Consider the following 204,488-nt stretch of genomic DNA (forward strand, 5'->3'; position numbering starts at 1 on the left):
GGCTGTGGTCGGCTTCATCTGGGTCGGCATCTACCGCCCCGACTACGGTCTTCTGAACAGCATCCTTGGCGCGGTCGGGCTGGAAAACTTGCAGGAGGCCTGGCTCGGCAATCCTTCGACGGCGTTGGGCGCCCTGATCGTGGCCTATGTCTGGACCCAGGTCGGGCTGCCGCTGATGACCTGTTTCGCCTCGATCCAGTCGATTCCGCGCAACCTTTTCGAAGCGGCCTATATCGATGGCGCTAAGCCGATGTCGACGATGCGCCACATCGTGATGCCGCTGTCGCTGCCCGGCGTGCGCGTGGCGATCTTCATCAACCTGCTGCAGAGCCTCAAGGCGTTCGACCTGATCTACATGCTGACCGGCGGTGGCCCTGTCCGGCAGACCGAGACCGTGGGCTTCTTCATGTTCCGCGAGTCGATGCTGAACTTCAAGATGGGCTATGGTGCGGCCAGCACGGTGATCCTGCTGCTGGCGGTGCTGGTGGTCTCGACCCCGCTCATCGCGCAGCGCACGAGGGCGAGCAGATGATCGGCAAGACCCCCCGCTGGATCCTTCCCGTCGTCGCGCTGGTCGCGCTGATCTGGATCGTGCCGCTGATCGGCCTTGTCACCATGTCGATCCGCCCGCTGTCCGAGACGACGCTCGGCTGGTGGTCGACCGAGAAGATCACCTTCACGCTCGACGCCTGGAAGCACGTGTGGGAGCGGTTTCCGCTGGCCTATGCGACCTGGGTGTCGGCGAAGATCGCGGTGATCTCGACCTTGATCCCGATGATCATGGCCCCGGCTGCGGCCTATGCGTTCCAGTATCTCAGCTTCCCGCTGCGCCGGGTGCTGCTGCTGATCATCGTCAACGCGTTCGTGCTGCCGAACCAGGTGGTGGTGATCCCGCTGTTCATGCTGTGGCGCGACCTGGGCATGATCGACAACATCTGGTCGGTCATCATCCCCTTCGCCGGGCTCAGCTTCGCCTGGGCGGTGTTCCTGGTGAAGAACTACCTCGAGGATTTCCCGAAGGACCTGATCGAGGCGGCGCAGATCGACGCCTGCGGCCCGGTCGCGCGGTTCTTCCACATCGTGCTGCCGAACATGCTGACCCCGATCGCTGCCGTCGCGATCCTGCAGTTCATGTGGACGTGGAACGGCCTGCTGCTGCCGGTCGTGTTCCTGCGCGAGGAGCTGCCGCTGACCGCCCTGCTCGCCCGCGTGCAGGGTGTCTACGACGGCAATCTCGACCAGGTCGCCGTGGCGGCGATCATCACGACGATCGTGCCGCTCGTCATATTCGTGGTGTTCCAGCGCTATTTCACCGCCGGAGCGGCCACCAAGACCGGAAGCAAGGAATGACCAAGGCCTTTCCCCCGCTGCGCTATCGCCAGATCCACCTGGACTTTCACACCTCCGAAGCAATCGGCGGTGTGGGCGCGGATTTCGACCCCGACCGTTTCGCCGACACGCTGGCGAAGGCGAACGTGGACAGTGTGACGCTGTTCGCCCGATGTCACCACGGCTGGGCCTACTATCCCAGCGAGGTGGGCCCGGCGCATCCGGGCCTCGCGCGGCCCGACCTTCTGGGCGAGATGATCGAAGCGTGCCGGGCGCGCGATATAGAAACGCCGGTCTACATCACCGTGCAATGGGACGAGCACATCGCCCGCACCCGGCCCGAATGGCGTTTGATGAGTGCGACCAACCGCTCGCAGCATCCAAGCGCGGACACCTCGGCCTCGCGCCAGCTGACGCCGACATGGCATACGCTGTGCCTGTCGAACGAGGGCCTGCGCGACTACGTGCTGGCGACCGGGCAGGAGGTGGCGCGGAAGTATAGCCCGCCGGGCCTGTTCTTCGATATCGTCAACGCCTTCGACTGCGTCTGCCCGACCTGCACGGCCAATATGCTCGAGGCCGGGCTGGACCCCGAGAAGCCCGAGGACCGGGCGGAGAATGATCAGCGCACGGTCGATGCGTTCCGCGCGCAGGTCTCCGAGGCGCTCTGGGCGGAGTTCCCCGAGCTGCGGATCTTCTACAATGCCGGGCATATCAACAAGCGCGACCGGGACCAGTACCGGACGTATTCGCACCTCGAGATCGAGAGCCTGCCGACCGGCGGCTGGGGCTGGGACCATTTCCCGTCGAGTGCCCGCTACGCTGTGCCCGCCGGGTTCGACACGCTGGGCCAGACGGGCAAATTCCATACGCTCTGGGGCGAGTTCGGAGGCTTCAAGTCAGCGGAGTCGCTGGACTACGAATGCGCGCAGATGGCGGCGCTGGGCACGAAATGCCTTGTCGGGGACCAGTTGCACCCCTCGGGCGCGGTGAACCCGGATACCTACGCCCGGATCGCCCCCGCTTATGCCCGCGTGAAGGCGCTGGAGCCTTGGCTGAAGGGCGCGCGGCAGTTGTCGGATGTGGGCATCCTCGCGGTCGAGCACTTCGCCCCGCCGGGCGGTCGGCGCAACGCCCAATCCGATGACGGCGCGGCGCAGATGCTGCTCGAGATGCAGATCCCGTTCGACATACTCGACCGCGGCAGCGATTTCGACGCCTATCCGCTGCTGATCCTGCCCGACGATATCCCCGTCGACGACATGCTGGCGGCGCGGCTGAAATCCTACCTGGACAACGGCGGCCGCCTGATCGCCTCGGGGCGGTCGGGACTGGGTCCGGCGGGGGAGTTCTCTCTGCCGCTTGGGATCGAGGACCGGGGCGGCGAGACCGTTTTCGATCCGACCTACCTGCGTGCCGAGGGGCTGGACCCGCGCCTGCCCGAGACTGCGCTTGTCGTCTATGCTCCCGCACGGCAGGTCGCGCTGAAGGGCGGGCAGGCGCTGGGGCAGGTCATGCGTCCCTATGCCAACCGCAGCTGGCGGGCGTTCTGCTCGCACCAGCATTTCCCCGACGATCCCGCCGCCGAGCCGCTCGGGCCGGGGATCGTCGTGACCGGGAACACCGGCTATATCGCCTGGCCGATCTTCTCGACCTACAAGCGCATCGGCCAGCCGCTTTACAAATACGCGGTCGCGGGGCTGATCGACCGGCTGCTGCCGCGCCGCCGGCTGGTGACGGACCTGCCCTCGGGCGGGCGGGCGACCGTGACCCGGCAGGAGGGGCGGACCATCCTGCACATGCTCTACGGCGGGCCGCAGGTGCGCGGCGTCGCGGTAGACGACCTGCAGCACGGGCAGCGCCATATCGAGATGATCGAGGACATCCCGCGCCTCGGTCCGCTGACCGCTTCGGTGGCGCTGGAGTCGAAACCGGCACGCGTGGTCTCGGTGCCGGACGGCGCCCCGCTGGATTGGGATTGGGCGGACGGGCGCGCTACGGTGCGGCTGGACGGCCTTCACATCCATCGCGCCGTCGCTTTCGAGGACGCCACATGAGCACCACCCGCCAGCGTACCGTGACGATCACCGAAGTGGCCGAGGCCGCCGGGGTCTCGATCGGCACGGTCTCGCGCTTCCTGAACGACCTGCCGGTGAAGGAGGACAACCGCGAGCGGATCGCGGCGGCCATCGACAAGCTCGACTACCGGCGCAATGCGCTGGCCTCGGCGATGAAGGCGGCGCGGACCGGGGTGATCGGGATACTTGTCCCGAACCTCGACGGTTTTCATAGCGCGTTGGTCGAGCGGCTGGTCGCGGACCTGCGCGCAAAGGGGCTGATGAGCCTGACGCACTGCCACGACAACTCGCCCGAGTCCGTCTCGGCCGCGCTGGATTTTTTTCGCAACTACCGGGTGGATGCGCTGGTCATGGGCGGCTCGCCGGATCATGTGCAGGCGATCCGCGACCTTGTCGGGCTGGGCACGCCGGTCATCACCTATGACAACCCGCAGCCGCGTGTGGCGCTGGACGGGGTCGAGGTCGACAATGCCGGCGCCGCCGAGGCCGCGACGCGTCATCTGATCGAGGCCGGGCATCGCCGGATCGGCATCATCACTGGCCCTTTGCTGAACCAGACTGCGATCTCGCGACTCGAAGGCTGGCGCCGCGCGATGGAAGCGGCAGGTCTGCCGATCGCCGAGCACCTGATGCAGGACGGCGGATGGAAACGCGTCACCGGGGCTGAGGCGATGAAGCGGATGCTGGATGAAGGCCCGCCGCCGACGGCGGTCTTCGGGTCGAGCTACCGGATGAGCATCGGCGCGATGAACGTGCTGCGCGAGCGGGGGCTTTCGATCCCGCAGGATGTCTCGCTGGTCAGTTTCGACGATGTCGAACTGTTCCGCCTGATGACCCCGGCGATCACCGTCGTCGCGCAGCCGGTCGAGGCCATCGCCGATGCGCTGACTGCGCGTGTCGCGGAACGCACCGGGCGCAAACGCCCGAGCGAGGAGGACGCCCACCGTGACGTGCTGCCTTGCAAGCTGATCGTGCGCGACTCGGTCGTCGCACCAAGAGAACAGAGGGAAGGAGGACCCGCCGATGCCGGTGCTTGAACTGGACGCCATCAACAAGTGCTACGGCCCGGTGGAGGTCGTGCCTTCGCTGGATCTGGAGGTCGAGGAGGGTTCGTTCACCGTCTTCGTCGGACCCTCGGGTTGCGGCAAGTCCACGCTTCTGCGGATGATCGCGGGTCTGGAGGAGATCACCGACGGCGAGTTGCGCATCGACGGCAAGCGGATGAACGACGCCACCCCGGTCGAACGCGGCGTGACGATGGTGTTCCAGAACTATGCGCTCTACCCGCACATGACGGTCGAGAAGAACATCGGCTTCGGCTTGCGGATGTTGGGCGTGCCGCGCGCCCAGATCGCCCAGCAGGTGCAGAAGGCCGCGCAGACGCTGCAAATCGAGCCGTTGCTCAAGCGCAAGCCCGCGCAGCTTTCGGGCGGACAGCGCCAGCGCGTCGCCATCGGCCGGGCCATCGTGCGTGAGCCAAAGCTGTTCCTGTTCGACGAGCCGCTGTCGAACCTCGATGCCGAGCTGCGCGTCGCGATGCGGGTCGAACTGGCGAAGCTGCATCAGGAAATCGGCGCGACGATGATCTACGTGACCCACGACCAGACCGAGGCGCTGACGCTGGCCGACAAGATCGTCGTGCTGCGGGCAGGCAAGATTGAGCAGCAGGGCAGCCCGATGGAGCTTTACGAGGATCCGGCGAACGAATTCGTCGCCGGGTTCATCGGCAGCCCGCGGATGAACTTCCTCGAAGGACAGTTGGCCGGGCAGGGCGCCTCGCTGAAGGTCGGGGCGGAGTTGGGACTGCGCCCCGAGGGGCACGACTGGCAGGGTCCGCTCAAGGTCGGCGTCCGGCCCGAGCATCTGCAGCCCGGCTCCGGCGGCGCGCTCGACGTCACCGCCCGCGTTGACGTCGTCGAGAACCTTGGCGGCACGCGCTACATTTACGGCACGCTTCCCAGCGGCGAGAGCGTCATTGCCGAGACGCGCGATCCGCGTCCGCCGCATCCCGGCGAGCATGTGCCCCTGACCGCCGCCGCCCAGCACCTTCTGGCGTTCGAGCCGGATGGCGCCCGCCTGCGTGGCAGCTTCTCGGATGCGGTCCCGGCATGAGCCACCGCATCGCCGAAGTGCGCCCGATCCATACGCGGATCGGGCAGCGCAACCAGCTTCTGCTGAAGATCACTCTGGAAGACGGCACCTATGGTTGGGGCGAAAGCGGCTTCACAGGCCGCGAACGTGCGGTGCTGGGGATGTTGGAGCATTTCACGCCGATCCTGTTGGGCCAGGACCCGTTCCGCATCGCCCGGATCTGGCAACAGCTCTACCGCAGCCAGTACATGGAGGGCGGGACGGTCATCGGTGCGGCGCTCTCGGCTATCGACATCGCGCTGCACGACATCAAGGGCAAGTGCCTCGGCGTGCCGGTCTGCGATCTTCTGGGCGGACGCCAGCGCGACCGGGTGCCCTGCTTCGCCTCCACCGCGCGCGAGCCGGACGAGGCGATGATCGACGAGGCGAAGAAGCTGGTCTCGCTGGGCTGGAACTGCTTCCGCCTGTCGCCTGCGCAGCACTACACCAAGGACATCTACGACGCCCGCGCGTCGATAGCCGAGACGGCGAAGTGGATGACCCGTGCCCGCGAGGAACTGGGGCCGGGGCCGATGATCGGGCTGGACTATCACCACCGCCTGTCGGTGGCCGAGGCGGCGATGTTCTGCCAGATGATGCCGCCCGCGACGCTGGACTTCCTGGAAGAGCCGATCCGCGACCAGACCGCGGACGCCTACCGCGCCCTGCGCCGCATGACCCCCATGCCCTTCGCGATCGGCGAGGAGTTCAGCTCCAAGTGGCAGGCGTTGCCCTACGTCGAGGGTGATCTGGCGCAGTTCATGCGGATCGACCTGTGCATCGTCGGCGGGCTGACTGAGGCTATGAAGATCGCGGGTTGGTGCGAGGCGCATTACGTCGACATGATGCCGCACAACCCGCTGGGGCCGATCTGCACGGCGGCGTCCGTCCACATGGGCGCGGCGATTGCCAATTTCGCCTATCTCGAATGCCGGGACACGCCGGTCGAAGCCTGCGGCTTCGATGCCCCCGAGGTCTTCCCGGTGCAATGCCGGCTGGACGGTGCGGCCTACCCGGTGCCCGACCTGCCGGGGCTTGGCGTCGAGGTGGATGAGAGCAAGCTGGCCGAGCCGCTGCCGGTCGAGCGCGTCGGCGCGCCCCGGCTGCGCCGCCCGGACGGGGCGGTAGCCAATTGGTAGAGGCTTCTTGCGGGTGTATGCAGAAAATACCGTTGACGTCGCGTGGATTGGTACAATAAGCATAATAATCTAGATCGCGGGAGAACGCGCGCTCGCACGAACCGCCCCGCAAGAGGGCGCAAGGGGGGAAGTCGACACGCATGGCGGAAGCTCAGGGCCGAAGGCCGATCATGGAGGCGCGCGGCGTCTCGAAGCACTACGGCGGCATCGTCGCGCTGGATGACGTGGACCTGACGCTCTACGAGGGCGAGGTTCTGGCCATCGTCGGCGACAACGGCGCGGGCAAATCGACGCTGATCAAGGCGCTGACCGGTGCGATCCCCAAGACATCGGGCGATATCCGCATCGACGGACAGGAAGCTCATATCGACAGCCCCAGCGCCGCCAAGGGGGCGGGGATCGAAACGGTCTACCAGGACCTGGCGCTGGTGAACGAGATATCCATCACGAAGAACGTGTTTCTGGGGCGCGAGATCCTGCGCGACGACTGGCTGGGCCGGTTCTTCGGCGTCTTGGACTTCCGCAAGATGGATGCCGAGATCCGCGCGTTGTTCGGCAAGCTCGATATCCGTATCGCCGACATCTACCGCGACGCACAGGCGTTCTCGGGCGGGCAGCGGCAGGCGGTGGCGCTATCCAAGACGGTGATGTTCGGCAAGCGCATCGCGATCCTAGACGAGCCGACCGCAGCGCTGGGCGTGCGTGAAAGCAAGATGGCGATGGACCTGGTCCGCTCGCTGAAGGACCACGGGCTGTCGGTCATCATGATTACCCACAACATGCAGCACGTCCTGAACTACTGCGACCGCGTGATGGTGCTGCGGCTCGGCCGTCTGGCTGCCGTCCGCGACGTGGCCGATGTCGACGGTGACACACTGGTCGGGCTGATCACCGGTGCGACCGAGGCGGACGCCAGGGGAGCGCAGGCATGAGCGCGCAGGACAGCAGCAGCGCGGTGTCGACACCGGGCGGCAGCACCGGCAACTGGGCGGTGCTCAAGCACGAGCTGATGCAGATCTGGCAGGTCATCGCCGCGCTGGTGGTGATCTACCTCGTGTTCTTCATCCTCTCGCCGCCGTTCCGCAGCTTCGATACGGTGCTGTCGATCTTCGGTCAGGCCTCAATCCTGGCGATTCTGGCCTGCGGAACGACGATCGTCCTGATCTCGGGCGGGCTGGATCTGTCGGTCGGTTCGATCTTCGCGGTGGTCGGTGTGGCGGTCGGGATCTTCCTGGCCGAGTACGAGCTGCCGGTCTGGCTTTGCGTGATCCTCGGCCTCGGCATCGGGGCGGGCTTGGGCGCGCTCAACGGCACGATACAGGTGCTGACCGGGGTGCCGGCCTTCATCGTGACGCTTGGCGGGCTCACCGCCTACAAGGGTGTGGCCGAGATCCTGGCCAGCGGACGTGACCTGTCGCGCTTTCCCGACGCGTTCCAGTTCCTCGGCTCTGGCTACCTGGTGCCGATGCTGATCATGTTCGGCGTCGCGCTGCTGACCGGCCTGTTCCTGACCAAGACCCGCCTCGGCAGCCGCGCCTTCGCCATCGGCGGCAATGAAGAGGTCGCGCGCCTCTCGGGGGTGCCGGTCGCGAAGAGCCGGATCTACTACTACATGCTCGGCGGCCTGCTGGCCGGGCTCGCGGCGATGGTCGAGGTCGCCAAGCTGAACTTCGCCATGCCCTCGCGTGGGCAGAGCTACGAGCTTTTCGCCATCGCGGCGGTGGTCATCGGCGGGACCAGCCTGTTCGGCGGCCGCGGCGGCGTCGGCAAGACGCTGATCGGCATGATGATCATGCAGACCATTACCGTGGGCCTGTCCTACATGGGCGTCGGCACCTCGTACCAGCGCATCGCCATCGGGATCATCATCATCGCCGCCGTCTACTGGGACGTCTGGCGGCGGCGAACGCGCTGAGAAACGGAATTCACAACCCCGCCGGGTAAAGGGCGGATCATCTAGGGAGGACTGCAACAATGGCATTCAAGGGGATCAAGCTGACGCTTGCCGCCGCGGGCATGGCAACGGCGATGGGCGGACTGGCGCAGGCGCAGGACATGCGTATCGCGTACACCGGCTTCTCGACCGACAACACGTTCTGGATCGGTGTGGCCGAGGCCGCCGCCGCCAAGGCGGGCGAGCTGGGTGTCGAGTTCATCGACATGACCGCCTCGTCGCCCGACAGCGCGGCGCAGAAGGATGCCGTGGACCGCGCCATCGACATGGGCGTGGACGGGATCATCATCGGCTCGGTCGACAACCGCGCCTTCGACGCCTCGCTCGACCAGGCGGCCGAGAAGGGTATCCCCGTGGTCGCCGTCGACACCGGCATCGACCACTCGCATATCTCCAGCCTCGTGCAGACCGACAACCTTGCCGCTGCGGGGATCGCGGGCGAGTACATCGTCGGCCAGATCGACGGCGGCTCGGTACTGATCCTGGGCGGCTCGGCGGGGCACCAGACCGGCAACGCGCGGCGGGATGGCGTGAAGACCGCCGCCGAGGCCGCGGGCCACGAGGTCATCTTCCAGATCTGCGACTGGCAGGATGCCTGCGCCTTCGAGACAACGACCAACTTCCTGCAGTCGAACCCGGACATCACGGCGATCTTCTCGGCTTGGGATCCGGGCGCGCTGGCCGCCGTGTCCGCCGCCAAGGCACTCGGCAAGCTGGACGAGCTGGTGATCGTCGGCTTCGACGGCAACCCGGCGAACCTCGTCGCGATCGAAGAGGGCGAGCAGGACGCGACCATCAAGCAGGACAACACCCGCATGGGTGCCGAGGCCGTGCAGAACCTGGTCAACATCATCAACGGCGAGGACGCGCCGGAGGTGGTGCCGATCGACGGCATCCTGATCACCGCCGACAACGTCGCCGAGTTCAAGTAAACCGAAACGGCCGGGCGACAGGTTCGCCCGGCCACCTAAATAGAAAGCCAGCACCATGAAAACGCTCGTGATAGACCGGGTCGGCCACGCCGAGTTCCGCCAGATCGAGGAGCAATCTCCCGGGCCGGGCGAGGTGCTGGTCGACGTCCACCATGTAGGGCTCTGCGGAACGGACCTGAACACGTTCTCCGGCCTTAACCCGCTGGTCGAGCTGCCCCGGATCCCGGGCCACGAGATTGGTGGCGTGATCGCCGCGACAGGCGAAGGCGTAGCGCCTTCGCTGACGGTCGGCAAACCGGTGATCGTCATTCCCTACACGACCTGCGGCACCTGCACGTCTTGCCGGGCGGGCCGGGTCAATGCCTGCCGGTACAATCGTACGCTGGGCGTCCAGCAGGACGGCGGCCTGCGCGACCAAATCGTGCTACCCGCCGACCGGCTGATCGTGAACGAGGCGCTGCCCGCAGCGCAGCTGGCGCTGGTCGAGCCGCTCTCGGTCGGCTTCCACGCAGTGGCGCGCGGCAGCGTCGCTGCCAAGGAACGGGTGCTGGTCCTGGGCGGAGGCATGATCGGCGTCGGCGCGATCCTCGGTGCCCTGGCGCGCGGCGCGACGGTTATCGTCAGCGAGGTCTCGGAAACCAAGCGCGAGCTGCTGCTGGCGCTCGGCGTCTCGGAGGTCATCAACCCGATGAGTGAAGACCTGCCCGCCGCCATCGAACGCCTGACGGACAGCGATGGCGCGGACGTGGTGATCGAGGCCGTGGGCCGCCCCGAGACCTTCCGCCAGTCCATCGACCTCGCCGCCTTCTCGGGGCGGGTGGTCTATATCGGATACGCCAAGGCCGAGGTCAGCTATGACACCTCGAAGTTCAACCTGAAGGAGCTGGACATCTTCGGCTCGCGTAATGCGACGCGCACCGATTTCGAAGCGGTGATCGCCTATCTGACCGCGCATCCGGATGTGGCTGAAAGACTGATCTCGAAGACCTTCGCCTGGGGCGAGGCCGAGGGTGCCTTCGACTACTGGACCGCAAACCGCGACGCGACCTTCAAGGTCATGATCGAATTCGACGAGGCAGGGGCATGAGCAAGCTGGACGACATCTACGGCCTGAACGGCCGCACGGCGCTGGTAACGGGCGGCGGCTCGGGGATCGGCAAGGCGATCGCGACCTGCCTTGCCCAAAGCGGGGCCAACGTCGTCATCGCTGGCCGTCGCAAGGACGTGCTGGACGAGGCCTCGGCCGAGATCGGCAAAGGCTGCAAGACCGCCGAGCTGGACATTACCGACCTCTCGTCGATCCCTCGCTTCGAAGAAGCGCTGGCCGAGCGTGTCGGCCCCATCGACCTGCTGGTGAACAATGCGGGCAACACGCTGAAGAAGCCGTTCGAGGACCAGTCCATCGGCGAGTTCGACCAGGTCTTCGACGTCCACGTGCGCGGCGCTCTGGAACTCAGCCGCCAGGTCATCCGCCGCCTGCTGGCCGAAGAGCGTGAGGGCTCGGTACAGTTCATCTCGTCAATGACGGCCTATATCGGCCAGCCGATGGTCTCGGGCTACACGATCTCGAAGACCGCCATCAATGGTGTGATCCGCGGGCTCGCGGCCGAGTTCGCCGCGCGCGGCATCCGCATCAATGGCGTGGCCCCCGGCTGGATCGACACCGACCTCTACCGCAAGGCCACCAAGGGCGACATTCCGCGCCAGCAGAAGATCCTTGGGCGGATCCCGATGAACCGCCTTGGCCAGCCCGAGGACATCGGCTGGGCCTGCGCCTTCCTGGCTTCACCGGCGGCGAACTATGTCAACGGCCAGGTGCTGCTGGTCGACGGTGGCGGCGCGACGGGCTTCTGAGATGGAGACCAGACCCGTTGGCCGGACCGATCTGCGCGTGACGGAATTGTCTTTTGGCTGCGCGAGCCTCGGAAACCTCTACACCCGTGTTGAAGACACTGACGCCCAGGCTGTGCTGGAGCGCGCCTGGCAACACGGCATCCGATATTTCGACACCGCCCCGCATTATGGTCGCGGCTTGTCCGAAGCGCGGTTGGGAGCCTTTCTCAAGGGGCGAAACCGCAGCGACTTCGTGGTCTCGACCAAGGTCGGGCGGCTGCTGTCACCGGGCGCGCAACTGGCCGAGGCTGACGGGTTCGTCGACCCGCTGCCCAACGACGTGCGCTACGACTACTCCGGCGACGGGATCGAAGCCGCATTCGAGCAGAGTTGCGAGCGGCTGGGCATCTCGACGGTTGATATCGTCTACGTCCACGACATCGGTGAGTACACGCATGGGCCCGAGGGAAACGCTCCGCACATGGAAGCGCTTCTGGGCAGTGGGCTGGAGCGTCTGCAAAAGCTGAAGCAGCAGGGCCGCATCCGCGCCTTCGGGCTGGGCATCAACGAAACCGCCGTCTGCGTCGAGGTGATGAAACATGCCTCTCTCGATGTGATCCTGCTGGCCGGGCGGCTCTCGCTTCTGGACCGCGCGTCTGAAACCGAATTCCTGCCGCTCTGCGCCGAAGCGGGCACCAGCCTAGTCCTGGGCGGTGTGTTCAACTCGGGGATTCTCGCGACGGGCGCGGTCGACGGGGCGACCTACGATTACGCGCCCGCCTCGGACGAGATACTCGACCGGGTGCGCCGGATGCAGGCGCAGGCCGAAGCCGAGGGGATCCCGCTCGCCACCGCCGCGCTGCAGTTCGGCAAGGGGTTCGCGCAGGTCGCCTCGATCCTGATCGGCACCGGCAAATCGCGCTCGCTTGACCGCAACGCGGCGGCGTTCGCGGCACCGGTGGACCGAGGCGCGATCGAACGCATCGCCGCGGCGGGCTGAGGTCAGAGACCCGCCAGTTCCTCGATCACGCCGACGACGGCCGTGACCTTGGCCGGGTTCAGCGCGTCGGGGTGCGGGTCGGCGAAGCGCTGCGCGTCATTGTCGAAATAGCAGCCCGAGGCCTTGGCGAAGGCCTCGGAGGTTGCCGCGCGGACCACCACGTCCGCGCCGATCCCGATATCCGAGCCCGCGACGCCGAAGCCTTACTTCACCATCTTGGTCGCCAGCAAAGAGCCGGGATTGACCGCGATCATGACCGGCCCCTTGCCGGCGCCCATCTGCTGCGACCACATGGTCAGCGCCAGCTTGCTCTGGGCATAGGCTTCCATGTCCGAGACGCGCCTGCGCCCGGCCAGCGCCGCGAGATCCACGGTGCCCTGCGCCGCAGAGGACAGGTTCACCACCCGGCTTCCGTCGCCCAGCAGCGGCAGCAGCAGGTGCGTCAGAAGGTAAGGGGCGACCGTGTTGACCACAAAGCGCAGGTCCTGGCCGTTCTCGGCAATGGGCTGGGGGATGCGATAGACGCCTGCATTGTTGATCAGGACATCCAAGTTCGCGTGATTCGCCCGAACGGCTTTCGCCAGGGCGCGGACGTCCTCCAGTCGGGACAGATCGGCGGCAAAGGTCTCGACCGCTGCCGCACTGCGCGCGGCTACCGCCCGTTCAGCGCTCGCCAGCTTGTCCGGGTTGCGCCCGTGCAACAACAGGTGGTGGCTGTCCGCGGCCAGCAGCTTGGCGGGTTCCAGACCGATGCCGTCCGTCGCGCCTGTGATGAGGATGGTCTTCGCCATCATGGTTCATTTCAATTTTCGTCCGCGCGTTCGCCCTCAGCTGCGTCAGGCGAGGTCGTCCTTCCCCTCGATCAGGAAATGGAAGCTCTCGGACCCGGCAGCGTGGGCCTTCAGGTGAGGAACGTAGTCAGGATCGTTCATGAACGCGACAGCGGCATCGCGCGAGGGCCACTCGATCACGATGCGCAACGCGGCATTGGTCTCCACGCGCTCCAGTTGTTCGTGCGTGGCCGTCCGCGCCAGGTATTTGCCGCCATGCTGTCCTTCCCCCCTTAAAACTGGGCCGTTACATTGGCAGCGAGAGGGGGATTGGGCATGGCCAGGAAGCGTCACTCAGACGAAGACGTACGGAAACTACTGCGTGAGATCGAATTGAAGCTGTCTGCTGGGGGCGATGTGGCCTCGGCCTGCTGCAGTTACGGGATCAGCGATGCGACGTACCACAGTTCGCGGAAACGTTTCGGCGGGATGGGACGCGCGCAGTTGTCAGAGCTGACGAGCCTGGAGAAGGAGAACGCCCGGCTGAAGAAGATCGTGGCGGACCTCGAACTCGGCAAGCTCACTCTTAAGGACAGCCTCAACCACCTAAAGCCCCGGGCCTGACCACAGAGGAGCTTCGTCAGGCCGTCATTCACACACGCCAGTAGCTCGCGACGTCCGAGCGACGGACATGCCGGGTGATCGGCCTGGCGCGGAGATCCCTGCGATACCGCCCGGCGGAGAGAGACGACGATGCGCTAGCGCAAGCGACTCTATCACAAGGACAGCTCGATCGTCCGCCTTAGGCCCACACATCCGAACCATGTCTGGGCCATCGACGTCATGCACGACAAGCTCAGCAATGGCCGTCGCAACAAGATGCTCACGGTGCTGGACGAGTTCACGCGACAGGCACTGGCGGTGACAGCACGCACCATGATAGGAGCCGAGGACGTTCTCGAAGCGCTCTTTCCACTCATCCTGAGGCGCGGCACCCCAGAGTGCATCCGGTCAGATAACGGACCTGAATTCGCCGCCGAAGCAATGGAGGACTGGCCTCGACGCGTTGGCATCTTGCCGATACCCATCTACCCGGGGTCGCCCTGGGAGAACGGATACAACGAGCGGTTCAATGGCACACTGCGCCGGGAAGTTCTCAATGCGGAGCGGTTCACGACAACGAAGCAGGCACAGATCGCCATCGATCACTGGCTCAGGCAGTATAACCAAACCCGACCCCATCAAGCGCTCGATATGCGTCCGCCGGTCTCGGATACCTTATTGGAGAAACCCCTGATCAGTGGCCCGGAGACAGGGGCTAGACACAGACTGGCTGACTTTTGCTCCGCCCCGTGGCCGGATTTTGCTCCGCCGTTGACACCCATTCCGCGCTCGGGAACTTGACGCCGAGCGCCTTTGCGGCCCAACTAAAACCAGCCCGAAAGGTCGCATGAGGCCCGGACCAGAGACGGGGTGAAGTCCAGCCCACGATGCACTAACAATCAAACCGGACCACCCGATGGGGGCAGCGCACTGGCACTTGGTGGCTGCTGCAGAAGAAGCGGGCGCGGCAGATGTTGGATGGGACTGCAAATGACAAAGAGACTAGCCCTTGATTTCGGTGTGTAGTCCGAGAAGGATTTGACCACGATGGCCGAGCAGTTTGAAAATGGTGCCAACGACACAAGCCACCCTCTGGAAGAGGATGGGTTGCCCCTGCGGTGTGTCTGGCCCGAGTTGCCGGGCCACGAGGAATGGACACCGTTTCTAGATGCCCACAAAGATGGAAACTGGCATTCGAATTTCGGGCCGATTTGCCGCGAGTTCGAAACGACGCTCTTTCAGGAATATGGCCAGCCCGGAGAAGTCGTCGTGTCCGCCTCAAGCGCGACCGCTGGTCTCACCGCTTGCCTCGTTGCGAGACGCCTTCGCGGAAAGGTCCTCTGTCCAGCCTTCACGTTTCAGGCCAGTGCCTGTGCGATCCTCGCGGCTGGTTGCGAACCCGTTATTGTCGACGTCGAGGCGGATACCGGGCTCGTATCGCCGGAAAGACTGGCGGATGCGCTTCGTGTGACGCAAGCCCGCGCCGCCTTGCTGGTGGCGCCCTACGGCATTAGGTGCAACTTCTCGGAACACGCCGAAGTCTGCGCAGCGGCTGGTGCCTATCTGATCATAGACAACGCCGCAGGCCTTGGAATTGACCGAGCGTCCGCAAAAACTCCGGTCGTCGCCGAGCATGTCGCCGAGGTGTTTTCGCTTCACGCCACGAAACCGTTTGGTATTGGCGAGGGCGGCGCGGTATTCGCCGCTGCTCGGATGGAAACTGCGCTGCGTTCGGCGATGAACTTTGGTCTGGCGTCACACACGGCCGATGGCACGTCCGCGAAACCGTTCTGGGGCATCAACGGAAAATTGTCCGAGGTCGGTGCGGCCATCGGGCTTGCCGTGGCACGGACGATGCCGCAGCGGGTTCGGGCACGACAAACGATGGCGCGCGAATGGATCGACACGTTCGCGGAATTGCCGGACATCGTTTTCTGCCGCGATCCGTCTCTGTCCCCCTGGCAGGTATTTCCCATCATCCTGTCGTCCGAACGCATGGTCACCGAATTCCAGTCGCAGATGCTCGCCCGTGGGGTGGACCTGCGGCGCTACTACTTTCCCAGCCTTGGCGCGTGCCGCGGTATGGAATCCGTATCAGATTGCCCGAACGCTCAGGCTTTGTCGCAACGTGCCATCGTGCTGCCGGTCCGATCTTTCATGACGCAAGAGCGACGGCATGATCTGTATTCTGCGACCCTGACGAGTCTGAAGGCAACACACGCAACAGGGTCGAAGCGATGTCATGTGGTTTGAACGCTGATTTCCTTTCCGGTCAGGAACTTGCGGATTTCGGCGTAGAAGACGCCGAGATCCGGAACATCCTGATCCACCGGACCGCCGTGATCGTCGATTTCGCGCGGATCGAGATGGGGCGGAATGTGCGCATCGATCCCTTTGCAGTGATCACCTGCGCCGGGCTAAAGATCGGCAGTCATGTCCACATCGGTTCGGGATGTGCGCTTTCCGGTTCAGGGTGTGTCTCGATCGGCGACTTCAGCGGGCTGTCGCCTCGCTGCCTCGTATTCTCGTCTACCGATGACTACTCGGGCGAAAGCCTGACCAATCCGACCGTTCCGGCGCATCTTAAGGATGTGACAACGGCGGACGTGACACTGGGACGGCATGTCATCGTCGGAGCAGGCACGATCATCCTGCCCGGTGTGACCATCGGCGACGGCGCCTGCATCGGAGCCGCATCGCTGGTCAAAGGAGATCTGGACGAATGGTCGATCTATGCGGGTACGCCGGTTCGGCGCTTCGCTGACCGCTCCAGAAAATGCGCCACTATGGAAAATTTACTTTGACCGAGCAATGATACCTTTCGAACCGCAGCCTCACGAATTCCAAAATGCAAACTGAAAATAACAAGGAGTACGTCGTCTATGCGCCCAGGTACGATCCTGAGAGTGGCGGAAGCATCGTTCTGCATCTTCTTGTGCATACGTTGAACCAATTGGGTTACAGGGCCTATTTGTGGCATTGGGATCGTCTCTCTAGAAAGCCGCTACTTCAGAAAGTTCGAGATGCAGCGATAGCACCTGGATTATGGTTGCGCGGCAGGGACAAGACAAATCACACTTGGAACACTCCGATTGCAGCCCCACGAATATTTGATTTTGATCCAATCGTGATATATCCGGAATCTATAGAGGGGAATCCGCTAAGATCTAGAAATGTCGTGAGGTGGCTTCTTTTTCAGCCTACTGCAAGAGCCGCTGAGACCTTTGCAAAAGACGAGATGTTCTTTTGCGCTAATCCGATGTTCGACCGCTTGGAACTGACTGGTGGCGCGCAGCCGTTGTTTGTCTGGACCCGAGACCCGGTCTATAGGAACGAAAATGCACCGACGCGCTCCGGCGCCTGCTACATCGTCCGAAAAGGTGGGGACAAACCAAGGCTTCCGGAGACGTCGGGAGGGAAGAAGATCGACGGCCTGAACCACCGAGAAGTCGCTCGCATCTTCAACGAGTCCGAGGTTTTCTACTCGTATGACGAGGCAACATTCTATTCGGTTTATGCGGCCCTGTGCGGCTGCGTGAGCGTCGTGGTTCCCGGTCAATATTCATCACGTGAGGAATGGATTAAAGCATTACCCCTCGCGAAATTCGGTGTCGCCTACGGGATTGACGACATCGCGCACGCCAAATCGACGATGCACCTAGTCGAAGGCCTTCTGAGAGAAGAGGAAGAAAAAGGTGTCGAAAGCGTTCGCCAGTTTGCCGAGATGACCCAGCGGGTCTTTGGGGCAGAAGGCTGAACTTCTTATTCCGCAAGAAATGGTCGCGTGCTCTAGGGGGATTTGAGAGCTTTTGAAAAGTGTTCTGATCTGGGGCCACGCGGATTTCGGAAAACCGAGGGTCCGGATTGCCGAAGCGGGGTTGCGCGCCGCGGGTGTGTCGGTCGAGCGCATAGTTGCTTCCGTCTGGGAGGGCATCGAGGACAAAACCGCGCTCTCCGGGCCGGGGGCCAGGCTGCGTCTGGTCGGTCGGATACTGCTGTCCTATCCGCGCCTCGTGTGGCGTTTTCTGAGAAGCGAAAGGCCCGACGCCGTTCTGGTCTGCTACCCGGGGCATCTCGACGTGATGGTTCTCTGGCCCTTTGCGCGGCTGCGGCGCGTTCCGGTTGTCTGGGACGTGTTCATTTCGGCCTACGACACGATTGTCGAGGATCGCGAGCTGGTGTCCCGCGAAAGCCTGGCTGCCCGCGTCATCCGGTGGGGTGAGCGCCGCGCCATGAAGTGCGCCACTCGCGTGCTGATGGATACGCCAAGCCACGCGCGCTATCTGGTTGACGAATTCGATCTCGCCCCGGAGCGGGTGGGGTGGTTCCCTGTTGGGGTAGAAACCGACAGGTTTCCGCCCGTGGCGCCCCGTGTTTACACGCCGCACGACCCGGTCCGGGTCCTGTTTTATGGCCAGTTCATTCCCCTGCACGGCATCGAGACGATCATCCGGGCCGCGGCCCTGCCCTCGGCCGCCGGGATGCATTTCACCCTGATCGGACGCGGCCAGACCGAGGCGCGTGTCCGGGCGCTGATTGACCACTTGTCCCTGACCAACGTAACCTGGTTGCCTTGGGTCGACTATTCCGAGCTGGTCGGGCACATCCACGACGCGGACGTCTGCCTGGGCATTTTCGGCGACACGGCGAAGGCGGGCCGGGTCATACCTAACAAGGTCTACCAGATCCTTTCATCCGGCATGCCTCTGGTGACGCGCGACTCAACGGATCTCGAAACGCTTCTGGGCGCGCAGCCGGAAGCGGTGCGGACCGTCACGCCCGCGTCGCCCGAAGCATTGGTGGCCGCCATTAGCGGTCTGGTGTCCGATGTTGCCGGGAAGCCATTGCCGTTTCATGCCGAGGCGGCCGAACCGCTGTCGGTCATGTCCGTGGGCCGAAGTTTGGCGGCTGAAATTTTTTAGTGCCGTGATTTGGAGGCGGCACAGAATGATGACGGTGCCTAGATACGACGGGCAATCGCGTTGATTGCAAAACACGGCGTTCCCCAGCCTTTTCCAATGCAAGGGGCATGCCTGTCACTTATCGAGTTTCGAGAAATCGAAGTAGCCCTGCGTCAATTCGGTGACTTTTTGCAACCCCGAGAACCTGACTGTATCTTTGCCCCATAGTAATGATGCTTTCAGATACGGCATTCCCATTTCAATCAGCCGTTCGTAATCATGCACAGAACGGTTGAAATAGTTGATGCTGAACGGCACTCGGCGGTCCCCTAAGGCACGCAGGCGTAAAATCCGAATTGAGCTGGGAAATCTCGCAAAGGGGATGTACGTCTCGAAGGCGAAGTGTTGTTTCGAAAAATGCCGCGTCAGGTGCGTTTCATACCTGCGAATGACTTCGTCTTTGTCGGAAATATCTTCGACGCTCGCCCAGAAATCGTCCCAGGCGCTGGATCTGATCACGCGGGACTTGAACGCGATGAAATAGCTCTGAATATGCGTGGCGTGCCGCCGCGAGGCCACCATTCCCCAGAAATCGCAGGGGCGGCCGCCCATCTCGTCGAAAATCGGTTCCAGCGGATAGAGCGGCCCCACAACGCTGGAATTGGTCAGGAGAACCTCGTCCCAGTCGTTCATGTTGTAGTGCGATAACGCATCGCGCCAGCCGGCAAAGTCCCAGCCGATGTTGTCGCGCAGGAGAACCCGGTCGCAAAGGGTTTCGGCCTGCTCGAGCGCCGCGGCATTCATCGGCGAGTTGGAGATCAGAACCAGTTTCCTCGACAGGGGTCTGAGCGCTTCGAGATGGAGCCTGACATGCGGCGGAAACCCGCCGTCCGGATCGAACTGCACCAGCAGTGTGAGCCGCGCGTCGTTCGAACGTTGAGGATGGCTTTCAGACATTGCCTACGGCCTTTCCGTTGTCACCAAGAAGGAACGCGATCAGGAATATAACTGCAGCACGTGCGGTCCAGGCGAGCCCCGCTATCAATAGCGCGGCCGTGGCCGGTACGCCGGACCCCAAGAGGGCGAAGCCCAGGATCATGGTGATGCATCCGACCGCGTTTGCGAGGACGCAGCTCCAGTATTGGCCCCGGACAACAAGCAACTGCAGATAACCCATGGGAAGTATGGCGAGGCCAGCGACAAACACTGCAGCTCCGAGAAGATGGCCGGCGGCCGAGAAACTGGGACCGAAAACGAACTGAATAAGCGTCGGGCCGGCATACGCCAACACGCCGGCCAGCGTCGTGAACAATCCCAGGGATAAAAGCGCAACGAAAGGTCCGTAAATTGCCACGCGACTGTCGCCTTGCGCGTCCGACTTAATCAGTGTCGGTACGGCTGCTGCTAGGAATGCCTCGACGCTCATTGAGACGAGAGTGGCCATCTGTATTGCCAAGCCGAGTTGCCCGAGTTGGGAGAAGTCTTCTGATTGCGCCTTGAAGTGAAGAATGGGTCCGCTGACTATATAGATGTTACTGGCCACCAGACCGGCCATGGGCAGGCTCCGTCTGAAAACCTCCAGGGCAATCGCGCGGTCGGGAATGTACGGGGCTAGCCCGTAGTGCTTGGCCAGCCGCCTGAGCGCGACGAATGCCTCAGCGCACCAAGTTGCGGTGTAGAGCAGCAAGAGCGTAATCACGTCGAAGCCGAGCAGGACCAGCACGGTTCCGGATGCGAGTTCGAATACGCGGAACGCCATCACGTACGGCATGTTGCGCCTGACATCTTCCCGCGCCAGGTAGACACTCCTAACAAGCTGAGCGAGCCCCCTGCCCAGGATTGCCGGTGTGATAAACAACAAAGCGACGCGGGACTCTTGATCCGCGACGGTCAGGAGACTCCAAACGATCACCGCCGGAACGCCGACGAGCAAAGTAGCAATTCGAAATGCAAGTGCTCCGCGGGTGAGCTTGTCGCCAGCGGCTTGGCCAGATCCGTATGCGTAGTGCACCACGCTTTCCAGACCGAAGGAGAAAACGCTAAGGGCAAATACCGACACGGTCGTTGCGTATGTCCAGATGCCGTATCCATCGGGCCCCAAAAACCGCGTAATGACAAAGACATAGGCAAATCTGCACAGCATTTCGACCCAATTGGAACTGGCAAGCAGTGTTCCGTTTACAAGTATGGATCTTATGCCGTTGCCCAGACGCATTCGTTCATACGAAATGGATTGGGGAGCAGTGAGAGGGACCTATCGGGACACAAGGCACCCAAGAGCGGGATGATTGTCGTTGCATGTCATCTGCCTAGCGTAGTCGCGATCGGATGTCTCATGCCTTTTGATGGCGTGTATGGCGAACGAAGATCAATGTCGCGAATGGGCCGCAATAATAACGGCCGCTGCAATATCATACCAGATTGGCAAAGCACCGAATCCAGTTCGTGTAGCCGACAGCCACTGGTCTATGATATCGGTGAATCCATCCAACTTCGGAGGCTGGATCGGTGACGACTGCCGATACCCGGGTGGGATCGAAAACGCCAAGATCTTGCGAACGCTGTCACGAGATATCCCGAAATGCCGGGCCGCTTCTCGCTGGCTCATGGCTTCGGCACAGGCCAGACGAACCTTGCGATACAAATCCACGGTGAAGATCCTCCCGCCCTCCCTCCGTCAAAAAACGAAGGGCAAGGGTGGACAACTTTTCGCCGCCCGCAGCAGGCTCATCCCGCCGCCACCGTGGCCGACTTTCTCACCGCCGTTCTCAGCCCCAGTGGACATTCCGGAAGAAGACCGTTTTCGCGTCTTCCCAGAAGGCGGGCCATACCTCGGTAAACAACACGTTTAGGTGATCACGTCCCTGACCCTAGAACCGCAGTATTGCCTAGACGTGGCCGGGTCTTGGTATTCGCTCCGCGAAGTCAAAGGTGGCGACGTTCTACAGGCGGTTTCCAAAGTTCTGGCTGAACCGATGGACGCCCAGACAATCTGCGGAGGCTGACTTAATCACGCTGCAAGAGCCAGAGACTGAAACCGAATGCCGGGAAGTCGTGGCCGAGTTGCTGAAATGGTGCCTGTCCAATCAATTGCATACCCAGAGGTCGCGGGGCGTGATGGAACGTGAACTCTTCCTGATCCGCCAAGCGGCGGGCGAATATCGACGCGGTGAGTGGAGCGAAACTTCATGGCAGATGGTGCAACTGGTATCGGAGGAAATCAGCAACGTCCCATCGCGGTAAATGACGACGAACTAGAGGCGATGAGCGATAGGGCGGACGCCCTGTTATCGCAGAAGTGCAAGCTAGTGGCCGCAGGTGTAGAAGTCGGCATCCTCTTAGACTTGCAAGCCATGACCGCAGCCGTAGGGCGGGACCATCCCTTCACGGACTTTGCGAAGGACCATTTCCGCTTCTGTCTGCTGGTCTGTGACATGCGTATGCTGATTGCCAACGCCAGTTGCGATCGTACATATGGGTATATTCGGCGACGTGCCCCCAAGTTGATGTGGCTTACCTGAGAATACAGTGGCAGGCCGATACTTATTGGGGTTTAGTGTCGGCTGTGGGACTCCGTGTCCACATATGAGGCTCCAGCATTCGAAAGAGCTTTTTTATTCCGTAAGGCAATCTCCGAAATCGGAAGCCTATGTTCGACCTGCTTAAGCTGGTCGTGGGCGCGTACTTTGGGAAGGCCTTCGTGGATTGCCTGACCCAATGGCTTGGCCTTGATCCTCTTCAAGCGTTCCTGCTCGGGTGCGTTGTAAGCAAATTCGTTTAACTTGTGCTCGGCCATCTGGTTCCCAGCGATCGCGACTGAGACCTTCTAAATACGGCTAAGCCCTAGACCTTAATATATACGCGATTCAGAAGGTAGGGGAGGTGACTCGTGCGGTACGCGCTTACCAATAGCTTGCACAGCAAAAAGAAGGAGGCCAATTTGGCCCCATCTTCGTCCTAAGTCTTTGATTTCTATGGTGCCGGTCGAGGGACTCGAACCCCCGACCCCCTGATTACAAATCAGACGCTCTACCAGCTGAGCTAGACCGGCACGGTCCCGCGCTGAATAACGAGAAGGGGGCCGATGGGCAAGGGGCACGGGGGGCTCCTACAAAAACCTTCGGATTTGGTCGGGATTTAATCTTGACGAATTTAGTCAGATCACGCATCCCTGCGCCAACGGAAACGCAAACCAAGGGAGTCACTCGTGACCCGTACCGGTATTGCCGCCCTGCTGGCGGCTTCGACGATCCTGACCGCGACGCAAGCTGCCGCCGAGGGTGAGCTGAACATCTATTCGTCGCGCCACTACGACGCCGACGACCAGCTCTACGCGTCCTTCGAAGAGCAGACCGGGATCACGGTCAACCGGATCGAGGCTGACGCGGACGAACTGATCGCCCGCCTTCAGGCCGAGGGGAAGAACTCGCCGGCCGATGTGTTCCTGACCGTGGACGCGGGGCGGATCTGGCGCGCCGACGAGGCTGGGCTGTTGCAGCCGGTCGAGTCGGAATACCTGGAGAACCGCATCCCGGCCTATCTCCAGCACCCCGAGAACCACTGGTTCGGCTTCTCGCAGCGCGCGCGAATCATCTTCTATGACCGCGAAGACGTGGCGAACCCGCCGCAGACCTATGCCGACCTGGCGGATGACCAGTACGAAGGCCAGGTCTGCATCCGGTCCTCGTCGAACATCTACAACCAGTCGCTCTTGGGCGCGATCATAGAGCACGAGGGCGAGGAGGTCGCGAAAACCTGGGCTGCCGGCGTGGTCGAGAACTTCGCTCGCGATCCGCAGGGCGGCGATACCGACCAGCTGCGGGGCATCGTCTCCGGCGAGTGCGACATCGTTGTTGCCAACACCTACTACTTCCTGCGCGCTCTGGCGGGCGGTGTGGATGGCGTTTCGGACGATATTGAGCGCATTGGTTGGGTATTCCCGAACCAGTCGACCACCGGCGCGCACGTGAACGTCGCTGCCGCAGGCGTGACCGCCCATGCCCCGAACAAAGACAACGCAGTGAAGTTCCTGGAGTACCTGGCGACCGACGAGGCGCAGGCGTTCTTCGCGAACCAGAACAACGAATACGCGGCCGTTCCGGGTATCGCGCTGGCCGAAGTCCCGGCACGGCTGGGCCTGTTCCGGCAGGACGATCTGAACCTCTCGGCGCTGGGCGAGAACCAGCCCAAAGCGCAGCAGATCTTCAACGAGATCGGCTGGCCGTAAGGCAGGGTAGAAGTTTCGGCCGGGGTTGAGGGACCTCCCCGGTCGACGTTTGCGGGCGCGCCTTCGGGGGCGCCCGCATGCGTTCAAGGCGACGTGCTCAGGTATCCAGCCGGTACTTCATGAAGCGCGCGCCGGCGTGATCGACCTCGCCCACGATGCGGGCGCCCATCCGTGCAAATGCGCCCAAGCGGCTGCGCGAGGGTGGCAGCAGGAAGGTGACGAACGGGATCCGGGGATCCTGACGTGCAAACTCAAGCGCCTGCGCCGTGATCCTCAGACCCAGCCCAAAGCGGTCCGGGCGCAGGACCAGACCGAAGTCCCATTCGTCGCCCTCTTTCTGGAAGCCGCCCCAGCCGGCGTAGTCGCCTGCGGCAAGAATGGCCCAGTGGCCCAGACCGTCGCGGCTCCAGCAGGCCTCTTTCGCGGCGACGAACTGTACTACGGTGTCGAGATCCCACGTGCCCGTCAGCAGAGGCATGTGCTCAGCGACGCGCGGATCGGTCATGTGCGCGAGGATTCTCTCGGGCGCGATCTCGGGCAGGCGGGCAAAGGTGATCTGCGGTGCGGGCATCACGGGTTCCGTTGACGGTCGAGACCGCGCCGGGGTCAAAGCCCGTGGCTGCGGTCGTAGGCGTTGGGTGCGGGGAAAGGGTAGCCCTCCAGCCGTTCGGCGGGCGGAGTGAACACCTCGATCTGCAGGGGATGGCACGCGGCCGTGTCCGAGGAGTGCTCGGCCCCGCAGTCGCCGCCGGGGCAGGCGGAGAGGCCCACCAGCAAGTCGATCTCGGCGAAGAACTCCAGGTAATCGCCTGGACGCACCGGGCTCGCCTTCATGAAATACTGGTGCGTGTCGGCGGTGAAGCCGGTGCACATGAAGACGTTGAGAACGTCATGTACCAGCGGCTCGACCTCGGCCGTGGGCCGCCTGGTGTACTGCGCCAGCGCGCGGGTCAGGTTCGAGTGGCAGCAATGGTGGTAGTCGCCGCCCTTCAGCAGCCGATTGGTGTAGGGATCGCAGCGCGTGCCGATAACGTCATGGACCGAGCCGCCGAACGCGTCGAACCCGTACCAATCGAGCGTGTCCCCGGTGATCGTCGCCATCGGCCGCATCGCGGGGAAGCTCGACCACATCCGGTCGCCTGTCGAGAGGTGTGTCCCGTGCAGCGCCCGCGTCTTGCCCGAATAGAACCGTTCGGTCAGATCGTGCGCGTTCCACAGGTTCAGATCGCCCACCTGCGGCCCCTCGATCGAGACGATTCGGAAGAAGCTGCCCTTCGGCACCGGAACGCAGGCGGCGGCGCGCGGCGGGATGACGTGAACATCGGCAGGCATCGCCTCGGCCCGGAGCGCGTTCATCGCACCCAGGTCCGGCGCGGGCAGCGTGTCCACCGGGTAGCAGATCACAGGCTGCACGGCGCGGCGCGCCTCCGCATCCTCGGGGGCGGGGTGCTGGGGGTGGGTCGGTTTCACCAGGTGATCCTTCCGGCGTCAGAGTTGCAGGTGGATATGGTCGTCATGCCGCGCCGCCCGGCAACCCTGAAAGCGAAGTTTATCCCCGTCCACCCCAAGCGAGGTTTTCAGGTGAGGTTCGACAAAGACCTTGTCGACGCGCGGGTCCTGCGTCAGCCATCGCAGGGCAAACGCTGTGCGCTCAGGCTCAAGATCCAGGTCACGCCAGAGCGGCTGCGCTGGTTCCAGGTCCCAGCGCATCGTCGGCCACGCGTCGGGGCAGTCGGTCGGGCCGTCCTCGAAGGCGAAATAGCCGATGGGCGAGGGCGTTGCCCCGGCGACATAGCCCTTGTCATCGCGGTAGTAGAACGCGATGTCCGCCTTGCGCCCGTCGTCATGCGACAGATGCGGCAGTAACGGGAAGCCGTTGCCGAAGGGGAAGCCGCCGTCCAGCATCAACGTCTCTGTGCCCGGAAAGGTCGCTTCGGTGTCTTCGGCCAGATCAAGCAGAACCACGTGCAACTCAGGCGTTACGTAGGTTCGGTTCAGCGCGCAGTAGAACCAGGATTGTACCTGTAGCGGCCCACTGGCCCAGCAGGTTATAGCGACCCGGCCCAGCATCGGTGCAACGAACAGTGCGGCAACCGACAGTCCGGCATAAAGCGCAATGAATGCGAGAAGGGGACGCGGGAACAGTCTCGCAGCCAGCCAGGCGACCCCTCCCAACTGGGTCAGCACGGTCAGGAAGACGGCGACGGCCAGGTTTACCCCGATCCGCGCCGCCCTCATGCTCATACCGAGGTGCTTGCCGCCATCGCGGCGGAGCTGCGGCCGACAGCGTGTCGGGCCAGCGTGCGGCAGAGGATCACAACCGGCACCAGGCCAAAGGCGACGATGACTAGCGAGGGCAGGGCGGCTTCCTGCAGGCGCTCGTCGGCGGCGAGACGGTAAGCCTGCACCGCCAGCGTGTCGAAGTTGAAGGGCCGCAGGATCAGCGTCGCGGGCAGTTCCTTCATCACGTCGACGAAGACGATCAGCAGGCCGGTGACGAGCGAGGTTTTCATCAGCGGCAGGTGGACGCGGCGCACCAGCCCGCCGGGGGTCAGACCCAGCGTGCGGGCGACCGCATCGATATTCGGATTGACGGTTGTGATCCCGGTGTCGAAGGCCGACAGCGCGGCGGCCATGAACCGCACCATGAAGGCCAGAACCATGACCCAGATCGAGCCGGTCAGCAGAAGGCCGGTCGAGACATTGAAAGTCTCGCGCATCCATGCGTCCAGCGTGTTGTCGAACGCGGCAAAAGGCACCATCAGGCCGACCGCGATCACGCCGCCGGGTACCGCGTAGCCGAGCCCCGCAATCAGCGTCATCGCCCGGTTCAGCCTTGTGCGCCGCAGCCGTGCGCGGGTGCCGATCAGCACTGCGGCCCCCATCGTCACCACGGCCGCGACCGAGGCGACCAGCAGCGAGTTGCGGATGAAGCCCATGTAGCGCTCGGAGAACAGGGACTGGTTCGCGCCGATCGCCATCTCGGCCAGGATCACCAGCGGCAGGACGAAGCCGAAGATCACGGGCAGCGCGCAGGCCAACGTCGCGCCCCATGCTGCGGCGCCGCGGAGGTCCTGCGGGGTCATCAGCGCGCCCGCGCGCGGCGGGTAACGCTTGGCCGCACCGCGCTGGACCCGCTCCAGCGTCGCCAGGAACAGCGCAGCGCCCAGCAGGCAAAGCGCGAGTTGAGCGGCGGCTGTGCGATCCCCGAAGGCGAACCAGGCCTGGTAGATGCCGGTCGCGAAGGTCTGCACGCTGAAATAGGCCACGGTGCCGAAATCGGCGATTGTCTCCATCACCGTCAGCAACACGCCGCCCGCAATGGCGGGGCGTGCCATCGGAAGGCTGACGCGGAAGAACGCACTCCAAGGACCGTGGCCCAGTACGCGCGCGGCCAGGTAGCCGCCGAAGCTTTGTTGCAGGAAGGCGGCGCGGGCCAGCAGGTAGACGTAAGGATAAAGCACCAGCGTAAGCATCAGCGCGGCCCCGCCCAGCGAGCGGATCTCGGGGAACCAGTAGTCGCGCGGACCCCAGCCGGTCACCGCGCGCAGCCAGGTCTGCACCGCGCCGGGATGGTCCAGCAGGTTGGTGTAGGCATAGGCCAGCACGTAGGCCGGGAAGGCCAGCGGCAGGGCCAGCAGCACCTCGAGCACACGCGCGCCGGGGAAGCGGCAGGTCGTGACCAGCCAGGCGGTGCCGGTGCCGATCACGCAGGTGCCCGCGCTGACCATCGCGACCAGCGCCAATGTCGTCAGCGTGAAGCGCGGCAGCACCGTGTCCGCCAGCGACCGCCAGGCGTCCAGGGTGCCCGTCGCCGCGGCGATCGCCACCGCCACCACGGGCAGCAGGCAGAGACCGGCGGCAAGCCAGGCTAGAAAGGTCAGCAGGCGGTCGTTCATTGCTCCTCCACGGCCACCCCGGCCCTATAGCGGAACCGGGGGGCGGTGGGAAACCCGGGCTGACTGCCGCAGGCCGATCAGAGCGGCCACCACTCCACGCCGGCCGGGGCGATCTCGCGTCCCTGCCATGTCACCGGGTTTGCGGCATAGTTGAAAGCGAAGCGGTGCGTGGTGGTGTCGCGCAGTCGCAGGCCCTCGGGGACGTCCTCGGTGGGTACGCCAATCTGCTCGCAGAGCGCACGGACCATCTGCCCCAGAGCAGCCTCGTCCGGCCAGCCGGCGAGGTAGCGTAGTTTGCCTGCCGCGACCATCGCCGGACGTCCGTCGGCTGTGGCCTGCACCACCGAGGCGGGCCCGTCGAGATGTTCGAACCAGTGGGCGAACGCGCCGCCGCCCGCTAGCGGGACCTGCGAGCCCGGAGGCAGGCTCTCGACCCGGTCCACGACCACGTCCAGCCCCGGCAGGGCAGGCGGAAGCGGAACGGGAATCGAGAACTCCCGGGTCTTGGAGTTCGTGCGCGGCCCGGCGACGACGGTCGTCTGCGCTGCGGCTATGGCGTCGCGCAGAGCCTCGGACAGGGTCATCAGCCCCGGCACAAATACCAGCTTCCAGCGCGAGAGGTCGGCGGTATCCGGCGGAATGATGTCCACCGACAGCCCTGCCTTGCGCAGCCCGCGGTAGAAGGCAAGCGCCAGTCGGAAGTAGTCGAAATCCGCACCTTGGGGCTGGGTGTCCCATGCCCAGGCCGACTGGTAGTCAAAGACCAGTGCCACCGGCGCGCGCCCGGGATCGACCTCGGGCATGGCGGCGAGTTCCTCGGCCACCTGCGCTGCCTCGGCCAGTGCGGGGGCAGGGGCGCTGTCGGGGCGGAGAAGCCCTGCGTGCATCTGCTCCTGCGCCATCGGCGCCTGCCGCCAGCGAAAATAGCTGACCGCCTCGGCGCCGTGAGCAAACCCTTCCCACGCCCACAGCCGCGCCATGCCCGGCAACGGGGCGGGGTTCCAAGGCGCCCAGTTCACCGGGCCGGGCTGCTGTTCCATGATCCACCAGCGGCCACGGCCCACCCCGCGATAGAGGTCGTGGTGGAAGGCCTGCATGTCCGGATCGCCCTGCCGCAGATAGGCGGCCTTGTGCTCGGGCGTCGCCTCGAGCCGGTCCGACAGAAAGCCGATCGGGTAGCTGTCCCAACTGGCGATATCCAGGTCCGAACCCACGTCCCAATGGTCGAACTCGGTGATCCGGCCCATGTAGTTGTGCACCAGCGGCGCGTCCGAGTGCTGTCTGAGCACGTCAGCCTGCACCTTGTTGTAGCGCACCACCATGTCGGACGAGAACCGGCGGAAGGCCATGACATGCGCTGGGTTCGGCTCGGTCACGGTGAGGTTGGGCAAGTCGATCTGGTCGAAGCTGGAATACTCCATCGACCAGAAGATGTTGCCCCAGTCGCGGTTCAGCCTGTCCACCGACTGGTAGCGCTGCGCCAGCCAGTCGCGGAAGGCGCGCCGTGCTGCATCCGAATAGCTGAGGATCGTGTCATGGCAGCCGTATTCGTTGTCCGTCTGCCAGGCGACCAGCCCCGGGTGCCGGCCGTAGCGCTCGGCCATCAGCGTGACGATGCGGCGGCTTTCCTCCAGGTAGCCTTGGTGGCTGAAGCAGTAGTGCCGGCGCGAGCCAAAGCCGCGCGGGCGTCCCTCGGCGTCGACGGCCAGCATGTCCGGGTGCTTGTCCAGCATCCAGCGCGGCGGCGTGGCGGTCGGGGTGCCGAGCACGATCCCGAGGCCCGCGCCTTGTAGGGTGTCTATCGCGCGGTCCAGCCAGTCCCAGTCGAGCCGCCCCGGCTCCGGCTCCATCCGGGACCAGGCGAACTCGCCGATGCGGACCCAGGCGATGCCGGTCTCGACCATGCGGCGGGCGTCCTCGGCCCAGATATCCTCGGGCCAGTGTTCAGGGTAGTAGCAGACGCCGAGGTGACGTTTCATGTAGGTCCCTCAGAGCGCGGCATCGTAGGCGGCGACCATCTCGCGGGCAGTCGCGCCGACCTCGTCGGCGGTCTTGCCGGGTTTGTAGAGCGCGCTGCCCAGTCCGAAGCCGTCGGCGCTGGCAGCCATCCAGTCGGCAAAGCTGTCCGGGCCGACGCCGCCGACCATGTAGATCGGCGTGCCCACGGGCATCACGGCGCGGATCGCCTTCAGCCCCTCGATACCCAGCAGCGTGGCGGGAAAGATCTTCAGCCCATGCGCGCCCGCGTGCAGCGCGGCGAAGCATTCGGTCGGGGTCAGCACGCCGGGAAAGCTCTGCATGCCCTGCGCGCGGGTAGCGGCGATCACCTCGGCGTCCGCATTGGGCGAGACGATCAGCTTGCCGCCTGCCAGCGCCACCTTTGCGACATCCTCGGGCGACAGGACGGTGCCTGCGCCGATCAGCGCGCGGTCGCCGAACTTCTCGGCCATGATGCGGATGCTGTCGAACGGTTGCGGAGAATTCAGCGGCACCTCGATCCGGTCGATGCCAGCGTCTATCAGCGCGGCGGCGACAGGTTCGGCCTCGGCCGGGGTGATGCCGCGGAGGATGGCGATCAGGGGACGGCTCATGGAAATTCTCCTTCAGATCAGGGCGCGGGCGGCGGTCAGGCCGGCCAGCGTGATATCGTCGGTGTCGGGCATGGCGGCCTCGATACCTTGCGGGCGCAGGGCGTCGGCATAGGCCTTGGAAAAACCGGGCGCGCCGATCAGTGCGACCTGCTGGCCCAGCCAGTAGGGCCGTGTCGCAGCAAGTTCCGCGCCGATCAGCAGCCCGGACAGGCGCGCGCGGGTGCGCTCGGGCGTCAGGTCGTGCAACAGCGCTTCGGCGCGAAGGCCGAACAGACGCCCGGCGATCATCTCGGGCTTGGCGATAGCCTCATCCACCGCCTCGGCGAAAGTCTCGTCATCCCAGCCGTCGGCGGCGGTCGTATGACGCAGAACCGACTGCTTGGCCATCAGCGAGAACATCTCGCCGGTCATGAAGGTGCGGAAGCTGACGACCTCTCCGGCGCTGATCTGCACCCACTTGGTATGCGTGCCGGGCAAGCAGAGCACGCCGTCGAAATCCGGGGTCCGGTGCAGGAACCCGGCGATCTGTGTCTCCTCGCCGCGCATCACGTCGGCGGGGCGGTCCTGGCACAGGCCCGCGATGATGCGGACGTCAAGGCGCGGATCGGTGGCTGGGGCCTTGACCATGGCGCCATCGACCGGCGTGCAAGGGACCTGGCGATAGGGTGCCTCGATCCAGCCCTGCCGGGCGCCGACCATGCCGCAGGCAATTACCGGGGTGGGGCCGTCCAGCCAGTCCGACACCACGTCCAGCAGGGCGCCTTCGAATTGCTCGGGCGCCAGTGCGCCCATGCCCTTGTCCGAGCCGCCAGTCTTCACGGGCCGGTCGCCCATCATCGCCCAGGCACGCAGGTTCGAGGTGCCCCAATCGACGGCGATCCAGTCGGCGGTCATATGAAATTCCTTTTTGTTCGTAAGGTTGTAAGGCGGCGTGACGCTAGAGCCTGACCCCGTTGACGGTCCACATCGTGTTCGGAAAGGCGTTCGGCAACTGCAGTCCGGCGTGCATCAAAGCAGTGCCCGACAGTTCCACCGGCTCGCCCTTTGCGAGCGGCGAGAGGTTCAGCCGGTTCAGCGTGGGGGTGACCTCGGAGGGGTTCTCCAGCTGCACCCGATAACGCGCCGCAGGATCCAGCCCCGACAGCCGCAGCGGACGGGCAAAGATCTGGCGGCTGGCGTCCATCTGCGCGGCGAACAGGGCGAACTCGCTGCCGTCCTTCGCGAGATGCATCTCGGCCACGACATCCGGGTCCGCGCTCTCCAGCCGGTGCAGTCGGCCCGAGTGCAGCAGCCCGCGCCGTGCCTTGAAGCGGGCGATGGCGGCGGTCAGCACCTCGGTTTCCTCGGCGGACAGTTCGGCCAGGTCCATCTCGACGCCCATCGCGCGGGTTCCCGCAACGGCGGCGCGGAACTCCATCGGCAGGACGCGGCCCGAGGTGTGGCAGACGCGCGGCCCGACATGGGAACCTGTGATCTCGGGCGGGAAGAAGCAGGACGCGCCGCGCTGGATCTTGACCCGCTCCAGCGCGTCATTGCTGTCCGACGCCCAGAAGCGATGCGTCAGGCTCAGGATCTCGAAATCCACACGCCCGCCGCCCGAGGAGCAGCTTTCGATCTCGACGTTCGGGTGGTCGGCGCGGATGTCCGCGAACAGTTGCGCCACCGCTGCCGCCTGCGCCGGGTCCGAGACCGGAAGCTGCCGGTTGTGGTCCCATTTCAGGTAGCCGATGTCGTACTCGGACAGGATCTTGCCGATCGCGTCGCGGATGTATTCCGCCGGGCCGGGCTTGCGGAAATCCAGCACAAGCTGGTTGCGGCCGCGGACCTGTTCCGCCGGACCAAGCACCCAGTGCGGGTGGGCGCGGTAGAGGTCGCTGTCCTCGTTGATCATCTCGGGCTCGACCCACAGGCCGAACTCCATGCCCTCGGCCTTCACATGGTCGATCAACGGTGTCAGACCGTCGGGCCATTTGCGCCGGTCGATGGTCCAGTCGCCCAAGCCGGAGGTATCGTCGTCGCGCACACCGAACCAGCCGTCGTCCAGCACGAAGCGCTCGACACCCAGACTGGCGGCCTTGGTCGCCAGCGCCTTCAGCTGTTCGAGCTTGTGGTCGAAATAGACCGCTTCCCAGCAGTTGTAATGCACCGGGCGCGCCTTGGCCGGGTCCGGGAAGCGGACGACATGCTGGCGGATATGCTCGTGAAAGCCCTGCGAGACGCCGTTCATGCCCGCGCCCGAGCGGGCGGCGATCAACGTCAGTTCCGGGAATTCGTCCCCGTCCGCATCGCTAAGATCGACACCGAAGCGGATCTGGCGGCGACCATCGGGCAGTTCCTCGGCCGCAAGCGTGTGGCCGCCGGAATGGGCCAGGGTCAGGCCCCACGCCTCGCCGCCGGTCTCGGTCGCGCCGCGTGCGGGGATCAGGATGCCGGGGAACCGCTCGTGGCTGGTGCGCCCGCCGGGTGCGGTGGCGCTGTGTGCGCCCTGTGCCCAAGGCACGCGGTTCATCTGGAACTCGCCGGTCCAGCGGCCGGTGAAGGTGACGATCTCGTCCGAGGCCTGCGGGCCGGGCAGCACCGGGGCCGCTAGCGAGACCGGGCGCAGGTCCGCGCCGGAGACCTTCAGCGACAGGGCGATGACGCCGCTGTCAGCGTAGGGCGTCGCCACCAGTTGCCAGTCGAGACCGTTGCCCTCGTCCCGGAAAACCAGCACCAGCGCGTGGCCATCCTGCTCGGAGGCAAAGCGGAACGCGGTGCGGACAGGTGTGCCTGAGGCGTCGAACGCTACCAGCCCCGGCTGCCCCTGGAACAGGCGGCTGCGCTCAGGTGTCAGCGAGACCTCTGCGACCTCGTCCAGCATCCCGCCCGCCGGTGCGATGCGGCTTGCGGCAGCAAGACCTTGCAGGTTCTCGTCGCCGGGCAGCGGCGCGGACCAGTAGACGACCTCTGGCAGGCGGTCGTCGAAACTGGCCAGCACCATGGTTTGAGCGGGCGTATCAAGGCGCCAGCATCGGATCATTTGACGGCTCCAAGGGTCAGGCCGGCAATGAAGTGCTTCTGCATCAGGAAGAACATCGCCACAGGCGGCAGGGCCGCCACGACAGAGCCGGCGCTCATCAGGTGATAGGCCGCGCGGTATTGCGCGTTGAAGCTGGTGATGCCCGCCGTGACCGGCTGGCTGTCGGGACCCTGTGTCAGCACGATCGCCCAGAAATAGTCGTTCCAGATGAACGTGAAGATCAGCACCGCCAGCGCCGCCAGCGCCGGTTTCATCAGCGGCAGGACGACATACCAGAAGATGCGGAACTCGCTGACGCCCTCGACGCGGGCGGCCTCGATCAGCTCCTTCGGCAGCTGCCGGATGAAATTCCGCATGAACAGGGTGCAGAACCCGGTCTGGAAGGCGATGTGGAACAGTACCAGGCCGGTTTTCGTGTCATAGAGCCCCATGTCCAGCGTCAGGTCGCGCACCGGCACCATCAGGATCTGAAAGGGCACGAAGTTGCCCGCCACGAACATGAAGAAGATCCAGAGGTTGCCCTTGAACCCGTAGACCCCCAGCGCGAAACCGGTCATCGAGCTGAGCGCGACCGCGCCGATAACCGTCGGAACCGTGATCAGCACCGAGTTCCACAAGTAGCGCGGCATGTCCGAACTGCCGAAGACCAGCCCGTAGTTCTCGACAAGGTTGAAGGACGAGGGCCAGCCCCAGTAATTCGCGTTCACGAAATCCGCGTCTGGGCGGATCGAGAACACCATCACCGCGATCAGCGGCAGCAGCCACAGGATCAGCGCGAAGGGCAGCAGCGTCTGGTAGGTCAGCTGCCAGCTGCGCGAGGTCTTTTCGATAGGTGTCGGGAACATCAGTTGTCCTCCCGCTGGGGCAGGGTGGCCTGCACCTTCTTGGGCAGCGATGCCCGGATCATGTCATAGGAAACCGTCAGCCGGTGACGAAGCTCGTCCTCGGGCGTCTCGAAGCCCAGAAGAACCCAGCTGCGGTGAAAGTAGGGCGCCTTCCTCGCGGCGCCCGCCTCGATCAACATCTCGGCGGTCTCGACGTCGGGGCACTTGACCGAGACGCCGGGCGTGACCGCGCCAATGCACGCGAACATCTTGTCGCCGACCTTCCAGGCATCGTGGCCGCCGCCCCATGGGTCGGAGACCTCGGCGCCCGGGAAGCCGCCGCAGATCGCGTTGATGGTTGCGCGTTCGGGGTGCTCGGTCATCACCGGCCCTTCTCGTCGCGGTACATCTTGGTCAGGAAGAACGTGATGTAGACCATCATGATCAGGAACAGCACCACGGCGATGGCCGCGCCATATCCCATGCGGAACCCGTATTCCGATAGCGCCACCTCGAACATGTAGAAAGCCAGCACGCGGCTTTCTCCGAACGGGCCGCCGTTGGTCATGATCGAGATCAGGTCGAACGAACGCAGCGCGCCGATGATCGTGACGACGAAGGCGATGAACGTCGCCGGTTTCAATTGCGGCAGCACGACATACCACAGCATCTTGCCGCCTTTGGCGCCGTCCAGCCGCCCGGCCTCGATCTGTTCGGGGTCCACGGCATTGAGGCCGGTCAGGTACAGGATCATGCAATAGGCGGTCTGCGGCCACAGCCCGGCGGCGATGATGCCGTAGGTCACGTAGCGTTCGTCGCCCAGCACGTTGACCGGTCCGCTACCGAACCAGCCGAGGATCGTGTTCATCAGCCCGAAGGTCGGATCGTAGAACCAGCTGAAGACCAGGCCTACGACGACCTGAGAAATCACGAATGGAAAGAAGAACAGGGACTTGTAGAGCCGGATGCCCGTCACAGTCTGGTTCAGGAACAGCGCGATGAACAGGCCGGCCGGGATCGCCAGCATATAGAGGACCAGCCAGATCACGTTGTTCTTCAGCGAGGTGTAGAACGCGTCGTCGTAATAGAGCTCTTCGTAGTTGTAGAGCCCGACGAACTCTTTCTCGCCCAGACCGTCCCATTCGTAGAACGAGATCTGGAAGGACTGGAAGATCGGGAGGATCACGTAGAACAGGAAGAATATCATCCCCGGCGCCAGGAAGATCCACGGCGCAAGCTTTATCTGGTTGCGGCGCCACCAGCTGCGCCCGCCCGGAGGGGGCGCGGCGTGGGTGGTCGGAAGTACGGCCTGGGTCATGGGCTGTCGGCTCCGTCTTGGACGGCGGCAGGGCGCCGGGCCGATAAGCCGGGCGCCGCCTGCGTCGAGAAAGCGCCGGGGACGGTCTCGCCGCCCCCGGTCTGAGGTTCAGATCACTTGTAGATGCGGGCGCGGGTCCGCTCGAGCCGGTCGAGGATCCGGTCCAGGTTGTCCGGTTTGACCATGAACTCCTGGAAGCCTTCCATCGCCACCTTGGCCATCTCTGCCGGGTAGTCGCGATCGAAGAATTGCGCCACGCCGCCCGGGCTGTTCGAGGACAGCATCTCGAAGCCCTGGTTCAGGAACTCGTCGTCATCCACCGAGGACTGCGCGTTGACCGGCAGCTGGCCCAGGTTCTCGCCGTTGTTGATCAGCGTCTGGTTATCGGCCGAGACCACGAAGCGCAGGAACTCGCGCGCGGCCTCCTTGTTCGACGCGTTCGCCGGGATGTGGAACGTGTCGGTCGGCGCATCCTCGGCCAGCGCGACATCCGGGTTGATCGCCGGGAACTGGTAGAAGTCGATCTGGTCGTCGGTAAGGCCAGCTTCGCGCAGCGGCGCGACGGCGAAGTTGCCCATCAGGTAGCCAGCGGCCTCGCCGTTGACCATGAAGGGCAGGGCCTCCTGCCAGGAGTAGGCGGTGTGATTGTCGATGAACGCGCCCATGTCGATCAGCTCGCGCCAGTTCGCGAAGGTTTCCTTCACGCGCTCGTCGGTCCACTCGACCTCGCCATTGGCCAGCGCCATGTGGAAATCATACCCGTGGGTGCGCAGGTTCAGGTAGTCGAACCAGCCGCCGGCGGTCCACAGGAACTTGGTGCCGATGGTGAAGCACTTCTTGCCCGAGTCGATGATCGCCTGGCAGTTCGCTTTGAACTCTTCCCAGTTCGCCGGTTCTTCCAGACCCAGGTCGTTGTAGATGTCCTCGCGGTAGTAGACGCCCCACTGATAGTAGGTATAGGGCACGCCCCACTGCTTGCCATCGATCGTCATCGCGCCTTTGGTCGAGGCCAGGTTTTCGGCGATCTCGGGCTCGGCCCACAGGTCCGAGACGTCCTCGAACAGGCCCGCCTCGACATAGGGCTTCATGCGGTTCGCCGCGTACCAGGTTGCGACATCCGGCGCGTTCGCGGTCAGGAAGTTGCGAATCTGGGTCTTGTAGGCCTCGCGATCGATGATCGTGGTCTCGATGTTCAGATCGGGGTGCTGTTCCTGGAAGCGCGAGATCATGTCTTCCATGGTGGCGCGCGGTGCCGGGTTCGACGTGTCGAGGAAGATCTTCAGATCCCCGCTCAACCCTTGGGACAGCGCGGTGGTGGCGCTCAGCGCAAAGGCGGCCCCGGCAAGGGCCATGGTCAGTTGATGTCGCATCTTGGTTCTCTCTCCCTTTCAAGTTCCATTATTCGGAACTCGGTTTTAGATATTGAAATCATAACCGCGACTCGCCTATGTTTGTCAACAGCGCGCCGATCACATCAAACCACTGGCGCGGGCAAGAAGGGCGGATATGGCGACGGGCGACGGCACGGTCGGAAAGGCATTGGAGGTACTGGACAGGGTGGCCGCCTACGGTCGTCCCGTGCGGTTTTCCGAACTGCTCGAGGACAGCCCGTTCCCCAAGGCGACGCTCTACCGGCTGCTTCAGACATTGGTGCATCAGCGGATGCTGTCCTTCGACGCGGAGCGCGGCACCTATGCGCCGGGGATCCGGCTGGTGCGCCTGGCGCACAATGCCTGGACCCACTCGACGCTCGCCCCCATCGCTCGCCCCCATGTCGACGCGCTAGCCGCCGAGATCGGCGAGACGGTGCATGTCGCGCAGCTCGATCACGCGCAGGTTCTCTACGTCGACAAGAGAAGCTCGGCCGTCCCGGTCGAGATGATCAGCCAGACGGGCAAGGTCGGCCCGGCCTATTGTACCGGGATCGGCAAGGCGATGCTGGCCTTCCTGCCGCTGGACCTGCTGGACTGGGTGCTCTCGCAGCAGTCCTTCCACCGGTTCACCCCCACGACGCTGACCTCCGAGCGGGCGCTGCGCCACGACCTCGAAGAAATTCGCAAGACCGGTCATGCCTTTGATCGCGAGGAGCACGAGCCGGGGATCATCTGCATTGCCGTGCCCGTGCTGACCCCCGAGGGGCGACTGCTGGGCGGTCTGTCAGTGACGTCGACCACCCGACGGCGCGGTCTCGAGGATCTCGAGCCTCTTGCGCCCCGCCTGAAGACCACCGCGGCCCGGATCGCCGCCGATGCCGAAAGCTGGCACTTTCCGGACCAGACCCCGAAACCCACTCCCGGCCGTGTCCGGGACCTGACGGAGACGACGCAATGACCGGAGTGACCCTGGACAAGGTCATCAAGAAATACGGCGACACCCAGGTAATCCATGGGGTGGACCTGGACATCAAGGATGGCGAGTTCTGCGTCTTCGTTGGTCCCTCGGGCTGCGGCAAGTCCACCCTGCTGCGCATGGTGGCAGGGCTCGAGGAAACCACCGACGGTCGCATCAGCATCGGCGCACGCGATGTGACCCATGCCGACCCGGCCGAGCGGGGAGTCGCGATGGTGTTCCAGACCTACGCGCTCTATCCGCACATGACCGTCGAAGAAAACATGGGGTTCGGCCTGAAGATGAACGGCCACCCGAAGGCCGAGATCAAGCGGAAGGTCGGCGAGGCCAGCAAGATCCTCAAGCTGGACGAGTACCTCAAGCGGAAGCCCAAGGCTCTCTCCGGCGGTCAGCGCCAGCGCGTCGCCATCGGTCGCGCCATCGTCCGCGGCCCCGAGGTGTTCCTCTTTGACGAGCCGCTGTCGAACCTCGATGCCGAGTTGCGGGTCGAGATGCGGGTCGAGATCGCGCGCCTGCACAAGGAAATCGGCGCGACGATGATCTACGTCACCCACGACCAGGTCGAGGCGATGACCCTGGCCGATAAGATCGTCGTGCTGCGCGCCGGCCGGATCGAGCAGGTGGGCGCGCCGCTCGATCTCTACAAGGATCCGGACAACCGGTTCGTTGCGGGCTTCATCGGCTCGCCGTCGATGAACTTCCTGAACGCCACCGTCGAGGGTGGTCAGCTTCGCGTGCCCGGCCTTGGTGACGCGCTGCTGCCCAGCGCCGCCCAGCTTCCGGGCGACGGCACCAAGGTCATCGTCGGCGTGCGCCCGCAGCACCTGATCGTCGATCCCTCGGGCGACAGCCACGGCGTCGACATCACCGAGGCGCTGGGCGGCGTGTCCTACGTCTACATCGACGCGCCCACCGGCGAGCGTCTGATCGTCGAAGCGCAGGAGGATCAGCCGACCGCCACCGGCGGCCGGGTCGGTCTCAATCTAGACCCCTCGCGCGTCATGGTCTTCGACGCCGAGACCGAGGCCCGCATTCGCTGACCCGAGCACTGATCGTCCTGGCCCATCCCGAACCGCGGTCCTTCACCGCAGACTGGGGCAAGGCGAGCGCGCGGGCCTGCCGCGCGCTGGGGCAGGGGGTTGAGGTATCGGACCTCTATGCCGCGGGCTTCGATCCCCGGGAACGGGCCGCGCACTATCCGGGCCTCTCGGGCGTCTTCGACGTGATGGCCGAACAGGATCGCGCCGCCTCGGAGGGCCGCCTGCCCGCCGAGGTCGAGGCCGAACTTGCCCGCATCGAGGCTGCTGACCGCATTATCTTCCACTTTCCACTCTGGTGGTTCGCGCCGCCCGCGATGCTCAAGGGCTGGACCGAACGGGTGCTGGTCCATGGCCGCGCGCACACCAGCCGACGCCGCTTTGACAAAGGGCCTTACCGGGACAAGGTGGCGCTGTTCTGCGTGACCACGGGCGCGAGCGCGGTTGAATCTGGCCCCGACGGGCGCGAAGGCGATACCCGCCTGCTGCTCTGGCCGCTGGCGCAGACGCTGCGTTACTGCGGCTTCCGGGTGAAGCAGCCGGTGCTGGTTCATGGGGTCCACGGTTTCCATAAAGGAGACGCGAAGCGGGCGCTGGAAGAGCGGTTGACGCAGGTGCTGAGGGACCAGAGGCCGCTGCTCGAAGGGTTCGACGCGCTGCCCGAGATGCGCTTCAACGCAGATACGGATTTCGACGCCGAGGGGCGGCTGCGCCCCGGCGCCGAAAGCGTCTCGCCCTTCATCGCGAAGGACTGACCACGCGCCCGAGGGCGCGCGGCCGGATCGTCAGGCGATCTCGGTCATCTCGGCAAAGCCGGTGACGCCGCGCAGGGTGACGGTGCCCGCATCCAGCGTCAGCAGCGTATCGAGCATGCCGTCGCCGTTCAGGTCGTCCTCTTTGTGGGCCAGGATGGCGGCGCCGTCCTCCAGCACCAGCATGTCTACGCCCAGCTTGAAGTCGACGATCAGATCGTCGCCTTCCTCGCCGCCGCGCAGAACGAACATGTCCGCGCCGTTGCCGCCGTTCATCTGGTCGTCGCCCGCGCCGCCGACCAGCACGTCGTCGCCGTTGCCGCCTTTCAACCAGTCGTTGCCGACGCCGCCGTCGAGATGGTCGTCGCCGTTGTCGCCGAACAGGTCGTCATCGCCAGAGTCGCCGAACATCCGGTCGTCGCCCTTTCGGCCCGCCAGCCGGTCGTTGCCCGCGCCGCCGTCCAGCAGGTCATCGCCGTTCTCGCCGATCAGGAAGTCGTCGCCATCGTCGCCGACGACCCGGTCATCGCCGTTGCCGCCGTTGAGCGTGTCATCGCCCGCCCGGCCGCGCAGAAGTTGGTCGCCGTTGCCGCCGAAGCGTTCGTCGTCCCCGAGCGTGCCGTCGAGGACCATATCGTAGTCGGCGAAGTCGATACGCGCCACCAGCGGGTCGTGGTCGCTGGCCTGGTCGGCGAACTCGGCGTTGACGTGGACCGCGTCGAACTCGGTCCGCGCGTCCAGCCCGTCGGCGACCAGGATGTGGTCCAGCGCCTGCGTGTTGCCCTGGAAGAGGTAGCTGTACCGCTCTTCCTCGTCGAGGCCGTCCCAGGTGCTGGTCAGCCCGGCGTCCTTCAGGTTCTCGACAGCCTGGAAGAACTGGAACTCGTTCAGATCGCCCACCACGGCGACGTTTGCGTCCGGCTCGGCGGCCAGCAGTGCGGCGACGTAGTCGCGGACCGCTTCGGACTGGCGCGCCCGCTCGTCCCAGCTGCCATTGAGTGGAGGCTGGTTCTCGCCGAACAGCGGTTCGCTGCCGCCCTTGGACGAGAAGTGGTTGTTGACCACCGTCACCACTTCGTCGCCGAAGGTGAAATCGGCCACGATCGGCAGGCGCGAGCCGTAGAACGGGTTCGCAGGATCGTCATGCGAGATTTCTGCGGCGACCGTCGTCACCGAGCCCTCGACCAGCGAGACCCGCTCGGGGTTGTAGAGGAACCCGGTGCGGATGTTGCCGCCCGGCGCGCCGCCGCTGGTGTTGTCACCTATGAACGTGTTGTCGATGTACTCGTAGACCGGCCCGCCCGCCGCGGCGATGGCGTCGACCAGCATCTGCAACGTCTCGTCGGCCGACACGGTTCCGTCGTCCGAGGCGCCCGAGTTATCCTGGATCTCCTGCAGGCCGATCACGTCGGGCCCGTGCATGTTGTTCGCGATCAGTGTGGCCAGCTCGTCGAACTGGCTACCGTCTGACGGGTCCAGGTTCAGCACGTTGAAACTGGAGATCGTCAGCTGCTCCTCGCGGCCTTCCAGTTCGCCTGTCTCACGCGAAAGCTGGGTCTCGGTGACGGCGAAGGCCTTGGTCGGGACCAGCTCGTAGAAGCCTTCGTTGTCGTAGCGCAGCACACCGGTCACGTTGCCCAGCAGGTCGCCCGGACCCACTAGCGGCGTGCCGAAACCGGGCAGCACGTTGCCGTCGACATCGATCTTGATCCGTTCAGGGTTGAAGTCGCCTTGCGTGAACTGGCCCGGCGTCGGTAGCGAGGGATCCTCGGAGATGGTCAGCGTGTTGCGCGACGACAGGCCCGTCGCATTCGCGCCCTGATCGGCCACCACGTAGATGTCGCCGTCGTCCGTCGGCGCGATCGCCATCGCATCGCTGATCGTGACCAGCATGCCCTCAAACTGCTCGTAGAAGGCGATGCCCTCCTCGATGCTCTCGGTCGGCGGAGTGAAACCGCCTTGGCCTATCACCACGGGGGCGGGCAGGCCGTTGCCGGTCGACAGCTCCTCGATGGCGAAGATGTCGGTCAGTTCGGTCAGGGTCAGCGTACCGAAGCCCGGGCGGAACTCGGTCACGGTGCCTTCGACCTTGACCTCGTCGCCCAGTTCCAGCGCCTCGCCGTCTGTGTTGAGCGGTGCCGAGCCGGTAAAGACGAACAGCCCGTCCGAGGTGGCCGCGTCGCCGTCCCCCGACAGGTCCTGGATGAAGAAGCCGTTGCTCTCGAGCGCGGTGACGATACCGGTGGTCAATACCGGGCTGCCCTCCAGCGCCGAGCGCTGGCCGCCGCCCTGGATCGCCGGGATCGCGGTCAGGATGAAGTCGTTCTCGGCGATCTCGACCGAGACATCCTGGATCGGGGTGTCGGTGTCGTTGAAGGCTGGATCGCCGCTCTCGGCGATGCTGTGCGTGATCGTGCCCTGGTGCAGCGAACCTTCGAACACGGCGTCATCCATCGCGCGGACGAAGACTTCCAACGGTGCAGTGTCGCCGAGGTCCACGTTCAGCGTGTCCGAGAAACTGACTCCGTCTGTGGAGAACTCCAGCTGCCCGTCTGAGCTCGTCACTTGGACGGTCACCGCACCGCTTTCCGGCGCCTGGTTCAGCGCCAGCGTGTAGCTGTCGGTCGCGCCGTCCTCGGAAACCTCGGTGCTGCCGCCGGATTGGCCGACCAGCACGGCGGGGCCGACGGGCGCGTCGGTGATGCCGGTGATGTTCAGGTTCTGGAAGGCGACCGCCTCACTGCCGTCGGTGTCGGCGGTAAGCCGTAGGGTCAGCTGATTACCCGATCCGGCGAGAGCTGTCGTAACCGTCTGCATTTCGTTGGTCAGCACGATCCCGGCCACGGTCAGCGGATCATCCAGTGTCACCAGCGTCCCACTGTCGAGCGTGTAGGTCAGGCTGCTGTCTTCGTCCGCGACCAGATCGAACGCGGTCTGGAACGGCCCGCCGTCGATCGCGTATTCCCAGAGGTACTGGTCGGCGCTTTCGAAATCGCCCATTGCCCCCATGTCGATCGACAGTTCGAGCGCGTCCACACCCATCACGTCGAACACCCAGGTCGCCGTAACCGGGCCGGCGGTGTCGCCATTGACCGTGTCGGTGACGCCGAAGAATGGATCGAGGTTGTCCTCGCCGATGATGCCCAGCGTGTCCGGCGGGAATACCGAAACCGTATCGTCCAGCAGCGCGAACGGGATCGAGGGCGAGACGGCGCGTTGGAAGACACCGAAACCGTCGCCTGCGCTCGAGAATGCCGGGGCATCGTTCACGAAGCTGACACGGTTCAACGGCGCTGCTGCACTTAGGTCGCTCGCGACGGTGACGCGGGGCGCGGAGCCGGTGATCTCGATATTCTGGAAGGCCATCGCCTCCGAGCTGCCGTCGGTCTGCGCGGTCAGGCGTACATCCAGTTGCGTCCCGGTGCCGGTCAGCGCGGCAGTAAAGGTCTGGAGGTCGTCGGTCAGCACCGTGCCATTCACGGTGATCGGATCGTCGAGCGTGAAGCTCGCGCCGCCTTCCAGCGTGTAGGTCTGGCTGCCGGTCTCGTCCACAGCCGAGGCGAAGGCCGACTGCCAGCCACCGCCGTCCAGCCGGTATTCCCAAGTGAACCAGTCGTCGGCCTCGAAATCACCCATGGCACCCATGTCGATGGACAGTTCCAGGTTGGTCGCGCTGTTCACGGCAAAGGACCACTCGGCGCTGACCGGACCGGCGTTGTCGGCATTTTCGGTGTCGGTGACGCCGAAGAACGGGTCGGTGTTGCCGTCCTTGATCACCCCAAGGCTGTCGGGCGTGAAGATCGCCAGCGAGTCATCCAGAACCGCGAACGGGATCGAGGGCGATACGCCGCGCTGAAAGATCGCGAACCCGTCGCCGGCCGAACCGAACTCCGGCGCGTCTGTGGAGAACGCCGCCAGGTTCAGATCCTCGGCCCCCAGAGCGGCGGCAATGACGCTACGCGACAGTCCGCCCTCCACGGCGATATTACGAAAGGCCATACCCTCGCTGCCGCCGTCGGTTTGCGCCGTCAGGCGCACGCGCAGCTCCGAGCCTGTGCCCGAAAGCGCTGCGCTCACTGTCTGGAAGTCGTTGGTGAGCGGTGTGCCGTTGACGCTCATCGGATCGTTCAGCGAGACGATGGCGCCGCCGTCCATCGTGTAATCGCGGGCGCCATCCTCGTCGACGGATGAGGTGAAGACCGTCACCCAGTCTCCGCCGTCGATGCTGACTTCCCAGATGAAATGGTCCGAGGTCTCGAAATCGCCCATCGCGGCCATGTCGATCGACAGGCTCAAGTCATTCTGACTGCCGATGCCGAAGGTCCAGGTCGCCGAGACTGGACCGCTGTTGTCGCCATTCTCGGTATCGGTGACGCCGAAGAACGGATCGGTGTCGTCCTCGCCCACAATACCGAGGGTGTCGCTGGCAAAGATGCTCAGGCTGTCATCCGCCAGCGAGAACGGAATGCTGTCGCCGCGCTGGAAGACGCCGAACCCGTCGCCGGGGCTGGTGAACGCCGGGGCGTCGGTCTCGAGGCTTGTCAGGTTCAGGTCGGACGAAGACGACAGGCTCGATGTCAGCAGGCTACCGGCGATGGGCATGCGATACTCCATGAAGGGAAGTCGGGCGGAATCGCCCGTTGATTGGATTCGTTAACGTTCGGGTAAGTATCCGCTCGGAGCAACAGATACGTGACACTTCGCAGGAGCTGGTGCGCCTCGAGGGTGAGGCGCACCTCCATTTCGGAAGGTGACCTATCCGAGCAGTGGTGCCGTGCGCAAAAAAAGGAAAGGGGCCCGAAACCGGACCCCTTCGCAACGAGAGAGCAGTGTATGGGTGCCGCCTCCCCGGGCGGCGCAGCGTCAGCGGCCGGAGGCCACTACGTCCGTGTGGTCGCGCAGGTAGTCCTGCCGAGCCTCGACAGAGGCGACAACGGTCGGGTCGACACAGTTTTCCTGGAGAAACGCGAATTCGTGCCGCGCGCGTTCCGGCGTGGCCGGACCGATCGGGCGGGTGTCGCCGCTGCCCGAAACGGTCACGCCTGCCGCCGACCCCAGGGTCGGAGCCACGCCGCCGCCGGTCCCCGCGACACCGGCGCCGCTGCCGCCACGGCCCACGCCGCCAGCATTGGCATAGAAGCGCGGCAACCCTGCCTGATTTCCAGTTTGACCCGCGACCAGCAGTTCCTCGGCTTCTTCCGAGGAGCCTTCTTCGCCCGCCAGCGGAAAGCCCACGCCCATGTTGGCGCCGGGCACGTAGTTCTCTGCATCCGCGGACACGGTCGCGCTGCGGCTGCCTTCTGCCCCGTCGTAGCCACCGCCGCCGAAGCTATCGGTGTCCTCGATCTGGACTACAATATCATTGCTGGCCCTTTCAGAGCTTCCGCTGACAATCATCATGACCGGAATGGCCATCATGACAACGACGCCGACCGAAATCATCCATTCGATCGTGCTTGCCCCGTTTTCATCATCGCGAAAGGCACCCAGCGATTCGCGAGAGATATTTGCTAACCCACCACCGAACATTACGCTTACCTTTTATTCACGCGGACCAACTTGGTCCGAACACTGCACTCGCCTCTAATATTACAGCAACCTTACTCAGAAGTTAACGTCGTCGTCCGAATTTGATTGCTACCTGTTGTATCGAAAATTCTGCAATAACAATGCGTTGGGAATGTGGTCAGAATAAGGCACCTTTACATTCACGTGTTCCTAACTGACGACGTAATGAATGACGCGATAAACAGAATCGTGAGTACCATCACTATGGTCGGGGCCGGAGCACTGTCGAAGACGAGGCTCAGGAATACGCCAAGCCACCCTGAAACAACGGAAATCACGGCCGACAACAACATGACAACCCCGAAGCGACGAGACCACAGAAGTGCTATCGCAGCGGGTGAAATCAGCAAGGCGATCGCCAGGATCAGGCCGACCGCGCTCAGCGCGCCGACCACCGCCAGCGAGATCATCGCAAGCATCAGATAGTGCAGAAGCCCCATTCTCAGGCCCAACGCGCGGCCGTGGGCGGGGTCGAAGACATGCAGCACCAGATCGCGGCGCAGCGCCAGGATCGTACCGCAGATCGCCAGTCCGATCCCGCCAGACACAAAGATGTCGCCACGGGTCACGCCCAGCATGTTGCCGAAGAGGATGTGGTCGAGGTGCACGTCGGTCTCGATCGCGGCGTAAAGCACCACGCCCAGTGCGAACATGGCCGAGAAGACCACGCCCATCACCGTGTCCTCCTTCACGCGGCTGTTGTCGCTCACGTAGCCGGTGGTAAGGGCACAGGCCATACCGGCAAAGAAGGCGCCGATCAGCAGCGGGATACCCGCGACATAGGCCAGCACCACGCCAGGCAGCACTGCATGGGACACCGCATCGCCCATCAGTGACCAGCCCCGCAGCACCAGGAAGGGCGAGAGCAGCGCCATCGGCAGGCAGACCAGCGTGGTGATCACGAAGGCCCGCTGCATGAAGGGCAGGGACAGGGCCAGGTTCAGCGTCTCGATCATGGCAGAGCCTCGCGCATCTTGCGCCGCGCCGCCAGGCGCCCGTGCTTGGGCGCGAAGACGAAGGCCATGCCAAAGGCCGCCGCCTGCATCAACACGATCAGCCCGCCGGAGTTAACATCGAGAAAATAGCTGAGATACGCCCCCAGTGCCCCGGTGACGGTCCCGATCAGCACCGCGATCTGGATCAGGCGCGGAAAGCGGTCGGTCAGCAGGTAGGCCGTCGCTCCCGGCGTCACCACCATCGAGATCACCAGGAACGCGCCGACCGTCTGAAGCGCCGCCACCGTCGAGGCGCTTAGCAACGTGAAGAACAGCAGCCGCAGCCGTACCGGGCTGAGTCCGACCGTGCGGGCGTGGTTCTCGTCGAAAAACACCACCATCAGGTCGCGCCACTTGAACGCCAGCACGGTCAGGCTGATGCCTCCGATCAGCGCCAGCTGCACGATGTCGCCCTGCGTGATCGCCAGCACGTTGCCGAGGATGATCCGCTGCACGTCCACCGCCGCGGGGTTGAGCGAGACCATGAACAGGCCCAGCCCGAAGAAGCTGGTGAAGATCAGGCCGATGATCGCGTCCTCTTTCAGGCGTGTGCGGTTGTTCAGGAACAGCATCGCCCCCGCCGCCATGCCGCCCGAGAGGAATGCGCCAAACGCGAAGGGCAGACCCAGCATGTAGGCCCCGGCGACGCCCGGCACGATGGCATGGCTCAGCGCGTCGCCGATCAGCGACCAGCCCTTGAGCATCAGGTAGGCGGACAGGAACGCGCAGAGCGCGCCGACCATGGCGCTCACCCAGACCGCGTTCGCCATGTACGCGTAGGAAAACGGCTCCAGCAGGGTGTTCATTCCTCGGTCTCGCCGTAAATCACGAAGGGTCGTTCGTCGTCCGAGATCACCGTGACCTGCCGCCGGTCCTGTCGGTCCTTGTGCAGGTCGCCGCCGCCGAGAATGAAGTGGCGCAACACGCCGCCGAAAGCGCGCTCCAGGTTCTCGGGGGTGAAGACCTCTTCAGTTTCGCCCTCGCATAGCACCGTGCGGTTGATCAGAACGGCGCGGTCGCAGAACTCGGGGACCGAGCCGAGGTTGTGCGTCGAGACCAGCATCACGCAGCCCTCTTCCCGCAGCGACCTGAGAAGCGCGATGATCTCGGTTTCGGTTTTCACGTCGACGCCGGTGAAGGGCTCGTCCAGCAGGATCACCCGGCCTTCCTGTGCCAGTGCGCGCGCAAGGAAGACGCGCTTCTTCTGCCCGCCCGACAACTCGCCAATCTGGCGGTGGCGGAAAGCGGTCATGCCGACGCGCTCCAGCGCCTCGTCGACTTTGGCGCGGTCGGCTGGCCTGGCGCGGCGCAGCCAGCCCATGCGGCCGTAGCGGCCCATCATCACCACGTCCTCGACCAGGATCGGGAAATCCCAGTCTACCTCCTCGGCCTGCGGAACATAGGCGACTTCGCTGGATCGCAGCGCCTGCGCCGCCGGTTCGCCCATGATCGTCACGCTGCCCGAGGCCAGAGGCACGAAGCCCATGATCGCCTTGAACAGTGTCGACTTGCCTGCCCCGTTCACCCCTACCAGCGCGGTGATCGATCCACGCGGAATGTGCAGGCTGGCATCCTCCAGCGCGGTCATCCCGTTGCGATAGGTGACAGACGCGTTTTCCACCACCAGCCCGTCGGCTGGCGCGTCGGGGATGGGGGCGGGGCGGTTCATTCGGTCAGACCCTCGGCAATTGTGGTCGTGGTCACGCGCAGCAGGTCCAGGTAGGTCGGCACCGCCCCATCCGCTTCGGAAAGGCTGTCGACATAGAGTACACCGCCGTATTCGGCGTCGGTCTCGCGGGCGATCTGCTGCGCCGCGTCGGGGCTGATCGTACTTTCCGAGAACACCACCGGGATGCCTTCCTGCCGGACCGTGTCGATCACCTTGCGCACCTGTTGCGGCGTGCCCTGCTGATCGGCGTTGATGGGCCAGATGTAGAGTTCCTTAAGCCCGAAGTCCCGTGCGAGATAGCTGAACGCGCCCTCCGAGGACACCAGCCAGCGCTTCTCCTCGGGGATCGCGGCCAGGCTTTCGCGGATCGGCTCGGCCACGGCGTCGATCTCGGCCTTGTAGGCCTCGGCGTTCGCCAGATAGGTCTCGGCGTTCCCGGGGTCGTGCTCGGCGAAGGCGGCGGCGATGTTGTCGACATAGATCTTCGCGTCGCTGGGCGACATCCAGGCATGTGGGTTGGGCTTGCCCGAATACGGGCCGTCGGCAATCGACATCGGCTCTACCCCGTCCGAGACGGTCACCTCTGGCACGTCCTTCAGGTTTGCGAGGAACTTCTCGAACCATAACTCCAGGTTCATGCCGTTCCAGAGGATCAGGTCGGCGTCCATCGCGCCGATTATGTCGCGCGGCGTGGGCTCGTAGTTGTGGATCTCGGCACCCGGCTTGGTGATCGACACAACCTCGGCCGCGTCGCCCGCGACGTTGCGGGCCATGTCGGCAATGACTGTGAACGTGGTGGCAACCTTGAAGTCCTGTGCCTGCGCGGGCAGGGCGGCCAGCAAGGCCATCAGGGTGGCGGTGGTGCGGTTCAGCATCGTCGGATTCCCTGTCGTTGTTTGAAAGGGATGTAGCAGCAATTTCTGCAAATGCAAACCGTTCGCAATAACTGGGGTTTCTTATTGCAACTGAAACGCAAGAAGGTAGATTTCGCAGCATGACGACACAGGATCGTAACCAGGCCCTCGAGGCCACGCTGCGCGCCGCAGGGCTGCGGATCACGCGCCCGCGCCGCATCATTCTGCAGATCCTGGCCGAGACCGACGATCACCCGGACGCGACGCAGATCTTCCAGCGGGCGGTGAAACAGGACGCGCAGATCTCGCTGGCGACGGTCTATCGCACCATGAAGGCGCTGGAAGAGACGGGGGCGATCCAGCGTCACGCCTTCGGCGACGGTCCCGCGCGTTTCGAGCAGGCCGCCGAGGAGCACCACGACCACCTGATCGACGTCGAGACCGGCGATGTGATCGAGTTCACCTCGGCGCGGATCGAGGCGCTGCAGGACGAGATCGCCGAGCGCCTCGGTTACGAGATCGTGCATCACAAGCTGGAACTCTACGGCCGCAAGATCCGCTAGGAGGCAGCGCGGGCGATGCAAGGCCCGGCAAGGCTCCGCCGGCCTGTCGGCGGGCTGTTGCCGGATGGTTGAAGGGGCCGTCGCAGGCTCACAGGTACAGGGGGCCGACGGGTGGTGCGCCGCCCGAAATTCACCCTCAGGACAAAGGATTGTCCATGAAACTTGCCACCAAGATGACACGCGCTGCGGCCGTTTCGACGACCGCACTGACCGTCGCCCTTGCCGCGCCGCTTTCGGCCCAGACCACCGGCGAAGCGCCGGTGCAGCCCGCCGCTCCGGCCGCTCCCGTTGAGGCGCCGCAGGCCGTCGAGACTGCCGCTAACTACACTGACGAGAAGCTCGAGGCTTTCGTCTCGGCGATCTCTGACGTTCAGGATGTCAGCGCGAGCTATGCCGAGAAGCTGAACGGCGTCAGCGATCAGACCGAGCAGCAGGCGCTGGTGAAAGAGGCGCAGGATGCGATGGTGAAGGCGGTCGAGGAGACCCCGAACATCACCGTCCAGGAATATCAGGAGATCGGCGCCGCGGCGCAGCAGGACGAGGCGCTCGGCCAGCGTATCGCCGCGATCGTCTCCCAGACGCCGGCGGAGTGATCCGCCGGCGGTTCCGGGCCGCGTTTTCGAGTCGCGCGCCCCGGGGCGGTGCGGAAGGGGCGTCACGATCGTGGCGCCCCTTCTTTCTTGCCTGCCTCTCTGGCCTTGGCGGCGGCGCAGAGCTATCCAAGAGGTGACCCTGACCAAAAGGCCGAAATTCGTGACCGACGCCGCGACCACGCCCCAGTACCTGACCACCCGCGAGGTGGCGGACCTGCTGCGCGTCAAGGAACGCAAGGTCTACGACCTCGCCGCGGCGGGCGAGATCCCGCATGTGCGCGTCACCGGCAAGCTGCTGTTTCCTGCCGACGAGATTCGCGGCTGGATCGGCGGCGTGCCCGCCGAGCGCCCGGCCGTGGTCGCGGGCTCGCATGATCCGCTGCTCGACTGGGCGGTGCGGGAATCGGGCTGCGGCCTCGCGACGCTTTTCGAGGGCAGCGGCGGCGGGCTTGACCGCTTTGAGGCGGGCGATGCCGCCCTGACCGGCCTGCACATTCCCGAGGACGACGGCTGGAACACCGCCACCATCGCTGCGCGCGGCCTTTCGGGTTGCGTGCTGCTGGGCTTCGCCCGCCGCAGCCAGGGCCTGATCCTGGCGCCGGGGCTTGAGGGGCAGGTGAAGACCCTTGCGGATCTCACGGGGCGGCGGGTGATCCTGCGCCAGCCGGGGGCGGGCGCACGGGCGCTCTTTGACCGCTTGGCCGCTGGGGCGGGACTGGACGGGGTGGATTTCCTGGACAGCCCGGCCCGGACCGAAACCGACGCCGCGCAGGCTGTCGCCTCTGGCGAGGCCGATGCCGCGCTGGGTCTGTCGGCAGCGGCGCAGCCCTACCGGCTGGGCTTCGTGCCGCTGGCCGAAGAGCAGTTCGACCTGCTGATCGACCGTCGCGCCTATTTCACGCCGCCGGTGCAGGCCCTGCTGTCCTTCGCGCGCTCCGAGGTTTTCGCCGCCAAGGCTCGTGCTATGGGCGGCTACGACCTGGCCCCGATGGGCCAGGTCCGGTGGCTGTCGCCCTAGGCTCAGCCGGTGGTCGCGTCACTCTGCTTCGCAGCGTTGGGGAAGAACAGCTGCTGCCCGTCGATCTTGTAACCGGCGATGGCGGCCTGTCCCTCGGGCGAGATCACCCAGTCGACAAAGGCCTGCCCAGCCTCGGCCTTCACGTTGTCGTGCTTCTCGGGGTTCACGAGGATGATGCCGTACTGGTTGAACATCTTCGGATCGCCCTCGACGACGACCTCGTAGTCGCCCTTGTTGCCGAAGCTGATCCATGTCGCCCGGTCGGTCATCACGTAAGCGCCCATGCCGGTGCCGGTGTTCAACGTCGCGCCCATACCCGAGCCGGTTTCGCGATACCAGCCACCCGAAACCCCCGAGACGTCGATTCCGGCCTGGTCCCACAGCCGCAGTTCGGCCTTGTTGGTGCCGCTGTCATCCCCGCGCGAGGCGAACGGGGCCTCGGCCTCGGCGACCTTGGTCAATGCGGCGACCACGTCCGACATTCCCGCGACACCCGCCGGATCTGCGGGCGGACCGACGATGACGAAGTCGTTGTACATGACATCGAAACGCTCGACCCCATGACCTGCCTCGACGAAGGCCTCCTCGGAGGGCTTGGCATGCACGAACAGCACGTCGCCGTCGCCGTTCTCGGCGTTCTTGATCGCCTGCCCGGTTCCGACCGCGACCACGCGCACCTCGATTCCGGTCTTCTCGGTGAACATCGGCAGGATGTGGTCGAACAGCCCCGAGTTCTGGGTCGAGGTCGTGGACTGCACCACGATGAACTCGTCTGCCGCTGCGACCGGCCCGGCGAGTGCCAGCGCGGTCAAGGCCGAGGCAAGAAAAGTGCGTCTGAACATGGAAAGATCTCCCTAATGAATGGATGGGGCCTCTCAGGGCCCGAGGTGCAGCCGCCCCTCGAGCCAGGCCGTCGCGGCCTCGGATCGGGGGTGGTTTAGGACCAGCGCCGCCGGACCGCTTTCAGCAACCCGTCCGGCGTGCAGGAATACGATGTCGTCTGCCAGGCGGCGCGCCTGTCCGGCATCATGGGTGACCATCACCACCGTGACGCCAGAGGCGTGGGCAGCATTCACAGCCTCTTCGATTAGTGCGGTCGAGGCCGGATCGAGGCTCGCCGTCGGCTCGTCCAGCATCAGCAGCCTCGGACGGCAGGCCAGCGCGCGGGCGATGGCCAGCCGCTGCTGCTCTCCGCCCGAGAGCACGCGGGCCGGGCGATGCGCCAGTTTCGACAGCCGCGCCTGCTCCAGTGCCGCTTCGGCGCGGGCGCGCCGTTCGCGCCGGGGCACGCCCTGCACAGCCAAGGCGAAACGCAGGTTCGCCAGCACCGAACGGCGCAGCATCACCGGCGACTGGAACACCAGCGCCTGTTGCGCCCGCGCGGCGCGGTCCAGCGCGGCACCGTTCCAAAGCACCTGCCCGGCGCTGGGCCGGATCAACCCGTGCAGTACCCGCAAAAGCAGGCTCTTGCCGCTGCCGTTCGCGCCCATGATGACGGTGCGCCGCCCCCCGGCGATCTCGCAGTCGATCCCGTTCAGCAGGACCTGCCCGCCGATGCGCAGGCGAATGTCGCAGGCTTCGGCCAGCGGGGCAGGGGGCCGGGGCTCGGCCGCGAAGGGCGTGCCGCAGATCGGCTCGTTCGCAAGCATCCGGATCTCACGCATAGGCCGCCCTCACCGCCGAGGCGCGCAGGGCCATGACCAGCGCGTTCACCGCGACCGCCAGCACCAGCAGCACGGTCCCCAATGCGAGCGCAAGTTCCAGATTGCCCTTCGACGTTTCCAGCGCGATCGTCGTCGTCATCACCCGTGTGACGTGATTGATGTTGCCGCCCACGATGATCACCGCGCCGACCTCGGCCACCGCACGGCCGAAACCGGCCAGCACCACCGTGAGCAGCGAATAGCGGGCATCCCACAGCAGGGCGCCGACCCGGTCTACCGCTCCGACGCCGAGCGAGGCGAACTGTTCCGCATATTCGCCGTGCAGATCCTCGACCACCTGCCGGGTCAGGGCCGCGATGATCGGCGTGACCAGGACCGTCTGTGCGATGATCATCGCGGTCGGGGTGTAGAGCAGCCCAAGAACGCCAAGCGGACCCGCGGCCGAGAGCGAAAGGTAGACCAGCAAGCCAACGACAACCGGCGGCAGGCCCATCAGCGCGTTCATCAGGACAATGAGTATGGCGCGGCCGGGGAACCGGAATGCTCCCGCGACCGCGCCGAGCGGCAGGCCGATGGCGCCCCCAAGCGCCACCGCCGTCAAGGTCACGCGCAAGGACAGGCCGATGATCTCCATCAGATCCGGGTCACCCGACAGGATCAGACCTATCGCTTGAGCCAGGACCTCCCCAAACCCGTCCATGCTTGCGTTCCTTTCGCCGTCCGGGAGAGAATGCACAATAATGCAGGAAAATCCAAGAGCGCACGTGGCGGCAGGAATGCTATGCCTGCAGAAAGACATTCTGATTGAAAGGATTGCCTCATGCCCCGTTTCGGAGCCGGTTCCAGGGATTCACTCCGCGAGGGCGAGTTGACCGCGGTGGGGCCGCCGCCGGACGATGCGCAACTTCTGTTCATCGGCCGGATTCGCACACCGTGGACGGCGCGGGAGTTCTGCCCCCGGCAAGGTTCGGACGACGGGCCCGAGTGCCGGATCGAGTTGTTCTCGCCCTGGGACAGGGCGGTTTCGGGCCTCGGAGAGCACAACCGGATCGAGGTGCTCTACTGGCTGGACCGGGCGCGGCGCGACCTGGTCGTGCAGAATCCGTGCGGCGACGGGCGGCTTTACGGTACGTTCGCGCTGCGCTCGCCGGTCCGGCCCAATCCGATCGGCACCGCCGAGCCGCTTCTGCTGGGGATCGAAGGGCCGATCCTGAGGGTGCGCGGGCTCGATTGCCTAGACGGTACTCCACTGCTGGACCTCAAGCCTGCCCGGGCAAGCTTCTCGCCCAAGGCGTGTCCAAAGCCGGGCGTGAGTGTCTGAACACTGGGCATGATGTGGGCAGGGGGCTGAAAAAAGCGACGCACCAGGGCCTCCGGCGGCTAGGCCTCGGTTGACCTTCCGGGGGTGTGGGGCTAGGCAATTCCGGGAATGCACCGCGGGCGTGGCCCGCCCGCGCATGGGAGTGTCCGTTTTGGAAGAACTGCTCAGAGAATACCTGCCGATTCTGGTATTCCTCGGCCTGGCCATCGCCCTGGGCCTGATCCTGATGCTGGCGGCGGTCATCGTCGCTGTCCGCAATCCCGACGCCGAGAAGGTCAGCGCCTACGAATGCGGCTTCAACGCATTCGACGATGCGCGCATGAAATTTGACGTCCGGTTCTACCTGGTGTCGATTCTGTTCATCATCTTCGACCTCGAGGTTGCGTTCCTGTTCCCCTGGGCCGCCAGCTTCCAGTACCAGGGCCTGTTCGGCTTCTGGTCGATGGTGGTGTTCCTCGGCGTTCTGACCGTCGGCTTCGCCTACGAATGGAAGAAGGGAGCTCTCGAATGGGAGTGAGCACCAACGTCGCGTCCGCAGGCCCCGACAAGGAGGCCGCGACCACCGCGCTGTCGACCGAGCTTCAGGACAAGGGTTTCTTGCTGACCTCGACCGAGGCGGCGATCAACTGGGCGCGCACCGGAAGCTTGCACTGGATGACCTTCGGTCTGGCCTGCTGCGCCGTCGAGATGATGCACACCTCGATGCCACGCTACGACCTCGAGCGTTTCGGCACCGCGCCGCGCGCGTCTCCGCGCCAGTCCGACCTGATGATCGTCGCTGGTACGCTTACCAACAAGATGGCCCCGGCGCTGCGCAAGGTCTACGATCAGATGCCCGAGCCGCGTTACGTCATCTCGATGGGTTCCTGCGCCAACGGCGGCGGCTACTATCACTACAGCTACTCGGTGGTGCGCGGCTGCGACCGTATCGTGCCGGTGGACGTCTACGTGCCCGGCTGCCCGCCGACGGCCGAAGCACTGCTCTACGGCATCCTGCAACTGCAGCGGAAAATCCGCCGCACCGGCACCATCACCCGCTAAGGAAGGGGCACCATATGGCAGAGGCGCTTGCAGAGCTGGGCGGATTGATCTCGCAGCGGCAGGAAGACGCGATCATCGACGCCCGTGTGGAGCGGGGCGAGCTTGTCGTCACCGTCGGCGCGGCCGCCGTCGCGGCCTTCGTGAAGTTCCTCAAGACCGACACCTCGTGCCAGTTCACCTCTCTGGTGGACATCACGGCGGTGGACTACCCGGCGCGGGAAAAGCGGTTCGATGTGGTCTATCACTTCCTGTCGATGACCCAGAACCAGCGGATCCGCGTCAAGGTTGCCGTCCGCGAGGACGAGATCGTGCCCTCGATCACCGAAATTCACCCCTCGGCCAACTGGTTCGAGCGGGAAGTGTTCGACATGTACGGCATCATGTTCTCGGGCCACCCGGACTTGCGCCGGATCCTGACCGACTACGGCTTCCGCGGCCATCCGCTGCGCAAGGACTTCCCGACGACCGGCTATGTCGAGGTCCGCTACGACGAGGTCGAGAAGCGGGTGATCTACGAGCCGGTGCAACTGGTGCAGGACTACCGCCAGTTCGACTTCATGAGCCCCTGGGAGGGTGCCGATTACATCCTGCCCGGTGACGAGAAGTCGGAGGAAAAGGCAGGCTGATGGCCGAGCCCACGATCCTCATCTGCGTCGGTGCCCAGAAAGCGGGGACAAGCTGGCTCTACAGCTATCTCCGCGGGCATCCTGATGTGCATCTCCGCGGCGTGAAGGAGATGCACTACTTCGACGCGATGATGGATCCTGAGCATACCTACTACTGGCAACTCCACCAAAGGCGTGCGTCGAGCCTTCGTTGCCGCCTGCGCGGTACGGCGCCGTGGAGGCACAGGGATCTGCGCGCCAAGCTGCGGGACAATGAGGACTGGCTGAAGATCCGGCCCGGAGAACCGGGCGATCACCGCAGCTACCTCGACTACCTTTCGAAGGGGCGCCGGAACCGCCGCCTGATCGGTGACGTGACGCCTTGCTACGCGACGCTCAAGCGAGACGATTTCCGCCAGATGGCCGAACTGGGTGACGATGTCCGAATGGTCTACATTCTCCGCGACCCCGTCGACCGGGTTTGGTCGCAGGCCCGTATGATGGGCAAGCGGCGGGCCGAGGCGGATCGCCGTCAGCAATCGGTGGCAGAACGCAATATCGATCGCTTCCTTCGCGGCGAGGCTGAGGGCTTCCTGTCCCGCTCGGATTACGAACGATCCTTGACCGAGTTGACCGCTGTCGTGCCGCGCGACCGGCTGCATTTCACCTTTTACGAAGAACTGTTCTCGGAGCCCGCACTCGAGCGCCTACGGGGCTTTCTGGGCCTGGCGCCGCACGCGGCGGATACCGGCCGCGTTCAGAACCAGGGCGTTCCGATGACCCTTGATGCCGACCGCAAGGCGCAGGCGCTGGCCCTGTTGCGTCGGCAATACGACTTCTGCAACGAGTTCTTCGACGGCCGTCTGCCCGAGCGTTGGCAGTCCCGCATGGCGGAGGCGTGAGATGCATGACCGTAGTACCATTGCCCGCATAGTGAGGCCGCTGAACAAGAAGGAGGCAATGACATGGCTCTGATGTCCTGGCTGATAGGCGCCATCCTTCTCGGCGTCCCGCTCTACAAGCTTCTGCCGCGCGCGGGGATGAACCCGCTGCTCGCGCTCTCGGCCGTCATCCCGTTGGCCGGCATCATCGTGCTGTGGATCGTGGCCTTCCGCGCCTGGCCCGGCGACAACCCATCCGAAAGGTTCTGAGCATGGACGGCTCTCGCGACGACACGCTGACCACCGAGCAGCAGATCCGCAACTTCAACATCAACTTCGGCCCGCAGCACCCGGCGGCGCACGGCGTGCTGCGCCTTGTGCTGGAGCTCGACGGCGAGATCGTGGAACGCTGCGATCCTCACATCGGCCTGCTGCACCGCGGCACCGAGAAGCTGATGGAAAGCCGGACCTACTTGCAGAACCTGCCGTATTTCGACCGGCTGGACTACGTCGCCCCGATGAACCAGGAACACGCTTGGTGCCTGGCGATCGAGCGGCTGACCGAGACGCCGGTACCGCGCCGCGGCAGCCTGATCCGCGTGCTGTTCTGCGAGATCGGCCGTGTGCTGAACCACCTGCTGAACGTGACCACGCAGGCCATGGACGTCGGCGCGCTGACGCCGCCGCTCTGGGGCTTCGAGGAACGCGAGAAGCTGATGATCTTCTACGAGCGGGCCTGTGGCGCGCGGCTTCACGCCGCCTATTTCCGCCCCGGCGGCGTCCATCAGGACCTGACCCCGGACCTGCTGGCCGACATCCGCACCTGGGCAGAGGAGTTCCCGGCCAAGCTCGACGACATCGACGGCCTGCTGACCGAGAACCGGATCTTCAAACAGCGCAACGTCGATATCGGCGTCGTGTCGCGGCAGGAGATCATGGATTGGGGCATGTCGGGCGTCATGGTGCGCGGCTCGGGCCTCGCCTGGGACCTGCGCCGCTCGCAGCCTTACGAGCTATATGACGAGTTCGACTTCAAGATCCCGGTCGGCAAGAACGGCGACTGCTACGACCGTTATCTCTGCCGCATGGAAGAGATGCGCGAGTCGACCAAGATCATCCTGCAGGCGCTCGACAAGCTGGCCGAGACCGAGGGCCAGCCGGTCATGACCCGCGGCAAGATCAGCCCGCCGACCCGAGGCGACATGAAGACCTCGATGGAAGCGCTGATCCATCACTTCAAGCTTTATACCGAGGGCTTCCACGTCCCTGCGGGCGAGGTCTATGCCGCGGTCGAGGCCCCCAAGGGCGAGTTCGGCGTCTACCTGGTCGCCGACGGCACCAACAAGCCCTACAAGGCCAAGCTGCGCGCGCCGGGCTTCCTGCACCTGGCCGCCATGGACCACATGCTGCGCGGTCACCAGCTGGCCGACGTTTCGGCCGTGCTGGGCTCGCTCGACATCGTGTTCGGCGAGGTCGACAGGTGAGATTGGGCTTGATGGCAAATATCGTTGTGACTTGTGCCATCTCTTCGGTTGGGATCGCCTCCGAACCGGCGAGAGATACTGGCCGTAATTGCCTTTCTTTTGAGGAAGCCGACCTCAAGAGATACTTCTCGGATCCCGGCGTCATGGTAATGCTCTCCGACGGCTGCACCCGCATTCGTGCGAAAGACAACGAGCTTGACGCCGGTGAACCTGCCGAATGCGTGGTCATTGAAAGGATCGGCATTCCCGAGAGTGAAATCAAACGCGATGCAGATGGAAGCTCTTCCTTTGAATTGGGAAGCGCCATTGGTCCCCAGATCAATCGGTCCAACACCTGCGTCGTAAGGATCATGCGCCGGCCTAATCAGGCAGGCGGCAAATTTCGGAAAGTGGAATAATGCTCCGCCGTCTTCATCCCGAACAGCCCGACAGCTTCGCCTTCACCCCGGCGAACCTGGAGTGGGCCCAGAAACAGATCTCCAAGTACCCCGAGGGTCGTCAGGCCAGCGCGATCATCCCGCTGCTGTGGCGCGCGCAGGAGCAGGAGGGCTGGCTGACCCGCCCGGCGATCGAAGCCGTCGCCGAGATGCTAGACATGGCCTATATCCGGGCCCTCGAGGTCGCCAGCTTCTACTTCATGTTCCAGCTGCAACCCGTTGGGTCCGTTGCGCATATCCAGGTCTGCGGCACCACCTCGTGCATGATCTGCGGCGCCGAGGACCTGATGGAAGTCTGCAAGCAGAAGATCGCCGCCAAGCCGCACGAGCTGTCCGCCGACGGCAAGTTCAGCTGGGAAGAGGTCGAGTGCCTGGGGGCCTGCGCGAATGCGCCGATGGCCCAGATCGGCAAGGATTACTACGAAGACCTGACGACCGAGAGCTTCGGCAAGATCCTCGACGATCTCGCCGACGGCAAAGTGCCGACGCCCGGTCCGCAGAACGGCCGATTCACCTCGGAGCCGCTGGGCGAGCTGACTTCGCTGACCGAGCTCACCGGCGACCATGACGCCAACGCTTCCGTCGCTCGCGCGATCGAGTGGGGGGACACGATCAAGCGGATCACCGGCGACGAGCAGCCGACCGGCCACGTGCCGCCCGCCCGCACCAACCCGGACAACAAGCCGACCGACGATGCAGGCGACAGCGCGCCCGATGCGCAGCCTGCCTCGGATGCGCAGAACATCGGCCGCCCCGAGGTGGACAAGACCGAGGAAGGCCGCCCCGTGGGGATCGAGGCCGCCCGCGACGGCCAGCCGGATGATCTGAAGAAGATCAGCGGCGTCGGTCCGAAACTGGAAAAGCTGCTGCACAGTCTGGGCTTCTTCCATTTCGACCAGATCGCCGCATGGACCGAAGCGGAGATCGAGTGGGTCGACCAGAACCTCGAAGGCTTCAAGGGCCGGGTCACTCGTGATAACTGGGTTGAACAAGCGCGGGACCTGGCCAAAGGCGACGACGGCTGACGCCCGACGCCGGGTCTGCGCCATCTGGGCGCGCCAATGGGGAGACGTCCAGCATGAACGAAGGTAAGAACAAACCCGACCTCGTCGACAACGACGAGACGCTTTGGATCGGCGCGGCAGTAGCTGCGGTGATCTTTGCGCTCGCTCTCGTTATCGAGGTGAACCCGGGCGTGGCGATCCTTCTGGGTCTGATCCTGTTCGGCGTGCTGGCCTTCATCCTTCACATCAAGCTGGGCTTCGGGTTGCCGAACCTCGGCACGCGCTACACGCCTTCCGGCAGTCCAGAGACCGAAGTGCCCCGTCCGCCCGTGCCGCGTCCGCCGCATGGAACCGAGCCGGAGCCGACCGTACCGGAACCGTCGCTGCCCAAGGCAGAGCCGCCCGTCGCACAACCGCCCGCTGCGGAAACGCCGAAGCCCGTTCCTGCTGCGGCCGCGCCCGCGGCGGCAGCCGCTCCGATCCCGGCGGCCGAGAACCGGCCGCTGGTTCAACCCAGCACGCCTCTGCCAGGCGAAGCCGATCTGGCCGGGCGCAAGGGCCAATGGCGCTATGAGCCGGATGCTGCCCCCGCCGCTGGCGCGTCGGAAGCGGACCGGCCGCAGGGCCTGATGGCGCCTCGGGGCGACGCCCCCGACGATCTCAAGCGCATCAAGGGCATCGGTCCGGCGCTGGAGGAGATGCTCCACGGGCTGGGCTACTACCACTTCGACCAGATCGCGGCCTGGACCTTGGCCGAGGTTGCCTGGGTCGACGACAACCTCGAGGGCTTCAAGGGCCGTGTCAGCCGCGACGAATGGGTTGCGCAGGCGCGGGAACTCGCCTCGGGAGACTGACGCGCCGCGGGGACCGCCCCGCGGAGGACCGAAAAGACGACGAACGAGACCACACCGAAACGAAGAGCCAGCATCGACATGCCAGCCCCCTCCGAGAAACCCGACGCCGCGCAGGTCCGGCTCGCCACGATCGTGATCGTGGCGGCTTTCCTGCTGTGGATGGCCGGGTCCGCACTCGGCGGGGCACTGGGGCTGCCGGTCAGGTTCGCGTTTCTTCTGGATCTGATGTGCATCGCGGCTCTGGTCTGGGCGCTCGCGGTGCTCTACAGGGTCTGGCGGCGGCGCCAGGACAACGGAGTTTGAGGCATGCTCGAAGACAAGGATCGCATCTTCACCAATATCTACGGGATGCATGACCGGTCGCTGAAAGGCGCGCGCGCGCGCGGCCACTGGGACGGCACCGACAAGATCATCCAGGAAGGGCGCGACACCATCATCGAGAAGATGAAGGCCAGCGGCCTGCGCGGCCGCGGCGGTGCGGGTTTCCCGACGGGTCTCAAGTGGTCCTTCATGCCCAAGGAAAGCGACGGCCGCCCCGCCTACCTGGTGGTGAACGCCGACGAATCGGAGCCCGGCACCTGCAAGGACCGGGAGATCATGCGCCACGATCCGCACACGCTGATCGAAGGCTGCCTGATCGCCAGCTTCGCCATGGGCGCGCATGCCTGCTACATCTACATCCGCGGCGAGTATATCCGCGAGCGCGAGGCCCTGCAGGCCGCCATCGACGAATGCTATGACGCGGGTCTTTTGGGCGCGAACGCCGCTGGCTCGGGCTGGGACTTCGACCTCTACCTGCACCACGGGGCAGGGGCCTACATCTGCGGCGAGGAAACCGCGCTGCTCGAAAGCCTCGAGGGCCGCAAGGGTATGCCGCGCCTGAAGCCGCCGTTCCCGGCGGGCGTCGGCCTCTACGGCTGTCCGACAACGGTGAACAACGTTGAATCGATCGCCGTCGTGCCTACCATCCTGCGCCGCGGCGCCGACTGGTTCTCGAGCTTCGGCCGTCCGAACAACGCCGGCACCAAGCTCTTCGCGATCTCGGGCCACGTGAACCGCCCCTGCGTCGTCGAAGAGGTGATGTCGATCACCTTCGAGGAACTGATCGACCGGCACTGTGGCGGCATCCGGGGCGGCTGGGACAATCTCAAGGCGGTTATCCCCGGTGGTTCTTCGGTGCCCTGCCTGCCCGCCGAGACGATGAAAGAGGCGATCATGGACTTCGACTGGCTGCGTGAGCAGCGCTCGGGTCTGGGCACCGCGGCCGTCATCGTGATGGATCAGTCCACCGACATCATCAAGGCGATCTGGCGTCTGTCGAAGTTCTACAAGCACGAGAGCTGCGGCCAGTGCACGCCGTGCCGTGAAGGCACCGGCTGGATGATGCGCGTCATGGAGCGCCTGGTGAAGGGCGAGGCCGAGGTCGAAGAGATCGAGATGCTGCTCGACGTCACCAAACAGGTCGAGGGCCACACGATCTGTGCGCTCGGCGACGCCGCCGCTTGGCCGATCCAGGGCCTGATCCGTCATTTCCGGGGCGAGATCGAGGACCGGATCAAGGCGCAGAAAACCGGCCGCCTCAGCGCGGTCGCGGCAGAGTAAGGCGAAGCAGGCAGAGGTCAGGGGGCAGAGGTGAGCGCAGGGAACGGACATCTGGCACAGCTGAACGTCGGCCGCCTGTTGGCGCCCACCGACGATCCGCGCGTCGCCGAGTTCATGGGCGCGCTCGACCGGATCAACGGTCTGGGCAAGCGCATGCCCGGCTTCGTCTGGATGATGGAAGGCTCGGGCGAGCCCGGCACCGGCAACACCGAGAACAGCATCGGTGACGATCCGCAGTTCGTCGCCAACCTGACCGTCTGGGAGACCCCCGAGGCGCTGGGAAACTTCGTCTGGAACACTGTGCACCGCCAGTTCTACGAGCGCCGCGCCGAATGGTTCGAGATGCTGAGCGACATGCACTTCGTGATGTGGTGGATCCACCCCGGTCACCGTCCGACGCTGGACGAGGCAATGGCGCGGCTCGACTACCTGCGGGCCAACGGCGACAGCGATCACGCCTTTGGCTGGAACCACCTCGAGGAGACCGCCCGATGGCAGCAGAACCGTTGCGCACAGGTGGCCGCAGAATGACCCGCGCACCACGAATCATCCTCGCCGCCGGGCTTGCCGCGCTCACTGCGGCCGCAACGGTGTCGGCGCAGGCTGCATCGGGATTGCCTTCGGGCTACCCGCGCCAGGTGTTCGACTGGGCGGTTCAGGCCGACCTGGCCTCGCGCGTCTCCCGCAACTGCCGGGGCATCACCATGCACTCGGAACTGGCGGACGCCCGGCTCGGCGTCGCCTTGTCCGAGGCGTTCCCGAACGGTACCGACCTGCTGCGCTGGTCGAAGCGCCCCAACCGCGCCGCCGAGGAGGCCCGCGTCCGCGCGCTGGTCTCGGAGCAGGTCGTGGCTCTTGGCGCCGCCGCCGGCTATGACGTGAACGACCGCGACCAGCTTTGTGCGCTGGGCCGCGCCCAGATGGCCGCCGGCACTCCGGCGGGCGAACTGCTTTTCACGGGAGGCCGTCGATGACGTCGCCTTCCTACGCCGCAGCGAATAAGCACCTTCCGGGCCTTGCGGTTCGGGCGCTCTTTCGCGATGTTGCGGCGCAAGACGCGCCGGCGGATTCCGCCCCCGCAGGCCGCGCACACGATCCGAGGACCACATGAGCGATACGCGCACCATCATCATCGACGGCAAGGAAGTCGAGGTCGATCCGCGGTTGACCCTGCTGCAGGCATGCGAGCAGGCGGGGGTCGAGGTTCCGCGCTTCTGCTACCACGAGCGCCTGTCGATCGCGGGCAACTGCCGCATGTGCCTGGTCGAGGTCGTGGGCGGCCCGCCCAAGCCTGCCGCCAGCTGCGCCATGCAGGTCAAGGATCTGCGCCCCGGACCCGAGGGTGCGCCCCCCGAGGTCCGCACCACCTCGCCCATGGTCAAGAAGGCCCGCGAGGGGGTGATGGAGTTCCTGCTCATTAACCACCCGCTCGACTGCCCGATCTGCGACCAGGGCGGCGAGTGCGATCTGCAAGACCAGGCAATGGCTTACGGCGTGGATTTCTCCCGCTACCGCGAGCCCAAGCGCTCGGCCGTGGACATGGATCTGGGCCCGCTGGTCGCGACAAAGATGACCCGCTGCATCAGCTGCACCCGCTGCGTGCGCTTCATCACCGAGGTCGCCGGCATCCCCGAACTGGGCCAGACCGGCCGCGGCGAGGACAGCGAGATCACCTCGTACCTGGGCGCGATGCTGACCTCCGAGATGCAGGGCAACGTCATCGATCTCTGCCCGGTCGGCGCGCTGACCTCGAAACCCTACGCCTTCACCGCCCGCCCGTGGGAGCTGAAGAAGACCGAAAGCGTCGACGTCATGGATGCACTGGGCAGCGCGATCCGGGTCGACGTAAAGGGCCGTGAGGTCATGCGGATCGTGCCGCGCAACCACGACGGCACCAACGAGGAATGGCTCGCCGACCGCTCGCGCTTCATCTGGGACGGCCTGCGCCGCCAGCGCCTGGACCGGCCCTATGTCCGCAAGGACGGCAAGCTGGTGCAGGCCAGCTGGGGCGAGGCCTTTGCCGCGATCAGCGATGCGGTCGACGGCAAGACGGTCGCCGCCGTGGCCGGTGACCTGGTTCCGGTCGAGGCGATGTACGCGCTCAAGGCCCTGATCGGCGGCGCCGGTGGCAAGGTCGAATGCCGCACCGACGGCGCGAAGCTGCCCGAGGGCAACCGGGCCGCCTATGCCGGCACCGCCCGGATCGAAGATATCGACGACGCGCAACGCATCCTGCTGATCGGCGCGAACCCCCGCAACGAGGCTCCGGTGCTGAATGCACGCATCCGGAAGGCCTGGCTGAAGGGCGCCGAGGTCGGCATGGTCGGCGAGGCCGTGGACCTGACCTACGACTACGACCACATCGGCACCGACCGCGCGGCGCTGCAAAAGGTCATCGACATGGGCGGCAACGACGAGATCCGGGAAACCCCCAGCATCGTCATCGTGGGGCAGGGCGCGCTTAGCGGCGAGGACGGCGCCGCCGTTCTGGCCGCCGCGCAAAAGATCTGCGCCGACACCGACAGCGGGTTGCTGATCCTGCACACCGCCGCCAGCCGCGTTGGCGGCATGGACATCGGCTTCACCACCGAGGGCGGCATGGACGCCGCGCTGGACGGCGCCGACGTGATCTACAACATGGGCGTCGACGAGGTCGACATGCCCGCCGGTGCCTTCGTCATCTACCAGGGCAGCCATGGTGATCGCGGCGCGCACCGCGCCGACGTGATCCTGCCGGGCGCCGCCTGGACCGAAGAGCCGGGCATCTTCGTCAACACCGAAGGCCGCCCGCAGATGGCCTTCCGCGCAGGCTTCCCGCCGGGCGCGGCCAAGGAAAACTGGGCGATCCTCCGGGCACTGTCGGCCGAACTGGGCGCTACGTTGCCGTTCAACTCGCTCGACGAGCTGCGCGCGCAGATGTTCGAGGCACACCCGGTGCTGGCGGACATCGACGAGGTGGCCGAGAAGACCGGCGACCAGCTGGCGCTAGGCGATCTGGGGCAGGGCGACTTCCCCGCCGCCCTAGGCGAGCACTACCAGACCAACCCGATCGCCCGCGCCTCGACGGTGATGGCGGAGCTTTCTCGACTGGCTGCCGAACGCTCGCAGCCGCTGGCGGCGGAGTAAGACATGGCGGAATTCCTCGCGACCCCCTTCGGCACCTTCGTCCTGATCCTGGCGCAGTGTCTTCTGGTCACGGTCAGCATCCTCGTGGCGCTCGCCTTCCTGATGTATGCCGACCGCAAGGTCTGGGCGGCGGTGCAGATGCGCAAGGGCCCGAACGTGGTCGGCCCCTGGGGCCTGCTGCAGAGCTTTGCGGATTTCCTGAAGTACATCGTCAAGGAAGTCGTCGTGCCCGCGGGCGCCGACAAACCGGTGTTCTTCCTGGCCCCGATGATCGCCTTCGTCCTTGCGGTTATCTCGTGGGCGGTGATCCCGTTCAACGACGGCTGGGTCGTCGCGAACCTCAATATCGGCATCCTCTACATCTTCGCCGTATCCTCGCTCGAGGTCTACGGCGTGATCATGGGCGGTTGGGCGTCGAACTCGAAATACCCGTTCCTGGGTTCGCTCCGCTCCGCCGCGCAGATGATCTCGTATGAGGTGTCGATCGGCTTCATCATCGTGGGCGTTCTGATCTCGACCGCCTCGCTGAACCTGACCGACATCGTGACCGCGCAGTCCGGCGACTGGGGATTCCTGTCCTGGTACTGGCTGCCGCATCTGCCGATGGTGGCGCTGTTCTTCGTCTCGGCGCTGGCCGAAACCAACCGTCCGCCCTTCGACCTGCCCGAGGCCGAGGCCGAGTTGGTCGCCGGCTATCAGGTGGAATACTCCTCGACGCCGTTCCTGCTGTTCATGATCGGCGAACTGATGGCTGTCGTGCTGATGTGTGCGCTCATCACCATCCTGTTCTTCGGGGGCTGGCTGTCGCCGATCCCGGGTGTCTCGGAATGGTGGATCCTGGGCGACGGGCTGCACTGGATGGTCATCAAGATGGGGTTCTTCTTCTTCCTGTTTGCCATGGTGAAGGCCATCGTGCCGCGCTACCGCTACGACCAGCTGATGCGCCTGGGCTGGAAAGTGTTCCTCCCGATGTCGCTCGGCTGGGTGGTAATCGTCGCCGGCCTCGCCATGATCGACGGCGAAGAGGGCAACCTCGGCGGCCTCTGGGCCCGCTGGACCCCGATCGAGGCGGTGGCCGAGTGATCCACCGGGGCGCGGCATATCTTCTGGCCATGCTGGCGGCGACACCTGTCGCGGCCCCAGCCGTGGCGGCTCAGGACTTCGGCGTGATCGAAGCCTGCGCCACCGCGCCGCTCGGGTCGGAGGACTGCAATGCCGACGCCCTGGCCGGCGAGCTGGGCCTGCTTGGCGCTGGCGACGTCCGGATGTTCCGCCCCCACGGGATGGAGAGCTTCGCGATCCTGACCGCACTGCGCTACGGCGCTTCGGCGCTCTACTTCGCCTCGGAGGGCGAGGGTTGCACCGCCGAGGAAGAGCGCGCCGCCGCGGTCGAGATTTGGTCACTCTGGGTCGATCTTCCCGCGAACGTGCCGCAGGCCGTCGCGGACCGTTTCGCCGTCTACGACGGCGTGATGAACAATATCATTCAAATGGAGGTCGGGTGCTGAGATGACCGCGATCGACTGGACACGCGCCACGCGCTACTTCCTGCTGGCCGACTTCTTCGGTGGCTTCAAGCTGGGTCTGAAGTACTTCTTCGCGCCAAAGGCCACGCTGAACTACCCGCACGAAAAGGGCCCGCTGAGCCCCCGCTTCCGGGGCGAGCACGCGCTGCGCCGCTACCCGAACGGCGAAGAGCGCTGTATCGCCTGCAAACTCTGCGAGGCGATCTGCCCGGCGCAGGCCATCACGATCGATGCCGAACCGCGCGAAGACGGCAGCCGTCGCACGACGCGCTACGACATCGACATGACGAAGTGCATCTACTGCGGTTTCTGCCAGGAAGCCTGCCCGGTCGATGCCATCGTCGAAGGGCCGAACTTCGAATTCTCGACCGAGACCCGCGAGGAATTGTTCTACGACAAGGAGAAACTGCTGGCCAACGGCGAGCGGTGGGAGGCGGAGATCGCCCGGAACCTTGAGATGGACGCGCCTTACCGGTAACGAGCGGGCCAGAAGACCAGCGCCGGACGAACACCCGGCGCCAACAGAACGAGGGACAGATCCATGGGCTTTGCCGCCTTCGCCTTCTATCTATTCGCGATCACCGCCGTCGTCTCCGGCGGGCTCGTGGTGCTGTCGCGCAACCCGGTACACTCGGTGCTGTGGCTGATCCTGGCCTTCATCTCGTCGGCGGGGCTGTTCATCCTTCTGGGGGCCGAGTTCGTCGCGCTGCTTCTGGTCATCGTCTACGTGGGCGCTGTCGCGGTGCTGTTCCTGTTCGTGGTGATGATGCTCGACGTGGACTTCGCGGAACTTCGCGGGGAACTGTCGCGCTACGCGCCGATCGGCTTCCTGTTGGGGCTTGTGATCCTGCTGCAGCTGGGCTTTGCATTCGGCGCCTGGGAAGTGACCGAGCAGGCGACCGCGCAGCGCGCCGCCGTCACTCCGGCCCCCGAGCAGATCCAGAACACCGTCGCGTTGGGTCAGTTGATCTACACCAAGTACGTCTTCCTGTTTCAGGCTGCGGGACTGGTCCTGTTTGTCGCCATGGTCGGCGCGATCGTCCTGACCCTGCGCCACCGCGAGAACGTCAAGCGGCAGGACATCCTGGCGCAGATCTACCGCGATCCGGCGGCTTCGGTCGAACTGAAAGACGTCAAACCGGGGCAGGGCATCTGATGAAGCGCGGCGTCCTCATCGCAGTTGCTGCCGCCATCGCGACGGGCGTACTCGTGGCCGACCCGGCCGCGAGCCAGGCGCCCGCGCAGGCGACGGCGCAACTGCCGGTGAAGACCTACAAGAAGATCACGACCTTCCGCGGCTCGAACCAGGTCGTCGCCAGCGGCGGCGGCGCGGTCTACACGCTCTATTCCGCCCAGAAGGAAGGCGGCCGGCCCTGGGCCGGCGCGGTCTTCGTCAAGCGGCAGGGCGGCAAGGCGACCTATCTCAGCCGCGCCTATGACTGCGCCACGGCCACCTACCGCTGGCTGGGCGAGTATTCCCGCCCCGACCAGATCAGCCTGTCGGTGACGTCCCTGAACCAGACCCGGCGCCGCGCGCTCCAGCCCGGCACCATCGAATACCAGCTTGCCTATTACGCCTGCGCGCTCTGAGGAGAGAAGATGACACACACCACCAGAGCCATTCCCCAGTTGACGGAGACCCGAGCATGATCGGCCTGTCCCACTACCTGACCGTCGCCGCGATCCTGTTCGTCACCGGCATCTTCGGGATCTTCCTGAACCGGAAGAACGTGATCGTCATCCTGATGTCGCTGGAACTGATGCTGCTGGCGGTGAACATCAACTTCGTGGCGTTCTCCTCGTTCCTGGGCGACCTGGGCGGGCAGGTGTTCGCCCTGTTCGTGCTGACCGTCGCCGCCGCCGAGGCCGCGATCGGCCTGGCGATCCTGGTCTGCTTCTTCCGCAACCGCGGCACCATCGCGGTCGAAGACGTCAACGTGATGAAGGGCTAAGCATATGCTGCGACGGCTCCTCTTTCTGGCAACAGTCGCCCCCGCTTCTGCGCTGGCACTGACGCCGCAGCCGGATTGCCTCTGGGATTCCACCAGCCAGCAGTTCACTGAAGATGTCGATGCGCTCCCGGCGTGGGTGAACCTGCGTCAGAGTTCTTTTGCGGAGACCACGGTATACGACGACGCGCAGCATACTTGGACGCTGCTGCATCATTGTTCGACCGGACATTACCTGCTGTTTGGTGTGGGTCCGCAAGATGAACGCCGGGTACACGATCGATATGCCGCCCTGCTCGACATGTCCGCAAAGGTCACGCTGCGCGAGATTGGTCAGGATCTCGCCGATCTCGGGGCGGGTGTCCGGATCGGCAAGGGCGATGTTGGACGGTGCGATTGCAACCACCTTGAAGCCACCGGCGCGCTGAACTGAAAGGTAGACGATGTCCACTATCATCCTCTTCGCACCGCTGATCGGCGCTCTTGTTTGCGGCTTCGGCCACAAGTTCATCGGCGAGAAGGCGGCGACCATGACCGCCACCGGCCTGCTGTTTCTGTCCGCGCTGCTGTCCTGGATCACGTTCCTCGGCTTCAGCGCCGAGGACGGGAACACGGTCGATCTGTTCCGCTGGGTCGAAAGCGGTACGCTCTCGGCCTACTGGTCGATCCGCCTCGACACGCTGACCGCGATCATGCTGGTCGTGATCACCACGGTCTCGGCGCTCGTGCACCTCTACTCGATGGGCTACATGGCCCATGACGAGAACTGGAAAGAGGGCGAAAGCTACAAGCCGCGCTTCTTCGCCTACCTCTCGTTCTTCACCTTCACCATGCTGATGCTGGTGACAGCCGACAACCTGCTGCAAATGTTCTTCGGCTGGGAAGGCGTCGGCGTCGCCTCCTACCTGCTGATCGGCTTCTATTACCGCAAGCCCTCGGCCAACAATGCGGCGATGAAGGCGTTCATCGTCAACCGGGTCGGCGATTTCGGCTTCCTGCTGGGGATCTTCACGCTCTACTACCTGGTCGACTCGATCCAGTTCGACACGATCTTCGACGCCGCGCCTGATCTGGCCGCGACCTCGATCCACTTCCTGTGGATGGACGTGAACGCGGCCGAGCTTGCCGCGATCCTGCTGTTCATCGGCGCGATGGGCAAATCGGCGCAGCTGTTCCTGCACACCTGGCTGCCGGACGCGATGGAAGGCCCGACCCCGGTGTCGGCCCTGATCCACGCCGCGACCATGGTGACGGCGGGCGTGTTCCTGGTCTGCCGCATGTCGCCGCTGTTCGAATATGCGCCGACCGCGCTGACCGTCGTGACGGTCGTGGGTGCGACCACCGCCTTCTTCGCGGCGACCGTGGGCCTGGTGCAGAACGACATCAAGCGCGTGATCGCCTATTCGACCTGTTCGCAGCTCGGCTACATGTTCGCCGCCGCCGGCGTCGGCTTCTACCAGGCGGCCATGTTCCACCTGTTCACGCACGCCGCCTTCAAGGCGCTGCTGTTCCTCGGCGCCGGCTCGGTCATCACCGCGATGCACCACGAGCAGGACATGCGGAACTACGGCGGGCTGAAGGACAAGGTGCCGCTGACCTTCTGGACCATGATGATCGGCACGCTGGCGATCACCGGCGTCGGCATCCCGTTCAGCTACGACATGTTCGGCGTGCCCATCGGCCTTGCAGGTTTCGTGTCGAAGGACGCGATCATCGAGGGCGTCTATGCCGGCCACTCCAGCTATGCTTTCGGGATGCTGGTCATCGCCGCGCTGTTCACCAGCTTCTATTCCTGGCGCCTGGTGTTCATGACCTTCTACGGCAAGCCGCGCGGCGACATGCACGCCCACGACCATGCGCACGAAAGCCCGCGGGTCATGACCGTTCCGCTGGTCGTGCTGGCCACCGGTGCGGTGCTGCTTGGGATGGTCTACTACAAGCCCTTCGTCGGCGGCGGATCCGAGAAGTACTTCGGCGACGCGGTCTACAACTACGCGGCCCACGGTGAAGGCCATGGCGAGGCGCACGGCGAAGAGCATGCCGAGGCCGCCGACCACGGCGCAACCGACGAGGCGCACGCCGAGGACGCCGCTGCCGAGGACAGCCACGGCGAGGAAACCGCCGTCGCTCAGGCCGAGGCGGAAGGCGAAGCGCATGGCGACGACAGCCATGGCGAAGCTACAGAAGCAGCCGCTGACCTGTCGCATCTCGAAGGACGGGAGTGGATCCTCCACGCCTATCACGACGTGCCGTCCTGGGTGAAACTCTCGCCCTTCATCGCCATGCTTCTGGGCCTCGGCACCGCGTACCTGTTCTATATCGCGCGCCCCGAGCTTCCGGGCCGGCTGGCGGCATCGAACCCGGGCCTCTACCAGTTCCTTCTGAACAAGTGGTACTTCGACGAGGTCTACGACTTCCTGTTCGTCCGTCCCGCGCGCGGCCTCGGCCGCCTGCTGTGGAAGAAGGGCGACGGGGCCACGATCGACGGCAGCATCAACGGGCTGGCCATGGGCATCATCCCCTTCTTCACGCGCCTCGCGGGGCGGGTGCAGTCGGGCTACGTGTTCCACTACGCCTTCGCGATGTTCATAGGGCTTGCGGCCCTGCTGACCTGGATCCTGCTGAGGGCGTTTAGCTGATGGACAACCTGCTTTCCCTGGTCACCTTCCTGCCGCTGATCGGTGCGGTGGTGCTGATGCTGTTCCTGCGCGGCGAGGATGCCGCCGCGCAACTGAACGCGAAGCGGCTGGCGCTGTTCACCACGCTCGCGACCTTCCTGCTGTCGCTGGCGATCATCACCGGCTTTGACCCGCAAGATCCCGGCTTCCAGTTCGTGGAAGAATCGAAATGGATCGCCGGCCTCACCTACAAGATGGGCGTCGACGGGATCTCGGTCCTGTTCGTCATGCTGACGACCTTCCTGATGCCGATCGTGATCGGCTCGTGCTGGTCGGTCGAGCATCGGGTCAAGGAATACATGATCGCATTCCTGGCGCTCGAGACGCTGATGATCGGCGTGTTCTGCGCGCTGGACCTGATCCTGTTCTACTTCTTCTTCGAGGCCGGTCTGATCCCGATGTTCCTGATCATCGGCATCTGGGGCGGCAAGGAGCGGATCTACGCTGCGTTCAAGTTCTTCCTCTACACGCTGCTCGGCTCGCTGCTGATGCTGGTCGCGATGCTGGCCATGTACGTGGACGCGGGCACGACCGACATCGTCAAGCTGCTGAACCACGAATTCAGCTCGGACGTGCTGGACATCTGGGGCTTCCACATCGTCGGCGGGCTGCAGACGCTGCTCTGGATCGCCTTCTTCGCCAGTTTCGCGGTGAAGATGCCGATGTGGCCGGTGCACACCTGGCTGCCGGATGCGCACGTGCAGGCGCCGACCGCCGGGTCGGTGGTGCTGGCGGCGATCCTGCTGAAGATGGGCGGCTACGGCTTCCTGCGCTTCAGCCTGCCGATGTTCCCGGTCGCCTCGGATCTGATGGCCGATTTCGTCTTCACCCTTTCTGTGATCGCGATCGTCTACACCTCGCTGGTCGCCATGATGCAGGAGGACATGAAGAAGCTGATCGCCTATTCCTCGGTCGCCCACATGGGCTTCGTGACCATGGGGATCTTCGCAGCGAACCAGCAGGGCATCGACGGCGCGATCTTCCAGATGATCAGCCACGGCTTCATCTCGGGCGCGCTGTTCCTCGTGGTCGGCGTGATCTACGACCGGATGCACACCCGCGAGATCGACGCCTACGGTGGCCTCGTGATCCGAATGCCGGCCTTCGCGCTGATCTTCATGCTGTTCACCATGGGCAATGTCGGCCTGCCGGGGACCTCGGGCTTCGTCGGGGAATTCCTGACCATGGCCGGCGTCTACCAGGCCAACACCTGGGTCGCCTTCATCGCCGCCACCGGCGTGATCCTGTCGGCGGCCTACGCGCTGTGGCTCTACCGCCGCGTGGTGTTCGGCGATCTGATCAAGGAGAGCCTGCGCTCGATCCAGGACATGACCGGGCGCGAGAAACTGCTCTTCGCTCCGCTGGTCGCCATGACCCTGCTGCTGGGTGTGTACCCGGCGCTGGCGCTCGACATCATCGGGCCGACGGTCGGCGCGCTCCTGGACCAGTACGATATGGCGCTGAACGCCGCTGAAACCCAGCTGGCCGAGAACTGAGGGAACACGGATGTTTGCCCAAGACCTGAACACTGTCCTGCCCGAGGTCGCGCTGGCGGTCTACGCGATGGCCGCGCTGATGGCGGGCGTCTTCGGCCTCGTCAATTCGCGCGTCGTGCTTTGGACCACGGCTGCGGTGCTGGCGACCTTCGGCGCATGGATCGGCGTCGCACCGGGCGTCGAGTCGGCGGCCTTCGGCGACAGCTTCGTCAACGACGGCTTCGCCCGCTTCGCCAAGGTCGTGCTGCTCTGGGGCGCGGCCGCGCTGCTGCTGATCAGCGACGACTACCTCGAGCGGACGGGCCTGCTGAACTACGAATACCCGGTGCTGGTGGCGCTCTCGGTCGTCGGCATGATGGTCATGGTATCGGCCCATGACCTGATGGTGCTCTACCTCGGCCTCGAGCTTCAGTCGCTGGCGCTCTACGTGATCGCCTCCTACCGGCGCGATTCCGTGCGCTCGACCGAGGCGGGGCTGAAGTACTTCGTCCTCGGCGCGCTCTCCTCCGGGATGCTGCTTTATGGCTGCTCGCTGACCTACGGCACCGCAGGCACCACGAACCTCGCCGGTATCTCGGCCATCGTCAGCGCCGGCGAGATCTCGGTCGGTCTGCTCTTCGGCCTCGTGTTCCTCTGCGCCGGTATCGCCTTCAAGATCTCGGCGGCGCCGTTCCACATGTGGACCCCGGACGTCTACGAGGGTGCGCCGACCCCGGTCACCGGCTTCTTCGCCACCGCGCCGAAAATGGCCGCGGCAGCGATGTTCGCCCGCGTACTCTTCGACGGGTTCGCCGGCGCTGTCGCCGACTGGCAGCAGATCCTGGCCTTCCTGTCGCTGGCCTCCATGCTGCTGGGCTCGGTCGCTGCGATCGGCCAGACCAACATCAAGCGTCTGATGGCCTATTCCTCGATTGGCCACATGGGCTACGCGCTGATGGGCCTCGCCGCCGGGACCGAGGCGGGCGTCAGCGGCATGCTGCTTTACATGGCGATCTACGTCACCATGAACGTCGGTGTCTTCGCCTTCATCCTGAACATGACCCGCGACGGCACCGGCGTGCTGGAGATCTCGGCCCTCGGCCTTTACAGCCGCGTCGAGCCTGCCCGCGCCCTGTGCCTTGCGATCCTGATGTTCTCGCTGGCCGGCCTGCCGCCGCTGGTGGGCTTCTGGGGCAAATTCGTGGTGTTCCAGGCTGCGGTCGACGCGGGCCTCGCTTGGCTTGCGGTGATTGGCGTGATCGCCTCGGTAATCGGTGCGTTCTACTACCTGCGCATCGTCTACCTGATGTACTTCGGCGAGGCCGCCGACCAGCTTGACGGCACCATGCCGCCGCTGCACTGGGCCGCGCTGGGCATCAGCGCCGGCGCGATGGTCCTGGGCGTCGTGAACCTCTTCGGTGTCGACGCCATGGCCGCCGCTGCAGCCGCGACGCTGGTGAATTGAGCGGGAGCGCAGGCGGGGCCGCGCCCCGCTTCGTCCTGGCTCAGACCGACAGCACAAATGCCGAGGCGCTTCGGCGCCTCGACTCAGGTCAGGCGGCCCCGTTCTGGGTGCTCGCCGACCGCCAGACCGCAGGGCGGGGCCGCCGTGGTCGGCCCTGGGTCTCGGACCCCGGCAACTTCTACGGCAGCGTCGCGCTGCGCCTCGGTCCCGACGCGGGGCAGGCGGCATTGCGCAGCTTTACCGCCGCGCTGGCGCTGGCCGAGACGCTGGACAGCCTTGGCATCGACCCGGCGCGTCTCAGCCTGAAATGGCCCAACGACGTGCTGCTGGACGGACAGAAGCTGGCGGGCATCCTGCTGGAAAGCACCAACCAGGACGGGCAATTGGCGATGGTCATCGGCATCGGCGTGAACCTGGCCTCCGCCCCGCCCGTGACGGCAGTCGAGGAAACCGCCCTCCGCCCGATCGCCCTGGCGGAGACCGGGCTGCGTATTACCCCCGATGCCTTCCTCGACGCGCTGGCGTCTCGGTTCGCCGCGCTCGAGTCCGAGTTCCAGGCTAACGGCTTCGCCCCGATCCGCGCCGCCTGGCTGGCTCGCGCCGCGCGTTTGGGCCAGCAAATCACCGCCCGAATGCCAGGCCGCGAGGTCTCGGGCCGGTTCGAGACGGTGGACGAAACCGGCGCAGTCGTTCTAGATACCCCGACGGGTCGCCTGCACCTGCCTGCGGCCGACATACACTTCTGACGGAAGGGCGGGTCTGCCCATGCTTCTTGCCATCGACGTCGGCAACACCAACTGCGTCTTCGCGCTCCACGACGGAGACCGGGAACTCGCGGCCTTCCGCTGCCGCACCGAGCACGCCCGCACCGCGGATGAGTACTATGTCTGGCTTCAGCAGTTGATGACGCTGAACGGCATCGTCGGGCGGATCACCGACGTGATCGTGTCCTCGGTCGTGCCGCAGGTGGTTTTCAACCTGCGCGTCCTTTCCGACAAGTACTTCCGCACCCGCCCGCTGGTCGTCGGCAAGCCCGAGGTCGAGCTGGGCGTCCCGGTTCGCGTCGATGCCGACACCACCGTAGGGGCCGACCGGCTGGTGAACACCGTCGGCGCGTTTGACCGCTACGGCGGCGATCTGGTGGTGGTGGACTTCGGCACCGCGACGACCTTCGACGTGGTCGGCCACGACGGCGCCTACGAGGGCGGCGTGATCGCACCGGGCGTGAACCTCTCGCTCAAGGCACTCAGCGAAGCTGCGGCCGCGCTGCCTTATATCGACGTCACCCACCCCGAGCGGGTCGTCGGCACCAACACCCGCGCCTGCATGCAGTCCGGCATCTACTGGGGCTACATCGGCCTGGTCGAGGGCGTGTGCCGACGCATCGCCGCCGAGCGTGGCCGCCAGATGAAGGTGGTCGGCACCGGCGGGCTTTCCACGCTCTTCAACCAGGGCACCGACATCTTCGACCACATCGATACAGATCTGACCATTCACGGGCTCGTGCTGATCCACGCCCGAAACAGCCCGAAAGCGAAAATAACCGTATGACGAAAGAAACCAAGTTTACCTACCTGCCGCTCGGCGGCGCGGGCGAGATCGGCATGAACATGTACCTCTACGGCTACGGGCCGGTAGGGGATCAACGCTTCATCCTCGTCGATACCGGCGTGACCTTCCCGGACATGGACGGCTCGCCCGGCGTCGACCTCATCATGGCCGATCCCAGCTTCATCGCCGAGCGCGCCGACCGGCTGGAAGCCATTATCATCACCCACGCGCACGAGGATCACGTCGGCGCGCTCGGCCACCTCTGGCCGCGCCTGCAGGCCCCGGTCTACGCCCGCCGCTTCACCGCGCTGATCGCGCAGCAGAAGCTGGAGAAGGCGGGGCTGGACCCCAAGATCGTCCGCGTCGCACCGGCCTGGCCGGAAACCGTCCAGCTTGGCCCCTTCACTGTCGGCTTCGTGCCGGTCTCGCACTCGATCCCCGAAGCCTCGGCGCTGGTAATCGACACGCCCGCGGGCCGCGTCGTGCACACCGGGGACCTGAAACTGGACCAGACCCCGCTTGTCGGCGAGCCTTGGGACCCGGCGCTGTTCCGCGCCATCGGCGATGACGGCGTCAAGGCGCTCGTCTGCGATTCCACCAACGTCTTCTCGCCCATGCACGGCCGGTCCGAGGCTGATATTGTCGGTCCGGTCGAAGCCCTGATGGCCGAGGCCAAGGGCCTCGTCGTCGCCACCACCTTCGCCTCCAACATTGCACGCCTGCGCACGCTGGCGCAGGCCGCGCATGACCAGGGCCGCTCGGTCGTGGTGCTGGGCCGGGCGATGAACACGATGATCCAGAACGGGTTCGCCACCGAGGTGCTGCCGGACTTCCCGCCCGTGGTCGACCTTGACGAGGCCGAGAGCATCCCGCGCGAGAACCTGTTCATGCTCGCCACCGGCAGCCAGGGCGAACGCCGCGCCGCCAGTGCTCAGCTCGCCAGCCACGGCTACCGCGGTTTCAAGCTGAAGGAAGGCGACACCTTTCTGTTCTCGTCCAAGACGATCCCGGGCAACGAGGTCTCGGTCGGACGCATCCTCAACCAGCTCTCCGAGCAGGGCGTTCGCGTGATCGACGACAGCGATGGCCGCTATCACGTCTCTGGCCACGCCAACCGTCCGGATCTCGAGCAGGTGCACACGCTGGTACGCCCAGCCAACGTCATCCCGATGCACGGCGAGCACCGGCACCTGAGCAGCCATGCCGAACTGGCCCGCAGTCACGGCCGCCCCGGCATCGTCGCGCCCAATGGCGCCGTGGTCGACCTGACCGGTCCCGAGGCCGAGGTCATCGACCATGTCGAGACCGGGCGGCTCTATCTCGACGGCAAGGTTCTGATCGGCGCGCTCGACGGCGTGGTGCGCGAGCGGGTGCGCATGGCGATCCGTGGGCATGTCATCGTTTCGGTCCTGCTGGAAAGCGACGGCAGCATGGCCGACGCCCCCTGGGCCGAGATCGTCGGTCTGCCCGAGACTGTCTCGGGCCGCAAACCGGTCGCCGAGGCGATCGAGGATGCGGTGGACAAGGCGCTGTCCAACGCCAAGCGCAACGCCCTGCGCGACGACGAAGAGGTCGAGAAACTGGTCGAGCGTGCCGTGCGCGGCACCACTGACGACCTTTTGGGAAAGAAGCCCGTCACGACGGTGCTCATCAACCGCTTCGAAGGCTAGGCCCTCTCATGTGTAGGGTGGGCTTCCAGCCCACCCTGCTGAACGCCGGGTCGGATTAAGCCGGGATTGAAACGAAAAACGCCGCCCCTTGGGGCGGCGTATTCATTTCAGCCGGCCTGTTCGGTTCAGCTGGCCTTCTGCTCAAGCTCGGCTTCGGCCTTTCACCGTGTTGATCACTGATGAGGCAGATGCCCGGGCGCGCGGCTTGCGCTGCCGCGTAGGTTGCTTGGCCGGTTCCTCGGCCTGTGCCTCGGAAGCAGGCTCAGCTTGCGTCTCGGGTGCCAGCTCGGCCTGAGCCTCTGCCTTGGGGTCTTCGCTCGCCGGTTCCGGCTGGACGCCCTCGGGCTTGGCTTCCTCGGCCTGAGGTTCGGTTGTTTGCGGAGCGGGTGCGGACGCGGCCTCTGCAGGCATTTCTGTCGTCGTCTCAGCCGGAGCCTCTTCCGCAGCCTTCTTGCTCGTTCGCCGTTTGCGCGGTTTCTTCGGCTTCTCCTCGGCCACGGGCTCGAAATCCGGTTCCGGAGCAGTCACCTCAGTCGACTCAGCTTCAGCCGCAGGTGCGTCGGCAGGCGCGGCCTCGGCCTCGACCGCAGGTGCTTCAGCCGGTGCTTCCACGGCTTCCGAAACCGCCTCGCCCTCGGCGTCGGCCGCCTCGGCTTTCGGCTCGACGTCCTTCTTCTTCGACGTCCGCTTGCGCTTGGCCTTTTTCGGCTTCTCTTCGACCGCCTCGACCGGAGTTTCAGTCTCAGCCTCGACCACTGGCTCCTCGGCTGTCTCTTCCGGCTCGTCCTTCTCGAGGTCGGCGAGCGCGGCGCGCAGATCGCGGGTCATGAAGGCGGGGACGTGATCGCCCATGCCGACAACCCGGTTGTCATCGCGACCGCGGCTACGCGAGCGGCCACCGCGCGCGCGGCTGTCATTGGAACCCGAACGTGTGTCGGCCGGACGCGCATCGCGCGAGCGGCTCTCGCGCGGCTCCGGCGCGGCCTGCGCTTGCGAATCGGCCTCGGCAGCGGGCGCGTCGTCCCGCTTGCGGCTGCGACTGCGGCTCCGGCTGCGCGAGCTGCGGCGTTCCTCGTCCTGACCCTCATCCGAGGTGGCGGGGGCGGCGTCGCCCAGCGGGTTCTCGACCACCGGGATCTTCTTGCCCAGCAGTTCCTCGACCTTGTCGAGATGCTTCTCGTCCGCCGGCACATAAAGCGACAGCGCCTTGCCCGAGCGCCCGGCACGGCCGGTGCGGCCGATGCGGTGGACGTAATCCTCGGAATGGATCGGAATGTCGAAGTTGAAGACGTGGCTGACCGACGGAATGTCGAGCCCGCGCGCGGCCACGTCCGAGGCGACCAGCAAGCGCAGACCGCCGTCGCGGAAGCTCTCCAGCGTGCGGGTCCGGATCGACTGGTCCAGATCGCCGTGGATCGGCGCGGCGTCATAGCCGTGCTTGGCCAGCGATTTGGCGACGATGTCGACGTCCCGCTTACGGTTGCAGAAGATGATACCGTTGGTCAGCTTCTCGCCTTCGGCGTCGATCAGGGCGCGCAGCGCGTCGCGCTTCTCCTTGTCGGCGCGGTCGCGGCGCGACGGGGTGATCTTGCACACCGCCTGCTCGATGGTCTCGGCGGCGGTGGCCTGTCGGGCAACCTCCACCCGGACCGGATTCGACAGGAATTCCTGGGTGATACGCGTGATCTCGGGCGCCATGGTGGCCGAGAAGAAGAGCGTCTGGCGAGTGAACGGGGTCAGCTTGAAGATCCGCTCGATGTCGGGAATGAACCCCATGTCGAGCATCCGGTCGGCCTCGTCCACGACCATGATCTCGATGCCGGTCAGCATCAGCTTGCCGCGCTCGAAATGGTCGAGCAGGCGGCCAGGCGTCGCGATCAGGACGTCCACGCCCCGATCGATTAGCCGGTCCTGGTCCTTGAAGCTGGTGCCGCCGATCAGCAGCGCCATGGTCAGCTTCATGTGCTTGGAATAGGTTTCGAAGTTCTCGGCGACCTGGGCGGCCAGCTCGCGCGTCGGCGCCAGCACAAGGCTGCGCGGCATCCGCGCGCGGGCGCGACCCTTTGCCAGCAGGCTCAGCATCGGCAGCGTGAAGCTGGCGGTCTTGCCGGTGCCGGTCTGGGCAATGCCCAGCACGTCGCGTCCGGTGAGCGCTTCGGGGATGGCCTGGGCCTGGATCGGCGTCGGCGTTTCGTAACCGGCTTCGGTCACGGCTTTCAGGACCCGCGGGTCCAGTTCAAGATCAGTAAAGGCTGTCATTGCTCGCTGTATTTGAGTGCGGCTACATTAACGGCCGCAGTTTCCAGCGCGGCCAACATCCCCGTATTGGGATCGTTCGTGGCCGATCACATAGGTCATTGTTGCGCTGCGGTCAATCTTTGTAGCGTTTTGACCGGCAGAACCGCGCCGCATTGCCACAGGCGGGCAGGGGCTTTGATCTTGCCCGCAGGGCGGGCTAATAGGACGCGAACCATTGAAAGGGATGCCGGATGGACGTCGCCCCACCCAAGGCCCTGCGCGGCATGGCGCTGCTGCGCGTCGGCGGGATCCGTCACTGGACGGACCGCACCTTCAGCTTCACCTGCGAGCGGCCCGATAGCTTCCGCTTCCGCTCGGGCGAGTTCGTGATGATCGGCCTGATGGTCGACGAAAAGCCGCTGCTGCGCGCCTATTCCATCGCCTCGCCCTCCTGGGACGAGGAACTGGAGTTCTACTCGATCAAGGTGCAGGACGGCCCGCTGACCTCGCGGCTCCAGCATCTCGAGGACGGCGACGAGATCGTCATGCGCCCCAAACCTGTCGGAACGCTGGTCCACGACGCGCTGCTGCCCGGCAAGCGGCTGTTCCTGTTCTCGACCGGCACTGGCATCGCGCCCTTCGCCAGTGTGATCCGCGACCCCGAGACCTATGAAAAATTCGACCAGGTCATCCTGACCCACACCTGCCGCGAGGTGGGGGAACTGGCCTATGGCCATGATCTGATCGAGCGGATTCGCACCCACGAATTCCTGCCCGAGATCGTCGGGGACAAGCTGACCCACATCGCCACCACGACCCGCGAGGACAGCCCGCAAATGGGCCGCATGACCGACTGGATCCGTGACGGCCGCCTGGCCGAGGCGACCGGCGGGCCGCTCTCGCCCGAGACCGACCGAGTGATGATCTGTGGCTCGATGGACATGCTCAAGGAGCACAAGGCCCTCTGCGAAGAGGCCGGCATGACCGAGGGCGCGAACTCCGAGCCGGGCCATTTCGTGATCGAGAAGGCCTTCGTGGACTGATCCTTGGGGATCGAGTTCTACGTTCAGGGCTACCGCGACGGCCAGCCGGACGGGCTCGATGCAGAGCGGGTGCGTGCGATCTTCGGCGTCTCCGGGCCGGGTCCGATCTACCCGCTGGTCTATAACGAGACGCACCGCTGCGATCTGTCGCTAGGCTCGCGGAACGGTCCCGCAGCCTCGTTCGCAATCCTGAGACCTTGCGATCACCCGGCACTATGGCAGGCCCTGTTCGGGGTCCTGTCCGAAGGCCCCTACGTGCTCTTCGCCCCCGACGGCAACGCGCCGGTTGCCGCGGGGCAAGCGCCCGATCTGCCACAAGGCATGGCCGCCGCGCTTGGCGCCCCGGTGCTGGTCACGCGCCCCGAGGCGATTCGTCCCGCGCTCGTCGGCTGCAGCTCAGAAGAACTCGTAGGTTTCGGCGTTGTAGTCCTGCAGGACCACGTCGGCGCGGTCGATCTCGGCCAGGGTGAGGCCCTTCACGATGACCTTCTCGTCATAGCTGCGCCCCTCGCCGTCGGTACCGAACCGCCGGAACACGGCGTTGCCCCAGGCATTGTCCCAGAACCGGTGCGTCAGCCCGTCGTCGACGAAATCCGCCAGCGTTTCCATATCGCCCGCGCCGAACCGGTCCGCGAGGCTCTCGCGCTGCGGGGCGTCGCCCGTGGAAAGAGCGCCGTCGACGGTGGCGAAGATGAACTCATCGCCCTCGACCACGTCGAAATCGGTGATCCTGCCGCGGGCGTTGGCCGCACCCTGTGTCGCAGTGCCGGTCACATCCCAGAACCCGTTGTCGACGATGAAATCATCGGCATGATTGCCGCCGACAAGCGTGGATTTCCCGAACTCCAGTACCAGCGTGTCCTGCCCGTTGCCGCCCTTCAGCGTCGACAGTTGCACCGCCGCTTTCAGGATGTCCCAACCGCCGCCGCCGATCGCGAAGCTGCGGCCCGCGTCGCCCAGACCGTCGCCGCCCGAGATGTCCTCCAGTTCGATCTTGTCCCGGCCGCCGCGCCCCAGGAACCGGCCTTCGCCGATCATTTCGTCGCGGGTGCCGAAAGCGTCGATTACCGCGCCGGGGGCGCTGCTGATGTAGTCAGGTTCTGTCCCCGTGATCGCGGCGATGCCGGCCTCGAGTTCGTATCCGCCCGCAATGTCGAACTCTCCGACCATCGAGAACTGGTATTCGGAGCCGCCGAAGACGGTGAAGCTCGTGGTATCGGTGAGGTAATTGTAGACAACCTGCAACTCGGTGCCGGGGCTGCCAAAGTCCTCGAATATCTCGGTCCGCGAAATAGACGTACCGAACAGATCGTCCTCGATCGTCTGATCGACGTCTGCGACGGTGAGCGCGTCGATCGCGGCAAGCTCGACGCGGAAGTTCACCGCGCTCGCAAAGGTGAAAAGCGACATTCCCGGTCTCCCGTCCCCTGGTCCACGGGATGATCATACGTCAAATGTGAGGGAAAATCTCGGGTCCGGGCGTAAACTCGGGTTCAGAGAAAATCGCTGTCCACCCAGACTGTTGCCAGATCGACCTCGTTCAGGCCGAGGCCGTGCAGCGTCACCTTCTCGTCGTAGACCTTGGTGTTGACCGGGTGGTCCCAGATGCCCTCGCGGCGGATCACGGCGTTGCCGGTGGCGTCCTCGCCAACCGCGTAGTCGAAGCTCAGCCCGTCGTCGCGGGTCAGCGTGAACGTGTCGAGGTCCGCCAGCGTGCCCGGCCCGAAGGCCTCGGCTAGCGTGCCCAGATCGCCGGGGAAGGGGGCGACGTTGTAGACGTTGACCGAGAACACCAGCATGTCCTCGGCGCCATCGAAATCGCGGATGCCGGCGCGCACCGGAGTGTCGTCCTCGGGGCCTTCGGTGAAGTCCGAATTGCCGTTGTTGAAGGCAAACAGGTCTGCACCCTCGCCGCCAACGACCCGTGCCTTGCCTGCGCTGACGGTGATCAGGTCGTCGCCCTTGCCGCCTTTCAGAACCGAACGCGCCAGTTCCGTCAGCAGCACGTCGTTGCCCGCGCCGCCGATGCCGACCGACTTGCCGCCGTCGCCGCGTTCGGTGGTGAAATTGTCCTCGAGCGTGATGTAGTCGTCGCCGGCCCCGCCGTGCATCCAGCCCTCGCCATCCATCCGGTCGTCGGTGCCGTAGGCGCGGATCCGGGCACCGCTGGAAAAGCTGGTGTAGCCGGTGTCGGGAAAGGCGGCGGCCTCGAACAGAGGCGTCAGGCCCAGCCCGCCCGCGAAATCCAGCAACTCGTCGGTTTGAAGGATCCAGGCATTGGTCGTGCCGCCCAGGTTGGCAAAGAAGAAATCGGTCGAGCCGCCAGACTCCCGGTCCCAGATATCCACCGTCAGCGTGCCCGTCGGCGTGTCGAATATCGACCGCTCCAGAACGCCGGTGACGGTGTAGAACACCTCGAACCCGTCGCGCTCGGCTGCGGCCAGCCCGTCGATGAACTCAAGCGCCGCGCGGAAGTCATGCGGCCCGTAGACTTCGAAATCTGCTGTCGTGACCATGAGTTTACCTGTCCACAATCCGTTCCGCGATCCTATGGCGCGCGGGGCGCAGGCTCCAGCCCCGCGTCAGAGGATCGGGCCGAACATCGCCACGGTGTTGTTCAGCAGCCGCCGTGGCGCGGACCAGGCGCGCACATCCTCCAGCGTCACCCGCTCCGAGGCGTCGATGTAGCTTTGCTGCCGGGCCCGCACGGCAAGGGTCGTGTGCGGGTCAGCCAGCAGGATGTTGTTCTCATAGTTCAGGTCCAGGCTCCGCTGGTCCAGGTTCGCCGAGCCGACAAGCGAAACCTTGCCGTCCAGCGTCATCGACTTGGTGTGCAGCAGCCCCAGCGGATACTCGTAGAGCCGCACGCCCGCGGCCAGCAACTCCTCGTAGTAGGAGCGGCTGGCGGCAGCCACGATCCAGCTGTCGTTGCGCTTTGGCAGCACCATCGCTGTATCCACCCCGCGCCGGGCACTGGCGCAGATCGCGGCCTGCATGGCGGCGTCGGGCACGTAGTAGGGCGTGGTGATCACCAGTTCCTCGCGCGCGCCGTAGATCGTCGCGACGAATGTCTCGGACATGGCCGAGGGCCGGTGCGTCGGCCCGGTCCCGACGACCTGCGCGGCAAACCCCGGGTCGGCGGGCGGGGCAGGGCGGGTCAGCAGCGGCACAAGGTCCTCGCCGGTCGCGCCCATCCAGTCCTCGCAGAACAGCCGCTGGTTCTGCCGCGCGACGGGGCCTTCGAAACGCAGCATGATGTCCACCCACGGCGCGAAACGCGGCTTTACCCGGAAGGCGGCATCGGCGCAGTTCTGGCTGCCGCAATAGGTAACGGCCTCGTCGATCACCACGATCTTTCGGTGATTGCGCAGGTCGATCCGACCCCGCATCATCCGCAGCAGCGGATTGCCGATCGGCAGCGCGCGGGCCAGCCGGACGCCCGCCTCGCGCATCTCGCGCCAGTGCGCCGAGCGGATCAGCTGCCGCGAGCCCAGGTCGTCCGCCATCGCCCGGCAGGTCACACCCCGCGCGGCAGCACGTTTCAGCGCCTCGACCACCTTGAGGCCGTTGGTGTCGTCCAGCCAGATGTAGAACAGCAGATGCACATGGTCGGTCGCAGCGTCGATGTCCTCGACCATCCGTGCGATGGCGGCGTCGCTGTCCGCCATCAGCTCGGCCCGGTTGCCGCCGCTTGCCGGAAATCCGTTGATGCTGCGCCCGACGCGGAACAGGCGCTCGGCCTCGGGGATCATCGGGCGGATATCGGCGTCCGGATCCTCGGGGATCGGCAGCACCTTGGCGGCGTCTCGGATCCGCTGCGCCCGGCGGCGGCCGATATCGACCTCGCCGAACAGAATGTAGGCCAGGATGCCGACCAGCGGCGCGACCAGGATCACCACCGCCCAGGCCAGCCGCGACGAGGGCGACCGATACGGCCGCAGCAAGGCGCGCGCGACGAAGACCGTCTGCAGCAGGATATCCGAGACGAGGAAGAACCAGGTGAAGTCTCCGGTCGTCATCGCCGCGCCTCCTGCGTGCCTGGCCTCAGATCAGCGTTTCCTTGACCGCCGTCAGCTTGAGGTCGGGATAGTCCCGCTCCACCCTGTCGATATCCCATTGCAGGCGGGTCATGTAGACCGGATCGCCGTCATGGTCCGCTGCGATGTGGCCCTTGTTCGCCTTCACGAACGCGTCGACCTTGGCCTGCGGCCCCGAGACCCAGCGGGCCGAGGTGAACTGCGTCGGCTCGAACCGCACCGGGATTCCGTATTCCAGCTCGATCCGGCTGGCGAGCACCTCGAACTGCAACTGCCCGACCACGCCCACGATCCACCCCGAGCCGATGGTCGGCTTGAAGAGCTTGCTGGCGCCTTCCTCGGCGAACTGGGTCAGCGCCTTTTCCAGGTGCTTGGCCTTCATCGGGTCGGTCGCGCGCACCGACTGCAGAAGTTCGGGTGCGAAGCTCGGTATGCCGGTAAAGCGCAGGCTCTCGCCCTCGGTCAGGGCGTCGCCGATGCGCAGCTGGCCGTGGTTCGGAATGCCGATGATATCGCCGGCCCACGCGTCTTCGGCCAGTTCGCGCTCGTTCGCCAGGAACAGGACGGGGTTCGAGATCGCCATGGGCTTGCCGGCCCGCACATGGGTCAGCTTCATGCCGCGCTTGAAATGCCCCGAGCAGAGCCGCACGAAGGCAACCCGGTCCCGGTGCTTGGGATCCATGTTGGCTTGCACCTTGAAGACAAAGCCAGAAACCTTTGACTCATCTGGGGAAACCTGACGCTCGGCCGCCGGGCGCACCTGCGGCTGAGGCCCGAATTCCCCGATCCCCGACATCAACTCCTGCACGCCGAACGAGTTGATTGCACTGCCGAACCAGATCGGCGTCAGCGTGCCGTCCAGGAACGCTTGCCGGTCGAACGGCGGCAGCAGCTCGCGCGCCATCTCGACCTCCTCGCGCAGCTTTTCCAGCAGGTGCGCGGGGACATGTTCTTCGATCTTCGGATCGTCCAGCCCGTCGATCTTGACGCTCTCGGCCTTCACGTTGCGGTCGGCGCGGTCCATCAGTTCCAGCCGGTCGTTCAGCATGTCGTAACAGCCGACGAATTCGCGGCCCATGCCGATCGGCCAGCTGGCCGGGGTCACGTCGATCGCCAGGTTCTCCTGGATCTCGTCGATGATCTCGAAGGTCTCGCGGCTTTCGCGGTCCATCTTGTTGCAGAAGGTCAGGATCGGCAGGTCGCGCAGGCGGCAGACCTCGAACAGCTTCTGCGTCTGGCTCTCGACGCCCTTGGCGCCGTCGATCACCATGATCGCGGCATCCACGGCAGTCAGCGTCCGGTAGGTGTCTTCCGAGAAATCCGAGTGACCCGGCGTGTCGACAAGGTTGAACCAGAAGTCCCTGAACTCGAACGACATTGCCGAGGCGCTGACCGAGATGCCCCGGTCCTTCTCCATCTGCATGAAGTCACTGCGCGACCGCCGCGCCTCGCCCTTGGCGCGGACCTGTCCGGCCATCTGGATCGCGCCGCCGTAAAGCAGGAACTTCTCGGTCAGCGTGGTCTTGCCCGCATCGGGGTGCGAGATGATGGCAAAGGTCCTCCGACGCCCGATCTCGGGCGGCAGGTCGGGTGCATTGTGCGAACGGTCCAGCATGCGCGCGATATAACGTCGGCAACACCGAAGGAAAAGCCGGGAAACGCCGGCCGCCCGAATGTACACTGGCGCGAATGTACCGGGAGCCGAATGTGCTGGGGAATGATGGCCCGGACGGCTATCGTCTTGCACATGTGTCGCCACACCTGCGGCGACACGGCAGCCGAGGAGGGCCCCATGTCCGAAGCCGGAGACCGCGCCATCGCCGAGATCGTTCGCCTGCACGAGGCCATCGTCTCATGGATCACCGGGCGGATGCCCGAGGACCGGTTCGCCGCCGAAATCGCCGGGCCCCTCGCTCCGGCCTTCACCATCGTCGAGCCGGACGGCCAGATCCAGACCCGCGACGAGGTTTTGAAGGGCCTCTTCGACTTCCACAGCGGCAACCCGGACTTCCACATTGCCATTGAGGCCCCCCGGGTCGTGGCGGAACGCGACGGCCTCGTTGTCGTGACCTATATCGAGCGGCAGAGCGGCGCGAAGCGCTCGGCAGCGTCGAACGCCCGGCAATCCACTGGCATCTACGAGGTCGGCGAGACCGTCTCCCACTTGTTCCTCCAGGAAACCCGGCTGCCCGCCTAGGCCTTCTGCGCGCCCGGTTCAGGCGCCGGCATCAGCCGCCCTGCGACGTGGTCTAGTGCCAGGACCGGCACTGGCCCGCCGGCAATGCGGATCTATCGCGAAACGCCCCATCGGAAGTTCCTTTTCCCGCCGCTTCGCGTCCGCGCATGCTATGCCAGAGGACGCCACAGAGAGGGGAAATCGACATGCGCCTTCACTTTGCCACCGCCGTACTGCTGTCCGCCGCGATGCCCGCCGCCGCCGATCCGGCCATGGAATGCGACGGGTCCAGTCAGGTCGAGATCGGCGCCTGCGTCTCCGAGATGCGCGCGGGCGTCGACCGTGCGCTGGAAGCGGTGCTGTCGATTGCCCGAACCTCGGCGGCGGAACTCGACGAGGTGACGGGCCGCGAAGTCGCGCTTCCGGCACTTGAACAGAGCCAGCAGGCCTGGGAGGCCTGGCGCGACGCCGAATGCGCCTATCGCGGCGCGCTTTTCGGCGGCGGCTCGGGCACCGGGATCGGCATCGAGAGCTGCCGGATCGATCTGGGGCGGGATCGGGTCGACAGCCTGCTGGCCGGGCTGAACTGACCGCCAGTCACCCGTATTTCCCGGACAGGTACTTACGCGCCCTAGGGTCCTGCGCATTCCCGAACACCTCGCCAGCCGGGCCGAATTCGCGCAACTCGCCCAGATGGAAGAAGGCCACCCGATCCGCGATCCGCGGCGCTTCCATGAGCGAGTGCGTCACGATCACGATGGCATGTTCCTTCGCCAGCCTGAGCACCAGCTCCTCGACATGAGCCGTCGCGATCGGGTCTATCGAGCCAGTCGGTTCATCCATAAGGAACACTTCCGGATCGGTCGAAAGTGCCCGCGCGATGCACAACCGCTGTTGCTGGCCTCCGGAGAGGTCGATGCCCTGAAGATCGTGCATCTGGTCTTTCACCTCGTCAAATAGGTCGGCGCGGCGCAGGCAACCCTCGACGATCTCGGCCACCTGCCGCTCGTTGCGCGCGCGGCCATGCAGGCGGACGCCATAGGCCACGTTGTCAAAGACTGACATCACGAACGGATTCGGCTTCTGCGCCACCCAGCCAAAGCGGCGGCGATGCATTGGTGGATCGATGCGCGGATCGTAAATGTCCTCGCCGTCCATCAGGATCCGGCCCTCGATGCGCACGCCCCGGGTACCGTCATGTGCTCTGTTGAGACACTTGAGAACCGTCGTCTTGCCGCACCCGGAGGGGCCGATGAAGGCGGTGACGCCTCTTGCGGGCAGGGTGAAACTCACGTCCTTGACCGCGTGGGTATCGCCGTACCAGAGGTTCAGATCGCGAACGTCGAGCTTGGGCGCATTCAGCGCGGGCATCTCCGGTAGAGTGTCCATCCGGGACGGGAAGACATTCCGGGCCTGCATAAGGAAACTCCGTTGATTGCTGTTCGGGCGCAGAATGGCCGGGCAGGCGGGCGGGACGTTTGATCCATGTCATTCGCCGGAAAACTTCATAAAAGGTTCATCGTACCGGGCCACCCGTGAGGGGGTTCCCAGACCGCCCCACGGACGCTATCAGCGGCCCCCCGCAACCCGAGACCGAGTCGCTCATGACCGACCGATCGCCCATCGTCCTGCGCCTGGCCCTCTGGTCGATCCCCGTTGCTTTCGGCGTCATGGGGTTGAAGTTCCTTGCCTGGCGGCTGACGGGCTCGGTCGCGCTGCTGTCGGACGCGCTGGAAAGCATCGTCAACGTGGTCTCGGCGGTGCTGGCGCTGTCCGCGATCCGTTATGCGAACCGGCCAGCGGACAAGGGGCATCCCTACGGCCACCACAAGGCCGAGTATTTCTCGGCGGTGGCCGAAGGCGTGCTAATCGTCCTGGCCGCGCTGCTGATCCTCGAGGAATCCATCCCCGCGTTGATGAACCCCAGGCCGCTCGACGCTCCCGTCGCGGGCCTTGCCTTGAACGGGGTGGCCGGCGCGGTCAACGCCGCCTGGGCGCTGCTCCTGATCCGGACCGGACGGGCGCACCGCTCGCCCGCGCTGACCGCCGACGGGCGGCACCTGATGACGGACGTGGTGACTTCGGCCGGGGTGATCGTCGGGCTGGTGCTGGCGCAGCTCACCGGCTGGGCGATCCTCGACCCGCTGCTGGCGATCATCGTCGCCGCCAACATCCTGCGCGAGGGCTGGCGAGTCATCGCGGGCTCGCTCGGCGGGCTGATGGACAGCGCGGTCGAACCCGATGGCCGCAAGCGGATCGAGGCGACCATTCTCGGCAATGCTGACGGCGCCATCGAGGTCCACGACATCCGCACCCGGAACGCCGGCCCCGCGACCTTCATCGAGTTCCATCTCGTCGTCGACGGCGACATGACGGTTTCCGACTCGCACACGATCTGCGACCGGATCGAGCATGCGCTCGAGGATGCCGTTCCCGGCGCGCAGGTCATCATCCATGTCGAGCCCGGCCACAAGGTGAAGCCCGGGGCACTGCCGGTGAAATGATCAGCGGGTGATACTGTCGCTGCCCAGAAGCTCGGGGAACAGGCACTGGGCATAGATCCACTCGGTGTCCCGCACCGCCAAGCGATTGCACAGCCGCTGCGACGACGGATTGTCCAGCGCCACTCCGGTCATGAACCCCCGGGCACCTTCCTCGCGCCACATGTGCAGGATCGCCATCGCGCCGAGGATCAGCGCCAGCCTGCCGCCACGCCGGTCCGGCCGCGTCGCGAGCGCCCCCCAGAACACGTCTCTGGCGCGCGGGCTGTCGTCGTGGTGCAGCGCGTAGGAGGCCGCCGTCGCCACCGGCGCGCCCGATCCGTCCAGCGCCGCAAGCGTGATCCCGCGCCGCGCGACGCCGCGCATCACCGCTCCGGGCACCGGCATCACGCCGCACTCGGTGCAGAGCGCGGCAACCTCCGCGACCAGTCCCTCCGGGCTCGACGAGTCCAGCCGCACGAGGGTCAGATCGCCGGGCAGGGGATGCGCCTCGACCACGGCGCGTGCCGCGGCATGGGCCTCTTCGCCGCCTCGGAAATGCTCGTGCCGCGCGGTGCCGAAGCCCGCGGCTGCAATCTGGTCGAACAGCGCCTCGGCCTCATCCTTGGGAAAGTAATAGCAGACCCCAGCCCCCTGAAGCCGGGCCAGCGCGCCCAGCACACGGGCGGTGTCCGTCACCGGCCCGCCCAGCGCGACCGCCCGACCATACCAGGAATAGCGCGGATCATCGCCCAGCAGGCGCCACAGATCGCCCGAGCGCCGCATCAGCGCCACCTTGTCCGGGCTGCCGAAATACTCGTCCTCGAGCGCCATCCTGTCCCTCTCTTCCGCCAATCCTGCCGCAAACCCGGGGCCTGCGCCACTTGCAGTTCCCCTGAAACCGGCTCAAGACGGGCGAAAAACTGGGGGGACCGGGCATGACACCACAGGACATCGCGCTGCTGGCCGGAGCCGGCTGCCTTGCCGGGGCGCTGAACGCGTTGGCCGGGGGCGGGACGATCTTCACCTTCTCGGCGCTGATGGCCGTGGGCCTTCCGGCGGTTACCGCCAATGCCACCAGCGCGGTCGCCGTGCTGGTCGGCCAGGTCGCCATCGTCTTCGGCTACCGGCGCGAGATCCTCGCGCTGATCCGCCGCCTGCTGCCCTTCACCGTAGTTTCCGCCATCGGCGGCACGGCGGGCGGCCTGCTCCTGCTCTCGACCGGCGAGAGCGCCTTCCGCGCGCTCGTCCCCTTCCTGATCCTCGCCGCGACCCTGCTGTTCATCGCGGCTCCCCGCATCGCCGCCTTCGGCGCGCGGCTCGGACAGGCCAAGGGCCATGACCGGCCGGGGCCGGGAGCGACGACGCTTCAGGGCCTCGTCGCCGTCTACGGCGGCTATTTCGGTGCGGGTATGGGGATCATGATGCTTGCCACGCTCTCGCTGACCGAGGGCCGGGACTTTCACCGGATCAACGCCGCGAAGAACTGGCTGGCCTTCGTCATGCAGGGCCTGGCGGTCGTGGTCTTCATCCTCTCGGGTGTCGTCGAATGGCCCGCATTCGCGGTTGTCGCCGTCTCCAGCATGGTTGGCGGCTGGCTGAGCGTGGTGGTCGGCAAGTTGCTGCCGCAGGCGCTGATCCGGGGCTTCGTGATCGTGACGGGCCTCCTGCTGTCGGCCTGGTATTTCATCGCCTAGGCCAGAGGATACTCGGCCAGTTCGGCATAGACCGGCCCGTCCGGCATCAGAACCGAGCTGTAGAGCGCGAAACGATCCGCCTCGAATCTGGCATCGATCCGCTGCACCGACAGGAACCGCGCCAGCGAGAGCTGCTCGCCGGGCCCGAGCCTTCGCAGCCGAAGCAAGGTGACATGCGGGCGGAACCTCCGGCGCGGCAGGTCCAGCCCCGCACGGCGCAGCGCGCGCCGGACCTGGTCGTGCAGAATGGTCAGCGCCGCGCTCTCGGCCACCTGCGCGAAGACCAGCCGCGGGTTCTTGCCGCCGAAACAGTCCAGTCCCGAGACCCGCACCTCGAAGGGCCCGGCGTGCACCTCCTCGGAAAGCGTCCGCGAAACCTCGGCCAGCAACGGCCCCGCGACTTCGTCCAGGAAAGCAAGCGTCAGGTGGAGGTTCTCTTCGTCCACGGGCCGACCCAGCGGAGCCTCGGCCTGTACGCCCGCAAGCTGCGCGCGCAGGTCCTCGGGTAGCGGAATGGCGACGAAGCAGCGCAAATGCGGGCGGTCAGCCCTCGGCGCGGGCGATCAGCGCCTGCCATTCGGCCTCGAAACTGGCGGCGGGGGCGCTGCCGGCGCGGCGGTACCAGTAGCCGGCGTTGAATTCGTCGCCCTCGATCCGGTGCGCCAGCGCGTGGATGGCGTCGAACAGCGCCTCGCCCTCGTGCTCCTGCGCGATCCCGTGGGCGTGGTCCCAGGCCGCGCCCATCTCGAATTCGCCCTTGCGCAGCCACCACAGGGCGGCAAGCGCCGGGGGCAGATCCTCGGGCGGGGCGGGGCGGTCGAGCGTCTGGGTCAGGTCGATCATGCGGCGCAGGCTAGGCCCGCTCCGCGCGCCGGTCAACGCATGGCTCAGATCCAGCGCCGGGTGCGCGCCAGGAAGTCGATGTAGGGCTGGCCGAAGCGCCGGGTCAGATAGGCTTCCTCCCGCAACACCACGCCCCAGTGCAGCAGCGCCCAGATCACGGGCGTCAGCATCACCAGCCAGTCGAGCGACAACGCCAGCGCAAGACCAAGCTCGGCTACGACGATGCCAAGGTACATCGGGTTTCGGGTGAAGCGGTACGGCCCGCCCTCGACCAGCCGCAGGGCCGGGCGATGCGGGTTCACGTTCGTTGCCGCCTTCTCGAAGGTCTGCTTGCCCCAGAACGCCAGCGCGCCGCCCGTGAGCACCAGCACGACGCCCAACAGTGCCACCCCGTTCAGGCCCAGAGGCGGCAGCAGGCGCAGCGGCAGCAACCAGCCGAGCAACGCTGCGACGAACGGGGTGGCCGCCGCCAGAAGCGGCGGGAACACCAGGATGTCGGGGGTCTCGTTGGTGGCGGGTGCGGTCTCCGTCCGGGCAGTATGAGGACGCCGGGCCGGGCGCTCAAGACCCGCGATTTTTGGCGTTTACGAAGTTTTCACGAACATTTCACCAGCAAAATCATTTGCTTAAGGGGGTTTTCACGATGAAAACCCCGCGTTTTCACCTTGACAGCACCCCCCGTGACGCATGAACTCCGCGCGAATTTCAAGCGAAGGGAGAACGCGATGGATCTGGGCATCAAGGGCCGCAAGGCGATCGTCTGCGCCGCGTCCAAGGGTCTGGGCCGGGGCTGCGCCGAGGCGCTGGCCGAGGCCGAGGTGGAACTGGTCATCAACGCCCGCACCGCCGAAACGCTGGAGCAGGTCGCGGCCGAGATCCGCGAGAAATACGGCGTGCAAGTCACCGCCGTCGCAGGCGACATCACCGACGAGACGGTGCGCGCGCAGGTGCTGAAGGCAGGCGAGGGTGCGGACATCCTGGTCAACAACGCCGGCGGTCCGCCTCCGGGCATGTGGTCGGACTGGGACCGCGAGGACTTCATCAAGGCGCTCGACGCCAACATGCTGACCGCGATCGCCATGATCCAGGGCACCGTCCCGCAGATGATGGAGCGCGGCTGGGGCCGCGTCGTCAACATCACCAGCCAGTCGGTCAAGGCGCCGATCCCGGTGCTGGGCCTGTCGAATGCCGCCCGCGCGGGCCTGACCGGTTTCGTCGCCGGCACCTCGCGGCAGGTCGCCTCTAAGGGCGTGACGATCAACAACATGCTGCCGGGCATCCACGCCACCGACCGCGCGGAGTCGCTCGACGGAAAGGTCGCACAGGACGAGGGCATCTCGATCGACGAGGCCCGCGCCCGCCGCGAAAAGACCATCCCCGCGCACCGCTACGGCACCGCCGAGGAATTCGGCGCGATGTGCGCCTTCCTCTGCTCGGTGCACGCCGGTTTCATCGTGGGCCAGAACATCCTTCTGGACGGCGGCGCGACCAACGCCACCATCTGACGCGCGTTCAACTTCTCGCGGGCCGGGCCTTCGGGCTCTGGCCCGCGAGAGGGCTCGGGTGCTACCGGATCGGGGTTCCGCCGACATCCGAGGTGCCCCATGCCCGATCTCTCCGGCCCCTGGCCGCTGATCCTTTTCACCGCCGCCATCGCCGCGCTTGGCATCGCGCAATCCGCCCGCCGTGGCAGCGTCGAGGGCTTCTTCGCAGGCACCGACGATCTTGGCCGCGCCCCGGGTCTCTGGACCCTGGTGCTGAGCCAGGTCACGACGTGGATCTTCGCCCGCTCGCTGATGAACGCGGCGGTGCTGGGCTTCTACTACGGCATCGCGGGCACGCTTGCCTACACGGCCTACTATGCCAGTTTCCTGACGGGCGGTTTCATCGTGAACCGGCTTCGCGCGGGCGGCGCCGGATCGGTGCAGGACTGGCTGCGGGGGCGCTTCGGTGCGGGCGGCACGCTGGCCTACAACCTGGTTGTCGGCCTGCGCCTGATGTCCGAGGTCTTCGCCAACCTGCTGGTCGTCGGCGCCATCTTCGCCGCCACGACCTCGGCGCCCTATGCCCGCGAGACCGCCATCGTCGTGCTCGCCGTTCTGGGCCTCGGCTATTCGCTGATCGGCGGGCTGCGCTCCAGCCTGAAGACCGACGTGGGGCAAATGCTGATCTTCCTCGCAGTGCTCACCGTTGCCTTTGCCGTGCTGGTCACCGCGCCCGACTTCTCGTGGAGCGCCGCTTTCACAGCGCAAGGCACCGCCGGACCGGGGCCGGGGCTGGCGCTGCTGGCGGTCGCGGCACTGCAGGTCTTCTCGTACCCGGCGCATGACCCGGTGATGATGGACCGGGGCTTCCTGGCGGACCGGCGCACCACGAACCTCAGCTTCCTCCACGCGTTCTGGATCTCGGCGCTCTGCATCCTCGGCTTCGGCCTGTTCGGCGTGCAGGCCGGGCTGCTCGCCGCCGAGGGCGAGGGTATGCAGGAGGTCTGGTCCCGCATGTTCGGCCCGGCGATCCTGTTCTGCATCAACGCGAGCCTTCTGGTCTCGGCGCTTTCGACGCTCGACAGCGCGCTGGCTTCCTCGGCCCGGTTGGCGGTGGTCGAGATGAAACTGGGCGCGCGGACCCTCGCCAACGGTCGCATCGCGATGGCGGTCTTCATGCTGGGGGGCGTCCTGTTCCTGCTTGCCGGAACCGAGGACCTTTTCGCCGCGGTCGCCGTTTCGGGCACCGCCTCTATGTTCCTGGCCCCGGTGCTGTTCTTCGGGCTGGTCCTGAACCGACCGCTGCCGCTCTGGTCCTTCGGCGTGGCCTTTGCCGCCGCCATCGCCGGGGCCACGGGCTATTTCTTCGAGGACTCGACCCCGGTCATGACACTCTTCGGCGATGGCCATAAATACGAGCGGCTGCTCGGCATCTGCCTCGCGGTGCTGGTCGTCGGCAGCCTTGCCTGCGGTCTCGGCGCTGCGACACGCGGCAGGGTTGCGGGCGCGAGGGGGCGTTGATACATCCGCCAAAGCCTGATCGAAACAATCGGATTGGCCGTGGAGAGCATACCGCCGCGTCTCGAGCTTAGGGATATCAGTTGCCGTTTCGACGGCAGCGCCGTCGTGGACGGCCTGTCGCTGACCCTGCTGCCGGGGCAGGTGACCTGCCTTCTGGGCCCCTCGGGCTGCGGCAAGTCCACCACGCTGCGCATGGCCGCCGGTGTCGAGCGGGCCAGCGGCGGCGAGATTCGCATCGACGGCAAGCTGGTCGAAGGCAACGGCACTCATCTGCCGCCCGAGGCGCGCGGCATCGGCATGATGTTCCAGGACTTCGCTCTGTTCCCGCACCTGACCGTGCGCGGCAACGTCGGTTTCGGCGCGAAGGGCGCTGTTAAGGGCAGGGTGGACGAGCTGATCGCCCGCGTGGGCCTCTCGGACAAGGCCGACAAGTACCCGCACCAGCTCTCGGGCGGCGAGCAGCAGCGCGTCGCGCTGGCCCGCGCGCTGGCCCCGGCACCGCGGGTGATGCTGATGGACGAGCCGTTCTCGGGCCTCGACAACCGGCTGCGCGACGGCATCCGCGACGATACGCTCGAGATACTCAAAGAGGAGGGCGCCGCCGTTCTGCTGGTCACGCACGAACCGGACGAGGCAATGCGCATGGCCGACCAGATCGCGCTGATGCGGCGCGGCAAGATCGTCCAGCAGGGGGCTCCCTACAACATCTACAACAACCCCGTGGATGCCGAGGCGGCGGCTTTCTTCAGCGATATCAACGTGATCCACGGCGTTGTGAAGGACTTTCAGTGCGAGACGCCCTTCGGTCAGTTCTTCTGTCCGAACCTGCGCGACGAGGCGGATGTCGAGATCATCATCCGCCCTCAGCACCTGAAGATCGACTTCGACCGCCAGGGCTCGGGGCCGTTGCCGACCACTTCTGACGGTGTACCGGCGCGTGGCGCAGTGGCGCGGGCGCGGTTCATGGGGCACGAAAGCCTCGTCGATCTGAGGATGGAGCATGACGGCTCGATCCTCAAGGCGACGATTCCGGGCGTGTTCCTGCCAAAGACGGGCACACCGCTTTGGCTGTCGATGCGCCGCGACCGCTGTTTCGTCTTTCCCTGCAAGGCGCAGAGCAAGCTGGCCGATCCCTGGCTGCACGCCAAGGTCGACGCGTGAGGCGCATCGTCGTCCTGACCGGCGCGGGGATCTCGGCCGAGTCGGGGCTGGCGACCTTTCGCGGGAGCGACGGCACCTGGAACAGCGTCCGGATCGAGGATGTCGCCACTCCCGAGGCGTTCGCGCGCGATCCATCGAAGGTCCACGCGTTCTATAACGCCAGACGCGTTCAGGCCGCCGGGGCCGAGCCCAATGCGGCCCACAAGGCGCTGGGCCGCTTGCAGGCCCAGTTCCCGGGCGAGGTGCTGCTGGTCACCCAGAACGTCGACGATCTGCACGAGCGGGGCGGGGCGACCGAGGTGGTGCACATGCACGGTCAGTTGAATCGGGCGTTTTGCGCCGGTTGTGGCGCCGTGACCGGCTGGACCGGCGATCTTTCGACCGGCGAGAGCTGCGCGGCCTGCGGCCAGCCGGGGTTCATGCGCCCCGATATCGTCTGGTTCGGCGAGATGCCCTATCACATGGCCCGGATCGAGGCGGCGCTGGAACGGGCCGACCTGTTCCTGTCTATCGGCACCAGCGGCATGGTCTACCCGGCCGCCGGTTTCGTCGAAATCGCAGGGGCTTCGGGCGCCCATACGGTCGAGCTGAATCTCGAGGCCACCGGCAATCCCTTGTTCGACCTGGTGCGGACCGGCCCTGCCGGCGAACTGGTTCCGGCCTTTGTCTCGGAACTGCTGTCGGGCGAAATGCCGCGCAATTAATGCCTCCGTGAGGCGCTTTGCCCTTTATCCCGGCGGCTCCAATCAATAAGTAGAGGGTTCAGGGAGAGAGGGCGCCCCTGGTGCGAGAAAGCCATGCGCCCCGGAAGATTCGGAGACATCCCATGCTGAACAATATCGGTCTGCCCGGCATCCTGCTGATCGCAATCGTCGTGCTGGTCCTGTTCGGGCGCGGCAAGATCTCGTCGCTGATGGGCGAGGTGGGCAAGGGCATCACCAGCTTCAAGCGCGGCCTGAACGAAGGCAAGCAGGAGCTCGAGGACGCCAGCGCCGAGGGCGAAAACGCCCGCGACGTCACCCCGGAGAAGGACAAGGCCTGAGCCGGGACCGGGTAGCGCACCATGTTCGAGCTAGGCTGGCTGGAGCTGATCGTCATCGGCATCACCGCGCTGATCGTGGTGGGGCCGAAGGATCTGCCCGGCCTGTTCCGCAACGTCGGCCGCTTCATGGGCCGGATGCGGGCGATGGCACGCGAGTTCCAGCGATCGATGGAACAGGCCGCTGACGAAAGCGGGCTGAAAGAGGCCACGAGCGGCCTCAGGGACCTGCATGACCTGAAGCGCAGCCCGACGCAGTCGGCGCGCAACTATGCACGCGACTTCATGAAGGACAAGGACGCGGACGACGCCAAGGCGAAGGACGCCGAGGCGATGGCCGACGAGGTCGCCTATGCGGCCGAGCGCGATCCGGTGCCGGCGCGCGAACCGGCAACAGCCGCCCCGGAGCCGGTTTCGACCGACGATCCGATGCCGGCCGCCGACCCCGCACCTGCGGCCGACCCGCGCCAGAACCGCGAGAGCTGAATGTCTCACGAAGACGAGATCGACGATAGCTCGGCCCCGCTGATCGAGCACCTGGCCGAACTCAGGACGCGGCTGATCCGGGCGATCATCGCCTTCGTGATCGCCATGCTGGCCTGTTTCACCGTCTGGAACCCGATCTACAATTGGCTGGCCGCACCGATCTGCAGCCAGTTGGCCGAGCGTGGCCAGGACTGTTCGCTTGTCATTATCAAGCTGCAGGAAGGCTTCATGACGGCGATCCAGATCTCGCTGTTCGGCGGCTTCGTGCTGGCCTTCCCGATCATCGCGCACCAACTCTGGCGTTTCGTGGCGCCGGGGCTCTACCGGTCGGAAAAGAACGCCTTCCTGCCGTTCATCATCGCCTCGCCGGTCCTGTTCCTGATCGGTGCGAGCTTCGCCTACTATGTCGTGCTGCCGCTAGCCTTCGACTTCTTCCTTGGTTTCCAGCAGGGCGCGGGCGCCGGTGTTGCACCGAGCGACGTAGCCCCGACCGACGTGGTTCCCCCGGACGTAGCCGGGGCCGAGCTCGTGGGCGAAACCGCGCCCGTCGCGGCCGAAGGAGCCAGCATCGCCTTCATGGGCTCGATGCAGGAATACCTCGGGCTGACGATCAAGTTCCTTCTGGCCTTTGGTCTCTGCTTCCAGTTGCCGGTGCTGTTGACACTGATGGGCAAGGCCGGGCTGGTCTCGTCGGACGGCCTGCGCACCACGCGGAAGTACGCCGTCGTCGGTATCCTGGTGCTGGCAGCCGTCGTCACCCCGCCGGACGTCATCACCCAGATCATCCTCTTCACGGTGGTCTACGCCCTCTACGAGATTTCGATCCAGCTGGTCGCCCTGGTCGAGCGCAAGCGCGAGGCCGAGCTGCGCGCCGAGGGCTATTACGACGACGAGGACGAGGAAAAGGCGGACGCCGAACCGCGGCCCGGAGAATGACCGAAGACGTACTGACCCGCATTGCCGAGGCGTTGGAGCGCATGAGCCCGCCGCCCTTGGCCAAGCCCGATTTCAACCTCGCCAGCGCCTTCGTATGGCACACCGGCCCCGACAGGCTGGTGCCGGTGCCCAAGGTCAACCGGGTGCCGATCGAGATGCTGGTGGGGATCGACCGCTCGCGCGACACGCTGCTCGAGAACACGCGCCAGTTCGCCAAGGGCTACCCAGCCAACAACGTGCTGCTTTGGGGAGCGCGGGGGATGGGCAAGTCGAGCCTGGTCAAGGCCGCCCACGCCGCCGTGCTGCGCGACGTCCGGGGCCTGAAACTGATCGAGATCCAGCGCGAGGACCTGCCGTCCATCGCCCGCCTGCTGGGCATCCTGCGCGGCGCGCCGGGACGGTTCATCCTTTTCTGCGACGACCTCAGCTTCGACCACGACGATCATCACTACAAGTCGCTCAAAGCGATCCTCGACGGTGGCGTAGAGGGACGGCCTGACAACGTGATTTTCTATGCCACATCAAACCGGCGGCACCTGATGCCCCGCGACATGATCGAGAACGAGCGGACGACCGGCATCAACCCCTCCGAGGCGACCGAGGAGAAGGTCTCGCTGTCGGACCGGTTCGGCCTGTGGCTGGGCTTCCACCCGTGCGATCAGGACAAATACCTGTCGATGATCCGCGGCTATGTGGACGCGCTGGGTATCGTGATCGACGACAATACGCTGCGCGCCGAGGCGGTTGAATGGCAGCAGACCCGTGGCGGCCGTTCGGGCCGCGTGGCCTGGCAATATGTCACAGACCTCGCCGGACGGCGGGGCGTGCCGCTGGCCCTGGAATAGGGTTTAGCCCGGTTTCACCGCGATGAAGCGCAACCGCACGTAGTCGGCGATCCAGCCCTCGCGCGGGTCCTGCATGTGCGACAGCAGTCGAACCGCGCGAGTCAGCACGCGGGCGCGGGTGCGGTCGTCGAGCCCGTGCACGAACGGCCCCGAGAAGGTCCGCAGCCAGCCGGGCATGCCCGTGGGCAGCGGGGTGGGCCGCGGGAACAGGCGGATCTCCTGCACTTCAAGCCCGACGGCTTCCAGTCGGTCGCGCTGCAGCGTAGGCGAGGGGAAATCCCAAGGGTTCACGGCGCGGTCGTTCAGACCTTCGGCCTCCAGCCCCGCCCGCAGCGCCGCGACGATGGCTGCGACGTTGCCAAAGCCGCCCTGTTCCGCAACCAGCCGCCCACCCGGGCGCAAGGCGCGAGAAATGTTCTCCAGCACGCGCTCGGGCTGGCGCATCCAGTGCAGCGCGGCGTTCGAGAAGATCGCGTCGTAGGCGGCCTCGCCAAACGGGTCGTGCGCGTCCTGTGCGATGATCGAAATGCCCTTGTCGCGGGACGCCTGCGCCAGGTCGGGGTCGGGCTCCAGCCCGGTGACGTGCGCGTCGGATTGGGCGATGCGCGCCGTCAGGACACCGTCGCCGCAACCGATGTCGAGGATTTCCTCTCCGGCCTGCGGCTTGAGCGTAGCGATCAGGTCGGCGGCGAGCAGCGGCACGAAGCCGGCATCGCGGACATAATCCTTCGCATTCCAGACTTGTCCGGCGGCGGGTTTGGCGTCGGTCATAGGTGGTCTCCCTGAGGTAGGCACAGGGAACCAGCAATCCGGCGATGCGACAAGCCGGGACGCAACCCGGAGGCCGTGAGTGCGGCATCCGGGTCACGGATGTGGCGTCAGAGCCCCAGGAATGGCCCGGGGTCGACGCTGTCGGTTCCGCGCCGCACCTCGAAGTGCAGGTTTGCAGGGTCGCCGTCGGCGACCACGCCGATCTGCTGGCCACGGCTGACCTTGTCGCCCTTGCTGAGGCCGACATTGGTGACGCGGCCGTAGACCGTCATCATGTTGCCCGGGTGGCGGATCAGCACGATCGTGCCCAGCCCGCCGAGGGATTCCGAGATCAGTGCGACCTCGCCCTCGCCGGCGGCCTTGACCGGGGACCCTGCCGCTGCCGCGAAGTCGATACCCTCGTTCCGCTTCGCCCCACCGTCCGGGTCGTAGCCGCGCAGCACCGAGCCGCCTGCGACAGGCATAGCCAGCATCGCATCGGCCGAGCGCTGGGTGCTCAGGTTCGGCGAGGGCGGGCGCTGCGCGTCCGCGATGTTCTGGTTCTCGGGCAGCGGCTTGGAGGCGCTTGGTGGGGCCGCCATTGGCGTCGAGGTGCCCGGCGGGTTTGCTGCAGCGACCTGGGCGGGCGCCGGCTGCGGGGCAGGTGTCGCGGCGGGCGCGGCGGCGGCAGGTGCGGCGCTGGCCACGCGCTGCGGCTGCGCAGGCTGCGCGCGGGTGTCCGCGACCGGGATCAGCAGTTCCTGGTTCGCGCGCACCGTCATGTTGCTGTCGAGCCCGTTCCAGGCCGCAAGTGCCGACACCGAGACGCCATAGGTCCGGGCGATGGAATAGGCGGTCTCGCCGGGCTGGACGCGGTGCCGCTCGGGGTCGATGACGGGCGAAGGCTGGCCATTGTTGAACGGATTGGCCTGCGAGGCTGTCTGCGTCGAGGCCGCCGGGGCGCTGCTGATCGGCGCGCTGTCGATGGCCGAGGAGGCGATGTTGCTGCTCCAGATCCCGTCGCTGGTCGCCGGCGCGACGCTGGCGACGGTCGCCGGAGTGCCGCCGACATTGCGGGGCAGGGCGATGACCTCGCCCTGGCGGGGACGGTAGGTCTCGGGCAGGCCGTTATGGCGGGCCAGCTCCTGTGGGGTCAGGCCCACGCGCTGCGCCATCGTCGCGACGCTGTCGCCCTGGGTTGCCACCATGACCTGATAGTTGGCGTAGGTGATGACACCGCGGTTGTCCGGGCTGGGCCGGGGCAGGGTGGGTATCACGTCGTCGGCGGGTTTCGAGCCGCCGAACATGTTGCCGATGCTGGCGGTGGTATCGCCACAGGCACTGAGGGAAAGGCCGAGCGCCAGGGCCAGGGCCGCCCGCGCACCGCCGCTTGCTAGAACCGTTTTCATCTGAACCGCCTGTACCATGCGCTGTTCGCGCCTTGTCTGGGGCGCGCCTGGCGCGCCGGTTACCGCTCGTCCGGTTGATCCTCGTTGCTCGGGATCTTGCCGGTGGGCCGTCAGTCCTTGGCCATTCCTTCGATCAGCGGCACGAAGCGCACGTCGAGGAGGCTGTGGTATTCAGGCCCTTGCTCGGTTTTTACCACTTTGAGCAGCGTTTGCACAGTATCGGATTGACCAACAGGCAGCACCATGATCCCGCCGACACGCAACTGGTTGAGCAGCGGGCCGGGGACGTCCTCGGCCGCGGCGGTGACGAGGATCCGGTCGAAGGGCGCCTGGTCTGGCAGGCCGTGGGCGCCGTCGGTGGCGATCACCGTGACGTTGGTGATGTCAAGCCGGCGCAGCAGCGCTTCGGCGTTCCGCGCCAGCGTCTTGTGCCGCTCGGTCGTATAGACCCGGCGCGCTAAGTGCGAGAGAACCGCTGCCTGGTAGCCCGAGCCGGTGCCGACCTCGAGAACCTTGCAGCGCTTGGTGACCTGCAGCGCCTGCGTCATCAGCCCGACAATCGAAGGCTGCGAGATGGTCTGCCCGCTGCCGATGGGCAGGGGCACGTCCTCGTAGGCGCGGGGTTTGAAGATCCCGTCGACGAATTCCTCGCGCGGTGTCTTCTCGATCGCGGCCAGAACGGCGGTATCGGTCACACCCCGCGCGCGCAACTGCAGGATGAACTGCATCCGGGTTTCGTCAGAGACCATGCAGCGCCTCGGCCAGCGGCTCGATCATCGAGCGGGCGGTCAGGTCGGCGCGCAGTGGCGTCACCGTCGCGTAGTCCTGCACGGTGAGCTTCGAATCCGATCCGTCCTCGGTCATCTCGTTTGCGCGCAGACCGTGCTTGAGCCAGAAATACTGCCGCCGGTTCGGGGCGACATGTGGATCGACGGTGAAACTCGGCAGAGGCCGGTGGCCCTGGAAGGTGGCGCGCACCCCCTTCACCTTGTCGGCAGGGCAGGCGGGGAAGTTGACGTTGTAGAACACCTCGTAGCGCTCGTCGTGCCAGGTGGCCTTCTCCAGCAGCCTGCGGCAGATCCGCGATGCGTGCGCGATGGCGGCGTCGAACGGCACGTCCAGGTCCTTGTTGCCGGGCCCGTAGTACTGCGACAGCGCGATTGAGCGGATCTGGTGCAGCGCGCCCTCCATCGCGCCGGCGACGGTGCCGGAATAGACCACATCCTCGGCCACGTTGTGCCCGCGGTTCACGCCCGAGAGTACCAGGTCCGGCGGGTTGTCCTTCATCACGTCGCCGACGGCGACCAGCACGCAGTCGGCGGGCGAGCCCTCGACGGCATAGCGGCGCGTTCCGAGCTTCTCCAGCCGCATCGGCCGGACGTAGGAGACGGCGTGGCTGACGGCGGACTGCTCGAAGGCGGGGGCGATCACCCAGACCTCGCCGTGTGGGCCGGCCAGATCCTCGGCGATGATCTCGGCCGCCGCGAGACCGGGCGCGGTGATGCCGTCGTCGTTGGTGATGAGAATGCGCATGGGGGCCTCGGGAATTGGGAAGTCCCCGCCGTTCTAGGGTGCCCGGGCCCTACGGTCCATAGCCCCGCCGGGCGTTTTCGACGGGCCGGGCGGGGGTGTTGCGGATCGGTCGACGTGCCGGCGGCTCAGTCGCCGATGTCCGGGCTGTCCATCCGGCGTTTCGAGACCGGCCGCCAGGCATAGCCGGTCAGCTTCCGCTTTGCCGCCCAGTCCCGGGCCTTGTCCAGCAGGGCAGCGGGGTGGTTCTTGAGCCCCGGCAGAAGCAGCGGATCGAGCCCGGTCCAGGGCGCGAAGGGCGCGCGGCGCAGCGTGGCGTAGATCTCGACGCGCACGGTCGCCTTGGGGCTGGGCGTGCGGCCGTGGAACGCGTGGGTATCGGCCACGATCAACGTGTTGCCCGGCACCGCCATTTTCACCGGGTCGGGCAGGTCCATCTGGCGCAGGTCCTCGGGCCCGACGCGGAACGAGCCGCGGGCGGTGTACTTATTCGAGGCGTCGCTTGCCTCGATGGACTGCTGACGCTCCCATTCCAGCCGCTTGGGCGTCGCTTTGTGAGAGCCCGGAACGAACTGGAACGGCCCTTCGTCCTCGGCGATGTCGTGCAGGAAGAGCCACGCCTTGGCGATCGGGTGGAACGTGTCCATGTGCAGGCTGGTCTGCGGGTCCGCGTCGCCCCGTTCGGGATTCGCGATGATGATCTGCAGGTAGCAGAACGGCTGCGCGAAATGCGCGGCGACATAGCGGACGATGTCCTTCAGCCGGGTCTTCTGCGCCGCCTCGACGCAATTCGGAACCTGCGCCGCATCGTCCGGGTCCAGGGTGATCCGGCGGGTGACGGCCAGGCCCTGACGCATCTCGCGCGGCTCGGCCTCATGGGCGAAGGCCTCGGCGCGGACCTTCTCGAACAGCTCCGGCGGAAGGAAATCCTTCACCACGACGAACCCGTCCCGGGCGAACTGCGCACGCTCTTCGGCACTCACGTCGACGAAGGGGCGGATCAGGTGGCGGCGGAAGCCCGCCATCCGGTCCGACCATTTCACCCGCGCCACATGCAGTCCGTGCCGATTGGCCCATTCCGAGCCGATCACCGGGTTCTTCACGAAGGACTTCGCCCCGGTGAACACCTGCGCCAGGTGAACCGGGAAAAGCGCGACCCGGCGCAGAGCGATCATTTCAGTTCCCCTTCGGCCGTGATGACCGTGGCGCCACGCATATACGGGTGCAGCACCTCGGGGATCTCGATCGAGCCATCTTCCCGCTGGTAGTTCTCGATCACCGCGATCAGACAGCGGCCCACGGCAAGGCCCGAACCGTTCAGCGTGTGCACGAACTCGGGCTTCGCCTCGCGGTCGGGGCGGAAGCGGGCGTTCATGCGGCGTGCCTGGAACTCGCCGGTCGTCGAGCAGGAGCTGATTTCGCGATAGGTGTCCTGACCCGGCAGCCAGACCTCGATGTCATGGGTGCGCTGCGCGCCAAAGCCCATGTCGCCGGTGCACAGGACCACCGTACGATAGGGCAGGTTCAGCGCCTCGAGGATCGCCTCGGCGCAGCCGGTCATGCGGTCCAGTTCCGCCCGGCTGTCCTGCGGTTTGACGATCGAGACCATCTCGACCTTTTCGAACTGGTGCTGGCGCAGCATCCCGGTCGTGTCCTTGCCCGCGCTACCCGCTTCCGAGCGGAAGCACTGCGTGTGGGCGGTCAGGCGGATCGGCAACTGGTCGGCGCTCAGGATCTCGCCCGAGACCGAATAGGTCAGTGTCACCTCGGAGGTGGGGATCAGCCACCAGCCGTTGGTCGTCTGGTAGCTGTCGTCACCGAACTTCGGCAGTTTGTCCGTGCCCAGCATCGCCTCGTCGCGGACGAGCACCGGGGTCCAGGTCTCCTCCAGTCCGTGTTTGGTCACGTGGGTGTCGACCATGAACTGCGCCAGCGCCCGGTGCAGTGTGACCATCGCGCCGCGCATGACCACGAAGCGGCTGCCCGACAGCTTGGCGGCGGTGGCGAAGTCCAGCCCCCCGGCGGCGCCGGCGACCTCAAAATGCTCTTTCGGCGCGAAATCGAAGCTGCGCGGGCTGCCCCAGCGCTTGATCTCGACATTGTCGTCCTCGCTGGCGCCGTCCGGCACCTCGTCGAGGGGCAGGTTCGGCAGACGCAGCAGCATGTCGTCGAGTTCGGCCTGCGCGGTGCGGGCGTCCTCTTCCAGCCGGGCCTGCTCGTCCTTCTTGTCGGCGACCATCTGGCGCAGGCGCTGGAACTCGTCTTCGTCGCCGCGCGCCTTGGCGGCGCCGATCTCCTTGCTGGCGCGGTTGCGCTCGGCCTGGGCCTCCTCGGCGGCGCGGATCGCGGCGCGGCGGCGGGCGTCGATGTCCAGAACCTGCTGCGAGACCGGCGCGTCCCCGCGGCGCGAGAGGCGGGCGTCGAAGCCCTGGGGATCGTCGCGGATCAGGCGAATGTCGTGCATCGGTCTTGCCCTGGCTATGAATCGTCGGCGCGATCTATGGCACAAAGCCTTCCCGCGCAAAAGCCACCGCCCCAAAGGTGCCGGCCCTTTCATTGCGGCAAGGGCGCGCTTACGTCCCGGTTGCCTTGCCAAGGCAGGGGCGGGCCAGTAGGGTCCGCGCGATTTGCGATGCCGGGACAGCCCCGGCGCGTGTGCACGAAGGAACGATAGATGTTTGCAACACCTGCCTACGCCCAGGCTGCGGGCGGCGGGGCCGCTGGCGGCCTTGCCGGGTTCATCCCGATCATCCTGATCTTCGGGATCATGTACTTCCTGATGATCCGCCCCCAGCAGAAGAAGATGAAGCAGCACCAGCAGATGGTCGCGGCGCTGCGCCGGGGCGACCAGGTGGTGACCCAGGGCGGGCTGATCGGCAAGGTGACCAAGGTCAAGGACGACAACGAGATCGAGGTCGAACTGGCCGCCGATGTCCGCGTCCGCGTGGTCAAGAACACCGTAGCCCAGGTGATCAGCAAGACCGAGCCCGCGGAAGCGGCGAACAGCTGAGGCTCTTGCGTCAATGCTCCAGTACCCGACGTGGAAGAAGGTTCTCGTCCTTCTGATCTGTCTCGCCGGCATCGTGTTCACGTTGCCGAATGGTTTCTACGGGCGGGTGGAGCAGGCCAATGACGCCCGCATCGCGCTGGAGGAAGGCGCCGCGCCGACCTCGGACCTGACCGAGGCCGTCGAGGGCTGGCCGGGCTTCCTGCCGTCCTCGCTGGTGAACCTCGGGCTGGACCTGCGCGGCGGCGCGCATGTGCTGGTCGAGGTCCAGGTCGCGGACGTCTATGCCGAACGGCTCGAGGGGCTCTGGCCTGAGGTCCGGGATACGCTGCGCGACCTGCGCGACCAGGTCGGCACGATCCGCCGGGTCGAGACCGATCCGGGCGAGCTGCGGGTGCGCATCGGCGAGCCGTCGGGCATGAACGCCGCGATCGAGGCCGTGTTCGCGCTGACCCAGCCGGTCGCCACGCTGACCGGCGCGGGTGCCCGCGACTACGAGGTTGGCTCGGACGGCGATCAACTGGTCATCACCCTGTCGGAGGCCGAGAAGACCGCCACCGACAACCGCACCATGGAGCAGAGCCTCGAGATCATCCGTCGCCGCGTCGACGAGACCGGCACGCGCGAGCCGACGATCCAGCGCCAGGGCGAGGATCGCATCCTCGTGCAGGTGCCGGGCCTCGGCTCGGCCGAGGAACTGCTGGCCATCATCGGCCAGACCGCCAAGTTGACCTTCAACGAGGTCGAGCAGGTCACCAACGACGCTGACGCGCCGACCACCGGCAGCAATGTCGTCTACCCCGACATGGAACAGGAAGGCGTCTATTACATCCTTAACCGCCGCCCCGTCGTCTCGGGCGAGCAACTGGTGGACGCGCAGCCCGGTTTCGACCAGAACGGCCAGCCGGCGGTTACCTTCCGCTTCAACCCGGCGGGCGGGCGTGCCTTCGGCAACTTCACCGCCGAGAACATCGGCCAGCCCTTCGCCATCGTCCTGGACGAGCAGGTGATCTCGGCCCCCCGCATCCAGAGCCACATCCCCGGCGGCAATGGCATCATTACCGGGAACTTCACGCTCGAGGAATCCACGCGGCTTGCGATACTGCTGCGCGCCGGCGCGCTGCCTGCCGAGATCCAGGTTCTGGAACAGCGCACCATCGGGCCGGAGTTGGGTCAGGACAGCATCGATGCGGGCCGCATCGCCTGTATCGTCGCCTTCATTGCGGTCATGGTCTACATGGCGCTCAGCTACGGGCTGTTCGGCATCTTCGCAAATATCGCCTTGATCCTGAACGTCGCGCTGATCTTCGCGCTGCTGTCGCTGATCGGCGCCACGCTGACGCTGCCCGGCATCGCCGGCATCGTGCTGACGATCGGTATGGCGGTCGACGCCAACGTCCTGATCTTCGAGCGTATCCGCGAGGAGTTGCGCAGGAATGCGAAGGGCCCAGCGCGGGCGATCCAACAGGGCTACGAGAAGGCGTTTTCGGCCATCGTCGATGCCAACATCACCACCTTCATCGCGGCGGTCATCCTGTTCGCCATCGGCTCGGGTCCGGTGCGCGGCTTCGCGATCACCTTGGGCCTGGGGATCATGACCAGCCTGTTCACCGCGCTGCTGGTCACCCGCCTGTTCGTGTCGATGTGGTTCGACGCGCGCCGTCCCAAGACGATCGAGGTCTGAACCATGCGTCTGAAACTCGTCCCCGAGACGACAAACTTCGATTTCTTCAAGTTCCAGAAGCTGACCCTCGGCCTCTCTGTGCTGCTGATTCTGGTCTCGGTCGTCGCTTTTGCGGTGCAGGGGCTGAACTTCGGCATCGACTTCCGGGGCGGCACGATGCTGACCGCCGCCACGGAAAAGGAACCCGACGTCGGCCTGATCCGCGACGCGCTGACCGAGCTTGACGTCGGCGATACTTCGGTGACGCGGATCTACGACCCGGCGGCCGAGCTGACAGGCGCCGTCCCGAACCAGGTCGCGATCCGTATCGAGGCCAAGACCGACGACGCCGAGGTGCAGCGCGATATCGTCTCGACGATCGAGGCGGCGCTGATCGAGGATTTCCCGGGCATCCGGTTCCTGCAGGTTGACAGCGTCGGCGCCAAGGTCTCGGGCGAGCTTGTCGAGAAGGGCATTCTGGCCATCGTGCTCGCGATCGCGGCGGTGCTGTTCTACATCTGGCTGCGCTTCGAATGGCAGTTCTCGGTCGGGGCGGTCGCCGCGCTGGTGCACGACATCATCCTGACCATCGGCGTCTTCAGCATCGTCCAGCTACAGTTCAACCTGTCGATCATCGCGGCAATCCTGACCATCGTCGGCTACTCGCTGAACGATACCGTGGTCGTCTTCGACCGGGTGCGCGAGAACCTGCGCCGCTACAAGCAGACGCCGCTGCAAGAGGTACTGAACCTTTCGATCAACGAGACCCTCTCGCGTACGGTGATGACCTCGCTGACCACGCTGCTGGCGCTGATCGCGCTTTACGTGCTCGGCGGGGACGTCATTCGCGGCTTCACCTTCGCGATGATCTGGGGCGTGATCGTAGGGACCTACTCGTCGGTCTTCGTGGCCTCGCCGATCCTGAACATCCTGGGCGTCGAGCGCGACCCGGACAAGAAGGAGCCCAAGGCGGGCACCAATTTCGCCGACGTCGATGCCTGAGGCGCTGGCCTCGGATCTGTTGCACGCATTGGGCCAGCCGGGATTTCCCTGGCTGGCCCTTACCGTTGCGGTCGCCGGTGTCGTGCGCGGCTTCACCGGCTTCGGTACGGCGCTGATCTACATGCCGGTCGCCGCGATCTTCATCCCGCCCGCCCATGCGATCCTGTCCCTGGTGGTACTTGGCCTTGGTAGTCTTGCGGTGCTGGTACCGCGCGCCTGGCCCAAAGCCGAGCGGACCGACGTCGGCATCCTGTCGCTTGGCGCGATGGTCCTCATGCCGCTGGGCGTCGCGCTGCTGGCCTGGCTCGACGAGGGCACGGTGCGATGGGCCGTGGCGGGCGTCGCCTCGGTGACGCTGGCGCTGCTGCTTTCGGGCTGGCGCTATCGAGGACAGGTCGGTCGCAAGGGGCTTCTGGGCGTCGGCGGCCTCTCGGGGTTGGTGGGCGGCGCGACCGGCTTGACCGGGCCGGTGACGATCCTGTTCTACCTCGGCGCAGCCAACAAGCGAGCAGAGACGGTTCGGGCGAACACGATCCTGTTCCTTGCGCTGATGGACATGGCGCTGATCGCCAACTTCCTGCTGGCGGGACTTGGCGGGACGCAGCCCATCCTGCTGGGATTCGTGCTGATGCCGTTTTACATCCTCGGCGCCCGTGTCGGAGAGCTGTTGTTCAAGCCGGGGCAGGAGACTACCTATCGCGCAGCCGCCAGCGTCGTGATCGGCCTGGCGATTCTGACCGGGCTTCCGGTCTTCGACTGAGAAGGGGACAGCCGCATGGAGATGAACCCCGCCGGTTTGGGTGGCCAGACACCGGTCGACGGCTACGGCCCGAACGTGTTTCGCGTGAAAGGTGAACTGCGCGAGGGACCGCTGGCGCTGCTGCCGACCGGACCCGTCGCCTGGCCGGGCCTGCCCGAGGTGAAGGCGTTTCTCGACAATGCCGAGGCGATCGACATCCTGCTGATCGGCATGGGCGACGAGATCGCGCCGCTCGAGCGGGTCACCCGCACTGCGCTCGAAGAGGCCGGTATCGGCGTCGAGCTGATGGCCACGGGCCCCGCCTGCCGTACTTACAACGTGCTGCTCTCCGAGGGTCGCCGGGTCGCCTTGGCGGCGATGCCGGTCACCGCGGCCAGGGGCTGAGTACCCGCCGGGGGAATCCTGCACTTTTCTGGTCTCGCAGGAACTTGGCGTGGGTGCGGTCGTTGGCTATATGAACCGCAGGGCCCGACCGGAGCCGCCGGCCGTCCGGCCCCTTGAAAGACAGAGAGGAACCATCATGGCTTTCGAACTTCCCGACCTTCCCTATGCCCACGACGCCCTGGCCGATGCGGGCATGTCGAAGGAGACGCTGGAGTATCACCACGACATTCACCACAAGGCCTATGTCGACAACGGCAACAAGCTGATCGCCGGCACCGAGTGGGAAGGCAAGTCGGTCGAAGAGATCGTGAAGGGCACCTACCAGGCCGGCGCGGTGGCCCAGTCGGGCATCTTCAACAACGCCTCGCAGCACTGGAACCACACCCAGTTCTGGGAAATGATGGCCCCCGGCAAGAAGGCCATGCCGTCCGAACTGGAAAGCCGCATCGCTGACGCCTTCGGCTCGGTCGACAAGTTCAAGGAAGAGTTCGGCGCGGCCGGTGCCGGTCAGTTCGGCTCGGGCTGGGCCTGGCTGGTGGTCGACACCGACGGCTCGCTGAAGGTCACCAAGACCGAGAACGGCGTGAACCCGCTTTGCTTCGGCCAGACCGCGCTGCTGGGCTGCGACGTGTGGGAGCATTCCTACTACATCGATTTCCGCAACAAGCGCCCGGCCTACCTGACCAACTTCCTGGACAACCTGGTGAACTGGGAAAACGTCGCCGCGCGCCTTGCCGCCGCCTGACGACGCCAGACCCGTTGCGACGGCCCCCGAGGCACCGGCCTCGGGGGCCGTTTCCGTGCGGGGCGAGGGGTTGCGCGGCATCGCCGCGATTGTCTCGGCCTGCACGATCTGGGGCCTTTCAGGCCTCTACTTCGGCCGCATCGACAACGTCCCCGCGCTCGAGATCCTCGCGCACCGCGTGGTCTGGAGCGTCGTCTTCTTCCTGATCCTCTTCGCCGTGCAGGGTCGCCTTGGCGAGTTGGCGCGCCTGCTGGGACCCACCGGGCCGCGCGGGCGCATCGCGTTGGCGACGCTGATGATCTCGGTCAACTGGTTCGGCTATGTCTGGGCGGTCAAGAACGGGCACGCGACGGAGGCGAGCCTTGGCTACTACATCTTCCCGCTGATCGCCGTAGCGCTGGGCTACCTGGCATTCGGCGAGCGCTTCTCGCGCCTGCAGATGGTGGCGATCGCGCTGGCCGTCAGCGCGGTGACGGTCCTGACCGTCTGGCTGGGCCAGCCGCCCTGGATCTCGCTGCTGCTGGCCGGGACTTTCGGGCTTTACGGCATGATCAAGAAGGGGATGTCGGCAGGCCCGGTGATCTCGGTCGGGGCCGAGACGATCCTGCTGGCGCCGCTGGCGGTGGGATTCCTCGCGTGGCTGCACCTCGCTGGCATCGGCGCGATCCGTCAGGGCGCGGCAGAGGTTGGCTACCTGGCGCTGTCGGCCATCTTTACCGGCATGCCCCTGGTGCTGTTCTCCTACGCCTCGCGGCGGCTGCGCTATGCCACGCTGGGGCTGGTTCAGTACATGAACCCGACGCTGCAATTCACGGTGGCCATGCTCTATTTCGCCGAGCCCTTCGGTCCGGCGCACGCCGTGGCGTTTCCGCTGATCTGGGCCGGGGTCGCGCTCTACTGCTACGACCTCTGGCGACAGGACCGCGCGCTCAGGGCAGAGCGCGCAGCGCCGCGCGCAGCTGATCCGGCCCGTTGATCACCTGCATGTAGTCGAGGAACGAGGCCGCCGCGAAGCCTTGGTCGACGAGATGCGCGACCATCGCGATCAGCGGTCCCCAGTAATCGTTCGTGTTCAGCAGGTAGACCGGCTTCTCGTGCAGGCCGAGCTGGCGCCAGGTCAGCACCTCGAACAGCTCGTCCAGTGTACCCGCGCCCCCCGGAAGCGCGACCACGGCCTCGGCGTTCATGAACATGACCTTCTTCCGCTCGTGCATGGTCTCGGTCACGATCAACGTGGTCAGATCGGTCTTGCCGACCTCCATCTGCATCAGGTGCGTGGGGATGACACCCAGCGTCTCGGCGCCGCCGTTCTGGGCGCTGCGTGCGACCCGGCCCATCAGGCCGACATCGCCTGCGCCATAGACCAGCCGGTGGCCTTCCTCGGCCAGCAGGGAGCCCACGGCTTCGGCGGCTTCGGCATAGGCGGGATCCGCCCCGTCCCGCGATCCGCAATAGACGCAGACGGACAGGCGCTTGTGCTGTGACATGCGGGGGATGGCTCCTGACTTGTATAATTGAGATCTTTGGCGCATTTTGACGTCTAACCGGGTGAATTGCGACCATTTTCGCCAAGACAGGTACAATCGGTCGCGGCCCCCGGGCGGATCGCGAGGATCGCATGGCGGAAAAGCTTGAAGGCACGGGTGAGACCGGGGCGGATCGCAAGAGCCGCTGGAGGTTCCTTCCGGCCGTCCTGATGCTGCTCGGCCTGCTGGCGATGCTGTTCTACATGCGCGGCGAACTGGAGCCGCAGGACGACGCAGCGGAGGAAGCCGAGGAGGCGCAGTCCTCCCTCGCGGTACAGGACCCGCTGACGCCCCCGGCCGAAACGACCGTGACCGCCGAGGCAGTCGATGCGGACAGCGAAGCTGCTGCGCCGCTCGCGGCCTCGCCTGAAGCTCTTACCGAGGGGCCGGGTGCGGCATCGACAGAAGCACCGCTAGAGGCGCTCAGTGCCGTTGTCCCCGCAGGCACCGCCGCACCGCAGGCCGCCACGACGCCCGAACGACCTGAGCGCGACGCCCGCGACGGCACCAGCACGCCGCCCGTCGCCGATACGCCTGCAACGCCTTCGTCCTCGGCGGCCGAGGAAGAGACCGCCAAAGAAGCCGCGCCAGCCGAGGCCGAGCAGCCGGTGGAACTTGCCGCAGCTGTACCTCCCGCCGGGTCGGACGTGTCGTCGCAGGAAACGCCATCTTCCGAGTCAGAGGCCGCTGCCGAGAGCGTGCCGCCTGCCGCCCCGGACTCGCTCGCAACAGATTCGGCTGCCGCGGAGCCTGAAGCCGCAGCGACCGGCCCGGCGCCCGCACCGCAGGCCGAGGTTGCCGCTCAGCCCGGCGCCGAGGTTCCAGACGCTGGCGAGCTGGCGATCGGCACCACAAGCGACAGCCGTCCCGAAGTGGCCACCGCTGATCCGACCCGCCCGCCCGAGACCCTCGGCAGCTCTCCGGTCGCACCCACTTTCGACCTGATCCGCATTGACGCCGGTGGCAGCGGGTTGGTGGCGGGCCGCGCTGCGCCGGGTTCGGTCGTGCAGGTGATGTCGGGCGATCTGACCCTCGCCACGGTCGAGGCCTCGTCGACCGGCGAGTTCGTCGCCTTCGTGCAGACCCCCGACAGCGACGAAGGGCAGGTCCTGTCGCTGATCGCCCTGACCGGCCAGCAGGCGGCGCAGGGCACCGAGGACGTGCTGGTGCTGCCTTCGGTCCAGGACGAGGCCGAGGCGCCGACCGTCGTGCGCGCCGACGAAGAGGCGGTGCGCATCGTGCAGCCCTCGGCCCTTGGGAAGGTGGACGGGGTGACGCTGGATGCGATCAGCTACGACCAGGCGGGCGAGGTACGGCTCTCGGGGCGGGCGCCGGGGCCGCAGGCGATCCGCATTTACCTGGACGGCGCTTCGGTAGGCGCCGTGCGCGCCAGCGAAGCGGGAACCTGGGACGCCACCGTGGAGGGAATCGACGCCGGGCGCTACGTGCTGCGGGTGGATGCGCTCAAGGACGACGGCAGCGTTGCCAGCCGCGCCGAAAGCCCGTTCCAGCGGGTCTATCCGACCGCCGAGCAGCGCGAGAACCCGGGGCAGGTGACGGTCCAGCCGGGCAACAATCTTTGGCTCATTGCGCGCGACCGCTATGGCGACGGCATCCTTTACACCCAGATCTACGCCGCCAACCGCGAGGCGATCCGCGACCCGGATCTGATCTACCCCGGACAGATCTTCGCGCTGCCCGACGAAACCGAGTTCACCCGCTGAGCTTGGCGCGGCCCGCCTCAGCCCCTATTTGCAGCCAATGCGCCGAAGAAACCGCCTGAGCGACACAGCACCCGACCCAAACGCCGAGCGGCGCAGCGGGCTCAACATCATCCGCAAGGTCATCCCCTATCTCTGGCCCGAGGGTCAGACATGGGTGAAGGTCCGCGTCGTGCTGGCCATGCTGGCGCTGGTGCTTGCCAAGGTGCTGACCGTCGCGATCCCCGCCTTCTTCGGCTGGACCGTCGACGCGCTCGCCCCCGAGGAGGGTGCGGAAAGTACCGCCTACCTTCTGATCGGCTCGGCCGTCGGTCTGGTCATCGCCTACGGCGCGGTGCGCGTGGCAAGCGTCGGCTTCAACCAGTTACGCGATGCGATCTTCGCCCGCGTTGGCCAACGCGCCCTGCGCCGTCTCGCGCTCGAGACCTTCACCCACATTCACGCGCTCAGCCTGCGTTATCACCTGACCCGCAAGACCGGAGGGCTCAGCCGCATCATCGAGCGCGGCGTGAAGGGCGTCGAGTTCCTGCTGCGGTTCTTGTTGTTCTCGATCGGCCCGCTGGCGCTGGAACTGGCAATGGTCTGCGTGATCTTCGCGGTGGCCTTCGGTGCGGGCTATCTCGGGATCGTCGCCGCGACGATCACGGCCTATGTCATCTTCACCTTCCGCGTCACCGAATGGCGCGTGAAGATCCGCCGCAAGATGAACGAGGAGGACACGACCGCCAACCAGCGCGCCATCGACAGCTTGCTGAACTTCGAAACGGTCAAATATTTCGGTGCCGAGCGGCGCGAGGCGGACCGCTACGATGCCGCGATGAAAGGCTACGAGCAGGCGGCGGTAACGACCTCGCTCTCGCTGGCTGGGCTCAACTTCGGCCAGTCCTTCATCATCACCGCGGGGCTGGTGGGCGTGATGGTCATGGGCGCGCTCGGGGTTCAGAATGGCACCTTCACCGTGGGCGAGTTCACGATGGTCAACGCCTACATGGTACAGATCACCATGCCGCTCAACTTCCTCGGCACCGTCTACCGCGAGATCCGGCAGGCGCTGGTCGACATGGGCGAAATGTTCGACCTGCTCGAGGTCCCGCCCGAGGTCGCCGACAAGCCTGGCGCACCGGCGCTGAAGGTGGACGGCGGCCGCATCGCCTTCGACGAGGTGCGCTTCGCCTACGACCCTGACCGGCCGATCCTCAAGGGCCTCAGCCTGACCGTCGAGCCCGGCCAGACCGTCGCCGTCGTCGGCCCCTCTGGCTCGGGCAAGTCGACCATCGGGCGGCTCTTGTTCCGCTTCTACGACGTGGCCTCGGGCAGCCTGAAGATCGACGGCCAGGACGTGCGTGACGTGACGCAGGAGAGCCTGCGCGCACAGATCGGCGTGGTCCCGCAGGACACGGTGCTTTTCAATGACACCATCGGCTACAACATCGCCTATGGTCGCCCCGACGCGACGCAGGACGAGGTCGAGGCCGCGGCCCGCGCCGCCCAGATCCACGACTTCATCTTGTCGCTGCCGCAAGGCTACGAGACCCAGGTCGGCGAGCGCGGCTTGAAGCTGTCCGGTGGAGAGAAGCAGCGCGTCGGCATCGCTCGGACTCTGCTGAAGAACCCGCCGATCCTGCTTCTGGACGAGGCCACCTCGGCGCTCGACAGCGAGACCGAGCAGGGGATCCTGGATGCCCTGAGAGCTGCGGGGCAGGGCCGCAGTGTAATCACCATCGCGCACCGCCTGTCGACGGTGGTCCACGCCGATCAGATCATCGTGCTCGAAAAGGGCGAAGTCGCCGAACGCGGCACCCACGACGCCCTGCTGGCCGCCGGAGGCCGCTACGCCGGCATGTGGGCCCGTCAACAGAGCGAGCAAGCCGAGGACGACCCTGAGACCCGGATCGCGTGAGCGTCAGAAGGCGATGGCGGTGATCTTCAGGGTCACACGGGTGCTCTCTGGAATAGGAAGCGTAACGACGTATTCGGTATTCGGGGCCGCCATTCGAAAGCGGACTTCCGGCTGATAGTCGTGCCGCTTCGCGCTGAAAAGCGGTATTGGCCGACGTTCTTTCCCTACCAGAAGCGTAGGGACCGCTTGGCCGTTTATCGAGACGGGTTCCAGAAGCAACTGGACCTCCGAGGGGGAGATCGAACAGTTCTCGGCTATGGCGCTTCCGTGCAGCGCAAGCACGCTCTCACTCGGACCGTGCAGCGTCAGCAGTTGCGTGTCGGTAGGATCGTGGTGTGGAACGCTTCCTTCTATCGTCCATTCGGAAACGGGGACTTCACAGGTTTCCGCATTAGGATCGACGAACCGGCGGTACGAGAAGCGACGCTTGAGCGGTTTCAGGGACTCAGCCTCGAGCATCATTTCGTAGCGTCCAGGCAGAGAGGCGATATCCCCGCGCGTGATCGCCTCTGCTCGATCGTGCAACGTCCGTGTCTGATCTTCCCACCAAGGAAAGCTGTAGGGAACGGTCCGCACAGCATCAAACAGGCCGGCAATGCGCGACCGCGTTTCCGGAAGACCCTGATACCTGTGCCAGAGAAACAGCAACGTTTCGGTATCGACTTGGTCAGCATCAATGATCTCGCCGACTCGTCGCTCGACAAGGTTCGCCGTTTCCGCTGGCAGCAAACCTGCGCTGACGTAGCGTGGGATCTGTTCAAGCGATCCAAGGGTTGCGCTTATATTCTGGTAGTTGAAAGTAAGAAGATCGTTCAACTCGCTATCCGGCAGTGGAAATAGCGAAACGCGCGGATTGCGGTAGACAAAGTGGCGCGGTAGTCCCGCCATATGCCCGGGCCGATCCGGTCGGCCGCTGATGTCAAGCAGGGTTCCCGTTACCTGCGCCAAAGAGAGCGAGTCGTAAATATAAACGGGCTCGCCAGCGGAAAAATACCGGCGGTGGCCGATGGCCTCGACGAAGATCCCGACTTCACTTCCGGTGGTTTCGGCGAGCGCAGCGAGGAGCCGGGCCTCCTCGGCCCATGGGCTCAAGTTCTCTTCGCCCCAGCGTCCTTGGTTCTCGTTATAGGAGCCGTACACGGTCCGCTCTTCGCTGATGTACCGAAACGGGTGAGGCTCGTCGATATGCCGCAACGCATAGCTCATCCCCATAGTTCCGGTAAGCGGCCACAAAATCAGCAGCGATGTGAGCAGGTTACGCTGTGACACAGACGCGGCTTGCAGTGCGAAGCGCGCCCATTCGGAAGTTGCCAGCGCGAGCAGAACGAAAGCTGGCACGAAGAACCGGCCATGCATGAAGCCGCCACCGGCCTTGATCACCATCGCGATCAGCAAGATCGATGCAAGAAGCGGGGCACACAAGCGAAGGAAGCCCCGTTCCGTCAGCACAGACGGATCTCGAACCGCGAACTTGATCGACCAGGCCAGCAGAAGCAGTTGTACGCCCAGCATCTCGGGATAGGACAGCACGAACTCGCCTGCGAAAGCCCGGCCTGACCCGAAGTGCTCCATGCCGAGTTTCGCGAAAGATGTGTTCGGCAGCACGTCGCCGAAGATGGCGTATCTTGTCGCCGCAAGCCCGAGGGCCACGGCGAGGCATGTGGCAAGCGGTGAGAGCCGCAGCCGCACTACCGCCGGCGCCATGTAAATGCTGCTCACCAGAAACAGCTCTGGCCGGACGAAGGGCAGCGCGCCGCAGATGATGGCGCGGGTCAACGGCTTCTCGGTGATGTGCAGGGCGACGAGCACTAGCAGGATCAGCGGTGTCTCGAGACCGGAAGTGGCGAAGCTGCGCATGAAATCAGGTGCGAAGAGCGCGGCCGCCGTCACGATCGACACCAGGCCAAGGCGATCCAGCATCACCGACGCGCAAGCCGTGATCGCGAGTGCAAGAGACAAGGCAAGGCATGCCTGCTCGGTGTTCCAGAACGGCGTCAGGATATCGGCGGCGGTCAACAGCAGAAGCCAGAGGAAGCCGGTCGCGGCATCCACCCGTTCGCCGGTATTGAACACGAACTCGCCATGGATTTCGAACATCCGAACGTAGCCGAGATAGATGTATCCGTCGTCCGAGATCCATTTTCCTGACCACAGGACAGCACCGATTGTCAGGAGCAGGATCACAGCGAAACCCCGCGTCCTCCACTCCGAGCGATCACCGAAAGTCACGACTGCTGCGGCGCTTTCCATCAAGAAACCTCGCATTCACGAACATGCATCCGAGGCTATACGCCCTAATGTGGCGGTTTTCCGACAATCGCAACCTTGGGCTTCACTCCGCCGCGCGTGCGACCGGAGTGGTCAGGCGCATCGGGGCGGGGCGGTCGTCCCAGGTGATGCTCTCGGCCGGGGCCTTGCGGGCGCGGCGTTTCAGGGCCAGATCGCGGCGCAGGCGGCTGTCGCGGCTGCGGAGTAGCGCCAGCGCCCGGAGCCAGGCCCCGTAGGCGCCTTTGCCGGCCCAGATGCGGACCGCCAGCAGGGCCGGGGTCACCACCAGCGTCAGCACCGTTGCCACGCCCAGGCCGAAGACCACCGCGGTCGCCAGTTGCTGCCACCAGAGCGAGGTCGGCGAGCCGAGGTTGTACCCGCCGGCGACGAAGTCCACCGACAGCCCGATCACCATCGGCGTCAGGCCCGCGATCGTGGTGATCGTGGTCAGCAGCACCGGGCGAATCCGGGCCTCGGCGGTGCGCACGATGGCCTCGATCCGGGGCATGTAGCGGCTGAACTCCTGGTAGGTGTCGATCAGCACGATGTTGTTGTTCACCACGATCCCCGCCAGCGCGACGATCCCGGTCCCGGTCATGATGATCGAGAACGGCTGGCCCATCACAAGCATCCCGATCAGCGAGCCCGTCACCGACAGAACCACGGCCAGCAGCACCAGCACCGAGTTGTAGATCGAGTTGAACTGCGCCAGCAGGATCACGAACATCAGCCCCAGCGCGCCCATGAAGGCCTGGGACAGGAACGCCTGGCTCTCGGCCTGGTCTTCCTGGTCGCCAGTCCATTCGAAGGTGATGCCGGTAGGCAGTGGATCCTCGGCGTCGAGCCATTCCGTCAGCGCGGCGATCTCGGCGTTTGGATTGGCGCCAGGCACGACGTCGGCCTTCACGTCGAAATAGCGCTGCCCGTCGACGCGGTCGATCTGGCCGAGCTTGGCGACAGGCTCGCGGGTGACGAAGTTCGCCAGCGGCACCAGACCCTGGTTGGTACGCACGCGCAGTGTGTCAAGCGTGGTCAGCACCCGGTCCTCTTCAGGCAGGCGCACGCGGATGTCGATTTCCTCGTCCGAACTGTCGACCCGCATCGTGTCCAGCGTCAGCCCGCGGGTCACCAGCTGCACCATCGCGCCAACGGCGGCGACATCGGCGCCGAACCGGCCGGCCTTCTCGACATCCACGTCGATCTGCCAGTCGATCCCGGGCAGGGGACGCGTGTCCTCGACGTCGACAAGCGTGTCCGTGTTGTCGTAGCGCTTGCGGACGATCGCGGTCGCGTCCAGCAGGTCCTCCCAGTTGTCGCCCTTCAGCCGCAGATGCACCGGCTTGCCCTGCGAGGGGCCCTGCGCGGCCTCGGTGATCTCGGCCTCGATGCCCGGGACTTCGGCGAGGCGCTCGTTGATCTGCGCCAGGATCGCCTTGCCCTTGAACTCGGGCCCCTGCGCGAACCGCACCTGCCAGTCGTCGAGCTCGATCTGTACCTGTCCGACCGCGTCGAGCGGGGTCGAGCTTCCCGGCGCCGAGGCCAGGCCGCCCTCGCCCGCAAAGGCGAAGATCGATTTCACGCCGGGGGTCTCGGCGATGATCTCCTCGACCTCGGCGACCAGCGCGTCCTTCTCGGCGAGGCTCAGGTTGCCGCGGGCGCGCACATAGGCGATGGCGCGCTCGGGCTCGGTCTCGACGAAGAACTCGACGCCGTTGTTGTTCTCGCCGAAATAGCTGAACACGCTGATAACGAAGAAGACCACGGCACCGACCGCAACGAAGGGCATGATCGGGTTGCCCGCGATGAACTTGATGACATGCCCGAACGGGGTCCGGCGATAGGCGCCCTCGGGCACCGGTTCCTTCGCCGGGCGCAGCAGCGAGCCGCCGAAGAGCGACAGCATCACCCAGCTGATGAGGAACAGCACCGCGCCCGGCAGCACCTTGTCGCCGGAGAACAGGAACAGAAAGCCGAACCACAGGCCAGCCACGAAGGGCAGGGCGATCAGCAGCCGCGCCATCCAGGGCAGGCGGGTGCGCAAGCCGGCCGAGCCGTGGTTGATCGAGCGCGAGATCCGCCCCGCGACGCCGCCGACCACCGGCAGGTAGATCAGCGCCACGATCAGCGAGGCCGACAGGACGAAGATCAGCGTCACCGGAAGGTTGCCCATGAACTCGCCGGCCACGCCCGGCCAGAACAGCATCGGCAGGAATGCGCAGAGCGTTGTCGCGGTGGACGAGATGATCGGCCAGAACATCCGCTTGGCCGCGTCGCGATAGGCGGTCATCGGGCCGGTGCCCTGCTGGATCTCCTTGTCGGCGTATTCGACGACCACGATGGCGCCGTCGACCAGCATCCCCACGGCGAGGATCAGGCCGAACATGACGATGTTCGAGATCGAGATGCCGAACACAGCCAGCAGCGCGAAGCACAGCATGAACGAGGTAGGAATCGCAAAGCCGACCAGCAGCGCCGAGCGGATCCCGAGCGAACTGAGCACCACGATCATCACCAGCGCGATCGCCGTCAGCACCGAGGCCTCGAGCTGGCTGACCATCGAAGCGACTTCCTTCGACGTGTCCATCGAGAAGTCGACGCGCAGCGCGTCCTGCAACTCGTCCGGCCAGTCCGCGACCTGCTCGGCCACGGTCTCGCGCACCAGCTTGGCGGTGTCGATGACATTGAAGCCCTTCCGCTTCACCACCTGCAGGGCGACGGTGTTGTCGCCGTTGTAGCGTGCGGTTCCGGCGCGGTCCTCGAAGGTGAGGCGAATTTCCGTCAGGTCTGCCAGCGTCACCGTGCGGTCGCCGTCGGTCTTGACCGGCAGACGCATCAGGTCCTGCGGGCTGTCGAAGGCCGCCGGGATCTTGACCGAGAACGCCCCGCTGGCCCCCTCGATCTCGCCCGCCGCGATCAGTTGGTTGTTGTTGCGGACGACATTGATCAGCTCGCTCGCGGTGACGTTGTAGGCTTCCAGCTTCAGCGGATCGATCAGCACCTCGAGCATCTCGTCCCGCTCGCCCGCGATGCCGGCTTCCAGCACCGGGCTCAGCGCCTCAATGCGGTCCTGCAGGTTCTTGGCCACGCGCAGCAGCGTTCGGTCGGGCAGGTCGCCCGACAGCGAGATCACCAGGATCGGGAATTCCGAGAAGTTGATCTCGTTGATCGTGTACTGCTCGGCGCCCGTGGGAAAGTCCGCCTCGGCCTGGTTCGCCTTGTCGCGCACGTCGGCCAGCGTCTCGGTCTTGTTCCAGCCGAACTCGAATTCCAGCGCCACGCCTGCATAGCCCTCGGACGCGGTCGAGGTCATGGTCTTCAGCCCGTCGAGGTCCTGGAACTTTGTCTCCAGCGGCTTGACCAGCAGCTTTTCGCTGTCCTCGGCCGAGATGCCGGGGAAGGGGACCGAGATAAAGAGCGCGGGTACCTCGATGTCCGGCTCGCCCTCTTTCGGAAGGCCGATATACGCGGTGACGCCCGCGGTGATCGAGAGCAGCACGAAGGCCAGGATCATCCTGGCCCGCGAGGCTGCCCAGTCGACGATGCCGGTCATTGCATATCCTCGCGGTAGGTCACCCGGATCGGGCTGCCGTCCTGGATGAAGTCCTGCCCGGTAACGACCACCTCGGCGGTTTCGGGAAGGCCGTCGACCCAGACGCCGTCTGGCTCGTCCTTGATCGGGGTCACGGGCACGAAACGGGCGACGCCGTGCGCGTTGGTCCGCACGCCCAACTGGCCGTCGTCGTTCAGGGTCAGCGCCGACTGTGGTAGTAGGTGGCCGGTCTCGCCCTCCAGCGCGATGAACAACTCGGCGGTGACGCCGTCGCGCAGCGAGCCGTCGGGATTGGCGACCTCGACCTCGACCCGGAAGGTACGGGTCAGCGGATCGGACGAGCGCGAGATGAAGCTGACCTCGCCCTGCAACTCTTGTCCGGTGATCAGCCGCGCGCCGGCGAGGCTGCCCAGCGAGAGCCGCTCGATGTCCAGTTCGGGGACGAAGCCCACCAGCCGGATCGGATCCAGCGACAGTAGCGTCGCACAGGCGCTGCCGGGCTGCAGCAGGCTGCCAAGCTCGGCGGTGTCGGTTTCGAGGATGCCGTCGAAGGGCGCTGTGATGGTCAGCCGCTCGATCTCCTTCTCGGCCTGGTTCACCAGGGCCTGCGCGCTTTCCAGTCCGGCCTGCTTCGAGATCGCGTCGGTCTCGGACGAGAATCCGCGCTCGGCCAGCCGTGTCGCGGTGGTGAAGTTCACCTCGGCTTCGCGCAGCCGCGCCTTGGCCTCGGCCAGCGACGCCTCGCGGGTGCCGGGATCGAGCTGGCACAGGACCTCGCCCTCGGGGATCTGCTGGCCCTTGCGGATCGGCTCGGAGACGACCAGCCCGGTGGTCTCGGACCGGACCTCGACTTTGCGGGCGGCCTCAGTCACGCCGCTGAGGCGCAGCCCGCGCTGCACCGTCTGCGCTTCGGAGCGCAGCACGACCACGGCGACCGGCGCCTCGTCGCGCACGGCCGGGGCGTCCTCGGACGTCGCGGCAGGCTCGGCGCCGTTCGCCATCGCGCGTAGGGTATCGCGCTCCATGATCACGAAATAGAGCGCGACCGCCACCAGCAGGGAAGTCAGGATCGAAGACAGGCGCATGCAGAAATCCGTTCTCTCGACCCCTTCCGAAACGGGGCCTCGTCCATATAACGCAGCAGGTCGTTCATTGCCGACAGCGCGCCGTCTATGTAAGTCCTATTTACTTTTCTTTCAATCAGCCAGTATGCCACATCCCGCCCGGGGTTTCGCCTTGGCATTGTTCGCGCGCCCTGTTTAATGTCGCGGCCCAGCCTAACGGAGGTTTTTTCGTGTCGGATTCTGATTCCTTTCTCGACGAGGTGACCGAAGAGGTACGCCGCGACAAGATGATCGGATTTCTGCGCCGCAACGCGATCTGGATCGCGGCGGGGCTGGTGGTCATCGTCGGGGGCGCGTCGGTATGGGAATGGCAGCGCGCCAGCGCCCGGGCCGAGGCCGAGGCGCGGGGTGCCGCGCTCTGGGCCGCGCTCGAGGCCGAAGGGTCCGAGGCGCAAATGGCTGCTCTGGACGGGGTTTCGCTGCCCGGTGACGACGGGGCCGCGCTTCTGGCGCTGCACAAGGCTGCCTCGGCGACCGGGGCGGGCGACCGCGAGGCCGCCGTGGCTTCGCTGCGCGAGATTGCTGGCAGTGCATCGGTTTCCCAGGCGCTGCGCGATGTCGCGCGGCTGAAGCTGGTGGCCGTCGGCCAGGGGCTCGTCGACGCCGAAGAGCGCCTCGACATCCTTCAGCAGCTCACCGCCGAAGGTCACACGCTGCGCGGCCTGGCGCTGGAACAGCGGGCCTTGATTCGGCTGGAACAGGGCGATACGCCGGGGGCAATCGAGGATTTCCGCCTTGTGGGCGAGGATCCGCGCGCCGGTGCCTCGGTGCGCGACCGCGCCCAGCGGCTGGTGACCGTGCTCGGCGGCACTGATGCCCCTGGCGGCGAAGAGGTGAGCGAAGATGGCTGACGTCCTGACCCGGGGCCCACGTGGCCTGCGGCGCACGGTGACGCTCGCGGCGCTTGCGGCCGTGACGCTGCTGGCCGCCTGTTCGCAGGAGGAATACGTCCTTCCCGGCGAACGCGAGTCGATCCGCCCGCCCGAGAACACCGTCGATATCGAAGGCACGCCCCCGGCGATCAGCCTGCCGGCCAGCCGCGCGAACGCCAACTGGACGCACCTGAACGGCGCGGCGGACCACCAGGCGCCCGCCGCGGCGCTGGCGGCGAACCCGCAGCTGCGCTGGGCGGTGAACATTGGCGAAGGGTCGGCCAAACGCGTCCGGATTTCGGCCGCGCCGGTTGTCGCAAACGGCGTCATCTACGCGATGGACGCGGCGTCGGTGGTCTCGGCGGTCTCGACCTCGGGCCAGCTACTCTGGCAGAGCCCTGTCGCAGCCCCAGGTGAACGTGCGACCGAAGGTTTCGGCGGTGGTCTTGCGGTTGGAAACGGCGCCGTGCTGGTGACCACCGGCTACGGCGAAGTCCTGCGCCTCGACCCCGCGTCGGGCGGCATCGTCTGGCGCACCCGCCTCGCGGGACCGGTGGCTGCCGCGCCGACTCTGGCGGACGGTAAAGTCATGGTCGTCGCTCGCGGCGACCTGGCCTACGGGATCAATCTCGGAACCGGCGCGATCGACTGGGAACTGCGGGGTCTGGGCGAGGGTGCCGGCCTCTTCGGCGGGGGAAGTCCTGCCGTGCGCGGCCCGGTCGTGGTTATCCCCTTCGTGACCGGCGAGGTGCGCGCCGCGCTGGTGCGCAACGGCCTGACCGTCTGGTCGGCGGCGATCACCGGCGGCCGCCGGGGCGAATCCCGCTCGCTGATCCGCGACATCTCGGGCGATCCGGTCATAGATTTCGACGTGGTCTACGTCGCCAACCAGGCGGGCCGCCTGGTCGCGCTCGACCGCCGCAACGGCGAGCGGATCTGGACCCAGCAGGACGGCTCCTACGGGCCGGCGCTGCCGGTCGGCGGCTCGGTCTTCCTGGTCTGCGACAAGGCCGAGGTGATGCGCGTCGCGGCCTCGGACGGCCGGGTGCTGTGGCGCCAGCCGATGCCGGAATGGTACGACCCGTCGAAGCGTCGACAGGCAGTGACCTATTACGGGCCGCTGCTGGCGGGCGGGCGGCTGATCGTCGTATCGGGCGACGGACAGCTGCGCAGCTTCGATCCGCGGACCGGACGGCCGCTTGGCGCGATCCCGCTGCCGGGCGGCGCTGCAGCGCAACCGGCCATCGCGGGCGGCGTGCTCTATGTGGTGACCTCGGACGGGCAGCTGGTCGCGCTCGGCTGAGGCTTCCCCTCGGGGCCGAACGAGTGTAAGGCCCTGCGTCTGCTATCGAGGGAGTCCCGCCAATGGGTCTGAAAGTCGCGATCGTCGGTCGGCCCAACGTGGGCAAGTCGACGCTGTTCAACCGGCTGGTCGGCAAGCGCTTGGCGCTGGTTGATGACCAGCCGGGTGTGACGCGCGACCTGCGCGAGGGTGCGGCGCGTCTGGCCGACCTGCGCTTCACCGTGATCGACACCGCCGGGCTCGAGGACGCTACGGACGACAGCCTCCAGGGCCGTATGCGCAAGCTGACCGAGCGGGCGATGGGCATGGCCGACGTGTGCCTGTTCCTCGTCGATGCCCGCGCCGGTGTCACCGCGCTCGACGAAGTACTGGCCGACATGCTGCGCCGCGAGGGGGCCGAGGTGATCCTGGTCGCCAACAAGGCCGAGGGGCAGGCGGGTTCGGGCGGAACCTGGGATGCGTTCGGCCTGGGCCTGGGCGAGCCGGTGGCACTGTCCGCCGAGCATGGCGAGGGGATGCAGGACCTCTACAACCGCCTGCGCCCGATGGCCGATGCCGCCGACGAGGCCGCACAAGCGCCGCAGGCCGAGGCTGAGACGGATATCGACCTCGACGAGGATGACGAGGGCGAGGAAGTGCGCCGGCCCGGACCGCGTCCCGGCAAGCCGATCCAGATCGCCGTGGTGGGCCGCCCGAACGCGGGCAAGTCCACGCTGATCAACCGGATTCTGGGCGAAGACCGTCTGCTGACCGGCCCCGAGGCCGGGATCACCCGCGACTCGATCTCGGTCGACATCGACTGGAACGGCCAGCCGATGCGGGTGTTCGACACCGCCGGTATGCGCAAGAAGGCCCGGGTTCAGGAGAAGCTCGAGAAGCTCTCGGTCGCCGACGGTCTGCGCGCGGTCAAGTTCGCCGAGGTCGTGGTGCTGGTCGTGGACGTGACCTCGCCCTTCGACCAGCAGGACCTGCGCATCGCGGATCTTGCCGAGCGGGAGGGCCGCGCGGTCGTGGTCGCGGTCAACAAATGGGACCTGGAGACGGACAAGTCGAACAAGGCGCGGGAATTGCGTGAGGCCTTCGGGCGGCTGCTGCCGCAGCTGTCAGGCGCGCCGCTGGTGCTGGTCTCGGGGCTGACCGGGCAGGGCATGGACAAGCTGCAGGATGCGATCCTGTCGGCCTACAAGGTCTGGAACGTGCGGATCCCGACAGCGAAGCTAAACACATGGCTGGCCGGTGAGGTCTCGGCGCATCCACCTCCGGCGCCGGGCGGGCGGCGGATCAAGCTGCGCTACATGACCCAGGCCAAGACCCGGCCGCCGGGGTTCGTGGTCTTTGCCTCGATCCCCGAGGCGGTGCCCGCGGCCTACAAGCGCTTTCTGGTCAACGGCTTGCGGCGGGACTTCGACCTGCCGGGCACGCCGATTCGGCTGCACCTGCGCGGCGGTGAGAACCCCTATGAGGGGAAGAAACCGCGCAAGAAGACCAAGCTCGACAAGCACAAGAAGAAATGAGCCAGCGGAGGCGCTGACGCGCCATCGCTTCTCTCCCCACCGCCGGCTTGCGCCGTCGGCGGGGCCCGTTTGGCGTGCGTGTCCGGTGTCAAATCAGTGCGAGCAGGCGTTCGGCCTGGTCGGCGGGCGCGGACAGGGCCTCGCGGTTCTCGCCGGGGAAGAAGCGGGCGCGCAGGCCGGTCGGCATCGGCTCGGGCTGGAAGAGTGTGACCTTCGGCCCGATCTTTTCGCATTCCTTTTGCCAGCTTTGCGCCAGCGCGTTCGCCGCCGCCTTGCTGGCGCCATAGGCGCCGAAATAGGGCTGCCCGGCGCGCTCGTCGGTGATGAAGATCGCATGGCCATCAGGCGACGCACGCAGCAGCGGCGCGGTCATCACGATCAGCTTGTGGGTCGCGCGGGCGTTCACCGCCATGCAGCGGTCGAAGTCCTTTTCCGAGGCATGATCGACGGCGCTGAGCGGGGCCGCGTGTGCCGCGCAGTGCACCAGCAGGTCCAGCCGGCCCCAGCGGTCGTGGATCGCGCGGCACATGCGCGCCAGCCCGCCGTCATCCGTCACGTCGAGCGGCACAAGCGTGCTGCTGCCGTCGGTCTTGTCGATGGCGTCCGCCAGTTCCTCGAGCGCGCCGGTGGTCCGGGCGAGCGCGATGACATGTGCGCCGCGGCGGGCGAGGCCGAGCGCGGTGGCGTGGCCGAGGCCGCGCGTCGCGCCGGTGACGAGGGCGATGGTCTGGTCTGTCATGGGCGTTTCAGTGGGGATCCGTCAGGTGAGGTCTGAGGTCGTGTCCGGCGGCGGCGTAGATGTCCAGCAGCCGGTCGAAGGTGATGCCGTCCCGTTGCGCCTCGGCCAGCGGATGGTCCGAGGAGGCGTGGACCTGGAGATGTGGGCGTTCGCCGGGTGTGCCCGGCAGGAGATTGCAAGGCAGGGGCGTGTCCGTGTCCCAGCCGGGCAGGCGGTTGGCGAGCCAGGCGAAGCAGCCCTCGAAACCATTGCCGGTCAAAGCGGGCGCGAAACTGTCGGGGTGCACGCTGGCCCAGGGGCCGTAGGCGAAGGTCTCGCCCGCGCCGACGATCGGCAGGATCAGGACGGCGCGGACGAAGCGGCTGTCGCCCAACTCGCAGCCGTCGGCGGTCAGGCGATCCCCGCCCACGGCAAGCACCTCGCGCTCGCCGCGCAGGCCGTGGGGCCAGGCGGCCGGGTTGCCGAAACCGATGTCCATCGGGCCGCCGAAGCCCTGGCCACAGCAGGCGCAGGTATAGCTGGCGTCGGTGAACCGTCGCCAGCGTGGATCCTGCGCGAGGTCGGTCATGCGCTGCGTTTCAGCTGGAAGCCCCGGTCGATCATGTCTGCCGGGCTGACCGGATAGTCGCCCGAGAAGCAGGCGTCGCAATACTGCGGCTTGGCGTTATCGCGCCCGTCCTTCTCGCCGGCGGCACGGTAGAGCCCATCGAGCGAGACGAAGCGCAGACTGTCGACGCCCAAGTGGCGGCGCATCTGCTCTTCGGTCATGGTGGAGGCGAGTAGCTTTTCCTTCTCGGGTGTGTCGACACCGTAGAAGCAGGGCCACTGGGTCGGCGGGCTGGCGATGCGGAAGTGTACTTCCTTGGCACCGGCATCGAGGATCATTTCCTTGATCTTGCGGCTGGTGGTGCCGCGCACGACCGAATCGTCGACCAGCACGATGCGCTTGCCCTTGATGAGCGCGCGGTTGACGTTCAGCTTCAGCCGGACGCCCATGTTGCGGATATGCTCGGCCGGTTCGATGAAGGTGCGCCCGACATACTGGTTGCGAATGATCCCCATCGCGTAGGGGATGCCCGATTCCTGGCTGTAGCCGATCGCGGCGGGCGTGCCGCTGTCGGGAACCGGGCAGACGAGGTCGGCCTCGACCGGGGCCTCGCGCGCCAGTTCGACGCCGATGCGGCGGCGGGTTTCATAGACCGACTTGCCGCCGATCACGCTGTCCGGACGCGAGAAATAGACGTGCTCGAAGACGCAGAACCGGGGGCGCTGGCGCTCGAACGGGAAAAAGCTCTCGACGCCGTCGGCAGTGATCAGGACCATCTCGCCCGGCTCGACCTCGCGGAGGAACTCGGCGCCGATGATGTCGAAGGCGCAGGTCTCTGAAGCCAACACATAGCCCTCGCCCACACGGCCCAGCATCAGCGGGCGCACGCCCAGCGGGTCACGGACGCCGATCAGCTTTGAGCGGGTCATTGCGACGATCGAAAATGCGCCCTCGACCCGGCGCAGCGCGTCCTTGATCCGCTCGGGAATGTTGCGCTGGATCGAGCGCGCCATCAGGTGGATGATGCATTCTGTGTCGCTGGAGGACTGGAAGATCGAGCCGCGCTCGATCAGTTCGCGCTTGAGCGCCTCGGCATTTGTAATGTTGCCGTTGTGCGCGATGGCGCAGCCGCCCATGGCGAACTCGGCGAACAGGGGCTGCACGTCGCGGATCTGCGTCTGGCCCTTGGAGCCGGAGGTCGAATAGCGCACATGGCCTATGCCGAGGGTGCCCGGAAGCGACTCCATCAGCGAGGCGTTGGTGAAGTTGTCGCGCACGTAGCCGAATCGCCGGGCCGAGGCGAAACCGACCTCGGGGGCGTAGGTGACGATGCCGCCTGCCTCCTGCCCGCGATGCTGGAGGGCGTGTAGCCCCAGCGCCACGAACTGGGCGGCGTCGGCGACGCCGAGCACACCGAAGATGCCGCATTCCTCATGCAGCTTGTCGTCGTCGAAAGGATGACCGGGGAACCGGGCGTTATCGGGCATGTCCACTCCGCAAAACGCTGTCGGGCGCCCGTATAGGCGCCCGACACGGAATTGTCACGGGGTCTCGGGGAATTATTGCCCGGCCGCGTCGCTTTCGGTCGCTTCACCCTCGGCAGGTGCCGCTTCGGCAGGCGTTTCTGCCTCTTCGATGGGCTCGCCGCCGCAGGGACGGGTCAGTTCGGCGTAGCGGCCTGCGATCCAGGCGGGGGCGTCCTCGGGCAGCTGCTCGGCCAGGTCGGCCTGGGCCTGGCCCAGGATTTCCACGGTGCGGCTGTCCTCGACCATCGGAATGCCTTCGCCCTCGGCCACCAGCTGGTCGTAGACGATGAGGGCCACGATCACGAGCAGGGCACCGCGCGCGATCCCGAAGAGAAAGCCGAGCCCCTGGTCCAGCGGGCCGAGCGCGGAATTCTGCACGGCACCCGAGATCAGCGGGGTAAAGATCGAGACGATGATGAGCGCGCCGACGAAGACGATGCCGAAGGCGGCGATCATCCCGAGTTCGCAGTTCGCGCCGATCACGTCGCTGACGACGGGGATCTCGGCCATCAACGGCTCGACATCCGGAGCGAAGACGAACGCGGCGACTGCGGCCACGACCCATCCGACGATCGACAGCACTTCGCGTATGAAACCGCGCGAATAGGCGAGCAGGGCCGAGACGGCCAGCACAAACAGCACGCCGCCGTCTACGAGCGTAAATCCTTCCATCCGACGTCCTCTCAGCGGGTGTTTTCAGGCCTCTATGGCACCAAAGACGCTTTCGATAAAGCCCCTAAGGCTTTCCGATTGCTGTATCTTCAACGGTGTGGCTTCCAGGAACTTCAGCCCCGAGGGGGTGAAGGCCTGGGCGAATCCCAGCTTGTGCGCCTCGCGCAGGCGTGCATCGGCCTGCGAAACCGGGCGCAGGCCGCCGGAGAGGCTGATCTCTCCGAAGACCGCCGCATCGGACGGCAGGGCCTTGTCCTCGCGGGCCGAGACAAGGGCTGCCGCGACGGCAAGGTCGGCCGCGGGCTCGCTGATGCGCAGGCCGCCGGCAACGTTCAGGTAGACGTCGTAGCCGCCGAAGCTGAGCCCGCAGCGGGCTTCGAGTACGGCGAGGATCATCGACAGGCGTGCGCCGTCCCAGCCCACGACCGACCGGCGCGGGGTGGCTAGCGGCGAGGCCGCCACAAGGGCCTGGATCTCGACCAGGACAGGGCGGGTGCCCTCTATCCCTGCGAAGACCACTGCGCCGGGGGTCCGGGTCTCGCGGTCCGAGAGGAACAGCTCGGACGGGTTGGCGACTTCCGAGAGGCCGCGGCCGGTCATCTCGAAGACGCCGATCTCGTCCGCCGGGCCGAAGCGGTTCTTCACCGCGCGCAGGATGCGGAACTGGTGGCCGCGCTCGCCCTCGAAATAGAGCACGGTGTCGACCATGTGCTCGACCACGCGGGGGCCGGCGATCTGGCCGTCCTTGGTGACATGGCCGACGAGTACCACGCTGACATCCCGGCGCTTGGCGAAACTGGTCAGGTCATGTGCAGCCGCCCGCACCTGTGAAACCGAGCCGGGGGCCGAGCCGATCTGGTCGGACCACATGGTCTGGATCGAATCGATGATCGCAAGCGTGGGCCGGGTCTTGTCGAGGGTCGCGATGATGTCGCGCAGATTGGTCTCGGAGGCCAGTTGCAGAGGCGCGTCCGACAGGCCGAGGCGGCTGGCGCGCATCCGGACCTGTGCGGCGGCCTCTTCGCCGGTGATGTAGACGACCTGCGCGCCGCGCTGCGCGAAATCCGCCGCCGCCTGCAACAACAGGGTCGACTTGCCGATCCCGGGGTCGCCACCGACAAGGATTGCGGAGGCCGGGACGAGGCCGCCGCCAAGCACGCGGTTCAGTTCTCCGATCCCCGAGGGCAGGCGCTCGAGCGGTTTGTCCTCGGCGCTGAGCGGGCCGAGTGCGACCGCGCGGCCGCCGGCGGTGGCGCGGGGGCCGGTCTCCAGCGGCTCGTCCTCGGAGATCGTGTTCCACTCGCCGCAATTGTCGCAGCGTCCGGCCCATTTCTGGTGCCGCGCTCCGCAGTTCGAACAGACGAAACGGGGGGTCTTTGCCATTGCGCCGGTCTAGCCGCCGAAGGGGATGCGGGCAAGCAGAGCCGCGCCGAAGAGGATGTGGAAGACCGGCAGCAGCCGGTTCCAGCCGCGCTCGAAGACCAGCGCGGCGAGGGCGGCGAGGATCAGTGCGGCGCCGGTGACCTGCGCCAGCGTCCAGAGCGAGGCCGACAGGCACGCCATAGCCAGCACGGTCAGCAGCCCGGCAGCGACATGCGCCTTGCGCAGCCGGCCGGGCTGCCGGTAGGCCTGAACCGCCGAGAACAGGGTCGCGGCGAAGATGCCGGCGCCGCCGAGAATGCCGATCAGGAGTTCGACGATCTGGTCCATGAGCCCCTCTTGGTCAGGTAGGTGACGGCCATCGAGGCCAGCACGCAGGCGGTGAAGAGCCAGAGGCCCCAGGCGGTCTCGACCCGGCCCACGCCGACGCCCTTGGCGATGACGATGTAGACCGCGATCAGGAAGACATCCGCCATGGCGAGTTTCGAGAGGATCTCGAGCAGCCAGTAGGCACGGGGCTTAAGCGCATTGAAGTGGATCAGCGCAAGCCAGATCGTCTTGAGGATCGGCGCGAGCATGGCGAAAAGGGCGACGAGCATGGCGAGCGCCCGGTCCTTGCCCCAAAGCGCCTGCACGCCTGTCAGTACCGAGATTTCGTCGAGATTGAAGAAGGGCAGCAGCCCCGCGCGGGCGAGGGGCGCGATCCAGGCGACGGGGAAAAGGACCAGCAGTGCTAGGTTGATCCACGGCAACACGCCGGGGCCGCGTCCGCCGGGGGCATCGAGCCCCCGCCGCCCGCCGGGCGCTGAGGCGCCCGGTGCGGCGGTTTGCGCGTCCCGGGCCGGCATCTTCCTAGCGCACCGCCTCGATCGGGCCTTCGGCGCTGCCGGTGATGAACTGCGTCAGGTAGGGATCGCCCGAGCTTTCCATCTGCCCGACCGGGCCGGTCCAGCGCACCTTGCCGGCGTGGAGCATCGCGACCTTGTCGGCGATCGCGCGAACGGAGGTCATGTCGTGGGTGATGGTGACGGCGGTCGCGCCCATCTCGACCACGATCTCGCGGATCAGCTCGTTGATGACGCCGGACATGATCGGATCGAGGCCCGTCGTCGGCTCGTCGAAAAAGATGATCTCGGGCTCGGCGGCGATCGCGCGGGCGAGGCCGACGCGTTTCTGCATGCCGCCGGACAGCTCTGCCGGGTAGAGGTCCGCCACGTCCGGGTTCAGCCCGACGCGGCGCAGTTTCTCGATCGCGACCTCGCGGGCCTCGGCGCGCTTCATCTTGTGTTTGCCGCGGATCAGGCGGAAGGCGACGTTCTGCCAGACCGTAAGACTATCGAAGAGGGCGCCGCCCTGGAACAGCATCCCGAAGCGCGCCAGGAACGCGTCACGGTCCCGCCCCGCTGGCGTGCCGTCGATCAGGATTTCGCCCCTGTCGGGCTGCACCAGTCCCAGCACGCACTTGATCGTCACCGACTTGCCCGTGCCAGAGCCGCCGATGATCACCATGCTCTCGCCCGGCGCGACGTCCAGCGTCACCCCGCGCAGCACTTCCTTGGAACCGAACGCCTTGTGGACGTCCTGGAGCGAGATCTTGGGAGTCGTCATGCGGAGAAGAACACCTCGGTCAGGACGTAATTGGCGGCGAGGATCAGGATCGAGGCGGTGACCACGGCGTTGGTCGTCGCCTGGCCCACGCCCTGCGCGCCGCGCCCGGAATTGTAGCCGTGATAGCAGCCCATCAGCGCCACGATGAAGCCGAAGGCGGCGGCCTTCACCAGGCCCGAGAGCACGTCCCAGGTCTCGAGGAAGTCCATCGTCACCTTGATGTAGTTCGCCCCCGAGAAGTCGAGCCGTGTCACGCCGACCGCGTAGCCGCCTAGGATGCCGATGATGTCGCCGACCAGCACAAGCATCGGCACGGTCAGCGTCGCGGCGACCACGCGCGGCACCACCAGGTACTTGATCGGGTTGGTGGAGAGCGTCGTCAGCGCGTCGATCTGCTCGGTCACGCGCATGGTGCCGAGCTCTGCCGCGATCGAGGCCGAAACCCGGCCCGCGACCATCAAACCGCCCAGCACCGGGCCGAGTTCGCGCACGATGCCGATGGCGACGATCGAGGGCACCACCGACTCGGCGCTGAACCGCGCGCCGCCGGCGTAGATCTGTAGCGCCAGCGCGCCGCCGGTGAAGAGAGTCGTCAGGCCGACCACGGGCAGCGAGAAATACCCGATGCGCAGCATCTGGATGCCCAGCTCGCGCAGGTAGATCGGCGGACGCACCACATGGCTCAGCACCAGCGCCAGGAAGATCACGATCCGGCCCATGGACCGGCAAAGCTCGATGACCGAGCGGCCGATCGAGGCCAGGAAATCGTCGATGATGCCGATCACGGCCATGTATTTGCCTTCCGCCTGTTCACGCCGCGCCCTTGTAGACGCGATCGAAGCGGGGGCCAAGGCTGGTAAGCACCTCGTAACCGATGGTTCCCGCGACCTCGGCCACGGCGTCGATGCCCTGGTGCCGACCCAGCAGTTGCAAGCTCTCCGGCACTTTGTCGAGATGCGTCACGTCCACTGTCACCAGGTCCATCGAGATCCGGCCCAGACCGGGGCAGGGCACGTCGTCCGCCCAGTAGTTCACCCCGCGCCCAAGCGCTCGGTGCAGCCCGTCGGCATAGCCCGCGGCCAGCGTCGCCACCCGGGTTTCGGCATCGGCGACATGGGCCGCGCCGTAGCCGACGCTCTCTCCCGCTTTGACGGTGCGGACCTGGATCACCGGCAGATCCAGCGTCACGACTGGGCGCGCGCCCGCGAAGGGCAGCCCGCCATAAAGCCCGACGCCGGGCCGGGTCAGGTCGAAGTGATAGGCCGCGCCCATCACCGTCCCGCCCGTCGCTGCCAGCGAGCGCGGGACGGCGCCGAGCCCCTCGGTCATGCGCCGGAATGTCTCGAGCTGCGCCGTGTTCTGCGGATGCTCGGGCGTGTCGGCACAGGCCAGGTGGCTGGTCACCAGCCGCAGGTCCAGCCCGGAAAGGTCAAGCGCCGCCAGATCCTCGGGCTCCAGCCCCAGCCGGTTCATGCCGCTGTCGAGCTGCAGCCCGCACGGCGTGCCCGCCAGCAGTTCGCGGAAGGCGGCGGCCTGTTCCAAAGAGTTCAGCAGCGGCCAGGCATCGGCTCCGCGCAGCACCTCGGCCTGACCGGGCATCAGCCCGCCGAAGACCCAGATCTCGGGGCCGGGACCCAGCGCACGGCGCAGCGCGGCGGCCTCCTGCGGGAGGGCGACGAAGAAGTTGCGCGCGCCCGCCTCGGCCAGCGCCGGGGCGACGCGGGCGACACCCAGCCCGTAGGCATCGGCCTTGACCACGGCGCCGGTCCGTCCCGAGGACAGCGCGTCCAGCGCCCGCCAGTTGGCCACAATGGCGGAAAGGTCGATGGTGAGTGTTCCTGCGGGCACCGGCGGCTCCGTCTCGTCTTTTCGGTCTTGCTGCTCGCGGGCAGTGTGCGAGTTTGCGCCCGGGGCGCAAGGCGCGATTTCCGCGCAGCCCTTGTGACAAAGCCGAAAGGATCGCCATGCCTGCCGACCCGCGCCTCGCCGCCCTGCAAACGCCCTGCCTGCTGCTGGACGAGGCAAAGATGCAGGCCAACATCGACCGGCTGGCGGAACGGGCAAAGGCGCTGGGCGTGGTGCTGCGCCCGCATCTGAAGACCGCGAAATCGGTAGACGTCGCCCGCCGCCTGCTGGGCGCGGACGGCCCCGCCACGGTCTCGACCCTGCGGGAGGCCGAGGTCTTCTTCGAGGCCGGAGTGCGCGACATTCTCTATGCGGTCGGGGTTTCACCGGACAAGCTGCCGCGCGTGCAGGCGCTGCGCGAAGCGGGCTGCGATCTGACGGTGATCCTTGATAGCGTGGAGCAGGCGCACGCGGTGGCGGAAGCGGACGTGCCCGCGTTGATCGAGATCGATAGCGACGGCCATCGCGGTGGACTGCGTGCCGACGATCCCGCGCTGCCGGAGGTGGGGAGGATCCTGCACATGTCTGGCTGTCTGCGCGGTGTCGTGACCCATGCGGGCGAAAGCTACAACGTGACGGGCGAGGCGGCGCACGCAGACTTCGCCGAGACCGAGCGCGCAGCGGCCGTGGGCGCCGCCGAAACGCTGCGCGGGGCCGGCCTGCCGTGCCCGGTGGTGAGCGTCGGTTCGACCCCGACGGCCCATGCGGCGTGCGACCTGACTGGCGTGACCGAACTGCGCGCAGGCGTCTATGTGTTCCAGGATCTGGTCATGGCGGGCATCGGCGTCTGCACGCCCGAGCAACTGGCGCTCTCGGTGCTGACCACGGTGATAGGCCACCAGAAGGCGCGGGGCTGGGTGCTGATCGATGCCGGGTGGATGGCGATGTCGCGCGACCGGGGCACAGCAGCGCAAGCGGTCGATCAGGGCTACGGCATGGTCTGCGACGAGCATGGGCGGCTCCTGCCTGACATGATCGTAGCGCAGGCGAACCAGGAGCACGGGATTGTCGCCTTGCGCGCGGGCTCAGCGGAGGCGCTGCCGGACCTGCCGCTGGGCACGAAGCTGCGGATCCTGCCGAGCCATGCCTGCGCCACCGCCGCGCAGCATGACTGCTATCACGTGATACCGGCCGCGGGTCCGGACGCGGCGTTGAAGCACTGGCCCCGGTTCGGCGGCTGGTAGAGGTTGATCCGCCCGGTCCTTGCGCCACACTCACCTACAGCAGAGGCAAAAGGGGGGTGGCCATGCAGAGCAACAGCGAGATTGCCATGCGGGTTCGCGTGATCGGCAGGGTTCAGGGCGTCGGGTTTCGGGCGTGGACGCAGGATCGGGCGCAGGCGCTATCGGTGCGCGGCTGGGTGCGCAACAATGACGACGGCACCGTCGCGGCGCTTCTGATCGGGGCGGAGGATGCGGTGAAGGCGCTTCTGGCCGAGATGGAACACGGTCCGCGCGGCGCCTCGGTGCGCGAGGTCGCGGCCCAACCCGAGGCGATTTTCGAGCCCCAGGCGGGCTTTCAGATCGCCCGGTAGAGAGGGCATTCGCAGGCGTTTACGAAGCTTTTACAAACAAACTGTCTGCGATATCATGAGGTTAAGGGGGTTTTCACGATGAAACCCCCGATTTTCATGCTCGATTTCAAGCTGCGGAAAGGGTTCAGCCGAAGTCGCCGCCGCCTCCGGTTTGGTACTCGCGGGCGAGGTTGCCGAAGCGGGTGAACTTGCCTTCAAAGGACAGCTCAACCGTGCCGATCGGGCCGTGACGCTGCTTACCGATGATGACCTCGGCCTTGCCGTGCAGGCGGCTCATTTCCTCCTGCCACTTCATCATCGACTCGACGTCGTGTTCGCCCGGCTTCTCGCGCTCCTTGTAGTATTCCTCGCGGAACACGAACATCACCACGTCGGCATCCTGCTCGATCGAGCCTGACTCGCGCAGGTCGGACAGCTGCGGACGCTTGTCCTCGCGGCTCTCGACCTGGCGGGAGAGCTGCGAAAGCGCGATGACCGGGATGTTGAGTTCCTTCGCGATAGCCTTCAGGCCCTGCGTGATCTCGGAGACCTCGTTCACGCGGCCCTCGGATTTGGACGAGGCCGGGCGCACCAGCTGAAGATAGTCCACGATCAGCACGTCGAGCCCATGCTGCCGCTTCAGCCGCCTTGCGCGGGCGGCCAGCTGGCTGATCGGCAGGGCAGGCGTGTCGTCGATATAGAGCGGGCAGGTCTCGAGAGACTTTGCGGCCTCGACGAAGCGGCGGAACTCGTCCTCGGTCAGCATGCCCTTGCGGATCGCGTCCGAGGGCACTTCGGCAGCTTCCGAAAGGATACGCGCGGCCAGCTGTTCGGCCGACATCTCGAGCGAGTAGAACCCGACGATGCCGCCGTTCACCGTGCCTTCCGACCCGTCCGCCTTGCGGCCCTTCTTCCAGACCTTGGCGATGTTGAAGGCGATGTTCGTCGCCAGCGAGGTTTTCCCCATCGACGGACGCCCGGCGAGAATCAGAAGATCCGACGGGTGCAGACCGCCGAGTTTCTTGTCGAGATCGACCAGCCCGGTCGAAACCCCCGCAAGCCCGCCGTCGCGCTGATAAGCGGCGTTCGCCACGTTGACCGCATCGGTCACGGCGCGCAGGAAGCTCTGGAACCCGGACTCGACATTGCCCTGCTCGCCCAGCTTGTAGAGCCGCTGCTCGGCCTCGACGATCTGTTCGCGCGGCTCGCTGTCGGCGGTGACGGTCGCGGCTTTCAGAGTGATCTCGTCTCCCAGCTCCATCAGCGCGCGGCGGATCGCCAGATCGTAGATCAACTGGGCATAGTCGCGGGCGGCGAAGACCGAGATCGCGGCGCCGGCAAGACGGACGAGATACGCGGGTCCGCCAAGCTCGGCCAGGCCCGGGTCGTCCTCCATGAAGGCTTTCAGCGTGACGGGCGAGGCGAGGGCGTTCTTCTGGATCCGTGCGGCCGCGATCTCGAAGATGCGGGCGTGGACCGGATCGTAGAAATGCGATTCGTTTATGATGGAGGCGATGCGGTCATAAACTTCGTTATTGACCAGCAACGCCCCCAGAAGTGCCTGCTCTGCTTCGATATTGTGCGGATGCGTCCGTTCTTCGGTTTCAATTCCGCCCGTACCGTCTGCCATCACTGCTCTCGTTTTCTTGGCTGCTTAGCGAAGTCATTAACACAGGTTCAGGTTATCCCCGGCATGTGAATATCGGGGATAACCTGCCGCTGAACGCAGGACGGCCCGCGCTGGAGCGCGGGCCGTCCTGGTGTTCGATTGGCGCGGGTCAGTCGCGCTCGTCGTCCTCGCGGGCACGATCTTCCGGCGTCTCGACGATGCCGGTGTCCTCGTCGTCCAGCGCAGCCGCACCGACTTCGTCGAACAGCTCGGCGATGTCGAATTCGGCGGCGGCGTCTTCCTCGGCCTGCAGATCCTGGATCGACTTGCCCGACGCCTGCAACTCGGCTTCCTCTAGCGAGCGGGCGACGTTGACGGTGATCTCGATCTCGACCTCGGGGTGCAGGATGACCTGGGTCTTATGCAGACCAAGTTCCTTCACCGGACGGTCCTGGTGGACCTGGCGGCGATCCAGCGAGAAGCCGGCTTCGGTGGCGGCGTCGGCGATGTCACGGGTGGTGACCGAGCCGTATAGCGCGCCCGAATCCGATGCCGAGCGAATCACGATGAAGGTCTGGCCGTCCAGGCGCTGGGCCAGGGCTTCGGCTTCGGTCTTCGTTTCGAGATTGCGGGCTTCTAGCTGGGCACGCTCGGCCTCGAAGCGCTTCATGTTCGCTTCGGTGGCGCGGAGCGCCTTGCCCTGCGGCAGCAGGAAGTTGCGCGCATAGCCCTGCTTGACGGAGACGACATCTCCCATCTGGCCGAGCTTGGCAACGCGTTCGAGAAGTACGACGTCCATGTCAGCTCCTCCTTATTTCACGGCGTAGGGCAGAAGCGCCAGGAAGCGGGCGCGCTTGATCGCACGGGCCAGCTCACGCTGCTTCTTGGCCGAGACGGCGGTGATCCGCGACGGAACGATCTTGCCCCGCTCGGAGATGTAGCGCTGCAGCAGCTTGACGTCCTTGTAGTCGATCTTCGGCGCGTTGGCACCGGAGAAGGGGCAGGACTTGCGGCGGCGGAAAAACGGTTTGGCAGCCATTGTTTAGCTCTCCTTCCTTCAGTCGCGACGCGGACGGTCGCCACGGTCGCGGCCGCGGCCACGCTCGTCCTTGGCGGCTTTCGCCTGCAGGACCACCGACGGCCCTTCCTCGTGCTCGTCGACCTTGATGGTCATGACGCGCATCACGTCGTCGTGCAGACGCATCAGGCGTTCCATTTCCTGCACGGCCTCGGAGGGCGAGTCCGAACGCACGAAGGCATAGTGGCCCTTGCGGTTCTTGTTGATCTTGTAGGCCATGGTCTTCAGGCCCCAGTATTCGGTGCCGACGACCTTGCCACCCTGGTCGGAGAGGACCTGGCCGAAGTGCTCGATGAGGCCTTCGGCCTGCGCGTTGGACAGGTCCTGACGCGCGATAAAGACGTGCTCGTAGAGAGCCATTCTTTTCACCATTTCCAGGCGCGCTTCAAAATGCCGGGGTCAAGCCTCCGCCCGGCATACGAGGGGCAACGCGGTTCGTAAATGCGGAGGTCTGCGCGTTCTACGCAAAACCCGGAGAAATGCAAGCGTAAAGGGCGTGTGGATTGCTGGACGCGGGGGGATGGTCGGGTTAGACGGGCAGTCAACGAAAAGACAACCTTATACGGAGCGGGGAATGACGCGCGCGTTTGTGTTTCCGGGCCAGGGTGCCCAGACCATCGGCATGGGCAAGGACCTGGCCGACGCCTATCCGGCTGCGAAAGCGGTATTCGACGAGGTCGACGAGGCGCTGGGCGAGAAGCTGTCGGCCCTGATCTGGGACGGCGACATCGAGACGCTGACCCTGACCGCCAATGCGCAGCCGGCGCTGATGGCGACCTCGATCGCAGCGATGCGGGCGCTTGAGGCCGAGGGCATCGGCATCGAAAGCGCGGCCTATGTCGCCGGGCATTCGCTGGGCGAATACTCGGCGCTATGCGCGGCCGGAGCGCTGAGCGTGACGGATACCGCTAAACTCCTGCGCACGCGCGGGCGCGCGATGCAGGAGGCGGTGCCGGTGGGCGAGGGCGCGATGGCCGCCGTCCTGGGGCTGGATCTTGCGGGCGTTCAGGCGCTGGCCGCCGAGGCCGCCGAGGGGCAGGTGCTGAGCGCTGCGAACGACAACGATCCGTCGCAGGTCGTGATCTCGGGTAACCGCGAGGCGGTCGAACGTGCCGTCGGCATGGCCAAGGACAAGGGCGCCAAGCGGGCACTGCTGCTGCCCGTGAGCGCGCCGTTCCACTGTGCGCTGATGCAGCCCGCCGCCGATGTCATGGCCGCCGCTCTGGCCGAGGCCGATATCCGCGACCCGAAAGTGCCGCTTGTTGCGAATGTCGAGGCGCAGGCGGTCACGGATGCTGCGCGGATCCGCGAGTTGCTGGTGCAGCAGGTCACGGGCTCGGTGCGTTGGCGTGAGAGCGTGGAATGGATGGCCGCGAACGGCGTCGACGAGTTCGTCGAGATCGGGGCCGGCAAGGCGCTGAGCGGAATGATCCGCCGGATCGCCAAGGAGGCCAACCTGCGTGCGGTCAACACCGCCGCGGATGCGAAGAACCTGGCAGGAGAGAATTGATGTTTGATCTGACCGGCAAGACCGCGCTGGTGACCGGCGCTTCGGGCGGCATCGGCGGCGCCATCGCCCGCGCGCTGCACGTGCAGGGTGCGACCGTCGGCCTGTCCGGCACCCGGACCGAGCCGCTGGAGGCGCTGGCCGCCGAACTGGGCGAGCGGGTACACGTGCTGCCCTGCAACCTGTCCGACGCCGAAGCCGTCGAGGCGCTGCCCAAGCAGGCTGTCGAGGCGATGGGCGGGCTGGATATCCTGGTGAACAACGCCGGGATCACCAGGGACAACCTCTTCATGCGCATGTCCGACGAAGAGTGGGCGCAAGTGATCGAGGTGAACCTGACCTCGACCATGCGGCTGTGTCGGGGCGTCCTGCGCGGCATGATGAAGGCGCGCTCGGGGCGGATCATCAACATCAGCTCGATCGTCGGTACCACTGGCAACCCGGGGCAGGGCAACTACGCCGCCTCGAAGGCGGGGATGGTCGGCATGTCGAAGTCGCTGGCCGCTGAAGTGGCGAGCCGCGGCGTCACCGTGAACTGCATCGCGCCGGGCTTCATCACCACCGCGATGACCGACAAGCTGGGCGACGCGCAGAAGGAAAAACTGCTGGGCGCGATCCCCGCCGGGCGCATGGGCGAAAGCAGCGATATAGCTGCCGCGACCGTCTATCTTGCGTCGGACGAGGCAGGTTACGTTACTGGTCAGACGCTGCATGTGAACGGCGGCATGGCCATGATTTGACGGCACTTTATTGCCGTTGAGGAAGTAAAACGGGACGCGGATTCAACCTTTGCATTTGCATTTGCCATCCCGGAAGAGTGTGGTATAGCGCCCCGGTAATTGGCGGAGCGGTCGCGAGCGGCTCTGCCCATTGGGGCATGGTTCCGCCCCGCGGCCCGAAAGGCCGATAGGGACAACAGACTAAGTGCCCGTATCTAGGGGCCGGATACATGAGGAAGAACCAATGAGCGACGTCGCAGAGCGCGTGAAGAAAATCGTGGTCGAGCACCTGAGCGTTGACGAGGACAAGGTGACCGAGAACGCCTCGTTCATCGACGACCTGGGCGCCGACAGCCTCGACACCGTCGAGCTGGTCATGGCCTTCGAGGAAGAGTTCGGGATCGAGATCCCCGACGATGCCGCCGAAACCATCCAGACCTTCGGCGACGCGGTGAAGTTCATCGAGAGCGCGAACTGATCGACGCCTTCACAGGCAGTTTCTTGCGGAAGGCGCCCCCAGCGGGTGCCTTCTTGCTTTTCCGCCCCTATATGAGCGGCGAAGCCGGGTCGCTTGCCGCAATTGGCGCGCTCGGGTAAGCAGAGCAAACATTCAAAAGAACGAACAGGAGCAGTCATGCGTCGTGTCGTGGTAACGGGCCTTGGGATGGTGTCTCCGCTGGCGTGCGGGGTTGAGGAGACCTGGTCGCGGCTGCTGAAAGGGCAGAGCGCCGCTGGCACCATCAAGCAGTTCGACGCCGAGCATCTGGCCACGAACTATGCCTGTGAAGTACCGGTGGGCGACGGCTCGGACGGCACATTCAACGCGGACGACTGGCTGTCGCCCAAGGACCAGCGCAAGGTCGATCCGTTCATCCTGTTCGGCATAGCTGCCGCCGAGATGGCGGTGAAGGACGCCGGTTGGACGCCCGAGGACGAGCGCGCGCAGGAGCGGACCGGCGTGCTGGTCGGTTCGGGTATCGGCGGGCTGGGTACGATCCACGAGAACTCCAAGACGCTGGTCGAGAAGGGGCCGCGCCGCGTGTCGCCGTTCTTCGTGCCAGCGGCGCTGATCAACCTGGTCTCGGGGCAGATCTCGATCAAATACGGTTTCCGCGGGCCGAACCACTCGGTCGTGACCGCCTGTGCCACCGGCGCGCACGCCATTGGGGATGCGGCCCGGTTGATCATGCTGGACGATGCCGACGTGATGATCGCGGGCGGTGCGGAAAGCGCCATCAACGAGCTGGGTATCGCCGGGTTCAACGCCTGCAAGGCGCTGTCCACGAAGCGGCGCGACGATCCTGCCAATGCCTCGCGGCCCTGGGACAAGGATCGCGACGGGTTCGTGATGGGCGAGGGCGCGGGCATCGTAGTCCTCGAGGAATACGAACACGCCAAGGCGCGCGGCGCGAAGATCTACGCCGAAGTGACCGGCTATGGCCTGTCGGGCGACGCTTACCACGTGACCGCGCCCGCCTCGGACGGCGATGGTGCCAAGCGGGCGATGCGCGCCGCAATGGCGCGCGCCGGGCTGAACCCGGGCGATATTGATTACGTGAACGCGCATGGCACCTCGACCATGGCCGACGTGATCGAACTGGCCGGTGTGACCGAGGTGATGGGCAATCATGCGGCAGAGCTGACCATGTCCTCGACCAAGTCGTCCATCGGCCACCTGCTCGGCGCTGCCGGTGCGGTCGAGGCGATCTTCTGCGTGCTGGCGCTGCGTGACCAGGTTGCCCCGCCGACGATCAACCTGGATGAGCCCGCCGAGGAGACTGTAGTCGACCTGGCGCCGAACGCCGCGCGCGAGCGGAAGATCGACAACGTGATGTCGAACTCGTTCGGCTTCGGAGGCACGAACGCCTCGCTGATCCTGTCCCGCGTCTGAGGAGGCCTTCATGGCGCGCCATCTGGCCGCGAACGGTATCACCCTGCTGATCGTCGCCTTGGTGATGGCGATCGGCCTGTTGGAATGGGGGCGGGGCCAGTTCGCAGGCCCCGGCCCGCTGACCGAAGACACGGTGATCGAGGTTCCGCCCGGTGCGAACCTGCGCCGTGTCTCGGCGGAACTGGAGGAAACGGGGGCAATCTCGAACCCGCTGATCTTCCGCATCGCTGCGCGGATGCAGGGCGCGGACGATTCGCTGAAACTGGGCTGCTATGCGCTGCCCGCCGGCGCCACGATGGAAGAGATCCTGGAGCGGGTGACGACTGCACGTGGCTCACAGGCCTGTTTTCAGGCCACTTTTGTCGTCAACAACCGCGGAACGCGGCTGCGGGTGCGCGATGCCTCGGGCGAAAATTCCAACGAGACGCTGGAACTGGCCGAGGGGCTGGAACTGGTCGATGCTCAGATCGAGCAGGGCGAGGCTGTGCAGATGCGCGTCTCGGTCGCCGAGGGGCTGACCGTGCGCGATGTTCTGGTGGGCCTGGGCGAAGTGCCCTATCTGACCGGAGAGATCGCCGAAGCCCCGGCCGAGGGGATGCTGGCCCCGGACACCTACGAGATCACCCGCGATGCCAGCCGCGAGGAACTGGTTGGGCGTATGCGCGCTGCGCAGGAGGCCCGGCTGGCCGAGGCCTGGGAGGCGCGCGACGCCGACCTGCCGATCGAAAGTCCGGAAGAGCTGCTGATCCTCGCCTCGATCATCGAGAAAGAGACCGGTGTTCCGGACGAGCGGGGCCGCGTCTCGGCCGTCTTCGTGAACCGCTTGAACCAGGGCATGCGGCTACAGACCGACCCGACGATCATCTACGGGATCACCCGGGGCGGAGAGCCGATGGAGCGGCCGATCTCGCGGGCGGACATCAATGGACAGACAGAGGCGCGGCTGCACGGGTCGGTGGTATACAATACTTACCAGGTGGACGGGTTGCCGCCGGGACCGATTGCGAATCCTGGTCGCGCGGCGCTGATGGCCGCGGCCTCGCCGGATGAGACGGACTTCCTGTTCTTCGTTGCGGACGGTACCGGCGGGCATGCGTTTGCCCGGACGCTGGACGAGCACAATCGCAACGTGGCCAACTACCGCGCGCTGGAGGCGAGCCAGTAGGCAGAATTTTCGATGCAACCTGAAATTGCATCTTGACGAACCGCACGCTCTCGGGTATACCTCTAGGCATACTGGATGAATTGCGAACGCGGCGCCCGAAACGGCGGCCGCGTTTTCTTTTGGTCCGGTCCCACACCTCAACGAATGGATGTCGCATGACCGAAGGGACGCTTTCCGGCGAGATGCCGGACGGCGGGCGGCTTGCTGCCGCGCGCACCGTCTATGGCCGGATCTTCCGGGCGTTGCAGGACTCTCTGAGCCGTCTGGAATCGGGTGAGGAAACTGCCGCCGAGGCACGGCACCGCCAGGATCTGTTCCGCGCGCATATCAAGCAGTTGCAGTCCGTTTTCGAGATCGAGGGTTCAATTGACACGATCGGAAATTCCATCGCTGCGGGCCGGATCGATCTTGAGGCGGCTCGAAATGAAATCCGTGACCGACTTGCTCGGCTCCGCGAGCGCTTCGGAGGTCGAGGACTTTCTGGACAGCCTGAGTGACAACGCTGTCGCCGCGCTGCCGTACCTGTTCGAGCACTGGGCGCACGTGAACCACCAGCTGCCGCCCGAAGGCGACTGGACGACCTGGGTGGTTCTGGGTGGGCGCGGTGCGGGCAAGACCCGGACCGGGGCCGAGTGGGTCCGCGCTCAGGTCGAGGGCCCCACGCCGGATGCGCCGGGCAAGGCGCGCCGGGTGGCGCTGGTGGGCCAGACCTATGACCAGGTGCGCGACGTGATGATCCAGGGCGACAGCGGGATCCTGGCCTGTTCGCCCCCCGATCGGAGGCCCGAGTGGCTGGCCAGCAAACGCAAGCTGGTCTGGCCGAACGGGGCCGAGGCGCAAGGCTTCTCGGCGGCCGATCCCGAGGCTTTGAGGGGCCCGCAGTTCGACGCCGCCTGGTGCGACGAGCTGGCAAAATGGAAGAAGGCCGAAGAGACCTGGGACATGCTGCAGTTCTGCCTGCGGCTGGGCGACGATCCGAGGCAGGTGGTCACCACCACGCCACGCAACACGCAAATCCTGAGGGACCTGCTCGAAGAGCCGACCACGGTTCGGACGGCCGCTCCCACGGATGCGAACCGCGCGTGGCTGGCCGCAAGTTTCCTCGAGAAGATCACCGCCAAGTATCGCGGCAGCCGGCTAGGCCGGCAGGAGCTGGACGGCGAGTTGCTCAAGGATACCGAAGGCGCATTCTGGACGCTGGACATGCTGGACGATGGCCGGGTGCGTGAGGTGCCTCCGCTGGACCGGATCGTGCTGGCGATCGACCCGAACGTAACCAAGGGCAAGAACTCTGACGCCTGCGGAATCGTCGTCGCGGGTGCGGTTACGCAGGACGAGCCGGGCGACTGGAAGGTCTATGTTCTGGACGATGCCTCGATCCGGGGCGCGGGGCCGAGCGAATGGGCCAAGTGCGCGCTGTCCGTGGCAGAGAACTGGAACGTGGACCGGGTCGTGGCCGAGGTGAACCAGGGCGGTGACCTGGTCGAGACCGTGCTGCGAGGGATCGACCCGAACGTATCCTACAGCAAGCTGCGCGCAAAGAACGGGAAATCGGTGCGCGCCGAGCCGGTGGCGGCCCTTTACGAGCAGGGTCGCGTGCATCACGTGGGCGGGTTCCCCGAGCTCGAGGATCAGATGACCCAGATGACACGTACCGGCTACAAAGGGCAGGGCAGTCCCGACCGGCTGGATGCGCTGGTCTGGGCGGTCTGGGAACTGGTGATCAACCAGATGGCAGACAACGGCGGTCGGGCGCGGATCCGCGCACTCTAGACCTTTAGCGGCGCCTTGCGGGCGGCGTCCTTTCCCCTTGGGGCATTCACGAACAATTCGGAGGCGGGAACGCATGGTATTCAAGCTGTTACGTACGGCCCGGCCGGCTGTGGCCGAAACCAAGGCCTCGGCCGCGGCGGCCGTCGTCGCGGTCCACGGGACGGGCCGGGCGGCCTGGTCGCCAAGGGACACAGGCTCGCTGACGCGGACCGGGTTTGTCGGCAACCCGGTCGGATTTCGCTGCGTCAAGATGATCGCCGAGGCTGCGGCAGCGGTTCCGGTCACGGTGCAGGATGCCGCGCGGCGCTACGAGGTGCATCCGCTGGCCGGGTTGCTGGAACGGCCCAATCCGGGACAGGGCCGCGCCGCGCTGTTCGAGGCGCTGTTCGGGCAGTTGCTGCTGACCGGCGACGGCTACCTGGAAGCGGCGGGCGAGACGGTCGAGGGGTTGCCGGCGGAACTGCACGTGCTGCGATCCGACCGGATGAGCGTGGTGCCGGGAGCCGACGGGTGGCCGGTGGCCTACGAGTACAAGGTCGGGGCGCGGAAACACCGGTTTGATATGACCGCCGGAACGCCAGTGCTGCATATCAGGAACTTCCATCCGCAGGACGATCACTATGGCATGAGCCCGATGCAGGCCGCCGCCGTGGCTGTTGATGTGCACAATGCCGCCGCGACGTGGACCAAGGCGCTGCTGGACAATGCCGCGCGGCCCTCGGGGGCGATCGTCTACAAGGGCGCGGACGGCGCGGGGCAACTGGGCGCGGACCAGTACGGGCGGCTGCGGGACGAGCTGGAGTCGAACTATGTCGGCGCGCGCAATGCCGGCCGGCCGATGTTGCTGGAGGGTGGGCTGGACTGGAAGCCGATGGGCTTTTCCCCGTCCGACATGGAGTTCCACAAGACCAAGGAGGCCGCCGCGCGCGAGATCGCGCTGGCATTCGGCGTGCCGCCGATGCTGATGGGGTTCCCCGGTGACAACACCTATTCCAATTATCAGGAGGCCAACCGGGCGTTCTATCGCCTGACGGTGCTGCCGCTGGTCTCGAAGACGCTGGCGGCGATCAACGGCTGGCTGCCCGAGCGGTTCGGGCCGGACCTGAAGCTGCAGATGGACCTGGACAATATCCCGGCGCTGGCCGCCGAGCGTGAGGCGCTTTGGCGGCGGGTGTCCGAGGCGGACTTCCTGAGCCAGGCCGAAAAACGCGTGCTGCTGGGGCTGCCGCCCGTCGCCGGGGACGGATGAGCGCGCGCGGTCCGCGCACCACGGGATCACGTTTTCTGTACGAGCCGTTCGACGCCACGACGGCGCGGATCGACGCGCACGAACGGATCACCGAGGAGCGCTGGATGAACCTGGAACGCCGCCTGCTGGTGATCGAGGGACTGCTGGACCGGATGGAGCGGCGCCTATGGCTGGTGGTCTTCGGCGTCGCTGCGTTTCTGGCGGGCGAGGTCGCGGTCTCTCTTCTTTCAACGACGCAATGACGGGAATTGTCATGGGTGGACAGAGGCAGGCCTTTGGCCTGGAGACGAAGTATTGCGCTTTCGGGGACGAGTTGGCGCTGAGCGACTGCGTGATCGAGGGCTATGCCAGCCTGTTCGGCGCGGTGGACCAGGGCGGGGACGTGGTGCAGCGCGGCGCCTATGCGGGCAGCCTGCGCCGCATCGCGCGCGGCGGGCGCCGGGTGAAGATGCTGTGGCAGCATGACCCGACCCGGCCCATCGGCGTCTGGGACGAGGTGCGCGAGGACGAGAAGGGCCTTTATGTGCGCGGCCGCGTCCTTTCGGAGGTGCAGAACGGGCGCGAGGCGCTGGCCCTGCTGGAGGCGGGCGCGATCGACGGGCTGTCGATCGGCTATCGCACCCTGCGCTCGGAAAAGGCGGCCGGGGGGCGGTCGCTGCTGGAAATCGACCTTTGGGAAGTCTCGGTGGTCACGTTCCCGATGCTTCCCGAGGCGCGTGTGCAGACCGGCGAGGATGCCGTGTCCGACATCGCGCGAGACCTGGCGGAGGCGTTCGCGGCCGCCCGGGAGCAACTGGTGTGAGCGATCGCGCCGAACCCAACCGACATCATCGAGGACGGATGTGATGCCCGAGACCGAAACCAAGAACCGTGCCGCGACGCCGGGCGTAGCACAGGGTGGCGCCCATGAAGTGAAGGCCGCAATGGCCGAATTCGTGAACGATATCATCACGATGCAGAACGAACTGAAATCCCGGATCAAAGAACAGGAACACCGTTTGACCATGCTTGACCGCAAGACCATGACTGCCGCTCGCCCCGCCCTTGCCGCGCAGGCCGAGGCCAATGTGCCCCACAAGAAGGCCTTTGCCGCCTACCTGCGCTCGGGCGATGACGACGGCCTGCGCCACGTCGAGATAGAGGGCAAGGGGCTGACCAGCTCGGGCGAGGGCGGGTTCCTTGTCGATCCGCAGACCGCCGAGACCGTGACCGGTGTGCTGCGCGATGCCAGCTCGATCCGGGCCATCGCCAATGTCGTGACCGTCGAGGCGACCGCCTATGACGTTTTGGTTGATCACACCGACATCGGCTCGGGCTGGGCGACCGAGACCGGCGGCGTCAGCGAGACCGCGACGCCGCAGATCGAGCGCATTTCGATCCCGCTGCACGAGCTGTCGGCGCTGCCGAAGGCGAGCCAGCGCCTGCTGGACGATGCAGCCTTCGACGTCGAGGGCTGGCTGGCCGCGCGTATCGGCGACAAGTTCGCCCGCGCCGAGGGTGCCTCGTTCATCAACGGGGATGGCGTCGACAAGCCCAAGGGCTTCCTTTCCTATGATGCAGTCGAAGACGAGCTGGCCGCGTGGGGCGAACTGGGCTATGTCGCGACCGGTGCGGACGGCGATTTCTCGGCCACCGAACCGGCGGACGCGATTGTCGACCTGGTCTATGCGCTGGGGGCCCGCTATCGCGCCAACGCGACCTTCGTGATGAACTCCAAGACCGCTGGTGCGGTGCGCAAGATGAAGGACGCCGACGGGCGTTTCCTGTGGTCCGATAGTCTGGCCGCCGGCGAGCCTGCGCGCCTGATGGGTTATCCGGTGCTGATCGCCGAGGACATGCCCGACATCGCCAGTGGCACAACCGCAATCGCGTTCGGTGACTTCGGCGCGGGTTACACCGTCGCCGAGCGCCCGGACCTGCGTATCCTGCGCGATCCGTTCAGCGCCAAGCCGCACGTGCTGTTCTATGCCACCAAGCGCATCGGCGGCGATGTCAGCGACTTCTCGGCGATCAAGCTGCTGAAGTTCTCGGTCGCCTGAGCACCGTCACGCGAAACCAGGGGGGCGTCCATCGGGGCGCCCCTTTTCTTTTCAGCCCAAGGGAGGCGCGCATGAGCGGCTATCTGATGAAACCGGCCTCGGAAGAGGCGCTGGCCCGGATCGACTGGACGCAAGGCTACCTGGAGCCGGGCGAGGAAGTGTCCGCCGACCTGGGGTGGGCGGTCAGCCCGGGCGGCGAGATCGGCGTGCAGGAGCAGCGGGTGGACGGCACTGCGTCCTACGCGAAGCTGGCCGACGGCGTGCCGGGCCGGGTCTACATGGTCAGCGCGCGGGCGCAGACCAACCGGGGCCGCGCGCTGGAGCGGGCCATCGTCGTGCGCATCTCGGCCTGAGGGGGACATCATGAACCTTGTGGAACTGAACACGCCAGACGCGGCGTCCATTCCCGTGCGCGCCTTTGCCGAACACCTGCGGCTGGGAACCGGCTTTGCCGATGACGGCGCACAGGACGGTGTGCTGGAGCGGTACTTGCGGGCGGCGATATCCGGGATCGAGGCGCGCACCGGCAAGGTGGTGCTGTCACGCCGGTTCTCGTGGGACGTCACGCGCTGGTATCGCGACGACCGGCAGGGCCTGCCGGTGGGACCGGTGACTGAGATCAACTCGGTCACGCTGATCGACGGTAAGGGGGCCGAGACGGTTGTGGATCCGGCGCACTATCGGCTGCGGCAGGACCTGTACCGCCCCGAGATCGTCGCGCCACGGCTGCCGGTGATCCCGAGCCTCGGGCTGGCACGGATCGACTTCACCGCCGGGTTCGGCCCGGCCTGGAGCGATGTGCCCGCCGACCTGGCACAGGCGGTCTTTCTGCTGGCGGCGACGAATTACGAGGCGAGAGCGGATCATGCCAGGCTGGGGTCGACCATGCCCTTTGCCGTGCTGTCGCTGATCGAGCGGTTCAAGACCGTCCGCCTGCTGGGAGACGTTCTGTGAAGTTGCCGAAGCTGACACGACGGCTGGTGCTGGAGGAGCGTGTTCGCACGTCTGACGGCATGGGCGGGCACGAGGGGAACTGGGTGCCGCTGGGCGAGCTATTTGCCGAATTGGTGGCGCGGACGGGACGCGAGGGCGATGTCGGGGGGCGAGGGGTGTCCCGGCAGGCTTGGCGCATAACGGTCAGGGGGGCGCCGGACGGCGCCCCCTCCCGTCCGCGCCCGGAGCAGCGGTTCCGGGAAGGAACTCGCGTCTTCAATATCGAAAGCGTCGCCGAGGCCGATCCCGAGGGGCGGTTTCTGGTGATCCGCGCGGAAGAGGGGCTGGCGGTATGAGCTATGCACTGTCATCGGCCTTGCAAATGGCCGTTTACCAGCGGCTGAGCGGCGATCCGGCACTAATCGATCTGGTCGGGCAGGAGATCCACGATGCGCCGCCGCAACTGGCTCCTTCGGAGACGCCGGACCTCCATGTCTCGCTGGGTGAGGAGCGGGTGAAGGATGGCTCGACCAAGACCAGCAGCGGCTCGGTCCATGATTTCACGGTGACGGTGCATGCGCGGACCGAAGGGTTCTCGCGCCCCAAGGCGGCGGCGGCTGCCGTCTGCGAGGCGTTGCTCGGCGCGGACCTGGTGCTGGAGCGCGGTCACCTGGTGGATCTGCGCTTCGTGTCGGCGCGGGCCGACCGGGGGCGGGCGACCGAGACGAGACGTGTCGAGCTGCGCTTTCGCGCGGTTCTGGAAGACATTTGAACACGAAGGGGACAGCCATGGTGGCGCAAAGAGGCAAGGATCTGCTGATCAAGATCGACATGAACGGGTCCGGCAGTTTCGAAACCGTCGCGGGGCTGAGGGCCACGCGCATCACCTTCAACGCAGAGGCGGTGGACGTGACCAACCTGCAAAGCTCGGGCGGATGGCGCGAGCTGCTGGGCGGGACCGGCGTGCGTTCGGCCTCGATCTCGGGGTCGGGGGTGTTCCGGGACCAGAACACCGACGAGCGGGCGCGGCAGATCTTCTTCGATGGGGATATTCCGAAGTTCCAGGTCATCATCCCCGACTTCGGCATCGTCGAGGGGCCGTTCCAGATCACTTCGATCGAGTACTCGGGCAGCCATGACGGCGAGGCGGTCTATGAAATGTCCATGGCCTCGGCCGGGGCACTGAACTTCGCGGCGGTGTGATGGTGAACCCCTATCGCGGAGAAGTGGCGCTGACCGTGGACGGGCAGGCGCGCGTGCTGCGCCTGAGCCTGGGCCGGCTGGTCGAGCTGGAAGAGGCGCTGGAGGCGGACAGCCTGGTGGCGATGGTCGAGCGGTTCGAGGGCGGGCGCTATTCGGCGCGGGACCTGGTGACGCTGCTGGCCGCGGGCCTTGGCGTGCCGCGCGAGGCATTGGCTGCAGCGGACATCGAGGGCGGCGCGGTTGCCGCGGCAAAGGCCGCCGCCGAGCTGCTGCGGGTCACCTTTCAGGTGCCGGAGCCGACGTGAGCCGCATCGCCTGGGCCCCGCTGATGCGCGCGGGGATGGTCGAGTTGGGGCTACGCCCGGACGAGTTCTGGGCGCTGACCCCAGCCGAGCTGATGTTCCTTGCTGGCGCCGGGCAGACGCCCAGCGGTGCGCTGTCGCGCGACGGGCTTGAAGCGCTGCTTGCGCGGTTCCCCGACAGACTTGATGGAGGGTCCGATGGCGGATCTTGAGGACGACCTGGCGTTGCTGGAAGGCACAATCCAGGGGCTGGAGAGCTCGATCTCGGGCGCCGAGAACATGACGACCGCGTTCCGCAGCGAGATGGAAGATGTCACCTCGTCGATGCGGACGGCGAGCCGGGACGCCTCGACGCTGTCGCGCTCGCTGGGCACCAGCCTGAAGCGGGCGATGGACGATCTGATCCTGGACGGGGCGAAGCTGTCCTCGGTGCTGGGCAGCGTGGGTCGGTCCATGGCCAGTTCGGTGCTGAGCACGGCGGTCAAGCCGGTGCAGGACGCGCTGGGCGGGGCGGTGGTCAACGGGCTGAACGGGTTGATCGGGGGCGTCTTCGCCAACGGCGGTGCGTTTTCCTCGGGGCGGGTCCGGGCCTTTGCGAAGGGCGGAGTCGTGAACGGTCCGACGACCTTTCCGATGCGCGGCGGCACCGGGCTTATGGGCGAGGCCGGGCCCGAAGCGATCATGCCGCTGACGCGCGGTGCGGACGGGTCTCTGGGCGTGCGGGCGCAGGGGGGCGGCAGGCCGGTGCAGGTCACAATGAATATCACGACACCTGACGCCGAGGGCTTCCGCCGGTCGCGCACGCAGATCGCGGCGCAGCTGGGCCGGGCCCTGGGGCAGGGGCGGCGCAACAACTGACGAGGGCGGGACATGGATTTTCACGAGGTGCGGTTTCCCGAGTCGCTGTCTTTCGGCTCGGTCGGCGGGCCGGAGCGACGGACGGAGATCGTGACGCTGTCGAACGGGGCCGAGGAACGCTCGACCCCCTGGGCGCATTCGCGCAGGCGGTATGACGCGGGGCTGGGTATGCGCTCGCTTGACGATCTGGGCGCGCTCATAGCGTTCTTCGAAGCGCGGCACGGGCAGTTGTTCGGGTTTCGCTGGAAGGATTGGACGGACTTCAAGTCCTGCAAGCCGTCGGGAGTCGTTGCGGCCATTGACCAGCGGTTCGGGGTCGGTGACGGAGCGACGACAGAGTTCCAACTGGCGAAGACGTATCGCTCGGGGGCGGCGCGCTATGTGCGGCCCATCGCGAAACCGGTGGAGGGCACCGTTCGGATCGCCATCGGTGGGGACGAGAAGGCGGAAGGCCAGGACTACGTGCTGGATTACGCCACGGGCCTTGTGACCTTCGCCAGCGCGCCGCAAGTCGATGCACCGCTGACCGCCGGGTACGAGTACGATGTACCGGTCCGGTTCGACACCGACCGGATCGAGGCGAGCGTCGCCAGTTTCTCGGCCGGGGAGATCCCCTCGGTACCTGTGATCGAGGTGCGAGTCTGATGACCGGTGCCGAGAAGCTGAGGGCGCGACTGACCGACGGGGCTCCCCGGTTGGCGCGCTGCTGGGAGATTACACGCAAGGACGGCGTGCGCCTGGGGTTCACCGATCATGACTGTCCACTGAGCTTCGACGGTCTGGTGTTCGAGGCGAACGCGGGTCTGGACGCAGGGGCGCTGGAGCGTTCGACGGGGCTGAGCGTGGACAATGCTCAGGCGGTGGGCGCGCTGCGCTCCGACCGCGTGTCCGAGGCGGACATCCTGGCCGGGCGATTTGACGGTGCCGAGGTCCGGCAATGGCTGGTGGATTGGTCCGAGCCGGAGGCAAGGATCGAGCAGTTCCGCGGCTCGCTGGGCGAGATCCGGACAGGCGCGGGTCAATTCGAGGCGGAACTGCGCGGGCTTGGCGAGGCGCTGAACCAGCCCGTGGGGCGGTCCTACCTCAAGACCTGCGACCGTGACCTCGGTGATGCCAAGTGCGGCGTCGATCTGTCCGACCCGCGTTTTCGCGCGAGCGGCGTTGTTACCGAGGTGGATGGGCGGCTGGCGATCACCTTCCATCCCGGCGGCGCGTTCGAGGCCGGGTGGTTCAAGGGTGGCGCGTTGACCTGGACGAGCGGTGCGAACGCCGGGCTGCGCGCGTTGGTTCGGGCAGATCAGCCCGCCGATGGTCTGCGCAAGCTGACGCTTTGGGCCGAGGCGCGGATGCAGGTGCGGCCGGGTGATGGCTTCACCGTGGTTGCAGGGTGCGACAAGCATATCGGAACCTGTCGAAAGAAGTTCGGCAACGTGCTGAATTTCCGCGGCTTTCCCTACATGCCGGGCGATGATTGGGTGACTGCCTATCCGCGCGATGGTGCGAATGGCGCGGGGTCCCGCTATTGGGCGGAGCTTCGCGATGAATAGGATCGTCGGCGTTGCGCGTGACTGGATCGGGACGCCCTATGTACACCAGGCGAGCGTGCGGCAGGTCGGGTGCGACTGCCTTGGCCTGTTGCGGGGGGTGTGGCGCGAGCTTAACGGCGCCGAGCCTGAGACCACGCCTGACTATACCCCGGACTGGGGCGAGCCGGACGGGGCCGAGCGTCTTTTGGAGGCAGCGGCGCGGAACCTGGTCGAGGTTCGCCTGAAAGAGGCGTGCCCGGGCGATGTCCTGGTGTTCCGGATGCGGCGGACTGCGGTCGCGAAACACATCGGGATTCTGTCGGCGACGGCGCCTGGCGCCTTCATTCACGCCTACAGCGGCAAGGGCGTCGTGGAATCACCGCTAAGCGCGGCCTGGGCGTCGCGCATTGCGGCGGCTTTCAGACTGCCCGTGAAAGGATAAAGCATGGCTACTCTGGTGTTGGCCGCGGCGGGCGGGGCGATCGGATCCTCGATCGGGGGTGCGGTGCTTGGCGTCTCGTCGGCGATCATCGGCAAGGCCGTCGGAGCGACTGTCGGCGCCTGGCTGGATCAGCGGCTGTTCGGGCAAGGGTCTGCCCCTGTCGAGGTCGGGCGTCGGGACCAGTTGCGGCTGACCGGCTCTCATGAGGGGGCGGCGATCCCGCGCGTATGGGGGCGAATGCGGGTCGGCGGGCAGCTGATCTGGTCCACCGGTTTCGTGGAGGATTCGCGGACCCGTGGCGGTGGCAAGGGGACTGGCGGAGCGCCTTCCGTGACGGAGTACTCGTACTCGATCAGCCTGGCGATTGCGCTTTGCGAGGGCGAAATTGCCCGCATTGCGCGGGTCTGGGCGGACGGACAGGTGATCGACAGTTCGACGCTCGATATGCGGGTCTATCGCGGCGACGAGGCGCAGCTTCCCGATCCGCTGATCGCTGCGAGCCTGCCGGACGGCGAGGCTCCGGCCTTTCGCGGCACTGCCTATGTCGTCATCGAGAACCTGGACGTGGGACCGTATGGCAACCGTATTCCGCAGTTCTCGTTTGAGGTGGTGCGTCGCGCAGAGGCGGGGTCCGACGACGTGGTGGACCAGATCCGCGCGGTAGCCCTGGTGCCGGGGACCGGCGAGTACGCGCTGGCGACCGAGCAGGTGAGCTTCTACCTGGGCAAAGGCGAGACCAAGGTTTCCAACGTCAACAACGAGGAGGGCCGTCCCGACGCGCTGGTCGCGATCGACAATCTGGTGGCCGAGGTGCCGGCCTGCGGAGCGGCCTCGCTGGTGGTCAGCTGGTTCGGCACGGACTTGCGGTGCGGCAGTTGCGAGGTGCTGCCGAAGGTCGAGCAAACTGAGAAGGACGGGCGCGAGATGCCGTGGCAGGTCTCGGGACTCGCACGCGAGGCGGCGGTCCCGGTGAGCCAGGTCGAGGGACGCCCCGGTTTCGGTGGTACGCCTGCTGACGAGTCTGTCATCCAGTCGATCAGGGCCCTGCAAGACGCCGGGCAGGCGGTGATGTTCTATCCGTTCATCCTGATGGACATACGTGCGGGCAACGCCCTGCCGGACCCCTGGAACGGCGCCGCTAGCCAGCCGTCCGTGCCCTGGCGGGGGCGCATCACCTGCTCGATCGCGCCGGGACATGCGGGGTCGCCGGATCAGTCGCAGGCCGCAGCCGACGAGGTGACAGCGTTCTTCGGGTCAGCTCAGCCGGGGGACTTCCGTTTTGACGGGCAGACCGTCGCCTATTCCGGGCCGCAAGAGTGGTCTTATCGGCGTTTCATCCTGCACTACGCGCACCTTTGCGCGGCGGCGGGTGGCGTTGACTCCTTTTGCATCGGCTCGGAGTTGAGGAGCCTGACCCAGATCCGTGGTGCAGCGGATGCCTTTCCGGCTGTCGAAGCGCTACGCCAGTTGGCGGCGGATGTGCGGGGCATCCTGGGGCCGGAGGTGAAGATCGGCTATGCCGCCGATTGGTCGGAATATTTCGGCTACCGGCCGGGTGATGGTTCTGGCGACGTCTGGTATCACCTCGATCCTCTGTGGGCCGACGAGAACATCGATTTCATCGGGATCGACAATTACATGCCACTGTCGGACTGGCGCGACGAGGCCGGGCATGCGGATGCTGGTGCGGGGTCGATCTATGACCTCGATTACCTGAAGGGCAATGTCGCCGGCGGGGAGGGTTACGACTGGTACTATGCCTCGGAAGAGGGGCGGGAGGCGCAGGTTCGCTCGCCCATCGAGGATGGGGCATATGACGAGCCCTGGACCTATCGGTACAAGGATATCCGCAACTGGTGGTCGAGATACCATTGGAACCGGGTCGGCGGTGTCAAACAGGTCGAGCCGACGGACTGGCGGCCCGAGACGAAACCGATCTGGTTCACGGAACTGGGGTGCCCGGCGGTCGACAAAGGGACCAACCAGCCCAACGTTTTCGTGGATCCGCAGTCTTCGGAGAATGCTCTGCCCTACTATTCCAACGGCGGGCAGGACAGGTTCATCCAGCATCGTTATCTGGAGGCGATGCACGGCTATTGGGGTGAGGTCGGGAACAACCCGGTCAGCAGGGTCTATGAAGCGCCAATGGTGGACATGAGCCGTGCTTTCGTCTGGGCCTGGGATACTCGGCCGTGGCCAGCGTTTCCGCAGCGGATGGACGTCTGGTCGGATGGCCGCAACCACGCGTTAGGGCACTGGATTTCGGGTCGGACCCATATGGTGCCTTTGGCTGAGGCCGTGCGTGAGATCTGTGCGCGGGCCGGGCTGACCGCCCTCGATGTCTCCGGGCTGAGTGGCATGTTGGCGGGGTTTACCGTCGAAGCGACCGAGACCGCGCGGGAGAGCCTGCAACCGCTGATGCTGGCATATGGGTTCGACGTGTTCGAGCGCGAGGGCCGGCTGATATTCCGGAACCGCTCGGCGCTGGAAGTGGTACCGGTCGATTTGGATTTGTTGGCGGTATCCGACGGGGAACCACGTTTGGAACTGACCCGCGGCCCCGAGGCGGAGATGCCGGCGCGGGTGCGTGTGAGCTTTACCCATCCTGAAAAGGACTATCAAACGGTGACCGCGGAGGCGCAGGTGTCCGGGGCCGAAGCAATCCATTCCGCCGGGTCCGATCTTCCTGTCGCGATGAGCCATGCCGAGGCCGATGCAGTCGCCGCGCGATGGCTATCCGAGACGCAGGTGGCGCGGGACCAGGCGATCTTTTCAGTGCCTCGCTCGGCATCGGACCTGGGGCCCGGTGACGTTGTGCGTCTGCCGCTTGCTAATGGTGACGGGCTGTTCCGAGTCGACCGGGTCGACGATACTTTGGCGCGCAAGGTTCAGGCAGTGCGGATTGAGGAGGGGATTTATCGCCCCGTTCCGGTGATCCCGGAACTGATCGTAGGCGAAGGTGAGAACGATCAGGGAGCGCCTCATGTCGAGGTTCTGGATCTTCCCCTTCTCACAGGCTCGGAAGTGCCACACGCGCCTTGGGTGGCGGCGGCGCAGGTTCCCTGGAGCGGGCCTCTGTCCGTGGCTACCGCCGCGCAGGACTACGATTACCGGGCGCAGCCGACGATCCGGCGGGCAAGTGTGATGGGCACGACCCTTACTGCGCTGGCCCAGGCCGAGCCGGGACGCTGGTCGGGCCAAGCACTCGATCTTTCCCTGACCGAGGGGCCGCTGCTGAGTCGCTCGGACGTGGATGTGCTGAATGGCGCAAATGTCGCCGCGATCCGGGCCCCGGGCGCGGTGGATTGGGAGGTCTTCCAGTTCCGGGCGGCGGAGTTGATCGGCGAGCGAGCCTATCGTCTTTCGGGCCTGCTGCGCGGCCAGGCGGGGACCGAGGCACTCATGGCGGAGACACTTGAGGCGGGCGCGGATTTCGTTCTGCTGGACGGGAGTGCTGTGCAACTGGACCTGGCTGTGGATGTGCTGGGGCTTGAACGGCATCTGCGGGTTGGTCCGGTGGGCAAGCCGTATGATGATCCGCGCTACCAGCATCAGTTGTACACCGCACAGGGGATCGGGCTGAAGCCCTACGCTCCGGCGCATCTCAAGGCTCGGCGCTCGGTGGACGGCTCTATCGCGCTTACGTGGATCAGGCGGACGCGGTCGGGCGGCGATGGATGGGACCGACGTGAGGTGCCTCTTGCGGAGGCCAGTGAAGCCTATCTCGTGCAAGTGAAAGCGGGGGGTGCGGTGTTGCGCGAGGTGGAAACCGGCTGGCCACAGTGGAGCTATTCGGCGGCCATGCAGGCGGTCGATGGGACGGTAGGCCCAATGGAATTCGTGGTGGCGCAAATCTCGGACCAGGTCGGGCCGGGGCATCAGGCAAGGATTGAATTCGATGAGTGAGACCTATCAGTTTGGACTTCCTTTGCTGGCTGGCGGTCAGGCACAGAAGCATGTCACGGTGAACGAGGCGCTTGCGCGATTGGACGCGCTGGCGCAGTTGCGCGTGGTGAGCGTTGCGCTGACGATACCGCCCAGTGTCGCGGTGGATGGCCAGGCGTTTGTCGTTGCCTCTATGGCCGATGGAGAGTGGTCGGGCCACGACGGCCAGATCGCCCTCTGGGCCAATGGCGGTTGGGTGTTTCTTTTGCCGCGCATCGGCTGGACAGCGTGGTGCGAGGCTAGTGGCGACACGATCACTTTTGACGGTGCGGATTGGCAATCCGGCTCTGTGTCCGTCGCTGCGACCGGAGCTGCGACTCAGTTTCTGATCAAGGAATTGGAACACGTCGTTTCGCCTGGTCCGGTCTCGACGATTGCAGGCGCCCTCCCGGGCGGCGCGAGTGTGCTCGGCGTGACCGGGCGTGTGGTCTCGGCGATTGGGGGGGCGTTGAGTTGGAGCTTGGGAACCGCGGATTCCGCCAATCGATACGGCGGCGGGTTGGGCGTTGCGCTGAACTCCTGGGCGTCGGGTCTGACGGCGCAGCCGATGACCTACTACTCGGACACCGACCTGATCCTGACCTCGGCGGGTGGCGATTTCAGCGCGGGTACCGTCAGGCTGGCGATCCACTATGCGCGGTTGCAGATCCCGCGGAGCGTCTGAATGATCGGGTGGCTGCTGGCGCGCTGGATCCGGACCCGGAAGCAAAGGGTTACCCAGCGGATATACCGCTTTGTGCCTCGCTAGCGGTGGGGCCGCGGGTTGGTCAAATCCTGTTCATCACGGTCTTGAGGCTTGATTTCGAGCGCGCATGGTATGATGTCTTTCCCAAGCCGAAAGGGAGGCCGGGATGCCGAAGCACGCAACGCTTCTTGCGGAAGTCGATCCGATATGGTCGAGGATCCGCCTGGAAGCGGAAGAAATCGTCCGTGACGAGCCACTTATGGCGGCGCTCGTCCATTCGGGGATCCTGTATCACAAGACCCTTGAAAATGTATTGAGCTTCCGCCTGGCACAGAAGCTATCTTCCGAGGAGATGCCGGAGCTGATCCTGCGGGAGATCCTGGATCACGCCTATGCCGAGGACACGTCGTTGATCGAGGCGGCCCGGGCCGACATAACAGCCGTCTTTGAGCGGGATCCAGCGTGCCATCGACTGATCCAGCCGTTGTTGTTCTTCAAGGGCTACCAAGCGCTGCAGGCCTACCGGATCGCGCACTACCTCTGGACGCACGAGCGCCGGGACCTGGCCTATTTCGTGCAGATGCGGACCTCGGAGATCTTCGGGGTCGACATCCACCCTGCGGCACGGGTGGGCAAGGGGATCATGATCGACCACGCGCACTCGATTGTCATCGGCGAGACGGCGGTGGTCGGGGACAACGTCTCCATGCTGCATTCGGTGACGCTGGGCGGGACCGGCAAGGAAGATCACGACCGGCACCCGAAGATCGGGGACAACGTACTGATCGGTGCCGGCGCCGCGGTTCTAGGCAATATCAGCGTGGGCAATTGCTCGCGCGTGGCGGCCGGGTCGGTGGTGCTGGAAGAGGTACCGCCGTTCAAGACCGTGGCGGGGGTCCCTGCACGGATCGTTGGCGAGGCTGGTTGCTCGGAGCCGGCGAAGTCCATGGACCAGTTGCTGCGCGGCGAGTTCAAGGGCTGAACAGACCAACCTGAATCGAAAAGGCCGGGGGCGTGCCCCGGCCTTTTGCGTTTTAAAAGAGCCCGCGGATCAGGCCAGCATATTCATCGGCGCTTCGAGGTAGCCCTTCACAGCGGCCAGGAACTCGGCGCCAAGCGCGCCGTCTATGACCCGGTGATCAACGGAGAGGGTGACCGACATCACGGTCGCGACCTGCACCGCGCCTTCTGCATCGACGACCGGCTTCTTGACGCCCGCGCCAACGGCCAGGATCGAAGCGTGTGGCGGGTTGATGACCGCGTCGAAGTTCTCGACCCCCATCATGCCGAGGTTCGAGATCGCGAAGGAGCCGCCCTGGTATTCATGCGGTGCCAGCTTGCGCTCGCGGGCACGGGCGGCGAGGTCTTTCATCTCGCTCGACAGTTTCGACAGGGTCTTGCTGTCGGCGTCTTTCAGCACCGGAGTAAATAGCCCGCCTTCGATCGCTACGGCAACTGCGACGTCCGAAGGTTTCAGCTTCAGCACGCGGTCACCGGCCCAGACCGCGTTGCAGTCTGGCACGTCCTGCAGGGCCAGCGCGCAAGCCTTGATGATGAAATCGTTCACCGAGAGCTTGATGCCACGGCTTTCGAGCGACTTGTTCAGCTGGGCGCGGAACCTCATCAGGTTGTCGAGCTGAATGTCCCGACGCAGGTAGAAGTGCGGGATGGTCTGCTTGGCCTCGACCAGACGGGTCGCGATGGTCTTGCGCATCCCGTCGAGTTTGACTTCTTCGTATTCCCGGTCCGCGTACATTTTGGCGACCGTTTCGGCGGACATGCCCTGGGGCGCAGCTGCAGCCGCCTGCGGCTTTGCCTCGGGCGCAGCGGCCGGAGCGGCGGCGGGCTGGGCTTTCGCGCCTTCGACGTCCGCCTTGACGATGCGGCCGCGGGGGCCGGAGCCCTTGATCTGGCTCAGGTCCAGCCCCTTGCCGGCCGCAATCCGACGGGCGAGCGGGCTCGCGAAGATCCTGCCGCCATCCTTCGCGGCGGGCGCAGCCGGAGCCGGGGTCGCCGCGGCGGCTGCAGCTTCTGGCTTGGCCGGCGCATCGGCAGGAGCGGCTTCGGATTTCGCCGGTTTGCTGGTGGGCGCATCGCCGATGTCGTCGGCGCTTTCACCGTCTTCAAGAAGCACCGCGATCAGGTCGTTGACCTTCACGCCCTCGGTCCCTTCGGAGACAAGTATCTTGCCGATGGTGCCTTCGTCGACGGCCTCGAACTCCATCGTCGCCTTGTCGGTCTCGATCTCGGCTATCACGTCGCCCGAGCTGACAGTGTCACCCTCTTTGACCAGCCATTTGGCCAATGTGCCTTCCTCCATCGTAGGGGAGAGCGCGGGCATCAGAATGTTGATGGGCATCTGTTCTTCCCCTTACCGGTAGGTGACGGCCTTGACGGCGTCGATGACTTCCTTGGTCGTCACGAGCGCCAGCTTTTCAAGGTTGGCTGCGTAGGGCATCGGCACGTCTTTGCCGGTCAGATTGATGACCGGCGCGTCGAGATAATCGAATGCCTCCTGCATCAGCACGGCGGAGATGTGGTTGCCGATCGAGGCCACCGGCCAGCCTTCCTCGACGGTGACGCAGCGGTTGGTCTTCTTGACCGACTCGACCACAGTGGGCGTGTCCATCGGGCGCAGGCTGCGCAGGTCGATGACCTCGGCAGAGATGCCCTGCTCGGCCAACTCGTCCGCTGCCTGAAGCGCGTAAGTCATGCCGATGCCGAAGCTGACGATGGTCACGTCCGTACCCTGGCGCCAGACCTTCGCTTTGCCGATCGGGACGGTGAAATCGTCCATGTCGGGCACATCGAAGCTGCGGCCGTAGAGTATCTCGTTCTCGAGGAACACGACCGGGTTCGGATCACGAATTGCGGATTTCAGCAGGCCCTTGGCGTCCGCTGCCGAGTAGGGTTGGCAGACTTTCAGGCCGGGGATTTGCGCGTACCATGCGGCGTAGTCCTGGCTGTGCTGCGCGCCGACGCGGGCCGCGGCGCCGTTCGGACCACGGAATACGATCGGTGAGCCCATCTGGCCGCCCGACATGTAAAGCGTCTTGGCTGCCGAGTTGATGATCTGGTCGATTGCCTGCATGGCGAAGTTGAAGGTCATGAACTCGACGATCGGTTTGAGGCCAGCGAAGGCCGCGCCAACGCCGACGCCCGCGAACCCGTGCTCGGTGATCGGAGTGTCGATCACGCGCTTGGCGCCGAACTCGTCCAGCAGGCCTTGGCTGATCTTGTAGGCACCCTGGTACTCAGCCACTTCCTCGCCCATCAGGAACACGTCCTCGTCGCGGCGCATTTCCTCGGCCATGGCGTCGCGGAGCGCTTCGCGTACGGTCTGCGTCTTGAAGCTTGTGCCCTCAGGGACTTCGGGCTCGGCCGGTATCGCGACAGCGGCGGCAGGCGCGCTTCCCGGCGATTTCATCGCAGGCTGATCCATCGGGGGTTCATCCCCGCTCTCGGCAACCGCGCCGCCTTCGGCGGGTTTGGCTTCACCGCCAGTCGACGGCGCCTCGACACTGTCGGCGGCCGAGGCATCCTCGCCCTCGGCGAGCAGGACGGCGATCGGGTCGTTGACCTTCACGTTCTCGGTGCCTTCGGCGATCAGGATCTTGCCGATCACACCTTCATCGACGGCCTCGAACTCCATCGTCGCCTTGTCGGTCTCGATTTCGGCCAGGATGTCGCCGGAAGAGACGGTATCCCCTTCCTTCACCAGCCATTTGGCGAGCGTGCCTTCCTCCATGGTCGGCGACAGCGCCGGCATCAGAATGTTGGTAGCCATTTTAGCGAACCTCTCGGTCGGCCTGCATCGGCGCAGGCCCGGTCATCTTGGAAAAAGCTGAAGCAGGGTGGAACCGCATCGTCAGCCGGCGTCGGCGTAGATGTCGGTCCATAGCTCCTCGACGGCGGGTTCAGGGCTGTCCTGGGCGAACTGGGCCGCCTCGTTCACGATGCCCTTGATCTCCTTGTCGATGTCCTTCAGCTCGTCCTCGGTGGCGTGCTTGCCCGAGATCAGCAGATCGCGCACCTGATTGATCGGGTCGCGTTCGTCGCGCATCTTCTGCACTTCCTCGCGGGTCCGGTACTTGGCCGGGTCCGACATCGAGTGTCCGCGATAGCGATAGGTCATGACTTCGAGGATGTACGGGCCATTGCCTTCGCGGCAGTGCTTCACGGCCTTCTCGCCGGCAGCCTTGACCGCCAGAACGTCCATGCCGTCAACCTGCTCGCCCTCAATGCCGTAGGCGACGCCGCGCTCATAGAGCGTCTGCGACTTGGTCGAACGCTTCACGCTGGTGCCCATGGCATACTGGTTGTTTTCGATAACGAAGATCACCGGCAGGTCCCAAAGCTCGGCCATGTTGTAGGTCTCGTAGACCTGGCCCTGGTTTGCGGCGCCGTCACCGAAGTAGGTGAAGCAGACGTTGTCATTGCCACGGTACTTGTTCGCAAAGGCGATGCCTGCGCCCAGAGGCACGTTTGCGCCGACAATTCCGTGGCCGCCGTAGAAATGCTTCTCTTTCGAGAACATGTGCATCGAGCCGCCCTTGCCCTTCGAGTAGCCGCCCTCGCGGCCCGTGAGCTCGGCCATCACGCCCTTGGGATCCATTCCGCAGGCCAACATGTGACCGTGGTCGCGGTAGGTGGTGATCCGCTGGTCGCCGTCCTTGGCGGTCGCCTCGAGCCCCACCACAACAGCTTCCTGGCCGATGTAGAGGTGGCAGAAGCCACCGATCAGGCCCATGCCGTAGAGCTGGCCGGCCTTCTCCTCGAAGCGGCGGATGAGCAGCATGTCCCGGTAGTACTGGAGCAGCTCTTCTTTCGTTGCAGACGGTTTTTTCGCGCGGCTCGAGCTGCGGCTCGAAGTGCGTCTGGTGGTAGTCGCCATTCCATCCCCCCGGGATAGTTTAACATTAAACTATTTTATTATAGAGTGGATGTTAGCAGATTTCCACCTGCGGCAGTGAAAAAGATGACGCAGGGTCGCCGGGCGCGATCTGGGCGTCAGCGGATGATGATTTCGTCGCCGCGGGCAAGGCCCAGGACCTTGCGCGAACGCTCGTCCAGAAGGTCGAGGTCGAGGTATTCTGTCGACATGCGGCGGGTCTTGTTTTCCATCACCGCGCGCTCCTGGCGCAGCAGCGCAAGTTCGGCATCCAGTTTCTGAGCCTGGGCTTCGACCTGGATCCGGCGGAACGTACCGAAATCCCCCTGCACGGCTGCATAGGTGAAATAGCCGATGGCGGCGATCACGAGGATCGAGAACGCCATTCCGAACAATGTCCGACTGCCTGTTGCCTGCTCGGTCACTCTACTGCCTCTGCACACTCTGACGGGTGCCGTGACGCACTATGGCACAGCCGATTCGCTTTGTGAATCGATGATTCGCGTCTGCCGAAAACCGGCGCATGCGGGCCACGCGTCGGCGTGGCCCGCGAGGCTGGCCTCAGGCCTTGCCCTTGTAGATGTCGATCAGCTTGCCCAGCATCTCGAGCGCCTCTCCGCGCTCGCGCTGGAAGGTGTTGCGGCCGATGATCGAACCGTTGCCGCCACCGTCGCGGATCGCGCGGGCATCGTCATAGACGCTGTCGGCGCCCTTCTTCGATCCCCCCGAGAACACCACGATGCGCCGACCGTTGAAGGCCGAGCGCATGACATCGGCGACGCGTGCCGCCTGGGTCGAGATGTCGATCTTCTCTGCCTCGTAGACCTTCTTGGCTTCGGGCAGCGACAGGTGATCGGTTCCAAGCTTCACCTTGATGACATGCGCGCCCAGCAGGGCGGCGATCTGCGCGGCATAGGCGCCGATATCGGCCGCGGTCTCGCCGTCCTTGTCCAGCGCCTCTCCGCGCGGGTAGGACCAGATCACGGTTGCGATGCCCTTGGCCTCGGCCTCTTCCCGCATCGCCGCGATGTCCGAGAACATGTCGAGTGCCGCCGACGACCCCGGGTAGATCGTGAAGCCGATAGCCGAGCAGCCCAGCCGCAGAGCGTCGTCGACGCTGGCGGTGATCGCCTGGGTCTTGGGCGCTTCCTTCGGGATCAGCGAGTTGGCCGAGTTCACCTTCAGGATCGTCGGGATCTGCCCCGCGAACGTGTCGCCGCCTGCCTCCAGCATGCCCAGCGGCGCGGCATAGGCGTTCAGCCCGGCATCGATCGCCAGCTGATAGTGGTAGTGCGGATCGTAGGCGGGCGGGTTCGGCGCGAAGCTCCGCGCGGGACCATGCTCGAACCCCTGGTCGACGGGAAGGATGATCACCTTGCCGGTGCCGCCCAGTTTCCCGGTCATCAGGATGCGGTTCAGGTTGGCTTTCACGCCGGGCGTTGTGCCCTCGTAGTTCGCCAGGATCTTCTGAACGGTTCTCGTTGATTTCATGTTGATTTCCCCAGGGCCAAAGAAAGTGAAATCTGCGTAGCCGGTCCCGAGGGACCGGTCAACTTGACGCCTCAGCGCAGCGCGGCGACGCCCGGCAGCGTTTTGCCTTCGAGCCATTCGAGGAACGCGCCGCCGGCTGTCGAGACATAGGTGAACTTGTCCGCCGCACCCGAACCGTTCAGCGCCGCGACGGTGTCGCCGCCGCCCGCGACGGACAGAAGGCTGCCAGCCTCGGTCAGCCGCGCGGCTTCGGCCGCGGCGGCGTCGGTCGCCGCGTTGAAGGGCGGGATCTCGAACGCGCCGAGCGGGCCGTTCCAGACTAGCGTCTTGGCAGCCTCGAAGGCGGCGACCGCTGCGCCAATGCTGTCGGGCCCGGCGTCGAGGATCATTGCATCGGCCGGGCAGGCGTCGGCGGGTACGGTTTCCGAAGGGGCGCCGGCCTTGAACTCGCGCGCCACGACGACGTCGGTCGGCAGCAGCAGCGTGCAGCCCCGTGCCTCGGCCTTCGCCATGATCTCGCGCGCGGTGTCGGCCAGGTCATGCTCGCAAAGCGACTTGCCCACGTCGATGCCCTTGGCGGCGAGGAACGTGTTCGCCATGCCCCCGCCGATCACGATGCTGTCGACCTTCTCGAGCAGGTTGCCTAGCAGATCGAGCTTGGTTGAGACCTTGGCGCCGCCCACGACAGCGACCACGGGCCGTTCGGGCTTGGCCAGCGCGGCCTCCAACGCTTTCAGTTCCGCCTCCATCAGTCGTCCCGCGCAGGAGGGCAGGCGGTGCGCCAGCCCTTCTGTCGAGGCGTGCGCCCGGTGCGCGGCCGAGAAGGCGTCGTTGCAATAGACGTCGCCCAGCTTGGCCAGTTCGTCCGCGAACTCGGCGTCGTTGGCCTCTTCGCCCGGATGGAAGCGGGTGTTCTCCAGCAGCAGCACGTCGCCGGCCTCGAGGTCCGAGACAGCGGCCTCGGCCACGTCGCCGATGCAGTCGTCGGCGAAGCGGACCTCGCGGCCCAGCACGTCCGACAGCGCCTGGCGGGTGATTTCGAGGCTCATCTCGGGGACGACCTGCCCTTTGGGGCGGCCGAAATGGGCCAGCAGTACGGGCTTGCCGCCGGCCTTCAGGATCGCGTCGATGGTCGGCTTGATCCGCTCCATCCGCGTGGTGTCGGTGACGTGGCCGTCTTCGACCGGTACGTTGATGTCCACGCGGGTCAGCACGGTCTTGCCGGCCAGGTCCATGTCATCGAGGGTCTTCCAGGTCACGGCGTCATCCTTTCGGTTGGTCAGCGCCAGAACGCGATCCAGTTGGTCCAGTCGAACAGCTTGTGGCCGAGCCACACCAGCACGGCGCCGTCCAGCAATACCCGGTCGGCCCAGGCAAGGCCCAGGACGACCAGGATCACCAGCAGCGCCTGCCAGATGTTCATCTTCGCCGGCGGCGGCTTACAGCAGCTCTTCCGCCTTGCTCACCACGGCATCGGCGGTGATGCTGAAGTGCTTGTAAAGCTCGCCCGCCGGGGCCGAAGCGCCGAAGCCTTCCATGCCGATAAAGCCCGCCTTCGCGGCCGAGCCGCGTTCGCCGGTCAGCCAGCGGTCCCAGCCAAAGCGCAGAGCGGCCTCGATGCCGATCCGGACAGGGCCGCGCGGCAGAACGCGGGCGCGGTATTTCTCGTCCTGCTGCGCGAACAACTCCTCGCAGGGCATCGAGACGACGCGGGTGCCGATACCCTTCTCCTCGAGCATGCGCTGCGCCTCGATGGCGAGGCTGACCTCCGAGCCGGTGGCGATCAGGATCACCTTCCGTTTCGCGGTGCTCTCGGACAGGATGTAGGCGCCCTGTGCGGTCAGGTTCTTCGGGCTGTGCTTGGTGCGGACCGTGGGCAGACCCTGACGGGTCAGTGCGATAACGCTGGGGGTGTCGGCGGCTTCTAGCGCACATTGCCAGGCCTCGGCAGTCTCGATCGCGTCGGCAGGGCGGAACACGTTCAGGTTGGGCATCGCCCGCAGCGCGGCCATATGCTCGACCGGCTGGTGGGTCGGGCCGTCCTCGCCCAGACCGATGCTGTCATGGGTCAGGACGTAGATCACCCGCTTGCCGATCAGCGACGAGATCCGCATGGCGCCGCGTGCGTAGTCCGAGAACACCAGGAAGGTGCCGCCGTAGGGGATCATGCCGCCGTGCAGCGCCATGCCATTCATCGCGGCGGCCATGCCATGCTCGCGGATACCGTAATAGACATAGCGGCCGGTGCGGTTACCGGGCTCGAACGTGCCAAGATCCTTGGTCAGCGTGTTGTTCGAGCCGGTCAGGTCGGCCGAGCCGCCCATGGTCTCGGGCAGGGCCTTGTTGACCACCTCCAGTACCATTTCCGAAGCCTTGCGGGTCGCGACCTTGGGCGCCGCCTCGGACTGTTCCTTCTTGAACGCGCGAATCCGGTTGTTCAGGATCTTGGGCAGTTCGCCCGAGATGATGCGCTCGAACTGCTCGCGGCGGCGACCGCCCAAGCCGGCCAGACGCTCTTCCCAGGCGGCGCGGGCCTCGGCACCGCGCGCGCCGATGGCGGTCCAGCCGTCGCGGACGCCCTGCGGGATCACGAAGGGCTCGTGGCTCCACCCGTAGGCCTCGCGCACGGCGGCGATTTCCTCTGCGCCTAGCGGCGAGCCATGCGCCCCCGCGGTGTCCTGTTTGTTCGGCGCGCCATATCCGATATGCGTGCGGCAGGCGATCAGCGAGGGCTTCGCGCTGGCCTTGGCCGACAGGATCGCGGCGTCGATGGCGGCCGGGTCATGCCCGTCACATTCGAACACGTCCCAGCCGCTGGCGCGGAAGCGCGCCTGCTGGTCGGTGATGTCCGACTTCTCCACCGCGCCGTCGATCGAGATCTTGTTGTCGTCCCACAACACGATCAGCTTCGAAAGCTGGTGCTTGCCCGCAAGACCGATCGCCTCGTGGCTGATGCCCTCCATCAGGCAGCCGTCGCCGGCGAAGACATAGGTGTGGTGATCCACCACGCGCGCCGAGAACCGGGCCGCCAGCGACGCTTCGGCCATCGCCATGCCGACCGCGGTGGCCAGGCCCTGGCCCAGTGGGCCGGTGGTGGTCTCGATACCCTTGGCGTGGCCGTATTCCGGGTGCCCGGCGGTTTTCGAGCCCAGCTGGCGGAAGTTCTTCAATTCCTCCAGCGTCATGTCCTCGTAGCCGGTGAGGTGCAGCAGGGCGTACAGCAGCATCGAGCCGTGGCCGTTCGACAGTACGAACCGGTCGCGATCCGCCCAGTCCGGGACCTTCGGGTCGAACTTCAGGTGTTTCTCGAACAGCACCGTGGCGATGTCGGCCATGCCCATCGGCATGCCGGGGTGCCCGGAATTCGCCGCCTGAACGGCGTCCATGGCCAGAACGCGCAGCGCGGCGGCCTTGGCGAAATGTTCGGGGTGGCGGGTGCGAAGTTCCTGTGGGGTCACTGACGGGCCTCTGTGCTTGGGAAGGCAAGGGCGGCGGGCCTGCCGCCGGTTCGCCCCGCACTGATACGCATTGGCCCGTGCGGGTCAAGCGGAACGGCCTCAAACCGCCTGCCATCTAAGGTAATAACGGCTGGAAATTCGGGGATGCAGACCGGCGCCGGATTGTCATAGACTGGTGGAAGAACGCGGTGCAACTTCCGCAGAAACAAGGAGAGGTTTCCGATGGAGGAGCTCAGAGCCCTCGAGGCGCGGCTGGAGCAGGCGCTCAGTGTGCTCGAACAGTCCGAAGGTGCTGGCGCGGGCGGCGACAATGCGAGTGCGGGCCGGATCGCGGAACTCGAGGCCGAGAACCGCGCGCTGGGCGAACGGCTCGACAAGATGAGCGCCGAGCGTGAGAAGGACCTCAAGCAGCTCGATACGCTGATCGCGCAGTTGCGCCCCTTGATCGAGGAGTCCGTCTGATGCCCGAGGTGACCCTCAAGATTGGTGGCCGCGAGTACCGCGTCGCCTGCGAGCCTGGCGAGGAAGAGCAGCTTCAGCAGGCCAGCGCGCTTCTCGACACCGAGGCGCAGACCCTGGTCAAGGCGCTGGGCCGCGTGCCCGAGGTTCGGATGCTGCTGATGTCGGGGCTGATGCTGGCCGACCGCACGACCGAGATCGCCTTCCAGGCGCAAGCCGCGCAGAAAGAGATCGCGCAGATGAAGGCGCGCCTCAACGAGGCCGAGGAACGTGCCGCGACGCTCAGCTCTCAGGCGAACGGCAGCAGCGCGGATGATGCGGACGTTCAGGAAGCGCGGGAGGCGGCGAAAGCCGCGATCGCGACGCTCGAGGCGGCGACCCGCCGGGTGGAGCGTCTGGCAGAAGCGCGGCGGGCCTGAGGGGCCCGGCCGCTACCGTGTCGAAAGCGGTTCAGGCCGGCTGATTCGCTTCGCGGATCTTCTCGGCCGCCGCCTTGTCGAAGGCCACGCCGTTCTTTTCCAGCATCTCGTCCAGTTCGCCCGACAGGGTCATCTCGACGATGATGTCGCAGCCACCGACGAATTCGCCCTTCACGTAGAGCTGGGGGATCGTCGGCCAGTCCGAGAAGCTCTTGATGCCTTCGCGCACGGCATCATCCGCCAGCACGTTCACGTCCTTGTACTGGACGCCCATGTAGTTCAGCACGCCCGCCACCTTGGACGAGAACCCGCACTGCGGCATCTGGGCGGTGCCCTTCATGTAGAGAACCACGTCGTTCGCGGTGACCTCGTTGCGGATCTGGTCGTGTACGGCTTCGCTCATGTTCACATCCTTTGCCTCGGGCGCGGATCGCGCGCCGGTTCAGTCCTCAGCTTTGTCCGATTTGTCCTGCGTGCCCGGACGATTGTCCAGATCCTCGCTCCGGATCGTGATCGGAGGAACCTTCGGGCGATGGCGTCTGCGGATGCGTTTCAGCAGCACCAGGTAGACGATCATCGCCACAGCCGCGGTGAGAAAGGCCTCGGCCCACCAGGCCATGGGGTCAGGCGTCCCTCGGCCGCGTGGTCAGCGCCAGTGCGTGCAGCTCGCCCGCCGGGCCGTCCATCTTACCTTTCAGTGCCGCATAGACCAACTGGTGCTGCTTGACCCGTGTCAGGCCGCGGAACTCGTCCGCGACCACGGTTGCGGCATAGTGGTTGCCGTCCCCCGCCAGGTCCTTGATCTCGACATCGGCCGTCGGAAAGGCCTCGCGGATCAAGTTTTCGATTTCGCGGGCTTCCATCGCCATGAAAGGCTGCCTCCTACGATCTGCAATTACAGGTGAATCTAGGCGTGGGCCGCGGCGCTTGCAAGCTCGGGACCGCCGGTGATCGCGCCAAGCCCGCCACGATGCGCCCGCCGCAGCTCGGCCAGCGGAATCGCTTTCTCGCCAAGCGTCACCGTCGTGCCGCCGAAGCGCCCGACGACTGACGCGGGTACGCCGCGCTTCTCCGCCAGCGCCAGCAACGCGTCGGCATCCCCGGTCGCTAGCAGGTAGCGCCCCTGATCCTCGCCGAAAAGCGCACCAAGGCCGGAAACTTCGACCGAAACGCCCAGTTCACCCGCCAGCGCCATCTCCGCCGCCGCGACGGCGAGGCCGCCGTCGGCCACGTCATGCGCCGCGCGCACAAGGCCCGCATCACGCGCCGCCAGCACCAATTCGCCCGCGGCCCGCTCGGCCTGCAAGTCCACCGCAGGGGCATCGCCGCCCCGGTCGCCGAGCACTTCCAGTGCGAAGGCCGAAGCGCCCAGATGGCCGCCCTCGGAGCCGATCAGAACCAGTGCGTCGCCGTCGTCGGCTTCAGTGCCGATCGCGTCGGACAGTTGCGCCAGGAGGCCCACCGCGCCGATCGTCGGCGTGGGCAGGATCGCGCTGCCGTCGGTCTCGTTGTAAAGGCTGACGTTGCCCGAGACGACGGGCATGTCCAGCGCCTCGCAAGCCGCGCCGATGCCTTTGATGCAGCCAACGAACTGGCCCATGATCTCGGGCTTCTCGGGGTTGCCGAAGTTCAGGTTGTCGGTGACCGCCAGCGGCTTCGCCCCGGTCGCGACCAGGTTGCGATAGGCTTCGGCCACCGCCTGCGCGCCGCCGCGCTCGGGGTTGGCCTTGCAGTAGCGAGGGGTCACGTCGGCGGTGAACGCCAGCGCCTTGTCGGTGCCGTGCACCCGCACGATCCCCGCGTCCGAGCCCGGACGCCGCACCGTGTCCGCGCCGACGCTGGTGTCGTATTGCTCATAGACCCAGTGCCGCGAACAATGGTTCGGGCTGCCCATCAGCTTCAACAGCGCTTCGGCCGCATCGACCTCCGGCACGTTCCCCAGCGGGGCAGGGGCCGGGGATGCGACCCAAGGACGGTCATATTCCGGGGCCTCGCCCGACAGCGCCTTCAGCGGCAGGTCGGCTTCGATCTCTCCGTTCATGCAGATCAGGAAGCGATCCTCGGGGATTGTCTCGCCCACGATGGCGAAATCCAGGTCCCATTTGTCGAAGACGGCCTTGGCCTCGGCCTCCTTCTCGGGGCGCAGGACCATGAGCATCCGCTCCTGGCTTTCCGACAGCATCATCTCGTAGGCGGTCATGTTGGCCTCTCGCACCGGCACCTTCTCGAGGTCCAGCCGGATTCCCAGATCGCCCTTGTCGCCCATCTCCACCGCCGAGCATGTCAATCCCGCCGCGCCCATGTCCTGGATCGAGATCACCGCGCCGGTCTGCATCAGCTCCATGCAGGCTTCCATCAGGCGCTTTTCGGTGAACGGATCGCCCACCTGCACCGTGGGCCGCTTTTCCTCGATCGTGTCGTCGAACTCGGCCGAGGCCATCGTCGCGCCGCCGACGCCATCACGCCCGGTCTTGGCGCCGAGATAGACGACAGGCATGCCGACACCGCTGGCCGCCGAATAGAAAATGCCGTCCGCCCGCGCGATCCCGGCGGCGAAGGCGTTCACGAGGCAGTTGCCGTTGTAGGCCGGGTCGAACCGCAACTCGCCACCCACGGTCGGCACGCCGAAGCAGTTGCCATAGCCGCCGACGCCCGCGACCACGCCCGCCAGCAGGCTGGGGGTCTTGGGGTGGTCCGGCTCGCCGAAGCTGAGCGCGTTCATCGCCGCCACTGGCCGCGCGCCCATGGTGAACACGTCGCGCAGGATGCCGCCGACGCCGGTTGCCGCGCCCTGATAGGGCTCGATGTACGAGGGGTGGTTGTGGCTCTCCATCTTGAAGACCACGGCCTGACCGTCTCCGATATCCACGACGCCCGCGTTCTCGCCTGGGCCGCAAATCACCTGCGGCCCCTTGGTCGGTAGGGTGCGCAGCCATTTCTTCGAGGACTTGTACGAGCAGTGCTCGTTCCACATGGCCGAGAAGATGCCCAACTCGGTCAGGTTCGGGTCGCGGCTCAGCAGCCGGCGGATCTGCTCCAGCTCTTCGGCCGACAGGCCATGCGCTGCGGCAAGCTCTTCCATGGATTGTTGGTCGCTCACGGGCCCGGTCCTCTCCACTTGCGGGAACGGGCGTGTTCTTAGGGCAGTGCGCGAGAAAGGGAAAGAGGCGCGCGATGCGACAGGCGGTGCAAGCCGCCTGGGGCCATGCGGATAGCGTCGGCGCAAAAAAAAAAGGCCGAGCATAAGCTCGGCCCAAGTCCAACAGGGAGGTGAGAACGCTGCCGCGTCCTCGACCTTCGATATAGCGCTGGGGGGCTCTCAGTACAACCTTAGGAGTGTCCCGGAGAGGGCATACCCGCCATATTGCTCGCGCATAGCTGCAAACAGGTCACATGAACTCGGCTGTGCTGTCCGACCGTATCTCCAGAATATCCGAATGGCGTTTCTTGAACGCGTTGATCTCCTCGATCATGAAATCCCGGAATGCGGCAACCCGTTTCGACTGTCGCAATTCCTCGGGATAGGCGAGGTAGACCGGGATCGACTTGCTCATTTCGGTGGGCAGCACGTTCACCAGCTGCGGAAAGTCAGCCGCCACATAATGCGGCAGCGATCCGATCCCCAGCCCGTTGAGCACGGTCTGCAGGATGCCGAAATAGTTGTTCACCGTCAGGCGGCTTTCATGCTCGGCCATTAGATAGGGTTGCAGCCAGGTCAGACCGGCGCTCACCTGCCGGCTTGTCGGGCTCTGGGTGATGATCCGGTGCTGGGCAAGGTCCTCTTTCTTCTCGGGCTGGCCGTGGAACTTGATGTAGTCGGTCGACGCGTAGAACTTCATAACCACGTCCATCAGCCGCCGCCGGATCAGGTCCGCCTGGCTCGGCTCCTTCATCCGGATCGCGACATCCGCCTCGCGCATCGGCAGGTCCAGCACCCGCTCTTCCAGGATCAGGTCGATCTTCAGGTTGGGATAGCGCTCGTAGAGCCGCCCCAGTCGCGGGGCCAGCCACATAGTCCCGAAGCCTGTGGTAGTGGTCACGCGCAACTCGCCATAGATCGCGTCCGAGCTGTCCCGGATCCGCGCCGTCGCCGTGTCCAGCCGCTTGCGCATCGACTTGGTGGCGTCGAACAGAAGCTCTCCCTGTTCGGTCAGAATCAAGCCGCGCGCATGGCGGTGGAACAGCGTGACGTTCAGCGATTCCTCGAGCGCCCGGATCTGGCGCGAAACCGCAGACTGGCTCAGGTGCAGCGCCTCGCCCGCGTGGGTCAGCGACCCCGCGTCGGCGACGGCGTGAAAGATCCTGAGCTTGTCCCAGTCCATCGGTCCCTCCCTGTCGTTTCTCGTCTTCGTTTTTCGTTCAGGGCGCCTTCAGGAAGATGCGTCACGCGGCCCGTGGAAGTGCGCATATTGCCAGAAGGTGGGCATATTGAAAGGTTTCTTTCTTTTCGCGTCCCGCGCCCGGCCGATCACGTGAATTCGCTTTCCGCGCGTGCCAACCCGCCCCTATGATCGAGATAAATAAGGGAGGGTGCGCATGAGTTTGCAGTCGGTTTCCCTGAAGGACCGCTACGACCTGACGAAGAAGCAGGTGCTGTTGAGCGGTATCCAGGCCCTTGCCAGATTGCCCCTGATGCAGGCGGCGCGCGACAGCGCCGCCGGGTTCAATACGGCCGGATACGTTACCGGCTATCGCGGCTCGCCGCTGGGCGGGGTCGATCTGACGATGATGCAGGCCCGCAAGCAGCTCGATGCCGCGGGCGTCGTGTTCAATCCCGGACTGAACGAGGATCTGGCCGCCACTGCGCTTTGGGGCACGCAGCAAGCCGAGCTTCGGGGCGAGGGCGCGCACGAAGGCGTCTTTGGCATGTGGTACGGCAAGGGGCCGGGCGTCGACCGCTGCGGCGATGTCTTCCGGCACGCCAACATGGCCGGAACCTCGCCCAAGGGCGGGGTGCTGGTTTGCATGGGCGACGATCACACCGGCGAAAGCTCCACCGTCCTGCACCATTCCGAGTTTGCGCTGGTGGACGCGCTCATGCCGATCCTCAGCCCCGCCGGCGTGCAGGAGGTTCTGGACTACGGCCTGATCGGTTGGGAACTGTCGCGCTATTCCGGCTGTTGGGTCGGGCTCAAGTGCATCAAGGACACGATCGAGGTCAGCCAGGTCGTCAACGGTGACCCGCACCGGCTGAACATCGTCACCCCGACCGATTTCGAGATGCCCGAGGGCGGGCTCAACATCCGCCTTGGCGATACGCCGCCCGCGCAGGAGGCGCGGCTTCACGATCACAAGCGCTTCGCCGCCGAAGCCTTTGGCCGCGCGAACAAACTTGACAAGCGGGTGCACGGGCAGGCCGGGGCGCGTATTGGCATCGTCTCCTCCGGCAAGGCTTGGCTCGACACCGTTCACGCCCTGGACCTGCTCGGCATCGACGAAGACCGCGCCCGCGCGCTTGGTGTCACGACTTACAAGGTCGGCATGGTCTGGCCGCTCGACGAGCGCAGCTTCAAGGAATGGGCTGAAGGGCTCGACCTGATCATCGTCGTAGAGGAAAAGCGCAAGCTGATCGAGGTCCAGATCAAGGAGGCGATCTTCAACGACCGGCGCGGTCGTCGCGTGATCGGCTGGAAGACCGAAACGGGCGAGGTCGTCTTCACCGTCAAGGGCGCGCTCGATCCGGTGATGGTGGGCCGCAAGCTTGGCGGCCTGCTGGCTGCCGAGGGCATCGCCGATGCGGACATCACCGCCCGCAAGGCCCTGCTGGACGAGGCCGCCGCCGCCGACAACGCCCCCGACATCGCCGCGCGTCTGCCCTGGTATTGCGCCGGCTGCCCGCACAACACCTCGACCACGCTGCCCGAGGGCTCCCGCGCCTATGCCGGGATCGGCTGCCACTACATGGTGCAGTGGATGGACCGCGAGACGACCGGCTTCACCCACATGGGCGGCGAGGGCGTGAACTGGGTCGGCGAGGCGCCGTTCTCGAAGCGCAAGCATGTGTTCCAGAACCTCGGCGACGGAACCTACAATCACTCGGGAGTGCAGGCGATCCGCGCGGCGCTGGCCGCGAAGACCAACATCACGTTCAAGATCCTCTACAACGACGCCGTCGCGATGACCGGCGGTCAGCCCAACGAGGGCGCGCTCTCACCCCAGCAGATCGCCCGTGAGTTGCTGGCGATGGGCGTGAAGAAGGTCGTGGGAGTCTATGATCCGAAAGAGGAAATCGACCTGCGAAGTTTTCCTTCGGAAGTCCCGATGCGCCCGCGCGAGGAGTTCATGCAGGTCCAGCGCGAGATGCCCGAGGTCGAGGGCGTCTCGGCCATCATCTACATCCAGACCTGCGCCGCCGAGAAGCGCCGCCGCCGCAAGCGCGGGGCGTTCCCCGACCCGGATACCCGCGTCTTCATCAACACCGATGTCTGCGAGGGTTGCGGTGATTGCGGCGTGCAGTCGAACTGCGTCGCCATCCTGCCCGAGGAAACCCCGTTCGGGCGCAAGCGGCGTATTGACCAGTCCGCCTGTAACAAGGACTACAGCTGCCTGCGCGGATTCTGCCCCAGCTTCGTGACGCTCGAAGGCGCCGAGGTCCGCAAGGCCGAACCCAAGGCGCTGTCGATGCCCGATCTGCCCGCGCCGCAGGTGCCGGTCATCGACGGCACATACAACATCGTCATCACCGGCGTCGGCGGCACCGGTGTCGTCACCGTCGGCGCGCTGCTCGGCATGGCCGCCCATCTCGAGGGCAAGGGCTCCGGCGTTATGGAGATGGCCGGCCTCGCCCAGAAGGGCGGCGCGGTGCACATCCACTGCCGCATCGCCAAGCAACCGGACGACATCAACGCGATCCGCGTGGCGACCGGCGAGGCCGATGCGCTGATCGGCTGCGATCTTGTCGTGGCGGCGGGCTCCAAGACGCTTGGCCTATTGGCACGAGGCCGCAGCCGAGCCGTGCTGAACTCGCACGAAACCATGACCGGCGCCTTCACCCGCGATCCGGGTTTCCGCCTGCCCACCGACCAGCTCGGTGTCAGCCTGCGGGCGCGGCTGGGGGACGAGGCAATCACCGCGCTGGAAGCGACGGAACTCGCCTCCGAGGTACTGGGCGATGCGATCTTCGCCAACGTGCTGATGCTGGGCGCCGCCTGGCAGGCGGGCATGGTACCGCTTTCCGAAGAGGCGCTGCTCAAAGCCATCGAGATCAACGGCGCTGCGGTCGAGGGCAACAAGACCGCCTTCGCGCTTGGCCGCTGGGCGGTGGTCGAACCCGATGCCGTCCGCAAGCTGCAGCGCCACGCCGCGCAGGCCGAACCGGAGACCACCGAGCAAATCGTCAACCGCCGGGCCGAGCATCTGGCGAAATACCAGAACGCCCCCCTTGCTCAGAAATATCGCGCGCTTGTGGATCGTGCCTCCAAGGTCGATGCCGAGTTCGCCGAAGCCGTGGCAAAAGGTTATCACAAGCTCCTGAGCTACAAGGACGAATACGAAGTTGCGCGCCTCCACCGCGAGACGCTGCAGCAGGCCATCGACGCGGAGTTCACCGGCGTTCGTAAGATGCATTTCCACCTCGCTCCGCCGATCCTGGGCGGTACCGACGCGCATGGCCGACCGAAGAAACGCCGTTTCGGTCCGTGGGTGATGCGGCTTTTCGGGGTGCTCGAAAGCATGAAAGGACTTCGGGGCACGCCGTTCGACCCGTTTGGCTACACTTCCGAACGGCGCATGGAGCGGGCTCTGATCCGCGATTACGAGGCCGAGATCGACGGGCTGCTGGCGAACTGGCCCGAAGGGCATGCCGACATCGCCCGCGCGCTTGCCGAGTTGCCGCTCCAGATCCGGGGGTTCGGCCCGGTGAAGGCGCGGGCCGCCAAGGCTGCCGAAACGCGCCGCGAGGAGCTCCGCGCCGCGCTGCGCCGGCCGCCCGAAGCGCCGCGTGCGGCGGCGGAATAGCGGGCATGGTCGCCGGAAACCCGCTTTCGGAGTGCGCTTGTTAACGAAAGTTACACCACCGTTACGAGCATTTAGCCGATTTTGTGCTATCATAACCTCGGGGTAATAGGTGGGGGTGTGTGATGAAGACCTTGTTCGAGGAAAGGCAGGTCGTGTTCCGGGACTATTCCCGGGCCGAGCGCCTTTCTGATGCAGCAATTCACATAGTCGGTGTGGTCTCGGCGATCGCCGCGGCCGCGGTGCTTGTCACACTGGCTTTTCTCTGGCGGGCCGAGCCCGAGGTGCGGATCGGCGCCATCGTGTACGGCCTGTGCCTGCTGCTGATGCTGGCGGCCTCGGCCGCGTATCATATGACGCCGTGGCAGGAGTGGAAGGACACGCTGCGCCGGCTCGATCAATCGGCGATATACGTCAAGATTGCAGGCACTTACACGCCGTTCGCGATTCTCGCCGGAGCGGTGCCGTTGCTGATCGCGATCTGGGGTGCGGCCTTTGCTGGCCTGTCGCTGAAAGTGCTGGCGCCCAACCGGGCGATCCCGTTGGCGCTGGCGCTCTACCTGCTGATGGGCTGGTCCGGGGTTTTCGCTGGGGACGCGCTGCTCTCCAGCCTGACGCCGGCGGGCCTTGCGCTGATGCTGACCGCCGGGCTGATCTACACGGTTGGCGTGGTCTTCTACCTGTGGGAGGCTCTGCCATTCCACAACACGATCTGGCACGCTTTCGTGTTGGTGGCGACCGGAGTGATGTACGCAGCCCTGCTGGTCGAGATCGCGGACGTGCCGACTGTCTTGCCCGCAACGGCGACGGTCATGCCTTCCTGATCAGCCACAGCTGGCGCGGAAACCCGTCCTCGCGGCTGTCGAGCAACTCGTGCCCCTGCTCGGTACAGAAATGCGGCACATCGACCAGCGCGGCCGGATCGTCCGTGATAACCCGCAAGACCTGTCCCTGCGCCAACGGCATCAGCCGCTTGCGGATCTTCAGCACAGGCAGGGGGCACAGCAGCCCGGCGGCATCGAGTTCGGCATCCCAATCCATGGAATCCGCCTAAAGCGACGTGTAACGCTTGTCCACGGGATTGTGACGTTTCGCCGGATGACGCGCCTGCCCATGCCGCGTAACAGTGGCGCGACCCGGAACCGGAAAGGCCCAAATGTTCGGAATCGACGTCATCGACGGCTCGCTCGCCCCGGCGCTCTTCATCGCGCTGCTCGCCGGCGTGTTCAGCTTCCTCTCGCCCTGCGTGCTGCCAATCGTGCCGCCGTATCTCGCGTACATGGCTGGCACGACCCTCGGCACCGAGCAAGAGGAACGGCGCGGTGTCGATCCGCGCGTCGTCACGGCTGCGATCTTCTTCGTGCTGGGTCTCTCAACGGTATTCATCCTGCTGGGCCTCGCCGCCTCGGCGCTCGGCAGCGCGTTGCTTTCATGGCAACGCGAACTGTCCATCGCTGCGGGCCTCGTGATCACCGTCTTCGGCCTTCACTTTCTGGGCGTCTTCCGCATCCCGATCCTGACCCGAGACGCAAGGTTCGACGCCGGCGACCGGGGCGGCAGCGCGATGGGGGCCTATGTCATGGGCCTTGCCTTCGCCTTCGGCTGGACGCCCTGCATCGGCCCGATCCTGGGCTCGATCCTGTCGCTGGTGATCCAGGACGCGACGCTGGGCCGGGGCGTGGCGATGATGGGCGTCTACGCGTTGGGCCTCGGAGTGCCCTTCCTGCTGGCGGCGATCTTCCTCAACCGGTTCATGGGCGCGATGACCCGCCTGCGCCGCCACATGGGCACGATCGAGAAGGTCACTGGCGGCCTGCTGGTCGTCGTCGGCGTGATGCTCGTGACCGGGCTCTTCAGCAAGTTCTCGTTCTGGCTGCTGGAAACCTTCCCGGCGCTCGGCCTGATCGGCTGATCCGCCCTTTCCCTTCCGGACCCGCCCGCCTAATCTGCGCGCCAACGAAGAGGCAGGCGAATGGCGGCAGATCCGGCGCGCACCGTGCGCAAGCGGCATGTATTCTACATCCCCGGCCATGATCCGGCCGGTGGCCGCCGCTATCGCGAGATCTACCGCGCCGAATCCGCCAAGCAGGCCGCGATCTCGGGCTACGGGATCGAGATGCAGTCCCTCGCATCCGAGCAGGGCACCTACCGCTGGGGCGCCCGCGCCACCATCGACGGGGTCGAGACCGAGGCGACCATCGACTATCTCAAGTGGAACGACCTGGTCCGCGACAGCCTGACCAAGTCGGTGCTGTCCTCCTACTGGCTGATGCTGCGGACGCTCTGGATCTATCTCTCCGCCGGGGCCTTCGGTGCCATCGCGCGCACCCGCCCGGTGATGCTGTTCACAACGCTCTATCCGTTCGCGCTTTACATTCTCGCTCCGCTGGCCGGTCTTGCGGTCGGGCTGATCCTATCGGCACTGCTGGGCCTTGCGGTGCCCGTCCCGTGGTGGGCAACGGTCGCACTTGCCCTCGCGGGCGTCTGGGTCGGCATGTGGTTGTTCCGGCGCTACGACCAGAAGTTCTTCATCACCTATCTCGTGCTCGCCTACGCGTTCATCGGCTACAACCGGGGCGGCTATCCGCCGGGGCTGGACCAGCGCGCCCGCGACTTTGCCGAGAAGGTCGCCGCCGCGCTGGAAAGCGACGTGGACGAGGTGCTGATCGTCGGCCACTCCGCCGGGGCGGGGATCGGCGTCGAGGTCTGCGCCCAGCTGCTGCGCGCGGGCAGGGTGCCCGAGGGCAAGCTGGCGCTGATGGGCATCGGCCCGGTCACCCAGATGATCAGCTTCCTGCCGCGCGCACAGTGGATGCGGTCCAGCCTCAACCTGCTGGCGCAGACCGATCACCTGGCCTGGGTCGAGGTCTCCGCCCCCTCGGACGGTATGTGTTTTGCGCTGTCCGACCCCGTCGCCACCACCGGCGTCGATCCTGCGCCCGAAAAGAAGCGTTGGCCGGTCGTGTTCTCGGCCGCCTACAAGCTGGCGCTCTCCGAGGAACTCCGGGCCTCGCCCGAGTTCACCATCTTCCGGATGCACTTCCAGTATCTCTACGCCTTCGACCGGCCGCGGGATTACGACTATTTTCAGATCACCGCTGGGCCGCAGACGCTGATGGCGCGCTATGGGGCGCGCAAGTCCAGCAAGGGGCTTATCACGCGGCCCGCAAGCCGGTATCGGGACTTCTGATGAGCGACGACTTCACCCCTCCGATGCCGCGCACGCGGCCCGAGAACGCTTCGATCCTGACCCGGCTGCGGCTGGCGCGCCGCGACATGTTCTCCTCGCAGCCGCGCAGACTTTACAGCGCGTGGATGGCGCAGCAGCGGGCGGTGTTCTTCGACAGTTTCACCATCAACCAGCCGGATATCGTGAAGCTAATTCTGGAAGGTCGCCCCGACGATTTCCCGAAATCCCCGATCATCGGCGACACGCTCAAACTGCTGCTGGGCGAGTCGGTCTTCGTGACCAACGGTGAGCAGTGGAAGCGCCAGCGCCGGATCATCGACCCCGCATTCGAGGGCGGCCGTCTGCGCGAGATCTTCCCGGCGATGGTCGAGGCCGGACAGGCCTGTGTCGCGCGCCTTGGCGAGCATGACACTGCGAAACCGGTCGAGATCGAGTTCGAGACCGCCCACGCCGCCGCCGACGTCATCTTCCGCACGCTGTTCTCGATCCCGATCACCGACGACAAGGCGCGGCAGGTGTTCTACGGCTTCCGCGACTACCAGCGCGCGCAGCCGCTGATGACCTTCCCGGCGCTGCTCAAGATGCCGAACTGGGTGCCGCGCTTCCGCTCGTCGAAATCGGCGCAGGCGGCGGGGAAGATCCGGGGCGTGCTGACCGACATCATCGAGGTCCGGCAGAAGGAGATTGCCGCCGGGACCGCGCCGAACGACCTTGCGACGAAGATCATGACCACCGCCGATCCGCAGACCGGCGAGATCTTCGACGCGCAGGAGATGACTGACCAGGTCGCGATCTTCTTCCTTGCAGGGCACGAGACCTCGGCCAGCGCGCTCGCCTGGACGCTCTACCTGTTGGCCTGCCAGCCCGAGGTGCAGGAGCGCGCCGCGACCGAGGCCGCCAAGGCATGGGAGGGGACGCCCGAGTTCAGCGACATGCGCAGGCTCGGCTTCATCCGCGACGTCTTCCGCGAGGCGCTGCGGCTCTACCCGCCGGTGCCGATGATGGTCCGCGAGGCGCGCCGGGAAGAGACATTCCGCAAGCGCAAGGTGCGGCCCGGCTCGATGTGCATCCTCTCGCCCTGGCATATCCAGCGGCACGAACGGATCTGGGACCGGCCGCATGTGTTCGATCCCGACCGCTGGCAGACGCCCGAGACGCGGGCCACAGCGCGCGAGGCCTACATGCCGTTCTCGACCGGCCCCCGGGTCTGCACCGGCGCGGGCTTTGCCATGATCGAGGGCGTGATCCTGCTGGCGCTGCTGCTGCGCGCGTACCGGTTCGAGCCGGTCGAGGGGAAAGTCCCGGTCCCGGTGCAGCACCTCACGGTGCGCTCGGAATCCGGTATCTGGCTTGAACTGACCCCGCGCTGACCGCTAAAGGCGGTTGGTGCCGAACGTGTCGCACTGCTGCGGATCGCCGGTCTCGTAGCCGGTGTAGAACCAGCGCTGTCGCTGCTCGCTGCTGCCGTGGGTGAAACTGTCCGGCACCACGTAGCCCTGCGAGGCCTTCTGCAATGTATCGTCGCCGATCTGGGCGGCGGCGTTCAGTGCCTCGTCGATATCGCCGCGTTCGAGGCTGCCGAAGCGCTCCTGCGCCTCGCGGGCCCAGATGCCGGAATAGCAGTCGGCCTGCAATTCTATCCGCACCGACAACTCGTTGGCTTGCGCCTGCGGCAGGCGCGCGCGCTGCTGGTTCACCTGGCCGAGGATGCCGAGTTGGTTTTGCACGTGATGCGCGACCTCGTGCGCGATGACATAGGCATAGGCGAAATCGCCGCTCGCGCCGAGGCGCTGCTCCATAACCCGGAAGAAGTCGGTGTCGAGGAAGATCCGCTGGTCGTTGGGGCAGTAGAACGGCCCGACGGCGGCGTTCGCGGTGCCGCAGGCGGAGCTGGTCACGCCGGAATAGAGCACCAGCGTCGGTTCGGCATAGCTGAGGCCGGAGTTCTGGAACACGTCGCCCCAGACTTCCTCGGTGTCGGCAAGAACGACGCTGACGAATTCCTCGGTGCGGTCGTCGATGCTGTTGGGGCCGGTCGGCTCGGGGGCGGTGCCGACACCGCCGCCCTGCATCAGCGGGGTCAGGTCCAGGCCGAGAAAGGCGCCGATCACGATCACCAGGATCAGGCCCAGCCCTCCGACGCCGGCGCGTCCACCGGGCATCCCGCGTCGGTCCTGGATGTTTCGGCTGCCGCGCCGTCCCTGCCATTTCATCGTGAAACCTCCCCCTCGGTCTCCTTGGTTCTAGCACGCTCCTGCAACCGGGCCAGAACGAACAGACGGATCGCGCCGGCAAGACCGCTGTCCACGCCGCGTGCGGCGTCGATCTCGGCGGCGAGCACGTTCAGCGGTTTGCCCTCGTCGCGGGCGATCTGCCGGAAGGCGCGCCAGAACGGATCCTCGAGCGAGACCGAGGTCCGGTGCCCACGCAGCGTCAGCGAGCGCTTGCGGGGCGGGGCATAGTCGATCCGGGGCGCCTCGCTCACGTCTCCTCGTCCCGGCGGTGGGCCTCGAGTCGGCGCACGTTCAGCTTGTTCTCGGCCTTGGCCTGCCGGCCCTCGGTCCCGGAGGACAGGGCCGACGCGCGGGTCTCGGCCTCGGTCCGGGCGCGTTTCTCGGCGCGGGCGCGGGCCTTGCGGGCACGGCGGAGGTTGATGGTCTGTCCGGTCATCTGCGGGCGATCCTGCGATACGGGGTCTACCCGAGTATAGGTCGCCATAGCGGGCCGGTCGAGCGTAGGGTGGGGCGTGAAAATTGGGGATTTCATCGTGAAAACCCCCTTAAGCCAATGAAATTTATGATGAAAAGAGTGTAAATGCTTCCCTAATGACTTGAAGGTGTGCAGCTACAGGCAAATTCGTCAGCCATGAACTATTCCGGAAAGGCACTTCGGGTTACCCTGCGCGGGCAGCGGAAGCGCGAGCGCTGTGCGCCGACAACCAAATCGGCGAGGGAGAAAAAAGGGGAGAAGAACATGGCCGGAAAATCTGGAAACGCGAGGCACGCCACTCTCGCGGCGCTGGTAATGTCGACAGCTTTGCTGCCGATCGGCGCCTCGGCGCAGGAATATTCCACGACACAGGAAGACACCGAAACCGTCCTCGCTCCGGACGAGTTCTCGCCCTACGCCGGACGGGACTTCCCGCAGCGGCCGCTCTGGGGCGACTCGCACCTGCATACCGCTGTCTCGGTCGATGCGGGGACGATGACCCGGCTCACACAGGAGCAGGCCTTCAGGTTTGCCCGGGGCGAGGAGGTGACCACCACCCACGGGTTGCGGGCCAAACTGTCCCGACCGCTCGACTGGCTTGTCGTTTCGGACCATGCCGAGATGTACGGGCTGATGCCGCAGCTTCTGGCGGGCGATGCGCAGGTGCTTTCCACCGAGCAGGGGCGCGCATGGTACGAGGCGCTGACTTCCGGCGATCCGCAGCTTGCGTTCGACACGGCGATGGAGATCGTCGCCTCGCTCTCGGACGAGGAACCTCCGATCGACAATCCGAAGGCGATCAAGCACGCGTGGGAGAGCTATGCCGCCCTCGCGGAGCGCTACAACGAGCCCGGCGTCTTCTCGGCCATCATCGGCTACGAGTACACGACCGAGGGGGCGAACAACCTGCACCGGAACGTCCTCTTTCGCGACGGCATGTTCCGGGCGAGCCAGACCCGGCCGTTCTCGCAGTACGACAGCAAGAATCCCGAGGACCTCTGGGACTTCCTTGCGGAATACGAAGCGCGGACCGGGGGCGAGGTTCTTGCGATTGCCCACAACGGCAACCTGTCGAACGGGCGCATGTTCTCGATGAACGCCTATGACGGCTCGCCGCTCACCGCCGAGATCGCCGAAGCCCGTGCACGGTTCGAGCCGCTCTACGAGGCCACCCAGATCAAGGGCGACGGCGAGGCGCACCCGTTCCTCAGCCCCGATGACGAGTTCGCCGATTACGATACCTGGGACGCGGCCAACCTGAACGGCACCGAGGTCAAGGAGCCCGACATGCTCGCCGGGGAGTACGCCCGCGAGGCGCTGAAGCGTGGCATGAAGATCGAGCAGGACCTGGGCATCAACCCGTTCAAGTTCGGCATGGTCGGCGCGACCGATTCCCATACCGGCATGGCGACCGCGCAGGAGGACAACTTCTTCGGCAAGCACTCCGGCGTAGAGCCCGAGCCGGGCCGCTGGGAGCATGTCGTGATCGAGGCCCCGGATCCGGACCTGACGATCTATGGCTGGAAGCAGGCGGCCGGCGGCCTTGGCGCGGTCTGGGCCAAGGAGAATACCCGCGCGGCGATCTTCGACGCGATGATGCGCAAGGAGACATATGCCACGACCGGCTCGCGCATGATGGTGCGCTTCTTCGGCGGGTACGACTTCACCCAGGAGGATGCCCTGAGCCGCCTGCCGGCGGATGCGGGTTACCGGAAGGGCGTTCCGATGGGCGGGAACCTTGGTGCAGCGCCCGAGGGGCAGGCGCCTTCGTTCCTCGTTCTTGCGCTCAAGGACGCGATTTCAGGCAATCTCGATCGCATCCAGATCGTGAAGGGCTGGGTCGATGCCGAGGGCGAGACGCACGAGAAGATCCACAATGTCGTATGGAGCGGCGACCGCGAACTCGACGCCGACGGCAAGCTGCCGGAGGTGGGCAACACGGTCGACGTCGCCAACGCGACCTGGACAAACACCATCGGGGCAGGAGAGTTGATCGGCGTCTGGGAGGATCCCGAATTCGATCCGAGCCTGTCCGCGTTCTACTATGCCCGCGTGATCGAGATCCCCACACCGCGCTGGACTGCTTACGAGGCCAAGCGTTTCGGGATCGAGATGTCGGAAGATGTACCGATGATCACCACCGAGCGGGCCTACACCTCGCCGATCTGGTACACGCCCTAAGGCTAGGGGACTGCGCCCGCCGCTTCACGCGGCGGGCGGTTTTCGTCAGGGCAGGGTGATCTCGCCGCTGACCTTGTTGGTTTCGGTCTTGGCTTCCATGTCGTTGGTGACCTCGAACTCGCCGCCGCCGCTGGAGCCTTCGAACCGCCCGCTGCCGCCCATCAGGGTCCAGGTGCCGGTGCTGCCGCCGCTTTCAGTCATGCCGGTCACCTGCCAGCCGATCGAGATCATGTCGCCGTCGGCGCTGGTGTAGACGCAGCGGCCGTCACCGGCGATCTCGGGGGGCTTGATCTCCATCGCCCCGAAGCACGGGCCGGTTGCGCCGTGCAGCGGGTTCGATGGGTCGGCATCGACCATCGCGGTGTAGACGCTGTGGGTCTGCATGATCATGTGGCCCTCTGCCACCTGGTGCATCGTGGACATGTCGTCCGCCTGACCGACCGCGTTCACGGTCCAGCTTTCGGCAAAGGCCGGGGCCGCGACAAGGCATCCGATCGCGCAGAGTGCTGCCGGTTTCATGTAGTCCTCCCATACTCGTGACGCACGCGCCGTGGGGCGCGCGCGGCAAGTATAGCAGAAAACCTATGTTTTTGGGCTCAGACGCTCCAGGCGGTCTGAACGTCCGCGTCCCAGCCGATCGTCATGCGCCCGTCGCCGACGATCACGGGACGCTTCATCACCGTCGGTTGCGCCTCGAGCAGCGCGTCGGCCTCGGCCACCTTCAGGAAGTCCGACAGGTTGCGCCAGGTCTGCGATTTCCTGTTGATCAGCTGGTCGCCGAACTCGGCCAGCAGCGGCGCCCATTCGTCCTGGGAAAGCGGGTCCGCGCGCACGTCGCGAAAGACCACGCCGTAGCCGGCGGCTTCCAGCGCCTTGCGGGCCTTGCGGCAGCTGTCGCAGGTGGGCAGGCCGTAAAGGGTGAGGGTCATGGCAGGGGCTCCTCTGTGTCGCCCGGTGTATGGCACGGGCCGGGCGTTCGCGCCAGATCATGCGCCTTCGCTAGACGAAGGGATAGGGGGTGATCCATGTGCGCCACGCCGCCCGCCGGATGCGCGCTGTCGGCGGAACCTGCGCCATGGCATCAGCGTTGCGCAAGTCCTGACCTGACCGAGCGGAGCCGCCATGACCCAGCCAACGCAACGCGTTCTCGATCTCGCCGTGATCCTGGCCGCCGTCCTGTTGCTTGGCGCGGGCCTGTGGAGCGGCTCGCGGGCCGGGGAGCTTGCGCCGATCGGTCACGTCGCTTCGGCGCGCTGAGGGCGGTCCGGGAAAGTCCTGCCTGCCCGGTTGAAACCCGGGCGCGACTCAGGCAGGCGTGGGGCCGCCGAGCGCCGGCCGGCCGAACCCAGACCAATCCGGCGCACGACCCTTTCGCAACGCCGCCTTCGGGCGGCGTTCCTGTTTTTCAGGATCTGGCCCGAGCGCGGCCGGAGGATCGCCCCCAGACCCGAGAAGCCCGGAGACGACCCATGGAACAGATCACCCTGCGCCGAAACACGCCTTTCGACCTGACCCCACTTGGACGGATGCTGACCGACCCCGAGGACCTGGCGCTGGTCAATCCCAACGCCAAGCACCCGTTCGACGCGCTCGAATGGCAGGAGAAATGGCTGCATGAGATGGACGACGCCTCATTCTACCTGCTGGACGGCGCGGGCAATGAGGTCGGCTTCTTCGCGCTCCGCGTCGGTGTCGGGCCGGAGGTGCGGCATCTGACCTATGTCTACGTCGACGAGGCGGCACGCGGCGGTGCGGGTGCGCAGATGACCGCACTGGTCGAGCAGGCGGCGCGGGAACTCGGGGCGCTGTCGATCACGCTGAAGGTGGAACTCGACAACGCCCCGGCGCTGAACGCCTACCACTCCGCCGGCTACGAGGAACTGGCCCGGCGGAACGGCATGGCGACGATGCGGCGCGACCTCGCGGCCTGAACCTCAGCCTCAGCGGTGGCCCTGGACGTGCTCGTAGGCGTGGGAGTGGATCTCCAACACGTTGCCGAACGGGTCAGCGCAGTAGCACATCAGGAAGCTGGCGTCGGGCGGGCGGTCCGGCCAGACCTGGCTGAGTTGCTGGCCGCCGGTCTCGGCGATGCGCGCGGCAAGACCGGCGACGTCCGGGTCGGTCACGCAGATATGGAAGAAGCCGCCGCGCCAGAACTCGACCATGTGCTCCCTCGGCTGGAAGGGTGGGTCGATGGGCTGGAACAGCTCGAAGCCGACGCCGTTGCCGGTCGCCATGTGGGCGATGCGCAGGTGCTTCAACTTCGGCCCCAGCACGTCGCTGGCCTGATCGCCGCCCTTCGGGTCCGGCTTCAGGTCGAAGGGCCCCGAGATCAGGCGGAAGCCCATGATCCGAGTGTACCAGTCGATGGCGGCGTCGATGTCGGGCACGGTCGCGCCGACATGGTGGATCGGGACGGGGCGGGTCATTCCGGGGCTCCTCCTGTTTTCGGGCAGGGTGGACCGGACGCGCGCCTCATGCCAGAAGCTTCTTGGCAAACTTGCCCAGTTTGCCCCCAGCGGTGACTGCCGACAGGCAGCCCCGCGCGCGGCCGTCGGTTAGCTCTGCGCCCGCTTGCGTCTGAAGCTCGAAGAGCAGTTCCACCATCCCGCCGATGTCGCGCGGAGGCTCGGCCGCATCGAAGCGCATCAGCCCGGTCAGCACCTGCCGGGCGAAGTCCGCATGCTGCGCGGTAACCTGAGCGATCGCCCCGAACGCCTTGGTCCAGCGCGGTGCGGGCAAGGCGCCCGCCAGCAGGAAGGGCGCGATGCCGTCGGCCAGATCCCCGGCCGCGAGCGTGCCGCGCGCGGCCAATTCGATCACCGTCTCGACGGCGAGGTCCGTCACCGAGCGGTCCGCGCCGGCCATGTAATAGCCCAGCAACATCCGCCCTATCTCTCCGGGCCGCGCACCCGGGCGCAGCAGCGGCTCCAGGTAGGCGCGGCAAGGGTGGTCGGTCAGCTTCTGGTCCGGCTCCAGAGCCATGATGCCGTGCGCTAGGAATGGCTCGGGATTCGCAGGCCATGCCAGCCCGCCCCATGCGATGGTCGCGGGCGAGTGGCCGAACGGGTTGTTGCCGTCGGGCATCCGGCTGAGCGGCTGGTGGAAGACTGCTGGAAGCCAGTTTTCGGGCGTGCCCCCCTGCGGCTCTGGCGAGACATGGACCCGAGGCTGAAACCAGTACCACGGCGCTTCGCCCTGCCGCAGAACCTCGAGCCTGTAGGCGGCGGGCTGGCCAGCATCCGGCAGATCGCGCCTTGCAAGCCTCACGATCGCTGCATCGGTTGTGCCGGGCGCGCGCGCCGCCCAGGCGGCGATCCAATCGGCGGGATCGCCCTTGGGTGTGGCGTCGGCGCCCAGCGCCCAGGCTACCGGGCCCGACCTGTCCGGCAGGGCCGCCAACGCCTCGGCGCGTCCGTTTTCGCCCAGTCGCAGCAGCGCCAGGTGCAGATCGTCCGGGTCCGGTGCTTCTGAATAAGCTGCTAGCCGCTCCACCAGTGCCGACGGTGCGACCCGTCCGGTGTCGTCGGTCGGCATCGAGAGCATGGGCCGTGCGTGCCCGCCCTGCACCCGCTCCAGGATCGCCCCGGCCCGGCGTCGGAAAAGGGCCTGCAACTTGGTCACGTAGTGCTGCCGCTCGCCCTCGAAACGCAGCGGGACGCCCTTGCACCACGCCTCCGCGATCACCGCGAGCCCGATCTTCAGCGTGCACTCTGTATTGCCCTTGAGGATCTGCCCGGCGCGCTTGGCCAGAGGGCCAAGCCGCTCGGCCTCCGGCGCGACGCCAAATCGCGAGAGGCCGTCCATCACTGCCTCGACGGCGAAGGGATCGCGCGGGTCCTCGATCACGCTCAGGAACGCCGCCAGCAGCGCGTCGAAGTCGGCGAGTGGGGCGACGGGCGCCGGCGCAATCTCGGTCGGCGCGGCCGGCTCGGAAGCCTCCGTCACCGGAGCGTCGGTGCCGGCCATCTGTGCCACGCGCGCCTGAACCGACGGCGCCACGGTCGCGACGTGATCCCCCAGTGCGCCGCGAACCTCCGGATCTTCGGGCGCGAGCTTGTCGATCAGGTCCAGCGCCGCCTTCTGAACATCCGCCTGTTCCGAGATCAGCGCCGCGACGGCCGCCCGGGCAGCGCGGGGCGCCTGCGTCTTGTCCCGCTTTGCCGCCGAGCCGAGCAGCTTGAGCGCCGCGGTAGCTGTGAATTTCTGCTGCGCGGTCAGCGCCGGTTCCAGCGCGTCGATCAGTGCGGCCGGGTCCAGCGCCTTGCGCTTCTCGAGCCCCGCCAGCGCCTTCAGCGCGAACGAGACGGTCGGTGGGATCGCACTGCCCAGCAGCGCCATGTAGCGCGCTTTCCGCGCCTCCTGCTCCTCCGGGGTCGGTTCCAGCGCCATGTGAAAGCGCGAGTACCAGCCCGCACGGAACTGCGCGAAGTCCCGCTCCAGCGCGTCAAGCGAGGCATCGAGAAGGCGGGCCCGGTCCAAATCGCCGCGTTCGACCATCTTCAGAAGGGTGTTCGACCAGGTGTTCTGGCCGGCGTACTTGTCGTGCGCGGCAAGGCTGAACTCGCCCGCCCCCTCGACCTCGAAGAACCGCCAGACGTCGGTCCTGGCGAAATCCCCGCCCGCGCGGCGGGTGAAGGCGTGGCTGTTCCGGGCGTATAGCCCCATGATGTATTCGTCGCTCTGCGGCTTCGGGCAAAGGCCCTCGATCCACAGGGCCTCCAGCCGCTGGACCATCCATGGCGTCTCGGCGATCAGCGTCTCGACCCACGAGCCGATCCAGTCCGGGCGCAGCGCGGCGATCACCGTGTCGATGCCGATCCGCTGCGGCAGAAGGTGAAAACTGAAGCGCTTCGCCTCGGACATCGTGGCTGTGGTAATAACCCCGATCCGCAGGCTGTCGTCGTCCTGGACTGCTACCGGCGCGTCTTTCGACATCGAAAGGTAGGCGTCGTACCACTCTTTGAAGAGCTTCAGCGCGGTTGGCGCGAGCCCGCGCCGCTGTTCCGGAGGGATCGCGGCGAGCGTCTCCAGCACCTCCGGCGCGGGGCGGGTGGTGACGAGCGTGGTGAAATCCTCGGGTGTCATGGGCTGTCCTGAAGGATGATCTCGACGGCGAGCATGTGCTTGCAGGGGCCGCGTGCCGAGCCGTTGGCGGCGTACCAGGGGCAGGTACAGGACATCGGCTCGGTCAGGGTGACGCGGTGGGTGACGTCCGCGCTGCGCACGCTGGCGGCGGCGCCGCCCGGGTCCAGCAGGACCGCGCCCGCCTCGACCAGCGCTCGGGCCGACTTCAGGCGCGGGTTCAATGCCTGTACCCGGTCCATGTCGAAGGGCAGGGCGCGGTGGAACCAGGCGCCCGTGTGCAGGTCGAAACCGACCAACCCCAGCGCCGCGAGCCTGGCGAGCGCCGCGCTTGCGCGCTCGGGCGTGAGCCGGGCGGCATCGGCCAGCTCGTTCTGCTCCAGCGCGGTCTGCCAGTGGAGCTGCGCTTTCAGCGCGGCGACGCCGGCCTCGTCGGGCTCGGCCAGGTCCGACAGCAGCCGTCCGTCGCCCGAGAAGCCGCGCCATGGTTCGGCGTTCAGCACCAGCAGCAGCCGCTGGTCGCCGAAGTCCAGGGTCCAGGCGGAACTGCCGAGCGCGGCGTTTGCGTGTACGTGCAGCGCCTGCGCCTGGGCGGCCAGACCATCCAGCGCGCGCAGCCGGTGGGCGCCGCGCAGCTGGACCGCGCCCTTTTCGGGGCGGGCCGAAAGGCGGGGAGCGCTGCCGGAGGTCACCAGCCATTGCGGGTGCGGCGCGTCGCCCTTTGGCAGGGCGCGCAGGAAGCGCTGAGCGGCGATGCGGGGCAGGGTGGCGGCGTGTTCCATCCCGGCCAGATGCGCTTGCACCTCGGCGAAGCCGCGCACCCAGCGCAGGGGCAGGGGCACCTTGCGTTCGATCACCTCGGCGCGGTCGTGGCTGATGCCGACGGCGTCCGCGCCGACGCTCAGGCCCAGCCGGCTGTCCTTTCGGACCTGCGCCAGCGCGGCGCGCAGCTCGGGCCCGAAGTCGACGTTGGTGGTGCCGGGCGAGAGCGCCTCGATCTCGAGCGCGTTCGGGTCGATGTCGTGGCGGGCGTAGACACTGCAACAGGCCGAAAAGCCCTCGAACCGGACGGCGCCGGGGCTGACGGTGGCGACCGGGTCGGCCTCGCGCAGGATGCGGGCGAGCATGGCGGGGGGCGTGTAGAACCGGCTGCCGACGACCTGGCTGACGGCGCGCAGGCCGCGGGCGGTGACCTCGGGGCTGCGGGCGAAGGCGGTCAGGAAATGGCCCTGCGCCGCGCCGCTGTCGGTGACCAGACCAAGCCGGTAGCCGCCCGGAGCGGGCTCGAGCCGCGATCCGGCGGCGTAGACGTAAGCGTGCTCGATCTGCGCCATCGCGGGTCCGGCTCTGCCTCTGGCGCAGCCTAGCCGCGGGGGCGTCGTCCGGGCAATCGGCATCTGGGGCGGCGGGGCCGGAGGCATCGTGAGGGTGCCCGTGAAAAGGGCATGAAAATGGGGGATTTCATCGTGAAAACCCCCTTAACCCCATGGGATCGTTGGTGAAAAGAGTGTGAAAACTTCGTTAACGGGGTTTCGGGGCCTGATCTGGCCGCCGAATCCGGTCTCAGCAATAGCCGCTGCGGGGCAGGGTGGCGCGGGCCTCGGCGGTCTCGTAGCGGGCGTAGCGGCCCCCGGAGTAGCGGGCGCAGTCCAGGGCGAGACCGGCAGCGACCATCTGGGCGGCGAGGTCTCCGTTCGCGTTGGCGCAGCGTGCGATCATCCGGTCGTAGGAGCGCTCTCCGGTCAGATCGCAGGACACGGGGCCGCGTGCGATCCGCGCGAGGCCCGCGCGGGCGCGCTGGCCCGCGGCGGTCGGCACCTCGGGGGCGTCGAGGCCGTTCAGCCGCATCTCGACCCCGGCCACGACCAGCGAGTCGCCGTCGATGACCCGGGCGGTTCCGGTGATGTCCGCAGGGCTGGACGCGGGGTTGGATGCGGGGCTTGCGGGCGGGGCGGTCGGGTCGGTGCATCCGGCAAGGCCGAGGCAGAGAGCGAAGGCCGTGCCGATGATCCTGCCGCGCGGCGGGCGGGCCTTGATCCGAGCTGTCGTCATGGGGCGCGTCCTTCTTCCGGTCGCTGTTTCTGCCGAACGGCTGTCGGGGACAGGGTAGGCAAGAGCGGCGGCGATGGCGAGCGCCGGGCCGGGCGCCGTGGACCGGGGGGCGCGCGCCTGCCCGTGGGGTGGCGCTGCTGCGGTCGTGGTCCTTGCTTGATGCCTGTCGCTGTCTGGACGGGGCAGGCCGGAGTGCGCGGCTGCCAAAGCGCCAGCCCGCCGGGACGGGCAGGCGCTCGGCCGGCGGCCTTCGGCCTTGGCTCCGGGCGGGTGGCGGCGATTGGCGGGCTGAAGTGCGCCCTTCGCTGGTTCTCCGGGTGCCGAAGAGTGAGGGTTTCACCTCACCAAGCGGTTGCGACTGGTTGGTGTCTCAGGTGGGTAGAATGCCCACCCCGCACTCAAGCGGGTCCAGGATGGGCAAGCTATTCAAATACTAACCGCGCATCGCGGCTAGATAATCTTGATAAAGGATTCTCGCCGCATCGCGGCTTTCCATAAATACCCGAACCTGATCCGCGAGTTCGTTGTCGCTCAACAGGGGGAATTGTCCCCTGCGCCATACCATTGGTCGGCGAACTCTAACCCCAGTGCCGCAGGCCACTTTTGGGAAGAACAGGATCTTGCCTTCAGAGTCCTCGAAGTCGGTTAGCGTAAAGAGTGACTTCTCCAGAACCGTCATTAGCAAGCTCGCCTGAAAGCGATCAAGGTTTACAGTGCTCCATGGGCAAAGAAACAACGGCACGAAGTGCTTGCCTTCTCTGACAACGGTAAGCGGCTTGATCGGGATGGAGATCCCTCTGCGCAGCGGGAAGGCTTCCACAAGATCATCGAAAGCTGGAAGCCCGTCTATGGGTTCACCGGCCTCGTAGTCAAAAAACGCTTCTACTACTTCCTTGTTGAACGGGCGGCCAATCTTATTCTTGTACCTCTCCACCATGGTCAGCGCGGTGGGAAGGTCGATCCTATGCTCAATTCGACTCTTAGCAGCCACACGAGAGACATTGTAGTTCCAAGTGGGAAGCCCTTTTGCGGCTCTAAAAATCGCGCGCGTAGTCTTGTCGACTTCAGGATAATTCATCCGCGTCCAGTTCTCAGCGGTGGGCGGACGATCAATCTTGACGAAGGGGTTGGGTGTCATCGGTGTTATACCTTGTTTACTCGCTCGACGTCATATTTTCGGATCATCTCATCGGTTATTTCCATTCCGATGTTGAAGTCTCCCGCGTGGTGCCAAGCCCGATACCACGCGCCTCCCCTCTCATGCGACATTTCGACAAGTACCGGCGTAGGTATCCCAGCGTAAAAAGCCGTTAGTTCTCTAACGCGTCTTTCGTATTCTTCAGGAAGGTCAGCTTTCACCGGAATCTTCTCGCCGGTGGTGAAGTCAACCTTCATGGCTGGGGTAACTATGCGATCTCTGCCGTAAGCTTTAAACTGGTTGTAAATCTCCCTGTATACTGGTCCGTACTTCCAAGCTTCTATTTTTGCTTTACTTATTGAATCACCGGTCTCTGCTATGAAGTGGGTATTTATGAAATATAGAATCTTGTTCAAGTTGAGGTTTGTGATCTGAGCGCCAATCCCTCGGCCTTCGTCCAAGACGATATTTGCAACGCCGCGAATGTCGAAACCCTTACTCAAGTTAACCTCAGATTCAATGAATGTTCACGTTTTACCCCGGTCAGCGAGAGTTTACAATCCCCTCAAACTCCCGCCATTCCCCGGCGCTCATGCCCGCCTTCTCGGCGTCCATCTCTTCTCCTGCGAGCATCCGGCGCAGCGCGTTCAGCCCCTTGCCCGAAATCTGGACGGAATTGAGACGGTAATCCTCGAAGGCGGCGTAGGCGGCGGGGACCCAGTCCTTGACCATCTCGCAGATCACGTCGGCATAGGCGCGGATCTCGTATTGCGCGTGGGCGTCGGCGCGCAGGCGCAGGAAGTGGAACAGGTTGTGCAGGTCCACTTTCCAGTACCACTGGGTATAGATGTTGGCGGGCAGGTTCATGCGGGCCAGCTCGCGCGCGAGGCCCTGCTGGCCCTCCTGGCTGAGCATCGCCTCGTAATGGTCATAGGCGCGCCCGGCGTCGGTCTTGAGCATCTCGAGCACGCGGGCGGCTTCCTCGCCCTGAAGCACGTCGCCGCGGCCCTGGTTGTTGACCGTGGACTGGGCGGCGAGGTGCTCGGGCTGGGGAATGTAGAACTCGCGGTCGAGGATCGAGTAGCGCGCCGAGTATTCGTTCACGTTCGCCGTGCGGTGCCGGATCCACTGGCGGGCGACGAAGACGGGCAGCTTGACGTGGAGTTTCAGCTCGCACATCTCGAAGGGCGTCGAGTGCCAGTGCCGCATCAGGTAGCGGATCAGCCCCTCGTCGTTGCGCGCCTTCTTGGTGCCCGCGCCGTAGCTGACGCGCGCCGCCTGCACGATGGCGCTGTCGTCGCCCATGTAGTCGATGGCGCGCACGAAGCCGTGGTCGAGGACGGGGTGGGGCGTGTAGAGCCGCTCTTCCATCGCCGGGACGGTCGCCCGGCGGGTCTGGTGGGATTGCGCGCGCAGTGCGGCGATCTCGTCCTGGGCTTGCGGCTGGTCCGACATATCATTCATCCTCGCGCCTCGTCCGGCTGATTCTTTGAGACCACTGCATCTGGCGGTCCGGGCGTGAGAGCATACCCATATCTGGGGTGTGGTTGCAATTCTTGATGAAGGGGGACGGGGGATGAGAATCCGCTACCTGCACACGATGGTCCGGGTGAAGGACCTTGAGGCCTCGATGGCGTTCTACAAGCTGCTGGGCCTGGAAGAGACCCGCCGCATCGACAACGAGGGCGGCCGGTTCAGCCTGATCTTCCTGTCGCCTCCGGGCCAGGAGGATGCCGCCGTCGAGCTGACCTACAACTGGGACGGCGACGAGGGCCTGCCCAGCGACAGCCGGCATTTCGGGCACCTCGCCTACCGGGTCGAGAACATCTACGACATGTGCCAGCACCTGATGGACAACGGCGTGGTGATCAACCGGCCGCCGCGCGACGGGCACATGGCCTTCGTGCGCAGCCCGGACAACATCTCGATCGAGTTGCTGCAGGAGGGCGAGGCCCTGCCCAAGCAGGAGCCCTGGGCGAGCATGGAGAACACTGGCCACTGGTAGGGTGGCCTTCGGGGCGCTAGGGTTCGGATATGAGGATCCTGGCGCTTCTTGCGATGCTGTGGGGCCTTGCCGGCCCCGCACAGGCCTGCCGCCTGGCGCTGCTACTGGCGGTCGACGTGTCGGGCTCCATCGACGCGGGGGAATACCGTTTCCAGATGGATGGGCTGGCGGATGCGCTGCAGGATCCGGACGTGGCCGATGCGCTGTGGGTGGCGCAGGCCGCCGTCGCCGTGGTGCAGTGGTCCGGGGCGGCCGAGCAGGCGGTGACGATCCCCTGGCGGCGGATGGCGGCGCCCGAGGATGTCGCGCGCCTGTCCGCCCAGGTGCGCGCCGCGCCGCGGCAGTTCCGTGGCGGCAAGACCGCTGTGGGCGATGCGCTGGCCGCGATGGCGCCGATGTTCGACCAGGTGCCCGACTGCGGACGGCGGGTGATCGACGTCTCGGGCGACGGGATCACCAATGACGGGCGCGACACCCGGCTGGAAAGCCGGGCGACGGCGGCGCGCGGCGTGGTGGTGAACGGGCTCGCCATCGACCGGATCGGCGTCAGCGTCGCCCGGTTCTACGAGCGGTTCGTGGCGGCCGGGGAGGGCAGTTTCGTCGAGCGCGCCACCGGCTATTCCGACTATCCAAGGGCGATCCGGCGGAAGCTCTTCCGCGAGATCCTGGTGCCCGCCTCGTGATCCGGGTGCTGGCGCTGCTGCTCGCGCTCTCGGCACCGGCGATGGCGGAGTGCCGGCTGGCGCTGACCCTGGCGCTGGACGTCAGCTCCTCGGTGGATGCGCGGGAGTACCGTCTGCAACTGGAGGGCGTCGCCCGCGCGCTCGAGGATCGCGAGGTGCGAGACGCGCTTTTCGCCGAGCCGGGCGCGAGCGTCGCGCTGCAGGTCTTCGAGTGGTCCGGCGTGCAGCAGCAGCGGATCGTGCAGGACTGGATCCTGCTGAACGACATGGCCGCGCTCGAGACGCTGACGGCGCGGCTGCGCGACCAGGACCGCGCTTTCGGCAACGCACCGACGGCACTCGGCTCGGCGCTGGCCTTCGCACTGATGCAACTGCGTCGGATGCCGGACTGCCGGTCGCACAAGATCGACGTCTCGGGCGACGGGCAGAACAATGTCGGCCGTCCGCCGCAGACCCTCGTCATCTCTCCCGCGCAGGAACATGTCACGATCAATGGATTGGCCATCGAAAGCGACGAGACCGCACTCGGGCGCTACTACCGGCATTTCGTGACCCGCGGCCCTGGCTCCTTCGTGGTCGCGGCGGCGGATTTCGACGACTATGCCCGCGCCATGCGCGAGAAGCTGATCCGCGAGATCGGCGTCCCCCGTCTCGGTGCGCTGCGATGAAGAATGTTCCCGCCTTCCACGTTCCTCAAATATCCCCGCCGGAGGCCCCCGCCCGGGCCCCGAGACCCGCTAGCCCCCCTTGCAAGACGCCCGCACCGGGCCTAGATTAGCAATGTCTCGCAAGGGACTATGGTGATAAACGCGCACGTAATAAGCGGATCGGACCCGGGGGCGGTACCCGGCGGCTCCACCAAACATCCGGTCATTGGCGGATCGAGGGGCCGAAACAGGATCGACGGACGTGTAAAGGTGATTGCTTTCACTCGGCTGGATGCCACCGTTATCGGCTCGTACAGTATAGTTGCCAATGACAACCATGCTCCGGTGGCCGTTGCTGCGTAAGCAGTAACCAAACCGAAATCTAAGTCCAGTCCTCTAGCCAGGGCTGGCGGGGTTCGCAGGCACCTGGCAACAGAAGCCTGCATTACCATCCCCGCCAGAACAGTTCTGCGAAACGCCAGCCGCCGGGCCGGTGCAGCATCCGTGCGGGCCCGCCATGGTGCTTGCGCGGCAACTCGTGCGCCGGTATGGGCGGGCCCGGTCCCGCAGCAGGGCAGGGGATGTGCATGGATGATTTCGGACCGGTGGTCTATCTCGACGTCCAGAAGACCGGCTCCACCCTGGTGTCGGAGTTCCTGGCCGCGCAGCTGGCGTTGCCCCGCAAGCGGTTCGAGAAACATGGCCGCGTCGCCGAGGCGCCGGCGCCGGATGTGTTCCACTTCATCACCGTGCGCGAGCCGCTGTCGCAATACCTGTCTCTCTATCAATATGGCTGCAGCTGGCGTGGCTGGCTGTTCTGGCGGCTGCTGCGCGCGGGGCGGTTCCGGCTCTACAGCGGAACGCCCGAAGGGTTCGAGCGCTGGCTGCGTTTCGTGATGGACCCGGCCAATGCCGCGTTGCTGCGCGAAGGCTATGCAAAGGCGCATCCCGAGTTGATCGGCTTCCAGAGTTTCCGCTTCCTCGCGCTGTCCTTTGCCAGACCGATGCGAGTGTTGCGCCGGCAGACGGATCTTGCGGGGCTGAACGCCGCCTATGACCGGCAGAGGCTCCACTCGGCCGTGCTGAAGACCGAAACCCTGGCCGAGGACCTGACCGCATTGGCGCGCGGTCCGCTGGCGCCGCATTTGCGCGACCCGGAGGGGGCGATCGACTGGCTGGCGCGGGGGCGGCGGGTCAATGCTTCGAAATCCCGTGGGATCGACGCTTCGGCGGCACTGTCTGCCGAAACGCGGTCATGGCTTTTCGAACGCGAGGCTTTTCTCTATGACCGCTTCTACCCAGACGCGCGGAAATGATGCCCGCGCGTGACACGCCGAACCGGGTTTCCGTCGCTGACAAGCACCCCCTTTTCACCCACGCACTTTTCGTTAATGTGGACGCGCAAGCCGGAGCCATGCCGATGACCCGACGATTTCATTATGGTCGCCTGATGCACAAGGCCCTGCGGGGCCTGATGGCGGAGGTGCTTGCGGATGTGGCCGAGAACGGCCTGCCGGGCGCGCATCATTTCTTCATCACCTTCGACACCACGCATCCCGGCGTCGACATCCCCGACTACCTGCGCCAGCGGTACCCGGACGAGATGACGATCGTGATCCAGGACTGGTTCGCCGACCTCGTGGTGACCCCCGACCGGTTCGCGGTGACGCTGAACTTCGCCGAGGTGCCCGAGAAGCTGGTGATTCCCTTCGACGCGATCCAGACCTTCGTCGATCCGTCCGTCGAGTTCGGCCTGCGTTTCGACGCCGGCGAAGAACCGGAGGATGCGGACGAGGACGAGGATTTCGCCGAATTCGACGACGACGAACCGGAACCCCAGCGCGCCGACGGGCACGATGCTGCGGCCGCTTCTGCCGACGACGAGGACGACCGTAAAACCGGCGACGTCGTCAGTCTCGACCAGTTCCGCAAGCACTGACAGGCGGGCGGTGCCCCAAGGCGCCGCCCGGATCGTGCCGGATCAGTCTTCGCTCATTGCCTCGATAGCGTCGGCCCAGTAGTCCGCGACCAGCGGGTGTGACAGCAGGTAATCGGCGGTCGGGCCATCGTGGCGCTGCACCGCCTCGCGGATCGCGGTGTCCCAGTCGCCCGGCTCGAAATCGCCGCGGCCGATCCACATCAGCGCGACCAGTTCCGCCTGGTGATCGTCATCCAGCCCGTCGATCTCGTCCCAAAGCTCCTTGCGCTGTGGATCGCCGGCGCGGCTTTCCATCGAGAAGGCGTAATTCTCGTCCTCGGACTCGTCAGGTTGCCGCGCAGGGGCGGGCACGTCCTCGCGTGCCATGTGAGTACGCATCCGCTCGATCAGGTCTTCCATGATGTCGGAGGCGATCGTGAGTTGGTCCATCTGAGTCTTCCCTTGTTTTCCCGCAATCTGCCGCAGTTTCGTTGCCCGGTACATGACACGGATCAAACGCCACATTGGAATTGCCGGTTCCTGTGGGTATAGAACGCGCGTCCATTCAGAACGAGGCCCTGAAACATGACCGCGACCCGCACCGAGACCGACAGCTTCGGACCGCTCGAGGTTCCCGCCGACAAGTACTGGGGCGCGCAGACGCAGCGCTCGATCCTGAACTTCCCCATCGGCTGGGAGAAGCAGCCCGTCGCCATCGTCCGCGCGCTGGGCGTGATCAAGCAGGCCGCGGCGACCGTGAACATGGCGCAGGGCAAGCTGGACAAGGGCATCGGTGATGCGATCGTCTCCGCCGCCTCCGAGGTCGTCGCGGGAAAGCTGGACGATCATTTCCCGCTGGTGGTCTGGCAGACCGGCTCGGGGACGCAGTCGAACATGAACGCGAACGAGGTGATCTCGAACCGCGCGATCGAGATGCTGGGCGGCGAGATGGGCTCGAAGAAGCCCGTGCACCCGAACGATCACTGCAACATGAGCCAGTCGTCGAACGACACCTTCCCGACGGCGATGCATATTGCGGTGGCGATGACCGCCCGCGACGTGACCCTGCCGGGGCTGAAGAAGCTGCACGCCGCGCTGGCCGAGAAGGCCGAGGCGTTCAAGGACATCATCAAGATCGGCCGCACCCATACGATGGACGCGACCCCGCTGACGCTGGGCCAGGAGTTCGGTGGGTATGCCTACCAGGTCGAGCAGGGGATCAAACGGGTCGAGGCTGCGCTGGGCAATATCTACCCGCTGGCGCAGGGCGGCACCGCCGTCGGCACCGGGCTGAACACCAAGACCGGCTATGCCGAGGCCTTCGCCGCCGAGGCTGCGAAGATCACCGGGCTGCCCTTCGTCACCGCGCCGAACAAGTTCGAGGCGCTGGCCGCGCATGACGCGCTGGTCGAGATGTCGGGCGCCCTGAAGACGGTCGCTGCGAGCCTGTTCAAGATCGCCAACGACATCCGCCTGCTGGGCTCGGGGCCGCGTTGCGGGCTGGGTGAGCTGATGTTGCCCGAGAACGAGCCGGGCAGTTCGATCATGCCGGGCAAGGTGAACCCGACCCAGTGTGAGGCGCTGACCCAGGTCTGTGCGCATGTCATGGGCAACGATGCGGCCGTCGGGTTCGCCGGCAGCCAGGGGCATTTCGAGCTGAACGTCTACAAGCCGATGATGGCCTACAACGTGCTGCAGTCGATGCAGTTGCTGGGCGATGCCTCGGTCGCGTTCACCGACAACTGCGTCAGCGGCATCGAGGCCGACGAGGGCCGGATCAGCCAGCTGATGTGGGAGAGCCTGATGCTGGTCACCGCGCTGGCGCCCGAGATCGGCTATGACAACGCGACCACCGTTGCCAAGACCGCGCACAAGAATCGCACGACCCTGAAGGAAGAGGCGATCAAGCTGGGCTTCGTCGACGAGGCGACCTTCGACCGCGTGGTGCGCCCCGAGCAGATGATCGGTCCCAAGGACTGAACCGGGCAGGGCGGCCTTTCGGGGCCGCCCGCCTGAAGCGCCATGGCCAGACCGAAAAGCGAGGAGAAACGGCGGCAGATCCGCGAGGCGGCGATTGCGGAAGTCGTCGAGGGCGGGTTCTCGGGCGCCTCCACCTCGAAACTGGCAAGGCGCGCGGGCGTGTCTGTGGGCACGCTCTATATATACTTCCCCGACAAGGACACGCTGTTCCGGGACGTCTACCTGGAACTGAAGGCCGAGCTGCACGCCCGGTTGATGGAAGCGGCGGATGCCGAAACCGGCTCGGCGGCCAAGCTGCGCGCCATGTGGCATGCGCTGCACGGGTTCGCGGTCGAAAACCCGCAGGCCTTCATCTTCGCCGAGATCATCGGCACCTCGAACATGCTGACCGGTGAGGCCGAGGCCGAGACCCGCGCGCTGGCGCAGGACGTCGTGGCCATCGTCGAGGCGGCGCTGGCCGACGGCACGCTGAAACCCGCGCCGCTGCCTGCGGTCATGGCGATGCTGACCGGCCCGGCGATGCACCTAGCGCGCAATGCCGCGGCGGGCGCGGCTTCGGACCCGGTGGTGATCGACACGACCTTCACGATGCTGTGGGAGGCCATTGCGAATCGATGAATTAATGAGTGAATGATCGCTCATTAATTCTGGCGCTCAGGCGCCACGAGACGCAAGGGGACCTCCATGAACCGCAATCTTCTGATCACCGGCGCATCGACCGGCGTGGGGCAGGCGCTGGCCGTACTGGCCGCCAAGGCCGGCTGGACCGTGCACGCCACGATGCGCAACACCGCGAAACGCGAGGCGCTGGACGCGGCGGCGCAGGCGGCGGGCGTCGAGGTGCAGGTGCGCCAGCTGGATGTGACCGACCCCGCCAGCGTGACCCGCTGCGTGGCCGAGGTGATCGAGGCGGACGGCAGGCTGGACGCGCTCGTGGCGAATGCGGGCATCGGCTATGTCCGCAGCACCGAGCAGGCGAACGAGGCCGACATCGCCCGTGTCATGGACACCAACTTCATGGGCGTCGTGCGGCTGGTGAAGGCAGCGCTGCCGCATATGCGCAAGGCTGGGGCGGGGCGCCTGGTCGCCATCAGCTCGGTCGGCGGGCTGGTCGGCCAGCCCTTCAACGAAGTCTACTGCGCCTCCAAGTTCGCGCTGGAGGGCTATTTCGAGGGGCTGGCATCCTATGTCGGCCCCAGCTTCGGGCTGGAGTTCAGCCTGGTGGAGCCGGGCGGCATCGCCTCGGAATTCGCCACGAGTGCGCTGGCACAGGTCGAGGCGACCGGCGGGCTGCTGCAGGACGATTACCTGCCGATCCTGCAGGAATACATGGCCACCGTGCAGGGCCGCGCGGGCGGGGACCTCTACCAGACTGCCGACCAGGTCGCGCAGGTGGTGCTGGATACGCTCGAGGCCGACCGCCCGCCACTGCGCGTGCGGACTTCGGCCTGGGCCGAAGAGTTCAGCGCGCTCAAGACGCAGGCCGATCCGGATGGATTGAAGCTGCGCGACCGGGTGCTGCGGGAAATGCTGGGCCGCGAGGTTTGACGCCCTAGATCCGGTTGGCGCGGGTGTTGCGCGCAGGCAACCGCTTGCCGCATCGCCCGCCCCTCAGGGGGTGCCCGGTTCATTGGCGCGAAGTGCTGGTGTAGGGTTCGTTCATACGCCAACAGATTGGATCTTACCGTGCGCAAAATTCTTGGAGCCCTTCCCGTCGCCGCATTGCTGCTGTCCGCGTGCACCCCTCCGGGCACCACGCCCGGCGGCTCGCAGGAGCCGGTCGCGACGACGCCGTTCACCTACAAGGCCAACACGCCGCTGGTGACCCGCGCCTATGACATCAACGAGTGCGAGCTGGCTGGCCGCGGCCTGCCGCCCAATGCCTCGCAGGAGCAGATCGCTGCCGCGAGCGCATCCTCGGACCCGGCGCAGGTCGAGGCGTTCGTGAAGCAGTGCCTGGGCAACAAGGGCTATACCGTGACCGAGCTGCCGGTCTGCCGTCCGTCGGATTACGAGCGCGGCACGCTGGTGGTCCGTCCGAACGTGCAGCCGGCGCTGGACAGCATCATCTGCCTTGACCCGAGCCAGGGCGGCATGCTGACCACGCAGCCGCCGACCACCGCCTGACGCACTTGCCGCGCATACTGATAATCGGAGCGCTGGCGCTGGCCGCCTGCGCTCCGGCCCCGGCGGTCGATCCGGATACTGCCTACCGGCAGGTGATCTGGAAACCCGCCACCCCGGTCGCCACCCGCGCCGCCGACCTTCAAGCCTGCGAGCTGTTCGCCATCGGCGCCGCACCGGGCCTTTCCCAACAGCAGATCATCGCCGCCGCCGAGGTTGCCAGCCCGGCGCAGCGGCGCGCCGGGCTGGAATCCTGCCTGCGCGCCCGCGGCTACCAGATCGCCGAGTTCCGGATCTGCACGGCCGAAGACCGCGCCGCCGGTCCGCTGCGTCCGATCCTCTCGGTCGACAACCTTCCCCCGGCAGAGCGCGTGCGCTGCTACGCGCCGGAAGTGGACGGGTTCATTCCCCTCTGAAACTTGGCGCATGGCCTGCCGCCGCTTATCTGGGAAAAAACACCGGACAAGGGACAGGACATGAAACAGGCAGCAGTCATTCTCGGCATCATCGGCGGGATCCTCGGATTGATCGTGGGAATCTCGGTCGCGGGCTGGATCGCGTTCACCGGATGGGTCGAAGCCGAAGGCGCCGAGATCGCGATGCGCCCCGAGAATGCCGACATGCTGCGCGCCGCCGGAGTGGTCGCGCCGCTGCTTGCGATCACCGGGGGCGCTATGGCGGTGCTGCGTCCCGTCATGGCTTCGGTGCTTCTGATTGCTTCGGCAGGGGCGATGTACTGGGCCTTCGGCGCGGGCTTCTTCACCCTGTTCCCGATTGCCATGTCCGGCCTTGCAGGATTGCTCGCATTGGGCGGTGCAGGGGCCCGCGAACCGGGCGCAATCGCGAAAGAATGATTTGAAATCAGATAGTTGAAGGTTTCTGCCAAAAAAAATGACGGAAATGCGAATTTTGGTCTTGCGAGTCGGAGTGGGTATCCGTAGATAACCCCTCACCGGCGGCGACGAGGTGCTCGGAAGGGCGCTGAGGCGGGTCGGGAAC

The 204,488-nt window shown here is 66.0% G+C and carries 214 protein-coding genes, 1 tRNA gene, 1 other RNA gene and 1 pseudogene (1 of these 217 cut by a window edge); 128 read left to right on the top strand and 89 right to left on the bottom strand.

The features are described 5' to 3' along the window. The 12 genes from ACW9UR_RS21275 to ACW9UR_RS21330 form a co-directional block, all read left to right on the top strand. A protein-coding gene (locus ACW9UR_RS21275; protein ID WP_458919080.1) for a carbohydrate ABC transporter permease crosses the window boundary here: on the top strand, positions 1-532 show its 3' portion. It extends 407 nt beyond the left edge of the window; the window shows 532 of its 939 coding nt (coding positions 408-939); its start codon lies off the left edge, out of view; its stop codon occupies positions 530-532. After that, positions 529-1,350 carry a carbohydrate ABC transporter permease gene (locus ACW9UR_RS21280; protein ID WP_458919081.1) on the top strand — a complete coding sequence of 274 codons (822 nt, stop codon included), beginning with the start codon at positions 529-531 and terminating at the stop codon, positions 1,348-1,350. The genes ACW9UR_RS21275 and ACW9UR_RS21280 overlap by 4 nt, the downstream gene beginning before the upstream one ends. Beyond that, positions 1,347-3,386, top strand: a complete 2,040-nt coding sequence (locus tag ACW9UR_RS21285; RefSeq protein WP_458919082.1) for an alpha-amylase family protein — start codon at positions 1,347-1,349, stop codon at positions 3,384-3,386. The genes ACW9UR_RS21280 and ACW9UR_RS21285 overlap by 4 nt, the downstream gene beginning before the upstream one ends. Then, positions 3,383-4,444: a LacI family DNA-binding transcriptional regulator gene (locus tag ACW9UR_RS21290; protein WP_458919083.1), complete on the top strand. Its 1,062-nt coding sequence runs from the start codon at positions 3,383-3,385 to the stop codon at positions 4,442-4,444. Before ACW9UR_RS21285 ends, ACW9UR_RS21290 begins: the two co-directional genes overlap by 4 nt. Beyond that, positions 4,431-5,519 (top strand): ABC transporter ATP-binding protein, encoded by a 1,089-nt coding sequence (locus ACW9UR_RS21295; protein ID WP_458919084.1) that lies wholly within the window; start codon positions 4,431-4,433, stop codon positions 5,517-5,519. Before ACW9UR_RS21290 ends, ACW9UR_RS21295 begins: the two co-directional genes overlap by 14 nt. Beyond that, positions 5,516-6,676, top strand: coding sequence for a mandelate racemase/muconate lactonizing enzyme family protein (locus ACW9UR_RS21300; protein ID WP_458919085.1), 1,161 nt, complete (start codon positions 5,516-5,518; stop codon positions 6,674-6,676). Before ACW9UR_RS21295 ends, ACW9UR_RS21300 begins: the two co-directional genes overlap by 4 nt. Before the next feature lie 140 nt (positions 6,677-6,816). Next, the gene (locus ACW9UR_RS21305; protein WP_458919086.1) at positions 6,817-7,608 is read left to right on the top strand and encodes an ATP-binding cassette domain-containing protein; all 792 of its coding nucleotides are present in this window, start codon (positions 6,817-6,819) and stop codon (positions 7,606-7,608) included. Continuing rightward, positions 7,605-8,591: an ABC transporter permease gene (locus ACW9UR_RS21310; RefSeq protein ID WP_458919087.1), complete on the top strand. Its 987-nt coding sequence runs from the start codon at positions 7,605-7,607 to the stop codon at positions 8,589-8,591. Before ACW9UR_RS21305 ends, ACW9UR_RS21310 begins: the two co-directional genes overlap by 4 nt. Before the next feature lie 59 nt (positions 8,592-8,650). Next, positions 8,651-9,562, top strand: coding sequence for a sugar ABC transporter substrate-binding protein (locus ACW9UR_RS21315; RefSeq protein WP_458919088.1), 912 nt, complete (start codon positions 8,651-8,653; stop codon positions 9,560-9,562). Positions 9,563-9,617: 55 nt separating this feature from the next. After that, a complete protein-coding gene (locus ACW9UR_RS21320; protein WP_458919089.1) occupies positions 9,618-10,649 on the top strand; it encodes a zinc-binding alcohol dehydrogenase family protein in 1,032 nt (343 codons plus the stop codon). Next, entirely contained in the window at positions 10,646-11,416 is a 771-nt protein-coding gene (locus ACW9UR_RS21325; RefSeq protein ID WP_458919090.1) for an SDR family NAD(P)-dependent oxidoreductase, read from the top strand. The genes ACW9UR_RS21320 and ACW9UR_RS21325 overlap by 4 nt, the downstream gene beginning before the upstream one ends. Position 11,417: 1 nt before the next feature. Beyond that, on the top strand, positions 11,418-12,395 hold the full coding sequence (locus tag ACW9UR_RS21330) for an aldo/keto reductase (protein WP_458919091.1): 978 nt from the start codon (positions 11,418-11,420) through the stop codon (positions 12,393-12,395). Positions 12,396-12,397: 2 nt separating this feature from the next. Here ACW9UR_RS21330 and ACW9UR_RS21335 read toward each other — a convergent pair whose 3' ends face one another. The 3 genes from ACW9UR_RS21335 to ACW9UR_RS21345 are packed head-to-tail and all read right to left on the bottom strand — an operon-like array spanning position 12,398 to position 13,519. Next, complete coding sequence (locus tag ACW9UR_RS21335; RefSeq protein WP_458919092.1) at positions 12,398-12,556, bottom strand: hypothetical protein; 159 nt, start codon at positions 12,554-12,556, stop codon at positions 12,398-12,400. A gap of 42 nt (positions 12,557-12,598) precedes the next feature. Then, positions 12,599-13,189, bottom strand: coding sequence for an SDR family NAD(P)-dependent oxidoreductase (locus ACW9UR_RS21340; protein WP_458919094.1), 591 nt, complete (start codon positions 13,187-13,189; stop codon positions 12,599-12,601). A gap of 42 nt (positions 13,190-13,231) precedes the next feature. Continuing rightward, positions 13,232-13,519: a DUF1330 domain-containing protein gene (locus tag ACW9UR_RS21345; RefSeq protein ID WP_458919095.1), complete on the bottom strand. Its 288-nt coding sequence runs from the start codon at positions 13,517-13,519 to the stop codon at positions 13,232-13,234. Between ACW9UR_RS21345 and ACW9UR_RS21350 the strand changes: the two genes are divergently transcribed. The 6 genes from ACW9UR_RS21350 (at position 13,502) to ACW9UR_RS21375 (ending at position 18,690) form a co-directional block, all read left to right on the top strand. Next, positions 13,502-13,789 carry a transposase gene (locus ACW9UR_RS21350; RefSeq protein ID WP_458919096.1) on the top strand — a complete coding sequence of 96 codons (288 nt, stop codon included), beginning with the start codon at positions 13,502-13,504 and terminating at the stop codon, positions 13,787-13,789. The genes ACW9UR_RS21345 and ACW9UR_RS21350 overlap by 18 nt on opposite strands. A gap of 168 nt (positions 13,790-13,957) precedes the next feature. Continuing rightward, on the top strand, positions 13,958-14,569 hold the full coding sequence (locus ACW9UR_RS21355) for an integrase core domain-containing protein (protein WP_458919292.1): 612 nt from the start codon (positions 13,958-13,960) through the stop codon (positions 14,567-14,569). A gap of 246 nt (positions 14,570-14,815) precedes the next feature. Then, entirely contained in the window at positions 14,816-16,021 is a 1,206-nt protein-coding gene (locus ACW9UR_RS21360) for a DegT/DnrJ/EryC1/StrS family aminotransferase (RefSeq protein WP_458919097.1), read from the top strand. Next, positions 16,018-16,572, top strand: coding sequence for an acyltransferase (locus ACW9UR_RS21365; protein WP_458919098.1), 555 nt, complete (start codon positions 16,018-16,020; stop codon positions 16,570-16,572). The genes ACW9UR_RS21360 and ACW9UR_RS21365 overlap by 4 nt, the downstream gene beginning before the upstream one ends. A gap of 374 nt (positions 16,573-16,946) precedes the next feature. Then, positions 16,947-17,525 carry a hypothetical protein gene (locus ACW9UR_RS21370; RefSeq protein WP_458919099.1) on the top strand — a complete coding sequence of 193 codons (579 nt, stop codon included), beginning with the start codon at positions 16,947-16,949 and terminating at the stop codon, positions 17,523-17,525. Between the two features lie 52 nt (positions 17,526-17,577). Then, positions 17,578-18,690, top strand: a complete 1,113-nt coding sequence (locus tag ACW9UR_RS21375; protein ID WP_458919100.1) for a glycosyltransferase — start codon at positions 17,578-17,580, stop codon at positions 18,688-18,690. A 114-nt stretch (positions 18,691-18,804) separates the two neighbouring features. On the opposite strand, the gene ACW9UR_RS21380 is transcribed toward ACW9UR_RS21375, so the two are convergent. From ACW9UR_RS21380 to ACW9UR_RS21390, 3 genes and pseudogenes are all read right to left on the bottom strand, one after another. Next, positions 18,805-19,626: a rhamnan synthesis F family protein gene (locus tag ACW9UR_RS21380; RefSeq protein WP_458919101.1), complete on the bottom strand. Its 822-nt coding sequence runs from the start codon at positions 19,624-19,626 to the stop codon at positions 18,805-18,807. Continuing rightward, positions 19,619-20,884: a lipopolysaccharide biosynthesis protein gene (locus ACW9UR_RS21385; protein ID WP_458919102.1), complete on the bottom strand. Its 1,266-nt coding sequence runs from the start codon at positions 20,882-20,884 to the stop codon at positions 19,619-19,621. The genes ACW9UR_RS21380 and ACW9UR_RS21385 overlap by 8 nt, the downstream gene beginning before the upstream one ends. A gap of 228 nt (positions 20,885-21,112) precedes the next feature. Continuing rightward, positions 21,113-21,319: pseudogene (locus ACW9UR_RS21390) on the bottom strand (helix-turn-helix domain-containing protein); the annotation flags it as partial. A 281-nt stretch (positions 21,320-21,600) separates the two neighbouring features. Here ACW9UR_RS21390 and ACW9UR_RS21395 point away from each other — a divergent pair. After that, positions 21,601-21,912: a hypothetical protein gene (locus ACW9UR_RS21395; RefSeq protein ID WP_458919103.1), complete on the top strand. Its 312-nt coding sequence runs from the start codon at positions 21,601-21,603 to the stop codon at positions 21,910-21,912. A 732-nt stretch (positions 21,913-22,644) separates the two neighbouring features. On the opposite strand, the gene ACW9UR_RS21400 is transcribed toward ACW9UR_RS21395, so the two are convergent. Beyond that, positions 22,645-22,720 (bottom strand) — tRNA-Thr (locus ACW9UR_RS21400). A gap of 156 nt (positions 22,721-22,876) precedes the next feature. Between ACW9UR_RS21400 and ACW9UR_RS21405 the strand changes: the two genes are divergently transcribed. Next, the gene (locus tag ACW9UR_RS21405) at positions 22,877-23,896 is read left to right on the top strand and encodes a Fe(3+) ABC transporter substrate-binding protein (protein ID WP_458919104.1); all 1,020 of its coding nucleotides are present in this window, start codon (positions 22,877-22,879) and stop codon (positions 23,894-23,896) included. Positions 23,897-23,993: 97 nt separating this feature from the next. Here ACW9UR_RS21405 and ACW9UR_RS21410 read toward each other — a convergent pair whose 3' ends face one another. From ACW9UR_RS21410 to ACW9UR_RS21465, 12 genes are all read right to left on the bottom strand, one after another. After that, a complete protein-coding gene (locus tag ACW9UR_RS21410; RefSeq protein ID WP_458919105.1) occupies positions 23,994-24,467 on the bottom strand; it encodes a GNAT family N-acetyltransferase in 474 nt (157 codons plus the stop codon). 35 nt (positions 24,468-24,502) lie between these two features. Next, positions 24,503-25,366 (bottom strand): urea carboxylase-associated family protein, encoded by an 864-nt coding sequence (locus ACW9UR_RS21415; RefSeq protein ID WP_458919106.1) that lies wholly within the window; start codon positions 25,364-25,366, stop codon positions 24,503-24,505. A gap of 18 nt (positions 25,367-25,384) precedes the next feature. Continuing rightward, positions 25,385-26,140 (bottom strand): hypothetical protein, encoded by a 756-nt coding sequence (locus ACW9UR_RS21420; RefSeq protein WP_458919107.1) that lies wholly within the window; start codon positions 26,138-26,140, stop codon positions 25,385-25,387. Beyond that, on the bottom strand, positions 26,137-27,795 hold the full coding sequence (locus tag ACW9UR_RS21425; protein ID WP_458919108.1) for an ABC transporter permease: 1,659 nt from the start codon (positions 27,793-27,795) through the stop codon (positions 26,137-26,139). Before ACW9UR_RS21425 ends, ACW9UR_RS21420 begins: the two co-directional genes overlap by 4 nt. Before the next feature lie 77 nt (positions 27,796-27,872). Continuing rightward, positions 27,873-29,774: a beta-galactosidase gene (locus ACW9UR_RS21430; protein ID WP_458919109.1), complete on the bottom strand. Its 1,902-nt coding sequence runs from the start codon at positions 29,772-29,774 to the stop codon at positions 27,873-27,875. Positions 29,775-29,783: 9 nt separating this feature from the next. After that, the gene (locus ACW9UR_RS21435) at positions 29,784-30,386 is read right to left on the bottom strand and encodes a 2-dehydro-3-deoxy-6-phosphogalactonate aldolase (protein WP_458919110.1); all 603 of its coding nucleotides are present in this window, start codon (positions 30,384-30,386) and stop codon (positions 29,784-29,786) included. Positions 30,387-30,398: 12 nt separating this feature from the next. Continuing rightward, positions 30,399-31,280, bottom strand: coding sequence for a 2-dehydro-3-deoxygalactonokinase (locus tag ACW9UR_RS21440; RefSeq protein WP_458919111.1), 882 nt, complete (start codon positions 31,278-31,280; stop codon positions 30,399-30,401). Between the two features lie 43 nt (positions 31,281-31,323). After that, positions 31,324-33,405: an alpha-galactosidase gene (locus tag ACW9UR_RS21445; RefSeq protein ID WP_458919112.1), complete on the bottom strand. Its 2,082-nt coding sequence runs from the start codon at positions 33,403-33,405 to the stop codon at positions 31,324-31,326. Then, complete coding sequence (locus tag ACW9UR_RS21450; RefSeq protein WP_458919113.1) at positions 33,402-34,250, bottom strand: carbohydrate ABC transporter permease; 849 nt, start codon at positions 34,248-34,250, stop codon at positions 33,402-33,404. Before ACW9UR_RS21450 ends, ACW9UR_RS21445 begins: the two co-directional genes overlap by 4 nt. After that, positions 34,250-34,612, bottom strand: coding sequence for an MmcQ/YjbR family DNA-binding protein (locus tag ACW9UR_RS21455; RefSeq protein WP_458919114.1), 363 nt, complete (start codon positions 34,610-34,612; stop codon positions 34,250-34,252). Before ACW9UR_RS21455 ends, ACW9UR_RS21450 begins: the two co-directional genes overlap by 1 nt. Next, positions 34,612-35,547, bottom strand: coding sequence for a carbohydrate ABC transporter permease (locus ACW9UR_RS21460; RefSeq protein ID WP_458919115.1), 936 nt, complete (start codon positions 35,545-35,547; stop codon positions 34,612-34,614). The genes ACW9UR_RS21455 and ACW9UR_RS21460 overlap by 1 nt, the downstream gene beginning before the upstream one ends. A gap of 113 nt (positions 35,548-35,660) precedes the next feature. Continuing rightward, positions 35,661-36,899, bottom strand: a complete 1,239-nt coding sequence (locus ACW9UR_RS21465; protein ID WP_458919293.1) for an ABC transporter substrate-binding protein — start codon at positions 36,897-36,899, stop codon at positions 35,661-35,663. Positions 36,900-37,053: 154 nt separating this feature from the next. Between ACW9UR_RS21465 and ACW9UR_RS21470 the strand changes: the two genes are divergently transcribed. Genes ACW9UR_RS21470 through ACW9UR_RS21480 form a run of 3 tightly spaced genes read left to right on the top strand, consistent with a single transcriptional unit; the run spans position 37,054 to position 39,688 of the window. Beyond that, complete coding sequence (locus tag ACW9UR_RS21470; RefSeq protein ID WP_458919116.1) at positions 37,054-37,878, top strand: IclR family transcriptional regulator; 825 nt, start codon at positions 37,054-37,056, stop codon at positions 37,876-37,878. Then, complete coding sequence (locus ACW9UR_RS21475) at positions 37,875-38,936, top strand: ABC transporter ATP-binding protein (RefSeq protein ID WP_458919117.1); 1,062 nt, start codon at positions 37,875-37,877, stop codon at positions 38,934-38,936. Before ACW9UR_RS21470 ends, ACW9UR_RS21475 begins: the two co-directional genes overlap by 4 nt. 11 nt (positions 38,937-38,947) lie before the next feature. Beyond that, entirely contained in the window at positions 38,948-39,688 is a 741-nt protein-coding gene (locus ACW9UR_RS21480; protein ID WP_458919294.1) for an NAD(P)H-dependent oxidoreductase, read from the top strand. 30 nt (positions 39,689-39,718) lie between these two features. On the opposite strand, the gene ACW9UR_RS21485 is transcribed toward ACW9UR_RS21480, so the two are convergent. From ACW9UR_RS21485 to ACW9UR_RS21510, 6 genes are all read right to left on the bottom strand, one after another. Then, entirely contained in the window at positions 39,719-44,287 is a 4,569-nt protein-coding gene (locus ACW9UR_RS21485) for an endonuclease/exonuclease/phosphatase family protein (RefSeq protein WP_458919118.1), read from the bottom strand. 261 nt (positions 44,288-44,548) lie between these two features. Next, positions 44,549-45,214: a hypothetical protein gene (locus tag ACW9UR_RS21490; RefSeq protein ID WP_458919119.1), complete on the bottom strand. Its 666-nt coding sequence runs from the start codon at positions 45,212-45,214 to the stop codon at positions 44,549-44,551. Positions 45,215-45,393: 179 nt separating this feature from the next. Next, positions 45,394-46,209, bottom strand: coding sequence for a metal ABC transporter permease (locus tag ACW9UR_RS21495; protein ID WP_458919120.1), 816 nt, complete (start codon positions 46,207-46,209; stop codon positions 45,394-45,396). Next, positions 46,206-47,054, bottom strand: coding sequence for a metal ABC transporter permease (locus ACW9UR_RS21500; RefSeq protein WP_458919121.1), 849 nt, complete (start codon positions 47,052-47,054; stop codon positions 46,206-46,208). The genes ACW9UR_RS21495 and ACW9UR_RS21500 overlap by 4 nt, the downstream gene beginning before the upstream one ends. Continuing rightward, positions 47,051-47,917 carry a manganese/iron ABC transporter ATP-binding protein gene (locus ACW9UR_RS21505; RefSeq protein ID WP_458919122.1) on the bottom strand — a complete coding sequence of 289 codons (867 nt, stop codon included), beginning with the start codon at positions 47,915-47,917 and terminating at the stop codon, positions 47,051-47,053. The genes ACW9UR_RS21500 and ACW9UR_RS21505 overlap by 4 nt, the downstream gene beginning before the upstream one ends. Then, positions 47,914-48,792 carry a metal ABC transporter substrate-binding protein gene (locus tag ACW9UR_RS21510; protein ID WP_458919123.1) on the bottom strand — a complete coding sequence of 293 codons (879 nt, stop codon included), beginning with the start codon at positions 48,790-48,792 and terminating at the stop codon, positions 47,914-47,916. Before ACW9UR_RS21510 ends, ACW9UR_RS21505 begins: the two co-directional genes overlap by 4 nt. A gap of 119 nt (positions 48,793-48,911) precedes the next feature. Between ACW9UR_RS21510 and ACW9UR_RS21515 the strand changes: the two genes are divergently transcribed. The 3 genes from ACW9UR_RS21515 (at position 48,912) to ACW9UR_RS21525 (ending at position 50,945) form a co-directional block, all read left to right on the top strand. Next, a complete protein-coding gene (locus ACW9UR_RS21515) occupies positions 48,912-49,334 on the top strand; it encodes a Fur family transcriptional regulator (protein ID WP_458919124.1) in 423 nt (140 codons plus the stop codon). A gap of 155 nt (positions 49,335-49,489) precedes the next feature. After that, the gene (locus ACW9UR_RS21520) at positions 49,490-49,927 is read left to right on the top strand and encodes a DUF4168 domain-containing protein (RefSeq protein WP_458919125.1); all 438 of its coding nucleotides are present in this window, start codon (positions 49,490-49,492) and stop codon (positions 49,925-49,927) included. 133 nt (positions 49,928-50,060) lie between these two features. Then, positions 50,061-50,945 carry a substrate-binding domain-containing protein gene (locus ACW9UR_RS21525; protein WP_458919126.1) on the top strand — a complete coding sequence of 295 codons (885 nt, stop codon included), beginning with the start codon at positions 50,061-50,063 and terminating at the stop codon, positions 50,943-50,945. A gap of 2 nt (positions 50,946-50,947) precedes the next feature. Here ACW9UR_RS21525 and ACW9UR_RS21530 read toward each other — a convergent pair whose 3' ends face one another. Genes ACW9UR_RS21530 through ACW9UR_RS21540 form a run of 3 tightly spaced genes read right to left on the bottom strand, consistent with a single transcriptional unit; the run spans position 50,948 to position 53,309 of the window. After that, the gene (locus ACW9UR_RS21530; protein WP_458919127.1) at positions 50,948-51,787 is read right to left on the bottom strand and encodes an ABC transporter substrate-binding protein; all 840 of its coding nucleotides are present in this window, start codon (positions 51,785-51,787) and stop codon (positions 50,948-50,950) included. A 33-nt stretch (positions 51,788-51,820) separates the two neighbouring features. Next, complete coding sequence (locus tag ACW9UR_RS21535) at positions 51,821-52,609, bottom strand: ATP-binding cassette domain-containing protein (protein WP_458919128.1); 789 nt, start codon at positions 52,607-52,609, stop codon at positions 51,821-51,823. Beyond that, positions 52,602-53,309, bottom strand: a complete 708-nt coding sequence (locus tag ACW9UR_RS21540; protein ID WP_458919129.1) for an ABC transporter permease — start codon at positions 53,307-53,309, stop codon at positions 52,602-52,604. The genes ACW9UR_RS21535 and ACW9UR_RS21540 overlap by 8 nt, the downstream gene beginning before the upstream one ends. A 120-nt stretch (positions 53,310-53,429) precedes the next feature. Here ACW9UR_RS21540 and ACW9UR_RS21545 point away from each other — a divergent pair, with 120 nt between their 5' ends. From ACW9UR_RS21545 to ACW9UR_RS21680, 28 genes are all read left to right on the top strand, one after another. Continuing rightward, complete coding sequence (locus tag ACW9UR_RS21545; RefSeq protein ID WP_458919130.1) at positions 53,430-53,930, top strand: SAM-dependent methyltransferase; 501 nt, start codon at positions 53,430-53,432, stop codon at positions 53,928-53,930. Positions 53,931-54,081: 151 nt separating this feature from the next. Continuing rightward, the gene (locus tag ACW9UR_RS21550) at positions 54,082-54,447 is read left to right on the top strand and encodes an NADH-quinone oxidoreductase subunit A (protein ID WP_458919131.1); all 366 of its coding nucleotides are present in this window, start codon (positions 54,082-54,084) and stop codon (positions 54,445-54,447) included. Beyond that, positions 54,438-54,971, top strand: coding sequence for a NuoB/complex I 20 kDa subunit family protein (locus ACW9UR_RS21555; protein ID WP_458919132.1), 534 nt, complete (start codon positions 54,438-54,440; stop codon positions 54,969-54,971). Before ACW9UR_RS21550 ends, ACW9UR_RS21555 begins: the two co-directional genes overlap by 10 nt. 14 nt (positions 54,972-54,985) lie before the next feature. Further along, positions 54,986-55,597 (top strand): NADH-quinone oxidoreductase subunit C, encoded by a 612-nt coding sequence (locus ACW9UR_RS21560; protein WP_458919133.1) that lies wholly within the window; start codon positions 54,986-54,988, stop codon positions 55,595-55,597. Further along, positions 55,597-56,478: a sulfotransferase gene (locus tag ACW9UR_RS21565; RefSeq protein WP_458919134.1), complete on the top strand. Its 882-nt coding sequence runs from the start codon at positions 55,597-55,599 to the stop codon at positions 56,476-56,478. The genes ACW9UR_RS21560 and ACW9UR_RS21565 overlap by 1 nt, the downstream gene beginning before the upstream one ends. A gap of 63 nt (positions 56,479-56,541) precedes the next feature. Beyond that, positions 56,542-56,727, top strand: coding sequence for a hypothetical protein (locus ACW9UR_RS21570; protein ID WP_458919135.1), 186 nt, complete (start codon positions 56,542-56,544; stop codon positions 56,725-56,727). A gap of 2 nt (positions 56,728-56,729) precedes the next feature. Further along, positions 56,730-57,941, top strand: a complete 1,212-nt coding sequence (locus ACW9UR_RS21575; protein WP_458919136.1) for an NADH-quinone oxidoreductase subunit D — start codon at positions 56,730-56,732, stop codon at positions 57,939-57,941. 11 nt (positions 57,942-57,952) lie between these two features. Next, the gene (locus tag ACW9UR_RS21580) at positions 57,953-58,339 is read left to right on the top strand and encodes a hypothetical protein (protein ID WP_458919137.1); all 387 of its coding nucleotides are present in this window, start codon (positions 57,953-57,955) and stop codon (positions 58,337-58,339) included. Next, positions 58,339-59,403, top strand: coding sequence for an NADH-quinone oxidoreductase subunit NuoE (gene nuoE, locus ACW9UR_RS21585; protein WP_458919138.1), 1,065 nt, complete (start codon positions 58,339-58,341; stop codon positions 59,401-59,403). Before ACW9UR_RS21580 ends, nuoE begins: the two co-directional genes overlap by 1 nt. Positions 59,404-59,456: 53 nt before the next feature. Further along, the gene (locus tag ACW9UR_RS21590; RefSeq protein WP_458919139.1) at positions 59,457-60,236 is read left to right on the top strand and encodes an endonuclease; all 780 of its coding nucleotides are present in this window, start codon (positions 59,457-59,459) and stop codon (positions 60,234-60,236) included. A gap of 78 nt (positions 60,237-60,314) precedes the next feature. Next, complete coding sequence (locus ACW9UR_RS21595) at positions 60,315-60,539, top strand: DUF5337 domain-containing protein (RefSeq protein WP_458919140.1); 225 nt, start codon at positions 60,315-60,317, stop codon at positions 60,537-60,539. A 3-nt stretch (positions 60,540-60,542) separates the two neighbouring features. Further along, on the top strand, positions 60,543-61,838 hold the full coding sequence (nuoF, locus tag ACW9UR_RS21600; RefSeq protein WP_458919141.1) for an NADH-quinone oxidoreductase subunit NuoF: 1,296 nt from the start codon (positions 60,543-60,545) through the stop codon (positions 61,836-61,838). 30 nt (positions 61,839-61,868) lie between these two features. Then, on the top strand, positions 61,869-62,369 hold the full coding sequence (locus ACW9UR_RS21605; RefSeq protein ID WP_458919142.1) for a DUF3291 domain-containing protein: 501 nt from the start codon (positions 61,869-61,871) through the stop codon (positions 62,367-62,369). After that, positions 62,366-62,812, top strand: coding sequence for a DUF5333 family protein (locus ACW9UR_RS21610; RefSeq protein WP_458919143.1), 447 nt, complete (start codon positions 62,366-62,368; stop codon positions 62,810-62,812). Before ACW9UR_RS21605 ends, ACW9UR_RS21610 begins: the two co-directional genes overlap by 4 nt. A 133-nt stretch (positions 62,813-62,945) precedes the next feature. After that, positions 62,946-64,964: an NADH-quinone oxidoreductase subunit NuoG gene (gene nuoG / locus ACW9UR_RS21615; RefSeq protein WP_458919144.1), complete on the top strand. Its 2,019-nt coding sequence runs from the start codon at positions 62,946-62,948 to the stop codon at positions 64,962-64,964. A 3-nt stretch (positions 64,965-64,967) separates the two neighbouring features. Then, on the top strand, positions 64,968-66,047 hold the full coding sequence (gene nuoH / locus ACW9UR_RS21620) for an NADH-quinone oxidoreductase subunit NuoH (protein ID WP_458919145.1): 1,080 nt from the start codon (positions 64,968-64,970) through the stop codon (positions 66,045-66,047). Continuing rightward, positions 66,044-66,472, top strand: coding sequence for a hypothetical protein (locus ACW9UR_RS21625; RefSeq protein ID WP_458919146.1), 429 nt, complete (start codon positions 66,044-66,046; stop codon positions 66,470-66,472). Before nuoH ends, ACW9UR_RS21625 begins: the two co-directional genes overlap by 4 nt. A gap of 1 nt (position 66,473) precedes the next feature. Further along, positions 66,474-66,968, top strand: coding sequence for an NADH-quinone oxidoreductase subunit NuoI (gene nuoI, locus ACW9UR_RS21630; protein WP_458919147.1), 495 nt, complete (start codon positions 66,474-66,476; stop codon positions 66,966-66,968). Positions 66,969-67,031: 63 nt separating this feature from the next. Further along, positions 67,032-67,646, top strand: coding sequence for an NADH-quinone oxidoreductase subunit J (locus ACW9UR_RS21635; protein WP_458919148.1), 615 nt, complete (start codon positions 67,032-67,034; stop codon positions 67,644-67,646). Continuing rightward, a complete protein-coding gene (locus tag ACW9UR_RS21640; RefSeq protein ID WP_458919149.1) occupies positions 67,646-68,080 on the top strand; it encodes a hypothetical protein in 435 nt (144 codons plus the stop codon). The genes ACW9UR_RS21635 and ACW9UR_RS21640 overlap by 1 nt, the downstream gene beginning before the upstream one ends. A gap of 56 nt (positions 68,081-68,136) precedes the next feature. Beyond that, the gene (nuoK, locus tag ACW9UR_RS21645; protein WP_458919150.1) at positions 68,137-68,442 is read left to right on the top strand and encodes an NADH-quinone oxidoreductase subunit NuoK; all 306 of its coding nucleotides are present in this window, start codon (positions 68,137-68,139) and stop codon (positions 68,440-68,442) included. 4 nt (positions 68,443-68,446) lie between these two features. Next, positions 68,447-68,872 (top strand): C1 domain-containing protein, encoded by a 426-nt coding sequence (locus ACW9UR_RS21650; RefSeq protein WP_458919151.1) that lies wholly within the window; start codon positions 68,447-68,449, stop codon positions 68,870-68,872. A 10-nt stretch (positions 68,873-68,882) separates the two neighbouring features. Further along, positions 68,883-71,078 (top strand): NADH-quinone oxidoreductase subunit L, encoded by a 2,196-nt coding sequence (gene nuoL / locus ACW9UR_RS21655; protein ID WP_458919152.1) that lies wholly within the window; start codon positions 68,883-68,885, stop codon positions 71,076-71,078. After that, the gene (locus ACW9UR_RS21660) at positions 71,078-72,613 is read left to right on the top strand and encodes an NADH-quinone oxidoreductase subunit M (RefSeq protein WP_458919153.1); all 1,536 of its coding nucleotides are present in this window, start codon (positions 71,078-71,080) and stop codon (positions 72,611-72,613) included. The genes nuoL and ACW9UR_RS21660 overlap by 1 nt, the downstream gene beginning before the upstream one ends. Positions 72,614-72,623: 10 nt before the next feature. Then, a complete protein-coding gene (nuoN, locus tag ACW9UR_RS21665) occupies positions 72,624-74,057 on the top strand; it encodes an NADH-quinone oxidoreductase subunit NuoN (protein ID WP_458919155.1) in 1,434 nt (477 codons plus the stop codon). After that, the gene (locus ACW9UR_RS21670; RefSeq protein ID WP_458919156.1) at positions 74,054-74,803 is read left to right on the top strand and encodes a biotin--[acetyl-CoA-carboxylase] ligase; all 750 of its coding nucleotides are present in this window, start codon (positions 74,054-74,056) and stop codon (positions 74,801-74,803) included. Before nuoN ends, ACW9UR_RS21670 begins: the two co-directional genes overlap by 4 nt. Before the next feature lie 19 nt (positions 74,804-74,822). Then, positions 74,823-75,608: a type III pantothenate kinase gene (locus tag ACW9UR_RS21675; RefSeq protein WP_458919157.1), complete on the top strand. Its 786-nt coding sequence runs from the start codon at positions 74,823-74,825 to the stop codon at positions 75,606-75,608. Beyond that, positions 75,605-77,278: a ribonuclease J gene (locus ACW9UR_RS21680; protein ID WP_458919158.1), complete on the top strand. Its 1,674-nt coding sequence runs from the start codon at positions 75,605-75,607 to the stop codon at positions 77,276-77,278. Before ACW9UR_RS21675 ends, ACW9UR_RS21680 begins: the two co-directional genes overlap by 4 nt. Before the next feature lie 141 nt (positions 77,279-77,419). Here ACW9UR_RS21680 and ACW9UR_RS21685 read toward each other — a convergent pair whose 3' ends face one another. Further along, entirely contained in the window at positions 77,420-79,537 is a 2,118-nt protein-coding gene (locus ACW9UR_RS21685; protein ID WP_458919159.1) for a DEAD/DEAH box helicase, read from the bottom strand. Positions 79,538-79,767: 230 nt separating this feature from the next. On the opposite strand from ACW9UR_RS21685, the gene ACW9UR_RS21690 reads away from it, so the two are divergent. Then, positions 79,768-80,559, top strand: coding sequence for a ferredoxin--NADP reductase (locus ACW9UR_RS21690; protein ID WP_458919160.1), 792 nt, complete (start codon positions 79,768-79,770; stop codon positions 80,557-80,559). Positions 80,560-80,955: 396 nt separating this feature from the next. On the opposite strand, the gene ACW9UR_RS21695 is transcribed toward ACW9UR_RS21690, so the two are convergent. From ACW9UR_RS21695 to ACW9UR_RS21710, 4 genes are all read right to left on the bottom strand, one after another. After that, complete coding sequence (locus ACW9UR_RS21695) at positions 80,956-81,969, bottom strand: hypothetical protein (RefSeq protein ID WP_458919161.1); 1,014 nt, start codon at positions 81,967-81,969, stop codon at positions 80,956-80,958. Positions 81,970-82,052: 83 nt separating this feature from the next. Further along, positions 82,053-83,075, bottom strand: coding sequence for a calcium-binding protein (locus ACW9UR_RS21700; protein WP_458919162.1), 1,023 nt, complete (start codon positions 83,073-83,075; stop codon positions 82,053-82,055). 66 nt (positions 83,076-83,141) lie between these two features. Beyond that, entirely contained in the window at positions 83,142-84,578 is a 1,437-nt protein-coding gene (gene cls / locus ACW9UR_RS21705; protein ID WP_458919163.1) for a cardiolipin synthase, read from the bottom strand. Positions 84,579-84,603: 25 nt separating this feature from the next. After that, the gene (locus ACW9UR_RS21710) at positions 84,604-86,211 is read right to left on the bottom strand and encodes a peptide chain release factor 3 (protein WP_458919164.1); all 1,608 of its coding nucleotides are present in this window, start codon (positions 86,209-86,211) and stop codon (positions 84,604-84,606) included. A 177-nt stretch (positions 86,212-86,388) separates the two neighbouring features. Between ACW9UR_RS21710 and ACW9UR_RS21715 the strand changes: the two genes are divergently transcribed. Both ACW9UR_RS21715 and ACW9UR_RS21720 read left to right on the top strand, forming a co-directional pair. Beyond that, positions 86,389-86,793 carry a hypothetical protein gene (locus tag ACW9UR_RS21715; protein WP_458919165.1) on the top strand — a complete coding sequence of 135 codons (405 nt, stop codon included), beginning with the start codon at positions 86,389-86,391 and terminating at the stop codon, positions 86,791-86,793. A 185-nt stretch (positions 86,794-86,978) separates the two neighbouring features. Beyond that, complete coding sequence (locus ACW9UR_RS21720; RefSeq protein WP_458919166.1) at positions 86,979-87,362, top strand: lysozyme inhibitor LprI family protein; 384 nt, start codon at positions 86,979-86,981, stop codon at positions 87,360-87,362. Between the two features lie 7 nt (positions 87,363-87,369). Here ACW9UR_RS21720 and ACW9UR_RS21725 read toward each other — a convergent pair whose 3' ends face one another. Further along, positions 87,370-88,161 carry a phosphate ABC transporter ATP-binding protein gene (locus ACW9UR_RS21725; protein WP_458919295.1) on the bottom strand — a complete coding sequence of 264 codons (792 nt, stop codon included), beginning with the start codon at positions 88,159-88,161 and terminating at the stop codon, positions 87,370-87,372. A 215-nt stretch (positions 88,162-88,376) separates the two neighbouring features. On the opposite strand from ACW9UR_RS21725, the gene ACW9UR_RS21730 reads away from it, so the two are divergent. After that, positions 88,377-89,276: a cation diffusion facilitator family transporter gene (locus ACW9UR_RS21730; RefSeq protein ID WP_458919167.1), complete on the top strand. Its 900-nt coding sequence runs from the start codon at positions 88,377-88,379 to the stop codon at positions 89,274-89,276. Here ACW9UR_RS21730 and ACW9UR_RS21735 read toward each other — a convergent pair whose 3' ends face one another. Then, positions 89,277-90,086 carry a hypothetical protein gene (locus ACW9UR_RS21735; RefSeq protein WP_458919168.1) on the bottom strand — a complete coding sequence of 270 codons (810 nt, stop codon included), beginning with the start codon at positions 90,084-90,086 and terminating at the stop codon, positions 89,277-89,279. It lies immediately after the preceding gene. A 104-nt stretch (positions 90,087-90,190) separates the two neighbouring features. Here ACW9UR_RS21735 and ACW9UR_RS21740 point away from each other — a divergent pair, with 104 nt between their 5' ends. Further along, positions 90,191-90,949, top strand: coding sequence for a sulfite exporter TauE/SafE family protein (locus ACW9UR_RS21740; RefSeq protein ID WP_458919169.1), 759 nt, complete (start codon positions 90,191-90,193; stop codon positions 90,947-90,949). On the opposite strand, the gene thpR is transcribed toward ACW9UR_RS21740, so the two are convergent. From thpR to ACW9UR_RS21755, 3 genes are read right to left on the bottom strand one after another with little or no spacing between them, the layout of a single operon-like run. After that, positions 90,946-91,482, bottom strand: a complete 537-nt coding sequence (gene thpR / locus ACW9UR_RS21745) for an RNA 2',3'-cyclic phosphodiesterase (RefSeq protein WP_458919170.1) — start codon at positions 91,480-91,482, stop codon at positions 90,946-90,948. The two genes, ACW9UR_RS21740 and thpR, sit on opposite strands and share 4 nt — an antisense overlap. Positions 91,483-91,492: 10 nt before the next feature. Next, the gene (locus tag ACW9UR_RS21750; protein ID WP_458919171.1) at positions 91,493-91,792 is read right to left on the bottom strand and encodes a hypothetical protein; all 300 of its coding nucleotides are present in this window, start codon (positions 91,790-91,792) and stop codon (positions 91,493-91,495) included. Positions 91,793-91,836: 44 nt separating this feature from the next. Further along, entirely contained in the window at positions 91,837-92,280 is a 444-nt protein-coding gene (locus ACW9UR_RS21755; protein ID WP_458919172.1) for a methyltransferase family protein, read from the bottom strand. 237 nt (positions 92,281-92,517) lie between these two features. Between ACW9UR_RS21755 and ACW9UR_RS21760 the strand changes: the two genes are divergently transcribed. The 8 genes from ACW9UR_RS21760 to ACW9UR_RS21795 all read left to right on the top strand — a co-directional run bounded on the left by ACW9UR_RS21760 (position 92,518) and on the right by ACW9UR_RS21795 (position 99,264). Continuing rightward, positions 92,518-93,297: an SDR family oxidoreductase gene (locus tag ACW9UR_RS21760; RefSeq protein WP_458919173.1), complete on the top strand. Its 780-nt coding sequence runs from the start codon at positions 92,518-92,520 to the stop codon at positions 93,295-93,297. 99 nt (positions 93,298-93,396) lie between these two features. After that, positions 93,397-94,797, top strand: a complete 1,401-nt coding sequence (locus tag ACW9UR_RS21765) for a sodium:proline symporter (protein ID WP_458919174.1) — start codon at positions 93,397-93,399, stop codon at positions 94,795-94,797. Between the two features lie 39 nt (positions 94,798-94,836). After that, on the top strand, positions 94,837-95,958 hold the full coding sequence (locus ACW9UR_RS21770; RefSeq protein WP_458919175.1) for an ABC transporter ATP-binding protein: 1,122 nt from the start codon (positions 94,837-94,839) through the stop codon (positions 95,956-95,958). Then, the gene (locus tag ACW9UR_RS21775) at positions 95,955-96,662 is read left to right on the top strand and encodes an NAD-dependent deacylase (RefSeq protein WP_458919176.1); all 708 of its coding nucleotides are present in this window, start codon (positions 95,955-95,957) and stop codon (positions 96,660-96,662) included. The genes ACW9UR_RS21770 and ACW9UR_RS21775 overlap by 4 nt, the downstream gene beginning before the upstream one ends. 122 nt (positions 96,663-96,784) lie before the next feature. Next, the gene (locus tag ACW9UR_RS21780; RefSeq protein ID WP_458919177.1) at positions 96,785-97,000 is read left to right on the top strand and encodes a twin-arginine translocase TatA/TatE family subunit; all 216 of its coding nucleotides are present in this window, start codon (positions 96,785-96,787) and stop codon (positions 96,998-97,000) included. Positions 97,001-97,021: 21 nt separating this feature from the next. Then, positions 97,022-97,483, top strand: coding sequence for a Sec-independent protein translocase protein TatB (gene tatB, locus ACW9UR_RS21785; protein ID WP_458919178.1), 462 nt, complete (start codon positions 97,022-97,024; stop codon positions 97,481-97,483). Further along, positions 97,484-98,419 (top strand): twin-arginine translocase subunit TatC, encoded by a 936-nt coding sequence (gene tatC / locus ACW9UR_RS21790; RefSeq protein WP_458919179.1) that lies wholly within the window; start codon positions 97,484-97,486, stop codon positions 98,417-98,419. Continuing rightward, entirely contained in the window at positions 98,416-99,264 is an 849-nt protein-coding gene (locus ACW9UR_RS21795; protein WP_458919180.1) for an ATP-binding protein, read from the top strand. Before tatC ends, ACW9UR_RS21795 begins: the two co-directional genes overlap by 4 nt. A 3-nt stretch (positions 99,265-99,267) precedes the next feature. Here the strand turns inward: ACW9UR_RS21795 and ACW9UR_RS21800 are convergent, their stop codons facing one another. From ACW9UR_RS21800 to serS, 6 genes are all read right to left on the bottom strand, one after another. Then, positions 99,268-100,035, bottom strand: a complete 768-nt coding sequence (locus ACW9UR_RS21800; RefSeq protein ID WP_458919181.1) for a class I SAM-dependent methyltransferase — start codon at positions 100,033-100,035, stop codon at positions 99,268-99,270. Positions 100,036-100,142: 107 nt separating this feature from the next. Next, positions 100,143-101,423 (bottom strand): peptidoglycan DD-metalloendopeptidase family protein, encoded by a 1,281-nt coding sequence (locus ACW9UR_RS21805; protein WP_458919182.1) that lies wholly within the window; start codon positions 101,421-101,423, stop codon positions 100,143-100,145. Between the two features lie 110 nt (positions 101,424-101,533). Next, positions 101,534-102,172, bottom strand: coding sequence for a protein-L-isoaspartate(D-aspartate) O-methyltransferase (locus ACW9UR_RS21810; protein ID WP_458919183.1), 639 nt, complete (start codon positions 102,170-102,172; stop codon positions 101,534-101,536). Beyond that, complete coding sequence (gene surE, locus ACW9UR_RS21815; RefSeq protein WP_458919184.1) at positions 102,162-102,956, bottom strand: 5'/3'-nucleotidase SurE; 795 nt, start codon at positions 102,954-102,956, stop codon at positions 102,162-102,164. Before surE ends, ACW9UR_RS21810 begins: the two co-directional genes overlap by 11 nt. A 125-nt stretch (positions 102,957-103,081) precedes the next feature. After that, positions 103,082-104,128: a phytanoyl-CoA dioxygenase family protein gene (locus ACW9UR_RS21820; protein WP_458919185.1), complete on the bottom strand. Its 1,047-nt coding sequence runs from the start codon at positions 104,126-104,128 to the stop codon at positions 103,082-103,084. After that, positions 104,125-105,417, bottom strand: coding sequence for a serine--tRNA ligase (gene serS / locus ACW9UR_RS21825; protein ID WP_458919186.1), 1,293 nt, complete (start codon positions 105,415-105,417; stop codon positions 104,125-104,127). Before serS ends, ACW9UR_RS21820 begins: the two co-directional genes overlap by 4 nt. Positions 105,418-105,627: 210 nt before the next feature. On the opposite strand from serS, the gene yajC reads away from it, so the two are divergent. From yajC to rarD, 7 genes are all read left to right on the top strand, one after another. Further along, on the top strand, positions 105,628-105,963 hold the full coding sequence (gene yajC / locus ACW9UR_RS21830) for a preprotein translocase subunit YajC (RefSeq protein WP_458919187.1): 336 nt from the start codon (positions 105,628-105,630) through the stop codon (positions 105,961-105,963). 13 nt (positions 105,964-105,976) lie between these two features. Then, on the top strand, positions 105,977-107,644 hold the full coding sequence (gene secD, locus ACW9UR_RS21835; protein ID WP_458919188.1) for a protein translocase subunit SecD: 1,668 nt from the start codon (positions 105,977-105,979) through the stop codon (positions 107,642-107,644). Between the two features lie 3 nt (positions 107,645-107,647). Continuing rightward, complete coding sequence (gene secF, locus ACW9UR_RS21840; RefSeq protein WP_458919189.1) at positions 107,648-108,625, top strand: protein translocase subunit SecF; 978 nt, start codon at positions 107,648-107,650, stop codon at positions 108,623-108,625. Further along, positions 108,618-109,385 carry a TSUP family transporter gene (locus ACW9UR_RS21845; RefSeq protein ID WP_458919190.1) on the top strand — a complete coding sequence of 256 codons (768 nt, stop codon included), beginning with the start codon at positions 108,618-108,620 and terminating at the stop codon, positions 109,383-109,385. The genes secF and ACW9UR_RS21845 overlap by 8 nt, the downstream gene beginning before the upstream one ends. Positions 109,386-109,400: 15 nt before the next feature. Next, complete coding sequence (locus ACW9UR_RS21850) at positions 109,401-109,769, top strand: Mth938-like domain-containing protein (protein WP_458919191.1); 369 nt, start codon at positions 109,401-109,403, stop codon at positions 109,767-109,769. 136 nt (positions 109,770-109,905) lie between these two features. Further along, entirely contained in the window at positions 109,906-110,514 is a 609-nt protein-coding gene (locus ACW9UR_RS21855; protein WP_458919192.1) for a superoxide dismutase, read from the top strand. Then, positions 110,501-111,490, top strand: a complete 990-nt coding sequence (gene rarD / locus ACW9UR_RS21860; protein WP_458919193.1) for an EamA family transporter RarD — start codon at positions 110,501-110,503, stop codon at positions 111,488-111,490. Before ACW9UR_RS21855 ends, rarD begins: the two co-directional genes overlap by 14 nt. Here the strand turns inward: rarD and ACW9UR_RS21865 are convergent. Then, complete coding sequence (locus ACW9UR_RS21865) at positions 111,444-112,001, bottom strand: LOG family protein (RefSeq protein ID WP_458919194.1); 558 nt, start codon at positions 111,999-112,001, stop codon at positions 111,444-111,446. The genes rarD and ACW9UR_RS21865 overlap by 47 nt on opposite strands. A 131-nt stretch (positions 112,002-112,132) precedes the next feature. Between ACW9UR_RS21865 and ACW9UR_RS21870 the strand changes: the two genes are divergently transcribed. Both ACW9UR_RS21870 and ACW9UR_RS21875 read left to right on the top strand, forming a co-directional pair. After that, the gene (locus ACW9UR_RS21870; protein ID WP_458919195.1) at positions 112,133-113,764 is read left to right on the top strand and encodes a LysM peptidoglycan-binding domain-containing protein; all 1,632 of its coding nucleotides are present in this window, start codon (positions 112,133-112,135) and stop codon (positions 113,762-113,764) included. Positions 113,765-113,801: 37 nt separating this feature from the next. After that, on the top strand, positions 113,802-115,661 hold the full coding sequence (locus tag ACW9UR_RS21875; protein WP_458919196.1) for an ABCB family ABC transporter ATP-binding protein/permease: 1,860 nt from the start codon (positions 113,802-113,804) through the stop codon (positions 115,659-115,661). A gap of 3 nt (positions 115,662-115,664) precedes the next feature. Here the strand turns inward: ACW9UR_RS21875 and ACW9UR_RS21880 are convergent, their stop codons facing one another. The 3 genes from ACW9UR_RS21880 to ACW9UR_RS21890 form a co-directional block, all read right to left on the bottom strand. Continuing rightward, positions 115,665-117,845: a hypothetical protein gene (locus ACW9UR_RS21880; RefSeq protein ID WP_458919197.1), complete on the bottom strand. Its 2,181-nt coding sequence runs from the start codon at positions 117,843-117,845 to the stop codon at positions 115,665-115,667. Between the two features lie 148 nt (positions 117,846-117,993). Further along, positions 117,994-121,479: an efflux RND transporter permease subunit gene (locus ACW9UR_RS21885; RefSeq protein WP_458919198.1), complete on the bottom strand. Its 3,486-nt coding sequence runs from the start codon at positions 121,477-121,479 to the stop codon at positions 117,994-117,996. Further along, positions 121,476-122,564: an efflux RND transporter periplasmic adaptor subunit gene (locus ACW9UR_RS21890; RefSeq protein ID WP_458919199.1), complete on the bottom strand. Its 1,089-nt coding sequence runs from the start codon at positions 122,562-122,564 to the stop codon at positions 121,476-121,478. The genes ACW9UR_RS21885 and ACW9UR_RS21890 overlap by 4 nt, the downstream gene beginning before the upstream one ends. A 209-nt stretch (positions 122,565-122,773) precedes the next feature. On the opposite strand from ACW9UR_RS21890, the gene ACW9UR_RS21895 reads away from it, so the two are divergent. From ACW9UR_RS21895 to der, 3 genes are all read left to right on the top strand, one after another. Next, entirely contained in the window at positions 122,774-123,454 is a 681-nt protein-coding gene (locus ACW9UR_RS21895; protein WP_458919200.1) for a tetratricopeptide repeat protein, read from the top strand. Continuing rightward, entirely contained in the window at positions 123,447-124,778 is a 1,332-nt protein-coding gene (locus ACW9UR_RS21900; protein WP_458919201.1) for a PQQ-binding-like beta-propeller repeat protein, read from the top strand. The genes ACW9UR_RS21895 and ACW9UR_RS21900 overlap by 8 nt, the downstream gene beginning before the upstream one ends. Positions 124,779-124,840: 62 nt before the next feature. Then, complete coding sequence (gene der, locus ACW9UR_RS21905) at positions 124,841-126,292, top strand: ribosome biogenesis GTPase Der (protein ID WP_458919202.1); 1,452 nt, start codon at positions 124,841-124,843, stop codon at positions 126,290-126,292. A gap of 88 nt (positions 126,293-126,380) precedes the next feature. Here the strand turns inward: der and ACW9UR_RS21910 are convergent, their stop codons facing one another. The 10 genes from ACW9UR_RS21910 to alr all read right to left on the bottom strand — a co-directional run bounded on the left by ACW9UR_RS21910 (position 126,381) and on the right by alr (position 134,612). Further along, positions 126,381-127,031 carry an SDR family NAD(P)-dependent oxidoreductase gene (locus ACW9UR_RS21910; RefSeq protein ID WP_458919203.1) on the bottom strand — a complete coding sequence of 217 codons (651 nt, stop codon included), beginning with the start codon at positions 127,029-127,031 and terminating at the stop codon, positions 126,381-126,383. A gap of 7 nt (positions 127,032-127,038) precedes the next feature. Beyond that, on the bottom strand, positions 127,039-127,599 hold the full coding sequence (locus tag ACW9UR_RS21915; RefSeq protein ID WP_458919204.1) for a DUF2199 domain-containing protein: 561 nt from the start codon (positions 127,597-127,599) through the stop codon (positions 127,039-127,041). Continuing rightward, positions 127,596-129,065: an amidophosphoribosyltransferase gene (gene purF / locus ACW9UR_RS21920; RefSeq protein WP_458919205.1), complete on the bottom strand. Its 1,470-nt coding sequence runs from the start codon at positions 129,063-129,065 to the stop codon at positions 127,596-127,598. The genes ACW9UR_RS21915 and purF overlap by 4 nt, the downstream gene beginning before the upstream one ends. Before the next feature lie 72 nt (positions 129,066-129,137). Continuing rightward, the gene (locus tag ACW9UR_RS21925) at positions 129,138-129,776 is read right to left on the bottom strand and encodes a CvpA family protein (protein ID WP_458919206.1); all 639 of its coding nucleotides are present in this window, start codon (positions 129,774-129,776) and stop codon (positions 129,138-129,140) included. Positions 129,777-129,800: 24 nt separating this feature from the next. Beyond that, a complete protein-coding gene (gene radA, locus ACW9UR_RS21930) occupies positions 129,801-131,159 on the bottom strand; it encodes a DNA repair protein RadA (protein WP_458919207.1) in 1,359 nt (452 codons plus the stop codon). 9 nt (positions 131,160-131,168) lie between these two features. Further along, positions 131,169-131,486 (bottom strand): hypothetical protein, encoded by a 318-nt coding sequence (locus tag ACW9UR_RS21935; RefSeq protein WP_458919208.1) that lies wholly within the window; start codon positions 131,484-131,486, stop codon positions 131,169-131,171. After that, positions 131,462-132,004 carry a paraquat-inducible protein A gene (locus tag ACW9UR_RS21940; RefSeq protein ID WP_458919209.1) on the bottom strand — a complete coding sequence of 181 codons (543 nt, stop codon included), beginning with the start codon at positions 132,002-132,004 and terminating at the stop codon, positions 131,462-131,464. Before ACW9UR_RS21940 ends, ACW9UR_RS21935 begins: the two co-directional genes overlap by 25 nt. A 4-nt stretch (positions 132,005-132,008) precedes the next feature. Beyond that, on the bottom strand, positions 132,009-132,764 hold the full coding sequence (locus ACW9UR_RS21945) for an ABC transporter ATP-binding protein (protein WP_458919210.1): 756 nt from the start codon (positions 132,762-132,764) through the stop codon (positions 132,009-132,011). Then, positions 132,761-133,555, bottom strand: a complete 795-nt coding sequence (locus ACW9UR_RS21950; RefSeq protein WP_458919211.1) for an MlaE family ABC transporter permease — start codon at positions 133,553-133,555, stop codon at positions 132,761-132,763. Before ACW9UR_RS21950 ends, ACW9UR_RS21945 begins: the two co-directional genes overlap by 4 nt. 19 nt (positions 133,556-133,574) lie before the next feature. Continuing rightward, entirely contained in the window at positions 133,575-134,612 is a 1,038-nt protein-coding gene (gene alr, locus ACW9UR_RS21955; RefSeq protein ID WP_458919212.1) for an alanine racemase, read from the bottom strand. A gap of 116 nt (positions 134,613-134,728) precedes the next feature. Here alr and ACW9UR_RS21960 point away from each other — a divergent pair, with 116 nt between their 5' ends. Continuing rightward, on the top strand, positions 134,729-135,853 hold the full coding sequence (locus tag ACW9UR_RS21960) for a DSD1 family PLP-dependent enzyme (RefSeq protein WP_458919213.1): 1,125 nt from the start codon (positions 134,729-134,731) through the stop codon (positions 135,851-135,853). 62 nt (positions 135,854-135,915) lie between these two features. Beyond that, on the top strand, positions 135,916-136,203 hold the full coding sequence (locus ACW9UR_RS21965; protein ID WP_458919214.1) for an acylphosphatase: 288 nt from the start codon (positions 135,916-135,918) through the stop codon (positions 136,201-136,203). A 124-nt stretch (positions 136,204-136,327) separates the two neighbouring features. Here ACW9UR_RS21965 and ACW9UR_RS21970 read toward each other — a convergent pair whose 3' ends face one another. From ACW9UR_RS21970 to rpsF, 4 genes are all read right to left on the bottom strand, one after another. Continuing rightward, positions 136,328-137,812 carry a replicative DNA helicase gene (locus ACW9UR_RS21970; protein ID WP_458919215.1) on the bottom strand — a complete coding sequence of 495 codons (1,485 nt, stop codon included), beginning with the start codon at positions 137,810-137,812 and terminating at the stop codon, positions 136,328-136,330. Between the two features lie 148 nt (positions 137,813-137,960). Continuing rightward, complete coding sequence (gene rplI, locus ACW9UR_RS21975) at positions 137,961-138,590, bottom strand: 50S ribosomal protein L9 (RefSeq protein WP_458919216.1); 630 nt, start codon at positions 138,588-138,590, stop codon at positions 137,961-137,963. A 12-nt stretch (positions 138,591-138,602) separates the two neighbouring features. Further along, a complete protein-coding gene (gene rpsR / locus ACW9UR_RS21980; RefSeq protein ID WP_458919217.1) occupies positions 138,603-138,830 on the bottom strand; it encodes a 30S ribosomal protein S18 in 228 nt (75 codons plus the stop codon). Positions 138,831-138,848: 18 nt separating this feature from the next. Next, positions 138,849-139,229 (bottom strand): 30S ribosomal protein S6, encoded by a 381-nt coding sequence (gene rpsF / locus ACW9UR_RS21985; RefSeq protein WP_458919218.1) that lies wholly within the window; start codon positions 139,227-139,229, stop codon positions 138,849-138,851. 214 nt (positions 139,230-139,443) lie between these two features. Here rpsF and fabD point away from each other — a divergent pair, with 214 nt between their 5' ends. The 25 genes from fabD to cysE all read left to right on the top strand — a co-directional run bounded on the left by fabD (position 139,444) and on the right by cysE (position 160,088). Continuing rightward, entirely contained in the window at positions 139,444-140,379 is a 936-nt protein-coding gene (gene fabD / locus ACW9UR_RS21990) for an ACP S-malonyltransferase (protein WP_458919219.1), read from the top strand. Beyond that, positions 140,379-141,116 (top strand): 3-oxoacyl-[acyl-carrier-protein] reductase, encoded by a 738-nt coding sequence (gene fabG, locus ACW9UR_RS21995; protein ID WP_458919220.1) that lies wholly within the window; start codon positions 140,379-140,381, stop codon positions 141,114-141,116. The genes fabD and fabG overlap by 1 nt, the downstream gene beginning before the upstream one ends. Positions 141,117-141,339: 223 nt before the next feature. Continuing rightward, positions 141,340-141,573, top strand: a complete 234-nt coding sequence (locus ACW9UR_RS22000) for an acyl carrier protein (RefSeq protein WP_458919221.1) — start codon at positions 141,340-141,342, stop codon at positions 141,571-141,573. A gap of 156 nt (positions 141,574-141,729) precedes the next feature. Continuing rightward, positions 141,730-142,986: a beta-ketoacyl-ACP synthase II gene (fabF, locus tag ACW9UR_RS22005; protein ID WP_458919222.1), complete on the top strand. Its 1,257-nt coding sequence runs from the start codon at positions 141,730-141,732 to the stop codon at positions 142,984-142,986. A 10-nt stretch (positions 142,987-142,996) separates the two neighbouring features. After that, positions 142,997-144,151, top strand: coding sequence for an endolytic transglycosylase MltG (gene mltG / locus ACW9UR_RS22010; protein WP_458919223.1), 1,155 nt, complete (start codon positions 142,997-142,999; stop codon positions 144,149-144,151). Between the two features lie 155 nt (positions 144,152-144,306). Further along, entirely contained in the window at positions 144,307-144,648 is a 342-nt protein-coding gene (locus ACW9UR_RS22015) for a hypothetical protein (RefSeq protein WP_458919224.1), read from the top strand. Beyond that, positions 144,575-145,924: a DNA-packaging protein gene (locus tag ACW9UR_RS22020; protein ID WP_458919225.1), complete on the top strand. Its 1,350-nt coding sequence runs from the start codon at positions 144,575-144,577 to the stop codon at positions 145,922-145,924. The genes ACW9UR_RS22015 and ACW9UR_RS22020 overlap by 74 nt, the downstream gene beginning before the upstream one ends. Before the next feature lie 73 nt (positions 145,925-145,997). Beyond that, entirely contained in the window at positions 145,998-147,173 is a 1,176-nt protein-coding gene (locus tag ACW9UR_RS22025) for a phage portal protein (RefSeq protein ID WP_458919226.1), read from the top strand. Then, complete coding sequence (locus ACW9UR_RS22030) at positions 147,170-147,415, top strand: GTA head formation protein, RCAP_rcc01685 family (protein WP_458919227.1); 246 nt, start codon at positions 147,170-147,172, stop codon at positions 147,413-147,415. The genes ACW9UR_RS22025 and ACW9UR_RS22030 overlap by 4 nt, the downstream gene beginning before the upstream one ends. An 11-nt stretch (positions 147,416-147,426) precedes the next feature. Continuing rightward, the gene (locus ACW9UR_RS22035) at positions 147,427-147,975 is read left to right on the top strand and encodes an HK97 family phage prohead protease (RefSeq protein WP_458919228.1); all 549 of its coding nucleotides are present in this window, start codon (positions 147,427-147,429) and stop codon (positions 147,973-147,975) included. 43 nt (positions 147,976-148,018) lie between these two features. Then, entirely contained in the window at positions 148,019-149,212 is a 1,194-nt protein-coding gene (locus tag ACW9UR_RS22040; RefSeq protein WP_458919229.1) for a phage major capsid protein, read from the top strand. Between the two features lie 71 nt (positions 149,213-149,283). Further along, a complete protein-coding gene (locus ACW9UR_RS22045) occupies positions 149,284-149,565 on the top strand; it encodes a phage fiber-tail adaptor protein (RefSeq protein ID WP_458919230.1) in 282 nt (93 codons plus the stop codon). A 10-nt stretch (positions 149,566-149,575) separates the two neighbouring features. Next, a complete protein-coding gene (locus ACW9UR_RS22050) occupies positions 149,576-150,166 on the top strand; it encodes a head-tail connector protein (protein WP_458919231.1) in 591 nt (196 codons plus the stop codon). Then, positions 150,163-150,501 (top strand): head-tail adaptor protein, encoded by a 339-nt coding sequence (locus ACW9UR_RS22055; protein ID WP_458919232.1) that lies wholly within the window; start codon positions 150,163-150,165, stop codon positions 150,499-150,501. The genes ACW9UR_RS22050 and ACW9UR_RS22055 overlap by 4 nt, the downstream gene beginning before the upstream one ends. Then, entirely contained in the window at positions 150,498-150,917 is a 420-nt protein-coding gene (locus tag ACW9UR_RS22060; RefSeq protein WP_458919233.1) for a DUF3168 domain-containing protein, read from the top strand. Before ACW9UR_RS22055 ends, ACW9UR_RS22060 begins: the two co-directional genes overlap by 4 nt. Before the next feature lie 17 nt (positions 150,918-150,934). Then, positions 150,935-151,348 (top strand): phage major tail protein, TP901-1 family, encoded by a 414-nt coding sequence (locus ACW9UR_RS22065; RefSeq protein ID WP_458919234.1) that lies wholly within the window; start codon positions 150,935-150,937, stop codon positions 151,346-151,348. Further along, a complete protein-coding gene (locus tag ACW9UR_RS22070) occupies positions 151,348-151,653 on the top strand; it encodes a gene transfer agent family protein (RefSeq protein ID WP_458919235.1) in 306 nt (101 codons plus the stop codon). The genes ACW9UR_RS22065 and ACW9UR_RS22070 overlap by 1 nt, the downstream gene beginning before the upstream one ends. After that, a complete protein-coding gene (locus tag ACW9UR_RS22075) occupies positions 151,650-151,862 on the top strand; it encodes a rcc01693 family protein (protein ID WP_458919236.1) in 213 nt (70 codons plus the stop codon). Before ACW9UR_RS22070 ends, ACW9UR_RS22075 begins: the two co-directional genes overlap by 4 nt. Further along, the gene (locus ACW9UR_RS22080) at positions 151,849-152,508 is read left to right on the top strand and encodes a phage tail tape measure protein (RefSeq protein ID WP_458919237.1); all 660 of its coding nucleotides are present in this window, start codon (positions 151,849-151,851) and stop codon (positions 152,506-152,508) included. The genes ACW9UR_RS22075 and ACW9UR_RS22080 overlap by 14 nt, the downstream gene beginning before the upstream one ends. Positions 152,509-152,520: 12 nt before the next feature. Next, a complete protein-coding gene (locus tag ACW9UR_RS22085) occupies positions 152,521-153,153 on the top strand; it encodes a phage distal tail protein, Rcc01695 family (protein WP_458919238.1) in 633 nt (210 codons plus the stop codon). Further along, positions 153,153-154,055 (top strand): DUF2163 domain-containing protein, encoded by a 903-nt coding sequence (locus ACW9UR_RS22090; protein ID WP_458919239.1) that lies wholly within the window; start codon positions 153,153-153,155, stop codon positions 154,053-154,055. The genes ACW9UR_RS22085 and ACW9UR_RS22090 overlap by 1 nt, the downstream gene beginning before the upstream one ends. Continuing rightward, positions 154,048-154,476 carry an NlpC/P60 family protein gene (locus ACW9UR_RS22095; protein WP_458919240.1) on the top strand — a complete coding sequence of 143 codons (429 nt, stop codon included), beginning with the start codon at positions 154,048-154,050 and terminating at the stop codon, positions 154,474-154,476. The genes ACW9UR_RS22090 and ACW9UR_RS22095 overlap by 8 nt, the downstream gene beginning before the upstream one ends. 3 nt (positions 154,477-154,479) lie before the next feature. Beyond that, a complete protein-coding gene (locus tag ACW9UR_RS22100) occupies positions 154,480-158,382 on the top strand; it encodes a baseplate multidomain protein megatron (RefSeq protein WP_458919241.1) in 3,903 nt (1,300 codons plus the stop codon). Further along, positions 158,375-159,085: a DUF2793 domain-containing protein gene (locus ACW9UR_RS22105; protein WP_458919242.1), complete on the top strand. Its 711-nt coding sequence runs from the start codon at positions 158,375-158,377 to the stop codon at positions 159,083-159,085. Before ACW9UR_RS22100 ends, ACW9UR_RS22105 begins: the two co-directional genes overlap by 8 nt. 187 nt (positions 159,086-159,272) lie before the next feature. After that, positions 159,273-160,088, top strand: coding sequence for a serine O-acetyltransferase (gene cysE / locus ACW9UR_RS22110; protein ID WP_458919243.1), 816 nt, complete (start codon positions 159,273-159,275; stop codon positions 160,086-160,088). Positions 160,089-160,157: 69 nt separating this feature from the next. On the opposite strand, the gene ACW9UR_RS22115 is transcribed toward cysE, so the two are convergent. The 8 genes from ACW9UR_RS22115 to tkt form a co-directional block, all read right to left on the bottom strand. Continuing rightward, positions 160,158-161,465, bottom strand: a complete 1,308-nt coding sequence (locus ACW9UR_RS22115; protein ID WP_458919244.1) for a pyruvate dehydrogenase complex dihydrolipoamide acetyltransferase — start codon at positions 161,463-161,465, stop codon at positions 160,158-160,160. 12 nt (positions 161,466-161,477) lie between these two features. After that, positions 161,478-162,893: a pyruvate dehydrogenase complex E1 component subunit beta gene (locus tag ACW9UR_RS22120; RefSeq protein ID WP_458919245.1), complete on the bottom strand. Its 1,416-nt coding sequence runs from the start codon at positions 162,891-162,893 to the stop codon at positions 161,478-161,480. Positions 162,894-162,974: 81 nt separating this feature from the next. After that, positions 162,975-164,000, bottom strand: a complete 1,026-nt coding sequence (gene pdhA, locus ACW9UR_RS22125; protein ID WP_458919247.1) for a pyruvate dehydrogenase (acetyl-transferring) E1 component subunit alpha — start codon at positions 163,998-164,000, stop codon at positions 162,975-162,977. 116 nt (positions 164,001-164,116) lie between these two features. Beyond that, positions 164,117-164,383, bottom strand: coding sequence for an FtsB family cell division protein (locus ACW9UR_RS22130; RefSeq protein WP_458919296.1), 267 nt, complete (start codon positions 164,381-164,383; stop codon positions 164,117-164,119). Positions 164,384-164,558: 175 nt separating this feature from the next. After that, complete coding sequence (locus ACW9UR_RS22135; RefSeq protein ID WP_458919248.1) at positions 164,559-165,488, bottom strand: class I fructose-bisphosphate aldolase; 930 nt, start codon at positions 165,486-165,488, stop codon at positions 164,559-164,561. Between the two features lie 71 nt (positions 165,489-165,559). Further along, positions 165,560-166,747 (bottom strand): phosphoglycerate kinase, encoded by a 1,188-nt coding sequence (locus tag ACW9UR_RS22140; RefSeq protein ID WP_458919249.1) that lies wholly within the window; start codon positions 166,745-166,747, stop codon positions 165,560-165,562. 20 nt (positions 166,748-166,767) lie between these two features. After that, positions 166,768-166,911 carry a hypothetical protein gene (locus tag ACW9UR_RS22145; protein ID WP_458919250.1) on the bottom strand — a complete coding sequence of 48 codons (144 nt, stop codon included), beginning with the start codon at positions 166,909-166,911 and terminating at the stop codon, positions 166,768-166,770. A gap of 16 nt (positions 166,912-166,927) precedes the next feature. Further along, entirely contained in the window at positions 166,928-168,946 is a 2,019-nt protein-coding gene (tkt, locus tag ACW9UR_RS22150; RefSeq protein ID WP_458919251.1) for a transketolase, read from the bottom strand. A 222-nt stretch (positions 168,947-169,168) separates the two neighbouring features. Here tkt and ACW9UR_RS22155 point away from each other — a divergent pair, with 222 nt between their 5' ends. Both ACW9UR_RS22155 and ACW9UR_RS22160 read left to right on the top strand, forming a co-directional pair. After that, positions 169,169-169,408: a hypothetical protein gene (locus ACW9UR_RS22155; RefSeq protein WP_458919252.1), complete on the top strand. Its 240-nt coding sequence runs from the start codon at positions 169,169-169,171 to the stop codon at positions 169,406-169,408. Further along, positions 169,408-169,824 (top strand): cell division protein ZapA, encoded by a 417-nt coding sequence (locus tag ACW9UR_RS22160; protein WP_458919253.1) that lies wholly within the window; start codon positions 169,408-169,410, stop codon positions 169,822-169,824. Before ACW9UR_RS22155 ends, ACW9UR_RS22160 begins: the two co-directional genes overlap by 1 nt. Positions 169,825-169,855: 31 nt before the next feature. Here ACW9UR_RS22160 and grxD read toward each other — a convergent pair whose 3' ends face one another. The 5 genes from grxD to ACW9UR_RS22185 form a co-directional block, all read right to left on the bottom strand. Beyond that, on the bottom strand, positions 169,856-170,227 hold the full coding sequence (gene grxD, locus ACW9UR_RS22165; RefSeq protein ID WP_458919254.1) for a Grx4 family monothiol glutaredoxin: 372 nt from the start codon (positions 170,225-170,227) through the stop codon (positions 169,856-169,858). 39 nt (positions 170,228-170,266) lie between these two features. Then, positions 170,267-170,443, bottom strand: a complete 177-nt coding sequence (locus ACW9UR_RS22170) for a hypothetical protein (protein WP_458919255.1) — start codon at positions 170,441-170,443, stop codon at positions 170,267-170,269. 4 nt (positions 170,444-170,447) lie between these two features. Continuing rightward, positions 170,448-170,693, bottom strand: a complete 246-nt coding sequence (locus tag ACW9UR_RS22175) for a BolA family protein (protein ID WP_458919256.1) — start codon at positions 170,691-170,693, stop codon at positions 170,448-170,450. 38 nt (positions 170,694-170,731) lie between these two features. Beyond that, positions 170,732-172,906 (bottom strand): phosphoribosylformylglycinamidine synthase subunit PurL, encoded by a 2,175-nt coding sequence (purL, locus tag ACW9UR_RS22180; RefSeq protein WP_458919297.1) that lies wholly within the window; start codon positions 172,904-172,906, stop codon positions 170,732-170,734. 307 nt (positions 172,907-173,213) lie between these two features. Beyond that, entirely contained in the window at positions 173,214-174,146 is a 933-nt protein-coding gene (locus ACW9UR_RS22185) for a LysR family transcriptional regulator (RefSeq protein ID WP_458919257.1), read from the bottom strand. 214 nt (positions 174,147-174,360) lie between these two features. On the opposite strand from ACW9UR_RS22185, the gene ACW9UR_RS22190 reads away from it, so the two are divergent. Together ACW9UR_RS22190 and trhA are read left to right on the top strand one after the other, a co-directional pair. Next, on the top strand, positions 174,361-177,780 hold the full coding sequence (locus ACW9UR_RS22190) for an indolepyruvate ferredoxin oxidoreductase family protein (protein WP_458919258.1): 3,420 nt from the start codon (positions 174,361-174,363) through the stop codon (positions 177,778-177,780). Positions 177,781-177,902: 122 nt separating this feature from the next. Continuing rightward, positions 177,903-178,601, top strand: a complete 699-nt coding sequence (gene trhA, locus ACW9UR_RS22195) for a PAQR family membrane homeostasis protein TrhA (RefSeq protein ID WP_458919259.1) — start codon at positions 177,903-177,905, stop codon at positions 178,599-178,601. Here the strand turns inward: trhA and ACW9UR_RS22200 are convergent. Beyond that, positions 178,588-178,818, bottom strand: coding sequence for a sulfurtransferase TusA family protein (locus tag ACW9UR_RS22200; protein ID WP_458919260.1), 231 nt, complete (start codon positions 178,816-178,818; stop codon positions 178,588-178,590). The genes trhA and ACW9UR_RS22200 overlap by 14 nt on opposite strands. A gap of 115 nt (positions 178,819-178,933) precedes the next feature. Between ACW9UR_RS22200 and ACW9UR_RS22205 the strand changes: the two genes are divergently transcribed. The 3 genes from ACW9UR_RS22205 to ACW9UR_RS22215 are packed head-to-tail and all read left to right on the top strand — an operon-like array spanning position 178,934 to position 182,337. Then, on the top strand, positions 178,934-179,689 hold the full coding sequence (locus ACW9UR_RS22205; protein WP_458919261.1) for a cytochrome c biogenesis CcdA family protein: 756 nt from the start codon (positions 178,934-178,936) through the stop codon (positions 179,687-179,689). A gap of 60 nt (positions 179,690-179,749) precedes the next feature. Continuing rightward, entirely contained in the window at positions 179,750-180,967 is a 1,218-nt protein-coding gene (locus ACW9UR_RS22210) for a hypothetical protein (protein WP_458919262.1), read from the top strand. Beyond that, on the top strand, positions 180,967-182,337 hold the full coding sequence (locus ACW9UR_RS22215) for a cytochrome P450 (RefSeq protein WP_458919263.1): 1,371 nt from the start codon (positions 180,967-180,969) through the stop codon (positions 182,335-182,337). The genes ACW9UR_RS22210 and ACW9UR_RS22215 overlap by 1 nt, the downstream gene beginning before the upstream one ends. A 3-nt stretch (positions 182,338-182,340) precedes the next feature. Here the strand turns inward: ACW9UR_RS22215 and ypfJ are convergent, their stop codons facing one another. From ypfJ to ACW9UR_RS22230, 3 genes are read right to left on the bottom strand one after another with little or no spacing between them, the layout of a single operon-like run. Then, entirely contained in the window at positions 182,341-183,180 is an 840-nt protein-coding gene (ypfJ, locus tag ACW9UR_RS22220; RefSeq protein ID WP_458919264.1) for a KPN_02809 family neutral zinc metallopeptidase, read from the bottom strand. Then, positions 183,177-183,434, bottom strand: coding sequence for a ribbon-helix-helix domain-containing protein (locus ACW9UR_RS22225; RefSeq protein ID WP_458919298.1), 258 nt, complete (start codon positions 183,432-183,434; stop codon positions 183,177-183,179). Before ACW9UR_RS22225 ends, ypfJ begins: the two co-directional genes overlap by 4 nt. Positions 183,435-183,448: 14 nt before the next feature. Continuing rightward, positions 183,449-183,637, bottom strand: coding sequence for a hypothetical protein (locus ACW9UR_RS22230; protein ID WP_458919265.1), 189 nt, complete (start codon positions 183,635-183,637; stop codon positions 183,449-183,451). 303 nt (positions 183,638-183,940) lie between these two features. On the opposite strand from ACW9UR_RS22230, the gene ACW9UR_RS22235 reads away from it, so the two are divergent. Then, positions 183,941-185,857, top strand: coding sequence for a DUF3604 domain-containing protein (locus ACW9UR_RS22235; RefSeq protein WP_458919266.1), 1,917 nt, complete (start codon positions 183,941-183,943; stop codon positions 185,855-185,857). Between the two features lie 45 nt (positions 185,858-185,902). On the opposite strand, the gene ACW9UR_RS22240 is transcribed toward ACW9UR_RS22235, so the two are convergent. Both ACW9UR_RS22240 and ACW9UR_RS22245 read right to left on the bottom strand, forming a co-directional pair. After that, positions 185,903-186,376 (bottom strand): hypothetical protein, encoded by a 474-nt coding sequence (locus tag ACW9UR_RS22240; RefSeq protein ID WP_458919267.1) that lies wholly within the window; start codon positions 186,374-186,376, stop codon positions 185,903-185,905. A 77-nt stretch (positions 186,377-186,453) separates the two neighbouring features. After that, positions 186,454-186,786 carry an arsenate reductase family protein gene (locus ACW9UR_RS22245; RefSeq protein ID WP_458919268.1) on the bottom strand — a complete coding sequence of 111 codons (333 nt, stop codon included), beginning with the start codon at positions 186,784-186,786 and terminating at the stop codon, positions 186,454-186,456. A gap of 193 nt (positions 186,787-186,979) precedes the next feature. Here ACW9UR_RS22245 and ACW9UR_RS22250 point away from each other — a divergent pair, with 193 nt between their 5' ends. Further along, positions 186,980-187,114, top strand: coding sequence for a hypothetical protein (locus ACW9UR_RS22250; RefSeq protein ID WP_458919269.1), 135 nt, complete (start codon positions 186,980-186,982; stop codon positions 187,112-187,114). 212 nt (positions 187,115-187,326) lie between these two features. After that, a complete protein-coding gene (locus tag ACW9UR_RS22255) occupies positions 187,327-187,788 on the top strand; it encodes a GNAT family N-acetyltransferase (protein ID WP_458919270.1) in 462 nt (153 codons plus the stop codon). Between the two features lie 9 nt (positions 187,789-187,797). Here ACW9UR_RS22255 and ACW9UR_RS22260 read toward each other — a convergent pair whose 3' ends face one another. From ACW9UR_RS22260 to thyX, 7 genes are all read right to left on the bottom strand, one after another. Continuing rightward, positions 187,798-188,286 carry a VOC family protein gene (locus ACW9UR_RS22260; RefSeq protein WP_458919271.1) on the bottom strand — a complete coding sequence of 163 codons (489 nt, stop codon included), beginning with the start codon at positions 188,284-188,286 and terminating at the stop codon, positions 187,798-187,800. Positions 188,287-188,332: 46 nt separating this feature from the next. Further along, positions 188,333-190,945: a DUF6493 family protein gene (locus ACW9UR_RS22265; protein WP_458919272.1), complete on the bottom strand. Its 2,613-nt coding sequence runs from the start codon at positions 190,943-190,945 to the stop codon at positions 188,333-188,335. After that, on the bottom strand, positions 190,942-192,276 hold the full coding sequence (locus tag ACW9UR_RS22270) for an SWIM zinc finger family protein (RefSeq protein ID WP_458919273.1): 1,335 nt from the start codon (positions 192,274-192,276) through the stop codon (positions 190,942-190,944). Before ACW9UR_RS22270 ends, ACW9UR_RS22265 begins: the two co-directional genes overlap by 4 nt. A gap of 229 nt (positions 192,277-192,505) precedes the next feature. Then, positions 192,506-192,994, bottom strand: a complete 489-nt coding sequence (locus ACW9UR_RS22275) for a thermonuclease family protein (RefSeq protein ID WP_458919274.1) — start codon at positions 192,992-192,994, stop codon at positions 192,506-192,508. Between the two features lie 433 nt (positions 192,995-193,427). Beyond that, positions 193,428-194,132 carry a hypothetical protein gene (locus ACW9UR_RS22280; protein WP_458919275.1) on the bottom strand — a complete coding sequence of 235 codons (705 nt, stop codon included), beginning with the start codon at positions 194,130-194,132 and terminating at the stop codon, positions 193,428-193,430. A gap of 5 nt (positions 194,133-194,137) precedes the next feature. Beyond that, entirely contained in the window at positions 194,138-194,635 is a 498-nt protein-coding gene (locus tag ACW9UR_RS22285) for a Panacea domain-containing protein (protein WP_458919276.1), read from the bottom strand. Positions 194,636-194,675: 40 nt separating this feature from the next. Then, complete coding sequence (gene thyX, locus ACW9UR_RS22290; protein ID WP_458919277.1) at positions 194,676-195,596, bottom strand: FAD-dependent thymidylate synthase; 921 nt, start codon at positions 195,594-195,596, stop codon at positions 194,676-194,678. Between the two features lie 112 nt (positions 195,597-195,708). On the opposite strand from thyX, the gene ACW9UR_RS22295 reads away from it, so the two are divergent. The 6 genes from ACW9UR_RS22295 (at position 195,709) to ACW9UR_RS22320 (ending at position 199,406) form a co-directional block, all read left to right on the top strand. Next, positions 195,709-196,137: a VOC family protein gene (locus tag ACW9UR_RS22295; protein ID WP_458919278.1), complete on the top strand. Its 429-nt coding sequence runs from the start codon at positions 195,709-195,711 to the stop codon at positions 196,135-196,137. A 29-nt stretch (positions 196,138-196,166) separates the two neighbouring features. Continuing rightward, positions 196,167-196,820, top strand: coding sequence for a DUF1194 domain-containing protein (locus ACW9UR_RS22300; protein WP_458919279.1), 654 nt, complete (start codon positions 196,167-196,169; stop codon positions 196,818-196,820). Further along, positions 196,817-197,488 carry a DUF1194 domain-containing protein gene (locus ACW9UR_RS22305; protein WP_458919280.1) on the top strand — a complete coding sequence of 224 codons (672 nt, stop codon included), beginning with the start codon at positions 196,817-196,819 and terminating at the stop codon, positions 197,486-197,488. Before ACW9UR_RS22300 ends, ACW9UR_RS22305 begins: the two co-directional genes overlap by 4 nt. Positions 197,489-197,563: 75 nt before the next feature. Then, positions 197,564-197,914, top strand: a transfer-messenger RNA (tmRNA) gene (gene ssrA, locus ACW9UR_RS22310). Positions 197,915-198,054: 140 nt separating this feature from the next. Further along, a complete protein-coding gene (locus ACW9UR_RS22315) occupies positions 198,055-198,783 on the top strand; it encodes a hypothetical protein (RefSeq protein ID WP_458919281.1) in 729 nt (242 codons plus the stop codon). Between the two features lie 104 nt (positions 198,784-198,887). Next, positions 198,888-199,406: an SspB family protein gene (locus ACW9UR_RS22320; RefSeq protein ID WP_458919282.1), complete on the top strand. Its 519-nt coding sequence runs from the start codon at positions 198,888-198,890 to the stop codon at positions 199,404-199,406. 42 nt (positions 199,407-199,448) lie between these two features. On the opposite strand, the gene ACW9UR_RS22325 is transcribed toward ACW9UR_RS22320, so the two are convergent. Continuing rightward, positions 199,449-199,835 (bottom strand): DUF3775 domain-containing protein, encoded by a 387-nt coding sequence (locus ACW9UR_RS22325; RefSeq protein WP_458919283.1) that lies wholly within the window; start codon positions 199,833-199,835, stop codon positions 199,449-199,451. A 135-nt stretch (positions 199,836-199,970) separates the two neighbouring features. Between ACW9UR_RS22325 and fumC the strand changes: the two genes are divergently transcribed. The 6 genes from fumC to ACW9UR_RS22355 all read left to right on the top strand — a co-directional run bounded on the left by fumC (position 199,971) and on the right by ACW9UR_RS22355 (position 204,343). Beyond that, entirely contained in the window at positions 199,971-201,365 is a 1,395-nt protein-coding gene (gene fumC, locus ACW9UR_RS22330; protein ID WP_458919284.1) for a class II fumarate hydratase, read from the top strand. A 42-nt stretch (positions 201,366-201,407) separates the two neighbouring features. Continuing rightward, complete coding sequence (locus tag ACW9UR_RS22335; RefSeq protein ID WP_458919285.1) at positions 201,408-201,983, top strand: TetR/AcrR family transcriptional regulator; 576 nt, start codon at positions 201,408-201,410, stop codon at positions 201,981-201,983. Between the two features lie 66 nt (positions 201,984-202,049). Continuing rightward, positions 202,050-202,913, top strand: a complete 864-nt coding sequence (locus ACW9UR_RS22340) for an SDR family oxidoreductase (RefSeq protein WP_458919286.1) — start codon at positions 202,050-202,052, stop codon at positions 202,911-202,913. 138 nt (positions 202,914-203,051) lie between these two features. Further along, positions 203,052-203,492 carry a hypothetical protein gene (locus ACW9UR_RS22345; RefSeq protein WP_458919287.1) on the top strand — a complete coding sequence of 147 codons (441 nt, stop codon included), beginning with the start codon at positions 203,052-203,054 and terminating at the stop codon, positions 203,490-203,492. Between the two features lie 5 nt (positions 203,493-203,497). Then, positions 203,498-203,905 carry a hypothetical protein gene (locus tag ACW9UR_RS22350; protein WP_458919288.1) on the top strand — a complete coding sequence of 136 codons (408 nt, stop codon included), beginning with the start codon at positions 203,498-203,500 and terminating at the stop codon, positions 203,903-203,905. Positions 203,906-203,965: 60 nt separating this feature from the next. Continuing rightward, a complete protein-coding gene (locus ACW9UR_RS22355; RefSeq protein WP_458919289.1) occupies positions 203,966-204,343 on the top strand; it encodes a hypothetical protein in 378 nt (125 codons plus the stop codon). Positions 204,344-204,488: the final 145 nt, after the last annotated feature.

Source organism: Halovulum sp. GXIMD14794, assembly GCF_054457455.1.

Coding starts and splice junctions, on each gene's coding strand:
- ACW9UR_RS21420 (WP_458919107.1), bottom strand. CDS start 26,140: ATGAGCATGAGGGCGGCGCGGATCGGGGTAAACCTGGCCGTCGCCGTC.
- ACW9UR_RS21520 (WP_458919125.1), top strand. CDS start 49,490: ATGAAACTTGCCACCAAGATGACACGCGCTGCGGCCGTTTCGACGACC.
- ACW9UR_RS22155 (WP_458919252.1), top strand. CDS start 169,169: ATGGAGGAGCTCAGAGCCCTCGAGGCGCGGCTGGAGCAGGCGCTCAGT.
- nuoL (WP_458919152.1), top strand. CDS start 68,883: ATGTCCACTATCATCCTCTTCGCACCGCTGATCGGCGCTCTTGTTTGC.
- ACW9UR_RS21780 (WP_458919177.1), top strand. CDS start 96,785: ATGCTGAACAATATCGGTCTGCCCGGCATCCTGCTGATCGCAATCGTC.
- ACW9UR_RS21850 (WP_458919191.1), top strand. CDS start 109,401: ATGGAGATGAACCCCGCCGGTTTGGGTGGCCAGACACCGGTCGACGGC.
- ACW9UR_RS22000 (WP_458919221.1), top strand. CDS start 141,340: ATGAGCGACGTCGCAGAGCGCGTGAAGAAAATCGTGGTCGAGCACCTG.
- ACW9UR_RS21805 (WP_458919182.1), bottom strand. CDS start 101,423: ATGAAAACGGTTCTAGCAAGCGGCGGTGCGCGGGCGGCCCTGGCCCTG.
- ACW9UR_RS21640 (WP_458919149.1), top strand. CDS start 67,646: ATGAAGCGCGGCGTCCTCATCGCAGTTGCTGCCGCCATCGCGACGGGC.
- ACW9UR_RS21580 (WP_458919137.1), top strand. CDS start 57,953: ATGGCAAATATCGTTGTGACTTGTGCCATCTCTTCGGTTGGGATCGCC.
- nuoG (WP_458919144.1), top strand. CDS start 62,946: ATGAGCGATACGCGCACCATCATCATCGACGGCAAGGAAGTCGAGGTC.
- ACW9UR_RS22170 (WP_458919255.1), bottom strand. CDS start 170,443: ATGGCCTGGTGGGCCGAGGCCTTTCTCACCGCGGCTGTGGCGATGATC.
- ACW9UR_RS21385 (WP_458919102.1), bottom strand. CDS start 20,884: ATGCGTCTGGGCAACGGCATAAGATCCATACTTGTAAACGGAACACTG.
- ACW9UR_RS22080 (WP_458919237.1), top strand. CDS start 151,849: ATGGCGGATCTTGAGGACGACCTGGCGTTGCTGGAAGGCACAATCCAG.
- ACW9UR_RS21425 (WP_458919108.1), bottom strand. CDS start 27,795: ATGAACGACCGCCTGCTGACCTTTCTAGCCTGGCTTGCCGCCGGTCTC.
- ACW9UR_RS21410 (WP_458919105.1), bottom strand. CDS start 24,467: ATGCCCGCACCGCAGATCACCTTTGCCCGCCTGCCCGAGATCGCGCCC.
- ACW9UR_RS22235 (WP_458919266.1), top strand. CDS start 183,941: ATGGCCGGAAAATCTGGAAACGCGAGGCACGCCACTCTCGCGGCGCTG.
- ACW9UR_RS21760 (WP_458919173.1), top strand. CDS start 92,518: ATGGATCTGGGCATCAAGGGCCGCAAGGCGATCGTCTGCGCCGCGTCC.
- ACW9UR_RS21960 (WP_458919213.1), top strand. CDS start 134,729: ATGCCTGCCGACCCGCGCCTCGCCGCCCTGCAAACGCCCTGCCTGCTG.
- ACW9UR_RS22040 (WP_458919229.1), top strand. CDS start 148,019: ATGCCCGAGACCGAAACCAAGAACCGTGCCGCGACGCCGGGCGTAGCA.
- nuoF (WP_458919141.1), top strand. CDS start 60,543: ATGCTCGAAGACAAGGATCGCATCTTCACCAATATCTACGGGATGCAT.
- secD (WP_458919188.1), top strand. CDS start 105,977: ATGCTCCAGTACCCGACGTGGAAGAAGGTTCTCGTCCTTCTGATCTGT.
- ACW9UR_RS21495 (WP_458919120.1), bottom strand. CDS start 46,209: ATGATCGAGACGCTGAACCTGGCCCTGTCCCTGCCCTTCATGCAGCGG.
- ACW9UR_RS21595 (WP_458919140.1), top strand. CDS start 60,315: ATGCCAGCCCCCTCCGAGAAACCCGACGCCGCGCAGGTCCGGCTCGCC.
- ACW9UR_RS21500 (WP_458919121.1), bottom strand. CDS start 47,054: ATGAACACCCTGCTGGAGCCGTTTTCCTACGCGTACATGGCGAACGCG.
- ACW9UR_RS21690 (WP_458919160.1), top strand. CDS start 79,768: ATGGACGTCGCCCCACCCAAGGCCCTGCGCGGCATGGCGCTGCTGCGC.
- pdhA (WP_458919247.1), bottom strand. CDS start 164,000: ATGGCGACTACCACCAGACGCACTTCGAGCCGCAGCTCGAGCCGCGCG.
- mltG (WP_458919223.1), top strand. CDS start 142,997: ATGGCGCGCCATCTGGCCGCGAACGGTATCACCCTGCTGATCGTCGCC.
- ACW9UR_RS22045 (WP_458919230.1), top strand. CDS start 149,284: ATGAGCGGCTATCTGATGAAACCGGCCTCGGAAGAGGCGCTGGCCCGG.
- ACW9UR_RS21795 (WP_458919180.1), top strand. CDS start 98,416: ATGACCGAAGACGTACTGACCCGCATTGCCGAGGCGTTGGAGCGCATG.
- nuoN (WP_458919155.1), top strand. CDS start 72,624: ATGTTTGCCCAAGACCTGAACACTGTCCTGCCCGAGGTCGCGCTGGCG.
- ACW9UR_RS21710 (WP_458919164.1), bottom strand. CDS start 86,211: ATGCTGGACCGTTCGCACAATGCACCCGACCTGCCGCCCGAGATCGGG.
- ACW9UR_RS22265 (WP_458919272.1), bottom strand. CDS start 190,945: ATGACACCCGAGGATTTCACCACGCTCGTCACCACCCGCCCCGCGCCG.
- nuoI (WP_458919147.1), top strand. CDS start 66,474: ATGACCGCGATCGACTGGACACGCGCCACGCGCTACTTCCTGCTGGCC.
- ACW9UR_RS21925 (WP_458919206.1), bottom strand. CDS start 129,776: ATGGAAGGATTTACGCTCGTAGACGGCGGCGTGCTGTTTGTGCTGGCC.
- ACW9UR_RS21750 (WP_458919171.1), bottom strand. CDS start 91,792: ATGATCGACCTGACCCAGACGCTCGACCGCCCCGCCCCGCCCGAGGAT.
- ACW9UR_RS21855 (WP_458919192.1), top strand. CDS start 109,906: ATGGCTTTCGAACTTCCCGACCTTCCCTATGCCCACGACGCCCTGGCC.
- ACW9UR_RS21475 (WP_458919117.1), top strand. CDS start 37,875: ATGACCGGAGTGACCCTGGACAAGGTCATCAAGAAATACGGCGACACC.
- ACW9UR_RS22060 (WP_458919233.1), top strand. CDS start 150,498: ATGAGCTATGCACTGTCATCGGCCTTGCAAATGGCCGTTTACCAGCGG.
- thyX (WP_458919277.1), bottom strand. CDS start 195,596: ATGAATGATATGTCGGACCAGCCGCAAGCCCAGGACGAGATCGCCGCA.
- ACW9UR_RS21305 (WP_458919086.1), top strand. CDS start 6,817: ATGGCGGAAGCTCAGGGCCGAAGGCCGATCATGGAGGCGCGCGGCGTC.
- ACW9UR_RS21320 (WP_458919089.1), top strand. CDS start 9,618: ATGAAAACGCTCGTGATAGACCGGGTCGGCCACGCCGAGTTCCGCCAG.
- ACW9UR_RS21720 (WP_458919166.1), top strand. CDS start 86,979: ATGCGCCTTCACTTTGCCACCGCCGTACTGCTGTCCGCCGCGATGCCC.
- ACW9UR_RS22160 (WP_458919253.1), top strand. CDS start 169,408: ATGCCCGAGGTGACCCTCAAGATTGGTGGCCGCGAGTACCGCGTCGCC.
- ACW9UR_RS22090 (WP_458919239.1), top strand. CDS start 153,153: ATGACCGGTGCCGAGAAGCTGAGGGCGCGACTGACCGACGGGGCTCCC.
- ACW9UR_RS21470 (WP_458919116.1), top strand. CDS start 37,054: ATGGCGACGGGCGACGGCACGGTCGGAAAGGCATTGGAGGTACTGGAC.
- nuoK (WP_458919150.1), top strand. CDS start 68,137: ATGATCGGCCTGTCCCACTACCTGACCGTCGCCGCGATCCTGTTCGTC.
- ACW9UR_RS21730 (WP_458919167.1), top strand. CDS start 88,377: ATGACCGACCGATCGCCCATCGTCCTGCGCCTGGCCCTCTGGTCGATC.
- ACW9UR_RS22315 (WP_458919281.1), top strand. CDS start 198,055: ATGGATGATTTCGGACCGGTGGTCTATCTCGACGTCCAGAAGACCGGC.
- radA (WP_458919207.1), bottom strand. CDS start 131,159: ATGGCAAAGACCCCCCGTTTCGTCTGTTCGAACTGCGGAGCGCGGCAC.
- secF (WP_458919189.1), top strand. CDS start 107,648: ATGCGTCTGAAACTCGTCCCCGAGACGACAAACTTCGATTTCTTCAAG.
- ACW9UR_RS21530 (WP_458919127.1), bottom strand. CDS start 51,787: ATGTTCAGACGCACTTTTCTTGCCTCGGCCTTGACCGCGCTGGCACTC.
- ACW9UR_RS21340 (WP_458919094.1), bottom strand. CDS start 13,189: ATGATGGCGAAGACCATCCTCATCACAGGCGCGACGGACGGCATCGGT.
- ACW9UR_RS21380 (WP_458919101.1), bottom strand. CDS start 19,626: ATGTCTGAAAGCCATCCTCAACGTTCGAACGACGCGCGGCTCACACTG.
- ACW9UR_RS22130 (WP_458919296.1), bottom strand. CDS start 164,383: ATGGCGTTCTCGATCCTCGTGATCGCCGCCATCGGCTATTTCACCTAT.
- ACW9UR_RS21740 (WP_458919169.1), top strand. CDS start 90,191: ATGACACCACAGGACATCGCGCTGCTGGCCGGAGCCGGCTGCCTTGCC.
- ACW9UR_RS22200 (WP_458919260.1), bottom strand. CDS start 178,818: ATGGATTGGGATGCCGAACTCGATGCCGCCGGGCTGCTGTGCCCCCTG.
- ACW9UR_RS21865 (WP_458919194.1), bottom strand. CDS start 112,001: ATGTCACAGCACAAGCGCCTGTCCGTCTGCGTCTATTGCGGATCGCGG.
- ACW9UR_RS21675 (WP_458919157.1), top strand. CDS start 74,823: ATGCTTCTTGCCATCGACGTCGGCAACACCAACTGCGTCTTCGCGCTC.
- ACW9UR_RS22275 (WP_458919274.1), bottom strand. CDS start 192,994: ATGACGACAGCTCGGATCAAGGCCCGCCCGCCGCGCGGCAGGATCATC.
- ACW9UR_RS21535 (WP_458919128.1), bottom strand. CDS start 52,609: ATGCGTGAGATCCGGATGCTTGCGAACGAGCCGATCTGCGGCACGCCC.
- ACW9UR_RS22115 (WP_458919244.1), bottom strand. CDS start 161,465: ATGCCCATCAACATTCTGATGCCCGCGCTCTCCCCTACGATGGAGGAA.
- ACW9UR_RS22105 (WP_458919242.1), top strand. CDS start 158,375: ATGAGTGAGACCTATCAGTTTGGACTTCCTTTGCTGGCTGGCGGTCAG.
- ACW9UR_RS21435 (WP_458919110.1), bottom strand. CDS start 30,386: ATGAGCCGTCCCCTGATCGCCATCCTCCGCGGCATCACCCCGGCCGAG.
- ACW9UR_RS22355 (WP_458919289.1), top strand. CDS start 203,966: ATGAAACAGGCAGCAGTCATTCTCGGCATCATCGGCGGGATCCTCGGA.
- ACW9UR_RS21560 (WP_458919133.1), top strand. CDS start 54,986: ATGGCAGAGGCGCTTGCAGAGCTGGGCGGATTGATCTCGCAGCGGCAG.
- ACW9UR_RS21450 (WP_458919113.1), bottom strand. CDS start 34,250: ATGTTCCCGACACCTATCGAAAAGACCTCGCGCAGCTGGCAGCTGACC.
- ACW9UR_RS21310 (WP_458919087.1), top strand. CDS start 7,605: ATGAGCGCGCAGGACAGCAGCAGCGCGGTGTCGACACCGGGCGGCAGC.
- ACW9UR_RS21570 (WP_458919135.1), top strand. CDS start 56,542: ATGGCTCTGATGTCCTGGCTGATAGGCGCCATCCTTCTCGGCGTCCCG.
- ACW9UR_RS21735 (WP_458919168.1), bottom strand. CDS start 90,086: ATGGCGCTCGAGGACGAGTATTTCGGCAGCCCGGACAAGGTGGCGCTG.
- ACW9UR_RS22015 (WP_458919224.1), top strand. CDS start 144,307: ATGACCGAAGGGACGCTTTCCGGCGAGATGCCGGACGGCGGGCGGCTT.
- ACW9UR_RS21800 (WP_458919181.1), bottom strand. CDS start 100,035: ATGACCGACGCCAAACCCGCCGCCGGACAAGTCTGGAATGCGAAGGAT.
- ACW9UR_RS22020 (WP_458919225.1), top strand. CDS start 144,575: ATGAAATCCGTGACCGACTTGCTCGGCTCCGCGAGCGCTTCGGAGGTC.
- ACW9UR_RS22240 (WP_458919267.1), bottom strand. CDS start 186,376: ATGAAACCGGCAGCACTCTGCGCGATCGGATGCCTTGTCGCGGCCCCG.
- serS (WP_458919186.1), bottom strand. CDS start 105,417: ATGCACGACATTCGCCTGATCCGCGACGATCCCCAGGGCTTCGACGCC.
- ACW9UR_RS21300 (WP_458919085.1), top strand. CDS start 5,516: ATGAGCCACCGCATCGCCGAAGTGCGCCCGATCCATACGCGGATCGGG.
- ACW9UR_RS22230 (WP_458919265.1), bottom strand. CDS start 183,637: ATGACCGGACAGACCATCAACCTCCGCCGTGCCCGCAAGGCCCGCGCC.
- ACW9UR_RS21715 (WP_458919165.1), top strand. CDS start 86,389: ATGTCCGAAGCCGGAGACCGCGCCATCGCCGAGATCGTTCGCCTGCAC.
- rplI (WP_458919216.1), bottom strand. CDS start 138,590: ATGGACGTCGTACTTCTCGAACGCGTTGCCAAGCTCGGCCAGATGGGA.
- ACW9UR_RS21610 (WP_458919143.1), top strand. CDS start 62,366: ATGACCCGCGCACCACGAATCATCCTCGCCGCCGGGCTTGCCGCGCTC.
- ACW9UR_RS22190 (WP_458919258.1), top strand. CDS start 174,361: ATGAGTTTGCAGTCGGTTTCCCTGAAGGACCGCTACGACCTGACGAAG.
- ACW9UR_RS21445 (WP_458919112.1), bottom strand. CDS start 33,405: ATGATCCGATGCTGGCGCCTTGATACGCCCGCTCAAACCATGGTGCTG.
- ACW9UR_RS22175 (WP_458919256.1), bottom strand. CDS start 170,693: ATGGCGATGGAAGCCCGCGAAATCGAAAACTTGATCCGCGAGGCCTTT.
- ACW9UR_RS21350 (WP_458919096.1), top strand. CDS start 13,502: ATGGCCAGGAAGCGTCACTCAGACGAAGACGTACGGAAACTACTGCGT.
- trhA (WP_458919259.1), top strand. CDS start 177,903: ATGAAGACCTTGTTCGAGGAAAGGCAGGTCGTGTTCCGGGACTATTCC.
- ACW9UR_RS21635 (WP_458919148.1), top strand. CDS start 67,032: ATGGGCTTTGCCGCCTTCGCCTTCTATCTATTCGCGATCACCGCCGTC.
- ACW9UR_RS21965 (WP_458919214.1), top strand. CDS start 135,916: ATGCAGAGCAACAGCGAGATTGCCATGCGGGTTCGCGTGATCGGCAGG.
- ACW9UR_RS22035 (WP_458919228.1), top strand. CDS start 147,427: ATGGGTGGACAGAGGCAGGCCTTTGGCCTGGAGACGAAGTATTGCGCT.
- ACW9UR_RS22320 (WP_458919282.1), top strand. CDS start 198,888: ATGACCCGACGATTTCATTATGGTCGCCTGATGCACAAGGCCCTGCGG.
- ACW9UR_RS22300 (WP_458919279.1), top strand. CDS start 196,167: ATGAGGATCCTGGCGCTTCTTGCGATGCTGTGGGGCCTTGCCGGCCCC.
- ACW9UR_RS21555 (WP_458919132.1), top strand. CDS start 54,438: ATGGGAGTGAGCACCAACGTCGCGTCCGCAGGCCCCGACAAGGAGGCC.
- ACW9UR_RS21900 (WP_458919201.1), top strand. CDS start 123,447: ATGGCTGACGTCCTGACCCGGGGCCCACGTGGCCTGCGGCGCACGGTG.
- ACW9UR_RS21685 (WP_458919159.1), bottom strand. CDS start 79,537: ATGACAGCCTTTACTGATCTTGAACTGGACCCGCGGGTCCTGAAAGCC.
- ACW9UR_RS22215 (WP_458919263.1), top strand. CDS start 180,967: ATGAGCGACGACTTCACCCCTCCGATGCCGCGCACGCGGCCCGAGAAC.
- ACW9UR_RS21950 (WP_458919211.1), bottom strand. CDS start 133,555: ATGGCCGTGATCGGCATCATCGACGATTTCCTGGCCTCGATCGGCCGC.
- ACW9UR_RS22050 (WP_458919231.1), top strand. CDS start 149,576: ATGAACCTTGTGGAACTGAACACGCCAGACGCGGCGTCCATTCCCGTG.
- ACW9UR_RS22095 (WP_458919240.1), top strand. CDS start 154,048: ATGAATAGGATCGTCGGCGTTGCGCGTGACTGGATCGGGACGCCCTAT.
- ACW9UR_RS21315 (WP_458919088.1), top strand. CDS start 8,651: ATGGCATTCAAGGGGATCAAGCTGACGCTTGCCGCCGCGGGCATGGCA.
- ACW9UR_RS21725 (WP_458919295.1), bottom strand. CDS start 88,161: ATGGACACTCTACCGGAGATGCCCGCGCTGAATGCGCCCAAGCTCGAC.
- yajC (WP_458919187.1), top strand. CDS start 105,628: ATGTTTGCAACACCTGCCTACGCCCAGGCTGCGGGCGGCGGGGCCGCT.
- ACW9UR_RS21280 (WP_458919081.1), top strand. CDS start 529: ATGATCGGCAAGACCCCCCGCTGGATCCTTCCCGTCGTCGCGCTGGTC.
- ACW9UR_RS21940 (WP_458919209.1), bottom strand. CDS start 132,004: ATGCCGGCCCGGGACGCGCAAACCGCCGCACCGGGCGCCTCAGCGCCC.
- ACW9UR_RS21565 (WP_458919134.1), top strand. CDS start 55,597: ATGGCCGAGCCCACGATCCTCATCTGCGTCGGTGCCCAGAAAGCGGGG.
- ACW9UR_RS22085 (WP_458919238.1), top strand. CDS start 152,521: ATGGATTTTCACGAGGTGCGGTTTCCCGAGTCGCTGTCTTTCGGCTCG.
- ACW9UR_RS21295 (WP_458919084.1), top strand. CDS start 4,431: ATGCCGGTGCTTGAACTGGACGCCATCAACAAGTGCTACGGCCCGGTG.
- ACW9UR_RS22260 (WP_458919271.1), bottom strand. CDS start 188,286: ATGACCCGCCCCGTCCCGATCCACCATGTCGGCGCGACCGTGCCCGAC.
- tatC (WP_458919179.1), top strand. CDS start 97,484: ATGTCTCACGAAGACGAGATCGACGATAGCTCGGCCCCGCTGATCGAG.
- ACW9UR_RS22210 (WP_458919262.1), top strand. CDS start 179,750: ATGGCGGCAGATCCGGCGCGCACCGTGCGCAAGCGGCATGTATTCTAC.
- ACW9UR_RS22070 (WP_458919235.1), top strand. CDS start 151,348: ATGGTGAACCCCTATCGCGGAGAAGTGGCGCTGACCGTGGACGGGCAG.
- ACW9UR_RS22295 (WP_458919278.1), top strand. CDS start 195,709: ATGAGAATCCGCTACCTGCACACGATGGTCCGGGTGAAGGACCTTGAG.
- nuoH (WP_458919145.1), top strand. CDS start 64,968: ATGGCGGAATTCCTCGCGACCCCCTTCGGCACCTTCGTCCTGATCCTG.
- ACW9UR_RS21285 (WP_458919082.1), top strand. CDS start 1,347: ATGACCAAGGCCTTTCCCCCGCTGCGCTATCGCCAGATCCACCTGGAC.
- ACW9UR_RS21325 (WP_458919090.1), top strand. CDS start 10,646: ATGAGCAAGCTGGACGACATCTACGGCCTGAACGGCCGCACGGCGCTG.
- ACW9UR_RS21885 (WP_458919198.1), bottom strand. CDS start 121,479: ATGACCGGCATCGTCGACTGGGCAGCCTCGCGGGCCAGGATGATCCTG.
- ACW9UR_RS22100 (WP_458919241.1), top strand. CDS start 154,480: ATGGCTACTCTGGTGTTGGCCGCGGCGGGCGGGGCGATCGGATCCTCG.
- ACW9UR_RS22025 (WP_458919226.1), top strand. CDS start 145,998: ATGGTATTCAAGCTGTTACGTACGGCCCGGCCGGCTGTGGCCGAAACC.
- ACW9UR_RS21360 (WP_458919097.1), top strand. CDS start 14,816: ATGGCCGAGCAGTTTGAAAATGGTGCCAACGACACAAGCCACCCTCTG.
- ACW9UR_RS21590 (WP_458919139.1), top strand. CDS start 59,457: ATGAACGAAGGTAAGAACAAACCCGACCTCGTCGACAACGACGAGACG.
- ACW9UR_RS22250 (WP_458919269.1), top strand. CDS start 186,980: ATGACCCAGCCAACGCAACGCGTTCTCGATCTCGCCGTGATCCTGGCC.
- ACW9UR_RS22145 (WP_458919250.1), bottom strand. CDS start 166,911: ATGAACATCTGGCAGGCGCTGCTGGTGATCCTGGTCGTCCTGGGCCTT.
- ACW9UR_RS21460 (WP_458919115.1), bottom strand. CDS start 35,547: ATGACCCAGGCCGTACTTCCGACCACCCACGCCGCGCCCCCTCCGGGC.
- purL (WP_458919297.1), bottom strand. CDS start 172,906: ATGGAAGAGCTTGCCGCAGCGCATGGCCTGTCGGCCGAAGAGCTGGAG.
- ACW9UR_RS21765 (WP_458919174.1), top strand. CDS start 93,397: ATGCCCGATCTCTCCGGCCCCTGGCCGCTGATCCTTTTCACCGCCGCC.
- ACW9UR_RS21915 (WP_458919204.1), bottom strand. CDS start 127,599: ATGACCGACCTCGCGCAGGATCCACGCTGGCGACGGTTCACCGACGCC.
- ACW9UR_RS21465 (WP_458919293.1), bottom strand. CDS start 36,899: ATGGCCCTTGCCGGGGCCGCCTTTGCGCTGAGCGCCACCACCGCGCTG.
- ACW9UR_RS22120 (WP_458919245.1), bottom strand. CDS start 162,893: ATGGCTACCAACATTCTGATGCCGGCGCTGTCGCCGACCATGGAGGAA.
- ACW9UR_RS22280 (WP_458919275.1), bottom strand. CDS start 194,132: ATGACACCCAACCCCTTCGTCAAGATTGATCGTCCGCCCACCGCTGAG.
- ACW9UR_RS21945 (WP_458919210.1), bottom strand. CDS start 132,764: ATGACGACTCCCAAGATCTCGCTCCAGGACGTCCACAAGGCGTTCGGT.
- fumC (WP_458919284.1), top strand. CDS start 199,971: ATGACCGCGACCCGCACCGAGACCGACAGCTTCGGACCGCTCGAGGTT.
- ACW9UR_RS21890 (WP_458919199.1), bottom strand. CDS start 122,564: ATGCGCCTGTCTTCGATCCTGACTTCCCTGCTGGTGGCGGTCGCGCTC.
- rpsF (WP_458919218.1), bottom strand. CDS start 139,229: ATGGCTCTCTACGAGCACGTCTTTATCGCGCGTCAGGACCTGTCCAAC.
- ACW9UR_RS22255 (WP_458919270.1), top strand. CDS start 187,327: ATGGAACAGATCACCCTGCGCCGAAACACGCCTTTCGACCTGACCCCA.
- ACW9UR_RS21330 (WP_458919091.1), top strand. CDS start 11,418: ATGGAGACCAGACCCGTTGGCCGGACCGATCTGCGCGTGACGGAATTG.
- nuoE (WP_458919138.1), top strand. CDS start 58,339: ATGCTCCGCCGTCTTCATCCCGAACAGCCCGACAGCTTCGCCTTCACC.
- ACW9UR_RS22340 (WP_458919286.1), top strand. CDS start 202,050: ATGAACCGCAATCTTCTGATCACCGGCGCATCGACCGGCGTGGGGCAG.
- ACW9UR_RS22030 (WP_458919227.1), top strand. CDS start 147,170: ATGAGCGCGCGCGGTCCGCGCACCACGGGATCACGTTTTCTGTACGAG.
- fabG (WP_458919220.1), top strand. CDS start 140,379: ATGTTTGATCTGACCGGCAAGACCGCGCTGGTGACCGGCGCTTCGGGC.
- ACW9UR_RS21430 (WP_458919109.1), bottom strand. CDS start 29,774: ATGAAACGTCACCTCGGCGTCTGCTACTACCCTGAACACTGGCCCGAG.
- ACW9UR_RS21510 (WP_458919123.1), bottom strand. CDS start 48,792: ATGCTGAACCGCACCACCGCCACCCTGATGGCCTTGCTGGCCGCCCTG.
- ACW9UR_RS21680 (WP_458919158.1), top strand. CDS start 75,605: ATGACGAAAGAAACCAAGTTTACCTACCTGCCGCTCGGCGGCGCGGGC.
- ACW9UR_RS21970 (WP_458919215.1), bottom strand. CDS start 137,812: ATGGCAGACGGTACGGGCGGAATTGAAACCGAAGAACGGACGCATCCG.
- ACW9UR_RS21660 (WP_458919153.1), top strand. CDS start 71,078: ATGGACAACCTGCTTTCCCTGGTCACCTTCCTGCCGCTGATCGGTGCG.
- ACW9UR_RS21455 (WP_458919114.1), bottom strand. CDS start 34,612: ATGACCGAGCACCCCGAACGCGCAACCATCAACGCGATCTGCGGCGGC.
- ACW9UR_RS21490 (WP_458919119.1), bottom strand. CDS start 45,214: ATGTTCGGTGGTGGGTTAGCAAATATCTCTCGCGAATCGCTGGGTGCC.
- ACW9UR_RS22205 (WP_458919261.1), top strand. CDS start 178,934: ATGTTCGGAATCGACGTCATCGACGGCTCGCTCGCCCCGGCGCTCTTC.
- ACW9UR_RS21515 (WP_458919124.1), top strand. CDS start 48,912: ATGACGACACAGGATCGTAACCAGGCCCTCGAGGCCACGCTGCGCGCC.
- ACW9UR_RS22335 (WP_458919285.1), top strand. CDS start 201,408: ATGGCCAGACCGAAAAGCGAGGAGAAACGGCGGCAGATCCGCGAGGCG.
- ACW9UR_RS21540 (WP_458919129.1), bottom strand. CDS start 53,309: ATGGACGGGTTTGGGGAGGTCCTGGCTCAAGCGATAGGTCTGATCCTG.
- ACW9UR_RS22325 (WP_458919283.1), bottom strand. CDS start 199,835: ATGGACCAACTCACGATCGCCTCCGACATCATGGAAGACCTGATCGAG.
- ACW9UR_RS22065 (WP_458919234.1), top strand. CDS start 150,935: ATGGTGGCGCAAAGAGGCAAGGATCTGCTGATCAAGATCGACATGAAC.
- fabF (WP_458919222.1), top strand. CDS start 141,730: ATGCGTCGTGTCGTGGTAACGGGCCTTGGGATGGTGTCTCCGCTGGCG.
- ypfJ (WP_458919264.1), bottom strand. CDS start 183,180: ATGAAATGGCAGGGACGGCGCGGCAGCCGAAACATCCAGGACCGACGC.
- cls (WP_458919163.1), bottom strand. CDS start 84,578: ATGACGACCGGAGACTTCACCTGGTTCTTCCTCGTCTCGGATATCCTG.
- purF (WP_458919205.1), bottom strand. CDS start 129,065: ATGCCCGATAACGCCCGGTTCCCCGGTCATCCTTTCGACGACGACAAG.
- fabD (WP_458919219.1), top strand. CDS start 139,444: ATGACGCGCGCGTTTGTGTTTCCGGGCCAGGGTGCCCAGACCATCGGC.
- grxD (WP_458919254.1), bottom strand. CDS start 170,227: ATGAGCGAAGCCGTACACGACCAGATCCGCAACGAGGTCACCGCGAAC.
- ACW9UR_RS21935 (WP_458919208.1), bottom strand. CDS start 131,486: ATGGACCAGATCGTCGAACTCCTGATCGGCATTCTCGGCGGCGCCGGC.
- ACW9UR_RS21820 (WP_458919185.1), bottom strand. CDS start 104,128: ATGATCGCTCTGCGCCGGGTCGCGCTTTTCCCGGTTCACCTGGCGCAG.
- ACW9UR_RS21700 (WP_458919162.1), bottom strand. CDS start 83,075: ATGGTCACGACAGCAGATTTCGAAGTCTACGGGCCGCATGACTTCCGC.
- ACW9UR_RS21845 (WP_458919190.1), top strand. CDS start 108,618: ATGCCTGAGGCGCTGGCCTCGGATCTGTTGCACGCATTGGGCCAGCCG.
- surE (WP_458919184.1), bottom strand. CDS start 102,956: ATGCGCATTCTCATCACCAACGACGACGGCATCACCGCGCCCGGTCTC.
- ACW9UR_RS22245 (WP_458919268.1), bottom strand. CDS start 186,786: ATGACCCTCACCCTTTACGGCCTGCCCACCTGCGACAGCTGCCGCAAG.
- ACW9UR_RS22135 (WP_458919248.1), bottom strand. CDS start 165,488: ATGAAATCAACGAGAACCGTTCAGAAGATCCTGGCGAACTACGAGGGC.
- rpsR (WP_458919217.1), bottom strand. CDS start 138,830: ATGGCTGCCAAACCGTTTTTCCGCCGCCGCAAGTCCTGCCCCTTCTCC.
- ACW9UR_RS21545 (WP_458919130.1), top strand. CDS start 53,430: ATGCCCCGTTTCGGAGCCGGTTCCAGGGATTCACTCCGCGAGGGCGAG.
- cysE (WP_458919243.1), top strand. CDS start 159,273: ATGCCGAAGCACGCAACGCTTCTTGCGGAAGTCGATCCGATATGGTCG.
- ACW9UR_RS21875 (WP_458919196.1), top strand. CDS start 113,802: ATGCGCCGAAGAAACCGCCTGAGCGACACAGCACCCGACCCAAACGCC.
- ACW9UR_RS21290 (WP_458919083.1), top strand. CDS start 3,383: ATGAGCACCACCCGCCAGCGTACCGTGACGATCACCGAAGTGGCCGAG.
- ACW9UR_RS21485 (WP_458919118.1), bottom strand. CDS start 44,287: ATGCCCATCGCCGGTAGCCTGCTGACATCGAGCCTGTCGTCTTCGTCC.
- ACW9UR_RS21440 (WP_458919111.1), bottom strand. CDS start 31,280: ATGACCGCCGACTGGATCGCCGTCGATTGGGGCACCTCGAACCTGCGT.
- ACW9UR_RS21505 (WP_458919122.1), bottom strand. CDS start 47,917: ATGAACCGCCCCGCCCCCATCCCCGACGCGCCAGCCGACGGGCTGGTG.
- ACW9UR_RS22270 (WP_458919273.1), bottom strand. CDS start 192,276: ATGGCGCAGATCGAGCACGCTTACGTCTACGCCGCCGGATCGCGGCTC.
- ACW9UR_RS21910 (WP_458919203.1), bottom strand. CDS start 127,031: ATGACAGACCAGACCATCGCCCTCGTCACCGGCGCGACGCGCGGCCTC.
- ACW9UR_RS21695 (WP_458919161.1), bottom strand. CDS start 81,969: ATGTCGCTTTTCACCTTTGCGAGCGCGGTGAACTTCCGCGTCGAGCTT.
- ACW9UR_RS21810 (WP_458919183.1), bottom strand. CDS start 102,172: ATGGTCTCTGACGAAACCCGGATGCAGTTCATCCTGCAGTTGCGCGCG.
- ACW9UR_RS21575 (WP_458919136.1), top strand. CDS start 56,730: ATGGACGGCTCTCGCGACGACACGCTGACCACCGAGCAGCAGATCCGC.
- ACW9UR_RS22185 (WP_458919257.1), bottom strand. CDS start 174,146: ATGGACTGGGACAAGCTCAGGATCTTTCACGCCGTCGCCGACGCGGGG.
- tatB (WP_458919178.1), top strand. CDS start 97,022: ATGTTCGAGCTAGGCTGGCTGGAGCTGATCGTCATCGGCATCACCGCG.
- der (WP_458919202.1), top strand. CDS start 124,841: ATGGGTCTGAAAGTCGCGATCGTCGGTCGGCCCAACGTGGGCAAGTCG.
- ACW9UR_RS21870 (WP_458919195.1), top strand. CDS start 112,133: ATGGCGGAAAAGCTTGAAGGCACGGGTGAGACCGGGGCGGATCGCAAG.
- ACW9UR_RS21650 (WP_458919151.1), top strand. CDS start 68,447: ATGCTGCGACGGCTCCTCTTTCTGGCAACAGTCGCCCCCGCTTCTGCG.